Origin of the sequence: Tepidibacter mesophilus (genome assembly GCF_002724055.1) — a bacterium.
Taxonomy (GTDB): domain Bacteria; phylum Bacillota; class Clostridia; order Peptostreptococcales; family Peptostreptococcaceae; genus Tepidibacter_A; species Tepidibacter_A mesophilus.
Genome location: NZ_BDQY01000003.1, coordinates 1 through 189,475, shown reverse-complemented (window position 1 = coordinate 189,475; position 189,475 = coordinate 1). Strand labels below are relative to the sequence as shown.

Annotated in this window: 174 protein-coding genes, 3 rRNA genes, 1 pseudogene and 2 riboswitches; of the genes and pseudogenes, 31 read left to right on the top strand and 147 right to left on the bottom strand. The window is 28.5% G+C overall.

Translation table 11 applies throughout. The features are described from left to right. Window positions 1–616: 616 nt before the first annotated feature. The 10 genes from Tmeso_RS04085 to Tmeso_RS04040 all read right to left on the bottom strand — a co-directional run bounded on the left by Tmeso_RS04085 (window position 617) and on the right by Tmeso_RS04040 (window position 12,289). The gene (locus tag Tmeso_RS04085; protein ID WP_099188534.1) at window positions 617–964 is read right to left on the bottom strand and encodes a hypothetical protein; all 348 of its coding nucleotides are present in this window, start codon (window positions 962–964) and stop codon (window positions 617–619) included. A 26-nt stretch (window positions 965–990) separates the two neighbouring features. After that, complete coding sequence (locus Tmeso_RS04080) at window positions 991–1,533, bottom strand: AlbA family DNA-binding domain-containing protein (RefSeq protein ID WP_099188532.1); 543 nt, start codon at window positions 1,531–1,533, stop codon at window positions 991–993. A 41-nt stretch (window positions 1,534–1,574) separates the two neighbouring features. After that, complete coding sequence (locus tag Tmeso_RS04075) at window positions 1,575–2,423, bottom strand: DUF5655 domain-containing protein (protein ID WP_207653823.1); 849 nt, start codon at window positions 2,421–2,423, stop codon at window positions 1,575–1,577. Between the two features lie 1,187 nt (window positions 2,424–3,610). After that, on the bottom strand, window positions 3,611–4,078 hold the full coding sequence (locus tag Tmeso_RS04070) for a hypothetical protein (RefSeq protein ID WP_099188528.1): 468 nt from the start codon (window positions 4,076–4,078) through the stop codon (window positions 3,611–3,613). A gap of 15 nt (window positions 4,079–4,093) precedes the next feature. After that, window positions 4,094–4,642 carry a hypothetical protein gene (locus Tmeso_RS04065; RefSeq protein WP_099188526.1) on the bottom strand — a complete coding sequence of 183 codons (549 nt, stop codon included), beginning with the start codon at window positions 4,640–4,642 and terminating at the stop codon, window positions 4,094–4,096. 914 nt (window positions 4,643–5,556) lie between these two features. Further along, window positions 5,557–5,772 carry a hypothetical protein gene (locus tag Tmeso_RS16325; protein ID WP_099188524.1) on the bottom strand — a complete coding sequence of 72 codons (216 nt, stop codon included), beginning with the start codon at window positions 5,770–5,772 and terminating at the stop codon, window positions 5,557–5,559. Window positions 5,773–6,144: 372 nt separating this feature from the next. Further along, entirely contained in the window at window positions 6,145–7,299 is a 1,155-nt protein-coding gene (locus Tmeso_RS04055; protein WP_099188521.1) for a restriction endonuclease subunit S, read from the bottom strand. A gap of 14 nt (window positions 7,300–7,313) precedes the next feature. After that, window positions 7,314–8,858, bottom strand: a complete 1,545-nt coding sequence (locus Tmeso_RS04050; RefSeq protein ID WP_099188519.1) for a type I restriction-modification system subunit M — start codon at window positions 8,856–8,858, stop codon at window positions 7,314–7,316. Window positions 8,859–8,860: 2 nt separating this feature from the next. Next, a complete protein-coding gene (locus Tmeso_RS04045; RefSeq protein ID WP_099188517.1) occupies window positions 8,861–9,445 on the bottom strand; it encodes a restriction endonuclease subunit S in 585 nt (194 codons plus the stop codon). A gap of 90 nt (window positions 9,446–9,535) precedes the next feature. Beyond that, window positions 9,536–12,289, bottom strand: a complete 2,754-nt coding sequence (locus Tmeso_RS04040; RefSeq protein ID WP_099188515.1) for a type I restriction endonuclease subunit R — start codon at window positions 12,287–12,289, stop codon at window positions 9,536–9,538. 334 nt (window positions 12,290–12,623) lie between these two features. On the opposite strand from Tmeso_RS04040, the gene Tmeso_RS17140 reads away from it, so the two are divergent. Next, window positions 12,624–12,962, top strand: coding sequence for a DUF5658 family protein (locus Tmeso_RS17140; protein WP_099188513.1), 339 nt, complete (start codon window positions 12,624–12,626; stop codon window positions 12,960–12,962). Between the two features lie 242 nt (window positions 12,963–13,204). Here Tmeso_RS17140 and Tmeso_RS04030 read toward each other — a convergent pair whose 3' ends face one another. The 4 genes from Tmeso_RS04030 to Tmeso_RS04020 all read right to left on the bottom strand — a co-directional run bounded on the left by Tmeso_RS04030 (window position 13,205) and on the right by Tmeso_RS04020 (window position 17,287). After that, window positions 13,205–15,625 (bottom strand): HsdR family type I site-specific deoxyribonuclease, encoded by a 2,421-nt coding sequence (locus tag Tmeso_RS04030; RefSeq protein ID WP_187296218.1) that lies wholly within the window; start codon window positions 15,623–15,625, stop codon window positions 13,205–13,207. Window positions 15,626–16,005: 380 nt separating this feature from the next. Further along, window positions 16,006–16,161, bottom strand: a complete 156-nt coding sequence (locus Tmeso_RS16320; RefSeq protein ID WP_187296217.1) for a hypothetical protein — start codon at window positions 16,159–16,161, stop codon at window positions 16,006–16,008. Window positions 16,162–16,285: 124 nt separating this feature from the next. Further along, the gene (locus Tmeso_RS04025) at window positions 16,286–16,588 is read right to left on the bottom strand and encodes a hypothetical protein (protein ID WP_099188511.1); all 303 of its coding nucleotides are present in this window, start codon (window positions 16,586–16,588) and stop codon (window positions 16,286–16,288) included. A 105-nt stretch (window positions 16,589–16,693) separates the two neighbouring features. Continuing rightward, window positions 16,694–17,287 (bottom strand): glycoside hydrolase family 73 protein, encoded by a 594-nt coding sequence (locus tag Tmeso_RS04020; protein WP_099188509.1) that lies wholly within the window; start codon window positions 17,285–17,287, stop codon window positions 16,694–16,696. Window positions 17,288–17,325: 38 nt separating this feature from the next. Between Tmeso_RS04020 and Tmeso_RS04015 the strand changes: the two genes are divergently transcribed. Then, the gene (locus Tmeso_RS04015) at window positions 17,326–17,580 is read left to right on the top strand and encodes a Mor transcription activator family protein (RefSeq protein ID WP_099188507.1); all 255 of its coding nucleotides are present in this window, start codon (window positions 17,326–17,328) and stop codon (window positions 17,578–17,580) included. 45 nt (window positions 17,581–17,625) lie between these two features. On the opposite strand, the gene Tmeso_RS04010 is transcribed toward Tmeso_RS04015, so the two are convergent. From Tmeso_RS04010 to Tmeso_RS03975, 9 genes are all read right to left on the bottom strand, one after another. Further along, window positions 17,626–17,769, bottom strand: a complete 144-nt coding sequence (locus tag Tmeso_RS04010) for a YvrJ family protein (protein WP_099188505.1) — start codon at window positions 17,767–17,769, stop codon at window positions 17,626–17,628. A gap of 53 nt (window positions 17,770–17,822) precedes the next feature. Beyond that, window positions 17,823–18,059 carry a DUF2922 domain-containing protein gene (locus Tmeso_RS04005; RefSeq protein WP_099188503.1) on the bottom strand — a complete coding sequence of 79 codons (237 nt, stop codon included), beginning with the start codon at window positions 18,057–18,059 and terminating at the stop codon, window positions 17,823–17,825. 37 nt (window positions 18,060–18,096) lie between these two features. Further along, window positions 18,097–18,318: a DUF1659 domain-containing protein gene (locus Tmeso_RS04000; RefSeq protein WP_099188501.1), complete on the bottom strand. Its 222-nt coding sequence runs from the start codon at window positions 18,316–18,318 to the stop codon at window positions 18,097–18,099. A 245-nt stretch (window positions 18,319–18,563) separates the two neighbouring features. Then, on the bottom strand, window positions 18,564–18,728 hold the full coding sequence (locus Tmeso_RS16315) for a hypothetical protein (RefSeq protein WP_187296216.1): 165 nt from the start codon (window positions 18,726–18,728) through the stop codon (window positions 18,564–18,566). A gap of 11 nt (window positions 18,729–18,739) precedes the next feature. Then, entirely contained in the window at window positions 18,740–19,462 is a 723-nt protein-coding gene (locus Tmeso_RS03995; protein WP_187296215.1) for an ORF6C domain-containing protein, read from the bottom strand. A 27-nt stretch (window positions 19,463–19,489) separates the two neighbouring features. Continuing rightward, window positions 19,490–20,335: an ATP-binding protein gene (locus Tmeso_RS03990; protein WP_242967866.1), complete on the bottom strand. Its 846-nt coding sequence runs from the start codon at window positions 20,333–20,335 to the stop codon at window positions 19,490–19,492. Continuing rightward, entirely contained in the window at window positions 20,259–21,044 is a 786-nt protein-coding gene (locus tag Tmeso_RS03985) for a DnaD domain protein (RefSeq protein WP_099188497.1), read from the bottom strand. The genes Tmeso_RS03990 and Tmeso_RS03985 overlap by 77 nt, the downstream gene beginning before the upstream one ends. Before the next feature lie 37 nt (window positions 21,045–21,081). Beyond that, window positions 21,082–21,345 (bottom strand): helix-turn-helix domain-containing protein, encoded by a 264-nt coding sequence (locus tag Tmeso_RS03980; RefSeq protein WP_242967865.1) that lies wholly within the window; start codon window positions 21,343–21,345, stop codon window positions 21,082–21,084. Between the two features lie 24 nt (window positions 21,346–21,369). Continuing rightward, on the bottom strand, window positions 21,370–21,588 hold the full coding sequence (locus Tmeso_RS03975; RefSeq protein ID WP_099188495.1) for a helix-turn-helix transcriptional regulator: 219 nt from the start codon (window positions 21,586–21,588) through the stop codon (window positions 21,370–21,372). 190 nt (window positions 21,589–21,778) lie between these two features. On the opposite strand from Tmeso_RS03975, the gene Tmeso_RS03970 reads away from it, so the two are divergent. The 3 genes from Tmeso_RS03970 (at window position 21,779) to Tmeso_RS03960 (ending at window position 23,933) form a co-directional block, all read left to right on the top strand. Then, a complete protein-coding gene (locus Tmeso_RS03970; protein ID WP_242967864.1) occupies window positions 21,779–22,099 on the top strand; it encodes a helix-turn-helix domain-containing protein in 321 nt (106 codons plus the stop codon). Window positions 22,100–22,136: 37 nt separating this feature from the next. Continuing rightward, the gene (locus Tmeso_RS03965) at window positions 22,137–22,649 is read left to right on the top strand and encodes an ImmA/IrrE family metallo-endopeptidase (RefSeq protein WP_099188491.1); all 513 of its coding nucleotides are present in this window, start codon (window positions 22,137–22,139) and stop codon (window positions 22,647–22,649) included. A 159-nt stretch (window positions 22,650–22,808) separates the two neighbouring features. Then, window positions 22,809–23,933, top strand: coding sequence for a site-specific integrase (locus tag Tmeso_RS03960; RefSeq protein WP_099188489.1), 1,125 nt, complete (start codon window positions 22,809–22,811; stop codon window positions 23,931–23,933). Window positions 23,934–24,010: 77 nt separating this feature from the next. Here Tmeso_RS03960 and rlmD read toward each other — a convergent pair whose 3' ends face one another. From rlmD to Tmeso_RS03875, 17 genes are all read right to left on the bottom strand, one after another. Then, window positions 24,011–25,369: a 23S rRNA (uracil(1939)-C(5))-methyltransferase RlmD gene (gene rlmD / locus Tmeso_RS03955; RefSeq protein WP_099188487.1), complete on the bottom strand. Its 1,359-nt coding sequence runs from the start codon at window positions 25,367–25,369 to the stop codon at window positions 24,011–24,013. A gap of 271 nt (window positions 25,370–25,640) precedes the next feature. Further along, window positions 25,641–26,336 carry a hypothetical protein gene (locus Tmeso_RS03950; protein WP_099188484.1) on the bottom strand — a complete coding sequence of 232 codons (696 nt, stop codon included), beginning with the start codon at window positions 26,334–26,336 and terminating at the stop codon, window positions 25,641–25,643. Between the two features lie 255 nt (window positions 26,337–26,591). Then, window positions 26,592–28,172 (bottom strand): sodium-dependent transporter, encoded by a 1,581-nt coding sequence (locus Tmeso_RS03945; RefSeq protein WP_099188482.1) that lies wholly within the window; start codon window positions 28,170–28,172, stop codon window positions 26,592–26,594. A gap of 204 nt (window positions 28,173–28,376) precedes the next feature. Further along, entirely contained in the window at window positions 28,377–30,368 is a 1,992-nt protein-coding gene (locus tag Tmeso_RS03940) for a methyl-accepting chemotaxis protein (RefSeq protein ID WP_099188480.1), read from the bottom strand. Between the two features lie 95 nt (window positions 30,369–30,463). Further along, window positions 30,464–31,048 carry a TetR/AcrR family transcriptional regulator gene (locus Tmeso_RS03935; protein WP_187296214.1) on the bottom strand — a complete coding sequence of 195 codons (585 nt, stop codon included), beginning with the start codon at window positions 31,046–31,048 and terminating at the stop codon, window positions 30,464–30,466. A gap of 216 nt (window positions 31,049–31,264) precedes the next feature. Beyond that, complete coding sequence (gene pyk / locus Tmeso_RS03930) at window positions 31,265–33,022, bottom strand: pyruvate kinase (RefSeq protein ID WP_099188476.1); 1,758 nt, start codon at window positions 33,020–33,022, stop codon at window positions 31,265–31,267. 55 nt (window positions 33,023–33,077) lie between these two features. Further along, window positions 33,078–34,037, bottom strand: a complete 960-nt coding sequence (pfkA, locus tag Tmeso_RS03925; protein WP_099188474.1) for a 6-phosphofructokinase — start codon at window positions 34,035–34,037, stop codon at window positions 33,078–33,080. A gap of 196 nt (window positions 34,038–34,233) precedes the next feature. Then, window positions 34,234–37,719: a DNA polymerase III subunit alpha gene (locus tag Tmeso_RS03920; RefSeq protein WP_099188472.1), complete on the bottom strand. Its 3,486-nt coding sequence runs from the start codon at window positions 37,717–37,719 to the stop codon at window positions 34,234–34,236. Window positions 37,720–37,807: 88 nt separating this feature from the next. Then, window positions 37,808–38,074, bottom strand: a complete 267-nt coding sequence (locus Tmeso_RS03915; protein WP_099188470.1) for an HPr family phosphocarrier protein — start codon at window positions 38,072–38,074, stop codon at window positions 37,808–37,810. Next, window positions 38,071–39,027 carry a DNA-binding protein WhiA gene (gene whiA / locus Tmeso_RS03910; RefSeq protein ID WP_099188468.1) on the bottom strand — a complete coding sequence of 319 codons (957 nt, stop codon included), beginning with the start codon at window positions 39,025–39,027 and terminating at the stop codon, window positions 38,071–38,073. Before whiA ends, Tmeso_RS03915 begins: the two co-directional genes overlap by 4 nt. Before the next feature lie 31 nt (window positions 39,028–39,058). Beyond that, entirely contained in the window at window positions 39,059–39,481 is a 423-nt protein-coding gene (locus Tmeso_RS03905) for an NUDIX hydrolase (protein WP_099188466.1), read from the bottom strand. A gap of 66 nt (window positions 39,482–39,547) precedes the next feature. Next, on the bottom strand, window positions 39,548–40,672 hold the full coding sequence (locus tag Tmeso_RS03900; RefSeq protein ID WP_099188464.1) for a gluconeogenesis factor YvcK family protein: 1,125 nt from the start codon (window positions 40,670–40,672) through the stop codon (window positions 39,548–39,550). 12 nt (window positions 40,673–40,684) lie between these two features. Further along, window positions 40,685–41,542, bottom strand: coding sequence for an RNase adapter RapZ (rapZ, locus tag Tmeso_RS03895; protein ID WP_099188462.1), 858 nt, complete (start codon window positions 41,540–41,542; stop codon window positions 40,685–40,687). 5 nt (window positions 41,543–41,547) lie between these two features. Beyond that, entirely contained in the window at window positions 41,548–42,270 is a 723-nt protein-coding gene (locus Tmeso_RS03890; RefSeq protein ID WP_099188460.1) for a PHP domain-containing protein, read from the bottom strand. Window positions 42,271–42,285: 15 nt separating this feature from the next. Continuing rightward, window positions 42,286–43,200, bottom strand: a complete 915-nt coding sequence (gene murB / locus Tmeso_RS03885) for a UDP-N-acetylmuramate dehydrogenase (protein WP_099188458.1) — start codon at window positions 43,198–43,200, stop codon at window positions 42,286–42,288. Between the two features lie 457 nt (window positions 43,201–43,657). Next, entirely contained in the window at window positions 43,658–45,697 is a 2,040-nt protein-coding gene (locus tag Tmeso_RS03880; RefSeq protein ID WP_187296213.1) for a methyl-accepting chemotaxis protein, read from the bottom strand. Window positions 45,698–46,031: 334 nt separating this feature from the next. Further along, on the bottom strand, window positions 46,032–46,826 hold the full coding sequence (locus Tmeso_RS03875) for a formate/nitrite transporter family protein (RefSeq protein WP_099188454.1): 795 nt from the start codon (window positions 46,824–46,826) through the stop codon (window positions 46,032–46,034). Between the two features lie 203 nt (window positions 46,827–47,029). On the opposite strand from Tmeso_RS03875, the gene Tmeso_RS03870 reads away from it, so the two are divergent. Next, window positions 47,030–47,893: a formate/nitrite transporter family protein gene (locus Tmeso_RS03870; protein ID WP_099188452.1), complete on the top strand. Its 864-nt coding sequence runs from the start codon at window positions 47,030–47,032 to the stop codon at window positions 47,891–47,893. Window positions 47,894–47,953: 60 nt separating this feature from the next. Here Tmeso_RS03870 and cysS read toward each other — a convergent pair whose 3' ends face one another. The 7 genes from cysS to fdhF (Tmeso_RS03835) all read right to left on the bottom strand — a co-directional run bounded on the left by cysS (window position 47,954) and on the right by fdhF (Tmeso_RS03835) (window position 55,867). Beyond that, window positions 47,954–49,372, bottom strand: coding sequence for a cysteine--tRNA ligase (cysS, locus tag Tmeso_RS03865; RefSeq protein ID WP_099188450.1), 1,419 nt, complete (start codon window positions 49,370–49,372; stop codon window positions 47,954–47,956). Window positions 49,373–49,662: 290 nt separating this feature from the next. Next, complete coding sequence (locus tag Tmeso_RS03860; RefSeq protein WP_099188448.1) at window positions 49,663–50,220, bottom strand: 4Fe-4S dicluster domain-containing protein; 558 nt, start codon at window positions 50,218–50,220, stop codon at window positions 49,663–49,665. A gap of 2 nt (window positions 50,221–50,222) precedes the next feature. Further along, the gene (locus tag Tmeso_RS03855; RefSeq protein ID WP_242967863.1) at window positions 50,223–51,632 is read right to left on the bottom strand and encodes a [FeFe] hydrogenase, group A; all 1,410 of its coding nucleotides are present in this window, start codon (window positions 51,630–51,632) and stop codon (window positions 50,223–50,225) included. Further along, a complete protein-coding gene (locus Tmeso_RS03850) occupies window positions 51,607–52,197 on the bottom strand; it encodes a 4Fe-4S dicluster domain-containing protein (protein WP_099188444.1) in 591 nt (196 codons plus the stop codon). The genes Tmeso_RS03855 and Tmeso_RS03850 overlap by 26 nt, the downstream gene beginning before the upstream one ends. Beyond that, a complete protein-coding gene (fdhD, locus tag Tmeso_RS03845; RefSeq protein ID WP_099188442.1) occupies window positions 52,187–52,990 on the bottom strand; it encodes a formate dehydrogenase accessory sulfurtransferase FdhD in 804 nt (267 codons plus the stop codon). Before fdhD ends, Tmeso_RS03850 begins: the two co-directional genes overlap by 11 nt. Before the next feature lie 4 nt (window positions 52,991–52,994). Continuing rightward, window positions 52,995–53,510 (bottom strand): molybdopterin-guanine dinucleotide biosynthesis protein B, encoded by a 516-nt coding sequence (gene mobB / locus Tmeso_RS03840; RefSeq protein WP_099188440.1) that lies wholly within the window; start codon window positions 53,508–53,510, stop codon window positions 52,995–52,997. 215 nt (window positions 53,511–53,725) lie between these two features. Continuing rightward, the gene (gene fdhF / locus Tmeso_RS03835; protein ID WP_099188553.1) at window positions 53,726–55,867 is read right to left on the bottom strand and encodes a formate dehydrogenase subunit alpha; all 2,142 of its coding nucleotides are present in this window, start codon (window positions 55,865–55,867) and stop codon (window positions 53,726–53,728) included. 289 nt (window positions 55,868–56,156) lie between these two features. On the opposite strand from fdhF (Tmeso_RS03835), the gene Tmeso_RS03830 reads away from it, so the two are divergent. Further along, window positions 56,157–56,615, top strand: a complete 459-nt coding sequence (locus tag Tmeso_RS03830; protein WP_099188438.1) for a DUF3189 family protein — start codon at window positions 56,157–56,159, stop codon at window positions 56,613–56,615. 268 nt (window positions 56,616–56,883) lie between these two features. Here the strand turns inward: Tmeso_RS03830 and Tmeso_RS03825 are convergent, their stop codons facing one another. The 15 genes from Tmeso_RS03825 to recQ form a co-directional block, all read right to left on the bottom strand. Beyond that, window positions 56,884–57,945 (bottom strand): radical SAM/SPASM domain-containing protein, encoded by a 1,062-nt coding sequence (locus tag Tmeso_RS03825; RefSeq protein ID WP_099188436.1) that lies wholly within the window; start codon window positions 57,943–57,945, stop codon window positions 56,884–56,886. A 24-nt stretch (window positions 57,946–57,969) separates the two neighbouring features. After that, window positions 57,970–59,082 carry a S8 family serine peptidase gene (locus Tmeso_RS03820; protein WP_099188434.1) on the bottom strand — a complete coding sequence of 371 codons (1,113 nt, stop codon included), beginning with the start codon at window positions 59,080–59,082 and terminating at the stop codon, window positions 57,970–57,972. Window positions 59,083–59,106: 24 nt separating this feature from the next. Next, complete coding sequence (locus tag Tmeso_RS03815) at window positions 59,107–60,783, bottom strand: ABC transporter ATP-binding protein (protein WP_099188432.1); 1,677 nt, start codon at window positions 60,781–60,783, stop codon at window positions 59,107–59,109. Between the two features lie 19 nt (window positions 60,784–60,802). Then, window positions 60,803–61,693, bottom strand: coding sequence for an ABC transporter ATP-binding protein (locus Tmeso_RS03810; protein ID WP_242967862.1), 891 nt, complete (start codon window positions 61,691–61,693; stop codon window positions 60,803–60,805). A gap of 14 nt (window positions 61,694–61,707) precedes the next feature. After that, window positions 61,708–63,909, bottom strand: coding sequence for an ABC transporter permease (locus Tmeso_RS03805; protein WP_099188430.1), 2,202 nt, complete (start codon window positions 63,907–63,909; stop codon window positions 61,708–61,710). Further along, the gene (locus Tmeso_RS03800; protein ID WP_187296212.1) at window positions 63,894–65,210 is read right to left on the bottom strand and encodes a radical SAM/SPASM domain-containing protein; all 1,317 of its coding nucleotides are present in this window, start codon (window positions 65,208–65,210) and stop codon (window positions 63,894–63,896) included. Before Tmeso_RS03800 ends, Tmeso_RS03805 begins: the two co-directional genes overlap by 16 nt. Before the next feature lie 155 nt (window positions 65,211–65,365). Next, window positions 65,366–65,494, bottom strand: a complete 129-nt coding sequence (locus Tmeso_RS16910) for a hypothetical protein (protein ID WP_278281318.1) — start codon at window positions 65,492–65,494, stop codon at window positions 65,366–65,368. Window positions 65,495–65,530: 36 nt separating this feature from the next. After that, window positions 65,531–67,069, bottom strand: coding sequence for a B12-binding domain-containing radical SAM protein (locus Tmeso_RS03795; protein ID WP_099188426.1), 1,539 nt, complete (start codon window positions 67,067–67,069; stop codon window positions 65,531–65,533). Next, complete coding sequence (locus Tmeso_RS03790; RefSeq protein WP_099188424.1) at window positions 67,066–68,205, bottom strand: radical SAM/SPASM domain-containing protein; 1,140 nt, start codon at window positions 68,203–68,205, stop codon at window positions 67,066–67,068. Before Tmeso_RS03790 ends, Tmeso_RS03795 begins: the two co-directional genes overlap by 4 nt. A gap of 253 nt (window positions 68,206–68,458) precedes the next feature. Continuing rightward, window positions 68,459–68,686: a glutaredoxin family protein gene (locus Tmeso_RS03785; RefSeq protein WP_099188422.1), complete on the bottom strand. Its 228-nt coding sequence runs from the start codon at window positions 68,684–68,686 to the stop codon at window positions 68,459–68,461. A 24-nt stretch (window positions 68,687–68,710) separates the two neighbouring features. Beyond that, window positions 68,711–69,634: a S8 family peptidase gene (locus Tmeso_RS03780; protein ID WP_099188420.1), complete on the bottom strand. Its 924-nt coding sequence runs from the start codon at window positions 69,632–69,634 to the stop codon at window positions 68,711–68,713. A gap of 19 nt (window positions 69,635–69,653) precedes the next feature. After that, window positions 69,654–70,802: a cysteine desulfurase family protein gene (locus Tmeso_RS03775; RefSeq protein WP_099188418.1), complete on the bottom strand. Its 1,149-nt coding sequence runs from the start codon at window positions 70,800–70,802 to the stop codon at window positions 69,654–69,656. A 100-nt stretch (window positions 70,803–70,902) separates the two neighbouring features. Continuing rightward, window positions 70,903–71,223 carry a phospholipase A2 family protein gene (locus Tmeso_RS03770; protein ID WP_099188416.1) on the bottom strand — a complete coding sequence of 107 codons (321 nt, stop codon included), beginning with the start codon at window positions 71,221–71,223 and terminating at the stop codon, window positions 70,903–70,905. A gap of 411 nt (window positions 71,224–71,634) precedes the next feature. Next, window positions 71,635–73,137, bottom strand: coding sequence for a DUF4153 domain-containing protein (locus Tmeso_RS03765; protein ID WP_099188414.1), 1,503 nt, complete (start codon window positions 73,135–73,137; stop codon window positions 71,635–71,637). Between the two features lie 62 nt (window positions 73,138–73,199). Next, a complete protein-coding gene (gene recQ / locus Tmeso_RS03760) occupies window positions 73,200–75,317 on the bottom strand; it encodes a DNA helicase RecQ (protein WP_099188412.1) in 2,118 nt (705 codons plus the stop codon). Window positions 75,318–75,504: 187 nt separating this feature from the next. Here recQ and Tmeso_RS03755 point away from each other — a divergent pair, with 187 nt between their 5' ends. Next, complete coding sequence (locus tag Tmeso_RS03755; RefSeq protein WP_099188410.1) at window positions 75,505–76,047, top strand: hypothetical protein; 543 nt, start codon at window positions 75,505–75,507, stop codon at window positions 76,045–76,047. 384 nt (window positions 76,048–76,431) lie between these two features. Here Tmeso_RS03755 and arsA read toward each other — a convergent pair whose 3' ends face one another. The 6 genes from arsA to Tmeso_RS03725 all read right to left on the bottom strand — a co-directional run bounded on the left by arsA (window position 76,432) and on the right by Tmeso_RS03725 (window position 82,440). Further along, window positions 76,432–78,174, bottom strand: a complete 1,743-nt coding sequence (gene arsA, locus Tmeso_RS03750; RefSeq protein ID WP_099188408.1) for an arsenical pump-driving ATPase — start codon at window positions 78,172–78,174, stop codon at window positions 76,432–76,434. A gap of 21 nt (window positions 78,175–78,195) precedes the next feature. After that, window positions 78,196–78,558: an arsenite efflux transporter metallochaperone ArsD gene (arsD, locus tag Tmeso_RS03745; RefSeq protein ID WP_099188406.1), complete on the bottom strand. Its 363-nt coding sequence runs from the start codon at window positions 78,556–78,558 to the stop codon at window positions 78,196–78,198. A gap of 20 nt (window positions 78,559–78,578) precedes the next feature. After that, window positions 78,579–80,234: an FAD-dependent oxidoreductase gene (locus tag Tmeso_RS03740; protein WP_099188404.1), complete on the bottom strand. Its 1,656-nt coding sequence runs from the start codon at window positions 80,232–80,234 to the stop codon at window positions 78,579–78,581. 58 nt (window positions 80,235–80,292) lie between these two features. Then, entirely contained in the window at window positions 80,293–81,354 is a 1,062-nt protein-coding gene (gene arsB / locus Tmeso_RS03735) for an ACR3 family arsenite efflux transporter (protein ID WP_099188402.1), read from the bottom strand. A gap of 37 nt (window positions 81,355–81,391) precedes the next feature. Then, a complete protein-coding gene (locus tag Tmeso_RS03730; protein ID WP_330400290.1) occupies window positions 81,392–81,715 on the bottom strand; it encodes an ArsR/SmtB family transcription factor in 324 nt (107 codons plus the stop codon). Between the two features lie 182 nt (window positions 81,716–81,897). Then, window positions 81,898–82,440 carry a recombinase family protein gene (locus Tmeso_RS03725; protein ID WP_099188400.1) on the bottom strand — a complete coding sequence of 181 codons (543 nt, stop codon included), beginning with the start codon at window positions 82,438–82,440 and terminating at the stop codon, window positions 81,898–81,900. 165 nt (window positions 82,441–82,605) lie between these two features. Between Tmeso_RS03725 and Tmeso_RS03720 the strand changes: the two genes are divergently transcribed. Continuing rightward, window positions 82,606–84,081 carry a SulP family inorganic anion transporter gene (locus tag Tmeso_RS03720; RefSeq protein ID WP_242967861.1) on the top strand — a complete coding sequence of 492 codons (1,476 nt, stop codon included), beginning with the start codon at window positions 82,606–82,608 and terminating at the stop codon, window positions 84,079–84,081. Window positions 84,082–84,103: 22 nt separating this feature from the next. Beyond that, window positions 84,104–84,523, top strand: a complete 420-nt coding sequence (locus tag Tmeso_RS03715) for a universal stress protein (RefSeq protein WP_099188396.1) — start codon at window positions 84,104–84,106, stop codon at window positions 84,521–84,523. A gap of 52 nt (window positions 84,524–84,575) precedes the next feature. On the opposite strand, the gene Tmeso_RS03710 is transcribed toward Tmeso_RS03715, so the two are convergent. From Tmeso_RS03710 to Tmeso_RS03685, 6 genes are all read right to left on the bottom strand, one after another. Continuing rightward, entirely contained in the window at window positions 84,576–84,776 is a 201-nt protein-coding gene (locus Tmeso_RS03710) for an ATP-binding domain-containing protein (protein ID WP_278281323.1), read from the bottom strand. Window positions 84,777–84,794: 18 nt separating this feature from the next. After that, window positions 84,795–85,325, bottom strand: coding sequence for a permease (locus Tmeso_RS03705; protein WP_099188392.1), 531 nt, complete (start codon window positions 85,323–85,325; stop codon window positions 84,795–84,797). 1 nt (window position 85,326) lies between these two features. Beyond that, window positions 85,327–85,803, bottom strand: coding sequence for a permease (locus Tmeso_RS03700; RefSeq protein ID WP_330400289.1), 477 nt, complete (start codon window positions 85,801–85,803; stop codon window positions 85,327–85,329). 84 nt (window positions 85,804–85,887) lie between these two features. Then, a complete protein-coding gene (locus Tmeso_RS03695; RefSeq protein WP_099188390.1) occupies window positions 85,888–86,118 on the bottom strand; it encodes a thioredoxin family protein in 231 nt (76 codons plus the stop codon). Between the two features lie 67 nt (window positions 86,119–86,185). Continuing rightward, complete coding sequence (locus tag Tmeso_RS03690; protein WP_099188388.1) at window positions 86,186–87,181, bottom strand: permease; 996 nt, start codon at window positions 87,179–87,181, stop codon at window positions 86,186–86,188. Between the two features lies 1 nt (window position 87,182). Continuing rightward, a complete protein-coding gene (locus Tmeso_RS03685) occupies window positions 87,183–87,494 on the bottom strand; it encodes an ArsR/SmtB family transcription factor (RefSeq protein WP_099188386.1) in 312 nt (103 codons plus the stop codon). A gap of 492 nt (window positions 87,495–87,986) precedes the next feature. Here Tmeso_RS03685 and Tmeso_RS03680 point away from each other — a divergent pair, with 492 nt between their 5' ends. Both Tmeso_RS03680 and Tmeso_RS03675 read left to right on the top strand, forming a co-directional pair. Continuing rightward, window positions 87,987–88,460 (top strand): MarR family winged helix-turn-helix transcriptional regulator, encoded by a 474-nt coding sequence (locus tag Tmeso_RS03680; RefSeq protein WP_099188384.1) that lies wholly within the window; start codon window positions 87,987–87,989, stop codon window positions 88,458–88,460. A 5-nt stretch (window positions 88,461–88,465) separates the two neighbouring features. Next, window positions 88,466–89,818, top strand: coding sequence for an MATE family efflux transporter (locus tag Tmeso_RS03675; protein WP_099188382.1), 1,353 nt, complete (start codon window positions 88,466–88,468; stop codon window positions 89,816–89,818). Between the two features lie 19 nt (window positions 89,819–89,837). Here the strand turns inward: Tmeso_RS03675 and hpdA are convergent, their stop codons facing one another. From hpdA to Tmeso_RS03650, 5 genes are all read right to left on the bottom strand, one after another. Beyond that, window positions 89,838–90,776 (bottom strand): 4-hydroxyphenylacetate decarboxylase activase, encoded by a 939-nt coding sequence (gene hpdA, locus Tmeso_RS03670; protein ID WP_099188380.1) that lies wholly within the window; start codon window positions 90,774–90,776, stop codon window positions 89,838–89,840. Window positions 90,777–90,881: 105 nt separating this feature from the next. Beyond that, a complete protein-coding gene (locus Tmeso_RS03665) occupies window positions 90,882–92,159 on the bottom strand; it encodes an MFS transporter (protein ID WP_099188378.1) in 1,278 nt (425 codons plus the stop codon). A gap of 90 nt (window positions 92,160–92,249) precedes the next feature. Further along, window positions 92,250–92,507 carry a 4-hydroxyphenylacetate decarboxylase small subunit gene (hpdC, locus tag Tmeso_RS03660; protein WP_099188376.1) on the bottom strand — a complete coding sequence of 86 codons (258 nt, stop codon included), beginning with the start codon at window positions 92,505–92,507 and terminating at the stop codon, window positions 92,250–92,252. Between the two features lie 5 nt (window positions 92,508–92,512). Beyond that, the gene (hpdB, locus tag Tmeso_RS03655) at window positions 92,513–95,236 is read right to left on the bottom strand and encodes a 4-hydroxyphenylacetate decarboxylase large subunit (RefSeq protein WP_099188374.1); all 2,724 of its coding nucleotides are present in this window, start codon (window positions 95,234–95,236) and stop codon (window positions 92,513–92,515) included. Between the two features lie 259 nt (window positions 95,237–95,495). Further along, window positions 95,496–95,831 carry a hypothetical protein gene (locus Tmeso_RS03650; protein WP_099188372.1) on the bottom strand — a complete coding sequence of 112 codons (336 nt, stop codon included), beginning with the start codon at window positions 95,829–95,831 and terminating at the stop codon, window positions 95,496–95,498. 169 nt (window positions 95,832–96,000) lie between these two features. On the opposite strand from Tmeso_RS03650, the gene Tmeso_RS03645 reads away from it, so the two are divergent. From Tmeso_RS03645 to Tmeso_RS03625, 5 genes are all read left to right on the top strand, one after another. Beyond that, window positions 96,001–96,645, top strand: coding sequence for a zinc-ribbon domain-containing protein (locus Tmeso_RS03645; RefSeq protein ID WP_099188370.1), 645 nt, complete (start codon window positions 96,001–96,003; stop codon window positions 96,643–96,645). 118 nt (window positions 96,646–96,763) lie between these two features. Further along, window positions 96,764–96,944: riboswitch (cobalamin riboswitch) on the top strand. Between the two features lie 139 nt (window positions 96,945–97,083). After that, the gene (locus Tmeso_RS03640) at window positions 97,084–97,812 is read left to right on the top strand and encodes an energy-coupling factor ABC transporter permease (protein ID WP_330400288.1); all 729 of its coding nucleotides are present in this window, start codon (window positions 97,084–97,086) and stop codon (window positions 97,810–97,812) included. Beyond that, window positions 97,781–98,089, top strand: a complete 309-nt coding sequence (locus Tmeso_RS03635) for an energy-coupling factor ABC transporter substrate-binding protein (RefSeq protein ID WP_099188544.1) — start codon at window positions 97,781–97,783, stop codon at window positions 98,087–98,089. The genes Tmeso_RS03640 and Tmeso_RS03635 overlap by 32 nt, the downstream gene beginning before the upstream one ends. Then, the gene (cbiQ, locus tag Tmeso_RS03630; RefSeq protein ID WP_099188368.1) at window positions 98,073–98,753 is read left to right on the top strand and encodes a cobalt ECF transporter T component CbiQ; all 681 of its coding nucleotides are present in this window, start codon (window positions 98,073–98,075) and stop codon (window positions 98,751–98,753) included. Before Tmeso_RS03635 ends, cbiQ begins: the two co-directional genes overlap by 17 nt. Window positions 98,754–98,765: 12 nt before the next feature. Next, window positions 98,766–99,572 carry an energy-coupling factor ABC transporter ATP-binding protein gene (locus Tmeso_RS03625; RefSeq protein WP_099188366.1) on the top strand — a complete coding sequence of 269 codons (807 nt, stop codon included), beginning with the start codon at window positions 98,766–98,768 and terminating at the stop codon, window positions 99,570–99,572. 192 nt (window positions 99,573–99,764) lie between these two features. Here the strand turns inward: Tmeso_RS03625 and Tmeso_RS03620 are convergent, their stop codons facing one another. The 3 genes from Tmeso_RS03620 to Tmeso_RS03610 all read right to left on the bottom strand — a co-directional run bounded on the left by Tmeso_RS03620 (window position 99,765) and on the right by Tmeso_RS03610 (window position 101,621). Then, window positions 99,765–100,418, bottom strand: coding sequence for a hypothetical protein (locus Tmeso_RS03620; protein ID WP_099188364.1), 654 nt, complete (start codon window positions 100,416–100,418; stop codon window positions 99,765–99,767). Between the two features lie 85 nt (window positions 100,419–100,503). Next, a complete protein-coding gene (locus tag Tmeso_RS03615; protein WP_187296211.1) occupies window positions 100,504–101,067 on the bottom strand; it encodes a TetR/AcrR family transcriptional regulator in 564 nt (187 codons plus the stop codon). A 353-nt stretch (window positions 101,068–101,420) separates the two neighbouring features. Beyond that, complete coding sequence (locus Tmeso_RS03610) at window positions 101,421–101,621, bottom strand: cold-shock protein (protein ID WP_207653824.1); 201 nt, start codon at window positions 101,619–101,621, stop codon at window positions 101,421–101,423. Between the two features lie 565 nt (window positions 101,622–102,186). Between Tmeso_RS03610 and Tmeso_RS03605 the strand changes: the two genes are divergently transcribed. After that, window positions 102,187–102,729 (top strand): PsbP-related protein, encoded by a 543-nt coding sequence (locus tag Tmeso_RS03605; RefSeq protein ID WP_099188358.1) that lies wholly within the window; start codon window positions 102,187–102,189, stop codon window positions 102,727–102,729. A 158-nt stretch (window positions 102,730–102,887) separates the two neighbouring features. Here Tmeso_RS03605 and Tmeso_RS03600 read toward each other — a convergent pair whose 3' ends face one another. The 5 genes from Tmeso_RS03600 to Tmeso_RS03580 all read right to left on the bottom strand — a co-directional run bounded on the left by Tmeso_RS03600 (window position 102,888) and on the right by Tmeso_RS03580 (window position 110,172). Further along, window positions 102,888–104,210: an MFS transporter gene (locus Tmeso_RS03600; RefSeq protein WP_099188356.1), complete on the bottom strand. Its 1,323-nt coding sequence runs from the start codon at window positions 104,208–104,210 to the stop codon at window positions 102,888–102,890. 75 nt (window positions 104,211–104,285) lie between these two features. Then, complete coding sequence (locus Tmeso_RS03595) at window positions 104,286–104,882, bottom strand: indolepyruvate oxidoreductase subunit beta (protein WP_099188354.1); 597 nt, start codon at window positions 104,880–104,882, stop codon at window positions 104,286–104,288. A gap of 1 nt (window position 104,883) precedes the next feature. Then, window positions 104,884–106,659, bottom strand: coding sequence for an indolepyruvate ferredoxin oxidoreductase subunit alpha (gene iorA / locus Tmeso_RS03590; RefSeq protein ID WP_099188352.1), 1,776 nt, complete (start codon window positions 106,657–106,659; stop codon window positions 104,884–104,886). A 17-nt stretch (window positions 106,660–106,676) separates the two neighbouring features. Beyond that, a complete protein-coding gene (gene hisC / locus Tmeso_RS03585) occupies window positions 106,677–107,789 on the bottom strand; it encodes a histidinol-phosphate transaminase (protein ID WP_099188350.1) in 1,113 nt (370 codons plus the stop codon). 343 nt (window positions 107,790–108,132) lie between these two features. Next, the gene (locus tag Tmeso_RS03580; protein ID WP_099188348.1) at window positions 108,133–110,172 is read right to left on the bottom strand and encodes a sigma-54 interaction domain-containing protein; all 2,040 of its coding nucleotides are present in this window, start codon (window positions 110,170–110,172) and stop codon (window positions 108,133–108,135) included. 849 nt (window positions 110,173–111,021) lie between these two features. Between Tmeso_RS03580 and Tmeso_RS03575 the strand changes: the two genes are divergently transcribed. From Tmeso_RS03575 to Tmeso_RS03565, 3 genes are read left to right on the top strand one after another with little or no spacing between them, the layout of a single operon-like run. Beyond that, window positions 111,022–112,155 carry a tyrosine-type recombinase/integrase gene (locus tag Tmeso_RS03575; RefSeq protein ID WP_099188346.1) on the top strand — a complete coding sequence of 378 codons (1,134 nt, stop codon included), beginning with the start codon at window positions 111,022–111,024 and terminating at the stop codon, window positions 112,153–112,155. Then, window positions 112,148–114,256 (top strand): tyrosine-type recombinase/integrase, encoded by a 2,109-nt coding sequence (locus Tmeso_RS03570; protein WP_207653822.1) that lies wholly within the window; start codon window positions 112,148–112,150, stop codon window positions 114,254–114,256. The genes Tmeso_RS03575 and Tmeso_RS03570 overlap by 8 nt, the downstream gene beginning before the upstream one ends. Further along, on the top strand, window positions 114,249–114,629 hold the full coding sequence (locus tag Tmeso_RS03565) for a DUF6262 family protein (protein ID WP_099188342.1): 381 nt from the start codon (window positions 114,249–114,251) through the stop codon (window positions 114,627–114,629). The genes Tmeso_RS03570 and Tmeso_RS03565 overlap by 8 nt, the downstream gene beginning before the upstream one ends. 233 nt (window positions 114,630–114,862) lie before the next feature. On the opposite strand, the gene Tmeso_RS16780 is transcribed toward Tmeso_RS03565, so the two are convergent. The 10 genes from Tmeso_RS16780 to Tmeso_RS03520 all read right to left on the bottom strand — a co-directional run bounded on the left by Tmeso_RS16780 (window position 114,863) and on the right by Tmeso_RS03520 (window position 126,683). Next, window positions 114,863–116,125, bottom strand: coding sequence for an AbiJ-related protein (locus Tmeso_RS16780; RefSeq protein WP_242967860.1), 1,263 nt, complete (start codon window positions 116,123–116,125; stop codon window positions 114,863–114,865). Between the two features lie 150 nt (window positions 116,126–116,275). Next, entirely contained in the window at window positions 116,276–117,253 is a 978-nt protein-coding gene (locus tag Tmeso_RS03555) for a hypothetical protein (RefSeq protein WP_099188340.1), read from the bottom strand. 220 nt (window positions 117,254–117,473) lie between these two features. Further along, window positions 117,474–117,665 carry a hypothetical protein gene (locus Tmeso_RS03550; protein WP_099188338.1) on the bottom strand — a complete coding sequence of 64 codons (192 nt, stop codon included), beginning with the start codon at window positions 117,663–117,665 and terminating at the stop codon, window positions 117,474–117,476. 198 nt (window positions 117,666–117,863) lie between these two features. Beyond that, window positions 117,864–118,979 carry a hypothetical protein gene (locus Tmeso_RS03545; protein ID WP_099188336.1) on the bottom strand — a complete coding sequence of 372 codons (1,116 nt, stop codon included), beginning with the start codon at window positions 118,977–118,979 and terminating at the stop codon, window positions 117,864–117,866. Window positions 118,980–119,151: 172 nt separating this feature from the next. Next, complete coding sequence (locus Tmeso_RS03540; RefSeq protein ID WP_099188334.1) at window positions 119,152–120,072, bottom strand: hypothetical protein; 921 nt, start codon at window positions 120,070–120,072, stop codon at window positions 119,152–119,154. 352 nt (window positions 120,073–120,424) lie between these two features. Further along, the gene (locus tag Tmeso_RS16905) at window positions 120,425–120,553 is read right to left on the bottom strand and encodes a hypothetical protein (RefSeq protein WP_278281317.1); all 129 of its coding nucleotides are present in this window, start codon (window positions 120,551–120,553) and stop codon (window positions 120,425–120,427) included. A gap of 262 nt (window positions 120,554–120,815) precedes the next feature. Beyond that, window positions 120,816–121,817, bottom strand: a complete 1,002-nt coding sequence (locus Tmeso_RS03535; protein WP_099188332.1) for a S66 family peptidase — start codon at window positions 121,815–121,817, stop codon at window positions 120,816–120,818. 435 nt (window positions 121,818–122,252) lie between these two features. Continuing rightward, window positions 122,253–122,891 (bottom strand): tRNA (guanosine(46)-N7)-methyltransferase TrmB, encoded by a 639-nt coding sequence (gene trmB / locus Tmeso_RS03530; protein ID WP_099188330.1) that lies wholly within the window; start codon window positions 122,889–122,891, stop codon window positions 122,253–122,255. Then, on the bottom strand, window positions 122,888–124,309 hold the full coding sequence (locus Tmeso_RS03525) for a sensor domain-containing diguanylate cyclase (RefSeq protein ID WP_099188328.1): 1,422 nt from the start codon (window positions 124,307–124,309) through the stop codon (window positions 122,888–122,890). Before Tmeso_RS03525 ends, trmB begins: the two co-directional genes overlap by 4 nt. Before the next feature lie 166 nt (window positions 124,310–124,475). After that, entirely contained in the window at window positions 124,476–126,683 is a 2,208-nt protein-coding gene (locus Tmeso_RS03520; protein ID WP_099188326.1) for an EAL domain-containing protein, read from the bottom strand. Window positions 126,684–127,091: 408 nt separating this feature from the next. On the opposite strand from Tmeso_RS03520, the gene Tmeso_RS03515 reads away from it, so the two are divergent. After that, a complete protein-coding gene (locus Tmeso_RS03515; RefSeq protein ID WP_099188324.1) occupies window positions 127,092–127,790 on the top strand; it encodes a DUF554 domain-containing protein in 699 nt (232 codons plus the stop codon). Between the two features lie 138 nt (window positions 127,791–127,928). Here the strand turns inward: Tmeso_RS03515 and Tmeso_RS03510 are convergent, their stop codons facing one another. Beyond that, window positions 127,929–128,339, bottom strand: coding sequence for an RrF2 family transcriptional regulator (locus Tmeso_RS03510; protein WP_099188322.1), 411 nt, complete (start codon window positions 128,337–128,339; stop codon window positions 127,929–127,931). A 169-nt stretch (window positions 128,340–128,508) separates the two neighbouring features. On the opposite strand from Tmeso_RS03510, the gene Tmeso_RS03505 reads away from it, so the two are divergent. Both Tmeso_RS03505 and Tmeso_RS03500 read left to right on the top strand, forming a co-directional pair. Then, entirely contained in the window at window positions 128,509–128,991 is a 483-nt protein-coding gene (locus Tmeso_RS03505; RefSeq protein ID WP_099188320.1) for a glutathione peroxidase, read from the top strand. Between the two features lie 386 nt (window positions 128,992–129,377). Continuing rightward, a pseudogene (locus tag Tmeso_RS03500) lies at window positions 129,378–129,572 on the top strand (IS5/IS1182 family transposase); the annotation flags it as partial. Window positions 129,573–129,677: 105 nt separating this feature from the next. Here Tmeso_RS03500 and Tmeso_RS16310 read toward each other — a convergent pair. From Tmeso_RS16310 to Tmeso_RS03490, 3 genes are all read right to left on the bottom strand, one after another. Further along, window positions 129,678–129,839: a hypothetical protein gene (locus tag Tmeso_RS16310; RefSeq protein ID WP_187296210.1), complete on the bottom strand. Its 162-nt coding sequence runs from the start codon at window positions 129,837–129,839 to the stop codon at window positions 129,678–129,680. Between the two features lie 1,078 nt (window positions 129,840–130,917). Next, on the bottom strand, window positions 130,918–131,106 hold the full coding sequence (locus tag Tmeso_RS03495; protein WP_099188316.1) for a hypothetical protein: 189 nt from the start codon (window positions 131,104–131,106) through the stop codon (window positions 130,918–130,920). 189 nt (window positions 131,107–131,295) lie between these two features. Continuing rightward, the gene (locus Tmeso_RS03490) at window positions 131,296–132,276 is read right to left on the bottom strand and encodes an S-layer homology domain-containing protein (RefSeq protein ID WP_187296209.1); all 981 of its coding nucleotides are present in this window, start codon (window positions 132,274–132,276) and stop codon (window positions 131,296–131,298) included. Between the two features lie 392 nt (window positions 132,277–132,668). On the opposite strand from Tmeso_RS03490, the gene Tmeso_RS03485 reads away from it, so the two are divergent. Continuing rightward, complete coding sequence (locus Tmeso_RS03485) at window positions 132,669–132,884, top strand: hypothetical protein (protein WP_099188312.1); 216 nt, start codon at window positions 132,669–132,671, stop codon at window positions 132,882–132,884. A gap of 52 nt (window positions 132,885–132,936) precedes the next feature. Here the strand turns inward: Tmeso_RS03485 and Tmeso_RS03480 are convergent, their stop codons facing one another. Continuing rightward, window positions 132,937–133,785 (bottom strand): hypothetical protein, encoded by an 849-nt coding sequence (locus tag Tmeso_RS03480; protein WP_099188310.1) that lies wholly within the window; start codon window positions 133,783–133,785, stop codon window positions 132,937–132,939. Window positions 133,786–134,485: 700 nt separating this feature from the next. Beyond that, entirely contained in the window at window positions 134,486–135,577 is a 1,092-nt protein-coding gene (locus tag Tmeso_RS03475) for a WG repeat-containing protein (protein WP_099188308.1), read from the bottom strand. A 748-nt stretch (window positions 135,578–136,325) separates the two neighbouring features. Between Tmeso_RS03475 and Tmeso_RS03470 the strand changes: the two genes are divergently transcribed. The 4 genes from Tmeso_RS03470 (at window position 136,326) to Tmeso_RS03460 (ending at window position 138,435) form a co-directional block, all read left to right on the top strand. Beyond that, a complete protein-coding gene (locus Tmeso_RS03470; RefSeq protein ID WP_099188306.1) occupies window positions 136,326–136,550 on the top strand; it encodes a hypothetical protein in 225 nt (74 codons plus the stop codon). Between the two features lie 6 nt (window positions 136,551–136,556). Then, window positions 136,557–137,591, top strand: a complete 1,035-nt coding sequence (locus Tmeso_RS03465) for a hypothetical protein (RefSeq protein WP_099188304.1) — start codon at window positions 136,557–136,559, stop codon at window positions 137,589–137,591. Between the two features lie 62 nt (window positions 137,592–137,653). After that, window positions 137,654–137,800: a hypothetical protein gene (locus Tmeso_RS16305; RefSeq protein WP_187296208.1), complete on the top strand. Its 147-nt coding sequence runs from the start codon at window positions 137,654–137,656 to the stop codon at window positions 137,798–137,800. 254 nt (window positions 137,801–138,054) lie between these two features. Next, window positions 138,055–138,435 (top strand): hypothetical protein, encoded by a 381-nt coding sequence (locus Tmeso_RS03460; protein WP_099188302.1) that lies wholly within the window; start codon window positions 138,055–138,057, stop codon window positions 138,433–138,435. A gap of 246 nt (window positions 138,436–138,681) precedes the next feature. Here the strand turns inward: Tmeso_RS03460 and Tmeso_RS03455 are convergent, their stop codons facing one another. The 12 genes from Tmeso_RS03455 to Tmeso_RS03400 all read right to left on the bottom strand — a co-directional run bounded on the left by Tmeso_RS03455 (window position 138,682) and on the right by Tmeso_RS03400 (window position 151,297). Continuing rightward, a complete protein-coding gene (locus Tmeso_RS03455; protein WP_099188300.1) occupies window positions 138,682–139,122 on the bottom strand; it encodes an MOSC domain-containing protein in 441 nt (146 codons plus the stop codon). Window positions 139,123–139,146: 24 nt separating this feature from the next. Further along, window positions 139,147–139,611 carry a cyclic pyranopterin monophosphate synthase MoaC gene (gene moaC, locus Tmeso_RS03450; RefSeq protein ID WP_099188298.1) on the bottom strand — a complete coding sequence of 155 codons (465 nt, stop codon included), beginning with the start codon at window positions 139,609–139,611 and terminating at the stop codon, window positions 139,147–139,149. A 1-nt stretch (window position 139,612) separates the two neighbouring features. Beyond that, window positions 139,613–140,566, bottom strand: a complete 954-nt coding sequence (gene moaA, locus Tmeso_RS03445) for a GTP 3',8-cyclase MoaA (RefSeq protein ID WP_099188296.1) — start codon at window positions 140,564–140,566, stop codon at window positions 139,613–139,615. A gap of 261 nt (window positions 140,567–140,827) precedes the next feature. Further along, a complete protein-coding gene (locus tag Tmeso_RS03440; protein WP_099188294.1) occupies window positions 140,828–141,385 on the bottom strand; it encodes a 4Fe-4S dicluster domain-containing protein in 558 nt (185 codons plus the stop codon). After that, complete coding sequence (locus Tmeso_RS03435; protein WP_099188292.1) at window positions 141,385–142,758, bottom strand: [FeFe] hydrogenase, group A; 1,374 nt, start codon at window positions 142,756–142,758, stop codon at window positions 141,385–141,387. The genes Tmeso_RS03440 and Tmeso_RS03435 overlap by 1 nt, the downstream gene beginning before the upstream one ends. An 18-nt stretch (window positions 142,759–142,776) precedes the next feature. Continuing rightward, window positions 142,777–143,319, bottom strand: a complete 543-nt coding sequence (locus tag Tmeso_RS03430) for a 4Fe-4S dicluster domain-containing protein (protein WP_099188290.1) — start codon at window positions 143,317–143,319, stop codon at window positions 142,777–142,779. Window positions 143,320–143,343: 24 nt separating this feature from the next. After that, on the bottom strand, window positions 143,344–144,525 hold the full coding sequence (locus tag Tmeso_RS03425; RefSeq protein ID WP_099188288.1) for a molybdopterin molybdotransferase MoeA: 1,182 nt from the start codon (window positions 144,523–144,525) through the stop codon (window positions 143,344–143,346). A 19-nt stretch (window positions 144,526–144,544) separates the two neighbouring features. Continuing rightward, the gene (gene fdhF, locus Tmeso_RS03420; RefSeq protein ID WP_099188286.1) at window positions 144,545–146,683 is read right to left on the bottom strand and encodes a formate dehydrogenase subunit alpha; all 2,139 of its coding nucleotides are present in this window, start codon (window positions 146,681–146,683) and stop codon (window positions 144,545–144,547) included. Window positions 146,684–146,746: 63 nt separating this feature from the next. Continuing rightward, window positions 146,747–147,337, bottom strand: a complete 591-nt coding sequence (gene mobA / locus Tmeso_RS03415; protein ID WP_099188284.1) for a molybdenum cofactor guanylyltransferase — start codon at window positions 147,335–147,337, stop codon at window positions 146,747–146,749. Between the two features lie 9 nt (window positions 147,338–147,346). Beyond that, complete coding sequence (locus Tmeso_RS03410; protein ID WP_099188282.1) at window positions 147,347–147,838, bottom strand: MogA/MoaB family molybdenum cofactor biosynthesis protein; 492 nt, start codon at window positions 147,836–147,838, stop codon at window positions 147,347–147,349. Window positions 147,839–147,956: 118 nt separating this feature from the next. Continuing rightward, window positions 147,957–148,817, bottom strand: a complete 861-nt coding sequence (locus Tmeso_RS03405; protein WP_099188280.1) for a hypothetical protein — start codon at window positions 148,815–148,817, stop codon at window positions 147,957–147,959. Further along, the gene (locus Tmeso_RS03400; protein WP_099188278.1) at window positions 148,814–151,297 is read right to left on the bottom strand and encodes a DUF2339 domain-containing protein; all 2,484 of its coding nucleotides are present in this window, start codon (window positions 151,295–151,297) and stop codon (window positions 148,814–148,816) included. Before Tmeso_RS03400 ends, Tmeso_RS03405 begins: the two co-directional genes overlap by 4 nt. Before the next feature lie 339 nt (window positions 151,298–151,636). On the opposite strand from Tmeso_RS03400, the gene Tmeso_RS03395 reads away from it, so the two are divergent. Beyond that, entirely contained in the window at window positions 151,637–153,064 is a 1,428-nt protein-coding gene (locus tag Tmeso_RS03395; protein WP_099188276.1) for a copper amine oxidase N-terminal domain-containing protein, read from the top strand. A 64-nt stretch (window positions 153,065–153,128) separates the two neighbouring features. Here the strand turns inward: Tmeso_RS03395 and Tmeso_RS03390 are convergent, their stop codons facing one another. From Tmeso_RS03390 to Tmeso_RS03365, 6 genes are all read right to left on the bottom strand, one after another. Beyond that, window positions 153,129–153,923 (bottom strand): ABC transporter ATP-binding protein, encoded by a 795-nt coding sequence (locus tag Tmeso_RS03390; RefSeq protein WP_099188274.1) that lies wholly within the window; start codon window positions 153,921–153,923, stop codon window positions 153,129–153,131. Further along, window positions 153,889–154,785, bottom strand: coding sequence for an ABC transporter permease (locus tag Tmeso_RS03385; RefSeq protein ID WP_099188272.1), 897 nt, complete (start codon window positions 154,783–154,785; stop codon window positions 153,889–153,891). Before Tmeso_RS03385 ends, Tmeso_RS03390 begins: the two co-directional genes overlap by 35 nt. Further along, window positions 154,786–155,778 (bottom strand): ABC transporter substrate-binding protein, encoded by a 993-nt coding sequence (locus Tmeso_RS03380; protein WP_099188270.1) that lies wholly within the window; start codon window positions 155,776–155,778, stop codon window positions 154,786–154,788. Between the two features lie 369 nt (window positions 155,779–156,147). Further along, window positions 156,148–157,350, bottom strand: coding sequence for a cation:proton antiporter (locus tag Tmeso_RS03375; RefSeq protein WP_099188268.1), 1,203 nt, complete (start codon window positions 157,348–157,350; stop codon window positions 156,148–156,150). Window positions 157,351–157,431: 81 nt separating this feature from the next. After that, the gene (locus Tmeso_RS03370) at window positions 157,432–157,854 is read right to left on the bottom strand and encodes a HutP family protein (RefSeq protein WP_099188266.1); all 423 of its coding nucleotides are present in this window, start codon (window positions 157,852–157,854) and stop codon (window positions 157,432–157,434) included. After that, a complete protein-coding gene (locus Tmeso_RS03365; protein WP_099188264.1) occupies window positions 157,845–158,306 on the bottom strand; it encodes a MarR family winged helix-turn-helix transcriptional regulator in 462 nt (153 codons plus the stop codon). The genes Tmeso_RS03370 and Tmeso_RS03365 overlap by 10 nt, the downstream gene beginning before the upstream one ends. Window positions 158,307–158,591: 285 nt before the next feature. On the opposite strand from Tmeso_RS03365, the gene Tmeso_RS03360 reads away from it, so the two are divergent. Continuing rightward, a complete protein-coding gene (locus tag Tmeso_RS03360; protein ID WP_099188262.1) occupies window positions 158,592–159,140 on the top strand; it encodes an NADH peroxidase in 549 nt (182 codons plus the stop codon). Window positions 159,141–159,313: 173 nt separating this feature from the next. Here the strand turns inward: Tmeso_RS03360 and Tmeso_RS03355 are convergent, their stop codons facing one another. The 26 genes from Tmeso_RS03355 to Tmeso_RS03230 all read right to left on the bottom strand — a co-directional run. Beyond that, complete coding sequence (locus tag Tmeso_RS03355) at window positions 159,314–159,640, bottom strand: YnfA family protein (RefSeq protein ID WP_099188260.1); 327 nt, start codon at window positions 159,638–159,640, stop codon at window positions 159,314–159,316. Window positions 159,641–159,748: 108 nt separating this feature from the next. Further along, entirely contained in the window at window positions 159,749–160,447 is a 699-nt protein-coding gene (locus Tmeso_RS03350) for a hypothetical protein (RefSeq protein ID WP_099188258.1), read from the bottom strand. Window positions 160,448–160,531: 84 nt separating this feature from the next. Beyond that, on the bottom strand, window positions 160,532–161,917 hold the full coding sequence (locus Tmeso_RS03345) for a sensor histidine kinase (protein ID WP_099188256.1): 1,386 nt from the start codon (window positions 161,915–161,917) through the stop codon (window positions 160,532–160,534). Then, entirely contained in the window at window positions 161,917–162,606 is a 690-nt protein-coding gene (locus Tmeso_RS03340; protein WP_099188254.1) for a response regulator transcription factor, read from the bottom strand. The genes Tmeso_RS03345 and Tmeso_RS03340 overlap by 1 nt, the downstream gene beginning before the upstream one ends. A 10-nt stretch (window positions 162,607–162,616) precedes the next feature. Further along, on the bottom strand, window positions 162,617–163,921 hold the full coding sequence (locus tag Tmeso_RS03335) for a hypothetical protein (RefSeq protein WP_099188252.1): 1,305 nt from the start codon (window positions 163,919–163,921) through the stop codon (window positions 162,617–162,619). 243 nt (window positions 163,922–164,164) lie between these two features. Continuing rightward, window positions 164,165–165,766, bottom strand: coding sequence for a C1 family peptidase (locus Tmeso_RS03330; RefSeq protein WP_187296207.1), 1,602 nt, complete (start codon window positions 165,764–165,766; stop codon window positions 164,165–164,167). A gap of 636 nt (window positions 165,767–166,402) precedes the next feature. Further along, entirely contained in the window at window positions 166,403–166,609 is a 207-nt protein-coding gene (locus Tmeso_RS03325) for a hypothetical protein (RefSeq protein ID WP_099188248.1), read from the bottom strand. 564 nt (window positions 166,610–167,173) lie between these two features. Continuing rightward, complete coding sequence (gene hydF, locus Tmeso_RS03320; RefSeq protein WP_099188246.1) at window positions 167,174–168,406, bottom strand: [FeFe] hydrogenase H-cluster maturation GTPase HydF; 1,233 nt, start codon at window positions 168,404–168,406, stop codon at window positions 167,174–167,176. Then, window positions 168,384–169,715, bottom strand: coding sequence for a [FeFe] hydrogenase H-cluster radical SAM maturase HydE (hydE, locus tag Tmeso_RS03315; protein WP_099188244.1), 1,332 nt, complete (start codon window positions 169,713–169,715; stop codon window positions 168,384–168,386). The genes hydF and hydE overlap by 23 nt, the downstream gene beginning before the upstream one ends. 552 nt (window positions 169,716–170,267) lie before the next feature. Continuing rightward, complete coding sequence (gene hydG, locus Tmeso_RS03310) at window positions 170,268–171,641, bottom strand: [FeFe] hydrogenase H-cluster radical SAM maturase HydG (RefSeq protein WP_099188242.1); 1,374 nt, start codon at window positions 171,639–171,641, stop codon at window positions 170,268–170,270. A 16-nt stretch (window positions 171,642–171,657) separates the two neighbouring features. Further along, window positions 171,658–171,903: a TM1266 family iron-only hydrogenase system putative regulator gene (locus Tmeso_RS03305; RefSeq protein WP_099188240.1), complete on the bottom strand. Its 246-nt coding sequence runs from the start codon at window positions 171,901–171,903 to the stop codon at window positions 171,658–171,660. A gap of 284 nt (window positions 171,904–172,187) precedes the next feature. Beyond that, the gene (locus Tmeso_RS03300; RefSeq protein ID WP_330400286.1) at window positions 172,188–173,981 is read right to left on the bottom strand and encodes an NADH-dependent [FeFe] hydrogenase, group A6; all 1,794 of its coding nucleotides are present in this window, start codon (window positions 173,979–173,981) and stop codon (window positions 172,188–172,190) included. A gap of 20 nt (window positions 173,982–174,001) precedes the next feature. Further along, window positions 174,002–175,795 (bottom strand): NADH-quinone oxidoreductase subunit NuoF, encoded by a 1,794-nt coding sequence (nuoF, locus tag Tmeso_RS03295; protein WP_099188238.1) that lies wholly within the window; start codon window positions 175,793–175,795, stop codon window positions 174,002–174,004. A gap of 42 nt (window positions 175,796–175,837) precedes the next feature. Then, window positions 175,838–176,314 carry an NADH-quinone oxidoreductase subunit NuoE gene (gene nuoE / locus Tmeso_RS03290; RefSeq protein ID WP_099188236.1) on the bottom strand — a complete coding sequence of 159 codons (477 nt, stop codon included), beginning with the start codon at window positions 176,312–176,314 and terminating at the stop codon, window positions 175,838–175,840. Between the two features lie 899 nt (window positions 176,315–177,213). Then, on the bottom strand, window positions 177,214–178,134 hold the full coding sequence (hprK, locus tag Tmeso_RS03285) for an HPr(Ser) kinase/phosphatase (protein ID WP_099188234.1): 921 nt from the start codon (window positions 178,132–178,134) through the stop codon (window positions 177,214–177,216). Window positions 178,135–178,280: 146 nt separating this feature from the next. Continuing rightward, complete coding sequence (gene uvrC, locus Tmeso_RS03280; protein ID WP_099188231.1) at window positions 178,281–180,086, bottom strand: excinuclease ABC subunit UvrC; 1,806 nt, start codon at window positions 180,084–180,086, stop codon at window positions 178,281–178,283. Window positions 180,087–180,560: 474 nt separating this feature from the next. Beyond that, window positions 180,561–181,877, bottom strand: a complete 1,317-nt coding sequence (locus tag Tmeso_RS03275) for a Na+/H+ antiporter NhaC family protein (protein WP_099188229.1) — start codon at window positions 181,875–181,877, stop codon at window positions 180,561–180,563. Window positions 181,878–181,993: 116 nt separating this feature from the next. Next, a riboswitch (SAM riboswitch) is annotated at window positions 181,994–182,103 on the bottom strand. An 84-nt stretch (window positions 182,104–182,187) separates the two neighbouring features. Continuing rightward, on the bottom strand, window positions 182,188–185,019 hold the full coding sequence (gene uvrA / locus Tmeso_RS03270; RefSeq protein ID WP_099188536.1) for an excinuclease ABC subunit UvrA: 2,832 nt from the start codon (window positions 185,017–185,019) through the stop codon (window positions 182,188–182,190). A gap of 1 nt (window position 185,020) precedes the next feature. Continuing rightward, window positions 185,021–187,015, bottom strand: a complete 1,995-nt coding sequence (gene uvrB, locus Tmeso_RS03265; RefSeq protein WP_187296206.1) for an excinuclease ABC subunit UvrB — start codon at window positions 187,013–187,015, stop codon at window positions 185,021–185,023. Window positions 187,016–187,390: 375 nt separating this feature from the next. Next, window positions 187,391–187,702, bottom strand: a complete 312-nt coding sequence (locus Tmeso_RS03260; RefSeq protein WP_099188225.1) for a YbjQ family protein — start codon at window positions 187,700–187,702, stop codon at window positions 187,391–187,393. Beyond that, complete coding sequence (locus tag Tmeso_RS03255) at window positions 187,683–187,898, bottom strand: hypothetical protein (RefSeq protein ID WP_099188223.1); 216 nt, start codon at window positions 187,896–187,898, stop codon at window positions 187,683–187,685. Before Tmeso_RS03255 ends, Tmeso_RS03260 begins: the two co-directional genes overlap by 20 nt. A 166-nt stretch (window positions 187,899–188,064) precedes the next feature. Continuing rightward, the gene (locus tag Tmeso_RS03250; RefSeq protein ID WP_099188221.1) at window positions 188,065–188,256 is read right to left on the bottom strand and encodes a hypothetical protein; all 192 of its coding nucleotides are present in this window, start codon (window positions 188,254–188,256) and stop codon (window positions 188,065–188,067) included. Window positions 188,257–188,328: 72 nt separating this feature from the next. Then, window positions 188,329–188,547, bottom strand: a complete 219-nt coding sequence (locus Tmeso_RS03245) for a hypothetical protein (RefSeq protein WP_099188219.1) — start codon at window positions 188,545–188,547, stop codon at window positions 188,329–188,331. Between the two features lie 407 nt (window positions 188,548–188,954). Further along, window positions 188,955–189,071 (bottom strand): 5S ribosomal RNA (gene rrf / locus Tmeso_RS03240). A gap of 36 nt (window positions 189,072–189,107) precedes the next feature. After that, window positions 189,108–189,224 (bottom strand): 5S ribosomal RNA (gene rrf, locus Tmeso_RS03235). A gap of 155 nt (window positions 189,225–189,379) precedes the next feature. Then, window positions 189,380–189,475, bottom strand: a 23S ribosomal RNA gene (locus tag Tmeso_RS03230); the annotation flags it as partial.

Here is a 189,475-nt window from a genome sequence, read left to right as displayed (position 1 = left end):
CATTCCTTTCTTGGTCGTTGTTTGTCGTGATTCAATTATACCAAATGAAGGAATGTTTTTCTATTTTTTATGATGGAAACACTGAAAATCCAGGCCAACGCCTTAAAATACAAGTGCGAAAGTTGAGTATATAAGATAAAACATATTTTTCGCCAATTATATGATGAAAAAGAAAACATTATAACATAAATCCATATATTTCCTGAGAAATAATTATTATATAAAAAACTTATACAAAATAATTTATTATAAAAACTCATTTTTTTAGTTTTAAAGTATTTTTTAAGACTTTATGGAAAAATAATTCAATAGAAATATCTTATACAAAGCATATATCTAGTCTGAGGAGTATGTTATTTTAGACCCCAAAGGAAAGACGATGGCGACCTTAGCGTTTGACCTAATAGCTGCCATGGTCTTCTGACCCTATTTTTTTCAAAATAAAATACTAAGTACTCGTTAGAGCTCTTAGTATTCTCCTTCTAATATTATGTTTTTTTAACATTTTTCAAGTACTTTTAAAAGCCATCTATGCTCATGTTTATTAATCTTATTCTATATTATATATATTTTTTCTTACAAATGAAATTATCATTTTTATATAGAATTATTATCATTAAGCTCTTTTATTATTTAATTTTACCTTCCATAAAAAATCACCTTTAGCAAATATAATCCCTTTATCAACTTCAGTAATATATTCATTATCTTGAGTATCTATTAGTATCAATTTAAATACAAATCGTTCAGCAGTAGCTCCAAATTCATCTAATTTTAGTCTTAAACAATCTGTTGAAGTAAATCCTAAATATAAATCACATAACTTTTCTGTTTTGGGAGACATTGATAATTGAAAATCTGCTCCTACTATATCTTCATCTATCCCATATAACCTATGTCTAGATAATTCATTATCAAATTTGTCATTTACTATTAAAATTCCATACTGAATAGTTATAGGCATATTTGTTAAATTCCTAATAGTTACTCTTAATCTACCACACCCTTTTTTATCATAAACTGCTGCAAAAAAGGATCCATAATTTTCACTTCAAATTTTTCTTTTGCTAAATAAAATTCATCAAAATCTTTACGTACTGCTATAGATTGTTGACTTCCTTTTCTAACTAAACAAAGCCCTTCATTTAATTTATTATATTTCTTTTTCAACATATATGGTCTATCTTGATTCCCATAAATTTTAAATACACCTAAAAGCTTCTCTTTATATTCAAATGGAAAATAATCAAAACTTACTTCTGGTTCAATATTATTTAATACTACTTGTTGGTAGTTAGATGAATCTATAAAATCTTCACTATTTATACCAATAATATCTCTTTCCCCACTTGGCTTGTCCTTAATACCAACAATAATATACTTATCACCCTCATATTTTGAATTTGCCATGGCCATTATATCTTTTAATAGACTTTCATACTTTTCTTTAGAATATTGCTTTGCTTTAAAATCTAAATAATCACATTCATATCCATTCTCAATTAAATTTATAATAAAATCTTTATCCTTCATTTTTTCCCCCTAAATTATAAGCTATCTATTTAGTCTAATTATTAATTCATTTCATAAGACTTTATAATATATCTTTGTATTTCTTCTAACTGCTGTATATCTGTAAATCTTATTTCTAAATTTCCAGTTCCATAGTGTCCTATATTTGTTACATCTCTTGTAAATGAATCCTTTAGATTACATTCACCTAAATTAGATTTTACATATATCAGTATTGTATCTGTTTTAGGATGTATCTCAACACATGCAAAGTTTCTTATTCTTTTAAAAGCAATATAGTGTTTTAATATTTTTTCTTGAACATCATCTCCTAAATTTATTATAAAATCTCTAAGTGCATAGTATCTATCTTGCAATTTAGAAGGAGCTTCCTTTAAATACTCATTTACTGTTTTTGTTTTGTTATAATTATTTAAGATGTTATTAGTACTTTCTGTTATCCTATTCTCTGTGTTGGTATGAACCATTTCAAGTAATAATAATTCATCTTTATAATTTTTGTATTTTATTAAATCTATATTTCTATTTATCTGCTTTACTGCATGAATATCAAATTTAGTAAAATCATTTGCAATGCAAATCAGTCTTGGGCTGCTCCATTCTATTTCATCTGCTGTTTCTTTTCCTAACTTATCCATGACAAGTAGTTTAAAATCAGCTTTATGATCAAGAAGCCAATCTAAATAATATAAACCTTGGTTTATTACATTTTCATTTAATGCTCTTTTATATTCAATAATTACAGGACAGTTATTTTCATCTATTCCTAAAGAATCTATTCTTCCGCCATGGACTTTTCCAGTTGAGTGCTCTGAAGATAAAAATTTTACTCCTAAAAATGTTTCCATGTTCTTTTCAATTATATTTTGTAATGATTTTTCTAATTGCATAGAACTACCTTCAATTTCTTCTACTCCTTATAATTTTTTATAGGAAATTAATGTAATTTAATTTTAACATAAATATATATTAAAAAAGTATGTATGTAGTTAATTTTCTACATATTCCATATAAAACAAAAACCTCACACCTTACAAAGTATGAGCTTCTATTTTATGCTGACTTTAAGTATAAATAAGATAGTCTATTTATATTATGTGTAATTTTTTTTACAATTTATATAGAATAAAATTAAAAATAATATTACTCATAAACAAAAGTTTACTATCATATTTATCTAGTTATATTAACCGTCATTTTAGGATATAATATTTATGTAATTTAATATAATTTAAATAAAAGGAAGTTACTTAAATGAAGAAATGGAGATTTTTCAAACTAGATATCTCTATCCGTCTTTTGTTTAAATTTAGTTTAACTATAGCTAAATAAAAGGCATGGGAGTTTTCCTCCCTCTTCATTTAAGATGAAAATTAAAAATATTTTTTAAGAAAAGGAACGAATTTTTATAATCCGTTCCTTTTCTTTATGCCATGACTTTTATTTTTTCTAAATCAAGAAAGTATTTTTAATTTTTATATGAGTTTCTATGTTTTTCATTAAGTAATGCTTTTTATTATTATTAAAAAAATTAAACTTGGACACAATTAGATACTAAAAAAATTTCAAGGAGGAAATATTTATGCTTAAAAATAAACAATTAGAAACTATATTAGAATCATTAAATTTATATATATTAGAAAATACTTTAAAAGAATATGAAGATATTTGCCATTAGATGAAAAGAAAACTTTATTAGATAAAATTTAATAATACAAAAATATGTCTTTTAAAATTAAATGGATAATAGAAAATAAAGAAGCTTTAAAAGTGATAGATTAATTGGAGTACCGCGATAGCGGTCAGTTAACTAGAAATACTTTGATTACATAAAAATTTTGATATTAGAGATCATTAAGCAAGTCTTGGATTAATATTGCTTGAGGGACGAAGGAAATATTAATCTAAGTCTTGCAGGGTTATTTGCTTAAAATGAATAGGAATAGGGTGCGTTGGGTTTGCACTCTATTCCTTTCCTTTATGCGCGAGCTGTTGCCATGGCAAATTGTATAATACAATTTAAGGTATGATTTTATTAATAGAAGTAATAAAAAAGGAGATAAAATTATCTCCTTTTTTATTGTGTGCTAAGATTATTTTGATTAATAATTGAGTAGATCATGGTATCAAGTATAGTATTGATATCCAATAGTATATCTCTAAGACTTTTTTTATTTTGACAAGTATTTTTTTTATGTGATTTACATTTTTGAGAAAATGCACTTATTTGATATTCCATAATGAATTCTAAATTTGTAATATAATCAAAAAATCTTTTTTTATATAATAGCTTTATAAGTTTTCTTGAAGTCATATTTTTTTTAAATACTTTATTACAACGTGAAATAAAATCTTTTCTTGTACATTGAACTATTACAAATAAATTAAACCCTATAGTAAGTATAGGCGAATATAAAGCTATTTTTAATGAATCTAAAATACCTATCCTATTATTTCTTGCAATTAGAACCTTCATCAACATACATATATAAAAGATAATTAAAAAAGTTAATATATTTATTTTTATTATTAATAATTTATTCATAAAGAACCCTCCTTTTTATCCAATATTAGCAGTTTCATTAGGTTTTATGCAAAAATCCAAGTCCCTTGCGAGGATGCCTGTATATTCAAGAAGATAAAAACATATTGTAGCAAATATTATAATAAATATAGAACCTTCTTTTGGAATGCATTTAAATGAAAATAAAACTGTTTTATCCGTCTTTAAAAATCTAATCATATCAATATTAGAACTATCAGTAACAAAGTCTATCACTCCAAGAGATCCGAATCCGAATAATATGGTTACTAATAATACTATAGAAAATATTGCTATACTTACACGCCATTGAAACATAGATTTTTTATTTGTAAGCAGTATTATTATATAGTCACAACAAATAGGTATCATAAAAACTACTGCTGTTAGAAATAGATTTTGTATATCAGAATATGTAAACATAATGGATAAATATCCTATAAGTAATCCTATTATTCTAATAACTAAAAAGATATGTTTCTTTTTTGTTTTTTCATCTATTACATTATTATAATTAGGAATTTCAAAAGTATTATTGTTATTATTATTACTAGATTTTTTACTCATACCTTGCTCCTTTAATAAGATTTTTATACCCTCTATACCATAGTAACATAATTTATTCTATTTTGTAAATTTAACCATTAATTTCATGTATTTCTCTTAATATAGTATTCATTTTGTTTATTTTTTCAAGTAACATATGAATATATCCTCTTTTTATTTAACTTATTAGTATTACCTCTTTGTATTATTATTATTTGTAGTTTTTACTTATATTATGTGTTGTAATTACTTCCAAGTGTTGATATATCTTAATTTGATAACAGTTTATTTTCCATAAATTACATAAATAAAAAGTTGAAATTAAAAACCTGTTTTAGAAGATTTTAATAAATTAAATTTTTTAAAATTCATAATAGAAATTATATTTATACACAATTCAAAACAATTATAATTTACTTTTTAATATAAAAAAATAACCCTTATTTAATTAAGGTTAGAAATGCATATGAGATATTAAACTTTTATATAATAAAAGTAGCATTCGAATATGTTTTTAAATAAACCCTCGTATTAGCTGATCTTGTTAGTCTCAAAAAATCTCTGCCAAAAGTTTTTGGTTTTTAAAATTTTTCGAATGGATTTTTGTGACTAATGAAGAATAAGTTTCTAGAGTTTGTTGTTTTTTGACCCTAAAATTAAAAAGATGATGGCAACCCCATGGCTTGACCTTGAGAGGATAGCCATGGTCTTTTAGACCCTAGTTCTTATTTTAATAAAAATCAAAAAGACTAAGTATGCTGGTTTTGCATTCTTAGTCTTATCCTGTTTTTGAGTTGGTTTCTAGTGAAAAGTGCTCTATGACATTCTCAAAATAAAAGAAGTTTTGTGCTACAGCTTTTTTTTTTTATAAAAAATAAACTTGCTAAATAATCATGCAATACTTTGTTTTCTTTATTAAAAAGAATTGCCAATATCTATTGGAATAAAATCAAAGGTCTACTATTTATAGCCATAAAGTATATGACATCCCCATATGTAATTCTATATAAAATAAAACACATTTTTTTGCAATTATATGATAAAAAAGAAAATATCATAACATAAAACCATATATTTATTCTGATTAATATATCGCTTAATATTTTTAATTCTTCTTTGCTTAAAAGTAATTCCTTTTCCGATTTTTTCATGTTTTTGAATCCAGTTTCTCAAATCATATTTTAAAAAATAAATACTACTAAGTCTAGTCTAATAGACTAGACTTAGTTATGAGCAAAATCAAAATTCTTACCTATGGTTATAAATTAGTTGGCGTTTTATTCTCAGTTAATAAATTATAGATCTTGGCCATGGCTACCAATGGTAAGAAAAAATTTATTTTTATAATTCCATATTTTTAGCCCTAATCCATAGACTAGGGCTAAATTAATTTTCTAATACTCATAAATACTATTTATGAAATAGTATTTTTTACAAATGCCTAAAACATACTCAATTAATTGCAATTGCTAAATAGTTATCACACATCTTATTGCCATATCATATAAGATATTTTTATTTTATTAAACAAACATCTGTTGAAGTACCCCTTTTTTATATTGTTTTAATAAATCTAGTTTTTCTTGTTCTTTTTCAATTTTTTGGTCTAGTTTACTTATACAATTCGCTATTTTTTCTTGTTCTTCCATCGTTGGTGTTTGTATTTCCATGTTTGTTAATGTTGGTAATCTTAAAGAGTCAACAGTCGCCTTAACTGAATTTTTTAATGCCTCTTTTAAAAAGAATTGTTTCATAAAATAATAAATATATTTACCATCCATATTATTATTAAAGTCGCTTATTTTATAAACTCGTTGATGATAAGCAAATTTACCATTTATATAATGATATATTCGGCCAACATTACCATCCCCTGGTATCAAAATAGCTTCTCCATCAAATGTATATTTATCTATTCTTTCTATATTCTTTGAACGAACAAAAAATGGATACTTCCCATTATCCTTCTTATCTTGTAAATCATTACTACCAGTACCTATGCTACTAATACTTCCTAATTTTTTAATCTCCCATTCAGGATAAGCCTCTCCATTCTCTTTCTTAAATCTTATCTCCTGAGAAAAAATCTTCTGCATCATACCTTTTTTATAGTCTTGAAGAGCTTTAATCTTCTCTTGTTGCTTCTCGATTTTTTTATCAATTAGAGAACAGAATGTAGCTATCTTTTTTTGTTCATTCTTAAAAGGCATATAAAACTTAAATTTTTCAATAGCCTTTTTACTAATTTCTAAAAAAGTTGACCCTGATGCATTTTTATAACAATACTTTTTTAATTTTGGTTGTAAATAATATATAAATTCATTATTTATATTCTTACCTGCTACAATTGATTGAAATCCCTGATTCGTAGTTACTTCATTATTTGCAATAGCCATATCTCCTAAACTTGCTCTAGTTGTCAATAAAACAGTTCCTTTTGGAAGGATTTTAGCAGAACTTTTCTTTAGTCCCTCATTTGTTATTGTTCTTTCACTTATTGATACAAATTTTTGTTCTTTTATTTCAGTTGGTGTAAACCATTGGATCTTACCATTCCAATATTCACTTTCTGTAGTTGAAGGAGTTCCACCACCAATAATTTCAGATACTTCTCCTAATTTCTTTTCTTCCCAATCTCCACTAAACTCTGGAAATCTAAGTTTTGGTGTCTTACTCATATTCTCCACCTCCCTTATATTCCAAGTTCTTTTGAAAATACTTCTAATTCTTTATCTATTTCTAAAATTTCATCATCTAGTTTTTGAATTTTTCCTTTAACATCTTCAATATCAATAGGTTCTTCTTCTTCAAAAGTATCTACATATCTAGGTATATTTAAGTTATAATCATTTTCTTCAACTTCTTTCATAGTAGCCACATATGAATACTTATCAATTGTTTTTCTCTCTATATAAGTATCTATTATCTTATTTACGTCACACTCTCTAAGTACGTTTTGGTTTTTACCTTTTTCAAAGTCATTAGATGAATCTATAAATAATACATCTGAATTATTTTCACGACACTTCTTAAATACTAAAATAACTGTTGGTATAGTTGTCCCAAAAAATATATTACCTGGAAGTCCTATTACTGCATCTAAATAGTTCTTTTCTTTTATTAAATACTTTCTTATAACTCCTTCTGCTGCTCCTCTGAATAACACTCCATGAGGTAATACAACTGCCATTGTTCCTTTATCATCTAAGTGATAAATCATGTGTTGTATAAATGTAAAATCTGCTTTTGATTTTGGTGCTAGTTTACCATAAGCACTAAATCTTTCATCGTCTAAAAACTTATCATCCGAACTCCATTTTGCAGAATATGGAGGGTTTGCTACTATTGCATCAAACTTCAGTTCTAAATGTTTTGGATCTTCTATGGTGTCATCATTTCTAATGTCAAAGTTTTGGTATGACACATCATGTAGTAACATATTCATACGAGCTAAGTTATAAGTTGTTGAAGTTAATTCTTGTCCATAGAATTTACGTACATTAGCTTCTTTTGAAACTCTAAGAAGCAGTGAGCCTGAACCACAAGTTGGGTCATATACATCTTTTAAATCTTTTTTTCCTACCGTTACAATCTTTGCAAGTATTTTTGAAACTTGTTGAGGGGTATAAAATTCGCCTGCTTTCTTTCCTGCATTTGCTGCAAATTGAGATATTAAATATTCATACGCATCTCCAAGTATATCAATTTCACTATCTTCGTGATCAAATTGTATCTCTGCTATATTTGCTATAACTTTGGCTATAAGTTTTGAACGACTATTAACATCACGACCAAGTCTTGTAGATCTTAGGTCCATATCATCAAATAAATGATCAAAATCATCCTGGCTCTCATGCCCTATAGTTGATTCTGTAATATCATTTATAGCGCCTTGTAACATTTCTATATCAAAATTTGCATCTTCTATAGATTTTAATAAAGAAGAGAATAAATCTTTTGGCTCAACAAAGTATCCTATTTCACCTAATAATTCCTCTTGTAAAGCTTCTCTATACTCTTCATTTTCCCAAGCTTCTTCATATGATATTTCATCTTCAGCTAGTAATCTTGCTGCTCTTTTTTCTACTTTTTCTGAAAGATAACGATAAAATATAAGTCCTAATATATAATTTTTAAATTCATTAGCTTCCATATTACCTCTTAAATCATTTGCTATAGCCCATAGTTTTGTATGTAACTGCGATTGTTGTTCTTTTTGTTTTTCAATTACTGTCATCTTTATTCCTCCTTCAATTTCTTAATCATTAAATATTTATATAACTTCTTTTCTAAAACATTTTTTTCAAACAATGCCTTTTCTTTTCTCTTTCTTAACTCATATATTTTCCCTATTTTTTGTTGTTCCTCTAATGATGGTAACCAAAGTTCTAACGCTCTAAGCATTTGAACAGATAAAGCACGTATAATCGATCCCTGTATTGCAATTTGAAGTTGCTTTTGAATCTTCGGATGTTCATTAAAGTACCAAGTAAAATACATCGGATCTATCTTTTTATTATCTAATTGTATATAAGCAAAATTTGATGGAATTATTTTTCCAATATGCTTTTCACCTACTACCATAGCTTTATGAGATGTAAGTCCAATTATAATCATGTCTTTCTTTGACAATAAATCAATATTAAATTTATTCTTACTTACCAAAATGTATTGCTTTTCCTCTTTTAAACTATAGTTGTCTATTTCTCTACTCAAATCTTGCATTGTAAATAATTCAAATTCGTCATAGTCTTCACCTGATTTAGCTTCAATCCTAGAAATTGTTACTCCATGAGTTACTTTTCCTAGCTTTTCTACTTTCAATCCCCAGTCCCCCTTTATGCTATTTATAAAAATAGCATAACAAAAATAGCAGAAATCGTCAACAGATTTCTGCTATTTTTAAAAATAACACTAAAAATTAAATTTTCTAACATGGTCATATATAAAGTCTTTAACTTTTTTAATCAATTTTCTTTTTTTAAGTAGAGGTGCTTTTATATTATCACTTATTTCTTTTTGGTCTATCAATCCTGAGTACTCATACTCTGAAATATAAGTTTTTATATGATTTTTATCTAATCCTACTTCATTTGAAAAGTTTTCAACTTCTTCTTCTCTTTTTTTATCTTCAAATTCATCATATGCATTATCGATAGAATCCTCTGGTGTAAGTTCTGGTACAACTTTATTTAGGAATGATTTTAATAAATCTACCTTTAATCTTAATTCTTCATTATCTGCTCTATCCAATTCAGATAGAATATGCTTCATATCAATTGCTTTTTGTTTATTATCTGAAAGATCTATACTTCTTATTAAATTCATTATATAACTAACGTTAATTTTATCTGTATGCATAAGCTCAATACCAAAGTCAATATCATTAAGAACGGATGTTTTCTCACCTTCACCACGTTTTACTGATTCATACATTAAAAAATACTTACTTTTAAAATCTTGATATCCTTGTTCGCTTATTCCTAAATCATCTTCTTTAAATTCAAAATCTGTAAAGGTCTGTAGTTTAACAAGTGCCTTTGATAATTCCCTAAAGCTAACTATAAATTTCTTCTTATCGTCTTCACTTTGAAGTGAATCTACATCCTCTGGAGTTTGAGCTAGTTTATATAATCTACTTAATTCATCTTTAAATAAATCTAAATAATACTCATAACTTTCCATAAGTACGGTATCGGTACTATGAGTTTGTGAGAAAAGACAAATAGCTTCATCAGTCTTTTGCTTTAAATTTCTATAACAAACTATATTTCCATAAGGTTTAGTTGCCTTTTGTACTCTATTTGTTCTAGAAAATGCTTGTAATAAATCATGATATTTTAAGTTTTTGTCTACATAAAGTGTATTCAATGTTTTACTATCAAACCCTGTTAAAAACATGTTTACGACTAATAGAATATCAATTTGTGCATTCTTTACCTTTCTTGATACATCTGCAAAATAACTTGAAAAAGTATCAGTTGAATAGTTTGTGTCATAGATGCCATTATAATCCTTTATCATTCTTTCTAGACTATCCCTAGAATGTTCATCACGACCTTCACTATCCTCATTTGCTCCAAATGTGAATATACCTGCTATTTTTAAATTATGATTAATTTTTTTAAACTTATCATAATACTTTATAAGCATAGGAATACTTTGAACTGTAAATATTGCTGTGTATTCCTTGTTTCGCGTCTTTGATGAATGATTTTGAACAATGTGCTCAGCTACTAAAGAAATACGTTCGTCACTCATAATAACCTCATCTGTATCAATAGCTTTTACTTTTGTATCATCACATTCATCAAAATCTCCTTTAAATGTAGTACTGTACTCAACTGAAAATCCTAGTACATTCCCATCACTTATAGCATCTTTAATCAGATATGTATGTAAACATTTTTCAAATAAATCTGCAGTAACTCTACCATCTTGACTTTTATTTTCCTTAAAACGTGGTGTTCCTGTAAATCCAAAATATTGTGCGTTAGAAAAATGCTTATTTATAGCTTTATGCATATCTCCAAACTGTGATCTATGACATTCATCTATTATAAATACTACCTTTTCATCTTTGTATTTTTCCATTGTCTTTGTATAATGTGGTGATTTAATTGCATTAGCCATCTTTTGAATAGTTGTAACAATTAAGGGCTTATTTATATCCTTAATCTGATTAACTAAAGTACTTGTTCTGTCTGTTGTATCCACTGAATCTTTTTCAAACTTATTAAATTCTTTTAAAGTCTGACTATCTAAATCCCTACGGTCAACTAAGAAAAATACTTTTTTTATATTAGGTTCACTTGCTAAAATCTGACTAGCCTTAAAAGATGTAAGGGTTTTTCCACTACCTGTTGTATGCCATATATAACCATTATTATTAGTCTCAAAAGCACGATTCACAAGAGCTTCAACTGCAAAAATTTGATATGGTCTCATAACCATTAATGCTTTATCTGTATCATTAATTACCATAAAACGTGCTATAACCTTTGAAATATGACATTTTTCTAAGAATGTAGATGTAAAATCATTTAAATTACTTATTCTTTTATTATCAACATCCGTCCAAAAGAAAGTATGACTATATAAAAGTTCTTTATCTGTATTAGCAAAATATTTAGTATCTACTCCATTGCTAACTACAAAAACTTGAATATATCTATATAACCCCTGATAAGAATGCTTTCTATATCTCTCAATTTGATTAAAAGCCTCTTTTAAATCCAAACCTCTACGTTTTAATTCTATTTGAACAAGAGGTAATCCGTTTATTAATAAAGTAACATCATAACGATTAGTGTACTTTCCTACAACCGTTGTCTGAGTAGTTACTTGAAATCTATTTTTGCACCAATTTTTTATATCAAAAAATTCAATATAAACCTCTGTTTGATCTTCTCTTTCTAAAATAAATTTATCACGTAATATTTTTGCACTTTGAAATACACTTTTTCCTTCAACATATCTTAAAATACGTTCAAATTCCTTATCTGTAAAAGGAACATCATTTAATTTAATTTTATTATGTAAATAAAGCTGTTCTCTAAAATTTCTTTTCAAATCTTCTTCATTACTTATAGTAACTTTTCCATATCCCTGATTAATCAATTGCTCTACTAATAGTTTTTCAAGCTGTGCTTCACTTTGATATCCCATAATTTATCTCCCTATTATTACAATTTTTTCATTTTATATAAATTAATTATATCACTTTATCTGCTTTTTTAGTATTTATATCCAAATTATTCAGATTTACTTAACTCTTACTTTAATTTGCTAATGTTTACTTTTAATATTTAAAACAGAAACATACTAGAAAATCTAATCTTGCCTAATATATTTTCATAATCAATTTATCCTCTAATATTAGCTTCTGGTATCCAATTTTTTATCCAACTAAATACCATGGAATAATTTATAATGTATATTAACTATGAAAATGTAAAAAATCCATACTATAAGTCACAAGCATAAGAAAGGTGGATTTAGTATGATACATACAATTAAAAGAAACCTCACGGAACTTAATAAAAGTATTTATACTCTATTCTTATTAAACTTATTTGACTTAACTTCTACAGTTTATGGACTTGAAAAAGGATATATTGAAGAAGCAAATCCAATTATGAATTACTTTTATACTATAAACGTTAGCCTATTTATTCTTATCAAAATTTTTATTGTTTTAACTTGTCTATACATATTTCATTACAACTATGAAAAAGTTAATTGGGTTAAAAAAGCTATCTGGATTCCTATATCTGCATATATAGGTGTTACTTTTCTCCATTTTTATATTTTCTATATGTTAATTACTAACAATATATAGCTTATAAACCAAGATATACTCAGTAGGTTTTTTTTGACCCTGAATCTAAAAAGACGATGGCGACCTTATAGTTTGACATTTGAGGTTTGCCATGGTCTTTAGCGACCCTATTGGGTTTTACTCCAATAAAAAAAGTAAGGTCTCGTTAGAGTTCTTACTTTTCTCTTATCTAAATATAGATTCGTATAATATTAAACATTTCACCTTATTAATTATTAACTTTACTTATAATAAAATTTCAATTATTCTTCTTTTTTTATTTTATTAAATTTTTCAAATTCATTTTCTTGATGCCATTCTATATACTTTTTATGATTTTCCTCAATTTCTATTTTTATATTATGGTGTATATTCATAAGGTTTTTAGTCTTCTGATCTAATAAACTGGATATTATTATTTTTCCATATTTATCAAATGTAATATATCCTTTATCAAACAATGCATCATGATGTGGACATAATAAAAATCCATTATAAATATCTAATCGTTCTTCATTATTTGAATATTGCCATGGCTTTATATGACTTGCTATAAGAAATTTTTCATACTCTAATCCACAAATTTTACATCTATAATCCTTTTGTATGAGTTTTTTCCTAAAATCATTTTGACCTATTCTCATTTTCATAATTTGTTCTTTTTCTGTTTCTAATTGTAGATTTTTTTCATTTTCAAATTCTGATGCTATTTTATTTTGCTGTAATCTTTCTGAAGCATAATCTTCATCAATATTTACCACTAATCTATCTCTATTATCCTTGCTATACATTTCACCGAATAAACGCATAGCATCATCCACATTTTTTCTTAGATCTCTGTAACAAACTATATTTCCATATGGTTTATTAAACTTTTGAATTCTATTAGTTCTATAAAATGCTTGTATTAACTTATGATGCTTTAATTCTCTATCTACATAGAGAGTATTTACTTTTATGCTATCAAGATCATATAAAAATTTATCTACTACTAATACAATATCTATTTCTCCAGTTAACATTCTTCTTGATATATCCATAGAATAGTTTAAAATATTATCTATTGAATAATTTGTATTATACATATTATTATAATCTTTAATCATGTCTTCAAAGTCGTTATCATATAATCTATTAGTGAATATACCTGCTATTTTTAGATTATGATTAATTTTTTTAAATTCATCATAATATTTTATTAGCATAGCAATATTTTGAACTGTAAATATCGCTGTATATTCCATATTTCTTGTTTTTAATGAGTGATTTTCAATAATATGATTAGCTATTGAAGAAATTCTTTCTTCTTTTTTATCATCTACTTCACAACAAGACTCTTTAAATGCTTGAACATATTCAATAGACATTCCCAATACATTTCCGTTTGATACCATATCTTGCCCAAAATATTTATGCAAACATACTTTAAATAAATCTGCTGTGCGCCTACCATCTTGACTTTTATTCTCATCAAAACGTGGTGTTCCTGTAAATCCAAAATACTGTGCATTAAAAAAATATTCATTTATTGATGCATGCATCTTTCCAAATTGAGATCTATGACATTCATCTATTATAAATACTACCTTTTCATCTTTGTATTTTTCATTTATATCATTATTATTTAATGATTTTACTGCATTATACATCATTTGAATAGTTGTAACTACTAAAGATTTACTTGTACTTTTAATTTTCCTAATCAAATGATTTGTTGTATCTACTCTATCCACCAATATAGGTCCAAAATTATTAAACTCCATTAGTGTTTGACATAATAAATCCTTTCTATCCACAAAAAAAAATATCTTTTTAATTTTATCCTCCATCAATAAATTTTGACTGGCTTTAAAAGCTGTAAGCCTTTTTCCACTTCCTCTTCCATGCCATACATATCCATTTTCATTAGTTTTAAAAGCATGATTTACAAGAGCTTCAACTGCGAAAATTTGGTATGGTCTCATAACTATTAACGATTCGTCTCTGTTATTTATAATAATATATCTTGTTATAATTTTATAAATATTACTCTTTTCTAAAAATGTAGATGCAAAATCATTTAAGTTGCTTATTCTTTTATTATTAACATCTGTCCAAAAGAAAGTATGATTATACAAAATTTCTTTATCTGAATTAGGAAAATACTTAGTATCTACTCCATTACTAATCACAAAAACTTGAATATATTTATATAATCCTTGATGAGAATATTTTCTATATCTTTGTATTTGATTAAATGCTTCTTTTAAATCTAATCCTCTACTTTTTAATTCTATTTGAACAAGAGGTAGTCCATTTATTAATAAGGTAACATCATAACGATTAGTGTATTTTCCTACAACAGTTGTCTGAGTTGTTACCTGAAATCTATTTTTAGAGAAATCTTTAGTATCCAAAAATTCTATATTAACTCTAGATTTATCGTCTCTTTCTAAAGTAAATTTGTCACGTAATATCTTCGCACTATCAAATACCTTTTTATTATTTACATATCTTAAAATTAGCTCAAATTCCTTATCTGTAAAAGGAGTTTCATTTAATTTGCTCTTATTGTGTAAATATAACTGCTTTCTAAAGTTTAGTTCTAAAGCTTCTTCATCTTTTATAATAACTTTTTCATAACCTTGATTAATCAATTGTTCTACTAATAGTTTCTCAAGTATTGATTCATTTTTATATTCCAACCTATTCCCTCCTATATAGCTATATCTAATCTTTATTTTAATAGACTTAAAAATATCCACTTTATATTAATTATATCATTATTTCTATATATGGAATTATAATCCAAGTTATCAATTTACAAATAAACTTTAGAAATATATATCTTAATTACTAGATGTATATAGATAAAAATTAAGATATCGCAGGTTATGTTTGACCCCAACGCCAAAAAAAGACGATGGCGACCCTGTAGCTTGACCTTTGAGGTGTGCCATGGTCTTTGGTGACCCTCGTGGGTTTAACTCCAATAAAAAAACTAAGGACTCATTTTTTAGAATTCTTAGTTTTCTCTTTTTCTTGATATTTAACTGTAGCCATGGCATAGAGCACATAACTTAATTTATTTTTTTCTTATTTTTTTCCATAAGTATATAAAAAATTTTCCAAACCCTAATTGTTCACCTATATAGCCTGCTATTCTCATATAAATTCTTGTAATTGCTATAAATATAAATAAAACCATTAATAAATTTAAGGCATAATAAATATAATCCATAAATCCTCCTTACTAGCGATCAAATCATCAATATATTGCTGTACATAATTATGTTATTACGAAATTAATACTATCTAGAGTTTAGTATAATATGGAATATTTTTCAACTTTATCACAAATGAAATCAATAAATCTCAAAGTATTTTTCTTCAATCTCCCTCAACAAAATACTCGTCACTATTTCATTTATTTTTTTATCTTCATTGGCTGCTTTACGTTTTAAAGCTTGTTTTATTTTCTTAGGTATTTCATATGTAACTTTTACAATACTATCATCTACAGACTTTTTATTTAATTTAGACTTTGTTTTATTTTCAATCATACATTCATCTGCTTCATCATCTTGCATAATTTCAATTACTGATCCAAACTCTCCAGTTTTTTTTCTTTCTTCAAATTCTTCTGATGATATTTTTTCAAGAATCATTTAATCACCTCTTTTAAAATTTATTTTTTTTAAACAAAAAAATTATTGCTTCTTATTTTAAAGTAAACAAGAAAACAAGTTTTAAAGTTAAAAATTTAAAAAGTATTATTTCTTATTGAGTAACTTATACAATCTATAAATCATCACCCATATTTCTTCCCTTGTTGCAAGATTTTTTGCTCTTGATCCATCAGAGATGTGATTTTTGGTTACGAACTCATAAGCTTTGGTTGCAAAATCAGAAACTTCATTATCGTATTCATAAAGCTTGTATTGTTCTATAATTTTTATTAATTTATCTGGATACTTTGGGTCCGTTGCATAACCACACTTTTGTAGTGCCATGGCTGCCTCTTTATAATCTTTAGAATTTCTAACTCTTTCATATCTTTTAGCTTCTCCTAAAAGGATATTATGGTCAGAAATAGAATCTATAAAAGTATCATATGATTTGAATTTTGCAGTTACGTTTAACTTCTTTCCGTTTATATACTCAGTTGTTTTCATATTAGCTGCTTTTCTAGTGTTTGACCTTGCTTTTATTCCGAATAGGTTATTGAACTTCATAGAAAGGGATGATTTTCCCCAGTTACTCTCAAGTATGGCCTGAGCTATTGTAATGCTTGGTAGAATATTATATTTTTTTAAGCCTTCTAAGGCTTTGGGAAGTATTTTATTTATAAATTCTTGTTTTTGCATAATGTTCTCCTTTCGATTTTTATTTTGGAGGTGTTAGGATGAAGGATGGTTTAAGTATCAAGGATATTCCAAATTCATATAGGGATATAGCTTCAACTATCGGGGTGGATTCTTTCGTAAAACTTTGTGGGCTTTTAGGTGGTACGAGTATGTATGTTCCAACGCCTAGAACTATTTTAAAACCTGTAAGGGATACAAATATCAAAAGAGAATTTAATGGCTCAAATTATAAAGAGCTCTCTCTTAAATATGGTATTTGTGAAACCCAAGTTAGAAAGATTCTTAGTAAATAAAATTAGCCTAGATCCTCTTTCAAAGTCACTAGGCTAATGATGTGTTCATTTTAAAGTTATTATTGCTTTAGATAGTTCATTTATAGAACCTGTTAAAACATCAAGCTTTCCTTCGATTCTAACCAATAGATATACCGACATAGCTATTGGAAAACCTAAGTTTGCAATATTTGTGCAAAGTTCTTCCATAACAACCTCCTTATTTAATTTCAAAGGGCTAAGAAACTTAGCCCTTTGATGTATTATGCATTAGTAAGATGAATCTCTTGAACTTGTTCAACTGCAAGTTTAGCCTCAAGTATTTCTTTTATATCTTCTCCATTATGATTGAATATATTTTTGTCTACGATAGTTTTCATAGCTGCCTCTACTGCTGAATCATCAACATCTGGATCTGCATCATCAACTCTTAAAGTTACTTTATCCCCTGCACCATCTTTGAATATCATATATAATCTGTTTATAGTACCTGTTTTCATAGCCTATTCCTCCCTTCTTCTTATTTAACCTCTAGCATTATTCAGATAAGTTAGTAACATTCTCTCTGTCAATGCTTGCAACACTTAATGTTTGTAGACCATTTAATGCTTTAGCTACATCAAAAACGTCTTGATCTATTGCATCAGTTTTCACATTTCCAAATGATTTTCTTTTGAACTTTTCATTTCCTTTTTCATCAAGTCCTAAAGAATATTTCACTTTGATTGCGGATGCAGTTGGTATCGCTGTTACTGCCATACTATCCCTCCTTCTCAGATTTAATATAAAATCCAAAATCTTCGCTTTATGAATAACTTACTATAATAAGCAAATTTGCAATTACTTTAAGCAACGGAGCCCGTAGGACTCGTTGGCGACATAAGCTATGCGATAGCATAAAGCGAATTTTTATTTGGTAGTTTTATAATATAGAATTTGAAGGAATAGTTATATATAAAGAAGTTGAGAAAATTAGTTAGACAAATAAGTTGTTATATTATCAGCTACTTATCATCTTTATTTTTCAAACTCATATTTCCACCTATTTCTGAGCACAATTTTATAACCTCTATTAATTTTTCATTTTCCTTTATTTTAGCAAGTATTCCTGAAATATTGTTGTGGTTGTCATACAGTATATATTGAAGTTTGCTTTCTTCTATTCTCATTCTCTTACCCCCTACATTCTTATACTTTGTTCTGGAATCCAGTTTTTCACAAACCCTAATGCTAGTTCATAATCTTTTTTAAGAATATCCCTATAACTTGGAACTGCTAATCTTTTCTTTATGTCTCTATACAGTGCTTGAAAATATTTGTTTTTATACAGCTTATAATCTTCACTTTCCTTACCTTTAAGTAAATATATAACCCTACCGTTTACAGCAAACTGAATGTCTTTAGCTTGTGTATTAGTAAGAGTTATTTGGGTTTCTACCTTATTATCTACATCATTAATCTTTACAACCAATTCTTCTTGTGACTCTATTAAAAGGCCTAATTGATTATTCATCATTCTAAGTGCATTTAGATTTTTTTCTTTATTAATAAGTTCTGCATCCCCTTTTCTTAAACTTTTTAGTATATTCCTAACCCAAGTTCTAAAAGCCATGGCCTTATCAGTTTTAGCCAGAAATGTAATTTCATATATTCCATCTTCGGTAAAAACTCTAGTTTCTTGTATTCCCCCGGGTGACATTAAATTGATGACACCTGAAAACTCTTCTTTTTTAAGATATTCATTTCTCAGCACTATATTATTTATTGATTTTCTAGGTTGTAAATAACCTAAAGCCCTACCTAATTGTTCTGATGTCATAAGAATATCCCCATTTCCATTTCTTAAAAAATCACATGTAACACTTCCAAAGTTTTCACTTTTAATTATTTGTAAGTTATCCATTTTATATCCCCCCAATACCATATAGCTTCATATTAAACTTGCTAAAATATCGTACTTCCTATTCCCTTCTTCCAATCTTCTTGATACTCCATCTATTTTCACAATAGGACAAACCCCTGTTAATCTGTCATATGTTCTGTCTATTTTATCTTCACTTGCAAGTTTTCTTCTTAACATGTTTTCATCTAAGTTAGTGGTTATAATCATAGGCTTGTTATTTCTAATTCTAGAATCTATTACTGAATATATAATCTGCTTAGTTTTTTCTTTTCCATACTCGGCTCCTAGATCATCAAGTACAAGTAAATCTGCATTTTTGAGTGAATTTATTATATGTACTTCACCTTCTTGTCCATGTTTTGAATAGCTTTCAAATATTTTATTTATAATTCCTATACTTGAAATTGCAATTACAGGAATACATTTATCAAGCAATTCATTCGCTATACAAAAGCTTAAATAGCTTTTTCCTACTCCTGGTGGTCCCATTAAAATCATACCTACATTTTCTTTTTCCATTGTTTTAAAGTTTTTGCAGTAGTTAATCCCCATTTTATAAATTTGCTTATTGTATTTATCTATCTTAAAATTTTCGAAGGTATAGTTTCTAAAATTAGAGTCCATAAGAGAATAATCAATAAGCCTTTTAAGTCTTTGCTGCTGGTTATTTTTTCTATCTAGTTCTTTTTGTTTTTCATACTTCTCAATTTCGCATTTACAAGCTACTGGTACTCTTTTTTTAACTCCTAAGAACTGAACTATCATAGATGTTCTTTTACCGCAGCTGCTGCAATAATCATCTTCCCCCAAGTCTAAGTTTTTTAACTCCTCTATATTGATTATTTTCTTCGCACTTGTCCCCATAATCTCCATTTTTATCCACCTCATTTCTTTTGTTTTTCTCATACAGGTTAAGCTGATTTATTGATTTAATCCCCTTTTCATCCCAATTAATAAGAATTTTTTCAACATATTGAATCCTATTTGCTTTGTTTTTTCTTGCTCTTTTAAAGGCTTCATCAACTAAATCTAGTGGATAACTTTCACTTATGTTTATAAGTATTTGAGCAATACTAGCATTTACAGTTCCCATTCCACTATTTTCAAATATATATTTAATTTCCTTGATAGGATCATATATCTCTTTTTTTAGTTTAGTTTCGTTTAGTTTATATAATGTGGAAGTATCCTCGGAAATACCCTCGGAAAGTTCTTCGGCACAACCTACGGAATTTATTTCCGTACAAGATTTTTCCTCGGTAGAATCCAAGGAATTATTTTCCGTAGATTTTACCATGGCTATGTCAAAAGATATAATCTTATAAACAGGAGCCTTTCCACCTTTTCTACTTTTAAAGTCTATTCTTTCTTTTTGCTTTAGTTCATTTCTAGCATTTCTTATTGTTCTTCCTGAAAGTCTTGTTTTAATGCTAAGTGTAGATTCAGCCACCGTAAATGTTTCTACCCATCCAGCCTTGTTATTTATGTGCATAAGTGCAAACCATAAATTAACTGCTGATGCTGATAGTTCATTTGTTTCGAGCCAATCATAAAAAGCATTAATTTCTTTTAAGTAGTTCATCTTTTCACCTACTAAGTGTATAAATTTTATTAAATTTTTAGCTTAAACTTTCATCAGGATTAAAGTCTTTAATATTATCAAGATCCGAAAAATCTTTTCCATTTGCTTCTTTTATAAATCTTAAAAGCTCAAATCTTGTGATTTTTAAATCCCCCAATTTTAATGCTGTAATATGGCCTGTTTTTATAAGTTCATAAACTTTGTTTGGATTAACTCTTAAAATTTTAGCAACTTCTCTTACTTTTAAAAGTTTTAATGGTTCATTAACTTCTATATCTAATTCATTTAATGCAGTGTTCACAATATCTCCCCCATCATTTACGTTTTATTTTAACAATTCGTTAAAATTATTATCAAAAAATTTTATCTCCTCAACCCTTATCCCATAGAAATCTGCTATTTTAAGAGCATCTTCTAGAGAAAGTCTTCTCTTCCCATTTTCAACCATACTATACATAGCTGTTGTTTTAGCTATTACATCAGATAAGTCTGCTTGTTTTTTATTAAACTTTTTTCTTAATTCTTTCAAGGTAAATTTTTTCATTTCATCCCCCACTTTCACATGACGTTAATCTTTGATTTTATTTTAAACTAACACCATGTTAAAGTCAATATTTTTTTAAACATATCGTTATGATTTGTTTGACTTTTTTTTAACCAAATGTTATAATATACTTAACAATTTGTTATACTAATAATAAAGGGTGTGTTTTGTAATGACATTAGGAGAGCGATTGAAAAACTTAAGAGAGGAATCTAATTTGAAGCAAGTAGAATTAGCTCAAATATTTACAGATAGAGAATTTAATATTTCAAGTGCAGCTATTTCTCAATATGAATCAAATAAAAGAGTTCCTGATAATACTGTTCTTGCTATGTATGCAGATTATTTTAATGTTTCTATTGACTATATCTTAGGTAGAACTAATCTAAGAAATTTTCAAGAAACAACTATAGCAGCTCATAGAACAGATGGGTATGATGACCTTCCACCAGAAGCTATGGAAGAATTAGAGAGATTCAAAGAGTTTCTAAGACACAAATATAAAAAATAATAACTATATTCGTTTAAAAGCCATGGGGGGATAACAAATGAATAAACATCTTCTAAGATTATTTGAACTAGCGAATAAAGAAGGAATCTCTATAGGTTATTATGATTTACCTTCAACACTTCTTGGTCTTTATATGTGCAATCCTAAAATGGAGACTGTAATCGCTATAGATAAATCTATAGAAAACAATGAAGATAAGTTGATAGAAGTATTAGCAGAAGAACTTGGCCATCACTTTACTACCACAGGTGATTTCACAGAACACTGCTGCTACTATCAGGACAGGCTTCTTTTAAATAAGATTGAAGAAAAAGCAGTTAGATGGGGAACTGACTTTTTAATTCCATTAAAAGATTTTACAAAAGTTTTAAAATCAGGAATATCATCTATAAGTGATTTATGCGAAAAATTAGAACTACCTGAGGCAATAGTAAATATGAGGCTTAAATTTCTTTCTAGACAACATGAATCTATTAAGATAGATAAAACTCATAGCTTGATATTAACTTGCTATCCTAGAATTTTTATTTATGAAGATATGCAATACTAATTTTTATCCGAAAGCTAAAAGTTCTGGATTAGCTAACTTAAAGAGCTCTCACGCAACTAAAGATTCAGTTGGAATATAAGTTTCACTTTATATGAGCAGGGATACTGCTCTTTTATTAGACTTCATTGCAGAACATACGTTTCCAAAGGAGGAATAATTATGCAAGGACATGTCAGAAAAAGAGGTTCTAAATGGTCCTATATTATAGATATCGGCCGTATTAATGGAAAAAGAAAACAGAAAGAAAAAACTGGATTTGATACCAAAAAAGAAGCTTTATCAGCTATGAGAAAAACTATAACCGAACTTGAGAAAGGTATTTTATTTCAAGAAAACAAATTAACAGTTTCAGAATACCTACAATATTATATTGAAAATTATGTTAAGGTAAATCTAAAAAATAGAAGTTATGAAAGATACTCTAGCGATATAAAAAATCATATAGATCCTGCACTCGGACACTTTTATCTCCAAAAACTCAATTCCGCAACTATTCAAAAATTTTTTACCGATGCTCACAATAAAGGTCTTGCTAAAAATACTATCAACGGATTCTATGGAGTTTTGAGTGGAGCTTTGAATATGGCTGTAAAGTGGGGCTTTATTAATCATAATCCATTAAAAATGGTTACTATCCCTAAAAAAGATAATAAAAAAGATGTGGTAGTCTTAACTACTGATGAAATAAGTGAAATACTCATTAAATTCAAAGATACAATTTACTATGTACCTATTATGATAGGACTTAATACAGGAATGAGAATATCAGAAGTTTGTGGTCTTAAATGGAATAATGTAAACTTTAAAAACAAAACTATATCAGTAACTCAAATATTAATTAATGTAAATGGTGAGTTTACATTTGGAACTCCTAAAACAAAATCAAGTACAAGAAATATTATAATGGGAAACACTTTATATAAACTTTTAAAAGATCATCAACTTAAACAAAAAGAAAATAAGTTGAAGTACGGTCCACACTATATCGATTCGGATATGATATGTACAAAAGAAAATGGTGAAATGGTTACAACTAATACAATGAAATATTTAAGCAGAGTTATAAATCATAAATTAGGAATAAGATTTAAATTTCACTATTTAAGACATACTCATGCAACTATGCTACTAGAACAAGGAATACATCCAAAAGTTGTTCAAGAACGACTTGGACACGAAAAAGTATCAACTACACTGGACACATACTCACATGTTTCTATGAACATGCAAAAAAATGCAATAGATATCTTCGATAATGCACTAAAAGAAAAATTGCCAACATAAAAATTCTTACGAAAATTTACGTTGGCAAATGGTTGGCAAATAGCTATTTGTATGATATTAAATTGCCTGAAACCCTGTTATTTTCTAACTATTCTAGCTACACACTCCACATGCATAGTATGAGGAAACATATCCACTGGCTGTATTTCTTCACACTTATAACCTCTCTCATCTAAATAAGCTAAATCCCTTGCAAGAGTTGATGGATTACAAGAAACATACACAACCTTACTCGGATTCATGCTAACTATAGTATCTAACACTCTCTCATCACAACCTTTACGAGGTGGGTCAACTACAACTACATCTGCAAGTTTTCCTTCTTCATAAAGCGATGGAGCTACTGCTTCAGCCTCTCCTGAATAAAACTCAACGTTATCTATATTGTTTATCTGAGCATTTATTCTAGCATCCTCTATAGCTTCGTCAATAATCTCTATTCCATATACCATCTTAGCCTTTTTAGCTAAGAATAAAGATATAGTTCCTATTCCACAATATATATCAAGTACATTCTCATCTCCTGAAAGATTTGCATACTCTAAAGCCTTATTATATAAAACCTCAGTTTGAACAGGATTTACTTGAAAAAATGATAAAGGTGATATATTAAACTTAAGGTCTTCTATATAATCTTGTATAATTCCATCCCCATATAAAACCTTGTTTTGTTTTCCAAGTACCACATTACCTTTCTTAGTATTAACATTTAAAACCAATGTCTTAAATCCTTCAACATTCTCTTTTAAATCATTTATAAGTTCATCTACATTAGGAATTTTTTTAGCATTGGCTACAAGAACAACCATAACCTCTTTAGTCTTAAATCCAACCTTAGTAACTAAGTGTCTTAAAATTCCCTCATGTTTTCTTTCATCGTATACACTAACATTATTTTTATCTATATAGTTCTTAACTACCTCAGCTATCTTATCGTTCATATCATGCTGTATTATACACTTATCCATAGGTATTATATCGTGGCTTTTCTTTTTATAAAAACCTAATACAGTTTCACTTCCTCTTTTTCCTATTGGAAATTGAGCTTTATTTCTGTATCTAAAAGGCTTATCCATTCCTATAGTATCATGAACCTTAACATCTTCTATCTTACCTATTCTCTTAATAGTTTCTTTAACTGAATTAGTTTTTATATCAAGTTGTTTTTGATAATCAAGATGCATAACTTGACATCCACCACAATCTATTAACTCATCAGAACACTCTCTATTGACTCTAAAAGGAGACTTTTCTATAACTTTAACAATTTCACCTTCTGCATAATTCTTCTTACTCTTTATTATCTTAACTTCTATCTTATCTTGTATAATTCCACCTTCAACAAATACCGTAAAACCTTCATATTTACCTATTCCAACTCCAGTATGTCCTATATCAACTATATCAACCGTGTACTTTTCACCTTTATTTAACATAATCTATCTCCTTCTTATTTTAAATATCGTCTATTAATATTACCAAAAAACAATATATCTATCAACACAGAATATCCTAAAAGCTCTAAACTCACTATGTTAATACAATAGACTTTATTAGCTAATATTTTTTGTCTTTTTCTATATAACCAAAATATCGTTGAATTTGCGGTATTTTTATAGAGCGTTTTCGTAACCCACAGAATCTAAAAAAACTAGATATAAAAAAAGCCTTCTATATAGAAGACTTTTGGTATAAATATTATAATTGCTATACAAATAAATCCTTACTTTTATATCCTCTATACATCTGCAGTACTGCTACTGCAAGAAGCACACACGCAAGAATTGGTGGTATACTAACTAGTGCCTTTGCAGTAGTTAGACTTCTTCCTGTGTCCGTTATAACCTTATTAACAGCATCTTGATAATTAGTCATTGCATATACACCATATCTTATCCATATAAATGAAGTCATAAGTCCGACAGGAACTAAAGACATACTCATATAAAGACCATTTATAGATCTACTCTTAACTCCCTTGATTCCCAAATACATAGGAACAAAAAACACTGCTGGAAGTACGAATCCAAAATACTGTGGTGATAATCCCAAAAACAATATAGCTGTAAATATGAATGATCTATAGTATTTATTTACATATTCAGTTCTACCTTCAAAATCTGCCTTTGCAGCCTTTAAGTATCTTATATATACCTCTATATTATCCCCATTTTTCTTATTACTTTTATTATTTTTTATTTCCTTTATTAATTCTTTTCCTTTGCTACATAAAGAATCATAAACGTCACCTAAATTTGTAGGTACTTCTAATTTTTCATATTGGCTGTATAGTGTATTTAATTGACTAATATATTTTTGTTTTCTCGACTCTTTAATAGTCTTCAGACTTTTAGTTAAATCAGTTAATTGATCTAATGTGTTCATTAATGTAAGAGCTTTCATTAGATTCACCTCCAAATTTTTATTAGAAGATTCAGAATAATATCTTGATTTATTGTACCATATTTTCACTATAATTTAAACAGCTAAGTTGATACTGTATTTTAAAACCCCACCTTATCGGTGGGGTTTTATATTTATTTTTTTCTTTATTTCTTTAATAGAGGTTTTAGTGTAACTGCTATACAAACAATTATAACGGTCCATATTGTAATCATAAAACCAAGTGCTGTACTAGTCATAATTAATCCCTCCTAATTATATACGAATAGAAACTTTATTTTCAGAAAGTTCTTTACCGTATTTACTCTTAATAGATCTATACGATTGCATAAATCCTACTATCAATGTTGCAAATATAACTACTCTTGCTCCATTAACCCAAGGTACTAAAACTGGTGTATTCTCAACAAAAGATGGAACTAATCTAAAATACCCAGCTTTTATATAATCAAGTGTAGAGAATATTAATATTATAAATGTAGTTATAGGAGTTAATGTTTGATGGAATATTTTAAAGAACCATCTAGGAATCTTCCAAATTCCACCCTTGTTCATTTCAACTAAAGCTTTGTCTCCCATTAACCATGCACAAGCTACAACCTCAACTGCTGCAAGAACAATTAATAAATAAGAACCTATCCAGTTATCTATTTCTGTTAAGTATGCAAGATCTGCAGTCTTTGTCATTATACTTTCAAGTCCTACTGGAAGACCTAATATAATATATGCTACGAATATATACCATGCACCTTTAGCTCTAGCTATACCCATATCTTCTTCAAGAAGAGCAACTAGGTAGTTATACATAGCTATTGCTGAAGTAAATCCAGCGAAAAATAATAAGAAGAACCATAAAGCTCCTACAAATTGTCCTCCACCCATAGTTCTAAATACATTAGGAAGAGCTATAAATGCAAGACCAACACCTTGCCCTAATCCATCAGGTCCCATAAATGCATAAGCTATAGGAATAACTGCTGTTCCTCCAAGTATAACTTCTGCAAACTCGTTAAGTGAAACTGTTGCAAGTGAGGAAACTATAATATCATCGTCAGGCTTTAGATAAGATGCATAGTTGGCTATTATACCCATACCAACTGATAATGTAAAGAATACTTGACCTGCTGCTGCTACTACTGATTTCCATGTGAATGTTGAAAAATCAGGATTCCATATAAAGTTAAGACCCTTCATAGATGACCAATCAGGGTTAACTGGACTTCCCATAGTTAAAGATCTTATAGCAAGAACAATACCAAAAGTATAAAGAACTGGCATCATAAGCTTAGCCCAAGTTTCTATACCTTTTTGAACCCCACGCATAACTGCAAATGCAAGTCCCGCTAAAGCTATTACCCAGAATGTAAATACCATAGATGGATTTTGAATGTAGTTTACAAACACTTCTCCTGTAGATACACTCATATCCGTATATCCTCCAGTAAGAGATAATACTCCATAACCTAGTGACCAACCTATTATATGGTTATAATATGAGTTAACAAGAAGCGTTACAGCAAAAGCGAATGATCCTGCTACGGCTCCCATTATAGCTGCATTTCTAGGCTTTGTTCCCTCTCTAGCTTGTAGATAAACCATAGGTCCAAGTGTACCATGACCATATTTACCACCATAACGTCCAAGATTCCATTCTAAAAGCATAACAGGTATACCAAGTACAATAAGTGCAATAAAATACGGAATCATGAATGCTCCACCGCCATTACTAGCAGCTTGATATGGGAATCTCCAGAAGTTTCCTAATCCAATAGCATTACCTGCCATCGCTAGTATAAGACCTATCTTGGACCCCCAATTTTCTCTTGAATTTGACATTTAGCTGTTCCCTCCTTTAATCATTTTAGTTATTTCTAATATAATATGCATATTGTAGATACTTTATACATATCCTAAGTGTATTTAATAATTATTATACTATTTTGAAAAATATAAATCAATTGATTTTTCAAACTTTTCTGAATTTATTTTTTAACAAAGAAAACCCTAGATTGTATACAATCTAGGGCATATATTCAATAATTATGGATTTTGTATTCTAAATTTACTTATCTCTTTGTTTAATTTTGATGATAATTCTTGTAAATAATCTGATGAATTTGCAACCTTATGTATATCGTGTGCTTGTTGATTAATAGACACACTTATCTCTTGAGCTCCAGCCGATGCCTCTTCTGATATATCAGATATTCTTTGTATAGTATCAACTATATTTAATCTATCCTCATTTAATCGTTCAACAGATTCCCCTATAAATCTTATCTTTTCTATTATTTCATCTGTAGATTCTTTTACTAAATCAAACGAAGTATTTACATATGCAACAGTGCTTGATTGTTTTAAATTGCTTTGTTCAAGCATATTTATTATATCAACAGTGTTATTGCTATCTATCTGTATATAATCTAATATATTCTTTATATCATCAGCTGCATTATTGGAGTTCTCTGCAAGCTTTCTTATTTCATCCGCAACTACTGCAAATCCTCTTCCTGCTTCACCTGCACGTGCTGCTTCAATAGATGCATTAAGAGCTAACAAATTAGTTTGATCAGCTATAGCTGTTATAGTCCCTAATATATTAGATATGTTTTTAGCATTTTTATTAAGTTCAAGTACAGCTTGTTGAGCCTTCGCTGTATTTTTATTGTTTTGATCAGTGCTACTACTTAGCTCACATATGACTTTTGAGCTGTTTAAATTAGCCTTTTCTACATTTTCTATACTCTTTAACATATCCTGTGTGTTGTTTGAAAGTTCTTTAAGCTTATCGGATAAATTATTAGCTAAATTTGATCCTTTTTCTGCTTCATTGGCTTGTCTTATTGATCCACTGGCTATCTCATTAACAGTAAGAGATATAGATTCTGCTGATAAATTAGTTTCATTTGATATTTGCGATAAATTTTGAGATGCGATATTTACTTTTTCGCATACATTTTGTGTATTTTTTATCAATCCTGAAACATTATTCAACATATTATTTAATCCTTCTCCAATTTTAGAGATTTCATCATTGTTTTTTATATCACATCTAATACTAAAGTCCCCATTTTTTACGTTATCAATTGTATATAAAAAATCATTTATAGGTTTTGTAATTTTTTTTGAAAAAATATACGATATGAATACAGCAACTAATATAGATATAATTCCAACTATTAATATATTTTTAATCAATACTTTATTATCATCCTTTATCTCATCTTTATACATTGTAAGTATAATGGTCCAATCAAGCCCTCTTATAGGTCTGTACATAATTATTTTATTATCTAAATCAAGAGTATTTTCTTTTTTATTTTTAATACTATTAATCAAAACATTATCTTTTAGTTTAGTTCCTCTTATAGACTGATTCTTATCCGTTATAATATTTAAATCTTTATCTATCAATGTAGCCTTGCCTTTTCTTCCTACTTTTAATACGTTTATTTTATTAGATAGTGTATCTATAGAAATATCAACTCCTAGGATACCCACAAACTCATTTTTATTCATAAGATTATATACAGGTATACTCATACTCATTATCATATTTCCTGTGTTTTTATCTTTATATGGATTACTCCAATGTATATCATCTTTATTAACTGTATTTTTATACCACGAATCTTCAGTAGCATCATGTTCTTTATCAAACTTATTTCGAGGATATGAAACCGTTTTCTTATTTTCCATAGTTATATATATACTCTCTACACTTACATGAGCATTTTTAAAACTTTCAAACGTCTTCTCAACTATTGATTCCAAAAAACTATTTTCTGCTAATCTCTGTATATTAGGATCCCTAGACATTTGAACTAAATTAGATTGATTTTCCTGTATTATAGTTGAAATATTTTCTTCTATCTGCTTTGATAATTGTTTAGATGTATCCTTTAATTTATCCTGTAGTATAAAATTAGCTTTATAATATGTAGTTATACCTAAAATACAAAGAGATATACTTATAAGCAAAATAAATACTACTGTTAATTTAGACATTATATTGTTTTTTATCTTGAGCACTAATAATACCTCCTTAACTTAACAGTCTTTTTCTATTAACATTTTATCACATATTATATAAAAAAACCTTTCCCATTTTTATAATGAAAAAGGTTTTAACTTATTTCTTTTTTTATTCCACTACAATAAACTGCACATATACGTTCTATTTTATCTATAGTAAAGTTATCATCATATATAATCATAGTAAGAATTCCTCTTAATATTAATTCATATGAATATATTATATTTTCCATTTTTTCTTTATCAAATTTTTCGCTATTTATTTTTTCTTTAATACTAGTATACATAAATTTATTAATTTTATTTTTAATTATATCAAATTCCAGTTTGAAATTTTGTTCTAAATTATTAGGTGGAAAATACATTATTATATTCCAAAATTTAGCTAACACTATATTGTTATCAAAATACTTAACAAATTTACATATAAACTGATATAACATTTCTTCTAAATCTAATTTTTTTATATCATCAAATATAGATTCTATGTACATATTTAAATTTTTAGTCTCATCTTCTAGTATAGAAAAAAATATATCCTCTTTACTTTGAAAATGACTATATATAGAAGGTTTTTTTATTCCCACTCTTTTTGCTATCAACGATAAAGTTGTCTCAGAATACCCTCTTTGGGATATAAGTTCCAAAGTTGATTGTTTTATTTTTTTTGATGTCATCATGTAATCCTCCATTAATAATTCAATATAAAGCAGAACTTAATTCCTATAGAGTTTTAGTAATTTTAACTTTCACTTGTATTAGTTGATATATTTATCGTCATAATTCTATTATATTTTATATATTTTTTATAAAGTTATCACTTCTTGTAATGGTAATTTATGAAATAAAAAAGCCACTTTTTCAGTGGCTTATCATAGACTTACTTTTTATTTTTATAAAACTCTTGTATTTCCTTTATATATTATTCCACTAGCAGTATCTACAGTAATTATTTCTCCATTTTTTACACGACTCATTATATCTTTTGCTGAAACTACTACAGCTTTTTCTAGATTAAGCCCCACTATAGCTGCATGACTTGTAATTCCGCCCTCTTGTGTTATTATTGCAGAAGATTTTTCGATATAATCATTCATATCTACATCAGTTAAATTAGTAACTATTATATCTCCTTGATCAAAATTATCCTTTATCTCAGAAGCATTATTCACTAGACAAACTTTTCCGCTTACAACTTTTCTACCTATACCTATACCTTTAGTTATTATTTCACTTACAACATGAACCTTTATTAAGTTAGTTGTTCCAGTTACCCCAACAGGTACTCCTGCAGTTATCACCACTAATTCCCCATTGTTAATGTATCCTGCTTCAAGGGCAGTTTCAATAGAATTATCTATAACTTCATCAGTTGAAGTTGCAGCTGAAGTTAATACAGGATATACTCCCCAGCTAAGAGCAAGTCTTCTCATAGCTTTTTCACAGTTAGTAGCTGCAACTATAGGAGCTTGTGGTCTAAATTTAGATACCATTCTAGCCGTATGCCCTGAAGATGTTGATGTTACTATTGCAGAAGCTTTTAAATCAATAGCTGTTGTGCAAGTTGCATGACTTATTGCATTAGTAACATTCACTTGATTTAATTTCTTAGACTTTAATATATTGTTGTACTCAAGAGAATCTTCTGTCCTTTTAGCTATTAATGCCATTGTTCTAACAGCTTCAACTGGATATCTTCCAGCGGCAGTTTCTCCTGAAAGCATTATAGCATCTGTCCCATCATAAATAGCATTTGCAACGTCTGTAACTTCTGCTCTTGTAGGTCTTGGGTTTCTTATCATAGAATCAAGCATTTGAGTTGCAGTTATAACAGGCTTTCCAAGCTCATTACATTTTCTAATCATCATCTTTTGAGCTATAGGTATCTCTTGAGTTGGTATTTCAACTCCTAAGTCCCCTCTAGCTACCATTATTCCATCAGAAATCTCAAGAATTTCATCTATATTGTCTACCCCTTCTTGGTTCTCGATTTTTGATATTATTTGAATATCTCCTGCATTATTAGCCTCAAGTATCTCTCTTATAGCAATCACATCAGATGCTTTTCTAACGAAAGATGCTGCAATAAAATCTATTCCTTGCTTTATACCAAATTCTATATCACTTCTATCTTTTTCAGTTATAGCTGGAAGATTAATTTTAACTCCTGGTACATTTACACCTTTATTGTTTTTTACAATACCTGCATTTTCAACTAAACAAACTATTTCTTCACCTTTTATTTCTTGTACCTTAAGTCCTACAAGACCATCATCTATTAATATAGTGTCTCCTACTACTACATCATTTACAAGTTCTTTATAGCTTACTGTACACATTTCTTTCGTTCCAAGTATATCCTTCATAGTTATAGTGAAAGTTTGCCCTTCTTCAAGTGAAACTTCAGGATCTTCAAACTTACCAGTTCTTATTTCAGGTCCTTTTGTATCAAGAAGTATTGCTATTGGTTTATTTAATTCTTCTCTCAATTCTTTAATCGTATCCATTCTTTTTCCGTGTTCTTCATGATCTCCGTGAGAAAAGTTAAGTCTACATACATTTAATCCGTTATTTACAAGTTCTTTTAGCACCTCTTTTTTTTCACTTGCAGGTCCTATTGTACAAACAATTTTGGTCTTTTTTTCTAACATTATTAATCCTCCTTAAATAGTTTTAACTTTATATATCAAAATAAAATTATAATATTTATATAGATAATACATCTACTAGCTTGTAGATATCCTTATTAAGTTTTCTTTCTATAGCTAAAGCTTCATGTATATCCATATCTATTATAGAGTTATTCTTTATACCTACAACCCTTGAAGATTTCCCACCTATTAATAATTCCACAGCTTTTGCCCCCATTTGGCTAGCTATTATTCTATCAAACGCACTAGGACTTCCACCTCTTTGAATATGTCCAAGTATTGTAGCTCTCGATTCTATACCAGTCTTATCCTTTATTCTTTCAGCTAAATCTTGAGACCCACCTATACCCTCTGCAAGCATGATTATACTGTGAGCTTTTCCTCTATTTTTACTTTGTATTAATTTTTTACATATATCATCTTCATTGTATTCAGCCTCTGGGATTATTATAATCTCAGCTCCACCTGCAAGCCCTGCATAAAGTGCTATATCTCCACAATGTCTTCCCATAACTTCTATTATACTCAATCTTTCATGAGAGTATGATGTATCTCTTATTTTAGTTATTGCATCTATAACTGTATTAAGAGCAGTATCAAATCCTATAGTGTAGTCTGTGTAAGCTAAATCATTATCTATTGTTCCTGGAATACCTACCGCTGGGAATCCCATTTCACTTAGTTTCTGAGCTCCTTGAAAAGATCCATCTCCTCCTATTACAACAAGCCCATCTATCCCAAATACTTTTAATACATTCAGTGCCTTTTGTCTTCCTTCTTCTTCTATAAACTCTAAACATCTAGCAGATTTTAATATAGTTCCTCCTCTATGTATTATATCTCCAACAGAAGATAAATCCATTTCAAATAAATCTCCATCTATTAGACCTCTGTATCCTCTGTTAACTCCATAAACTTTGCATCCATTGTATATAGCAGAACGTGCAACAGCTCTTACAGCAGCATTCATTCCTGGAGCATCACCTCCGCTTGTTAATACAGCTATTTTTTTCATTTTTATACCTCCTATTATAAAGGGACATTCGTGGTCCCTATGTATTCTTTTTCATCCCACCACGTTTAAAAAAATATTATTTATATTTTAGTTAGCTTTTAAATGTTATCCCTAAATCGAAAATATTATGATTTACTTTAGAGATAAAATATAAAGACTATATTTTATCTCTAATATCATATATTATAACATAATTTTAAATATTTTTTGAACTTATATTTTTGATTTTAATATTCTGAACACCACAAAATTCTTGTAATTCATTAATTAACTCTTCATTTAAGCCAACCATGCAATTTTTTTCTGCTTTAAATGCTTTTTTTGACTTTTGACAATATAAGCAAACTAATGAATTTCCTTTGTGTTTATTTAGTATTTGTTTCAGAGTATATAATTGTTCATTGTCTTTTATATCATTTAATTTAATCCATAATTCTTTATCATCAATTTTTATTATTTCTTCAATTTCATTAGCTATAATTTTTGCATTTTCTCCTTCTTTTATACTCAAACTTCCTTTTATATATATAATTTTATCTTCCAGTATAATATCTGAGTATTTTTGAAGAATTCTTGGAAACACTATTACTTCTATACTCCCATCTAAATCTTCTACTTCTATAAATGCCATTATATCGTTTCTCTTAGTAGTTTTTATAGTTTTGCTTATTATTATACCACCTATAACAACCTCTTTATTATCCATTTTCAAGAATTTTTGATAATCCTCTTCCTGAGTTTTAGAAATAATAAGATTATTTATATTAGTATTAACTTTAAGCTCTCTTTCATATTGTGATAATGGATGCCCACTTATATACATACCTAAAACTTCCTTTTCTAATAAAAGTTTCTCTTTTTCTTTAAATTCAGATACATCAGGAAGTGTATATATATTATTTTCTTCTTTTTTGTCGCCTATTTCAAATAAAGATATCTGTCCTTGAATATTTTTTTTCTTATCGCTTATTATACTTTCTATTATTTTTTCATAACCAGCCATAAGTTGCGCTCTATTCGGACTTATACTGTCAAACGCTCCACATTTTATAAGAGATTCTATAACTCGTTTATTTAAATCCTTGGAATTAATAGTTTTACAAAATTCAACAAAGTCATCAAATTCGCCACTTATTTCTCTTTGTTGTACTATATCTCTTATAGCATTTGCACCTACATTTTTTACAGCTTCAAGTCCAAACCTTATATTTTTTTCTTCAACCGCAAATTTTCCAAAACTCTTCTTTATATCTGGCTTTAAAACCTGTATTCCAAGACTATTGCATTCCCTTATATACTCTACAACCTTATCTGTATTTCCCATTACACTGGTTATAAGAGCTGCCATAAATTCTACAGGATAATGTGCCTTTAAATATGCAGTTTGGTATCCTAAAACTCCATATGCAGCTGCATGTGATTTGTTAAATGCATACTTGGCAAAATCTATCATTTCATCGTATATTTGGTTTGCTATTTCTTCACTTACTCCGTTCCTAACACAACCTTCTATTTCGATTTCTCCATTGTCATCAAATTTACCATGTATAAAATATTGTCTTTCCTGCTCCATTACATCCATTTTCTTTTTCCCCATGGCACGTCTAACCAAATCACTTCGTCCATAAGAATATCCAGCTAAATCTCTAACCACCCTCATTACCTGTTCTTGATAAACAAGGCATCCATAAGTTACATCAAGTATAGATTCTAATTTTTCATGAAGATATTTTACTTGACCTGGATTATTCTTATTCTTTATATAGGTTGGTATAGAATCCATAGGTCCTGGTCTATAAAGAGATATTCCAGCCACTATATCTTCAAAATTATCAGGTTTTAGATCCTTCATAAACTGTCTCATTCCAGCACTTTCTAATTGGAATATTCCAAGCGTATTCCCTGAACTTAAAAGCTCGTATACTTTTTTATCATCGTATTCCATTTTAGAAAAATCTATTTCTACATTATGATTCTTTTGTATAAGCTCAAGAGCATCTCTTATTACTGTAAGGGTCCTAAGACCTAAAAAATCCATTTTTAAAAGTCCTAATTCTTCAAGTGTAGTCATAGTAAATTGAGTTGTAACTCCATTTTCATGCATATATAATGGAACATAACTATCTACAGAATCTTTTGATATAACAACCCCAGCTGCATGAGTTGATGCATGTCTTGGCATTCCTTCAAGATCTCTTGATGTATCTATTATTTCCTTAACCACATTATCCTCTTCATACATATGTTTAAGGTTTTTATTTACTTCAAGTGCTTTATTTATAGTCATTCCAAGAGCAAATGGAATTTCTTTTGCTATTTTATCAACCTGAGCATAACTAACATCTAAAACTCTTCCGACATCTCTTATAGCAGCCTTAGCTCCCATTGTTCCAAATGTTATTATCTGCGCTACATGATCATCTCCGTACTTTCTTTTAACATAATCTATTACTTCTTCTCTTCTTTCGTAACAAAAATCAATGTCAATATCTGGCATTGAAACCCTTTCAGGATTTAAAAATCTTTCAAATATAAGATCATACTTCATAGGGTCTATATCCGTTATCTTAAGAGTATATGCAACTATCGATCCAGCCGCACTTCCTCTTCCTGGGCCTACCATTATATTGTTCTCTTTTGAAAAATTTATGAAATCCCAAACTATCAAGAAATATTCTACATAACCCATATTATTTATTACATCTAATTCATAATTTAATCTATCTATCAATTCTTTAGATGGATTTGCAAACCTTTCATAAAGACCATCCGTACATAACTTTCTTAAATAATCACTCTTTGTAAATCCACTTGGTACATCGTATTCAGGTAAGTGAATTTGATTGAAATCAAATTCTACATTACACATATCAGCTATTTTTACTGTGTTATCAAGAGCAGTAGGTGCATATGAAAATAATTCGTACATTTCTTCCTTTGACTTTAAATAAAACTCCTGTGTTTCAAACTTCATTCTTTTTTCATCTTGAAAAGTCTTTCCAGTTTGAATACAAAGCAGTATATCATGAGTTTTTGAATCTTCTTTATTTACATAGTGTACATCATTAGTCGCAACAAGTGGTATACCTGTTTCTTTTGACAGCTTTAAAAGGCTTAAATTAACCTCTTTTTGTTCTTTTATACCATGATCTTGAATTTCAAGATAAAAGTTATCTTGTCCAAACATCTCATTTAAATTAAGCGCTATTTCCTTTGCCTTATCATAATTTCTCTTCATAAGATGTTGCTGTATATCCCCTCCAAGACAAGCAGACAAAGCTATTATTCCATCACTATGTTTTTTAAGTTCTTCATAATCAACCCTTGGCTTATAGTAAAAACCTTCAACATAAGCCTTTGAAACGAGCTTTATAAGGTTTTTGTATCCTGTCATATTCTTTGCAAGAAGAACCAAATGACCTTGATACTTATCAAAATTAGGGTCTTTATCCTTTAAAGATCTAGGCGCAGTATAAACTTCACATCCTATTATAGGTTTTATACCCTCTTTTTTAGCTCTTTTATAAAAATCTATCACACCAAACATACATCCATGATCAGTAATAGCAACGGACTTCATATTTAGTTCCTTAGCTCTTTTAATCAGCTTATCTATTCGCGCAAATCCATCAAGCAAACTATACTGTGTATGCACATGAAGATGAGCAAAATCTTTTATCATATAATCACCTCCATTTTATAATAGTACTATCATTTTATCATGAATATATTTTTTTAAAAATAAAATCCCCTAAAACTAGGGGATTTTTCTATAGATTCTTCAATTTTTCATTAAAAAACTCTTCAATAACCTTAATAGCCTCATTCTCATCAAACCCATCTATAATAATAGTAACTTTATCACCAAATGATGCTCCTAGTGTTAGCACTCCCATTATAGATTTACCATTTACTGTTCTATTATCTTTCTCAATAGATATTTGAGATTCGAATTTACTAGCAGTTTGAACGAATAAAGCTGCTGGTCTTGCATGAAGTCCTACTTTATTAAAAATTTCAAACTCTTTTCTTATCATATTCCCCTACCCTTTCCTTTTAAATCTTCTGCTATTTGTTCTAATTTTCTAAGTCTATGATTAACCCCAGACTTTCCAATTGGAGGATTTAGAATTTCACCTAATTCTTTTAAGCTCAGATCTTGATACTCTATTCTCATATAAGCTATTTCTTGTAAGTTCTTAGGCAGTGATTCAAGTCCAATTGTATTTTTTATATACTCGATATTATGTATTTGCCTTATAGCTGCATTTACAGTTTTACTCAAATTTGCTGTTTCACAATTAACAATCCTGTTTACATCATTTCTCATTTGCTTTACTATTCTAACATTTTCTAAATCAAGAAGCGCACTATGAGCTCCCATTATATTTAATAAATCGGATATCTGCTCACTTTCTTTTAAATAAATAACATAATTACTCTTTCTTATAACTATCTTGCTATTAAATCCCAATGAGTTTATTAGGTTACTAAGAGCTATACTGTACTGTTCTTTATTAGTTACAAATTCTAAATGGTACGTTTTTTCTGGATCACTAACTGATCCTCCTCCTAAAAATGCACCTCTTATATAAGATTTTTTAAGATTATTATTCTCTATTATATCACTAGGTATATTATTATTTATAATAATATTGTTACCTTCGCTTAATATACCTAGTTCCTTTAATAAAGTGCTTGCTCCCATTTCACTAGTTATACTTAATATATAGCTATTGTTTTTTTTCAGATTTCTATTTTTCTTTACCATTATTTGAGTTTGGATATTAAAGTTTGATTTCAAAAGCTTAAATACTTTTCTAGCTATAGCTGCATTTTCCGTAGCTACTTCAAGATTTAACTTTTGAAATCCCTTTAATTTAATAGTTCCACTCATTCTTATTATTCCTGAAAGTTCTGCTATATTACATTTTTGATTTGAAGAAGTAACTCTTACTAGTTCATTCTTAGTTTTACTTGAAAATGACATTTTTCTCACCTATACCATTTTAAAAAATTATTTAAATTAAATATAATTTTTTTATTTCATTCAGTGCAACCTTAATTATCTCTTTCTCATCATCATACTTTGCAAGGTCTACAACCCTATTAATGTGTATAAATTTAGCATCTACAAAACCTTCTTCTCTTTGAGGAATGGTATTCATAGTCTTTGCTTTCATAAGATACCAAAAAACAGTTTTGTGAACAGTCTTATTTTCATCCCAGTTTTCTTTAAACGTATAATGAATTTCTCCTAAATATTTAATAATTTCTCCTTTTACACCTGACTCTTCAAATACTTCTCTCAATGCTGCTTCATCTTTTTCCTCATTTTTTTCTACTTTCCCTTTTGGAAGTACCCAATCTCCGTTATATTTTCTTAAGAGAAGTATTGCATTTCCAAATAATACCACACCACCAGCACTAATCTCTTCTCTCATATTTCTCACTCCTTAAAAAAAGCATAATAATAAAAAATTCTACATAAAAACTTCAAATCCTCTATATTAGGAGTTAAATTTATTAAGAAAGTTTTTAATAAAACAACTAAAGTTGCTCTTCCTAGTCAAACCAACTATAATGCTACCTATCTTTTCAGAGTTGTGTCTTATATACTTCTTCCTAACTTCAACAAGATTTGTTTGTATAACAGAAATATTTATAGAGTTTAATTTTTTTATTTGATTTTTATCTATTAATACTTGATTTGATCCATCCTTCTCATACTTTATCAAATCAGCTTTGTTTATACTTTCATCATTAGCTATTACCAAATCTATTATGCCATTGTGAGTATGCTTAAGTATTGAATTGACATGATCACATACATCGTAATCATCTGTCTCTCCTGGTTGAGTCATTATATTGGATATATAAACTTTAAGAGCATCACTTTTTACTATTTTATCAGAAATTCCATCCACTATTAAATTCGGTATTATACTGGTATATAAGCTACCAGGACCTATTACAATTATATCTGCATCATCTATTGCATCCAAAACTCCTTGTAATGGCTTGGGACTCTCTGGCTCTAAGTATATTCTATCTATTTCGGTATTTTGAAGTCTTACTTCATCAGGTATTGTAGATTCACCTTTTACTATATTTCCATTTTTAAGTTTAGCTACAAGGTTTATATCCTCTATTGTTACAGGATATACTTTTCCTGTTAAAGCGAATATATCTGATATTTTAGACACTGCAATTTCTAAATTCCCATATATTCCATTCATAGCAGCTAAAAACAGATTTCCAAGGCTTTGTCCTTCAAGCTTACCTTCTAAAAATCTATACTGCATTATTTTTTCCATTGTAGGCTCCATATTTGCAAGAGCCAATATACAGTTTCTTATATCTCCAGGAGGTAGCATTCCAAGATCTTCTCTTAATACTCCAGATCCTCCTCCGTCGTCTGCAACAGTAACTACTGCTGTTATATTATTCGTAAACTTCTTAAGCCCTCTAAGAAATATAGATTGACCAGTTCCTCCCCCTATAACAACGACTTTAGGTCCTCTCTTAGCTTTATCTAAGAGTTTTCTTTTTTTTATTGTTTCATAGTTTAAATAAGCTGATACTAATAAAAAAATCATACCTATAAATACCAGCCATACCCCTAAATTGTACATACGCTCCTCCAATTATCTCAATGTATGATCTCTATGTTTTTTAAGCACACTATAGTTTTTTTCTTTAAGAAAATCATACAATAAATTAGATATTGTGACCGACCTGTGTCTACCACCTGTACAACCGATAGCTATAACCAGATGATTTTTACCTTCTATAATATATTGAGGTATTAAAAAATTTATCATATCCGCTAATTTTTCAAAAAACTTAATGCTTATATCTGATTTCATAACATATTGTCTAACTACTTCTTCTTCACCAGTTTTTTCCCTAAGTTCTTCTATATAGTATGGATTTGGTAAAAACCTCACATCAAATACCAAGTCTGCATCCATTGGAATTCCGTGTTTGAACCCAAATGAAGTTACGGATATTATTAAATTTGAACTTGCATCTCCACTTGTATACGACTTGTTTATTTCTTCTTTTAAATCCCTTGGTTTCATATTACTAGTATTTATTATATTATTAGATCTCTCTTTTAGTTCTTTTAAAATTTCTCTTTCTTTTTTTATACCTTCTACTATATCTGTATTCGATGATAGAGGATGATTTCTTCTTGTCATCTTATATCTTTTTACAAGGGTATTATCACTACAATCTAAAAATAGTATTTCATATTCGTATCCAAATTTTTTAAGCATTTCAAGACTTTCATTTAAATCCTTAAAAAAACTTCTACCTCTTATGTCTATACCAAGGGCTATTTTTTCAATAGCCCCCTTTGATTGATAGCATATTTCTGCAAACTTTGATATAAGAGTAGGCGGTAGATTATCTACACAGTAAAAACCTAAATCTTCTAAAGCATTCATAGCTTCACTTTTTCCTGCACCCGATAAACCTGTTACTATTATAAATTTCAATTATTTCATCTCCCGTCTATATTTATAACATTGCTTATATCTATATCAGCTTGTTTTATCCTATCTATACCATTTGTAAAATTACCAACATCTTTCGGGTCATGAGCATCAGATCCTAGTGCGAATTTGATTCCACTATTTTTTAAGAGTTTTAATTCATCAACAGTTAAATGACCATGCTTTGAGTTAACCTCAAGTGCTGTGTTTGTCTTTTTTGCCTCTTTTGCGATTTCTAAAAGATCTACACTTGCCTTTGCACCAGGGTGAGTTATTATAAATATATCATGTTTATTGATTGCATTAATAACAGCCCTTGTATTATATTTAATCGCTGATTTTTTAAATAGACCTGTATAATTAATAAGATGACTTATACTTCCCTTAATCAATGTTGTTGGAGTTGATCCAAAATGATAACCAGCCATAATATAGTCAAAGTACTGCCTTATATTATCGTCTACATCTATGTTTCCTTCATCATCTAGTATATTCGCTTCTATACCCATTAGTATATCTATATTTTTATATTTTTCGTTTAGTTCATCTATTTCTTCTCTCATCTTCTTTATATCTTTATATTTTATTCCAAATGCCATATGTTTATATCCATGATCTGATATTCCAATTGTTTTAAGTCCTTTATTTATAGCTTCTTTTACATTATCTTCTATTGTCCCTTTACCGTGGCTATATACAGTATGAGTATGATAATCAGCTACAATATTCATATTATCGTCTCCTTTTTAATTTTCTCCGACGATTTTAACTTCCTCATTTAATTCAACTTTGAACTTATCATATACAGTCTTCTTAATGAATTCTATAAGCTCTATTATATCTTGAGCCGTTGCGCCTCCTGCATTAATAACGAAACCACTGTGTTTATCAGATACTTGTGCTCCTTTTAGCCTAACTCCCTTTAGACCACTATCCTCTATAAGTTTACCGGCATAATATCCTTCTGGTCTTTTAAATGTACTTCCTGCACTAGGAACATTAAGAGGCTGTTTAGTAGTTCTTTTAACTGTTAAATCGTCAAGTATATTCTTTATTTCTTCATAATTACCCTTTTCAAGATCTAATGTAACTTCTAATACTATTAAATTTTTCTTAGTAACCAAACTAGTTCTATATCCAAATTCCATCTGTTCATTAGAAAGTTCTACTATTTCTCCTTGTTGATTTAATACTTTAACAGATTTTACTACATCCTTCATTTCTCCACCATAAGCTCCTGCATTCATTGCAATAGCTCCACCTAGTGTTCCAGGTATACCACTTGCAAATTCAAATCCTTTATAACAGTTTTTAGCTATATATTTTGCAAGAGTTGATAATAGTATTCCCGATTGAGCTTTTATAATGTTTTCATTTATTTCAAATTTATTATAATTTTGAGCTATCTTAACTACTATTCCTCTTATTCCACCATCTCTAACTAAAAGATTTGAACCATTTCCCATTAAAAAATGTGGAAGATTCTCTTCTTTTATATATTTTATAATTTCTTTCAATTGATTTTCATTAGTTGGAGTAACTAAAAAGTCAGCAGGACCTCCTATTTTAAATGAAGTATGATTCTTCATAGGCTCATCTACTAATATATTTTCTTTTTCAATAATTTCACATAATTTATCATATATATTTTGTTTATTCATAATATACATATACCTCCATAAAATTCGCTACATGCTATTGCATGGCTCATATAGCCAACAAGTCCTAACGGACTCTGTTGCTTAAATACAAATATAATTTGCTACCCGTTATAAAAAATAATACTATCTTTAAGTATATAACTAAATCAATCTAAGGTCAAAATAAAATTCGCTACATGCTAACGCATGGCTCATGTCGCCAACGAGTCCTCCGGGCTCCGTTGCTCAAAAATAGTTGCCACTTTACTTTTTTATCAATTATTATATTTAAGTTGAAATTAATATAATATCTTTAAATATAATAAAATTCGCTACATGCTAACGCATGGCTCATGTCGCCAACGAGTCCTCCCGTTGATTAAAACAATTGCAAGTGTAGTTCTATCATCTTAAATATTAAAAGAGATACTTTATTATATAAAGTATCTCTTAAAAATGATTTTAAATATATTAATTTTTAATCTACTTTAAAGTTATTTACAGACTTCTCTAAGTCATTTGCTAGAGTATTCAAATCTTGAGTAAGATTTGCTACACTTTCTATAGATGCAAGTTGTTCTTCAGTTGATGCTGACACTTCTTCAGTTGATGCTGAAGTCTGTTGCGATGATGCTGCAAGATTTTGTATAGCACCTACTATATCATCCTTTTTATTATTCATTGAGTTAGTAAACTCAGTTACATGTTCATTATTTTCAATAAGTAAACCAATAGAATCCGAAATTTGTGCAAATATATCTTTTGTATCTAAAACAGCTTTGTTTTGGTCTGTTATTATACCTTTTTCAGCTTCCATTCGGTCTACTGCTTCTTTTGATTTTTCTTGTATTCCTTTTATAAGTTCATCTATTTCTTTTGATGCTTGATTTGACTGTTCAGCAAGCTTCCTTACTTCTTCTGCAACCACTGCAAATCCTCTTCCATTCTCACCTGCACGAGCAGCCTCTATAGCAGCATTTAATGCCAATAAATTAGTTTGTTCTGATATATTAGTTATAGCCTGAGTTATAGTTCCTATATTTTGAGACTTTTTATCAACTTCAAAAACTATTTCACTTACAATAACAGCTGACTGCTTTGCCATTTCTGATTTTTCATCAAGTATTTTGACTACATCTATACCCTTTCCACTAAGTTCATTAGCTTTTAAAGTTATTTCCATTATACTATTTTCCAACTCAGCAACTTCAGTTATATTTTTTGCAAGTTCTTCTATTTTATTTAAACCATCTTGTGTATCTCTAGCTTGGTCACTAGATACCATTGCTATTTGTTCTATTGCTTGTCCAATTTCATTTGTTGCAACAGTAGTTTGCTCAGTAGTTTCTGTAAGAAAAGATGATGATGTTAATATAGTTTCAGTCGAATGCTTTACATCTTTAACCAAATGCCTTATATTCTCTAACATAGAATTAAAGCTCTCTCCTAAATCTTCAAATTCATCTTTAGTTTTTATATTTGATTTTACGGTTAAATTCCCATTTGAAGCCTGTAAAAATACTTCTTTTAAAGAATTTATAGGCTTCGTAACACTTTTTGCTATTAATAAAGATGCTATTATTCCTATTACTATAGCCCCTACTATGCAGTATAATATAAAGTACATTATTGCATTAGTATCATTAATTAATTCAGATTCATTCATAATTCCTAATATTTTAAGCCCTAGTCTATCTTCCGTTATAAAAGATGCAAATTTACGTTGTTCATTATATTTATAATCTACAAAACCATAATCCTTACTTTTGATGTCATTCCATATATTTAGTTTAGTTACATTATTTTTGCCTATCTCGCTTTTTTCTTTATGAGCTATAGCTACTCCCTCTGTAGTAGTTAAGCAAATATAACCTTCTTTTCCAATGTTAATTTTACTTATTTCTTCTGATAGCTTATTTAAGGAGATATCAAGAGCAACTATTCCTACGATATTACCATTGTCAACTATAGCTTCTGATGCAGTTATAGTGATTTGACCAGTGTCAGTGTCTATATACGGATCTGTCCAGGCTGTGCTTCCTTTATTTTCAACAGCTTTTATATACCAAGGTCTAGTAGTTGGATCAAAGTCATCCGGTAACTCTACATATGGGTGAATATATATTTTTTTACTGTTATCTACTATATAACTATGTTCTATATTTATATTTTTTTCTTTATTAAGTCTTAAGTATTCTTCAATCTTATTTTGTGCTACCTCCTTATTTATATCTTCTCTTTGAAGCTCATTTATTCTTCTAAGATTAGTGTTGTCTGCAAGCATATCTAGTTGTATTTCTATAGTACTGAAATATCCATCTATTATTTGTTCTGTTAATACTGTGGTATCGTGACTTGAGTCTATAAGATTGTCATTTAAAATATGATATGATTTAGAGTAACTCATATACCCCAATGTACACAAAGGTACCGTTATTACTAATAGTAATATCAGTATCATCTTATTTTTAAAACTTCTTGATGAAATATTAATACTTCGCCTTTTATTTTTCTTCATACTTTCCTCCTTGTAGTGTGTTTTCTTCTTCAAAAGATAAATTAATTTTTTGTTACACACCATAATAAATATAATATCAGATATGAATACGTTTTCAACACATAAAATAACATATTATGTTGAACCTGGTTATATAATACATATTTTATTATGTTTTTCATCATTAGTGTAATATATATCGGAAACTTATTTATGTTTTTTAATATTTTTTATGAAAATTCACAATTATTTATCTGTTTTATTTTATAAATAAAAAGGAGATATATCACTCTAGAAATTACTTTCTATAGCGATATATCTCTATATCTTTTAATATTTAAAATGAAATTTTTTCTTATATATTTTTTGCTCTTTCTTTATTCGTTTTAACATAACAAATATAATAAGCTATAGGTACTATTAACCCTCCACCTACTATATTGCCTAAGGTTACTGGTATTAAGTTAACAGTAAATATATCGACCCAACTAACTGATAATCCCAATGCCTTACCCATTGGTATGAAGAACATATTTGCTATGCTATGTTCATAACCTGATAATACGAATAACATTATAGGAAACCAACATGCAAATATTTTTGACACAACATCCTGTGCAGCTGTTGCCATCCATACAGCCAAAACCACTATTATATTACACAATATCGCTCTTAAAAATAATACTTCAAATGATAATGACATCTTTGCTTTTGCTATATTTATACTTAAAGTTGTAGCTGATTCAGAGAATAAATTTGCTTTTAATAACACAAGTACCAGAAATATTGATCCTATAAAATTTCCAATATAAACAATACCCCAGTTTTTCAATACCTGTTTCAATGTTATTTTCTTATCCATCATAGCTAAAGTCATTAAGCAATTTCCTGTAAAAAGTTCAGCTCCACACATAACTACTAACATTAGTCCAACAGGAAATACTAAAGCCCCAAAAAATTTCATTAATCCTACATCTATACTTTTTAATGTCTGCATTATTATAATGTCTCCATAAGCTCCAAAACTTATGAATATCCCAGATAAAATTCCAAGTATTAGCATGTTACTTGACTTAAGATTAGCTTTAGCTATTCCACTTTTTATAGTGGCTTGAGCTACTTCTTTAGGTGTTAAATATCTTTTTTCCATAAAACCCCTCCTGAAAATTATTATAGCTTTATATATATTTTATACCTTTTACCATTTTCTTACAACACATTTGTTTAATTTTTATCAATTTTCTGATTCATATCTTTTTTCTTACAGTTTTTTCAGGTATTGTTTTTTGTATGCAAGATGGTATAATTTATAAAGTGGTTTTTATTTTAAATATAGTTTGAAAGGAGTTTTTTATGAGTGATAAAAATTATCTAACATCTGATGAAATAGCATCTTATACTGTTGATACAGGAATAAAAAAAGTAAACAAAAAATACTGTATTCAATTTTTATTAGGTATATTAGCAGGAGTATTTATAGCATTTGCTGCTCAAGGATCTAACGCTTCAGCTTATGGACTTTGGTCAAAGCCTGAAACTTATGGGCTTGGAAAAGCCATGGCAGGTGCCTTATTCGGAACTGGTCTTATGATGGTACTTATAGCAGGGGCTGATCTTTTTACAGGTAATACACTTATAATAATGGCAGTTCTTGAAAAGAAAGTAAAATTAAAAGATATGTTCATAAATTGGACTTTAGTTTATTTAGGGAATTTTGTCGGATCGCTTTTAATTGCATATATGATAGTTAAATCAGGACAGCTTCATATGGGCGGTAATATGTTAGCTGGTACGACTATAAAAATAGCCTCTTATAAGGTGTCTTTATCTTTTACAAATGCATTATTCTTAGGAATTATGTGTAATTGGCTTGTATGTATTGCAGTTTGGCTTGCATATTCTGCTAAAGATATAACAGGTAAAATATTAGGAATATTTTTTCCTATATGGTTATTTATAACTTCAGGATTTGAACATAGTATAGCTAATATGTACTATATACCAGCTGGAATACTTGCAAAATCAAACCCTCACTATGCTGAGGCTTCTCATCTATCAGATGAAGCATTAAATGCTCTTAACTGGAAAAGTTTCATAATAAACAACCTATTTCCAGTAACTTTAGGAAACATAATTGGAGGAGCTATCTTTGTAGGATTTGTATATTGGTTTATATATGTAAGAAAAAATAATAAAACACAAAAATCCTCTATATAGGTATTTATATAAAAAATAGAGAATAAAATTTTATTCTCTATTTTTTATATCTAGAATTGATCATTCCTTAATCTTCCACTTAACCCCCTGTCTAGTATCTAAAATTTCTATATCCATTTCTAATAAGAGCTTTCTTATATTATCTGATTTTTCCCAGTCTTTATTTTTTCTAGATTCTTCTCTTTCTTTTAAAAGTTTTTCTACCAAATTTACTTTTTCTTCGTTTATATTTTTATTTTCTATATCAATTTTGATAAAATCTAATCCAAATATTTTATCAAAATCTTCTATTAAGATCTTTTTTTCTAAGTTATTTAATGCATCATCTTTTATCACATCGAATAATACAGTAAATCCATTAGCCAAGTTCAAATCATCATTTATATATTTATTAAACTCATCTTTATATTTTTTAATTTTGTATTTATCTTTTATTGTGAATTCATCTATATTTTCAATTATAAAACTTATTTTGTTTCTTAACGCTGTTAAAGATTTTTTTGATTCTTCTAATCTTTCGTAACTAAATGTTAAAGGTTTCCTATACTTAGATTGAAGTACATAATATCTATATACTAATGGATCAAAACCTTCTTCTATTAACTTATCTAAAGTTAAAAATTCGCCCTTTGATTTAGACATTTTTCCATTATCTAATATTAAAAATTCACCATGCATCCAGTAATTTACCCATTTATGACCAAGTGCAGCTTCTGATTGAGCTATTTCATTAGTATGATGCACTGGTATATGATCTACCCCACCACAATGAATATCCACATATTCTCCTAAATACTTTATAGCCATAGCTGAACATTCTATATGCCATCCTGGAAATCCTACTCCCCAAGGAGAATCCCATTGTAATATATGATTTTCATATTTAGAATTTCCAAACCACAGTACAAAATCTAGTGGATTTCTTTTAAAGCGATCTACATCTACTCTACTACCTGCTTGAAGTTCTTCGGGAGTTAAATTTGCTAGTTTATAATAATTTTCAAACATATCTATTGAAAAATATACATTTTTATTAGCTGTATAAGTATATCCCTTTTCTTCTAAAGTTTTTATTAAATTTATAATATCTTCAATATGTTCTGTCGCTCTTGGTACTGCTGTTGGAAGCTTTATATTTAGTTTTTCCAAATCCTTAATAAATGCATCTTCATAAAATCTAGCTATCTCTAATACACTTTTATGTTCTCTTTTAGCTCCCATTCTCATTTTATCCTCACCATCATCTGCATCAGACTGTAAATGTCCTACATCCGTTATATTCATTATATGTTTAACTTCATAACCTCCATATTCGAGAACTCTTTTTAATATATCTTCGAAGATATAAGTTCTTAAATTTCCAATATGAGCAAAATTATATACAGTTGGACCACAAGTATACATTTTCACTTTTCCGTTTTCTATTGGTATAAACTTTTCCTGTGATTTTGTTAATGTGTTATAAATTTTTAGGCTCATTTTATTACCCCCTTCTGTTTTTTTATACAAAAAAACTACAGAAAAGTCATAGCTTATCTTAATATAAAGAAAAACTATAAACTAACCTGTAGTTTGTTTTTAATAAAATTCAATATAAGTATCCTAAACTATAAAATATTAAAATAGACACAGGTCTGCTGTTATTTTAAATTTTGTTATCTTTTTTAAACAACAACAGCAACAATACATCATTTTAATATCCTCCTTTTATAGTTATTTATTCTATATTATGGCATTATAATAGAAAATGCAATATTTATTTTATAGTTTTAAAAAAACGCCACACTTTGTTTTCTCTTATTCTTTATAGTTTCATCTAAATCCGTTCCTTTTACTATCTTAAAAGCATCTGTCGGACATGCTTTTACACATGCTGGTCCACCTTTTGAATCTATACAAAGGTCACATTTGTTCGCTATCATACGATCCTTAAAATAACACTTATTACTATCTATACTTTTTAAATTTTCTTGCTTTACAACCGCTCCATCTTTGTATTCACTTACTAATTCAATAGCTCCAAAAGGACAAGCTACAATGCAAGTTTTACATCCTATACAAGTTGATTTATTCACGTATATTACTCCATCTTTACTTACAATAGATCCATTTGGGCATACATTAGCACAAGGAGCATCCTCGCATTGTCTACACTGTATAGGTGCACTTACTTCTAATGTTTTCACAACACTTAATTTAGGATTAAACTCTATATGATTGCTTTCTTGTGTGAATATATTTTGTTCACAGTGAGCTACAACGCATGCTATTTCACAAGTTCTACATCCTATACATTTATCTGGATCTGCTATTACAAAAGTATTCATACTTAAACCTTCTTTCTAGATACATAGCTTGTATGTAATAAATTATGAGATTTATGTCCAAGTGGCTCTTTTAAAAACTCCTTATATAATTTCTTTATAGCTGGATTTTCATGAGATTTTCTAATTTTCATATCTGAATCATGATTGTATATAGATTCTTTTCTATTTTTATATGCAGTATGTCTATACTCCTCTAATAATAATTTTGGTTGACCTCCACCACTTACACATCCTTCAGGACATGTCATAACTTCTATAAAGTGAAAATCACAGTTTCCTTGCTTTATACTTTCAATTATAGGTACTACATTTTCAAGACCAGAGACTACTGCAATATTTAAAGTTAAGTCTCCAATTTCAATAGTAGATTTTCTTAAGCCTTGTTCGCCTCTTACGAATTTCATATCTATATTAGGTACACTTTCTTTAGTTATAAGCTCATATCCAGTTCTAAGTGCTGCCTCCATAACTCCACCAGTTGATCCAAATATAGTTCCAGCTCCAGTATACTCTCCTAAAGGCTTATCAAATTCTTCATCTTTTATATTTACAAAATCAATCTCCATATCTTTTATTAAATAAGCTAGTTCCCTAGTTGTTATAACTATATCGACATCCTTATATCCACTATCAGCCATCTCTTCTCTATCACATTCAAACTGCTTACAAGTACATGGCATAACTGCAACACTTAATATATTGCTTGGATCTACATTGTCTACCTTAGCCCCATAAGTTTTGAATATAGTTCCAGCCATTTGTTGTGGGGATTTGCAGCTTGATAAGTGCTTCAAAATTTCTGGATACTCAGTCTCAGCAAATTTAACCCAAGCAGGACAACAAGAAGTAAACATAGGTAAGTTTTTTCCTTCACTAACCCTTTTTATAAGTTCACTTCCCTCTTCCATTATAGTTAAATCTGCTGCAAAATTAGTGTCATAAACTCTATCAAAATTCAATTTTTTAAGAGATGCTGCCATTTTTCCAGGAGTCAATTCTCCAAGTTCCATACAAAACTCTTCAGCCAATGCAACCCTGACCGCTGGTGCACATTGAACAATCTTAAATTTAGCATTATCAGATAAGTAAGTCTTTAACAAATCTACTTTTCCCATATTATAAGCTGCAAATAAAGGTTCCTTTGTACCTTCAAGCATTCCTCTTTCTTTTAGTTTCATATCTATAGAAGTTATTTTAGTATCAAATTGTGATGCATAAGAACTACAAATTTGGACGCATTGTCCACAAATAACACACTTGTGATTATCTATGTTTTGAACTTCTCCTTGTTTCCCCTTTATAGCTCCAACAGGACATACACTTGCACATCGTCTACATCCTGTACATAATTCTTTATCGATATTGATTATAGACATATTTTCAACCTCACTTAATGTAATTTTTTGTGGCATTTACGAGAGCTTGCGCAGCCATTTTATTTTTATATTTTTTGTCATCTAGAGGTTTTACTACCCTTAAAGCGTTATTAGGACAAGCATTTATACATGCTTTTTTGTCATTCTCTATACATAAATCACATTTATAAGCAGTAAACTTCACTACTTTTTCTAATCCATCATATGATTCTTCCTTTAAATTAAGTTGAATTACTTCTTCTCCATTATCGTACTGAGGTAACAAATCTATTGCCCCAAACGGACATGCCATAAGACAGTTTTTACATCCTATACATTTTTTCTCATCAACTATTATAGTATTATCTTTTTGACTTATAGCACCAACCGAGCAACTCTTAGCACAAGGGGCATCTTCACACTGTCTGCACTGTATAGGCATAGTAACTGAAGGTGTTTTTACAAGATATAATCTAGGAATTACAGGTGTCATAACTGTTCCAACAGTATATCCAACATTATTATTTTTATTATGAACTGCAAAACAAGCAAGCTCACATGCTTTACAACCTATGCACTTATTTAAATCTGCTACTACGAATGGGTTTAGGTTATTTTTCATTTATCTCACCTTTTTCTAATTGTTGTATTCTACATTTATTTGCATATATATTCATCTTTTTACCTCTTACAAATCCAACTAATGTAATTCCCAATTTTTTAGCAAGTTCTACAGATAAATTAGTAGGTGCTGACTTTGATATTATAATTGGTATTTGCATCTTAGCAGATTTTAAAATCATTTCAAGAGACACTCTTCCGCTCAACACTATTATTTTATCTTTTAAATATACACCCTTTAAAAAAGCTTCTCCAATCACCTTATCCATGGCGTTATGTCGTGCCACATCCTCATTTATAATAAGTACATCTTCTTTATCGCAAAGAGCTACACTATGAACTCCACCCGTTTTTTTAAATATATCTGAATATGTTAGATTTTTTTTCATAAATTCATATACTTTATTTTGTTTTAACTTAATATCACTATTTACTATTTCACAATCTATTGAATCTAGAAAACTATAAATACATTCGTTATCATTATTTTGTATATTTAATTTCTTCGATTGAAAATTTTTAATATATATATCATTTTCAAGTTGTATTTTTATGCATCCTTTGGCTTTATCAAGTTCAATAGACTGTATATCCTCTTTTTTATTTACGATTTGTTCCGTTCTTAAAAATCCCACTGCCAATTCTTCAAGTTTATCAGGAGTACAAAGAAGTGTAGCCATCTTTCTTTGATTAACATAAATATTGAGTGGGTATTCACAAACTAACTCCTCTTCACAAAGAATTTCTTTATTTTCTTCAATTTTTATAGCACTACACTTTATAGTTTTATACATAATATCAACCTCTTTTTATGATATTTTTTTCTATATAATCACATATGCCAGCCACATTATTTAAATCTAAAATATCGATATCTAAATCTAATTTCTCATCACTTGCAACTGCTAAAAATGTGCTCATATCATAAAAAGGATCATTGCACAGTAGATTATCATCTACTCCTTTTCTATGTACTTCTATCTTAGGATATTTATTATTCTTAAATCCTTCCATTATTACAATATCTTGTTCAAATAATTTGAGCATATCCTCTATCCTCGGTTCTTCATTTAAAATCTTAATCATAGCCATTTTTTCAGACGATGCTATAACTACATTATCAGCTCCAGCCTTAGAAAAACGATATGAATCTTTGCCTTTTTTATCTATATCAAATTTGTGAGCATCATGCTTTAGAGCACCTACACTATATCCTCTTTCTTTTAAAACGCTTATCAAATTTTCTATAAGTGTTGTCTTTCCTGTATTCGACTTAGTTGATACTATCGAAACAACTATAGATGATTTTTCCACTTATACCCCCCCTATTTTTATTAATTAGTTAAAACATCTCTTAATAAAAGTATTAAGTGAGTATTCGTTAGAGTTTCAGATTTTTCCTCTTTTTAACTCTTTGTCTATACCAAAAACTCTATTATCGATTAAATTCTTTTAAAATAATACAATTTTTCTACATATAAAAGGCATAATATTAGCCTTATAACAAACTAATATATGCCTTTAAATATTTATTTACACTTCTTCACATTCATTTTTCTTCTAATATTTTCATATTCATCTTTTACATATTGATTGGCGCCATCTTGATCATCTATTTTATCTACTTTAATAGCACAATATTTATACTCAGGAGTTTTTGTAATAGGATCGACATGGTCACTAGTCAATTCATTACAAGATCCTATCCACCATTGATAAGTCATAAAAGTTGACCCCTGTTTTACCCTATCCGTAACGTAAGCTTTTGTTATTACGCTTCCTCTTCTTGAAGTAACTCTCACGAATTCTTCATGTTCTATACAAAGTTTATTAGCATCTTCAACACTCATTTGTATATATCCCGGTTCATCTGCAAGTGTACTTAATGCTTTACAGTTACCAGTCATAGTTCTAACTGAATAATGACCTACCTCTCTTACAGTCGAAAGACTAAGTGGGTATTCTTCATCTGGAATTTCCATAGGAGGTCTCCAATCACATGCAAATAATTTACCTTTTTCATTAGGGGTTGAAAACTTATTTCCCTCATATAAATAAGGTGTTCCATCATGATCTTCACTAGTACATGGCCATTGTATACTTCCTAATTCTTTTATACGTTCATAACTTGCTCCTGCAAAATCAGGACATAAACTTCTCATCTCATCCCAAATTTCCTCTGTATTGTTGTATTTCATAGAATATCCCATTGCTGTAGCTATCTCGCATATGATTTTCCAGTCAGGCTCCACATCCCCCTTTGCCTCTACTGCTTTTCTCATTATTTGAAATCCCCTATCAGCTGACGAATAAACTCCTTCATGTTCTCCCCAAGAAGTAGCTGGAAGTACAACATCTGCATGAAGAGCGGTTTTATTCATAAATATATCTTGAACTATAACAAGATCTATATTATCTAGAGTTTCTCTTACCTCTGCTGCATTTGGATCACTTTGAACAGGATCTTCTCCAAATATATAATAAGCTTTTATCTTTTTTTCATGTAATGTCAGATGAGGAATTTCAGTTAATTTATAACCAGGCTCGCTTGGAAGCTTAACTCCCCATGCATTCTCAAATTTAGCCCTTATTTTATCATCTGTAACATTTTGATATCCTGGATATACATTTGGAAGTACTCCCATATCACAAGTACCTTGTACATTGTTTTGACCACGAACAGGTCCTATTCCAACTGATTCTCTTCCAAAGTTACCTGTTAAAAGAGCCAGCGATGCAAGTCCCTTAACAACATCAACAGCTTGAGAAAATTGACATACTCCCATTCCATAAAGTATCATAGCATTTTTAGCCTTTGCATATTCTCTCATAGACTTTCTTATATCATCAGCTGGTACCCCTGTAATCTTCTCCGCATATTCAGGTGTATACTTAGATACCATATTCTTATAATCTTCAAATCCCTCAGTATATTTTTGAACATAATCTTTATCATAAAGATTCTCATTGATTAATACGTTTGCAAAAGCATTAACTAATGCCATATTAGTTCCACCCTTTATAGGCAACCATAAATCCGATATCCTTCCAGTTTCTGTAAGTCTCGGGTCTGTAACTATAATTTTTGCACCCTTATCTTTTGCTTTTATTATTCTTCTTGCCACAATAGGGTGAGAATCCGCTGCATTATATCCAAATACAAATAATAAATCCGTATTTTCTATTTCAGGTATACCATTTGACATTGCTCCATTCCCTAATGAGTAGGCCAGACCGGCTACTGATGGTGCATGTCAAACCCTAGCACAGTGATCTATATTATTAGTTCCAATTACAGCTCTCATAAATTTTTGCATTATGTAATTAGCTTCATTTCCAGGTCCTCTTGCAGATCCTGTTCCCATTATAGAGTCTGGGCCGTATTTACTTTTTATCTCTTTCAGTTTAGTAGCTACAAAATCTATAGCTTCTTCCCATGATACCTCTTTTAATTCTCCACTTTTTCTTATCATAGGATGCTTAAGCCTTGACGTTAGAATCTGTGGATCATTTAAAAAATCCCATCCATAATATCCTTTAAGACATAGATTTTTTTCATTAGTTCTTCCATCGGCAGCTTCAGCTCTTACGATTTTTCCGTCTTTAACCACCAAATATAATTGACACCCTCCGCCACAGTATGGACAGACAGTTAATATCTTCTCTTCCATCAAACACTACATCTCCCTTTTAAGTCGAGTAATAACTTTGTTTTTTTAATATATATTCACATTCTAAGAAATATATATTTTCCAGTCAAACACCAAAAAGATTCAATAACCCCTTTATTTCGACGAAAAACCAAATTTGCTTTATATTGTTAGATAATCCATCTATTTACTACCGTGTATACATTATACTTATTTTCAATGTATATAAATATTAAAGCAAATACTTGGATATACTATTAATGAAATTAATAATATATTTTTACAAATACGATTAAAAGGAGTTATAACAATGAAGATTATATATAATTGCGTTGGAGGTACACATTCTTCTGCGATTGCTGCCGCTATTCACCTAAACATTCTTCCTAGTGATAGAGTGCCTAGCACAGATGAAATAATGAATATTGGATATTTTGATACTATGCAAAAAAAAGATATAGGAAATTTGTTTTTAAAAGGTATCGATGAATTTGGAAATGAAGTATATACCTTAGGTAGACAATTTAATAAAAATTTAGTTTTAAATACAGTAAAAAGCACATATTCTATATCTAATAAAAATTCAAATGATTTATTATTCATAGATACTATGCCTACAGTAAATATACCTATGAAAATAGGAGGATTCTCATCTAGAAGACTTCATTTAGTTTCATTTGGCAGACCTATTGTTTTAAAAGGTAGTCAAAAAGCATATAAAAATATGATTAAATTAGTAAAGGATACCAAAGAACAGTTTAGTTCTTAAGTATCCTTTTCTATTATTACAAAATTTAATATATATATCTTATAGATATACTAAATGCACTTTTTCACATGACTTTCATCATATTTCTTCAATATATCCTCGTTTAAATTATGTATTATTATTATACTGTAATATTTGAGTTATGTAATATAGATTTCTCTATTTCCATTGATGTGTTTTTATCTAAAGAAGATGTAGCCGAAATGATAAAGTCCAAATATTATTGATGAGAATATAATGAAAATTTTTGCATTTTTTTTGTTAATATCTATACTAAACATTTTTTTTCATTAATATAGTTAACTAACCTTGATTGTATTTTTGTTAATTGACAGTAATGAAATGGAACTTGAGTTTTATCACCTGTAAGTTCATACTTTAATGCTATACAATCTAAATTAATGCATCTATCAAGATATTCACATTTTTTGCATTTTTCACTAATATCACGTTTATAATCAATAAATTGTTTTCTCCTATCTTCGTTGAATCCTTGTTGCGTACTTCCTATTTTAAACTCTTCTTTTTGACATGCAGAACATGAATAAATACTTCCATCTGCTTTGACATACATACTCACTTTTCCTGCATAACAATAAAAATGCTTATATTTTTTGTTGAGTATGTTAAATCCATGATAAGGAATATTCCAAAATACAAATTCATCCTTACTAGCTTTTTCAATACAATAAAGAGCAATCTTCTTAAATTGAAGTTCGATTTCTTCAAGTTCATCCATATTCCATTTGCTATATGTTTCAAGGCAAGTAGCTATGTATTTAAATCCTAGCTCCGTAATATGTTTGAAATTTTCATATAAATTCTTATAAGTATTTTTATTGATTACCATACTTAACTGAACTTGTTTATTTGATTTTTCTTCATAGAATTTAAATAGGTCCAAGTTATGTTTTAAGGAATTATAAGCAGAACTACCATTTTTCATAATTCGATTTTTATCATTATCTATTATACAACCATCTAAACTTGTCCTTATACTAAAATTATGTTTTATGAAAAAACATATAGTATCTTTATCTATAAAAGTACCATTAGTTGTAATATTAAAATAGATAGAAATATTTTCTTTTTGACATATATCTTCTGCATATTCTGTGATAAATTTTATTCTAGTTTTGCAAAGTAGTGGTTCTCCACCTAAATAGCTTATTGATAAACTATCAAACTTTTGTTTTTTACATTCACTTATAGCCATACATATAGATTTTTTAGCAATTTCTATATTCATAAATTGTTCTTCATGTGGAAGATAACAATATTTACATTCCATATTACATGAGTTTGTTAACTCTAAAGACAATTTAAACATAACTTTCCCCCATTGTACCAAATTTTAAAGATATTTTACGTATAGTATCTTATCTTTTTCTTTTGCCAAATCATATAACTCTTTGTTTTTATAATAATCAAACTTAGATTTACAAAAAACATTTTTATTATAGTTTAAAGCTTCTTTAATAAGTTTTCTTTTTATAGCTAACTCTTCATCGAGTGTTGCATTTGGTATATCTCCTATAAAAAATGTATCTACATCTTTAAGCCCTTTACTAAAATCAGAATATAATTTTACAGTTTTTAAAATCCCATCTTTCTTTAAATAATATACATCTTCATAATTTGAGTTAGGACAGTAAAAACCCCCAATATTTGAATATATAGCTCTATCTTCGAGCATAGAAATTAATTCTTTACTTAATGGATAGTATAATATTTTTTTCATCCAATCAAAATTTTTTCTCTCATCTTCCCAAGTTTTTTGCTGACTTTTATTCCAACTAGACTTTAATAGCCTTTCTTTTAAATTATTCTGTATTTTACCTTCCAGTAAAATATTTGACAAAATACCCGTGAAATGTGCTGCTGCATAGCTATTTCCACGGTTATAATAATAACTATTTTTGTAACATAGGTTTTGACGAGAACCATGAGCATATATTGTATTTGTTTCAGTACTTTCATATATATATTTCGATTTATCTGGCATTTCCATCTTTTTAATTCCATAAACTTCTTTAAAATGGGCTGGATAGCTTATAGTGCCTTCCTTGTTATGATAAGCAGATACTATCAATATATTTTTTTTTATGAGTTTTTTACAAATATCTTGAAATTGTTCCTTAATTTTATCTGAAGTAGTTCCTAAACTTAAATTAATAATATCAATATCTTTTTCACATAACCAGTCTAATGCTCTTAATAGATCTTCCATATTGCACTTTAAGTCTTGATTTAATATCTTTATACTAAGTAAATCAATATTTTTATTGTGGTTATATATGATACCTGCGATACTAGTTCCATGCCCATTTGAATCTTCTATATCATTAATGTATTTATTTAAATGCTCTTCCCAGATAATATTTTGTATATTGTGTTCTTTTAAATTTGGGTGATAAATATTAACCCCTGAATCTAATAAAGCTATTTTTATGTTTTTTCTTCTCATAAAACCTCATTCCATTTCATCAAATTAAGTAACAGGCATAACCTTAGAAACTTCAATCAATTCACCATTATCAAATTTATAAACTTTATCTGCGTACTCAATATCTTCTATATAATGTGATATTACTATTATTGTTTTATCTTTTTTTATATTTTTTATTAAATCAACTATTTTTCTTCTTCGCTCTTCATCCAATGAACTCATAACCTCATCAAATACTATAACCTTTGAGTTTCGAACAAATGCACGCAATATCCCTAAACGTTTTTTTTGACCTCCTGAGAAATTATTTCCTTTACTTAAAAGTTGATGTTCATATTTTTCAGGCAAAATATCAATAGTTTTTTTAATATCTAAAATTTCAGCCATATTATCGATTATATCTAATGAAACATTTTCATTTCCTAATACAATATTTTCAAATATTGTAGTTTTTAAAAAATCTAGTTCTTGTGGAATATAAGAAATCAATCTTCTGACACAACTTGTACTTAAACCTTCACAAGGTTGTTTATCTAAAATAATTTCTCCTGAATCAGGTTTCAATTCCTTCATAAGCAATTTCATTAATGTTGATTTTCCACAACCACTCTTTCCTGAAATAAGAGTAACTTCACCAGGCTTAAATGTAGCATTTACGTTTTTTAAAATATCAAACTTACTTTCAGGATATTTGAATGATAAATTTTTTAATGTTATTTTACCTTTACATTCAAGTGGATCAATATTAAAGCCTTCTTCTTCTTCTATATCTAAGTTAAAAATTTCATTAATTCTAGTGATAGAAATTTTAAGTGCTTTAATATTATTGTTGAATTGAGAATATAAACGCATAGGTGAAAATAATCGACTTTGATAATTAGTCAAAGCTATAATAGTACCAACAGTAGTAATTCCCTTTAAAACTTTATAACCTCCAAATCCCCATAAAGCACACCAGGCAATTGTTATTAAAACCATAGACAATTGCTTATTAAAAGACCACAAATAGTTTAAAGATAGTGTTTTATCGTAATTATTATTATATTGTTTATGGCTTAATTTTTTAATCCAATTTTGGGCATTATTGTACTGAACCATTCTCAATCCATTAATTGCATCACCTATAAAACCTATCATATCAGTTTCAGCTTCTCTATGCTCCTTAGAACTTTTCTCTATTTTCTTACTCATTATATAATAGATGTAAAAATACATACCTATTATTACTAAGCTAACACAAGTTAATTGCCATTCCATAGTAAACATTATAATAATCGTTCCTATTAAACTTAGTGTTTGAAAAAATACATCTATCAATGAAAAAATACCTGATTGTTGTATTTTATTAACATCATTCTCAAGCCTAACAATAATTTCACCGACTGTCATTTTCTCAAATACATAAGCTTTCACTTTTAAACAATGCTCAAAAAGCGATAAACGAATATCTTTTACAATTCTCGACTCTACTGTTGCATATATCATGCTTTTTGCAAATGAAGCAATTGATTGAATTACTAATATTACAATTAATACTGTGATGCATGTTTTGAATCTTTGAAAATCTTTATTAGCAAGAACATCATCTAGTAAAATTTTTGTAATATAAGGCATGACCAAACTTACACTCATCTCAAAACAAAAAAATAAAATTGCTAGACTTAACAATTTCCAATATTTTAAAATGAATGTTTTATAAAATTGAATATATTCTTTCAAAAAAACAGCCTCCTTTACTCTAAACGATATTTTCTTTCTTTAAGTTCGTATAATACAAATATGCATCTTCTAAATTTGGCTGTACTATATTAATTCTTTCATTTTTAGATTCTTCTTTTATCATAACGCGTACTAAAACACCATTTTTTACTTGTTTTAGAGAAATAATATGATGATCTTTTTCGATTAATCCTATCTTAGTTCTATCTTCTATGCAAATTTCTCCTATTTTTCCATTAACCCCTTGTAACCATGTATCTGGATTTCCAACAAAATCTACTTTGCCTTTGTTTAACAAAACCATTTGATCACAAGAAGCAGATATATCCTCTACAATATGTGTTGACAAAATTACAATTTTATCTTCGCTTAAATTCACTAACATAGTCCTAAAGCGAACTCTTTCTTCTGGATCAAGTCCTGCCGTTGGTTCATCTACTATTAATACTTTTGGATCTTTTACTAGACTAAGAGCAATTCCTAGTCTTCTTTTCATTCCTCCAGAGTATCCTCCTAAACGTTCTTTGCAAGCATCTTTTAGATTTACCCTTTCTAGCATTTCATCAATTTTTATGTTACGTGACTTTTTACTTTTTATTCCATTTAATCTTGCAATATAGTCTAACATTTGAACTGCATTAAGTTCATTGTAAAGATTAAATTCTTGTGGTAAAAAACCTATTATTTCTTTAACTTTAATAGGATTTTTTGAAACATCAATATCATTAATGAATACCTTACCTTTATTAGGTTCTACTAAAGTAGTCATTATCTTCATCAAAGTTGTTTTCCCTGCTCCATTATGTCCTAATAGTCCAAACATTCCATTATGTATATTAAAGCTAACATTTTTCAAGACATTCTTTTTTCCATAAGTTTTGCTTACATTTTTAATTTCAATATAATTCACTTAAACTACCTCCATTAATATATTTTTCGTAAAGGTATCTCATATTTAAAACCACCTGAATTCATTTTAATTGTTAATTCATCAAATTTTTCATTTACTGTCTTATCTTCATTTGTATATTTTAAGAATATTTCTCGTAAATTATCTGTGTTTAAATTATTTTCACTATTGCCAACATCTTCAAAAATCTGTGCTATTACATCTTTTGAATAGTTTTGTTCAATATAATATAATATGTAAGAAGATATATATGCACTTGAATCTTGTTGTTTTATCTTTTCTATAAAATATTTATGATAGGATGGATTTAAGTAGTCTGGATAATATTTAGCTAAATATTCTTCTGAATGAATATCATAAAGATCTTTTATTGCTACTTTGTATTTCATATATTCAAGCCAGCCTTCTAAAATAGGTGATTCAACTTTATTTAATCCACATTCATTCAAAATAATTGTAGTTAATTTAGAATAATTATCCCCAAATCCAAATTTTGGCGGATTCAATTCTTTTAAATATCTATATTCTAATAAAAGAGTATCTTCATTTACTGTTTGTGTTCCTTCTTTTGCATAAACACAGGTATACTTTAATTTACTTTCATTTAAATATGGTTTATATTTTTCCTGAATAAATTCCCATTGTTTTAATGTGTCTATTGCAGTTTCTTTTGGTATTTCACGTGAATAGTATAATTTATAATTATTTGATTCAATTACTGTTAATTGATTTTGATTAAAAACAGCATAGGTTCTTTTGTTTTCATCACTAATCCAAGGTAAACTTATTACTAATACAGCTATTAAACCAATGGGAATACTTATTAATATATCTTTATATGGTTTTTCTTTTTTTCCAATATAAAAAATATTTAAAATATAAAGTATACAACTTATTAAACTCATAACGCTTAAACTTTCCCAGATAGTTTTATAGTATATTTCTGTGTTCATCGATATAGAAATAAGCCACATTTTTTCTGCTAACTTGGATCCACCTACTAGACATAACCCCCAATAAAGAATTACACTTGCATAACCTGCCATTGACTTTTTAAATAAGTTTGCCATAGTCAATCCGATAGTTGACAAAAATAAACTGTTTATAGAAGTTATAATCCATTTAGACCATCCAATTTCTAATCCTATATATATAGCTATAGCAAATAAAATAAAAATAGTTATTTGTGAAAACATAATCCCCCATTTAATTCGCTTTTTCATTTGCTTAAATATAGGTGTTGAAGATGTAAATAAAATACCTTCTCTATCATTCTCATAAACTTCTGATATGGCATGACATATGAAAAAAGCTGGTAATAATTGTAATGAATATTTAGTGAAACTCCAAGTTGTATAATCGTTTGTTATATAACTATAGAATGCAGATAATACAAATATAGACAGTATAGGAATCATATGAGGAGTTAACATTTTAAATTGATTACCAAAAATATTTGAAATCCAACAACTCAATTTAGCACTTGCTAAACTTATTATATTTTTACTATTTTTATTAACTTTTTCTAATACATATTCTCTTAAGTACAACATCAAAGCTAATGCTGCTACTCCTAAGGTAAAAAGTCTATTCATTATTAAAATTGAATAAACATCTTTATCAATAGACCAATAGATTTGATTGAAAAATTTATTTTTCATAATATAATCAAAAGTAAAAGGTACCTTCTCAGACATTAATGTAATAAAAAATGATGTGATAAATATTATTATCACACTATTAGTTTTCATATATAAATAACTAAGAACTGCTATATATAGCAACAAAATAGGTACAACTACTACTAAAGTCCATTTTATAAATAAAACCCAATCATATGGATAGCTTTTAAAATATAAAGGCATTAGTATGTATGCAATTAATGCGCAACAAATCCAAAAAAATGCTAATAAAACTATAGTTAGATATTTTCCCATTGCATAACTGATTTTAGATATTGGTTGAGTAAAAAGTAAATTTTCAAGACCCTCACTTTTATTTTCTTTTAACATAGCAGCAACTGCTATTGGTAAAAATATTATACTAATCATTCTCATGTTATTAACAAAATCTGATACAGCAAAATTGTCAGCCCATAATTGATTGTCTAGAATTGGATTACTTATAACAATTCCCATCATTATAATAAATCCCATCAAAAAAAATAATCTGTTTTTTATAAATCTTTTAATTTCAAACTTTATAACTTCACACATGATTTTGCCTCTCTTATTTTTAATATAATATTATTTAGCTGTTCTTTAAAAGATATATTTTTTTTATGCTCCCATAAAAAATAATTAACTATAATACTTCTAAATTTACACGTGCTTGGTTTAATGGAGCCACTTTCTATATCTTTATAAATTTCCCCAGCACAAACACCTAAACAAAAATTTCTTATATCGCACTCTTTACAATATTCTCTATCGTCGATATTAAATACTGAAAATGTATTTCTTTTTTTACCAAATAATTTAACACAATCTTCAAAGCTATTTTCTTTTATATTCGTCAGACTATACTCTGAGCTATTTACAGAATGACAAGGAAACACATCTCCATTTGGATAAATAGCAAACATATTTTTATAGTAACCTGAACATCCTAGCTTAGGTTTAGGTGTATACCCTATTATTGATTTTAAGCATGGAGAATTCACATAATTTTTTTCTATAATATATTCAAATACAGATTCATAAAGATCAAGAACATCTTCTTCTTGAAGAATTAAATCATCATAATCATTCCCATTATTAATTGGTGATACTATTTTCAAATCTATACCTGCATCATATAATACACAGTAATCAATATATTCATAAATATATTCTCTATTGTTTTTTGTAACTACATATGAAAAATTCATATTAATTTTATTCTTTTTTGCTACATCTATATTTTTTATGAACTGATCTCTCATTTCTTTATATTCACCATAAATACTTTCCCAACTAATATCTATACGATCAACTTTCCCTTTTATATCTTTACAAAACTGCTCTGATAATAAAAATCCATTAGTTGATACAATTACTTTGGTTCCTAATTTTTCTTTAATGTATTCTATGATTTTTATTAATTTATCATGAAGTAGAGGCTCCCCTCCTGTTAAAATTATTCTTTTAATATTAAAATCACTTAATTGGTCAATAAATTCTTTAATCTCATCAAAACTAAGATTATTTGATGAATCTATATTAGGATTAGAATTCATAGAACAAAAACTACATTCTAAATTACATTTCTTTGTGAGGAAAAAATAAATAGATATAGGTGAGTCAGCTTCTATATCTGTTTTATTGTCTAAATCAGATATAATATCATATCTTTCAAGATAATCTAATAAATATCTATCTTCCTTATTTAAAGTTTTTAAATCGCTGTTAATTAATCTCTGTAATTTATCAACATTTTTTTGTTTTGTTTTTATCCAGGAAGATTTAACCGGGTTGTATAATAATATGTTGTCTTCTTTTGTAATGCTTTTCACATTTTCATTTAAACTGTATTTCATATTAATTCTCCTTATATACGTAATTAAATTGCAAAGTCGAAAAAGATTACACAAAATAATAATTCTTAAAATTAAATATAGCATGAGAAGGAATAAAACCTCCCCATGCAAATTACTTATATTACTATTAACCTATGCTATGTACTACTCAACTTTTAGTGCTCAGTAGTATAAATAGAAGTGCTCATTCCACAATCATTTTCACAATTCTCTTGACGTGTATTACACTCATAGTAACCCTCAATTTCTACCTCTTTTACATTTTCTTTGATTTGATCTTTCATTTTCTTTTCCCCTTTCATAATTTAATTTTTTTTATGCTAGCATTTATTATAATAAACTGGGCTTTTATCCCAGAGTATTAACTCATCCATAAATTCTTTTTCATAAAATATTTTCTTTTCATTTGTTAATACACTTTCTTCATCAATTTTCTTTGCCAAACCATCTATTAAATAAAATACTCCTTGTTTCCATTCTGTAAATAATTCATTGTACAAATTTTTATCTTGTCTACTATATTCTTTAATATATCTATACTTCTCTGATTTAGACAATCTAGTAACAGCTTTTTCAATTACACTATACAAATACTCTATTTTAGAACACTTGAATTTGTATGGATAATGATCTCCTAGTACAATATCCCATTCTTTATCATAAATTTCAATTTCATTAATAAAATCTGTATAGGCTTTTGTATTTGGATAAATTGCTAATTTAGATGTTAATTTATCCAATTTAAATGAGCAATTATGCATATAAAAATCCAGATTTTCTCTAAATGTTTTTATATCAATTAAAGGCTCAAACATAATAAATCCTACACTAAACTTTATATCTAAATCTTTAAGAATTTTGATAGCTCTAATATTTTCACTAACAGTTACACCTTTTCTATAAAATTTTAATAAGCTATTTGACCCAAACTCTATACCTAAAAATACTCTATCTAGTCCAGCAAGTTTTAATTTCTTAAACAGCTCCTTATCTATACTTGTAGTTCTAGAAAATATCATAAATTTAATATCTAAATTTCTTTTTATAAGCTCATTTGCGAAATCAACAACCCTTTGTCTTTGTTTTGGTGGGCCAATAAATTCTTCATCAGCAAAATCAATATACTTAATGTCAAAGTGTTTTTTCAAATATTCAATATCATGAATAACTTTATTAACACTTTGATAGCGCCATTTTTCACCATCCAAAGAAGTATAATAAGAATTTACTGCACAAAAGCTACAATTACCAAAACATCCTCTACTCGCTAATACTTGTGCATAACCATTATTTTCAAGGACAAGTTGTGTTGTATCTCTATCTGGTAGAGGGCATTCCTCTAACTCTTCACATGTCATTAATGGTCTAGGTTGATTTTCTATTATTTTATTTCCATCTCTATAAATGAGGCCCTTTATGGAGCTGAAATCTTCCTGTTTTTCTATACACTCAATAAGTTCAAATAAAGTTTTTTCGCCTTCACCTATTATTATGGAATTTATTCTATTATTTCGTTTTAATAAATCTTCTTTTATCTCATTAGTATAATGACCTCCAACTGTTATATGGATATATTCCATTTTATCTTTTGAAAGTTTATCTATAATATTACATATATTATCTGAATATATGCTAGACATAGCTGTAAAACCTAATAACTTAAAGTGTGTATTTTCTAATCGGTTAACTATATCATCAACTTTTAAATCTTCAATATACATGTCAATAATCTTAACTTTTAACCCCTTGCCTCTTAAAAAAGATGCTAGATATCCAAATCCTAAATATTCAACTACATTATCTACATTATTTCCAAACCTCATTAATGGATTTACTAAAATAATATCAAATTCATTCATATTACAGACCTTCCTACAACATTATAAAATCCTTGTTGTTTTTTTTCATTTTTATCTACATAGTTTATTAGATTGAATATTCGTTCATCTTTTTTTTCATAAAGTTCTAAAATAACGTCTTCTATTATTTTATATATAAATTTTTCATGTTCACATAGTATGTTTGATGATTCTGTTAATTTATTTGTACAACATACATTTAAAAAACCACATTTGCGTCCATGACAGAAATAAGCTATGTTACATTCATTGCATTTTTCATTTATTCCTGCATATTTTTTATAAATATTTACGACTTCTTCTCTACTTTTTAGATTACTATAATCTCCAAGCATAAAATCATCTCTACCTACAACATAAGTACACGGGTAAGCTTTTCCATTTATATCATATACATAATGTGACCTTAAACCGGCTTTACAAAACTTGCCCCCTCTACAAAGATAATCATAAAATCTACCTTGAAAGCAAACTAAATCTACCTTATGATAATTATTCAAATACCATTCTTTCAATAAAATATAATTATTATATAGAATATTTAGCTCTTCATCTGTCCATTCTGCAGTAAAATCACAAACAGGCGCAATTATATCAAAACCATTGTTTGCAAAAAACTTAACATTATAGGCAAATTTATGTACTAAAGCTGGTGTTATAGTCATTCTTATTGAAATATGGGCGCCTTTATTTTTAAGCATTAAAGCAGCTCTAAAGCTCTTCTCAAAAGAACCTTTTCCTGACTTAGTTTTTCTATATGTATCATGACTTTCTTTATCACCATCAAGGCTTATTCCTATATTAAAATTATTAGTAATAAGAAAATCTGCTATTTCATCAGTTAATGCTAAACCATTTGTAGTCATACTAAATTTTTTCTTTCCTTGCCACATTTTTAATTTTTCGTTAATATAATTCACACTAAATACAATAATCTCATAATTAAGTAATGGCTCTCCACCAATAAAGACAACATTAAATTTCTCATCAGAACTATCATGTAAATCTTTTATTTTTGCATCTACTATCTTTTTTGCAGTTTCTTTATTCATATTATTTTGTAGGTAACGACTTTCTTGATAACAATAAGTACATTTCAAATTACATTTATTTGTTATACATAGAGTCAACTCCATAAAATATCACTTCCAATACAATCATTGATTAATGGGCTTTTTCAAGCTTATAAACATGATACATCGTTTAATTCAATTTGTGAACACCCTTTTGTAAAATTATGGATTTCATTTATATAAAACCCATTTTCATATCTTCAACATATATTTTTTGATGATTTTCATTTGATTTAAGAAAAATTTACACCACTTTACAAAAAAATCCTCTACGTTAAAGTATTGACGTAGAGGATTTTTTTTGTAAAGTGGTATTTTAATTTAATATACTATCTAATTTATTTTTGTTATAACCTATAATAATTTCTTTATCTATAAAAAAAGCTGGTACTCCACATATATTCTGTTCGATTAATTCATTTGCTGTTGTTATATTCTTATATGTATTTTTAACTTCAAAGTTAACACCTTTATCTAAGAGGTATTGTATGGCATTATTACAATGCATACAATTACTATTTATATATACAGTTATATTTTTCACTTGTATCGCATCCTTTTTTATATTTTAAGATCCAAGATAGATTAACCCATTTCCTTCTTCATTTTTACTGGATCCAATAGTTTTTGTATGCTCACAAACCAACTTAAAAATTTCTGAATGTTTAAGATTTTTGTTACATTTTTTTTCATACTTTTCGATTAATAACGCTGCTGCTCCTGCTACATGTGGTGCTGCCATTGAAGTCCCTGAAAGAGACATATAATTACCTTTTGGAAAAGTTGAAATTATATTTACTCCTGGTGCAACTATATCTAATTCGCTATTTGTGTTAGAAAAGAATGCTATTTTTTTATTCATATCAATAGCTCCAATTTGTAGTACTTCTGGATAAATTGCCGGATATTGAAGTTCATCTGTTTGACCTTTTCCATCTCCCATATTTCCGGATGAACAAATTAATAATATATTATTTTTCACTGCTTTTTTTATAACTTGATAAAAGTCTTTTACATCTCTGTTAAGTCCTAACGACATTGATATAACTCTAACTTTTTCTTTGTTTGGTCCTGTCCAATTTATAGCATATTCAATAGCTTCAACTATATCTTTATAGTTTCCACGACCTGAATTTGATAACGCCTTTAAAATTAGTAACTTTGCGTTGGGTGCCACTCCTATAATTCCTAATCTATTATCACTTGCTGCTATTGTTCCCGCAACATGTGTTCCATGTCCATTTTCATCATAAAAATTATTAACATCTTTATTATAATCACCTGTGAAATTATAACCTCCTATTATATTATTTTTTAGATTAGGATGATTATAATCACAACCTGTATCTAGTACTGCTATTGTAATTCCATCTCCTCTAAATCCCTGTTTCCAAAGTGTAGGGGCTTTAATGAGTTCTACTCCACCAGGGATATTTTTCGTGATATTGAAATTATTATGTTTTCTAAAAGAAAGCAACTTAACATCATACAATCATTTTACCCCTCCTTTTTTACAAAGTATTTATTCTTATTTCATCTATTACCTTAGACAACTGATTGAAAATATAGTCAATTTGACTATCTGTAATTTCTTCACTTAATGTTATTCTTATAGATTCAGTTGCTAGTGTTTCAGATAATCCAAGTGCCAGTAATACATGAGATGGCTTTTTAGATTTACAACTACATGCAGACCCACTTGAAACACAAATTCCTAACACATCTAAAATCAGTGTCAACATAGTACCATTTACATCTCTAAGGGAAAAATTTATATTATTAGAAAGTCTTTGTGTAGGATGACCATTTAATTTAGCACATCCTATATTTTTATGAATTTTATTTATCAATTTATCTCTAAGTATTCTAATTTTTTTATTTCTACTTTCAATATCTTTAGTTATTAAACTTATTGCTTTTCCAATTCCTACACAATTGGCCACACTTTCAGTTCCAGGTCTCATTCCATTTTCTTGAGATCCTCCATGAATTAAATTTTCTATATTGATTCCATTTTTTATATACAAAATTCCAGTTCCTTTAGGTGCATAAATTTTATGTCCTGATAAAGATAATAGATCTATATTGTATTTTTTAACATAAATAGGTACTTTTCCTAGTGCTTGAACTGCATCTGTATGAAAATATATATTATTTTTATTACATATTTCACCTATTTCCTCTATAGGTTGTATTGTCCCTATTTCATTATTAGCAAACATAACAGATATAAGAATTGTTTTATCAGTAATAGCATCTTGTAGTTGATCCAAAGATATCAATCCATACTCATCTACTGGTAGATATGTAATTTCAAACCCTTGCTTTTCTAAAAATTCACAAGTTTTAAGTACAGAAGGATGTTCAATTTTAGTAGTAATTATATGAGTACCTCTTGTTTTATTAGCAAGTGCTATTCCTTTTAATGCCCAGTTGTTAGATTCTGTTGCTCCAGAAGTAAAGTAAATTTCACTTTTTTCACAATTTAATGCTTCAGCTATCTTGATACGTGAATCTTCAATAGCCATTTTTGATTTTTTACCTAAAGTGTAAATACTAGAAGCATTTCCATAGTTATAAGTCAGATAAGGCATCATTTCATTTAATATTTCTTTCTTTAAATGCGTAGTAGCTCCTGTATCTAAATATATAGACTTCATACTCTACATCTCCTTATAATAATAGTTATCCTTTATTAAAAAACTGCAAATTCGAAAATATATTTTTTCCGAATTTACAGTTTTCAAATTTTATGTCAAATTAAGATCTACATGGAACATTTTCGAACCATGCTAACATAGCCGTAACTACAGCTTTAGCTTTCAGTGACTGAACATCACCATTTTTTATAAGTCTTCTTATCTCCGTTGTTAGAGCTTTATCACAGTCACAATTGAAATACCCTTCTTTTCCATAACACTTATCATGAACCATACACGCTTCATCAACTTTATCTATAGGAGTTCCACCACCATGTCCCGGACCACACCAGTTACCATATACCGGTAATCCACTGTTAACTTCTACCTCGTCACTTAATATTTCTTTTTCTTTTACTGTTTGTTCTAAATTTTTTTCCATTTTTAATTTTCTCCTTTTTAATTTATTTGCAGGATTTAACGTTCTGGCCAGTTCATTTTATCTTACACTTAATAAAGACGCTTTTATTTTAAAAATGTAAACCTTTTTATGCATAATTTAATTATTTTTTTGTTCCCTTTCTTCTTGACTAAGATTTCTTTTCTCTTATGCTTTTAGAATATAAAAAAAGCTACTGTAATATAAATTTATATTACAGTAGCTTTACTTCATGTAAATACAATTACATGTCTATTTGTTAATTTTCAAAGAGGACACTATATACGCTTGAAACAAAACCTATCAATTTATAGATTGATATTTTCATTCATTATTCAGACTTTAATTAAACTAGTTTAATTATGTGCTAAATTATTTTAATACAAGTCATTATAGCTTAAATCCATATTTATATTAATCTAAGAACTTAGATTTATAATAATTGTACTCATACCAACGATCATAAGATTCTCTTAGATATTCTTTTTCTTCTTTTATTTCTTGTTTAAGGATTTTTTCATCTAATTTATATTGATTGTCTTTTATAACATCTATAGCATCATATGAAAGACTTCGTATATATTCTTTGTCTAATTTACCTGTTTTATTGTACCTTTGTATGTTCATGTTTACTATCATCTTATCTATATTTATACAGTTAACTATCATATAAATAGTCATTATAGATATTAACGAGAATTTAAAAATATCAAATTCTTTCTTCCATATATTTATTAATCCATATACTAAAATTATAGATAATACGAATAAAAATATATGAACATAAACTCTAAGTCTTGTAAATCCAAGTGCTTGCTCGTATATCGTTAATTTATAATTTGCTGAGAATAACATGTTTCCTGTAAACACCAAAATCATAGTATAAAATATTTTTAAAATTTTATTTATTTTATCAGATGTTATTTTTACATTTTTCATACTGAATATAAGTATTGAAAAATTTATTAAAGCAACTGTTAAAAGTTCAAAAAAACCTTGTCTTGCATATCTCGAATAAGAAAATCCGCTAGGAAGAACATGCTTATTTCCTCCGTATAGATATGATGATTGTATTATTGAGAACAACAAATATATACAACATAGTAAAAATAATATTGTCAAAATAGTTACAGGATTTAACCATTTATAATACTCTTTAATTTTATCTTCTTCACATTCATATTTAAGACTCCACATGTATCCAAAAAAATACATAGAAAAAAATATTACCATTGCTATATCCCAAACTATATCTGCCAAATTGATTTTTGCAACTACAAACTCATATAAATCTTTTATATTTCTTATATAATAGTCAAACATCATATCCGCCGATGCCAAAAGAGTTATTATGATCACTAAAAGTGGTATTGATATTACAACTCCAATCAGTATGTTTTTTATATTATCGTGATTAGTTCTTGTTTTATTAAAATTTACAGCTTGCTTTGAAAAGTAAAATATCTTTTTCATGTTATTGAATGGAAAGTTTAATAATCTTTTTCTAATCTGTGTTATAACCTTTAAACTCATATAATCTATATTTGGATATCTTATTGTTATAATATAAGCGCTTATAGCTATAGGTATTAAGAAGAAATTGAATAATTTGATTAAATTATTATTATATATGCAAAAGTTCAAACACATTATAAATATAAACAGCAGAATAAAATTACTAAATTTACTTTTTAAATTAATATTATCTTTAACTGAGTATACACAAGCTAAAGTGAATAAAGATACAAATATCATCTCAGATATTCCTATACTGTCTCCATTATAAAAATATCTAAATAGAATTCCTAGTAAAATAGATGCTATTATAATTTTTAATTTATCTTTGAATTTAATCTCTGAATCTATTTCATCTTGTATGTTAATATTGGTATCTATAACACTTTTATCATTTTTCATATCTATTCCCCCTTTGATTTAAAGCCTTATAATAATACCATATTAAATATATTTTTCCAATATTAACCTTTAACTTTATGCAAAAACACTTTTATATGAAAGTAACTTATTTCATCTGGCAGGTTTTCTTTTATAGTCTTTAAAGCGTTATACCCAACCTTATTTACAACCTCTTCTATTTGTTTTTCGTATTCATCAGGAAGTAATTTATCTAAATCTACTTCCATACCTTCTATTGCACATCTAAATAGATGTTCTTTCACAGTCCCCTCTGTTATATCTCTATTTTTAGCTATTTCTTCTATATTATCGTTTTCATTGTACATATTTAGTGTTATTACATGACTTTTTATTTTTTCTTTTTTACTTTCTTTTTCCTGCTTTATTTCTTTATTCTCTATATTTTTACTTTTTCTATATTCATCTATTTTTTTCATAAATATATCACCGTACTTTTCAAGCTTTGATTGTCCAACTCCTTTTATAGTCAAGAACTCATCTTCACCTTCAGGCATATACGTACTCATCTCTTTAAGTGATGCATCTGAAAATACTATATACGGAGGTATGTTCTCTTTTGTAGATATTTCCTTTCTAAGATCTCTTAAAATATCAAATAGCTCGTTTCCAGTGTTGGCTATTTTCTTTACCTTCTTATTTATTTTCATAAATACCTGTTCCTTACCTTTTAACACATCTATAGATCTTTCGTTCATTTTAACAACAGGATATTGACCTTGTGACAGTACAAGATAATCATCTGCTATTAACTTATTTATTATCTCTTGTATTTCCTTTACTGTATATTCCTTAATTATTGCATAAGTGCTCAATTTATCTAATCCAAATTTTAATACTTTTTGATTTTTAGATCCTCTTAAAACTTCAGCTATAAGTATAGATCCATACTTTTCCTTCATTCTATAAACACAAGAAATTATCTTTTGAGCAAGTACAGTTATATCTTCTTTTTCTTCATTATCATTACATACACTACAGTTATTGCATTTATCTACTACATTTTCTTCCCCGAAATACTCTAGTATAGATTTTCTTAGACAGTTTGATGTATGACAGTAATCTATCATATCCTGTAGCCTTTTATACTCGTATTCTTTTCTATCTATATTATATATAGTTTCTTCTATAAAAAATTTCTGTGTTTGAATATCTCTTGGATTGAATAACAGTATACACTCACTTTTCTCTCCGTCACGTCCTGCACGTCCAGCCTCTTGATAATAACTTTCCATATTTTTAGGCATATTATTATGTATTACATATCTAACATTTGATTTATCTATTCCCATACCAAATGCATTAGTTGCTACAATAACATTTATATTATCGTACGAAAAATCCTCCTGCATCTTAGATCTTTGTTCATCTGTAAGACCAGCATGATATATCCCCGCTTTATGACCTTTATCAAGCAATAATTCATATATAGAATCCGCTTCTTTTCTTGTAGATGTATATACTATTCCTGTTTGTTCTTTGTTATTCTCTACAAAATCTGATATAAATTTTTTGGTATTTTCTCCTCTTACAACAGAAAAGGTAAGATTTTCTCTATCAAATCCGCTTATATACTCATTTGGTTCTCTAAGTTTCAACAAGCTTTTTATATCATTTTTAACTTCATTTGTAGCTGTTGCAGTAAAAGCACACACTATAGGTCTTTTATTTAAGTTGTCTATAGTTTGGCTAATCCTAGTATAACTAGGCCTAAAATCATGTCCCCATTGTGATACACAGTGAGCCTCGTCTATTGCTATTAAAGATACTTTTGCCTCATTTAAAAAATTTAGAAACTCATTTGAATTAAGTCTCTCTGGTGCAACATATACAAGTTTATATTCTTCATCTTTTGCATCAAATAATCGTTCTGTTATCTCAAAATTTGTTAATGTACTATTTATATATGTTGATTTTATTCCTATCTCATTAAGTGTATCCACTTGATCTTTCATAAGAGATATTAGTGGAGATATGACTACTGTTATTCCTTGAAGTGCCATTGCAGGAACCTGATAGCAAAGAGATTTACCAGCACCCGTAGGCATTATAGCTATAGTATCATTTCTTTCAAGTATACTGTTTATAACTTCTTCTTGTCCTTTTCTAAATCTATCATATCCAAAATATTTTTTTAATATATTCTTTTGTATATCAATCATATATCTACTCCTTTGAATTAAATCTAGTATTTTCATTATATACTAACTATTTATATTCTAACAAATTTCTTATCCTTAAATCATAATTTTAAATTTTTTTGTAACCTTTTTGTAACTATATGCAATATAAAAAAAAGTATAATTAATATATTAAAAATATTAGTCAAAGAATACAGGAGGTAGTATCATGAAGAAGCTATTATTATGTGGAATTTTAAGTTTAGGTCTAATCTTAAGTGTGGGATGTTCAAATGTAGAAGAAACAAAAGATTCTCAAGAACCTACAACTTCAACAAGTGAATCAACTGATAATGAATCAGTAAATAAAAATGAATCTAAAGATATAAATGAAACAGTAATGGATCAAGTAAAACTTATTGATAAAAATTTAGATACATACGAGAAAAAAGAAGTTAAGTTACCTGCTATAAAAGAAGGTTGGGAAGAACAAACACTTTCTCTTTGGAGTAAGGATGGAAATCCAATGAAATTAACAGCTACAGAAGCAGATGATATGGGTAAAATGGATGGCTTATCTTCTGCTTACTTCAAGAATGGAAAATTAATATTCTATAAAGCTCCTTTTTCAAACCATGTTTTTGAAAATGAAAAAATGGTTCTTTGGATGGATGAAAATATGAATGTTTTAGATATACCTGATCAAAATTTTGAAAGTGCTCAAAATGGTATGTTAAAAGTAACAAAAGAACGTATTAGTGCTTTTAATTAATATACTTCTTAATATTAATTAAAATTCTATAAAGTTAAGCCCAAAATAAATGGCATCAAAATACCGCTCATGTGTTAAATATTTTTAATATAACTAAGAATTACATCTTATTGAATATCCTAAAAATTCTAAACTCCCTAACGGTCAGACAACGAATTTTCTTAACGTATATTCAAACGCTGTAATCCGAGTTTTATAAAAAAACATTTAAATCATTCGCTAACATTTTAATGTCATTTATTTTTTTAATTTCTATATTAAACTTTAACTATATTTAAAGGAAGTAAAATTTCCTGCCTCAAAAGAGGGATGCGAATAAAAAAACTCCCCTTTTTGGTATTTAATCTCAATATTGATTATTACCAAAAAGAGGATTTTTTTGATTTAAATTAATAAATCTAGTAACTTTTCACCCTTAATTTCTTCGTTATTCCATTTAATAACTGCAAAATTACCTTTTGAAATTTCATTAACTTTATTTATCCAGACTATTTCATTACTTGCTTTTGCTTTGAGAATTTTATTAGTTGTATTTGTAGCAAATAAACTTGAATTAATTATCCACCACTTACTATTTATTCCTGCACGATTTAAGTCATCTTGTAGCCTCATAGCTTCATATACTGGTGTAGCTTCAGCTAAAGCTACTATTACAACCTCTGTTTCTTTCTCATTTCTCAACCTTGGTAAAAGTTTTTTAACTGATTCAGGAATATCTCCCTGTGAACGCTCAATTTCTTTATGATAACTTTGTGTTGAATCTAAAAGTAAAAGTGTATGTCCAGTTGGTGCTGTATCTATTACAACAACTTCATTTTCACTTTTTTCAACTATCTGAGCAAAAGCTCTAAATACAGCAATTTCTTGAGTACAAGGAGATCTTAAATCTTCTTCTATATATGCAAGGTCTTCTTCACCCATAGTTTCTCTTGCTTTGCTTAATACTTCTTCTTTATACCTTTCAAGTTCCTTTTTCTCATCAATATGACTTAATGTAATTCCATAGTTTTCATCAAGCACAAATTTTAAATGAGCCGCTGGATCAGTAGTTGTAAGGTGAACTTTTTTCCCTTTTTTTGCAAGACCAAGTGCAATAGTAGCTGCTATAGTTGTTTTACCAACGCCACCTTTTCCCATTGTAAAAATAACTTTTTTATCAGAATTATAGAGATTTTCAACAACATCTTTTAACTGAGGTATTTTATCTATTTTTAGAGTTTCATTACTATACTTAACATTATCTTCTTTTAAAAAGGCTCTTATATTTTCGATACCAGTAACATTATATGGTCTAAGTGGTATTTCAAATGTTTGTAAATCACTTAAATAGTTTGAAATATTTTGTAATGCATTTTGTTGTTTATTAAAAATATTAGTAGATAAATCATCATCATAACTCTTAAGTACACCATTTATTATAAGAACTTGATTTTTTATTCCCAACTCTAAAAGTTCCTTTGATGCCCTTTCAGCTTCCTTTAAAGGAGATACTTCTGGACGAGAAACTAGTATCAAAGTAGTTAAGTTTTTGTTTGCTAAAGTCTTTACTGCATTTTTATAAACTTCTTTCTTACTTTCAAGTCCTGCTAATTGACCTAAGCATGATGCTCCATGCTTATTGTCACTGATAAAATCACTCCAAGCCGATGGAAGTTGTAGCATTCTAAGAGTATGACCTGTTGGTGCTGTATCAAATATAATATGGTCAAATTCTTCTTTCGCTTTTTCATCTGTTATAAAATTTGAAAATTCATTGAATGCTGCTATCTCAACTGTACATGAGCCTGAAAGTTGTTCTTCCATATTTTGTATTGCTACATCAGGTAGCTTTCCACGGTATGGAGCTACAACACTTTCTTTATATTCATTAGCAGCTTCCTCTGGATCAAAATTAGCTACTACTAAATTTGGAACTTCTTTTATCTGAACACCCTTATTATTTAATTCAGTATTGAATACATCCTGCAAGTTTGAAGCTGGATCTGTACTTATAAGCATAACCTTTTTGCCTTGGTCAGCTAATGTTATAGCAGTTGCACAAGCTGTCGATGTCTTACCAACTCCACCTTTTCCAGTAAAAAATAAATACTTTGTTATATTTAGTTCATTAGGATTAAAATTAATCATTTAATAAAACCCTCCCTTCACTTAGCAGCATCCACCATCACAACCACAGCCTTTAGACTTTGAAGATTTTAGTGAATCACTTGTAATATCTAGTATTTTGCAAAATTCTTCATTTGTAAGATATTCTTTAGTTTTAACTACTTCATCATTTACAATTGTTACTGGTAAAACATCTGTGCCTTCACTATTTAATAATTGATTTATTATCTTATTATCTACAAAAGCTTGTGGCTCACTTGATAAATTATATCTTTCAACTACTATTTCTTTATTTTTTAGATTATTGATAACAGTTGATAATCTTAATAACTCTGGGTCTACTGAAGGTCCACAAACCCCTGTTGAACAACACATTGCTGGATCAAATATAATTATTTTTTTCATAAATAAAACCCCTTTTCTTTTTATATATTCATAAAAACTTTATAGTTTTTATGTCCACCCGATAAATTATATACTTCTTTAAATCCCATGTTCAAAAGCACATTTTGTGCTGCATTTCCTGTTACTCCTTTATTGCAATAAGTAACTATTGGTTTATTAAAATCTAATTCTTTTGCCTTTTCACGAAGTTCACCTAAAGGTATACTAATTGCACCATCTACATGGGCTTCATCATATTGTTTTTTTGCTCTTGCATCAATAATTACAATATCTTCTCTATTTTCTAACCTTTTTATTAATTCTTTAGGTGTTATTAATTTTCTATTTTTACTTATTGCATTATCTAAAGCCATTCCAGTATACATAACAGGATCTTTAGTAGTTGAAAAAGGAGGTGCATAAGCTAAATCTAAATGAAATAAATCCTCAGCTTTTGCTCCAAATGTAATAGCTGTTACAAAAACATCAATTCTTTTATCTACTCCTTTTTTACCTACTATTTGAGCACCTAATATTTTCCCATTTTTACGATCTGCAATAGCTTTAATAACCATTTCACTGCTTCCCGGATAATAAGTTGGTTGATTTGGTTTAATATTATGAATAATTTCTATATCATATCCTAATCTAACAGCTTCTTTTTCTGATAATCCTGTTTGTGCAATTGCTAAATCAAATACTTTAAAAATACCTGTGCCTAAAATACCTCTAAAAGTTAAAGATCCTCCTGTAATTTGATCTCCAACAATTCTTCCCATTTTATTAGCTGTAGAACCTAAAGGATGATATATAGGCTGTTTTGTAATAAGGGATAAACTTTCAACACAATCTCCTGCCGCATAAATATCTTCAATGTTAGTTTGCATTTTTTCATTTACTTTAATAGCTCCAGTTTCTCCTAAAGTAATTCCAGCTCTTTTAGCTAAATTAACATTTGGTTTTACTCCTACTGCCATAATTACTAAGTCTGCTTCAATCTCTTTTCCTGAATCAGTTACAACAGTATTTATCTTTTCTTCTCCTATAAAATTAATTACTTTTTCTTTAAATAATAAAGAAATATTTTTTTCCTTTAAATATTTTTCTACATTTATTGTTACATCCTTATCCATAGAAGGCATTATTTGATTTTCTCTATCTATAAGAGTTACCTCAATTCCTCTATTTGATAAGTTTTCAACCATTTCTAATCCAATAAATCCGCCACCTACTACTACAGCTTTTTTAGGCTTGTTTTCTAAAATATACTTTCTTATATAATCTGCACTTTCTACGTTTCTAACTGAAAATACATTTTTTTTATTTATACCATCTATAGGAGGTACAATAGGAGAAGCTCCTGTAGCAATAACTAGCTTATCATATGAATCAATAAATTCTTCTTGTGTATTTAAATTTTTAACTAATGCTTCTTTTTTCTTTGCATCAATGCTTAAAACTTCATGCCTAGTATAAATATCAAAATCATAGCGTTTTTTAAACCATGAAGCATTTCTTGGTGTAAGTTCTTCCCTTTTTTCAATATCTGTACCAACATAATAAGGAATACCACATCCTGAATAAGAAATATCACTATCTTTATCGTATATAGTAATTTGTACATCTTCTGTATTTCTTTTTGCTTTTGCTGCAGCAGAAGTTCCAGCTGCAACAGATCCAACAACAATAATTTTCATTTGTTTACCTCCTTTACGAACAAGTCGATATCTTCATATAATATACTCTCTCTTGTTTTTATTTACTTTCTTCGAACCAATGTCTTGTATTATTTGCTATTTTAACAAGAACAAGCATTAGAGGAACCTCAACCAATACTCCAACAACAGTTGCAAGTGCTGCTCCTGATTTTAGTCCAAATAAAGATATAGCAACGGCTACTGCTAATTCAAAAAAGTTACTTGCTCCTATCATTCCTCCTGGAGCTGCTATATTGTGCGGAAGCTTCCATACTTTCGCCGCCAAGTATGCAATAAAGAATATAAAAATCGTTTGAATAATTAAAGGTACTGCTATTAATGCAATATGCATTGGATTGTTAAGTATTACCTCTCCTTGGAAAGAAAATATTATAATCAAAGTAAGTAACAGACCTATTATTGTTATATTGTCAAACTTTTTAAGAAATATATTTTCAAAATACTCTATTCCTTTACTTTTTATAATATATTTTCTAGATAAATATCCTCCTAATAAAGGAATTACAACAAATAATACTACTGATAAAAACAATGTGTCGTACGGTACAACTACATCACTTACTCCAAGTAAAAATGCAACAATAGGAGTAAACGCAAATAATAAAATCAAATCATTTACTGCAACCTGTACTAATGTATAAGCAGGGTCTCCATCTGTTAGATGACTCCAAACAAATACCATTGCAGTACATGGTGCTGCTCCTAAAAGTACTGCTCCTGCTAAATAATCAGATGCTAAATTTGCTGGAATTAAATTCTTAAAAACTACTTTCAAGAAAAAGCCCGCTATTAAATACATTGTAAATGGTTTTATCAACCAGTTTGTAACACAAGTTATTGTAAGCCCTTTTGGCTTTTTTGTAGCATTTACAATACTTGAAAAATCAATTTTAAGCATCATAGGATAAATCATAAGCCATATAAGTATTGCTACAGGAATAGATACTTTTGCATATTCAAATTTACTTAACGTATTAGGAAAAGCCGGAAAAATCTGACCTATAGCTACACCTATTATTATGCATAAAGCTACCCATACTGTAAGATACTTACCAAAAAAGTCTAGTCCTCCACTTTTTTTAATTTCTTTTTCTCCCATTACAATAATCCCTCCTTATTAAAATTTAAATTAAACTTTATTCATCACAGCTTGATTTTACATTTTTGCAAATACACTCTTCTTTAAAAGACGTTAGTATATTTATAAATTCAGTTGATTCTTTTATTGTTTCTATATTCAAAGAATATCTCATCCATTTACCTTCTTTTATTGCCTTTATCAAGTTTGCCCTTTGTAAAATTTTCATGTGATGTGAAATAGTCGGTTGGGTTAAATTTAATCCTTCCATAATATCACAAGCACATAATTCTCCACATGAAAGCATATCTAAAATAAGAAGTCTATTTTTATCTGATAGTGCTTTAAATATCTCTACCATTTCATCCATCTTTTGTTCCAATTTATTCCCTCCTTTAATGTTATATAGATATATTTAAATGTATCTATGTATAGTATATGCGTATACTCTATAATGTGTCAATAATATTTTGAAAATATACATAATTTATAACAAATAAGGAACCTATACTTAAAAAAATATAGGTTCCTTATTTGTTATAAAAATCAGGCAATAAATAATACTTAATTTCCTAAATATCTATATAATGTAGATTTACTAATACCAGTTTCATTTTTTATTTCAGCAAGAGTATACTTCTTACTTTCATACATTTGAATAGCTCGTTTTACATTTTCGTCAGATTTTCTTGGTCGTCCTGTATTAATTCCCTTTTGTTTTGCTTCATGTAATCCTTTTTTTGTTTTTTGGCTTATAACATCACTTTGAAATTCAACTAGATGTTTTACTATATCTATAAAATTATATCTAGACGAACTGCTTGTATCAATATTCTCAGCAATAGATTGCACATAAGCACCTTTTTTATCAATTATCTCTAATAGGTCTACTAAATGGTGTGTGGAATCAGCTAATACAAAAAGCTTTGTAACAACTAGTTTATCATTTTTTTTTATTATACCTAGTACATTTTTTAGCTGGGTTCTTTTTTGGGATGATGAATGTTCCTCTGAGATAATTGTTTCGCAATTTACTTTTTTTAATTTATTTAATTGATTTTGGCATTTCAAATCTTCTTCATACGGTCTCATATATCCAATCAGCATACATACACTCCTATTATTCAAGCTCTTTCTTTATATTATACCATATTTTTATTCATAAAAAAGTTTCAAAACAGTTCCTTTTTGGAACGATATGTGTTAAACTATTTTATTGTATAGTAAAATTGCTTTTATTAGAGTATTAAAATAAAAAATAATAGATATGAGGTGTATAAAAAATTGATTAAAAAATTAAAGACAGAATGGTTTTCAAATGTTAGAGCAGATATTCTTGCTGGAATTGTTGTAGCACTAGCTCTAATTCCGGAGGCAATTGCATTCTCCATTATTGCAGGAGTAGACCCAATGGTTGGGTTATATGCTTCTTTTTGTATTTCAGTTATCATTGCATTTGTAGGTGGTAGACCTGGAATGATTTCAGCTGCAACTGCTGCTATGGCATTATTAATGGTTCCTTTAGTAAAACAACATGGATTAAATTATTTATTAGCAGCAACAATATTAACAGGTGTTATACAAATAGTTTTAGGTATGTTAAAAATAGCGAAAGTAGTTAAATTTATTCCACGAGCTGTAATGATTGGTTTTGTAAATGCATTAGCAATTTTAATTTTCATGGCTCAGATACCACATTTTATTGGAATTTCTAATATAACGTATATTTTTGTAGCAATCACATTATTAATTGTATATATATTACCTAAATTTATAAAATCTATTCCAGCCCCATTGATAGCTATTATTTCATTAACTGCTGTCTCTATTTTTGTAAATTTAGATTTGAGAACAGTTGGAGATTTAGGATCTATCACAAGATCATTGCCTGTGTTTTTTGTTCCAGATATTCCATTTTCTCTTGAAACACTAAAAATAATTTTCCCATATTCTATGGCTTTAGCTATTGTTGGTTTATTAGAATCATTATTAACATCATCAATTGTAGATGATATGACTGATACTGAGAGTGATAAAAATAAAGAATCCAAAGGACAAGGAATTGCAAATATTATTACAGGTTTCTTTGGTGGTATGGCAGGATGTGCAATGATTGGACAGTCTGTTATTAACATAAAATCAGGTGGACGAGGAAGATTATCTACTTTAGTAGCAGGAATATTTTTAATGTTTCTAATCATTGTATTAGGTGATTTAGTTGTAAAAATACCAATGTCTGTTCTTGTAGGAATTATGATTATGGTATCTATAGGTACGTTTGACTGGTCTTCGTTCTCTTATTTAAGAAAAGCACCTAAAAGTGATTCTGTTGTTATGTTAGCAACAGTTATTATCGTAGTTACAACACATGATTTATCAAAAGGTGTTATTGCAGGTGTTATATTGAGTGCCTTATTCTTTGTTGCTAAAATCTCAAAAATCAAAGTAACTGAGCGAAAAGAAAACCAAAGTATTATATTCGATATAAAAGGAGAACTCTTCTTTGCGTCTGTTCAAGGATTTGTCGAATCATTTGATTTTACTGTGAAAAATGAAAATATTATTATTGATTTCTCTAATACACATGTTTGGGATGATTCAGCTGTTGGAGCTATTGATAAAGTAGTACTTAAATATTACGAAAATAATAATAAAGTCACTATTTCAGGTTTGAATTCTTCTAGTACAAAACTAGTAGATAAACTAGCTGTATATAATAATGCGAATGCAAAATTATCAGCACATTAACATATCGTTAGGGGATGGTCAAATGTATAATACTATATTACTAGCTGTAGATGGATCTCAGCACTCACTTAGATCAACAGAAGAAGCAATAAAAATAGCTTCATTATCAAATAACTGTACTATCGAAGTTGTTTTTGTAGTTGATTTTGAAAAATCAAAAAGTGAAGTTATTCATACTCAAGGAAAAGAAGAATTAAAATTGTCAAGACGTAAAAAACTTTTATTTATTGAAGAAAAGTTAAAATCAAGTAAAGTATCTTATCAAACAAATATATTACATGGAGAACCAGGCCCCACAATTGTAGATTATGCAAATAAAGGGAACTTTGAGTTGGTTATTATAGGTAGTAGAGGTCTTAATACATTTCAAGAAATGGTATTAGGAAGTGTTAGTCATAAAGTAGCAAAAAGAGCTAAATGTCCTGTTTTGATTGTAAAATAAAAAAACTCGATTTTGATGAATTTCTTTTCAAAATCGAGTTTTTTCTAATTTTTTATATGTTAAAAAAAGTATCATCTATATTATTTAATAAAGATGTTTTATTTTTGATTTGGTATATATGAAGTTCATGCAAAGACCTTGTCATAGCTACATATAAGAGTTTTATGTCTAAATCTGTATCCATGTAATTTTCTTGTATATTTACAATAAATACAGTGTCAAATTCAAGCCCTTTAGCTAAATGAGATGGAATAACACCGATTTACCTTCCTTAAATTAATTCTGATTTTTTATAAATTTCTCTTATTTCTTCCTCTGAAATAAAAAGAAGTAAACTATGAGCTATAATTATAATCCCTGGTATATTAATTAAAAGTCTAGTAACTGCAAATTTAGCTCCAAGTGAAGATATTTCAAATAAAAACATAGGTATCTTAGTGGTTGACCAAGCTCCTATAAATATCAATATATTAGTGAATTTTACCCCTTTTTTCATAAATACAGCCGCTATTGGAAATGCTCCATATAAAGGTCCCGCTGCTGCTGAACCTAATATCATCGAAAGAACTACTCCTTTTATTCCTGAATTTTCTCCCATATATTTTGTCATTATTTCTCTAGGAACCCATATATCTAAAAGCCCTAAAAGAATAAATATAGGTGGTATTACAAATAACATTTCTTTAAAACTATAAATAGATATACTTGTTGCTTTTAACCCTAACTCTTTATTAAAAATATACAACATTAATATAATTACAATCGCTCCTAAAAATAATTTATATTTTTTCAATATTTTCATTTTAACCAACCACCTTACCAATTATATATGCCACTAAAAAAGAAAATATAAAGGCTAATATATTTCTTAATAGGGTTATTTTTTTACCAAAATAATTTATTTCAACAGGTACAGTAACTATTCCAACCATCATTAGTGTAGATATAAAAGCCCCTATTTGCATATATCCAGCTCCATTTTTTAAAATCATAGCAGCTGTTGGAAATGCAACGAAACCTGGAATTAATGTAATAGATCCTACTAAGCCTGATACAATTACTCCAAACCATCCTGATTTATTTCCTATTAAATTAGCTATTACATCTGGATTTATACAAGCAAGGAGAATTCCAACCATAATAATAATAGATAAAAATTCAGGTAATATTTTTTCAAAAGACTTCCATGCTTTTTTTAGTGCCATTTTCGTTTTCTTTTTATCTCTTATATACGATATCATTAACAATATAAGAGTAATTATATATAACAAGTAATTCAAGTTAACCCTCCTCTTTTTATTCGTATTCTATAAAACCAATAATTTAGTTGAAGTATCCTATATATCTACCTTTTTTATATTTTATTATTTAATAACTTTTTTAATTTCTTCAGGCTTTACAACTCTTCCTGATATTTTTACCTTTTCATCTACAACAAGTGCTGGTGTCTTCATAACTCCATATTTCATTATTTCTTTAAAATCTTCAACCTTTTCAATAGTAGCTTCCATGCCTAGTTCTTCTAACGCCTTTTGTGTATTCTCGTATAATACCTTACAGTTTTTACATCCTCCACCTAAAATTTTAATAATCATAAAATCTCCTCCTTTAATTTATTCTTACTTTATATAAATAAAAATACTAAGCTGATTAAAGAATATTTTACATAAGTAAATGTGCTATAGCATTAAACATATAACCTACTAAAATAATTGCAACGCCTGTAATTGCTACAAATATAGCTATAAGCTTTGGTTTTATTACTTTTCTTAATAAAATCATCTCTGGAAGTGATAAAGCTGTTGTTGCCATCATAAAAGAGAGCGCTGTTCCTATTCCTACGCCCTTAATAATTAAAGCTTCTGCAATAGGTATTGTTCCAAGTGCATTAGAATAAAGCGGTATTGCAAGAACAACTGCAACAATTACTGCTAATGGGTTTTTAGGTCCTGCATATTTTGCAAGAAGTGGCGCTGGTGCCCATCCATGTATTAATGCTCCAATTCCAATACCTATAATTAAGTATATCCATATCCTTTTTACTATATCTTTTACATTTTGAATAGCAAAATCTATTCTTTGTTTTCTTGTTAATTCTTCGATTTCAGATTCTCCCATTTTTATTTCATATACATATCCCTCTATTTCTTTTTCTAACTTAAGACTTCCAATTAATACGCCTCCAACAACCCCAACAACTACTCCTGTTACAACATAAGTTACAGCTATCTTCCACCCAAATGAAGCTAGTAGTATTGCAAAAGCTGCCTCATTTACAATAGGGGAAGTAATTAAAAATGAAAATGTTACTCCAAGCGGTATTCCAGCTTCAACAAATCCTATAAAAAGCGGAACAGATGAACAAGAACAAAATGGAGTTACAATTCCAAGAAGCGAAGCCATAATGTTTCCTTTAATTCCATCGAATTTTTCTAGTTTTTTCTTTGTTTTTTCTGGTGGAAAATAACTTCTAATATATGATATTGCAAATATCATTATTCCTAGAAGTATTATTATCTTTATAGTGTCATAGATAAAAAAGTGAACACTTGATCCTAACTTTGATGCCATAGGAAATCCAAATACATTTTCAACAAGCAATATTACTAAGTTATAAAGCCATTTAAATTGAAGAATACCATTAAACCATTCTAACATGTTAATTTCCCCCTAACTTTTCATTTATATCTTTTATATTATTAACTACCATTTGTTCTATAATTTCTATACTTTTAAGTATCTGAGTGTTTTTAATACTATAGTGCATCCATAATCCATTTTTTTGTGCATTTAAAAGTCCTGCGTCTTTTAATATTTTTAAATGCTGGGATAAATTTGATTGACTAAATTCCACATCTTTATTTAATTCGCATACACATAATTTTTTATCACTTAGTTTCTTTATTATTTTTAACCTTATAGGATGTGCTAATGCTTTAAATATCTTAACTTCTATATTTTCTAAATCCATAATTTCCTCCTCTTCTTTAATAAATAGATATAAGTATATTAGTATTTTCTAATATGCTTATATATTAAACCTCTTTAAATTCTTTGTCAATACATTTTTCCCCAATTGAAGAATAATATCTAACTCTTGATTATACTAAACAGTATCACATTATTCATACATATATGATATCCTTATCTCCAATTTTATCCGAAAGCTAAGAGTTCTAAGACTCCACCTTCTTAAGGCTGGAGATAAGAACTCTACAGCTTCTAGATAAGTTTCACTTGATTTAATAGTTTATTCAACACTATATGCTTCAATATATTATTTTTGACCGTGTTCAATAATTAAGAATTTGCCAAATATTAATTTTAGTTGCACTCGCAACAATTTTATGTTAGAATCATATTTAGTTGCGATAACAACTAAAAAAACACTTTACGCTATTGCATAGCTCATGGCGCTAACGAGTCCTACGGGCTCCGTTGCTTAAATAAAGGAGAGATTAAATTGAAATATAAAGATAAGCATATAATAGGCAAGTCTATATCTATATTATACAGATACAGCCAAATATTTTTTAATGATGAATTTAAAGAATTATCAATAGGTAAAGGTCAATATATGATTTTAATGTGTCTTTATTGGCATAAAGGAATAACTCAAGATGATATCGCAAAAAAACTTAGAATAGATAAAGCAAATGTAGCACGAGGTGTTAAAAAGTTAGAGGAGGAAGGCTATGTCACAAGAGAAGTAGATCCAGATGATAAAAGAGCATACAGATTGTATACTACTGAAAAAGCTATAAAAGTCCAACCTCAGATATACGATTCACTTATAAAATGGACGAATATAATAACCGACAATATATCGAATGATGAAATAGAACAATTTATAAAAACTATAACAAAGTTAACTATAAATGCATGTGAATACTCTGGAGACGTAAAGCTTGCAAATCATTTGAAAAGTAAGGAGTGATAAATATGAACGAACGTAATCAAATGCTAGAAACAGGGGATATAAAAAAGACTTTATTTAAATTATCCCTACCAGCTATAATAGGTCTTTTAGTAAGTGCTCTATACAATATAATAGATGGTATATTTATAGGCAAAGGTGCAGGGCCTTTGGCTTTTGGAGCTCTTACAGTAGCATTTCCTATCCAAATGGTATTAACAGCAGTAGCCCAAATGGTAGGTATGGGAGCATCATCTGTATATTCAAGAGCCCTTGGTGAGAAAGACTATGAAAAAGCAGAAACCGTAGTAGGTAATGCATTTTTATCTAATATAGTTTTAGGTATTTTAATGGTATCTATTGGCCTTATGTTTATAGATCCGATACTATTATTATTCGGTGCTACAACAGAAATAATGCCTTATGCTAAAGATTATGTAAGCATTATATTATTAGGGAGTTTATTTAATCAATTTGCTATGTCTACTAACTCCCTTATAAGGGCTGAAGGAAATGCAAAAGCTGCAATGTTTACAATGCTTGTGGGTGCTGTACTTAATACTATACTGGACCCTATATTTATATTCGGATTTAATATGGGAATTGAAGGTGCTGCTATTGCTACATCTTTATCTCAGTTCTTTTCATTTTTATTTGTAATATATTATTTAAAAGGTGATAAAACAAATATGAAGCCTAAGGCTCATCATTTTAAGCCACATACAAATATATTAAATCAGATATTTTCAATTGGCTTTTCATCTTTTGCAAGACAAATAGCTAGTAGCTTTGTAGCTATACTTTTAAATCACTCGCTTAAGATATACGGCGGAAACGATGCTTTTGCAATCTACGGTGCAGCTTTTAAAATATTGATGTTTTTAATGATGCCTTTATTTGGTATAGTTCAAGGAGTTCAACCACTTATTGGCTACAACTACGGTGCTCGTCAAATGGATAGAGTAAATAAATCTATAAAGTATGCTATAATAGCAACTACCGTATTTGCAACTACATCAGTAGTTTTTGGTATGATATTTCCAAAACAACTTATGAGCTTATTCTTAAATGACCCCAAGTTAATTGATCAATCAGCTTCAGCTCTTAGAATAATACTTATTTGTATGCCAGTTATAGGAATTCAATCAGTTGGAGGATCTGTTTATCAATCTATCGGAAAGGTTATTCCTGCTCTTGTATTGTCTGCTTTAAGACAGGTAATATTATTCGCTCCATTACTAATTATTTTACCTAGTATAATTACTCCTTCAATACTTGGAGTTTGGATTACTTTTCCTATGTCAGATGGTATATCAACTATAATAACAGGTATTATGCTAAAAAAAGAAATGAATACAATGGCAAAACAAAATGGATAGACCTTTAGGTCTATCCATTTTAGAATGCTGTATTATGTCCTACATAACATGCTATTTGATTTTCTAAAAACAAATCCTGTATTTCTTCAAGCTTTTTAATATCTGTTCCGTCTTCATCTTTGTATTTATACTCTTTACCTAGTTGCCTCCACTTAGACTCTCCAAGTCTATGAAATGAAAGTATGTTTATTTCAAACAAGTCATTCTCTTTCATAAATTGAATAGTATCAGTTATGTTTTGATATGTATCATTAAAATCTCTTATAACAGGCATTCTAAGGATTAGCCTTCCCTTCCATTTACTCTGCTTTAAAGACTTTATATTGTTTAAAATAATATCATTATATACTCCAGTCTTTTGCCTGTGCATATTTCTATTTATATGCTTTATATCTATGAATGCAAAATCTATATACTCCATGATTTTTAAAAATGTTTCATCGTCTTTATATGCAGTAGTTTCAATAGCAGTGTGGAAATAGTTATTTTTGCATTCTTTCAATACATTCATTAAGAATTCACTTTGTAAAAGTGGCTCTCCACCACTAAATGTAACTCCCCCTTCACTACTCCATGAATGTGAGTCTCTATTAAGTACTTTCATTATTTCATCAACACTGTATTCTTTCCCACAAACTTTAAATGCATCATAGTAGCATTTTGAGCTACATTCAAATGTATTACAATTCTTGCATACATTCCAATTTAATGTTGGTACATCATTGAATATCAGACCCCCATGAGGGCATGCATTTTTACAAACAGTACATCCTTTTTGATATTTGCAGCTAGTTTCGCTAAACATTATATGTGGCTTTAAACTCCAGCTTTCAGGATTTGCACACCATTCACATCTTAAAGGACATCCATTCATAAAAACTGTAGTTCTGCATCCAGGACCATCATGTACCGAAAAGCTCTGTATGTCAAATAATATTCCTTTATCAGTTACTTTCATTTCAAATTCCTCACTTTCGCTTTATCCGAAATCTAAAAATTCTAAGGCTCGCATACCATTAAGGCTGGAGTCTTAGAACTTAATAGCTTCTATATTAGTCTAACTTTAATCCTTATCTATAGATAATGGAAGAAGCATTGCCACTATAGCAGATATTGCGAATGATGCCATGGCAAACTTTAGTGAATTATAATAACTTCCAGATACATCATACAAATAAGCTCCCATAAAGCTTCCAAGTGCAGGTCCTATCCCCATAACTATAAGAGTTGATAATCCCCATATCTTTCCAAACGTCTTATTTCCATAAACAGATGCTGCATACCCTGCAACTCCACCAGGTTCAATCGCCCAATACACAGCAAATATTATACAAGATACTATACTAAGAGTTGCTGCTCCTTTTCCTGTCATCAAAGCAATACAAGCTATAACCCCCATTATAGGTGCGAATATTAACATATATTTTCTGCCCTTTGTTTCATGATTTAACTTCTTAACCATCTTATCTGCCACAACTCCCATTAAAGGCATTGTAAGTATTCCTGCTATTCCTATTGCAACATAAAGGTTAGTAGCTGTAGATAAAGATAAGTCACAATCTGCCATCCAATACTTTACAATCTGAGTCCAAACTAAAAACTCTGCAACCATACTAGTTAGAAATGCTATTATAGCACCCCATATAGGGAATGTAGAAAATGCTTGTTTTATACTCCACTCTCTATCATTCACATTATTTTTCTTGGTTTTTAGTGTATCCATACCAAAAGGCTCAAGTCCATAATACTGAGGATTTTTCTTAGCAACAAAAGTAGCTATTATCAAAGCTATTAATACTACCAGAGATAATATCCTCATAGCAAATCTCCAGTCCATAGTTGCAAGAACCTGCTTAGCTCCAAGACTTAATACAACCTGTGCCACAGGAGCTCCCATAAATGCTATACCCCACATAGTTGCGTATGCTTTTCCTACATACCACTTTCTAACTGATACAGTTGATGATACCCAAAGCATACCTGTTCCTATTCCTGCAAATACAGCATATGGAATCAAATATGACATATATGTTTTGGCAAAGCTTGTTACCAAAAATCCTAAAGAACCGCTTAAAGCACCTAAAAAATAAGCAGGCTTAGTTCCCCATTTATCTATAATCATTCCACTAAAGAATGCAGTTACTGCATAAACGCTCATCATAAGTGAATAACCTAGAGTTAGTTTAGATGCACTCCAGCCAAGATCTTTCGCCATAGGTCCTTGAAGTACAGAAAAAGTAGCTCTATAACCAAACAAACAAAATACTGCAAGCCAAGATGCAAGAACTACCATGTACCCTAGGTTTTTTGCTTCCTTTTCACTTACTCTGCTCTCTAGCATTTAATATCAATCCTTCCAATTAGGACATATTCAAATAAATAATTAGTCAGTATGCTAGTCTATTTATTTTCATATGCCTTATTTCCTATATTATTTTTTTAACTCATGCTCATTACATGTTATAGCATTTAAATCTCCATATGTCCAATTATCTTTATCAAGACCTGTGCACATTCCTAATTCATCTTTATCAGGGTTTTTAAAATGAGAACAATTTCTACACTTAGGACATAGTTCAAATACTTCACATACATCAGAATCTATATTAATCATATTTCCTGTTATTCTGCAAATTCCCTTCGCAGCATCCATAGGCGAAAAATTCAAACAATCATTGTGTTTTAACATAATCACTACACTCCTTCATATTCTGTTCTTGAAATAACTTCATCTTGAATAGGCTTACCTATTTCACACCAGTATTGTGTAAACCCTGCAACCCTTACCATTAAGTCTCTGTAGTTATCAGGATTTTCTTGTGCATCCTTTAATACCTTAGAGTCAACTATATTGTATTGTATATGGAATCCTCCTTTTCTCATATACGAGCGTGTTAAATCTAGTAAATGCTTAGTTCCTTGATTCCCTCTTAATGCACTTGGATGAATCTTCATATTCATTTGAGAGTTTTGAGAATTTGAATGATCCCAAACTGTAGCTGACTCAAATAAAGCATATGGTCCATTCTTATCAGTTCCTGGATAAGCAGACATTGAACCATCTGAATATGTTGTTCCTGCAAGTCTTCCATCAGCTGTAGCAAGAGTTGCTGCTCCTTGTGCTCCATGAGTTGAAACTGATATTTGACAAGCATACATAGGTTTTGCATAAAGTGACATCGCAGTCTTTGACATTTCACAGAACCAATCTTCATATTCTTTTAAAATACTATCCGCATAAGGATTATCATTACCATACTTAGGAGCCATCAAGCATTCTCCATATATATCATCATATTTTCCACTATTGTCTACTTTTTCTTGGTCCATCATTGAGAAGTTTCTTGTTTCAAGAGCATTTCTAAATCCGAAGTTATTTAACATAGCATCTTTTAATTGTTCAAGAGTAAACTTTTTCTCATCATATACTACCTTTTTAATTCCTGCTAATGAGTTTACCATAGTTACCGTTCCACAGCTTTCAACATTAAATGTAGCATTATATCTGTATCCCATATTACCTATATGCTGTCCTTTAGATAAACAATCTGGTTTTAAGAAAGAGTTTACAACAGACATATTCTGCTTACGCCATATATCATGCTGTACATTGTTAGTTTTAGCTAAAACATCAACTGCTTTTTCATAATACATCTTGAATGTATCAACTAATTCTTCATACGTTTCAAGCTTTCTATCATGAGGTTCAAATACTTTGATTCCAGTTCTATTATCAACTCCATTAGTAAGTACTAATTCTAATACCTTAGGATTTGCTATAAAGTGAACTCCCACACTTGTAGGTTGACCTGCTCCTCCAGGTATTTTATATTTCTTACCATTTAACTTAAGTTCTTTCCAACACCCTGGTGATGTTTCAAGACATCCTCCTATTGCAAAAGATCTAGCTTCTTCAATAGTCATTCCCTCAGATGAATATTGATTCATCATAAATTCTATTCCACCTCTATTGTTCATCCACGCTGGATATCCTGCACCAGTTTTATCACATTCTATACACTTTAATAAGAACTTCTCTGGAAGTTTCTCATCATAAAGAACTGATAAAGTAGGCTGAGGCGTTGAGCATGTTATACCTGCTTCAACTATTAACATTTCTAAGTCATTAGTAGCAGACTGTCCATCAAAAGTAAGTCCTCCAAGACTTAAGTTGTTAAATGTGTTCCCTGATAAAACTCCTCCAACAACTCCTGTTGATGCAAAACAGTCTATACATGTGATTTTTATTCTATATAATTCTAAGAGTTCTAGTACTTCTTCCTTAGTTATCTTTCCCGCTTCAATATCTTGCTCATACCAAGGATATAGTACTTGACCTAATCTTCCTATTGATAATCCAGATATCGCATCTTCATTTAAAACTGCAATATGCAAAATGTATGATAATTGAAGTGCTTCTCTGAATGTAGATGGTTGTTTATGAGCTATATTTTCTAAGCAGTTAGCTATATCCATATACTCTTTTTTATCATATTCATTCTTGGCTATTTTCTCAAGTCTTCTTGAATGTTTTGCATAGTTTAATATCCAAGTCTGAAGACCCTCTATAATATGAATTACAGCCTCATAGAAATAAAGTCTGTCCATTCCTGCTACTCCGTCTCCATCTGCATTTCCAGCAACCTCATCCTTACATTCCTTAGCCATTTCTATAAGTTTGTCAAATCCATATTGAAGAGGATAATAATAGTTTATTACTTCTCTTCCTTGAGGTAGAGTAAATCCCGAATCAAACATACAAACTAAGCTTCTCATTATATTTTCTTTAACCTCATAATCTGGAACCATTTTTTCGTATTTATGTCCTAAGTCTTCAACTGATCTTCCTACCCACTCATTTGCAACTTTTAAAAGAACAGGAATTTCTTCTTTTCTCATTCCAAACTTACCAGCAATAGAAACTACATTTCCAAAGCTCTTTGTAACATTTCCTCCACCATGTCCAAATTCACTTAATTCCCCAGCACTTGCACTTCCTGATTCAAGAGCAGCTTTATATAATTCACTTTCTTTAGCTACGAAGAAACTTTCAGAAAGCCATGGCATAGGAAAAGAGCCTCTATAATTATAAGTCTTTTGCATAACAAGTTTCTCACCGGGAATAATATTTGGTGTTAATCTTGAAAATGCCTCTTTTAAAGCAATAGCTCTTCTAACTACTGTAATCTCACCTTCGAGTTCATTAAACTTACGATTGTACCAATAAGGAAACTCCATATTGGCAGTTGATAATGTATTATAGAATATATCTCTTAACCTCTTAGCTCTTTGAGTTGGTTCCTTTTTTACCTCTCTATCAACCATCTCACCAGGAGCACTTCCTCCATACTGATAATTAATTGACAATCCTTTAGATGCCAAAATATCAGCAAGTTTCATTTTTTTACTATCATCCATCTAACTTACCCCCTTGTAAACTGACTTGCTCTATATATGTATATGATTTTACTTTTTGATTAATGCATTAACCATTTTTAAGCAAAAAAAATCTTTCTTAGATTGTCCAAGAAAGATTAAAACTACATACCTTTATGATTTTTACTTAATGAAAATTTATGAAATTTCAAATTTATAAATAATATTGATGAAAAAACTTCAATATCAACTATTTTGAGCAACGAAGCCCGTAGGACTCGTTGGCGACATAAGTCACGAGTTAGCGTGAAGCGAATTTTTTATAAATTAAATGATTTATATATATAAGTATTGCAAAAGATACAAATACCCATGAACCTCTTTTATATAAATCAAAACTATTAACAGCAAATCCATATATTAATGCAAATATTCCAGAGTTTAAATAACTGTAAAACTGATAAGAAAAATATCCTTGCTCACTTTTAAATTTTTTGCTTCCAAATACAATTTCACCATCATCATTTCTCTTTAAAACTTCTAAAAGCTTTTTTCGTCTTCTTTCAGACTTCTTAACAGAAAAAGCATAAGCAATACTTATCACTCCAACCAACGCAAATATAAATCCACTCATCATAATATCAACTCCTGTAGCTTTATTATATCTTATTTTACTATCAATATTTTAAAAAGTACACAGTTAAAACTTTTTTTTGTAAAGATGATAATATAAAAATATTGATAAGTATGCTAAACTATATTCATATAACTAACATGGAGAGTTTAAAATTAAAAGAGGTGGTTTTTTGAAGCGAAAAATAGATATAAATAAAAGTTTGACTAAGGTTAATCCTAGACTTGCAAAAGAATGGCATCCAACTAAAAATAAAGAATTGACACCAAGTGATGTAAGTATCGGCTCTGGCAAAAAGGTATGGTGGAAATGCGATAAACATGAATGGCAAGCTACTGTTTTAAATAGAAGTAACGGAAACAAATGCCCATATTGTTCAGGAAAAAAAGCTTCTAAAGATAATTCTTTAGCTAAAGTCAATCCTAAACTTGTAAAACAATGGCACTTTGATAAAAATAAAAATATTAATCCTAATGATGTATTGCCTAATTCCAGAAAAAAAGTGTGGTGGAAGTGCGATAAGCATGAATGGCAAGCTACTATATACAGAAGAAATAACGGTACTGGATGCCCATATTGTTCAGGAAAAAAAGTTTCTAAAGATAATTCCCTAGCTAAAGTTAATCCTGAACTTTCAAAGCAGTGGAATTTTGATAAAAATGAGGATTTAACTCCTTATGATGTGACTGCTAATTCAGGAAAAAAAGTATGGTGGAAATGCGAAGAACATGAATGGGAAGCCCCAGTATATAGACGAAATAATGGGACTGGATGTCCTTTCTGCTTTAAAAAACGTAGAAAAAAATCAAAAAAATGATTTATTAATTTTCAAATATATAAATCATTTTTTGGTAACGATTGACATAATTAAACATATAAGTTATTATGATTATGAAGCATGTGAGAAGTAGTGTACATAGAATATATTAAAATTTCATATATCAGTTAGTAAAGATAGAACTATTTAATAGTTCTTTAAAGGGAAATTGGTGTAAATCCAATGCGGTCCCGCCACTGTAAATGAGGAGTATCTTAATAATAACCACTGTTTAAACGGGAAGGTATTAAGATATTATGATTCTAAGCCAGGAGACCTGTCTTTTCTAAAAGCACTAATTGACTCACGAGGATGAGTATGTGCTTTGATGGATAGGTTTTTACTTATTTATCAGAGTACTTTTCTTTTTGTGATATTAAGGAAAGTACTTTTTTATTTTATAAACAACTAGCAAGATTATAAAAAGGGGATGATATTGTGAAGAGATGGAAATTAGCACTATTAGGGGGATTTTATTTAATTTTAATGTCTCCGATTTACTCACATGCAATGCACATAATGGAAGGATTTTTACCACCTATGTGGGCTGCTATTTGGGCAATTTTAACTTTACCTTTTGTTCTTAAAGGAATTTCAAATTTAAACAAAATATTTAAAGAAGAGCCTAATAAAAAGTTATTAATTGCATTGGTTGGAGCATTTACATTTGTATTATCTGCGTTAAAATTACCTTCAGTTACCGGAAGTTGTTCTCATCCAACAGGAGTTGGTCTTGGAGCTATTCTATTTGGGCCAAGCGTTATGGCTGTAGTGGGTATTATTGTATTATTATTCCAAGCTATTCTTTTAGCGCATGGTGGTCTTTCAACTCTTGGAGCAAATGCTTTTTCAATGGCAGTTGTAGGACCTTTGGTATCATATATAATATTTAAAGTAATGAAGAAAAACAATATTAAATCATCTACATGTGTATTTGCAGCTGCTGCTTTAGGTGATTTAGCTACATATGTTACTACAGCTATTCAATTAGGGGTAGCTTTTCCAGATCCAACGGGAGGAATGACAGCTTCTCTTGTTAAGTTCTTATCTATATTTGCTGTAACTCAATTACCTTTAGCTGTAGGAGAAGGTCTTTTAACAGCAATAGTTTATAATTTATTAGTTGAATATAAAAATGAAGGAGGTATTGAAGTTGAAAACATTTAAAAAGAATTTGATTTTATTAGGTATAGTAGTTTTATTATTCGTTACTCCTTTAGTTTTTAATAAAAATGCTGAATATGGTGGAGCAGATGGATACGCAGAAGAAGCAATAACTGAGATAAATCCAAATTACGAACCTTGGTTTGAAAGTTTTTGGGAACCACCAAGTGGAGAAATAGAAAGTTTATTATTTTCTCTTCAAGCTGGAATAGGAGCAGGTATTATTGGATATTATTTTGGCTTTATGAAAGGAAAGAGAAAAAGTGCTTATAATAGATAAGTATGCATATTCTAATGCATTAAAAGATTATAATCCCATGGCAAAGTTTTACTTTGCCATGAGTTTTTTAATTTTGTCTTTATTAAATAAGAACATATATACATTTGTATCTATAATTTTATTTATGAGTGTTATTATAGTTTTTTTTGCAAAAATAAATTTTAAGCATTATATAAAGATGATATTGATTCCACTTTCTTTTTTAACTATAAGTATTATCGCTATACTTTTTTCTGTAAGTAAAGATAGTAAGGATTTTTTGCACTACATACAAGTATTAAACTTAAATATAGGTATAACTAGTTATTCTTTAGATACTTCTAAAGTTTTATTTTTTAGAGCTTTGTCTTGTTTAACTTGTGCTTATTTTATAGCTCTTACCATACCGATAAATCAATTAATATTAGTTTTTAAAAAAATTAAACTTCCTAATGTATTTATAGAAATGGTTGTTTTAATTTATAGATTTATATTTATTTTTTTAGAAGAAGCTCAAGAAATTTATGTAGCACAAGATATGAGATTTGGATATATAAGTATAAAAAAGTCATATAAATCATTATCTATGCTAATTAGTAGTTTATTTGTTAGAGTTATGTTAAGATACAAGGATATGACAATATCACTTGATAGTAAACTCTACAATGGAGAGTTTTATATATAGGAGGCTTAGATAATGCTAAAGATGGAGAACATTACATATATTTATGAAGATAAAACCGTCGCATTAGAAGATATAAATATAGATTTTAAAAATGGAAATAAAATAGGAATAATAGGTTCTAATGGAGCTGGAAAATCTACTTTATTCTTAAATTGCACAGGCATATATAAGCCAAACAAAGGAAACATATCTTTTAATGAACAACCTATAAAATACGATAAAAAATATTTATACAAATTAAGAGAAAAAGTAGGAATAGTTTTTCAAGACCCTGATAGACAGATATTTTATTCAAATGTATACGATGATGTTGCTTTTGGACTTAGAAATTTAGGAATAGATGAAAATATTGTAAAAAAAAGAGTTGATAAAGCTCTTGAAAGTGTGGGTGCTATAGAATTTAAGGACAAGCCAGTTCACTTTTTAAGCTATGGCCAGAAAAAAAGAGTAGCCATGGCAGGTGTACTTGCAATGGAAAGTGAAATAATATTTTTTGATGAACCTACAGCAGGACTCGATCCTATAGTAACAGAATCTGTAGTGAATATACTTGAGGAAATACATAATAATGGAAAAAAGATTATAATATCAAGTCATGATATGGATTTAATATATAGGCTTTGCGATTACATATATGTACTTAATAAAGGAAAAGTTATAGAAGAAGGAATTGTGGAAGATGTATTTTTAAAAGAGGATGTATTAAAGATGGCAGGACTTGTGGAGCCATGGCTGGTTAAAATCCACAAAAATATGGGACTACCTCTATTCAAAGATGAAAAAGAACTTTATAAATATTGGGAAAAGCATAGAGAATAATATAATTTTAGGTGATAATTCACAAAATCATTTATAAATTATAGAGTATCTTTATTTTACATTTACAATAAGGATACTCTATTTTCAAAATTCTATTAGCAGCAAATCACTAAACAAATGCTACTTCAAAAAAAGAATTTTCTTTGGAACAGTTAGTTTAATCCTAGTAAATAAATCCATAACTTAAACCTGCTACTTATTCATCTCTTTATATCCAATATATACCACCCATAAGTAAGCTAGTGTTTTAGGAATCATAAGAATTCCAACTAATCTATATGTGGTAGCAAATAATACAACCGGCAAGTAACATGCAAATGATATAATTATTCCTATTCCAATCTTTTTAAATGCCTCATCCTTATGCTTAGCTGATTCCTTTAAAATCAAGTACAATATTAGAACTCCTAATATTGTAAAAGGTATATTTCTATATATCCCCCATGTGACAGGAGCATCATATAGTGCCCATTTATTCTGAGGCATGAGAGTTAATATTATTCTTGATACAAGTAATATCCAAGCAAACACTCTAATCCCTTTATCCTCTTTTATGTCAAATCTTATTTCCCAAATTCTAATGAGTAGTGCATAAAAAAAGGTCATTGTAATAGAAGTAACAAGTTTTCCAATTCCTAAAGCTGCTGCATTTGCTTCTAATCCAGTAGTTAATAAAGCATATATTCTAGGTATTAAGTGAAATGAATCTCCAGCCCCTAATGTAAATGCCATAATTCCAAATAGTTTTATCATTTTATCGTTCTTACCAGCAGAAATCATTTTAAGTGACATGTAAAATACTGTTCCTAAATAAAATACATGAAAAATCGGTTCAAAATATTTCATATAAAACACCTCATCTAATTATTTTTTCAAATGAACCTAGTTCATTTGAGTTCATTTAAAAATCATATCCATTTTTAGATATGATTTATTGAATTAATTCTTCTAACAAACTCTCAAAGAATTCATAATCAATATATGGCATCTGTACCATTGAAATGAAATTCATAATAATAAAGCTAGCCAATTTATGTGTATCAAGCTTTTTTAAACTTTTATCTCTACGAGAGTGTATTTCTTTTTTTAGTAAATCTTCTATGATTATAATCAACTTATCAATGTAGATATTTTGTTTTTCTAAACCACTTTCTATATAATCAGGTGAAGAATAAATCTCAGTATTAAGCCAAATCTTCCTAAATCTTTTTATAAATTCTGCAAGATTATCGAATATATTTTTAAGCTTTACATAAAAGTTTTTATTTGAACTTACTACACTTTCAATATTGTAAAAATATTCCTCCCAAAATTTTGTCATCATCTCTACAATTAATTCTTTTTTAGTTGGAAAATAATTATATATTGTACCTACTGCAATATTGCATTCTTTAGCAACCCTTCTAATACTAATATTAGAATATCCTTCATTATACAATATTTTCTTAGCCTCACTTAAAATAAGTTCTCTAGGACTTTCAATTATTCTTGCCAATTTATCCCTCCTAAAAACACCATATGAACACTGTTCATATGAATTATATATCTAAATTATATACTTGTCAATGATTATGACCTGGGTCAAATAAAAATCTAACCCTAAATACTCCATTTAATAACACTTGAAGTCTAAATAAGTTGGGCTTAAAATCCTGTTAAAAGCATATTATCACCTTTTTTATATTACTTCTTCTATAAATATTTAATCAATATAGAAGTCCTAATTGCTCTTATATAAAAAGTTATAATCCTTTCTGATGAAAATAAAAAAAGAAACAATATCAGATAATAATTTCATGAAAAAAGGACATGAAGTTTATCTTCATGTCCTAGATATGCTATATAAAATTATAAGCTGACGATGTTCTCAGCTTGTGGTCCTTTTGCTCCTTGTACTATATCAAAAGAAACTCTTTCGCCTTCTTCTAACGTCTTGAAACCGTCTTTTTGAATTTGAGAAAAGTGTGCAAAAACATCCACGTTATCTTCTCCTGTTATAAAACCAAATCCCTTATCTGCATTAAACCATTTTACTGTACCGTTCATAATCTATACCTCCAAATTTTATTTTCTTAAACCATTTCGTACAAAGTAAATCAACTTAAAAATTTAGAGTTAATACGATTAATACCGATACAATTCTAATTTCATTTTAAATTTAATTATTTCCTACCAAACTTTAATTAAGATTAATTAATTATATCATATCTTATTAAATATTGCAAAGTTTTTAAATATATATTTCAAATAAAATAACTACGTTTTCTCTATTTTACAATTAAACTATAAAAAAGCCCTCAATCTTCATTTTTTTATTATAATATAATCTAAAATAATTTTATCATATTTTATAAATGAAAAACCAGCATGTTAATTATTAAGATAACAAATATGCCAACAACATTTATATTTGTTATTTTCCTCACCTCTCCCAATAATTAGTAAAAATATAATAGGAAATATATCCTATATTACTGTTTTTCTATTGAAAATCAAATTGAAATAATATACAATTCAGTTATCATTTTGTAAATAAATAAAAAAAAGGATGAAATGATATTATATTTTCATAAGTAAGAAATTTATTAAACTAAAGAGTAAAGGAGAATGAATAATGAAAAGAATTATAACTATGTTTATGTTAGTATGTTTATTAGGAAGTATGATGGTGGGATGTGGAACTTCAGAAGTAACATTTAAAACATTTACACCAGAGGATAATAGTTTTTCTGTAGATTTCCCAGGAGAACCTAAACTTGATACAAAACCAGTAAGCGGTTTAGCTGGAAAAATGACGATTGAACTATTCACACTAGAAGAAAAGAGTATAGCGTATAATGTTGGTCGTACTGAAATACCAAAAGAACTATTAAATCAAGATTTAGATGCTTTAATGACTAGCGTATGTAATGGTGCTGTATCAAGTACAGGTGGAACAAACTCTAAAATAGAAGAGATAACTGTAGATGGACATGCAGGAAAATATTTGACATATAATGCACCTACTCCAGAAGGAAAAACTCTTAAAATACATGAACACGTTGTTTTAATAGATAATATAATATATGAAATACAAGTAATTAATGATAATGATGATGATGATAAATATAAAGAGAATAGAGAAAAGTTCTTTAGTTCATTTAAAGTGACTAAATAAAAAAATATATATGAAAACGTCAGTCCTAAGGGCTGACGTTTTCATATATATAGATATATCCCATAAGCATAAAGCTAAGCAATCATATTATTCCTAAGATATAACTTTTACTAAATAACCCCCTTTAATAACCATTATTTTTCTCTTAACCACCAAATTTACTTAGAATATATATTCCTACAATTAGTTTCCTTAACTAAAAATACAAACAAATACCCTACAAGAGCACTCAAAAAGCAATACATAAATGCCTTACTATAAAGCTCAACACTACTTAAATTAGATGAATACTTATCAAACACCCCTCCAAGTATAGATGGCATAATAGCTGCTCCAAAAATTCCTCCTATATTAACAATAGACGTTGATATACCCGCTATCTCTGGTTGATTTACCTCTTTTGCACAAGCCCATCCAAGTACAAACGTAGAACAAGTAAAACCTAACGTAAACAACACAACTTTTAACAATCCAGTATCAATTCTACCACCAAATACTATAATTCCCCAACACATCAAATAAATACTTCCAAATATCATCATAGGCGTTTTTCTTTTTCTCATCTTATCAGAAATAACTCCAATAAATATACTTCCAATAGCTAGTCCCAAAACAGGAAGTATCATATAATTAGAAGCCTGTATCTTAGATACATTATATACATCTGTTATATATCCATTCCCCCATGCTCCAGTCAATGAAACAAATGCACCAAAAAATCCTGCAAATATAAAGAATCCCGGCCATGTTCTATAATTTAGCATAACTTTTATAACTGCCTTTTTCATGTTTATCTTAGTTTTATTTACACTCTTTATATCCTTATATTCTATTTCATCTATAGATGGATATCCCATATCTTTAGGGTCATTTCTAACTATTATATAGCAAAGAGCACTTATTATTATAGAAAACACTCCCATAACAACAAAAGAATTTCTCCAAGTTATAGCTGCAACAAGTAGTGCAAGAGGAGTTTGAGCTATTATTCCTCCTAAGTTCCCAGCAAAAGAAGTAATGCCAGACATTATTCCAAATTCACTTTCCTTAAACCAAACAGACTGTATCTTAAGTATAGGTACAAATACAACAGATACGCCAATACCAACAAGCAACCTTCCTATAAACGCCCAAAGTATAGTAGGTGCCATACCAAATAAAATAGATCCTATCCCCGATAATAAAACTCCTATTGATACAGTCTTTCTAGCACCTAATGAGTCTGCTAACATTCCAGCTGGAATTTGCATTATCATATAAGCATAAAAGTACATAGCTCCTAGATTTGCGAATGTAGTTCCTGAAATATTAAATTCATTTATCAAATCATCTTTAACAACCCCAGGTGCTAACCTATGAAAAAATACTATAATATATGCAAATGCTAGTACTCCCCATACAATCCACCTGTATTTCATCATTTTATCTACTTTGCCTTTATCCAAAATATCGCAAGTTTTTGCTTCATTAAAGCTTGTCATATAAAAACTCCTCTCGATTTTATCTGTATAGAAATAAATTGTGTGACCTATAAAGCCACACAATTTATATATATTCTATAATGCTTTTTCTCTTACTCCACTTTCAAGGCCTTTCTTTATAGCCTTCATATTTAACTCTACAAATTTTTCTTTAACATTATCTTTTAACGCTTTATCCCAGTCTATTTCTTCAATTCCCAGTGACTTGATAAGTCCACCAAGCATTATTATATTTTGAGCCTTTATATTTCCAAGCAATATAGCTTCATTAGCTGCATCTATAGCTGTTACATCATCATATTTTGCTTCTATCTTTTCAATTATATTTTCTGGATATTTTTCTTTTCCTGATAAAACAGTTGCTGATGGAATAGCGTAATCGTTTATTACAATTTTTCCACCCGGTTTTAAATACTCTAACCATCTTAAAGCCTCTACTCTTTCAAATGCTACGATTATATCAGCTTGACCTTTTCCTATTATAGGTGAATATACTTTTTCACCATATCTTACCTGAGTTGTAACACTTCCACCTCTTTGTGCCATACCGTGAACCTCAGACATCTTAACATCGTATCCTGCATCTATTAATCCACTAGATAATACCTTCGAAGCTAGTATTATTCCTTGTCCTCCAACTCCTACTAATAAAACATTTTTTACATTACACATATTATTCACCAACCTTTTCTATAGCATGGAATGGACATACTTGAGCACATACACTACATCCAACACACATAGTTTTATCTATTTTAGAATACTCATCAAATGATATTGCAGGACATCCTGACTTTATACACATCTTACACTTTTTACACTTATCTTCATTAACTTCATAAGATTTAGGTGTGCAGTCAAATCTCTCTTTATCTTCTTTAGAGAATTTCTTAAGTACACAAGGCCATTGAGTTATTATTACTGATGGCTCATCACATGCAAGTGCATTATTTAAAGCTTCATCATTTTCTTTTAGGTTAAGAGGGTTAACAACTGTAACATTTTTAACTCCTATAGATTTACATAGGTTTGGTATATCTATTTGATTAGTTTCCTCTCCCATTAAAGTATATCCTGTTCCTGGGTTTTGTTGGTGCCCTGTCATACCAGTTATTCTATTGTCTAGTATTATAGTTACTGAGTTACCTTTATTATATACAACATCTATCAAACTTAGTATTCCTGTATGGAAGAATGTTGAATCCCCTATAACACTTACTACTTTTTTATCTACATTGTGGAAGTTAAATGCCTTTTGAGCTCCATGTCCAGCACTTATAGATGCTCCCATACAAATACAAGTATCCATAGCATTAAGAGGCTCTGCAGATCCTAGAGTATAACATCCTATATCCCCTGTGATCATTACATTCTTCTTTTTAGATAAAGTATAGAATAATCCTCTATGCGGACATCCTGCACATAATGTTGGAGGTCTACTTATTACATCTTCTTTAAGTTCAGCAACTGCAGCTGCAACTTCGCTTTCTATTCCTAAAAGAGAGTTGGCTATTATATCTGGGTTTAATTCTCCTATATTAGATATCTTTTCTTTTCCTATACAATTAATTCCTCTAGTCTTTAATTGCTCTTCTATATATGGCTCTAATTCTTCTATTACATATAATGTTTCTACTTCTTTAGCAAAGTCCTCTATTTTCTTGAATGGAAGAGGATGAGTAAATCCTAATTTAAGATAAGAAACATTATCTCCAAATACTTCTTTAGCATATTGATAAGATATACCAGAAGTTATAACTCCTATTTTTTTATCATTCCACTCTATTTTATTTAAATGAGTTTCATTACTGAATTCTTCCATTTTTTTCAATTTATCTTCAACTATAACATGTAACTTTCTACCATTACCTGGTGTAGCAACAAACTTAGCTATATTTTTATTATAAGGTTTAATTCCTACTTCTTCTCTTTCTCCTAGTTCAACTAAAGTCTTAGAATGACATATTCTAGTTGTAACTCTATATAAAACAGGTACATCAAATTTTTCTGATATTTCAAGAGCATCTCTCATGAAATCCTTTGCCTCTTGAGAATCACTAGGCTCTATCATTGCAATTTTAGCGAACTTAGCATAATATCTATTATCCTGTTCATTTTGAGATGAGTGCATTCCAGGATCATCTGCAGATATTAATACAAACCCTCCATTAACACCAGTGTACCCAAAAGTCATAAGTGGATCTGCTGCAACGTTAACTCCAACATGTTTCATAGCAGCTAAAGATCTAGCACCTGCTATAGATGATCCTATAGCAACTTCCATCGCTACTTTTTCATTCGGAGCCCATTCAGAATAAATATCTTTATATAAAGCTGTATTTTCAAGTACCTCAGTAGATGGAGTTCCAGGATAAGCACAAGCTATAGTCCCACCCGCTTCATAAAATCCTCTGGCAATAGCTTCATTACCTGTCATAAGTTTTTTCATTATAAATTCCCCCTTATTTAAGCGTGTATTTTATTTTCTTCTAATACCTTTTGTAATGCATCTATGAATTTTTGAGTTTGCTCTTTAGTTCCTGTGCTAACTCTTAACCAGTCTTTCCAGTCCCAAAGATAGCCAGGTCTAACTATAATACCTTTTTTAAGTAATTCTTCAAATATTACTTTTGAATCAAATCCAACATTTACAAATATAAAATTTGCATTAGACTTTATATACTCCATGTCGTTTTCTTCAAAGTATTTTTCCATCATATTCATACATTCATAGTTAAGTTCTACAGTTTTATCTATATGATTAGCGTCATCTAAAGCTCCTATTCCTGCAGCTTGAGCTAATCTATTAACATGAAATACCATTTTCATCTTATTCATAGCACTACTTATTTCACTTGATGTAAGTAAATATCCAACTCTTACCGATGCAATTCCTGCAACTTTTGAAAATGTTCTAAGTATAATAGTATTTGGTCTTTTTCTTAATATTTCTAGAGAATCTGGATACCTATCATTTTTTATAGCATACTCATAATAAGCTTCATCAAATACTAAAACTACATTTTCTGGAGTATTTTTTACTAAATAGTCAATATCATCTTTTGTCATTATATTTCCAGTAGGATTATTTGGATTACACACATAAATCAATTTTGTCTTATCATTTATTTTTTGAATAAATTTCTCAAAATCGTGCTTATAGTCTTTAAGGTCTATTTGATGCGCAACTCCACCCATAAAAAGAACTTCACTTGCATACTTACCAAATGTAGGGTTAGCCATTATAGCCTCATCACCTTCATTTATAAAAGTTTGAGCTATTATTTTTAAAAGTTCTTCTCCACCATTGCCTACAACTATATTCTCATGTTCTAAGTTGTATCTTTTACATAACCCATCTTTTAACTTAGTACAGTTAGGATCTGGATATATATTTATACTATCTAATTCTTTTTTAATTTCATCAATAGCCTTTGGAGATGGCCCTAATGGATTTTCATTAGATGCTAGTTTTTCAATATCTTCAAGACCTAATTCCTTCTTTAATTCATCTACAGACTTCCCAGGTATGTACGGTTTTATAGAAGCTACTTCTTTTCTGAATAGATTTTCACTCATAATCTCAACCCCTCTATATTAAAGTAAAAGTATATTAATTAACTTTAGTCAATAATTGTCTACCAAGATGTCTTAAAATAATTTAGTAGAATATTAAGAATTATCTTTATATTAAGCAAGTTCTATGCCAACTTAATTTCACTGTAAAAATGTCTGTTTTTGTAAACAAAATTAGCTTTATTCTAAAGCATAACTAACTACTTTAATAGCTTGTAATAGACTCATTTACTCATAGCTTTAGATAATGTTATTTGATTTCAAATATAATCCATGAATTTAAATCATTGCATTTTTTTATTCTATAAAAAAACAATGGGTTGAATGGTATTTTTTTAAATACCATTTAACCCATTGTTAAGTACTCAATGACTTTAATTCCATATTTAGTTATATTAGTTCCACGTCTTCCTTTATTTATATCTACCATCATGAATTTTTCAAGATTTATAAGTATAAGTCTTATCTCTTGTTCGCTTATAAATATTCCTTCTTTTTTTGATTTATCATATAAAGTTCTTCTTCCAAGTCTTTTTTCATTCTTATATCCATCTTCAAGTTCTTTTAATATAAATAAATATTTATATTCATCATTTCCAATATCTTCTCTAAATTTATCTAACATTTTTTTTTCATGAGGATTAAATATTATAGAGTTTGAATTTTCTTCCTTAAACGGCAAGTCATCTATATCTATATACTCGTTACCTATATTATAAAAATATTCTATGTAATTCTTTAGTTCTCTTATATTTCCCCTCCATGCATGATTTATAAGTTTTTCTTTAGCTCTGACAGTTAAGTTAAAGCTATATCCCAATTTACTCTTCATTTCATTCATTATAATCAATATATCTTCTTTTCTGTTTCTAAGAGGCGGAATTTTTAGAGGAAGTACATTAAGTCTATAATATAAATCTTCTCTAAAATCTCCTTTTTTAACCATTTCTTTTAAATTTCTATTAGTTGCAGCTATCAGTCTTATATTTACCTTTATAAGCCTGTCTCCACCTATCCTCATAACCTCTCTTTCTTGCAATACTCTGAGTAATCTTTGCTGTAACTTGATAGGCATTTCACCTATTTCATCTAAAAATAATGTTCCATTATGTGCAAGTTCAAAAAGTCCTGGCTTTCCACCTTTTCTAGCTCCTGTAAAAGCACCTTCTTCATATCCGAATAGTTCACTTTCTAATAAACTCTCAGGAAAAGCTCCGCAGTTAATAGCTACAAATTGATAGTTATTTCTTGAAGAATTATTGTGTATAGATTGCGCAAATAGTTCTTTACCAGTTCCACTTTCTCCACTTATAAGTATTGATGAATCTGATCTAGACATTCTAATTGCTATATCCTTTGTTTTCTTTATAATATCGCTATTTCCGATTATGTCATCAAACCTATATTTGGCTTTATGACCCTTGCCTATTAACTGTGCTCTTAATTTATGTTGCTTTATTTCTGTATCGCTAAATTTTTTTAATATAACTATTGCTCCGTATTGCTTGTTAGAATGTATTATGGGGTGGATAGATACTACTACATCATATCCATTAACTTTTATAAGCTTTTCTTTTATACTTTTTAACGTTTTTATAGAATAATCAAATGGTATATTAGATAATGTTTCACATATATATTTTCCTATTATTTCTTCTTTTTTATAACCTATAATACTTCGTGCGTTATCATTGCAAGAATATATTTCACCATTTGAATCTACTCCTATTATTCCATCATCTGCAACTTGAAGTAATATATCAAGTTGACTTTCAAATTGATTTGTTCTTCCCATAACATTAGCAAGACCAAAATCTTTAGTTACTATTTCTTTATAGCTTTTTTTAATATCCTGCCTTTGTAATATATCTAACAAATTTAACTTTACACCTATATCTATAATTGTACTAATGTCTAATAAAGCATTTCCTATATTTACGGTATTATAATCTTCACTATCATAATCTTTAAATACTATAAGTACATTATTCCCTATATCTTTTTTTACACTCTCACATATAGGTACAAAATCTATATGCCTGATACCAAGTTGATACATTACACATGTCATTTGAAGTGCCATCTGATAATTATGATCTAATAGATATACCTTATTTCCTGGTTTTATATTCATGATTTTGTCAAATGCTACCTTGGATATAGTTCTATTTAATATAACTAATTCTGATTTACTCTTTATATATTTTTTTATAGTTTTAAATATATTATAAGAAGGTACCAAAACTACATCCGAATCTATCTCACTGTTTATTTCATCAACACAAAATTTTTCAATCTCTACATTTTGTGAGAACAAGCTCTTTATCTGTTCATAGTAGGTATTAATTTCTGATAAGGTATAGCTTATTATGCTGATCTTTTTCATTTCCCTCACCTTTTTTCTTCAGTATTTAAAATTCCCTTTACTTATATTATAAGTTAGTTATATTGAAAAGTCTTTATTTTAGAGATTTTCAATATATGCTTTTTTCTTAAATTTGTGGGATATCAAAAACTATCTATGAAAATACCGTGAATGCATCGATATTTTGAATACAACTAAGCTTTTATCTTATTAATAATCCTAAAATTTGCAAACTCCCTACGGTCAGACATGCAAATTTCTTAACGTATTATTAAACTATAAAAACTAAGTTATATTAGTCAAAATATCCAAAAGCATTCACTAACATTTTCATAGACAGTTTTTAGTATTGATAGCTATATTATAAAATTAATCTTACCTCGTTCAATGATAACTCATTAAAGATTGATATTTTATTTATGAATATAATTGAAGTTTGAACAGCATCAAAAAAGTTTAATTAGAATAATTAAAAATATAATTGTACTTCATGTATAGTTTGGGTATAATATAAGTGTAATAAAAATTACACTTATATTATTGCATAAAAAAAGAATTACAGTCTATTTCGCAGTAGAGTGTGGTTCCAATTAAATAAAATACTTAATTGATTTTCTTGAACTTGATTTTAATATCAAGCTCAAAACCACCCTTATTGGCGTTAGGGTGGTTTTTTATTTTATCGTATATATAATTGGTAATTAATTAAATAGAGTAATATAGATATAGGATACATAGTTTAATATGACTATTTATTCTATATCTTTTTTTATATATTAAAAATATTAAAGGGATATATTACAAGTAGTTTATTAAGTATAATATGTATTATATTAATACTATAGAAAACTAGACCTTAAGGAGATGAATATGAAGGTTCAAGAAGTTAAGTTAGACAATAATCTAAGAAGATATATGCTACTTGATTACAATGGAATACCTGTAATTTCAGTAGCAAAGTATTTAAAGTACCTTGATAATGGAGAAAAAAGTTCAAACACTCAAAAGACGTATTGTTATGCTTTAAAACTGTATTTTGAATATCTAAATGAAATAGATATAGATTATAGAAAGGTTAATATAAATATACTATCAGACTTTGTTGGTTGGCTTAGAAATCCATATGAAAATACTAAAACAATTGGAATAAAACCCATTACGGCTAAACGTACTGAAAAAACTGTAAATTTGATTATTACAGTAGTAACTAATTTTTATGATTATTTGTTTAGATCAGAGGAAATAAACAATAGCATGATCGAAAAAGTTATGAAACAGATATTTACAGGAGGTAATACTTCATATAAAGACTTTTTATATCATGTAAATAAGGATAAACCTTCAAATAAAAATATTCTAAAAATAAAAGAACCACGAAGAAAAATAAAAATACTAACCAAGGAAGAAGTAGAAAAGGTTTGTAGAGCAACAACTAATATAAGAGATCAGTTTCTTATTAAACTATTATTTGAAACAGGACTTAGAATCGGCGAAGTTTTATCATTATTTATTGAAGATTTTATATTTGATCACAATAGAGGTCATAGAATTAAATTAGTAGATCGAGGAGAATTACCTAATGGCGCAAAATTAAAAACTGGAGAACGAGAAATATATGTATCACAAGAATTGATAGATTTGTTTGATGACTATGAATATGAAATTTTAGATGAATTAGAAATAGACACTAACTTTGTTTTTGTAAAACTAAGAGGTGAAAATGCAGGTGAACCGCTTCAATATCAAGATGTTAGTGCTTTATTTAAAAGACTTAAACAAAAGACAAATATTGATGTTCATGCTCATCTATTAAGACATACACATGCTACTATGTATTATCGTCAAACTAAAGATATAAAGCAAGTACAAGAGCGTTTAGGACACTCTCAAATACAAACTACTATAAATATGTACTTACATACTTCTGATGAAGACATAAGAGCAAATTGGGAAATAGCACAATCTGCATTTAATTTAGATAAAGGAGATACTAAAAGTGAATAATCTATTAAATACATTGGGTTATGATAATATAAATGAATATGAAAATAAAATAAATGATACATTATCAGGCTATATAGAAAAAGTAATCAATAAAGATGGTTCAGTAGACTATAAAGAGATTAAAACTTCTTATTTTTTAGAAAATGATAAATGGCATGTAGATTTCTTTAAGAATATACCACAATTTAAGGAACAAATAGGAGTTAGTAAAGCTTCTAATACAAATATATATTTTTCTTTTAATAATCCCAACATTAATAAAGAGATTAAATTTTTTGTTCACAGTAAACTTTTTTCTGATGAATGGAGATATACAACATTTTTACAAGGACGAGTCAGCCGTATGAGAAGATTAGCAATGTTTATTAATGAAAAGTATCCTAGCCTAAATTCCATACTTGATTTAAATATAAATAAAGTTGATTTTATATGGATAAATTGGCTTCATAGTCAAGGGATTAATACTACTGTAACTTTAAATAGTATGAATAAACGCTATCAAAGTAAAAATCCTGCATGCACGCTTATACAAACTATTTATACAAGCTTATTTAATTTAGTTGATGAAAGAGAAGAATGGGACAAGGATATTTGGAATATAAGAAATTTAAAGCAATATAGGATATCTTATGTGAAATCAACTACAAACTATTATATTAATTTTAATAAAATAGTTAATATTAGAATAAGAACAGAAATCAAAAAATATATGAAACAAAGATTAATTACTAATCATAAATTTTCTTGGAGTACAGCAATAGAATATTTATCATATTTATCTAATTTTGTTAACTTAATTTTTGAATTAGAACCTACTTGGAATGATTTTAAAAAATTAGAAAGGCTACATATAGAAAAATATCTAGAATGGTTAAATAGTTATGTTAAAGAAAATTCAACTCGAAAAAATGCTAATCCATCAAGATATATAAACAAATCATTGTCTATTGTTCAAAAATTTTTAAATGATATTCAAATCAGAGAATGTGATATTGCTCCGAAAAAGAATATGACTATTTTAATTTATCCATCAGATAAACATAAAATTAATAAAAAGCCTTATGACCAAATAGACTATGTTCCAAATGTAGTTTTAGAGCAATTATTTGATAATATAAATAATCTTCATAAAGAAGTTATTCCTATTGTATGGATTATGTATAAAACAGGTCTTAGAATATCTGATATATTACAATTAAAACAAAATTGCTTAGTTAAATTAAATAATAAGTTTTGGATAGTAGCGAATATAAGCAAAACTTACATAGAGGGTCATAAAATACCTATAGACGATGAACTTGCTAGTATGTTAGCTGTTTTAATTCATAATGCTAAAAAACTTAGCAACCAAGACAATAATCCTGAAAACTTTATTTTCGTTAGATATAAGGGTCGCAGAAAAGGAAAGCCATATTTTTCATTGTTTATTCAAAATAAACTAAATATATTGGCATTAAATTATAATATTACTGATAAACTTGGAAATATATATCATTTCAAAAACCATCCTTTTAGGCATACTTATGCTATTAAGATGCTTAATGGAGGAGCAGATATTTTTACAGTTCAAGAACTATTGGCTCACGCCTCACCAGAAATGACTATGAGGTATGCAAAACTACTTGATGATACTAAAAGAAAAGTATTCGATAATGCAATAAAACAAGGAGTATTTAGTTTTGATGAAAGTAATAAATTAAAAGAAAAAAATAATGGTGAAATTCCTACTAATATTCTTGATATGCTTTGGACTAATCATAAGTTAAATGCTATTGATACCCCTTATGGTACTTGCTTACAAAGAACTAATGGAAAATGTCAATTTGCTAAGCAGCCACCCTGTTTAACTTGTAATGGAGGTAATCCTTGTAGAGATTTATGCGTTGGAGCATTTGAAGGTGATGTTCATAAGTATGAGATACTAATAAACTCAACTAAATCTATGATAGAAAGTGCCAAAGTTTACAATAGGATCGATATGATTAAAGAAAATGAAGAACTACTTAATTTATATGAAGATATTCATTCTAAAATAGTAGAAGGAAATATAGTTTATAGTAGACTAGATAGGTTGAAGAAAAAAGGTGATACAAATGGCTAAATATGACCGTAAGGAACAATTAAAAAAATTACATGAGGAACGCAAGGCTAAAACTCAAAAAAAGGTTGATGAAGCAATTAGAAGACTTATAAAGGCTCAGAAGCCTATTAATTTTAATAGTGTTGCTAATGAAAGTTGTGTTACAAAAGCAACACTCTATAATAATTCAGATATCAAAGAAAGAATTGAAGGATTAAGATTGCAACAATCCAAAGTACCTACTCCGTCACAAGTGAAAAGAGAAATGGATGATAATAATAAAGATGCTATAATTGCAAGTTTAAAAAGAAGAATTAAAAAATTAGAAGAAGAAAATAAACAATTAAAAGAACAAGTTAAAATAAATTATGGTGACATATATAAAAAAATATAAATTTATAAATTAATAATTAACGTTTAATTCAAGATATATAATAGTAGCTATAAAGAAAATATTATTAAACATGTGTAAATTATAAAGATGCTTAAATCTATATTTAATGTTAATTTATTATAGGCAATTATCTAAATAAAATCAGATCATTGCCTATTTATTTAGTTGTAGATATGGATTTTATTCTACAACTAAGATTCATATAATATGAATAATAGGAAGTTGTTTAGAAATTAATTTTGCTCTTTTATTTTGTTAAAAGTTTCAATTAATTCATCAATATTTTGAAAGCGCTTTGCCTTATCTGGATTTAACCCTCTTACTACAAATTCTTGTAATTGAACATTTTTAATTTTATCTGTATTAGTTCGCCCTGTCAGTATAAAAAAGACAAGACGAGTAATAGCATATACTTCGTGAATAATACAATAAGTATTAAAGCCTTCTAACCGTAATTCTGGATCGTTAAAATATCCTTTATAGTCGGTGTTAATAGATGTTAATTTGCTGTCAGGAACTTTTACCAATCCAAAATCAGAAACTTTTACGACTCGTACATCATCATAAAGCTTAATTAAAACGTTTTTGGGGCAAATATCTCGATGTAATAAATCTTTTGAATGGATATATTTGAAGGCTCTTAACGCCTGTGAAGCAATCTTTTTTCTTTGAACAAACGTTAGTTTTCCATTGTTTTCACTTATAAACTTGTCTAGTGTGCAATCCATATATTCCATGGTATATTCATTACTTTCGTCATTATATCGAAATACCTCAACTATGTATGGTGAGTTAAGAGCTTTCATTTGCTCAAATTCACGCTTGAATCGTTCTAGTTCTTTTTTGGTTAAGTCTTTTTTTGCTCGTTTAAGAACAAAGGTGCTTTTATAATAATTATCTTTATATTTAAAAACTTTGGCATAAGAGCCTTCACCGATGGGTTTCAATTCATAAGATACAGCAGAGTTATGCTCCTGTATTACAATAGCATTAGTAACAGTTTCCCTCCAGCCATATACAGCTCGTCCAGAAATATGGCTCATTTCATATAATTCATATCCATCAGGATTTAGTAATTCATTTATAATCTTTAAAAATTCTCTCCAAGGTTGATCTTCACTTCTTACAAAAGGATTAAACATTTCGCATAAAAATTTAAGTAATGGCTCATCAGAACCAGTGCTTAGTTTAAATCTAGAATCGCTAAACACCCAATATGTATCCCAATCATCGTTATTCACAGTATGTTGCCAGATATCCCCTTCTGCATCTTTAAATCTTGAATCAGTTGATGGCATAGATTTTAAATCATATATTCTTGAAAGGAAATCTACCTCTCTTAGGCGACCGTGATAACACATTTTATATTCACAAGGTACTTCTTCAATGTATTCCTGCTCATAATCATTTAAATTTTGTTCTTCATATGTTCCATTAAACCCTGAACGAATGATATCAAATATATCTCTACGCGTAATATCTGTTATTTTATTCATGAATATACAGTCCCTTCTATAATATTTCAGTATACATATAAATACCTATTATTAGTCTAATGGGCATAAGGATAACTGAAAGTTGATAATTAAGTAATCAAGAAAACTTAAATTACTCTTACAAATATTTAACATTTTCTAAAAATCATTTTACCATTCCTGATACTTTCTAATAAAATGATCATCTATAAATTCACTTTTATCCAAACTTCCAATTGCATTATCCAACAAAGAATCTTTCATTTTTTCCAGCATATGAACTACTTTAAAATTTGAATTATCAAACTCTCCTACTCCAATATATTTTTCAATTACAACATTTATTTGCTCTTTTGGCAGAGTATTATAATGTCTAATAAGGTAGTCCATGACTTCCATTTGAAGTTCCAAAGAATCGTATGCTAAGTCGTAATAGGATTTCATAGTTTTTGTATCTACTAGATCCTCTCCATTAACTGTTACAACACCTTCATATATTTTTGTGAATACGAATATTGCTAAAAGATAAGTAAGTATACTAAAGTTATCGCCACAATAAGTGAACATTCCTTGTTTGAAATAACTAGACAAAGCTCCATAACTACAATGAGTATATTGACATAAGAAAGAATATAAGGGACGATAATAGTCTCTTTCATTACCCATAATAAGACTACTTGGATTTTTAATATCTCCAACTTTTTCGTTATCTTGTGAAAACACCCCTCGTCTTCCTCGGGATACATAATAATCGAAAGAAATACCTAACGGAGCAAGAATAAAATTATCTACCACTTCTTTTCTTTTTTCTTCATCATCAATGTTATCTCTTACATAACGACTAAGAATGTGATTTTCAAAAATTGAACGTATTAGCATAAAACAATCTTCTGTGAAAGTACATTCTTTACTATTAAGTAAATATCGAATTGCTAATAACGACTTTGTACTTTTAACAAATGCAAAGTAATCATAACTAAGTTTTGAACTATATTTTAATTTTTCTGGAACAATTCCCGTTTGTGAATATACCCTAAGTATGTCTATAAGCCCATCAGGAACACATGCTATATGAGAAAAATCACGCGCTTTATTAATTAAACGATTCAGCATTTTTTTACATTTAGTTTCTATCAGTAATTTTTCCACCAAATTGTCCTCCTTGATTACTATTTCGTATTTCTTAATAAATTAAGTATGGATTTTATTTCTTCTTATAATTACAGATCTTTGATTTGCAATAACCAAAATATATAGATACTACAGTTATATGGATCATGCTAATAATTACATCTATTTTCTTTACTGATAATATGTCCTAGTAAGGATAAGATGTTATATAGTTTATACTTTTTAATATTTAATCAATTTATCGATCTTGATTTATTTCAAATCTATTACTACACTTTAAACAGTCATATGTATGAGTGTGTTCCGAAACTGACCCATCTTTTCTAGTATAACCTTTAGATTTCATTTTGGCTCTTGGCACATTGTGAAGATCCCCCTTGCATACTGGACAGTATTTTATATCCGGTTGAGGTCCTGGCTTGTTTGCCATTCGCTTTCCCCTCCTTTTCCTAATATCTATTTATATAATATATTTTTAATACATCCCACTTTTTAGATTCATTTGCTATGGATAATGGGAAGGTGATTATTTAATCTAACGCCTTGCTATGTTGCGACGTTCCACGTGGTTTTTATGGAATGTGTGTAAATAGTATGTTATGCGCAATATTTATCACTAATAGTACTTTTAAAACAAGTACATTTCATCATCATATCTTGAATATATCTCGTGGATACTTTTATCAATCCCTAAATTTTTCTTTTGATCATCCGATACTGGCCATTTATTTATTAATCTACTATAAACCCAATCATTTAAATCCAGCCTACTCATAACTTCAGGTGCATCTTCATGATGCGAAGCTTTTATTCCTTTCTCAACAATCATATTGGCTAAAACCATTATGTAATATTTTTCAATAAATTTTGAAGCCATCTTTTTTTTAAGTGAGGTCTTTCCTTTGTTGCTTTCAAAGAACATACTGCTTATTTTTTCATAGTCATTTGAAGACACTTCTATTAGTTTTCTATCACTATTTTCAATTATAAATCCAATTATTTGTTTGCATAAATCATCATCTAAAATTTCAGTATCTATAGCTTCAGAGCAAGCTCTATTGATATCACTCATCAAGTTTTCTTTTCTTGTATATTTCATATTATTGTTATCTTTCATTAAAATAGATAAATCTATGTAATGATTCTCTATCTCTTTATTGAACCATTCAATAGCAGTATCTAAAATATCACAGAATGAAATTATATCTATTTTTCTTATGATTGCAGAATAGTGAGTTAGACTATTTCTCACTTTTGATAATTCCATACATCTCGTAAAGAATAAATCATCAAATTCATCTATTTGATAAACATAACATAATACTTTGCAAGCCTCTGAAAAACTAATCGTGTGCAAATTATCTTCCATGGGATTATATTCAAAGTATACAGACAATCTAGTGTAATTATTTTCTTTAGCTTTTTTGTATTTACTGTAGATTTTATCCTTACTATTATCCATGTATAACATATACTCATTTCTATTAGAAATCATATACTTAAATAATAGTTCTAAACCATTATTTAAGCATAATATGAACATTTTAAAACTTGAAATATTGTCAATATCATGGGCCAATTTGCCAAGAAAGTCAGTTGCAGAATCAAACGCTAATTTGATATTTTCAATTATTCCGACATTGTATTCTTTCAATTTTTCTTCATATTGAACTTGTCTATTATTTTTAGTATTCTTGCTAGACTCTTTATCTGTACTTTTATAATTTATTAATATGTTTTCCATTTGTAATTTCTCCTTTAATTATTGAAATTTAAATACCATACTGATAGGGAAATATTACGTATAACGTTTTGGTAGTTTGCGATGTCGGTCAATCTAAACTAGTGATTTTCTAGTTTAAGTTGAGTGATGTTGTAAACTGTCTGTTAGGCGAAGGATAACTGCGGTAAATTGCCTAATCTATACGAGCTAGCTCAATTAAACCTTCATAAAATGGACCTTCTAGAACTTCAAGATTCAAATCATATCTAGAGATGTTCTCATTATAAGTGAAGGAGATTCCAATTCTAGCATCCTCACCATCAATCTTACCTAATCCTTCAGCATACCAAAGTAGTGGATCGTCAAGATCTTGTTGCTTATACTCGAAACATTTAAGGTCTAATTTTGAAATACTTGTATTTACTGTTATATCAAATTCAATACCTACAGGTATACTTTTTATCGACTTAATACATACTCTCTCATCTATAGAAATCTTAATTGTTCCCTTGTGCTTTCCTTCTTTATAGTTACCCGGACTATGCTTTAAGCAATGAAAGATCAACTCAGATGGAGAATACTCAAGGTCATCTCTTTCAAAGATTATGTTTCCTTCCTCAAGTATACTAAATACCAAATCAAGGTTGTCTTCTTGATCTCCAATATCTTTGATCCTAACTACAAAATCATCAAGAAAATGATTACATATTGTTACGGAATCATCGATAAATTCTATTACAAATTCGCCTTTCATCATTTCAGAAAAGTTAATCAATCTTACTGTCGGTCCTAATCTCATCGCCCTTCTCCTTACAGAAATTGGAAATTCGCATTTTGAGACAACAATTAGATGCTGCGCTCCAACACTCCTCATTTTCTCGACAAAACCATCAAACGTTGTTATATTAAGTTGACTTTTCCTATCTTGTACTTCTACAATTGTCACCGTTTCTCTTGGATACTTTCCAGATCTTATTACAATATCACATTGCCTTCCATTACTGTCACCAGATAAATCAGTAAGTATAACATTGTGCATCACTTCAGATTCTTCGGATATCCTCTTTTCAAATGCTGCAACAATTTTCTCTGTTTCTTTCCATTTTAAGTTCATAATACCTCCAATTTTCGGCTACTTAGCAAGTATCTAGCAGTTCTCTTTCGCCTAACTATTGAATTTCCTAACATAGTTCGCTTTTCATTCCTATATGAGTATATTTGCGACATATGTCGGGAATATTCACTTATCTACAAACCACAAGTTTATACATTTATTTCATTTTTGTCATAGATAAAAAACATTCTATGTAATTGTTACTGTTTTTATTTCCTAAATTTTAACTGCCTGTTATAAACATTATTTGTAGTATCAGTTTCCATCATTTAGGTAAATTATATCATAAAAGTTAGTTATAGTAGCAGTTAAGGAAAGTAGAAATTTTTGAAACAGAGTACATAATCGTAGTTTATAAAAAAAATAGTGATGGATACATATTATATATGTATAATATGTATCCATCACTATTTTTTGTAACTTTTTTTAAATTAGGTCTTGATAAAACTAAACCAAATACAATATTAAATATCGAATCCATACTTCCTCACCTCCTTCCAGTTGGAAGTAGGTTTTTCTTTAGTATGGAACCACCCTCTATAGACTATAATTCTATTAATTATTATAACATACTACTTTCTTTTTTGTATGTGAGAAAATAAAACTTTCTATTTTTTTATTAGACTATGTTTAAAGATACTGTTAATATTATCACATTTTTTAAGGAAACCCACTTTGAGGTTTTCTTAGTTATTATTTTCAGTTTATTGCGGCACAATATAAGAATATTTTGTACTAAACCATTATTTTGACCAATCTTCTATAATTGATACGTTCTTTTCTGTAGCATCAAGTTCAATCTCACATCCTATCGGTAAAGTCATCATTGGATGTGTATGACAGCAATCAAAATCTGCAATAAAAGGTAACTTTTTATCTCCTAACACTTCTAATAATATTTCATATGGTTTTCGACCTGTTTTTAAATCATCAAATAACTCATGTTTTCCAAGGATTATTCCTGAAATCTTATCAAAAACACCATTTACCTTTAAAAAAGAAAAGCTTCTTTCTATTGTTGCAACATCTTTTAAACTATCTTCTATAAAAAGTATATCTCCATTCTTTATTTTAGGCATATATTTACTACCCCATATTCCTTGAATTGTATTCAAATTACCACCTATAACTCTACCCCTAACAACACCTTCATAAACTGTTATCCATTTGTTTTCTCTTTTTTCTTTGCTTCTATCTTGTATTTCCCAATTAATGTACTCGTCTGTCCAATATTCAGGAGTTTCAAAAACATAAGGAAGTTTTGTTTTATCTATAGTAATTTTTTGAAAATACCTATATGTATAGGCAACAAAAGGTGATAACTCCCCAAAGGAAGCCACTAATGCAGGTCCATAATAAGTACTTATTCCAGTTTGGGCATATATAGCAAGTAAAATTGCAGTAACATCAGAATAGCCTATTATTGTTTTAGGATTTCTTTTAAAAGCGTCATAATCTATATATGGAAGAATGGAATTTGAGTTCATTCCTCCAATTGTAGACATAATGCACTTTACTTCTGGATTTCTAATTAACTCATTTAATTCTTCTGCTCTTTTTTTAATACTACCCGACCTATAGAAATCGTATTTTCCTGTAAGACTTCCTTCTATAATCTTAAAACCCTTGTCTTGTAAATATTTTTTTGCTCGTTCAAATCTTTTAGGACATGAGTATGTTATAGGTGATGATGGTGAAAAAATACCAATCGAGTCACCAACCTTTAATTTCTCTATGTAGTTCATTGTCAATCCTCCTCAAACATAACATCTTTTAGTTTTCTATAAAATACTATTTTGTATTTATTCCATTGTAAAGAATATTATGATAAATTTCAAATATTTAACATGATTATATATAAAATTTCTATATCAGCTAATTTAAAATGAGGATAATTTAAATGTTAGCTACTTTTGATTAATCTTTTACTATAAAACTTAGATTGTAGTGTTTAAATATCCGTTAAGAAACTTCGTTGTTTGACCGGAAGGGAGTTTAAGAAGTTTTAGAATATTTAATAAGATACAATCTTTAGTTTTATTAAAAGATTGATTAAGTAGCGGTATTTCAATTATCCTCATTTTCGATTAAGTACCTTTTTTAAGAAATTAAGGTTTAACTAGTATAATGAATTAACTTACTATTTATGATTATGGACAAAAAAGAGGTAGATATAAAATCTACCTCTTTTTCCCCTCACATCTATATATCTTCATTCCTTGATTCATAAATTTATCTTCATACTCAGTCGTTACATTTCCCTCAAATTCACTATTTGCTAAATCAAGAGAAATATTCTGTAACTTAAGACCATATTCAGATATTTCATTGATTGAGAATTCAAATAATTTTTCATTATCAGTTTTAAAGTGAATTTCACCATCATCAGATAACACTTTATTATACATATCTAAAAATCCACTGTGTGTAAGCCTTCTTTTTGCCCATCTCTTCTTAGGCCAAGGATCACAAAAATTTATAAATATTCTATCTATCTCTTTATCCTCAAAATAGTCTAATATATTCTGTACATTCCCCCATATAAAAAGTATATTATTTAATTCAGCTTCATCAGCCTTTTGAACAGCCTTTATTAATACTTCTTCTTTTATTTCCATAGCTATAAAGTTTATATTAGGGTTTTGCTTTGCTAAAGTGGTTAAAAATTTTCCTCTTCCCGTTCCAACCTCTATATATATAGGATTATGGTTATTAAATTTCTTCGACCATCCTCCTTTAAAATCAACTGGATTTTTTATTACTTGCTTATCATATGATAATAATTTTTCATCTGCACCTTTTACTTTTCTTCTTCTCATGTTATGTCTCCTCTTTCTATTCTATCTCTTCCATTTTCTTTTGCTTTATACAAAAGTTCATCTGCTCTATTTACTATATCCTTGCATGATTCCTGTTGAAATTGAACCGCTCCTCCACTTATTGTAACTATAGGATTTGTATTCTTAAATTCAATATTTTTTACTCCTTTTCTTATATATTCTGCCTTCTTATATGCTTTTTCTATATCTATATTTGGCAATATTATTAAAAATTCTTCACCACCATACCTTCCAACAAATCCATTTTTACCAACATATTGTTTAATATAATTAGATATATTAACTAACACATCATCTCCAAATTGATGACCGTAATTATCATTTATTTTTTTAAAATGATCTATATCAAACATTATTATGGATAAATCTCTTTTTAAAACACAAGCTTTTTCTATTTCTTTCTTCAGTATCTTATATATATGTTTATGGTTGTAGAGTCCTGTTAGCCCATCTGTTATACTCATTTCTTTAAGTTGTATATTAATCTGATTTAGTTTATTTTCTATATCATATCTATCTTTTATCATACTATTTACCGATATAGCCATTTTTTTAAACTCTATATATCTTAATTTCTCAATATCTATATATACTCTCTCTTTTGAAGCTTTTTCAAAGAAAGATACTACAAATTCTATTTTTTTATTAATTTTATAATTTATTCGTTTAATATAAAAAGATACTATTAAAATTATTATAAACATAATTAGTATAATTATTTTAATTTCATCTTCGAACTTCTTTTTTAATATATCTTCATTCTTTTTTATGTTTTTATTTATATCTTCTATGTATATACCAGATCCTATAACCCACTCAAACTCAGGAATGGGCTTTGCGTAGTATAATTTATCATGATCTAAATTAGTAGTATCCTTTATCCATTTCTGAATTAAATATACTCCATCTTCGCTTCCCCTAGCCATTTTTATAAGCTTTTGGTTTACTTTAACCCCATCTGCATCCATCATATTCAATATATTCTTACCTATTAACTCTGGATATCTACCATTACCAAGATTAACTCCATTATAACTCAATATAAACATATATTGTTCGTTATTATCTCCAAAGTGAATACTTGATACAAACTTTATAATTCTTTGCTTTATAATTTCTTCTATTTGCACATCTGTGTATTGGGTATTTTCTTTTAATAATTTATACGTATTGTTTTTCTCAAATTCTATATATTCAAATACTCTATTCATTTGATTTTTTAATAATTCTTTTTGACGCTGTATATCCTCTAGTTTTAAATATTCACTTTCTCTTGAAAAAGTTCTGTACTGCCTAATAATATTGTTTCCTTCTATTATAACTGTCATTATAACAATAAAAACTACCATACTTTTAAGCAAAAATTTTTTTATACTAGTATCGTGTGATTTTAACATGTCAACCCCTCTTATTTTAGCACCAATTATTTTATTATATCATACAGTATATTCCTTAAGAACTTCTTAAATGTATCTTAATTATTCATACCCAAAATTTATCATTTAAATTGATATAAATATTATTTAAAATAGAAAAGAGTTTCAATGATTTCACTGAAACTCTTTATTCTAAAAATTTATCATGTGGTTTTCCTATATAATAGCCTTGAGCATAATCTATTTTTAATTCTTTTATTGTATTTAATATTTCTTCATTTTCTACAAATTCAGCAATAGTTTGCATTTTAAATGCCTTTGCCATATTAGCAATAGATTTTACTATATATAAATTTTCTTCCTTTTCATTTATATCTTTTATAAATGAACCATCTATTTTTAAATAATCTGCTGGTATCCGTTTTAAATATTGCATAGAAGAAAACCCAGTTCCAAAGTCATCTATAGAAAATGTAAATCCTAATTCTTTAAATGAGTATATAGTTTTTACTAGAGAATCTATATTGTCTATATTTTGTGTTTCTGTTATTTCAAATATTATATTTTCATATTTTATTTTATATTGATCTGCTAAATGGACAACTTTAGGTAGAAATTCTGAATCATTTAAATCTTTACCTGACGCATTGATTGAAAGCTTTATTTTATCTTCTTTATCCATATCATTTTTATATTCCATAGCTTTTTTTATTACCATTAAATCTAGGTTTGATATTAAATTATTTTCTTCTGCTACTTTGATATAAGGAAATGGAGATAAATAATTTTCTCCATTTTTAATTCGCATAAGAACTTCATATTTCTCAATTTTATTTTCTTTTAAATTGTAAATAGGCTGAAAAAATGGGACAATCCTGTTTTCCTCCATAGCTTTTATTATTTCTTCCTTTTTTATATCCTGTTTTCTTCTTATTTTAAGAAGTTCATTAAAATCTGGAAATACTAATAACCCACTTTCCGTTTTTTTCTTTAAATTATTGAAAATATCTTCAATTAATAATATAGATGTCTTCCAATCTTTTATTTGTGATGCATTTATTTTAGTTAGCCCTAAAAAAAGATTAATATTTACATTTAAATCATCTATTTTTATTTCTAAATTATTTAATAATTCATTCAGTTTTTTCGATTTATAAAGTGCATCCTCCCAATCTTGTGAATTAAACAAAAACAAAAAATCATCTGCCTTAGAATGAATTAATAATCCATTAGAGCTTAAATTATTATTTAATATATTGGTCAATTTTTTTATAACTGTATTTCCAAAAGTGCTTCCATGAATTCCATTAATGGATGAGAAATTATATATATCCATAAATAGAATAATTTGTTCATCATAAGATTGTTTTTGTAAAACTTCTAAAAGTTTATTTTTATTATAAATATTTGTTAAATCATCCTTATTATATATATTAGTAAAAATACTATATATAAATATTATTAAGAATATAAAAACAATTAATCCCCACAATGCAGTTTTTGATAAATATAAATTAGTATCCATTTCTATTTTTTGAGAATCTATTCTACTTACAATAATCCAGTTTAAATTAGGTACTTTATAGAAATATCCAAATATTTTTTCTTTTGTTTGGTCATAGTAAAGGTTTCCTGATGAATACTTTAAGATATCTGTTTTATTTTCTTTCCATATTTTAATATATTTTTTTAAATTAATCTTTTCTTTATTTGAAAATTTGTTCATATAACTCTTTTGGGGATTTATCATAGATAACCCTAATATTTCTTTTGAAGTATGAAGTATAATATTTGCAGAATCATCCATAATATAATGCACAATATTTTCTGTATATGTAGTTATTTTAAATGTTTCATATATATCTTCTAAAAATATATCTGCTGAAAAAACTCCTTTTAATTTATTATCTTTTTTTATGCTATAAGCGATAGTTATTACTGGTTTATGATTATTCAAATCATTATATACTTCTGTAATAATAGGTTTGTCTGAAGAATTTGCTTTTTTGTACCAGAAACGATTTCTAAGATCAATTAAATTATTAACTTTTCCATTACAACTAAACTTATCTCCATTCTCATCATTCACAAAATATACATTTGATATAATGGGTACATTATCAGTCATTTTATTGAAAATCATTTTGATTTCGTTACTATCTTTTAAATCTGATGAAGCTAATACATCACCTGTATTTTCAATCAATGTTGCTACTGGATTTATTGCATTTAATATAAATACAGAATAATTTTGAGAACTTTTTACTAAATTTTCTTCAACATTTAGCAAAATCTCTTTTTTATAATTGTTATAAGAATAATAAATTATAGAACATGTTAATGTAAAAATCACTGTACATATTAAAAAGAAATACCTTAATTTTTTAGATTCCATAACAGACCCCTAAATTCCAAATTTTATATAAATAATTAATTTCCATATCATTTAAAATAATCTAAATTTTGTATTTTTCCTACATTAAACATATATATTATACATTATTCGTGTCTATTTTTCTATTTTTTTCTATATTTTTTTATATTTAAAAATTTAATTACAAAATATTAGTATAAAAAATAGTATAGGGATCTCCTTACACTATTTTTCATCATATCATCTCACGGGCTATATTAGCCTCACTACATTTCACAAGTATCTTATAAGTTGTATCTCTTATCCCAAATTCATTCTATACAATTACAATATATACTTGAATAACTTTTCACACAATTATACAATTATATTATCTTTTTTATACTCAAGTATTATAATTTTCTAGACGAATTTTAGGAGGTTTTTTATATGTTGGGAAGTTTAGCAAATGGATTAGCAGTATTAGTGGGAGGTTTAATAGGCCTTTTATTCAAAAAAGGTATAAGTGAAAATTATAAGAAAATACTCATGGAAGCTATGGGATTGTGCATATTCTTAATAGGAATTATGGGAGCTACAAAAACTCAAAATATATTACTTCTTATAGTTAGCTTAGCAATAGGTAGTGTAATTGGAGAATTTCTAAGAATCGAAGAAAACTTGGACAAGTTAGGCGATTTTATAGAAAGTAAACTAGTAAAGAAAAAGGGAAGTATTGCAAAAGGATTTGTAACAGCTACATTAATATTTTGTATAGGTTCAATGGCAATTATAGGAGCCTTAGAAAGCGGTTTAAACGGAAACCATCAAACGCTTTTTGCTAAATCAATAGTCGATGGAATATTGTCTATAATATTTGCATCAACATTTGGAATAGGTGTATTATTTTCATCAATCTCTGTTTTTCTATACGAAGGATTTATATCGCTTGCTGCATCTTCTGTAAAAATATTTTTAGTAGACAGTGTTGTAAGCGATATATCAGCAGTTGGAGGGGTTCTTATTATAGCAATAGGTCTTAATGTATTAGATATAAAAAAAATAAAGGTAGGAAATATGCTTCCATCTATATTTATCCCCTTACTTTTTTACATATTAAAGCTTCTATACTTTAATGTAATTCACTAATTAACAACATTATATGACTTTTTAAATTTATATTTTGTTTATTTCTCGGGAAATATATATAATTTTCTTAAATACCACAAGGGCTTATATTTAAATACTTTCTTAAACAATTGCATTTCAATATAAGCCACTTTTAAATCAGATATCTTTTAACAAATCCTCAAAAGTTATCTGTTCAAGTTCTTCAATTAAAGTTTTTTGAACTGTCCCTAATGCTTTATGAATTTTGCATGTATTAGTTCTTTTCATATTGCAGTATTCTTTATCCCTCAAACATCGGTTAACATATATAGGCCCATCTACAGCTTCAATTACTTCTCTTAAAGTTATATTTTCAGGTTCTTTATTTAACATATACCCGCCCTTTACACCTCTAAATGATTTAACCAGCCCCTGCTCTTTTAGCTTTCTAAGGATTTTCAATGAAAATCTCAGAGTTATATTTTCAGTCTCTGAAATTAATCTTGCCTCCACTGTTTGTCCATATGATGCTTGACAAAGAAATAATATTATTCTTAATGCATAATCTGCTTCTTGAGTTATTTTCATATATTCACCTTTTAAAGTATTCTTATTTTTTAGTTAGTTATTTATAAATATTATTCTTTACATAATCAATACATCATTATACATCAAACTTGTGATTTTAAAATTAAATTCAGGGTATATTTAATAATAAGTTAATATATAAACTATTATGGAAAAGAGATGATATTACATGAATATTTACGATTTTAATGTTACAACAATAGACGAGGAAAATCAGTCTTTAAGCGAATACAAAAATAAGGTTTTATTGATAGTAAATACTGCAAGCAAATGTGGATTTACGCCTCAATACAAAGGTTTAGAAGAGCTGTATAAAAAGTATGGTAATGAAAAATTTGAAGTTTTAGGATTTCCATGCGATCAGTTTATGCATCAAGAGCCAGGAACAAGTGCTGAAATTAAAAATTTCTGTGAAATAAATTTCGGTGTTACCTTCCCTTTATTCCAAAAAACAGATGTAAATGGTGAAAATGCACATCCTCTATTTAAATATTTAACTGAGCAAACATCTGGAATATTAAACAGTAAGATAAAATGGAACTTCACAAAGTTTTTAATAGATTCCAAAGGAAATATTGTAAATAGATTTGCACCAAGTACTGAACCAGAAAAACTTTCAGTTGAAATTGAGAAGTTAATAAATGAGCTCTAGTATATACTAGAGCTTCAGACTGTTGACAAAGAGATGTTAATTTCAAGTAATTAACATCTCTTTTTTTGTCCATAATCATAAATGATAAGTTGATTTATTGTACTAGTTAGGGCTTAATTTCTTAAAAAGGTGTTTAAGCGAAAATGAAGATAATTGAAATACCGCTACTTAATTAATCTTTTAATAAAACTACAGATTATATCTTATTAAATATCCTAAAACTTCTTAAACTCCCTTACGGTCAAACAACGAAGTTTCTTAACGGATATTTAAACGATACAACCTAAGTTTCATAGTAAAAGATTAATCAAAAGTAGCTAACATTTAAATTATCCTCATTTTAAATTAGTTATTACAAAGATTTTATGATATGGGAGGTTGATTTTATGTTATACAAAAGATTAGAAGATGATAGAAAAGAAATGAACTCATTTTGCATTGATGATTTAGTTCCGAAGGATCATTTAGTTAGAAAGATCGAAAAAGCTATAAATTTTGATTCTATATATGACTTAGTTGAAAGTTGCTATTCTCCCGATAGGAGCAGACCTAGTTTAGATCCAGTTATATTAATACCACTTTACAAGAAAATCTAACTTGCTAAATCCTCTACGTTAGTGTATTGACGTAGATATGGTATGCGAGATGGATTTTTCTTGATTTGGTGTATTTATAACTAAGTTAAATTATTTAGAACTATTTTTTTTATTATTTTTACTTTTTATTTTTTCAGTTAAGTGATTATAAATATCAATATCTTCAATCGGATTTATTGTTTCCCTGTCCTTTTTAAATAAAAGCATAATAGTACTATAAATAAATTCCACAAATAGGTTTATGTCATTCATTTTATCAAGCGCCCTTTCAAATAATATTAAAAAATTAAAGATTTTTATAAATCATTTTAATAACTAAACATATTTTATAGAAATTATATTACAATGATAGTATTCCATAAAAATTAGAACATAATTTTAAATATTTGCATTGTATTATTTAGGATAAATGCAAATTTTATGAGTTATATAATTCCAGAGTTTTAAAAACTTTATTAATTAATTCGTCTTTCATTATATATTTCGAAGTTATGGTTTTTCTGAATTATTCTGTACTTTTTTAATCTAGTATTAAAATTAAAAGCTATCCTTAAATGTATTTTAGAATAAGTAAATAAATATAGTAAGATTATTATTGGACATATAATAATGTTTTTTTGTTCTAACCTAATAATTATTGATTCAAATTTATACCAAAATATGATTCATTATACTAAACATTCCATAATTAATTAAAATTATAAAAATAAAAGTCATTTATATTAAACTGAAATTTAAATAGAATTTCAGATGTGTGCAAAATAGGCGTAGAACCAGCAACTGTGTCATGAGACGCAAAGTAATTTCAATGATTAGAGAGTACTATAATTATGCTTTAAATTTATGTTTATGGCATAGTTTGTATCTGAATCCTAAATTTATATAAAATTTAACTAGTTAGTTTACGTCTGGTGACACGTTTGCTAGTTCTAACTCTATATAGAAGATACTTGATACATGAAAGATTACAAGGCCAACCTGTGTTTTTCATATAAATCTGAACCAAAGTTGATTTAATGTATTGATTTTACTGGCGTTTATAGATAATTCAAAAATATATACTAAAAAGCATAAATTAAATTTAGTATTTTGGTACATATTATTTAAATAGACTTGACTAAAGTCAATAAACTATAGATTTAGCAATATATCGACTACTTTTTCACCGGATTTTACATAGTCTATAATATCATAGCTTTATTGACCTTTAATATTTTGAATATATTAGATAATTCTATGATAAATAATAAAAATAGTTATATTCTAATACATAGAATATACCTATTAATTAAATTATTTGCTTTAATGGGCTCTATAAATTGAATTTATATTACTTTGCCTCTTTAAATACCAATCTCACTGTATTGGATACTAATATAGCTGATATATTTAAAATAGCTACTGATAGTGCTCTAACAAACAAATTGTCTACATAATAAGTTACTACGCCAATACCCCAAATCATTGAAATTACACTTACAATTAAAGCTAAAATGCTAATTATTTTTAAATTTTTCATTCTTATTCCCCGCCTATAAATTCCTATTTTATATAAAAAACTATACAGACAATCTTTAATTAACAATATATATAAATTGTTCATTAATTTACTATATACTATACGTCCCAGTACCAGCATCTGTGTTCTATAGTGCAAAGTAACTTTATTTATACATAGTCTCTTTAACCTTGATTTTTCAAGGTTTTTTTACTTATCTATTCTTATTACTGTAGCGGGTTCACCTTCAGGACTTCTTTTATTAAGAGCATGATATTTTATATCAGAATCTTTTATTTTGAAAAGTTGTTCTTCTACATCTTTATATTTTGTATCCATTATAGATTGTACCAAAGTATTAACTTGTTCATAATCATCTGATATTCCTTTAAATATATATTCTAAATCTTTTTGTAATTTTGGTATATTTTCAACATCATTCCAATCCACTGAAATAAAAGTAAGACTTTTATTATTTGTAGTACTATATGACCTAACTTCCGCTTCTATATTTTTGGGAATAAACAGTCCATTAAGATAAATATCTTTTGCATCATCAATCCATTCATTTTTTAAATTAATTCTATATAAAGCAGTAATAACCTGTTCTACAGTGGCAAAATCTTTAGGTCTAAGCTCATCGTCACCACTATCTCGTATTCCTTTAATTATTCCTTGTTCTGTACAGTAAGATAAAGAATCATACGCCCATTTGCTTACTTTTTTATTATCTTTAAAATCTATTAATTTATTTCCAGAGGGCTTTGTATCTATTCCTTTAATATTTAAAAACCTTGTTATCATAGTCGCTATTTCTTCTCTATTTATATTAGCTTTTGGAAAATATTTATCCTTACTTTTACCATTTAAGATACCTAAAGAATAAGCTCTTTGAACATCTATAGAATTAGTATCTTTAAAAGGATTCTCTTTCAAAGATATATTTGTTTTATCAATTTTAGATGATGCAGCATAAAAAGCTACAATTAACTGTGCAAATTCCTCTCTAGTTATATCTTTTGTATACTTTTCATCCATTAATACATCTGGAGCATCTATTTCATTGTATAAAAATGCTCCTATTGATTCGCCAGACCAAACATTATTTTCTGCAAAAACAGTAAGGTCTGTTATTGAAATTAAATTTAAAAAAACTAAAAATATTAATAACTTTGAAATGATATTTTTCAAAAAAACCACTCTCCTTAAAACTTTCATTACATATTTTACCATTAAATTTCAAAAAATAAAAGTTCCATATAGAATCGGGTTAATCTTAGGCATTTTCTTGCAAAACTCGTCAGCTTAACACTAGCCTAATTTAGTAACTTTATTGCTATATTTATTTTGCCATGGCATCTTTTATAATATACCTTATTCAAAATGACTATCTTTTTATCTGATATCGTAATATTATGCTAAGTCATTGGAGAAACTAGATATAAATACAATCCATACAAATCAAATATTAAAAAAATTATTATCTAAGGTTTACATTTTCAAAATAAAAGCCTCCTTATTAAGTATAAGAGAAAATTAGTTAATAAAAAACTCAAAAAGATAATGCAGCATATCAATGTGCATTGGAGTTTCTACTTTCTCCAGATGCTAAAAAAGAGTATATTTTATACTTAACAGAGGTAGCAGAGCTCGGATTTGGCTATATACCTCAAGTTCAAACAGTTACTAAAGCTATAAAAACTATAGTTGGTGTTTCTGATGTAGTGGAGTTAACTCCTTATACAATCAGATATATAACGGCAGTTCATGATTTTTTAAAAATTTACGAGCAAATATAAATAGTGATTTTAAAAAGAAGATATTTTGTAGAAAATATCTTCATTTTAGATTCTAATCCATTTCCAAAAAAATTTTATAAATATGTTTTTGTTTTTGAAGAGCATTTTTATCATTTTCCAATTCTATTAAAAAATGAAAATCAGTATCTTCATTTTTACCCATAAGTCTTTTGTTTTGGGTGTAAATTTTGGGTACTAGAGATTTTGATTCCCTAAGCACTATAGTATGAAATATATTATTTGTGGATATTATAGATAAAGTATAGTTTTTATCTTCAAAAAAACACATTTTCAAATTAGTTTCTTTTTCTACTTCTTCATAATCTTTGGAGTAATATCTTATGTAAGAAGCTTTATGTCCTGCAATATTCTCAATATCTTCAAGAGATAGAATTTCTCCTTTACCGATATATTCAGCTAATATCAAATAAGCTTTTCCGTAAGGTAAATTGTTTTTTCCAAGTCTTACAAAAATATTTTTGTAAGTATCAAAATTAGAAGTTGAACTTTCTAAAGCAGCAAAATCAATATTAGGACTATGTCTAAGGCATATATTATAATCATTTGTATTTGACTTTTTTATATAAGTGATTAAATCTATAGAGTTAGATGTAGTTGAATAAAGCAATGATAATTGTTCATTATCTTTTTTGAATGTATGATTACATAATGTATCGTATTCGTATAACATGTTGATTGCTTTACTTGGAGTCCCTTTATCATAATGTATATTATCTGAATCTAGCATTTTAACCATTGTCTTTATATTCGTATTTGGATTGGATGAAATTTCAAAATAGCCTTCAAGTAATGGATTAACTTTTTCTACACTAAAATTAAGCTTTAAAAAAATGATCAGGCTAATAAAAATTAAAGAAAATATTAATAATAATTTTTTCATAGTAATACTCCTTTATTTGATTCTTTCTAAATCACATTATCATGAGTTTAAAAATACTTTTAACTCAATTATTATCTCTATTTATTTTATAAATAATAAAAAGTTATTTTGTTCATTATTAAAGATAGTACCAGTATCCATATCACTAAGCCATATGATTTTGTTATTATCCAATACATGTGTTTATACTCAAATTTTCTTAAATAAGTGCTTTATGTAATAACATATTCACAAAAAAAATATTATACCACTGAAAATCAAATTGAAACCATTGGATATAAATTTAAAAGTCATTTATTTTTAAAAATTCTTAAAATAACGATTAGAACCTCTTTCTATTTTTGTTCTTTTTAAATAAAGCAGTACCAGCAATCATATCACCCACACGCAAAGTATCTGTTGAAAACTGTAAAACCATTATACAAAAATTATTTAAATAAATTATAGCCTAAACAAATACATTGATTGATTTTGAATAAACAAATAAATATTTTCACAAATCTAAAATAATAAATAAATAGATCTGTAATTATAATATAAATCAGTTTCAATCCCTTTAGATACAATATTATGCTTGATATAAAAATTTGCAGTGGATTGAAAAAGTGGCTTAGACACAGATTGAATTACATACCCCTTCGTAATGAAATGGGTCATAGATTTTATACTAATAAAGAATTACATGTATTTAATAGAATAATCAATCATTTTCTATAATAATTGCAGTGCGATCATCTTTTACAGCAACAGCTTTCCCCTCTTTGAAAGAAGTCGAATCAATTCTATATTCAAGCTGTGTAAGTAATTTACCTTTACTGTCTATATAGCCAAATTTTCCTCCTGAATTATCCTCTATTCCAACTAAACAAATTCCCTCTTTAAAATCAGATACTTTAGTATAATTTTGATAAGGAATCACTAATGTAGCTGTTTTATCAATAAATCCCCACTTACCTTTATTGTTTGTGACAGATGCTAATCCTTCTGAGAAATTTCCTGCATCTTTATATTGAAAAGGGATAGCTATTTTCCCATCTTTATTTATATAGCCACATTGTCCTTTGTCATTTTCCACAACTGCTAATCCTTCTGAAAAATCTCCTGCACCTTTGTACTGAAAAGGTATAACTATTTTTCCTTCTTTATTCATATAACCATATTGTCCTTTATCATTTTCAACAACTGATAATCCCTCTGAAATCGGACGAATAAAAGTATATTTACAAGGAATTACTAATTCTCCAGATTTATTTATACAACCTTGTTTTCCATTTTTCAAATCATAAACTATGGCTAATCCCTCACTAAAAAAATAATCAGAACTATATTTTCTTGTTAAAGTAGTCACAATATTTCCCTTTTTATCAATAAAAACACCTGGTCTAGAATCATCTATGTCTACATAAGCTAACTCTTGAGAAAATATAGAAGCATTTTTATATTTACACGGTATAACTATTTTACCTTTTGTATCAATATAACCACATAGACCAGTTTTATTATCTACTACTACTGCTCTTTCATTATAGAAATCACTTATAGGCTTAATGTTTGAAGGCAAAGGAAATGCTATATTTCCATTATAGTTATAATAAACACTAGTTCCATCTGAGTATGCCCCCCATAATAAACCATCATGAAATTGCCCATCGCTTTCAGGTTTACATATTTCAAAATCTGAAAGTTTTTTAGAAACTTCTATTTTTGCTGCGTTCGTACATCCACATAATATAAACACACTTATACATGTAACACATACACCTAACAAACACAATCTTAACTTACTAAACATTTCTCTTCCCCCCTATATATCTAGTGTAGTACATTCTACACCCATTGATTTTATTAACTCAATCTATATATACTATATTTATCCAATAATTCTACTAAAAACAAAATCGTCTTTTGTTTTAATACGCTTGTAATTGATTGTATAGTAATATCTTTATTTTATCATTACATTCCATTTTTTTACATGTTTTAAATTACTAAAAACTTTTAGACAAACATACACTTGCATGTATAATAAAATTTAAAGCATCATTAAAATACATCTACCAATTTAGATTAAAAGTACTTTTGTACCATACAGAGCAATTTTAATGATTGTATAATAAAGTAGTTAAATTTAATGTAAAAAAAAGTGAAAAAATTTGTAAAAAAAAGCAAAAATAAAATTATTTACATAAGCTTATAAGGAGAGTATACTCATATACCGTGGTAAAAAAATAGTTATAGAATTAGCTTTAATTGCGCTATTAGGTTTTACTTGTGTATTTTCTGACCCTAAAACACAAGATATATACATAATACCTTCATCTATGGAACCAGAAACAATAGTTGAATATGACTCACAATGTAATATAAAAGTAACTAATATGCATGAAGAAAATTTAAAATAGGAAGTAGTTAAGAGTTCAAGATCAAATGACAGTAATAAAGATATATCAAAAGGAGAAAAGCGTGCCATTGCTGAAAATAGAGCAGTCAAATTAGAAGATAAAAATGAAAATATAGAACTTCCAAGAGCAGAACCTTAAATGACAGTTTTTTATGATGGCGAAGGAAAGCCTGCAATTATAAGAAGTAGTAATGATAATAACTCAAAAAGAAGAGTTAAACGTAATTTAGCTGGACAAGTAGTATATGGTCAAGTTTCTTATTATTATGGGGTAAGAAAAACAGGTGCTGATGGTAAAAAATTAGAAGATCATGATTGTACAACAAAAACAGGACTTGATAGAAAAATTGCATTGAGAGGATAAAATAAAATGAAAAAAATAATTTCTATAGTATGTTTAATTTTTGTTTTAGCTAGTTATATATATATTTATAACAAAAAAGAAAACTTAAGTCCTTATTTATTAGTTACTTTTGTAGACACTCAATTAAATAATCATTATTACAAATACAATATAAAATCAAAAGAAAATGATTTGTTGAACAAAAGACCTATGACTGATTATCCTACTTCAATTCAAACTAAAAACAAAAAATTTTTATACTATACAAGTAGGGAGAATAGTAAATATACTCAGTTATATGAGCTAAATTTAAAGACTAATAAATCAAGAAAATTAACATCTGACTTTGCATCTGTTGATTATTTAAGAGTAGATGAAAAATCAGAAAAAATATATATGAGGGTATCCCTAAGAGGTAACCATAGAAACTTTACTGTTGCAACATATGATACTAAAACAGATAAAATTGATATATTCAATCCTGAAGAAGAAGATTTAAGTATAAAAAGTTTTGATGTGAATAATTCAACAGGAGAAGTATTGGCTGTTGTATTTTCATCAAAACAAGATTATGAAAACGTAGATAAAGCTAATAAAAACCAAACACCTCTTGAAGTAGCTCCACAAGTAGCTCCACATTATTTAAAATTAATAAATTTGTCTACTAATAAATCAAAAACTTTATGTACTCTAAACAAAGATGTTTTAGATGTATCTATATATTCTAATGGTAATAAAGCTCTGTTTACAGCTAATGATAATCATGACCTTATATCATATGGACAAAGAAAAATTTATTTACTTGATATTAAAACTCAAAGATATAATCCTATAATAAAAGATTCTAGTAACTACATGGATATATCTTCTCCTAATTTCTCAATAGATGGAAATGGCTTTTATTACATAGCAACTAACTTTAATTGTGAACCTATATCAGATACTACAGGAATTACTATATACCCAAAAGTAATATTGTATTATGATTTTTCAACAAAAGATTCAAAAGAAGTCTGGTTCAAAACAAATGGGAATATTAGAAATTTTGTTGTTTTAAGATAATTCTACACTGTATTTTTAAGTGATATTTAATGGCATTAATAGAAGAAAAAACACAGTAAGAATTGATCCTTGATGATGCAGATTTAAAAATACTCTTATTCACTGAAAAGTTTGCAATAGACAATAGATTTGCTCTGACTCAAGAGTTTGAAGATGCAGTAAGTAAAATAGCTTGTATTGTAAAAAATAATAGTCCCCTTTTTCTATAAGTCAAATAAATTTAGATGAAAAGGGCGATAATGTATATGGAATATATTGTAATAAAATTAGGCAAATTACAAATAATTGTATTTTTAAGAGGTTTTTTATATTAAAGATTGAATATCTTTTGTAATTCAAATTATTTATTTCATAACAACACCAATGTTATTTATGGCTGGAGAAAAAAATAAAAGTAACTATTTCAATGACAATTATTACGATGACTCAAAATTTTAAATTATAAAAACCAGGGGGTACAATTATGAAAAAGAGATTATTACCTATTGCTATGTGTTTAATGTTAGTGTTTGGAATTATGACTACAGCCTATGCTTCATCTGATTATTCAACAGATTATGAGACTTACATAGAATTAAAAATAACAGACAGGGATACTCTTTATGAATTAAGAGATGCCTTTAATCGTAGAGATACTGCTGAAGATATAGTAGCATCCATAGCAGCTTTTAAGCTTAAACCAGTACTTAGTCTTATGACAGGTATTTGTATGACACTAGAAACAGATGATGTAGCAAATAAAATAGATCAAGCAATAAGAGAAAATAAAGCAATTGTATTAAGAGCTGAATTCCCTTATCCTATGGGACCTACAGATTATTTCGTTAAAATAGTTAATAAGTAAACTTAGAATTGGTCAATTTATTGATTGTATATAAAACAAACAAGACTGAATCTTACTCTATATAGTTATTTTTTTCTTCATAACCTAAATTTGGTGTTAAAAAACTAAGCACAAAAAGCTAGGATAATTATCCTAGCTTTTTAATTAATACAAACTCTCGTTTAACCCTAAATAATACATAATAGATATCTTTCATTATCACCACTTTTCATAAGTCTACACACTTTAAATTATATACCCTTAATTTTATAATACTTCTATAACATCTCCAGCTTTAACAAGGCCACCCTTAATAATTTTCGTAAATATTCCCTCTCTTGGCATTACACAATCTCCAACCAATCTTCTTATTTCACATCCTCCATGGCACTCCTTACCAATCTGAGTTACCTCTTGAATAGTCTCCCCAACCTTTAACTTAGTTCCAACCGGTAATTCATAAAGTACAATTCCTTCAGTAGTAATATTCTCTGCAAATTTACCACTTTCAAGTCCTTCTACCCCAGATGCTTTCATTTTATCTATACTTTCCTGAGCAAGTAAACTCACTTGTCTATGCCATTCTCCTGCATGAGCATCTCCAACAAGACCATGATTCTCTCTAAATTCTCCTTTTGGTATCGGATGTTTAACAACTCCTTTTTTTTCACTTATATTTATATCTATGACCTTTCCAAACTTATTCATAATAAGTCCCCCCTATTAAATGATTTACTCTCTATTATAATCAGATTTTCCACCAGTTTTTTTAATAAGCTTTATATCACCTATAACCATATCCTTATCAATAGCTTTACACATATCATAAATAGTTAAAGCAGTCATAGATACAGCAGTTAAAGCTTCCATTTCAACACCTGTTTTACCATATGTTTTAACAGTTGCTTGTATTTCTATGCTCTCATGCAATACCTTAAACTCTATATTTGCACCAGTTAAAAATATATTGTGACACATAGGTATCAAATCAGATGTTTTTTTAGCACCCATAATCCCACCTATTTGGGCAACGGATAAAACATCTCCCTTTTTAATAAGTCCATCTTTTATTCTATCTACAGTTTCTTTTTTCATATTAATTATTCCAGTAGCTACAGCAACTCTTTCAGTATCATTCTTGCCCCCTACATCTACCATTTTAGCTCTTCCGCTTTCATTAAAGTGTGTGAAATCCATACTAACCTCCTATTGCTATCATATTTCTAGTTATATAATCGCCTTCTTCTAGATGATGTTCTTTAGGTTTTTTAGAAATTGCATCTATTATTATATCTTTTATATCTTCTTTATTTCTAAGAGGTGTTTTTAAATCTACTTCCTCATTAGAATGAAGACATAATTTCAACTTCCCATCACTAGTAAGTCTTACTCTATTACAATTAGAACAAAATTTACATGATATAGGATTTATAAATCCAACCTTACCTTTTGCACTAGGTAGTTTATAATAATTTGCAGGTGAATTTATATCATCTCTTTTTACCTCTTTTAGACCATTAATTTTTTCTAATACATACTCATTAGAAATAAAATTATCAATAGCCCAATTCCTTGCCTCACCCATTGGCATAAGCTCTATAAATCTTACATCAATACCACTATTAGTAAAATCTACTAAATCCTGAATTTCATCATCATTAAACCCTTTAATTAATACAGTATTTAATTTGATAGGGCTTAAACCTACTTCTTGTGCTTTTTTAATTCCATCTAAAGCATCTTTAAGTTGTCCACCTCTAGTTATATACTCATACTTTTCTTCATCTAAAGTATCCAGGCTTATATTTAATCTATTTACTCCTGCATCTTTTAATTCTTTTGCATGCTTTTTAAGCATTATACCATTAGTCGTTATAGCAAAATCTTTTAACCCTTCAAGTTTTCCTATATTCTCAATTAAGCCAAGCATACCTTTTCTAACTAAAGGCTCGCCTCCAGTTATTCTTATCTTATCTACTCCCAATTCTACAAAAACCTTTGCTATTGTTTCGATTTCTTCAAGTGTCAGTACATCACTGTGACTTATCTTATCTATCCCTTCATTAGGCATACAATATCTACACCTCAAATTACATAAGTCAGTAACTGAAATTCTCAAATAATTTATTCTTCTTTGGTATGAATCAATCATATAAAATCCTCCACAAATGCGACATTCCCTATTACATAATACATATTATATCACTTTTTTTATTATCCTTTAAATTACAGAACAATACAAATTTTTACTTATTAACATATATTTTAATTAATATCATTTTGCTATAATAATATAACCAAAAATGATGCTTATTCAAATGTTAGCGAATGATTAAAATATTTAATACATTAGCATTATTTTAATAAGCATCATTTTTTTAAATCACTGAAATTTCAACTATATAATTAAAATTTATAATAAAGACACACTCTTATTTCTCTTGTCTTTTACAGATTGTTTTATATCTTCATCTTTAACTATTTTGAATGCATCAGTAGGACATACTTCAACACAAGCTGGTCCATTATCTCTATTTATACAAAGGTCACACTTATTAGCTATTATTCTTTCCTTAAAACACAACTTTTTAGAATCCATATCTATTAAATTCGGTTGAACTACTTTTTGTCCATCTCTATAATGATCAACTAATTCAATAGCTCCAAGTGGACATGCCATAAGACAAGTTTTGCAACCTATACAAGTTTCTTCGTTTATTTGTATGCTTCCATTCTTATTTACTATAGATCCATTTGGACATGAATTGGCACATGGAGCATCTTCACAATGTCTACATTGAATAGGAGCACTAACCTCCGCTGTTTTTACAACGCTAAGTCTTGGATTAAACGATATATTTTTACAATCAGGATTGAATATATCCTCATCTGAATGAGCAATTACACAAGCTATTTGACATGTTTTACACCCTATACACTTATTAGGATCTGCTATAACAAAAGTATTCATTAATATTTCTCCTTTCTCAATGCATATTCTGTATGTAGAAGATGGTGGGATTTTTCTCCAAGTGGCTCACCTAAAAACTCCTCATACAATTTTTTTATACTTTCATTTTCATGAGATTTTCTTACTGCACATTCACCATCATGAGCATAAATAGATTTTTTTCTATTGTTATATGCAAGTTCCTTATATTTATCTAAAATAACTTTTGGCTGTCCACCTCCACTTATACAACCTTGTGGACATGTCATAACCTCGATAAAATGTAAATTCGATCTATTGTTTTTTACATCTTCAAGTATAGATTTTATATTTTCAAGCCCTGAGACTACTGCAACATTCAACTTTATATCACCTACATCAATAGTTGATTTAGTTACTCCATTTTCTCCTCTTACAGAGTGTATATCTATGTTTGGTATACTTTCTTTAGTAATAAGTTCATATCCAGTTCTAATAGCAGCTTCCATAACCCCACCAGTAGTCCCAAATATAGTTCCTGCTCCTGTGTAATCACCTAGAGGATTATCAAATTTCTCTTCTTCAATATTTTTAAAATCAATTTCCATATCTTTTATTAAATAAGCTAGCTCTCTTGTCGTTATTACTACATCGACATCTTTGTATCCACTACTATTCATCTCTTCTCTATCGCATTCATATTTCTTACACGTACAAGGCATTACAGATACACTAAATACATCTTCAGAATTCACATTATCTATATGTGCTCCATAAGTTTTAAATATAGCTCCAGCCATTTGTTGAGGCGACTTACAACTTGAAAGATGGTTTGAAAGTTCTGGGTACTCTTGTTCCATAAATTTAACCCATGCTGGGCAACATGATGTAAACATAGGAAGATTATTTCCTTCAGTAACTCTCTTTATAAGCTCGCTACCTTCCTCCATTATAGTCAAATCTGCTGAAAAATTAGTATCGTATACTCTATCAAATCCCATTCTTCTAAGAACTGCTGCAAGTTTTTTATCTGTTAAAGATCCTAAATCTAATCCAAAATCTTCTGCTAAAGCCACTCTTACAGCTGGTGCACATTGAACTATTTTATGTAATTTATCATTGCTCAAACTTTTCTTTACCTTTTGGACATCACATATATTATAAGCTGCGAATAGAGGTTCTTTAACCGTTTCAAGCATACCCCTTTCTTTCACTTTTTTATCTATATAAGTAGAATCTACTTCAAACTCGCTTGAGTAAGCACTACATATTTGTACGCATTGCCCACATATAACACATTTATCCTCATTTATAATTTGAGCTTCTCCCTGATTTCCTTCAATAGCATCTACAGGACATACACTTGCACATCTTCTGCATCCTGTACATATTTCCTTATCTATATTGACTATCATCTCCTCTTCCCCCTTAAATTAAAGATTCATAAGTCCTAATGCTGCCTTTATATTCTTATTCTTTTTATCTTCTTTAATATTTACAAGCTTTAACGCATTTTCAGGACATGCATCTATACAAGCCTTTGTCTCTCTTCCCTTGCATAAATCACATTTATAAGCTATAATTTTTTCTTCTTCTAGTCCTAATTGAACTACTATCTCTTCGTTTTTGTACTGTGGCAATAATTCTATCGCGCCTATTGGACATGCCATAAGACAAGTTTTACATCCTATACAATTTTGATCTACGTATATAGTATTATTCTCTTGCTTTATAGCTTTGTTAGGACATGAATTTGCACAAGGTGCGTCTTCACAATGTCTACACTGTATAGGTGCACAAAATTTCTCATTTTTTACAAGATATAATCTAGGTATAACTGGAGTTGTCATCGTTCCTACTGTATAACCTATATTATTTTCTTCATTATGCACACTCGAACAAGCTAATTCACAAGATTTACAACCTATACATTTACTTGGATCAGCTATAACAAATGTGTTAAAAGTATCCTTCATTATCCCCCCACCTTTTCATATATTTTAACTCAAAAATCTTCCTTTTATAAAATCTCCGACTTTAACATTTTCCACTTCTTCAGGCAATATGATTAATCCATTTGAATTAGATATAGTCTTTAAGCTATTAGAAGACTGTCCCCCTGATTTATATGCATAATATTTACCTTCATGTTTTTCTATATTTACATAAAAATATATAGTTCTTCTTTTTGCATTCTCAAAATTATCTCCGGCTATTACATCTATATAATCATACTCAGGTGATTTTCCCATCATTTTAAATATAGCCATTTTTACAAATTGTTCAAATACATTTATAGAAGATAGAGGATTTCCTGGAAGCCCAAAAAATAACTTCTCTTTGTATTTTGCAAAAACTACTGGTTTCCCAGGTTTTATCTTTATTTTTTTAAACTTTACATCTGCACCTATCTCATCTAGTACATCTTCTACAAAGTCATAATCTCCAACAGATGCACCTCCTGATGTTATAACTATATCCGACTTTTCAAATGCATCAAGTATACTTTTCTTTAATATTTCTTTATCGTCTTTTACTATATCCATAGATAATGGATTTGCTCCACTATTTTTAACCAATGCATGAAGTGAATATCCATTGCTATTTCTTATCTTACCATTTTCTAATTTTCCATTTATATCTACAAGCTCATCTCCAGTTATAAGCAGTGATACATCTGGAGATTTATACACTTTTATCTTATCATACCCTAATGATGCCAATAATCCTATTTCATATGGCCTTATAACAGTTCCTTTTTTTAAAACTAAATCGTTTAATTTTATCTGACATCCTTTTTTTATTACATTAAGTCCTTTTTCAACTTTATCTTTTATTATTAATTTATTGTCTATTACATCTACCTTTTCTATTTGAATAACCGAGTCAGCACCTTTTGGAAATGCTGCCCCAGTCATTATCTTTAATGCCTTCCCACTTTGTAGTTCTTCATTATAATAGTCACCAGCTTTTATAGTTCCTATTATTTCAAACTCTTGTCCATCATTAATTTTAATAGCATATCCATCCATGGCAGACTTATCAAAAGAAGGCAAATCCTCATTTGAATAAATATCCTCTGCTAATACATAATCAATACAATCTAAGATATATTTCTTTTGTTCGCTTAATATCGAAGTATTTTCAATTATTATATCTATTGCTTCATCTGCTTTTATCATCTTAACTATCCTCTCCTGCTTAAATTTTTACAACCCTCATATTTTTTCTTATTCTATTATACTCCTCTTTTATATAATTCTCAGCTTTTTCTTGGTCTTGTATTTTTTCAACCTTTATTGCACAATACTTAAATTCAGGAGTCTTCGAAATAGGATCTAAACTATCTATCGTAAGCTCATTACAAGAACCTATCCACCACTGATAAGTCATAAAAGTAGATCCTTCTTTTACCCTATCAGTAACGCAAGCTCTAGTTATAACGCTTCCCCTTCTTGAACTTACTCTTACTAACTCATCCTCTTCTATTCCTAACTTTTCACTGTCCTCAATACTCATTTGAATATATCCAGGTTCATCTGCAAGCTCTTTTAACGCCCTACAGTTACCAGACATAGTTCTAGCAGAATAATGTCCTACCTCTCTAACAGTTGAAAGACTAAGTGGATACTCTTCATCTGGAACCTCTGCAGGTGCTCTCCACTCACTTGCAAATAGATTACCTTTTCCACTAGGAGTTGAGAATTTATTTCCCTTATATAAATACTTAGTTCCATTATGATCTTCACTTGGACAAGGCCATTGAACCCCACCAAGTTCTTCCATCTTCTCATAACTTGCACCAGCAAAACTTGGACATAGGCTTCTCATCTCATCCCAAATTTCCTTAGTATTTTCATAACTCATAGGATATCCCATTTTAGTTGAAATCTCAGAAATTATCTGCCAATCAGGCTTAACATCTCCCTGAGCATCTATAACTTTATTGAACTTTTGGAATCCTCTATCAGCACAAGTGTATACACCTTCATGTTCTCCCCATGAAGTAGCAGGAAGTATAACATCTGCATGAAGAGCAGTTTTATTCATGAATATATCTTGAACTATAACAAAATCTATCTTATCAAGTGCTTCTCTAACCTCAGAAGAATTAGGATCACTTTGAACTGGATCTTCTCCAAATATATAATATGCTTTAATTTTATCTTCTTTTAAAGCTAGATGAGGTACTTCTGTTAAAGGATATCCATTCTTATTAGATAGTTTAACACCCCAAGCTTTTTCAAACTTTTCTCTAACTTTATCATCAGTTACCTTTTGATACCCAGGATATACATTTGGAAGAACTCCCATATCACAAGCTCCTTGAACATTGTTCTGACCACGAACAGGCCCTATACCAACATTCTCTCGACCAAAATTTCCTGTTAAAAGAGCCAATGATGCAAGACCTTTAACAACATCAACAGCTTGCGAGAATTGACAAACTCCCATACCATAAAGTATCATACTATCCTTTGCCTTAGCGTATTCTCTCATAGCCTTTCTTATATCATTTGCCTTAACCCCAGTTATTTTTTGTGCATATTCTGGAGTATATTTTTCAACTAAATTCTTGTACTCTTCAAACCCATCAACATGATTTTTTACATATTCTTTATCATAAAGATTTTCATTAATTAAAACATTACCAAATGCATTTACAAGAGCCATATTGGTTCCACCCTTTATAGGAAGCCACATATCTGCAATTCTTGCTGATTCAGTAATCCTAGGATCTGTAACTATTATCTTTGCTCCATTTTCTTTAGCTTTTATTATTCTTCTTGCAACAATAGGGTGTGAATCTGCTCCATTATATCCAAATATAAATAACAAGTTTGCATTTTCTATCTCATTTATAGAGTTAGTCATTGCTCCACTACCTAAACTGTAAGCCAGACCGGCTACTGATGGAGCATGTCAGATTCGAGCGCAGTGGTCTATGTTATTAGTACCTATAACTGCTCTCATAAATTTTTGCATTATATAGTTTGCTTCATTTCCAGGCCCTCTTGCACAGCCTGTACCCATTATAGAATCTGGTCCATAATCTTTTTTAATCTGATTAAGTCTTGTTGCTACATAATCAATAGCCTCATCCCACTCAACTTCATCTAACTTCCCATTTCTTCTAATCATAGGTTTTTTAATTCTAGCTGTCAGATACTGAGGATCCTTTAAAAAATCCCACCCATAATGACCTTTAAGACATAAATTCCCTTCATTGGTTCTTCCATTAGCAGGTTCAGCCCTTACTATCTCCCCATCTTTAACTACAAGATACATCTTGCACCCTGCGCCACAGTAAGGACATACAGTTAATACTTTTCTCTCCATACAATATCCCCCTTATAACCTTATCTTTTATGTTTTAAAAAGAGCCTATAAGATAGTTCTAACTTATAGGCTCAAATTGTTAACAGTCATTAAATCTTCTTGTGTATTCAAATTTTTAAACATGTCCCATTTAGGACTAAATTCTCTAGCTTTACTTTCATTAATATACATAGTATTCATTTTATTTAAAAATGAGAACAAAGATTTTTTATCAGTATAAAGATGTTTTTTAATATCATTTATTATTCTTTTGTTATAAAAAGAATTAAGTGGCTCCACATGATTTTGAGATTTTGTTACACATGCATCAACATCTTTTATAATGCTTTTCATATATCTTACATAATCTATATTAACAATAGGCATATCACAAGCTATAAAATATACATATTCACTAGAACTATTTTTTAGACCTATATGTATTCCTCCTAATGGCCCTTTATCTTTAATTTCGTCACTTACTATTTTAACTTTGTAATCTTTATAGAACTCCTTTTTATTAGTTACTATTATTATCTCTTCAAATTCCATCTTTAACTTTTCTATTAAAACATCTATTAACCTTACCCCATTTATCTCTAAAAACTGCTTGTCAAATTTCATCCTAGAACTTTTACCACCAGCTAATATTACTGCACTCTTAAACTTATTCACATTGTCCACCTATTTTCTAGCACATTCTCCTGTTTTTCCTTTAAGTATTTCAAGTCCATGATGAATGCTATCTATAATATATTCAAGAGATTCTTTAACAGCCTTAGGACTTCCAGGTAAATTTATTATAAGGGTTTCGTTTCTTATCCCACTTACTCCTCTTGATAGCATTGCTCTTTTGGTTATTGAAAGGCTATAATATCTCATAGCTTCAGATATACCAGGAGCTAATCTATCTACAGCTCGACGTGTAGCCTCTGGTGTAACATCTCTTTCACTAAATCCTGTTCCACCTGTTGTAAGAATCAAATCTACATTAAGATCATCACTCATATGTACCATCTCATTGAAAAGAGCATCTTCTTTATCAGGAAGAATTACATACTTTTCAACTGTATATCCATTTTTAGTAACTATATCTTCTATTAATGTTCCACTCTCATCTTCTCTTTCCCCTATATATCCTTTATCACTAGCAGTAATTATACCTACATTAAACACTTAAAATCACTCCTTAACTACATTTATTTCCATAATATTACCACAACTATCCTAAATTCGATATATATATAACTTCGATAAAAATATATCAAACCCCTTTTTAAATAAATCATATAATTTATTTTATATGGCTTGATTTTCTCATTATTACTATTACAAGAATTAATGAAATCAATATAACAACAATGTTTAATATTAATTTATAGTTTATTTTTTTATTATCTTTCATATTTTTTTCAATTAATTTCGATAAAGTACACATCTCTTGATTTTCTTTTTCTATATATTCTTTATAGCTTTGTATATCATAAGACGGTGTTTGAGCATATTCACTTTCAAATAGAACTTTATATTTCTTGCTATTATCTTTTTTGAATACTATTTTGTCTACATAATAATTAATCTGTATACCATCTATATCAATGGGTCTATCATCCTCATTATATATAACTATTTTGATAATATCTGGTTTTATATAATAATTTGAAAAAGATTCTAAACTTATATTATTCTTTTCTTCTTTATGATTTTCAAGGTTTATTCTATATATTGTTCCAGAATCAAGATTTTGAAATTCTTTATATTTATTATTTTTATAATAAATATCATAATCTCTTTTAAAGTCATCCTGACTAATAATTTTAATATCATTTATATTGAGATTATCTTTATTATTTATAGATATAACAGTATCATTATTTTCTATATTAATATCAAAATCTGCATTTTTTATTTTTTTAGAGTATTTATTAAAAATATAATACGGTACAAATTCATTTTTCTGATTAATAATTCTAATATCTGATAAATCATATTTTGAATATCTATATACTTCTTCATCTAAAAGAAATGATTTATATTCATTATCACTATTATGATAAATTTCTTTTGAGAATCTCCAATCATGAATATTTTCATCTGCGAAAATATTTATAGAAAAAAACAACATCACTATAAATGATACTAGAATTTTCTTCACGCTTCTTCATCTCCCAAATCTATACTTCGTCTAATGTTTTGATACATATATGATATTCCTATTAATACTATACCAAAACAGAAATATCCAACTATTTTTCCTCCAGTACTTAAAAATGCCAAATCAAATATAAATAGTTTTCCAGTTGAAAATATAGATAATCCAAGTCCAAATCTTCTTATGACAGCATATCTATTTTTAAATCCATATGTTATATAAATAAAAGACATCACAATGAAAAATATACTTATTATAAGACTTATGTTATTTAAGTTAAATTGATTTACAAGTAAAGCTGTAGTTGATCCTAAAATATATACAGCTAAAGCCATAGGATATACTTCTAAACTTAATTCTTTTTTCTTTATTAATTTTAAAATCAAATCCTTTATACTAAAGAATATAAATATATTGTAAGTTATTAAAATTAAAATAGGTAATAATTTATAACTATCATTAGATGGGCTAATGTCTAGAAAGTTCATTCCAAATCCTAATATATCTACAAAAATATATAATCCTACAGATATTTTATCAACTATATTATCTTTGATTACTTTTATTTTAGATACAGAGTAAGCAAAAACAGCTGTAATTAAAGCCTCAGAAATTAAAAAATAAAATACATCATAATGATTTTCATCGTAAATAGTCCAGTCAATTCTTAATAGATATATCCAAGTACTCAAAATCATAAAGTATTTATAGTAAGTTAGTAGTTTTCCTTTTTTGGTATATTTAAATAACTCTTCTTTATTTAATTTTACTGCATAAAGACTAAATATATATATTGTACTTAAAGTAATTAAAGTATATTTCAATGTAAAATATTCAACAAACCAAGGATTGAAAAAGTCTTCTACAATAAACAGTCCTACACTTAAAGCCAATATAATCCATCCTCCGAGTTCCATTTTTTCCATATCGTTTTTAACTGAATAAGAAATTATTAAAATTGATTCTATAAGCCATCCAAGTACAGCCCATTCAATACCAAATTGTAGAGGTATCATTAGAATGCTAAAGGCCATTGCTGTAATATAAAACATCATCTGCGTCTCTTTTTCTTGTGAAGCACTTTTTTTAATAAACTCACCTAATCCCAAATATATTAATGCATATACAAATGCAATCATTCCTTTATATGAGTAGTATCCTCCAATTTCGAATAGCTCATAAACAACTAAACAATTTATTGCAGTATTTAGTCCTAGTAAAATAAGATCTACTTTTTTAAGGTTAATTTTTTCTTTAATCGGATACGTAAGAGTTATACACAAGTACATTATAAATGTTATCATTGAATAGATAATCCCAATAACTTCACTATTTGATTCAAAAGCTAAATATGTAAAGCAAGGAATATTAAGCAAAAAACTTAGATAATTTATATAAATCCATCGTCTTTCTAACGAAAGTTTTAAGACTAACAAGTTCAAAACAAATAAATATCCCATAGCTATATATATTTGAGCACCTACTATTCCTTCAATAAATACATAAGTAAAGAATGGCAAATATCCTCCTACAAGTGATATCCCGCATATTGTCATAGATTTGTATCTTTGGGATAATAATAAAGATGCCATGGTCACTAAAATAGATAGCACTGTACTTATTGGCATGCTAATTATATTTAACATAAAGTAACTACTAAAAACCGAAAAATATAGTACCCCTATTCCTCCTCCACTTAAGCCAAGAGCGAATAAGTTTTTTTCTTTCCTATTTAGCCACTCTCCTACACCTAAAAGTAATCCCCCTAATAAAAAGCTAGAAATCCCTTTCATATATTCATTAAACCATGTTGAATAAGTATATTTTGTAGCAGTAGCAACTCCAAATAAAAGTAAAAGTATACCCACTTTATTTATCCAGTTAAGCCCTATCTTAACTTCTATATCATTATACTTTTTCTTTTTCTCAATAACTTCATCGCTAATACCTTCACTTTTTAACTCATTATACTCTCTTTTTATTTCACTAATAATATCTTCTTTTTCTTTCTTAAGATTTTCTTTTTTTAGTTTGATTTTTTGATTTAAATCCTGTTCTAATTTTTCTATATTAGAAAAAAACTCTTCTTTTTCGGTTCCCAATTCTATATTAGCAATTCTTTTTATCTTACTAAGTTTATCTTTTGCTGAACTTTCTAGTTCTTGTAATTTATTAATTTTTTTATTTGTCTCATTATTAAAATACATATCTATTTTTTTATTAGATGCATTTAAGATAGATATTTTTTCATCCATAATTTGCTCTTTCAATGAAATTTTCAAATTCATATTTTCACCTAATAATCTTTTCTTCTCTTCTTTTAGCTTTTGAGTATTTTTCTTATAAATATCAATTTCTTTTTTTAGTTCAATATTTTCGTTTAATGTATTATCTAAATTCAAATCTTTTATAATATCTTCATATTGATTTATGATATCTTTTTGATTTTTCAAAAGATCATTAACTTTATTTTTGAGTTCCATAAAATCCCTCCACTTTATATTTGCAACTAACTAAACTGATGCTTAATAAACTAAATTTGCTTATATTCTATCATATATTCCATTTTTTTACTTAAATTGTATTTAAATAGATTTACTACTTTTATAATCAATATAACAAATCTACTAATTGTGCCAATATATACCATTTTCATCCTCAATACAAAAATTAAGTGATATGGCAAGCATATTATCAGAATCCATTAAAATATTTAAAGTTTAATTTAACTTGATTTAGTAAACAAGTGAATCTGTCGCCTTATTTACTTTTTCTGTTTTTTTTGATAATATATTGCTAATTACAATTATAAGGAGGATATTATGAAAAAAAGAATTAGTATAATACTAACTTTCATTATGATATTCAGTTTAACGCTAACAGGCTTTGCTGAAACTAATGAAATAAAGGTTCAATTAAACGGTGAAAATGTAGCTTTTGATGTAGCTCCTCAAGTTATAAATGGAACTACTTTTCTTCCAGCAAGAAATATAGTAGAAAAACTCGGTGGAACTATTGACTATGCAGCAGCTACTAAAACTATTACGGTTAAAAAAGATGGAACTACTGTTACTCTTCAAGTTGATAATAAGTCAGCTAAAATTGAAAAAGACGGTGAAGTAAAAGAAATAACATTAAATGAATCTCCTAAAATTATAAACGGCAGAACTTTAATACCTGTTAGATTTATATCAGAAGCATTCGATACAAAGGTTGGCTGGGATGAATTCGAAAGAACTGTAGTTGTAATAGATTACAATCAAATAGTTAAATCTCTAGATGAAACTTTAAAATCTAAAACACCAGCTTTTTATGAATTTTTAAATACTGGATATAAGCAACCTGATACATTAAATTCAAAATGTAACTTTAGCATAGATTTCAAATCAACTCCAAGCAAAGGATCTATGGATAACTATTCACCATTAACAATGATGGGTGCATTCGAAGGAGGATTTGATGTTACAGCTACATCTTCAATGAATAATGAAAGCATGTTAATAGACATGAATATAAAGGCTAAAGGAATGGTAAAAGAATTCTTAAATAATGAAGCCTTTGGACTTAAAGGACTTGACGATATAAATGCAAAGATATTATTCAACGATAAATCTCTTTACATACAATCAGATGTATTTAATAAAGTTGAAGATTTAAAAAGTTTAAATATAGGTAACAAGTGGGTTAAATTTGATATATCAGAAGAAGATATGGCGTCTATCAAGCAAATGATAGAAATAATTAAATCTGATGATACTAAGCCTATTGATGCACTTTATGCCTCAATCAAAAACCCTACTACTGACTTAACTGTTGATACTTATGAAAGTACTACTATGATTGCTGAAGTACTTCCAATGCTTTTAAGTGATGATAATTTCAAACTATCTAAATCAGGAAACACTAAAACATATACTTTAAAAATAGATTCAGATGATTTTATTAAGTTAATAACAGATATATCTTCAAAATACTCAGATGAAGATTTAACTAAAGATGCTGATTTTTTAAAGTTCAAAGATGCTTTTAAATTTAATTATGACGTAAAAATAGAAGTAAAAGACGATTATGTTACAGGTGAAACAGCTAATATGAACGTTGATTTTGACTCTGAAGAGGACGGAAAGTTCAATTTAGGATTTAAATTAAACTCAAGTGTAAGTGATATAAATAGTGATTCTATTAAAATAGATGTCCCTGCTGACTCTGAAACAATAGATTCTAAAGTACTTGAAAATATGGGTTTATAGTAAAATAAAAATAGCTAATATCTCTATAGAGATATTAGCTATTTTTTTATTCTGTATTATACTATTAAGAAAACATAACTCTATCACTTAATCCGTCTTTAGATTGTATCTTTTCAAAGTATGATAAAAGCTTATCTATATTCAAATCTTTCTTTTCCTCTTCTTTAATATCTAAAACTACTTTTCCTGCGTGCATCATCAAAAGTCTGTTCCCCATAGATATAGCATGATTTAAATTATGGGTTATCATAAGAGTTGTGATTTTCTTTTTTTCTACTATTTTCTCAGTAAGCTCTATTATTCTTTGAGAAGTCTTAGGGTCAAGCGCTGCTGTATGTTCATCTAGTAATAATATATGTGGATTTCTCATAGTCGCCATTATAAGAGACAGTGCCTGTCTTTGCCCCCCTGATAAAAGAGATACTTTAGTATTAAGTTGATTTTCAAGTCCTAATGATAGCTCTGATAATATTTCCTTGAAATAATTTATATTCTTCTTTGAAATTCCCATAGACAATCCAAATTTATTTCCTTTATTCATAGCCATAGATAAATTTTCTAGTATAGTCATAGATGGAGATGTTCCAAAGCTTGGATCTTGATATACTCTAGCTATAAATTTTGATCTTTTGTACTCTTTAAAATCCGATATATCTTTATTATCTACATTTATTGCTCCACTATCTTTATCTAAACTTCCCGATATCATATTTAAAAGAGTTGATTTTCCAGCTCCATTACTTCCTATTATAGTTATAAAATCGCCTTGCCTTATATCAAGTGATAATTCATCAAATACCTGTTTTTCATTTATAGTATTTTTATTAAATGTTTTGGATAAGTTTCTTATTTGAATCATCTCTATCACCTCTTTTTATAAAGTTTAGATTTAATTTGAATTTGGCATTATTAGAAGCAATAGCAAATATTACTATTAGTGCTGTTATCAATTTTAAATCAGTTGGATTAAATCCAATTTTTAATGCAAGAGCTGTACTGAATTTATATAAAATAGATCCTATAACAGCCATTGTAGTAGTCTTTATGAATGAGAATTTTTTCAAAACGGCTTCTCCAAATATTACAGATGCAAGACCCATAACTATAATACCACTTCCCATTGTAACATCTGAAAATCCTTGGTATTGAGCTAACAAAGACCCTGAAAGTGCAACTAGTCCGTTTGATATCATAAGTCCTATTATTTTTATATTTCCTATATCTATACCAAGAGATGTTATAAGTTTTTCGTTATCTCCACATGCTTTTAAAGCAAAACCCAGTTTTGTTCTAAGAAAAATGTCTAATAAAATTTTTGCAAAAAGAGCTATTATAAATATTATTAATATACTTTCTATTTTGATATCAAATACAGTATTTTGGTTGAATAATGGGATGTTTGACTTTCCCATTATTCTAAGATTTACAGAATATAAAGCTGTCATAACCAATATACCCGATAGTAAGTTAGTTATTTTAAATTTGACATGAAGTATTCCAGTTGCAATTCCTCCTATGCATCCAGCTATAATAGATACTGATGTTGCAATAACTGGATTTATATCTTTAACCAAAAGAGCTGCTGTAACAGATGCTCCAAGTGCAAACGTTCCATCTACTGATAAATCAGGAAAATCTAATATCTTGTATGTTATATATACTCCTAATGCCATTAAAGAAAATATCAAGCCTTGCTCGAGTATACTTATAATTAAGTCCATTTAGTTTTCCTCCTTAATAGACTGTGCCTTAGATTTCAAGTCATCTGGTATTTGTATATTCAGCTTTTTAGATACGTTCTCATTTATAACGAGCATAGTATTTTTAATGTGTTCAATACTCATCTCTTGAGGTTCTTTCCCATTTAAAACTTCAACAGCCATAAGACCCGTTTCATATCCCAGCTGCTTGTAATCTATTCCTTGTGTAGCTAAAGCTCCTAATTTAACGTGAGATTCTTCTGCCCCTATTATAGGTATGTTTTTTTCGTTACATTTATTTGATATTAAACTCATTGAAGATGCAACTAAGTTATCTGCTGGAGTGTATACAACATCCACAGTCTGAATCAATTTATCTATTGCAGAAGATACCTCATTCACACTACTTACTCCAACTACTTCTATATCAAATCCAATTTTTTTAGCTTCTTCTTTAGCCATATCCACTTGAATTTTAGAGTTTATTTCACTTGTATTGTATATAACTCCTACTTTTTTAGTATTTGGAACTAACTTTTTTATAAGTTCAAACTGCTTATTAACAGGTGTAATATCACTAGTTCCTGTTGCATTTGTCTGAGTTTTTTCAATAGACTTTACTAATCCCGCTTCTACAGGATCTGTTACTGCTGTTATTAATATTGGGATTTTATTTGTAGAATTGAATGCACTTTGAGCTGACGGGGTAGATATTGCAAATATCATATCCTTATTTTGAGATACGAAATTTTGTGCTATAGTCTGAGATGTAGGTATATCTCCCTGAGCACTTTGAAAATCTATCTCTATATTATTTCCATCCTCAAATCCATTATCTTTAAGAGCTTCGATAAATCCTTCTCTTGCTAAATCTAGAGCTGGGTGCTCTGTTATTTGAGTTATTCCAATTTTGATTTTGTCATCCTTTGAAGTGTCCACTGATTTGCATCCTACTAAAGATACAACTAATAAGATAATTAATACAACCATTTTAAAATTCTTTTTTCCTACCATACTACCATCCTCCTAAATTTTTAATTGTATAAAAAAAAACTCCCGTATGAGAGTTTTTAACCAAAGTTAATAAACCTACCCTACATACCTACCATCCTACATATCTACTATACTACAAAACTACTCTTCTACTAATCTTCTACGAACTTCCTACTCTACATTTTATTCTGAATTTAAAATCTATTATATAAAACTTAATATACTATGTCAATATATATTAAGTTTTATAGTTTTATTATATTAACCTATATAGTTTTGAACCTGTTAATAACATTGAATGAAAATCTACACTTACAACTATTTTTAAGTAACGTAGCCCCTAATAATCGTTGGCTACATGAGGCATACGATAGCATAAAGCTAATTTTTTTACTTAACTTGTATTTCATCCATTTCTTTCAAAACTGAACTTTCACCTGCTTTTTTAATTGCCATCTTAGTTGCAACAGGCCCTATTATCTCTGTGATTATAGTTGTAGCCATAAGTATAGTAATTACAATTTCTCCAAGAGATGTCCCAGGAAACTCTCTTCCTACAGTTATTGCAAGTCCTATAGCCACCCCTACTTGTGATAAGAGACCAAGCCCTATATATTTTTTGACTACAATAGGTGCCTTTGAAATTGTTCCTCCAATAGATGCTCCTCCTACTTTTCCAACTATTCTAAATAATAAATACATAACTCCTAAAAGCCCTATCTTAGGAATTAAAGAAACATCAAGTCTAGAACCTGCTAGTGTAAAAAATGCTGCGGTTATTGGAGGTGACCATTTTTCAAGTATATTAAATGATTTGTTTGCTTTGCTTGATACATTTGTTACCATTATTCCACTTGCCATAGCGCAAAGAAGTGGAGATAAATTAAATTGAAGGGCTACCCCTACAATTAAAACAATACTTGCAATAACAAAAGTTAAAAGTTCAGATTCATTTTTAGCATTTTTAAGTAGATAACACAATAATATTCCAATTAATCCTCCTACACCTATAGATAAAACTATTTCTGTTAAAGGATGAATAATTACCTTTGATACAGTTAAAACTTCATGTTTTAGAAAAACCTTTGCAATAGATGCCGCAACTGCATATATCATAAGAGATATTGCATCATCAACTGCAACAACTCCAAGTAATGTACTAGTTAAAGGACCCTTAGCCTTATACTCTTTAAGTACCATGACAGTAGCTGCCGGTGCAGTAGCTGATGATATCGAACCTAATATAAGTGCTGTAGGTATATTTTGACCAAGTGCAATCATTATTCCAGTAACAAGAATAAATGCTCCCATGGCCTCACAAAAGGCTATTATAAATATATTCTTTCCTAACTTCTTCATCTCTTGTATCTTAAATTCACTACCAATATTAAAAGCTATTATTCCAAGTGCAACATCACTTATAAAAGATAATTCCTCTATTACCTGTTCATTAACAATATTAAATCCCGATACTCCGATTATAAGACCTGCTACTATGTATCCCCCAACTGCAGGCATATTCATTTTATTCATAGCCTTGCCAAGTAAAACTCCAAAAATAAGTGCCAATGCCAAACTGATAAAATCACTCATTGTTAATAATCTCCTTCTATTTTAATTTATCCTAAACAATTTTAAACCAAGGGATGTAATATCCCTTGGCACTGTTTTAAACTAATATATATCTGGTATTGACCTATGGCACAGACCAACAACAACATCATTCAAATGTAAAAGTCCCATACTCATAAATATACAAACACTTAAATGCTCTTTATGCCTTGTAATACCTATTTTTCCTCCTACATTCATTCCATTTGCCTTTGAAGCTACCTGCATTATTGCCTCTCTAGCCGCTCCTACTACTGCTCCATCATGTACATGGCACTCTTTTATAACTCCACTTCTTCTAGATGCTACAAGTGCTCGTTCTATAACCTTAGGTATAGACTGTATTAAATTTCCCCCTATATCAACTGCAGCTGATTTTATACCTTCTTTTTCTAACTCTCTTATCACCCTTTGTTCATCTTCTCTTGAGCTTGTTATAGCTATCTTAATAGATGCCTTTGCTATATGAGTACTATCTAATTGCATTCTATAACCTCCATAGTATTTTCCTTTTTTATCTTTGATGTAATTTTTAATACTAAAGATGAAAATAATTTCATTTCATCTTCAGATAAGCATTCAGATATTTTATCAGCAAAACTTTTATAAATTTCAAGCTCTGCATCCAAAATCTCTTTTCCTCTATCAGTTAAGTATATATGAAACTCCCTTTTATCTTGCTCTGAATTCAATTTCTTTACATACCCTTTATCTGTTAATCTTTTTATCATAGCAGTAACAGAGGGCTTACTAACATTTAAAGCGTGAGCTAATTGACTAAAAGTTGGATTATTAAGTGTATATATATATTCCAAATAATACATATGATTTATACTAAATCTTGAAAATTCTTGGTTACTCATAATTTTCTCTATATGATTTTTGTATTTTTTATGAATATATTCTTCCATCTCCAACAGACTTTCTTCTAACTTCATTTGTTCCTCCTGAAAAATTACATTTTCTTAATATTAGTTAACACTAACTAACTAATATTTTAGAATATTTTCGCTATTTTGTAAAGTATTTTCTACATATATAGTCATTCCTTCTAGGTTGTAACTTTCTTTATTAGTATGTACTATTACATAGCTTCTTGAATTAATATATCTTATATAATATAATTTCTTTATGGGAAATTTTAAATTTTATGTTTAAAATTTTTTTTTCTAGGTATATATCAATTAGAAAAACATTTAATTTAATTGGGGAGGTATTTAATTATGAAAAAATTTATATGTAAAGTATGCGGTTACACTCACGAGGGGGAACATGCACCAGAAGTATGTCCACAATGTAAAGCTCCTAAAGATCAATTTATAGCACATGATGAAACAAAATTAGCTTGGGCTGATGAGCATTTTGTTGGAGTTGCTAAAGATGTTGATCCAGAAATAATAGAAGGTCTTCGTCAAAACTTCTTAGGAGAATGTACAGAAGTAGGTATGTACCTTGCTATGAGCCGTCAAGCTGATAGAGAAGGATTCCCAGAAGTAGCAGAAGCTTACAAGAGAATAGCTTGGGAAGAAGCAGAGCATGCTGCTAAATTTGCAGAGTTATTAGGAGAAGTTGTAACTGATAGCACTGAAAAGAACTTACAAATGAGAGTAGATGCAGAGCACGGTGCTTGCATTGGTAAGAAAGAATTAGCTACTAAAGCTAAACAATTAAACTTAGATGCAATCCATGATACAGTTCATGAAATGTGTAAAGATGAAGCTAGACATGGTTCAGCTTTCAATGGTTTATTAAAAAGACACTTTGGTAAATAATATAAATCAAAAAAGAGTGCATACGCACTCTTTTTTTGTCTCTAAGTAAAATATATAATTGCCAACCTATGAATATCTATAATTAAACAACTACACTAGCAACCATTTTTAAGCAACGGAGCCCGTAGGGATCGTTGGCGATATGAGTCAGTGCGTAGCGACTAGACGAATTTTTAATGCCTTGGAGCCCAAAGAATTATACCTACTCCTATTAAGCATACTGCTCCACCTATAAAATCAAACATATCAGGAGTCTTCTTATCTATTCCCCATCCCCATAATATAGATAGAAAAACGAATATTCCTCCGTAAGCTGCATATACCCTTCCAAAGCTTGGAAACTTCTGAAAAGTTGGTATTACTCCATATATAATTAAAATAATGGCTCCAATTATACCATAAACATACGTCTTACCTTCTCTTAACCAAATCCAAATCAAATAACCCCCACCAATTTCTGCAATCCCTGCTAATATGAATAGTATTATAGAATTTAGCACATAAATCCCCCCCTTATGTAAATAGTAATAATTATCAATATTAATTATATCTCATATAATTATATATTGCTACATATTCTATTAACTTTTAGGGTAATCTTAGATTTATTATTTTTCTGATTCAAATAACATATATCCAAACTCAAAAGGATTTTTAGTTTCTCCTAAAAGAATTGTATTTTTAAATTCTACAAGTCCTTTTCCTTCTTTAAATATTTTTATTTCCTTATACGTATTTTCAGGATAATTTTCTATTCCGTTAATTATAGTTTCAGTTCTTACTATATTTTTATTTTTATCGTCTTTAGATACATCTGTAATTTTTGTTTTTACAGTATATTCTTTCCCATCTATATTAAATTTTTGATCCCAAGTATTTCCTACTTCAATAGGCAATTTTAAAACAACTTGATCTTTAATTATTGATTGAGAAAATCTTCTTGTTAAATTTTTTTGTATCTCTTTAACTTCATCTTTATTTATTGTATATTTCGTTTCTATAACTCTGTCTTCTTTTGAAGGTCCTTCACCATCAGATACATCTAATATTTCTCCCTTAAAATTTAATGTTAATAGATCTTTATTATCTGTAACTTTATTCAGTGTTAATGTCTGAGCATATTCAACTGTTCCAAAATAGTTAAAAACAGTTCCTTCTACCGAAGGAAAATAACTTGAAAGCTCATTACTATATACTTTTTCATTTGAATCTTCTTTAACTTCATTATCAGCATTAGTACATCCAACCCCAATAACAGTCATTAATAATATCAACGTTAAACAAAATATTTTTTTTATTAGATTCATACAAATCTCTCCTTTTCAATACTAATTGTTTAATTCATTAATTATATTTTAGTACACATATCACATTTTGTAGTTACAACTAGTTTACACTTTAGGTATTTTTATAGTTACTTTTGTACCTTCGCCTTCAACGCTATCAATATTAAACTCGCCTTTATGCATACTTACTATTTCTTTACATATTGCTAATCCAATTCCGCTACCGGCTTTTTTTGAATCTCCCTTATAAAATTTATCAGTTACATTTTTTAAATCTTCTTTTGATATTCCAACTCCATTATCTTGTACCTCTATTAAAATAAATTCTTCTATATATATAGTTTTGATAGTTATTATTTTATTTTCATCTAAAAATTTTATTGAATTATCTATAATATTTATGAGAACTTGTTTGAGTCTATTTATATCACCTTTTATATAAGATATATTTTCATCTATATCTAAAATCGCGTTAATATTCTCTTTTTTGAATCTTTTTTTGAAATAATTATAAACAGATATTATTAATTTATTTACATCTACCTTTTCTAAATCAAGAGTTATTTTTCCAGATTCAAATTTTGAAAAATCTAGAAGTTCTTCTACTAATCCAGTCAGTCTTTTAGATTCATCATATATAATTTCTAATCCTTCTTTTGTATCCTCTTCACTATCAACATCACCTGTCAGCATAATTTCACTCCAACCTTGTATTGAGGTAAGCGGAGTTCTTAGTTCATGTGATATAGAAGATATAAATTCATTTTTTATCAAGTTGCTTTTTTGAATTTCTTCTGACATATAATTTAATGTATCTGCTAATCTGCCTATTTCATCCTTATTTCTTTTAACAGCTTTTTTAGAAAAATCTCCAGAAGCCATTATTTGCGCAATATCAGTTAATTCCTCAATAGGATATACTATCTCTTTTGCTAAAAATGAACTAAATAAAAATGTTATAACAATTACAATAATACCTACTAATAGTGAAATTATAAAAATCATAGAAAAAGCTTTATCAATATCTTCTATAGAAACTGTATATCTTAAAACCCCTGATATGTTATTTAAATAATAAAGAGGAACAGATATAGCCATAATCTTTTCATTAGTTTTTTCATCAGTTTGCTTTATAACCTTTGCATTTCCTTTTAATGCTTCTCTTATATCTTCTGATTCTAGAGTATCAGTAGAATTTAATCCATATGAATCTATAATCATTGTTTTGTTTAAATTAATTACCTGCATATAAAAAACTTTGTCTTTCGAACTATCCTCTAATATGTATCTTGCTTTTTTATCGATTTTTTCACTTATCAAAATTTTATTATAAAATGAACTAGACACATCTGCCTTATTTGTTAACTCATTTTTAACACTTTCAAAATAATAATTTCTTACAGTAATTAAAAATATTATTTCTAAAATCAAAACAATGCTTATAATAATAATTCCATTTTGCCTATATATACGGTTTTTTATGCTTTTCATTAATCAACACTCCATATATATCCGTATCCTCTAACTGTTTTTATATAATCTGGTTTTGAAGAATCATCTTCTATTTTTTGTCTTATTCTTCTAACATTAACATCTACAGTTTTTATATCTCCAAAATAATTTTTTCCCCAAACTTCATCCAATATCTCATCTCTACTTACAACTTTATCTGAATTAGTAATTAGAAGTTCTATAATTGAATACTCTGTTGGAGTAAGTGATATCACTTGATTATTTTTAATTAAAGATTTCTTATCTAAATTAAGCTTAAAAGCCTTATGCTCAATAACATTTGTACTTTCTTTACTTGAATTTATACTAACTCTTCTGAGTAATGATTCAATTCTAGCTGCAAGTTCTCTAGGACTAAAAGGCTTTACAATATAATCATCCGCTCCACTTTTAAGCCCTTGTACTTTATCATCTTCTTGTCCTTTTGCTGTGATCATTATAATTCCAATACTTGGATGATTTTTTCTAATCGCTTTACAAACCTCATACCCATCTATATCAGGAAGCATTACATCAAGCAATGCAACAGCAATACTACTATCTACTTTTTTTAATGCCTCCTGACCACTTTTAGCTTCAGTGACATCATACCCTAAAGCTTTTAGCTTTATTTTTATAAATGATCTTATTGAATTTTCATCTTCCAATACTAAAATTTTATTTTTCACAGAAATTCACCTACTCAATAATATTTTTAAATACCTTTTTAATAATTTCTTCATTTACAAAGTACTTAGATTCTTCATTTATATCATATGCTATTCCAATAACTATACTTTTTTCATTTTCTTTTAATATTGCGTACTTTTGGTTCTTTAATAAGGCTGGATTCCATTTATCTTTATCATAAATTTCAATAGAAAAAATAATTTCACCATGATATTTATTAGTATATAAAGGATAAAAACTTATTTTATTTTCAATATTTTTATCATATTCTTGAATAACAATGAATTTATCTTCCCAATTACTTGGAATTTGTATTTTATATCCATAATTATAGTTATAATATTCTCGTAAAACTAATTTAATATTTTCTTTATCATCCCATTGGTACCATATATTAACTGGATTTGAATTATACATGGAGTTTGGTTTAGATATAATACCAAATTCTATTATATTATCATTATTTATGTCTTGAGATTTAATCATATCCATTCTAGATGTTTTGTCATTTGTTAAAATTTCAATCAATTTATTATTTTCCATAATATACAAATCAGTATATGACCTATATGTCCCCATATCAAAATCAATGAATATTCCTTTTTTATAATTGGATACATTTCCTACATTCATTATGCTGTAGTAGCTTTTATTATCTATTAATAAGTTATCAATAAGATTTATTTGTCCATTAAAGTAATTTAAAACTTTTATGTTTGTAGAATTGTCCTCTAATCTATTTAAAATTATCAATTCATTTTTACCATCATTATCTAAATCATCTAATCCAAAATCTCTATATTCAGTATCATGAATTATATTAAAATATCCGTCATGGTAAGAATATACACGTAAACTTTTATTAGGACTATCTTGGATGTTATATCCTATAAATATCTCGGGCATATTATCTCCTGTTATATCTTTATATTCTACTAAATCTATACTATCTCCCCATCCTTCTATCCTGTTTATTTCATGCCATTTGTCATTCTTTTTTTTGAGTATAATAACTGCATACTCATCTTCATCACTATAAATATTTTTATAAGTCTTATACAATAAAAGTATTTCATCAGTTTTATCTCCATCTATGTCAACCGTTCTAATTGCCTCTTTATTTTTTTGACTTGTAGCTAGTGTTAATGTATCTTGTTCTGATAAAAAATCATATATTATATTCTTTATATAATTTGTATTTTCTAAACTTTTAGGTCTTTTTATTAACTCTGATGGAGATTTGTACACTCTACAACCAGATAAAGAAAAAAGTATCATTATTCCGAGTATGGCTAAGTTTATTTTTTTTGACATAAAATTCCCCTTTTTATATTCTATTATAATAAAACTTACTAAACATGGGGTTACAATTAGATTAAAATTAGTCTTTCTATTATTCTTACTCTTATTTAGAAAAAATAAGAGTAAGACTTTATTAAAAATAAAAGTCCCTCATTATTTTTAACAATGTGGGACTTTTTTATTTCAGTATATAATTCTATAATTTTCATTTTATCTGAAAGCTAAAGATTGTAATACTCCATATTAGTGTAAGTTTCACTTTATATTTATCTGTATAGGATTTTTCGTAATAAGATTTCCATTATCTGAATCATCCCAAACAAACCCTTTTAATATATATTCCTCTTTATCAGGTATGCAAACTCCTGTTGTTAAAAGTTCTTCTTCCTTTGATTTTATTTCTTTATTAATACGTGTAGAATCTACCATTTTATTATTTTCATCATATAAAGCTAACATTAAAGTCACATTTTTAGGTTTACCTTCATTATTTCTTATCCTTACTTTTATATCTACTTGTCCTTCATCAACAACAGAATCATTTTTTTCTATTAATTGTATTTCTAAATTTCCTTGTTTTTGTACAATATATCTATTTTTTGTAATAGCTTTTAAACAAACATTAGAGTTCGGTTCAATATCAGTTAAATCACTCCACTCTTTTCCATTAATACTAATAAAGCTTTCATTTTTATTTGCTTTTGCCTTGCTTGAAATTTTTCCTTTTGGGCTTTCAACAGCAACAGGATACTTCTCTGCTTTTGTTTTTAATTTTATAATAATGGCAAACTTTTCATCTTTATTTAAATTAATTTTATCAGTTGAAATCGTATGATATCCGACATTATTTATTTTTCCTTGATTTATTTTTTGCATATCTTTAAATGAGTTTATATCTTCAAAATTCCTGCATATCCACACTTCATAATCAGAATCTTCCCCATTTGTATAAAAACCTACAGCACTTAAATTTTCATTTTCTTTAGCTACAAAAACATTAGAAAACCAGGCTGTTTCATCTGAACACCCATAATCATAAGTTTGTCCAAGTTCATCATACTGATAAATATTGTCATACTTTTCATCAGAAGCTACGAAAGCCGCGTTCTCTATTTTGCCTATATTAGAATCATAGTATGAAACATAAAAATACCCATCATCTCCCCAATTACTTCCTGCACTATTTCTACATATAAATGCTCCATCACCATCAGGCTTATGTTTGAATTTATCTTTTGAATAATCATCATCCCATCCAACAATAGAAACAGCATGATTTCCTTTACTTAAACTATTGTAGCTATATGAGCTATTTCTTTGATTATAATAAGATTCATCCCACTTAAAAACTGTATAAACAGCTCCATAATCCATTATTGCTTTTTTTATCTTATCATTATCATCAAATGTTTTTCTCTGTGGTATATATATTACATTTTTAATATGATAGTCTGATTTTTTTATTCCTCTATTTGTAGCATATCTATTTTTAGGATATGGATCTTTTTCTTCTAGTACAGCCCCTTTCCAACTTGCAAGATAAGCTGTTGCCATGGCTACATTTCCACCATCTTTTGCCCCTGAATCAAATCCATGAACATTAATCATATTGTTTTCTGAAAAATCATATTCCTTATTTTTCTTAAATTTAATATTAGATTCAAGTGAAGATAAAGCCGCAAAAGCCCAACAGCTGTTTATCTCTCCTTGGTCTTTTACAGGTGTTACTCTTTCAAGTTGTCTTAAATCATATTTTTTTGGCAAACTATCCGCATATGCAAAACCACTCAAAAATACTAAATTGAAAATTAAACAACATATGATTCGTATAATCCTCTTTCTATTCTTTATTCTCATAACCATCTCCCCTTCAATTTCTCTAAAAGATAAAATTTCTATATTTTTAATCTCCCCTTTTACTATTATAAGCTTTAGATATTATTTGTATATATCCACCAATATTCCTATTTTATTTTTTATCCACATTTTTATTCAATATACACATTTTATTGTTTATACGTTTAATATCTTAAATACAAACTACACACTTTCATATTCATATACTCTTATTGAGTAAGTTTAAAAACTCACTTATATTAAAATTCGATCTTAAGAGAAGGGCATAAATGATATGCAGTTTAATTATTTAGATAAATATAGTACTACCCACTACCATCATTCAGATCATGAAAATTTATTAATGTGCTAAAATCTGTCTAAACTGTGCAAGAGAATGTCAAGCTTTTGCCATGGGATACTAAATCCATGGCGATATAAATTATCTGTCTTAATGAACTACTATAATAATTGTAGATATTAGTGGGTATAAAAAAAGATGACTCCTGTTTAATACAGGAATCATCTACCTAATGCTTGCTTAGCTTTTTTTATGATATTCTTAACTTAAGGTACATTTTAAATGCTCAATAGCTCTATTCTATCAAGTAATTTAAAAAATGTTTATCTTGAATCTATAAAATACTCACTTTCGAATTATGATAATGGATTTTGTGTTCCACTTTCTTGAACTTTACGTTTTGCATATTCCAGCTCTGCTTGCTTTATAGATGTAGAATTTTGAAACGCTCCCATATTTGGTGAAGCATTATTTAACATAGATCCTGAATTAGGGTTTTTATTAGTATTCATATTCTCTTTAGCATTTTGAAGTTCTGTTTGGTTCATCTTTGGCTTATTCATTTATAATACCACCTTTCTTATTTTCCTAAGATTCTATGAGATTTTAATCTCATACAAGTTATTATCTCCATATATATCTTCTATATGTTTTGTAAATATGCAATATTTTGTATGTTCTTGGTAACACTGTATTATAAATGTATTTTTAATTAAAACCTTTTTCGGCTACAATTTCTATTGTAAATTTAGTTTTAGGATTTTTTGCTTTAAATTGTTATAAACAGATATAATTATAGTTCCTAATAGCATAAAAAAAGTAGACCCTTAAAGGGTCTAATGAGTTTATTTAAAACTTATTATTTAAGGTTATCTTATGGGGTATCATATGTTGAAAAAGGGGTTCTCAACATATATTTAATTTAATAAATAAAAAAACCATAAAGTCTAGAAATTTCATTTCCCAGCACCTTCATGGCTTTATTTTTTAATTAAATATGATTACCTTTATTGATATAATATCATATTTTAAATCAACGTTCAAGGATATTTATGTAAATCATGTAATTTTTTAGTTGTTTTTTTAGTAATCGTTTACAAAACATTTTTTAATTTTAACCTCTTTTATTATTCTCCAATATAAAGTTCTTTAGCAATAGGGAATGGATCTAATGCCCTTTCTAAAACTCCAGTTATATGACCAATTAATATTCCATAATTAACAATAGGAGTTCTATTTTCTCTAGCTTGAATAACTCTAAATTCCATTTCCTTAGGATTTAGCATACATCCACCACAGTGAACTATTAAACTATACTTTTTCATTTCATCTGGCTCTGGATAATTGACTCCAGAAGTCCATTCAAAGTTCAAATTTTTCCCACACATACCCTCTATCCATTTAGGAATTTTGTCTTTTCCTATATCTCCTTCTTGTCTATGATGAGTACATCCCTCACATATTAAGACATTGTCATTCTCTTTTAACTTCTCTATTTGCTTAACTCCAAGAACAAGCTCTTCTAAATCAGCCTTGTATCTTGCATATAATATTGAAAAAGACGTCATAGGTATATCCTTTGGAGTCAACTTATCTACCTTCTCAAAAGCCTGTGAGTCTGTTATAACTATCTTTGGCTTTTTGTTAAGACCTTGAAGAGTTGCTTCAAGCTCTGTTTCTCTTGTTATTATTGCTATTGCGCCATGGTCTATTATATCTCTTGTAGTCTGTTGTTGAGGAAGTATTAATCTTCCTTTAGGTGCTGCCTTATCTATAGGCGTAACTAAAACTACATAATCATGTGGCTCTATTAAATCTCCAACTATCTTCTTTTCAACATCAGTGTTTGGGGCATGCTTTATAATTAAATTTTTAAGTTCATCTACTCCTTCTCTAGTTTTTGAACTTACCTTTACAAATTCGATTCCAATCTCATTTTGTATATTACTTATCTCTTCCTCTGATAAATTCTTCTCATCAGACTTATTTATAACTCCAACCACTGGTATATTCTTATTATTTATTCTATCTAAAGTCTCTTTATCAAAATCAGTTACACCATCAACTGCACTTATAACTAGTACTGCAAGTTCAGTTTTATTTAATACTTGAAGAGTCTTTTTAACTCTAAGCTGACCTAAATCTCCCTCATCGTCAATACCTGCTGTATCTATTAAAACAACAGGACCTATTGGAAGTATTTCCATAGCTTTATAAACAGGATCAGTAGTAGTTCCAGCTACATTTGAAACTAAAGCTATATCTTGATTAGTAAGTGCATTTATAAGACTTGACTTACCTGCATTTCTTTTTCCGAATATAGATATATGAAGTCTATTACTTCTCGGTGTTCCCTGCATTCTTATACACCTCCATGTCTATTTTTAAGTAAGATGGAAATTCTCTATTAGCTCCAGTAACTGCATCATATGCAGATTTTAAATCAACCATATTCTTATCTGAATATATTTGGTAATTATATCTATACTTAGCTGGAGTGTTTATAAGCATTATAGTATTAGCACCTGCTTTTAAAGCTTCTGCTTGAAGATTTGATTCAATTGATGCAAGCGCAGTAGTAGCTGGCAAGAATACCCTCTTACATACAAGCCTTGTAACAGCAACCGCTTTTAAAGTCATATCTACATCTCCAGTTGGATAATTTTCAAGAGGAGTTCCCTTCGCAGGTATAAAAGGACCTATTCCTATCATATTTATACCCATGTCCTTAAAGTAAAGTATATCATTTGCAATATCTTCTTCTCTTTGACCTGGAAGTCCTATTATACAGCCTGATCCATTTAAATATCCAAGCTCTTTTAACCATTTAGAACATTCTTTTCTATCATTTATATCATCATCTGGATGAATAAAGTTAAATATTTCTTCATTTGTAGTCTCTATTTTGAGTAAGTAATTATTAGCACCAAGTTCTTTAAAGTATTCATAATCTTGTCTTGGTCTTTCACCTAAGCTTAAAGTTATCTTCATTCCAGTTTCTTTTTTAACTCTAATTATTAAGCTAGCTATCCTGTCCTTAGTCCACCAAGCATCTTCTCCAGATTGAAGTATTACAGTCTTTATTCCTATGTCGTGAAGAGAATGTACAACCTCCATTATCTCATCCTCAGTCATTCTATATCTTTGAAGACCATCAAGATTTCTTCTAACTCCACAATACTTACAGTCCTTTTTACAATGATTAGAAAACTCAATAGCTCCCCTTATATCTACAACATCTCCGACTATCTTCTTTCTCATCTCATCAGCAGCCTTAAAAAGAGCTTCCTTTTCCGCCTTTCTATCTGTTTTAAGAAGCAGAACTATATCAGAATGAGTAAGTTCTTGACCATCCTCTATCTTTTTAAGAACATCTAAAAACTCATCCCTTATTATACTATTTTTAAGTCTATCTACAAGACCTGTTAACCTTTCTGGTTTTTCCTCATATATACCTCTTATAGTTATATCATTTTCTATTAAGTACTTCTCACTTATATCTCTATCTTTTTCATTAACCTTTATAGCTATAGCACAAACCGAACCATACTCAGCAGGAGCAGGAACTAAAGAAGTCTCAATACCCTTATCCTTTAACAACTTATCTCCCCTTAACATATGATTAGTAGACCCAGCCATTATAAGGAAGTGTTTTACGTCTTTATCCATACCATTCCTCCAACAATCTTTATTTTAAGATGTTCATCAATCTATCATTTACTCTATAAATGTTTTTTCTATGCCTTTTTCTTTCCATCTTTGATTTTTAAGATTTTTTTCTACCACAATACTTTATGTATAGCATATATTCTAAAAATAAAGCTTATTAAAATTCGCTTCATGCTAATGCATAGATCATACCGCCAACGAATTCCATTGTTCAAAATGTTAGCAGATTTTTAAATGTTTTTTAGTTGTGTTCTATTTAAAACTAAATCAAAGATAATTTTAAAATATTCATATAAAAATATAAGCGGTTGCTTTTTAGATATTTTAATATAAAACTTGGGTTTTGACGTTTAATAATCTGTTAAAAAGTTTCGTTGTCTGAGCGTAGAGAGTTTAGAAACTTTAGGATTATTAATAAGACAGAACCCTTAGTTTTATCAAAATATATTTGCAGAGCGTTATTTTTATATGAATATTTTTGGATACACTGATAATAGTAAATTAGTCCAACATTTTTTAATAAGCTTTTTTTCTCAGCTACTATATAAATCCTTAGAAATAAAGATCCTTCTCTCCTGCCTCTATTCTCTCAAGTCTCTTAAGAGTCTCCACCTTAACCTTCTCATCATCTATCTTCTCTATCTCAACCTTAAGTAAATCTTCACCCATTTTTTTAGTATCATCAGATGCTACATTTACTAAGTTTTCTTTAAACGTAAGTATTGCATTAGGTTGACAGAATTCATGTATATGTGCATCTTTTGCAAGCTCCATAAATGCCTCTCCAGTTCTGTTGTTTCTATAACATGCAGTACAAAAACTTGGAAGATGGCCCTGCTTACATACAACCCTTAAAATCTCATCTAAACCTCTCTCATCATTCCCTTCAAACTGATTAGCTTCACTATCATCTTCCTCATATCCACCAGGGTTTGTCTTTGAACCTGCTGACATTTGAGATACTCCAAGTTCAAGTAGTTCATCTCTTAAATTAGCACTTTCTCTTGTAGACATTATTATACCTGTATAAGGAACAGCTAATCTGTATACTGCAACTATCTTCTTAAAGTCATTATCACTTACTGGATATGGTGTTTCTTCAAGAGCTGAACCTATTGCAGGTCTAAGTCTTGGAACAGATATTGTATGAGGTCCTACATTATACTTATTATCTAGATATTCAGAATGTATAAGAGTTGCTAGAACATCAAATTTATAATCATGAAGTCCAAGCAATACCCCTATTCCTACATCATCAATCCCTGCTTCAAAAGCTCTTTCAATAGCAGTTAATCTATAATCATAATCTGACTTTGATCCACTTACATGCATCTTCTTATAAGTAGGTCTATGATAAGTCTCCTGGAATATCTGATAAGTTCCTATTCCAACATCCTTAAGTTTTTTAAACTCATCAACCTCAAGAGGAGCACAGTTTACATTTATTCTTCTTATATCTACTTTGTCATATACAGCTTGAACAGATTCAACTATATGATCTATATGAGTAACCCTTTTGTCCTCACCACATACCATAAGTATTCTTTTGTGACCCTGCTTTTCTATTGCTTTTGCTTCTTCCACAACCTCATTTGGACATAGTGTTCTTCTATGTATCTCCTTGTTATTTACTCTAAACCCACAATAAAGACAATTGTTAGTACACTCATTACTAGTATAAAGTGGAGCAAACATTACAATTCTATTTCCATATATTTTTTCTTTTATATATTTAGCAGCCTCAAACATCTTATTTAAAACTTCTTCATCGTCAACCTGTAGTAATGCCGCAGCTTCAGTTGATGTAAGTCCAAAGCAATCCTTTGATTTTTCTATTATATTTAAAACTTCTTGCTTAGACACATTATTTGCATCCTCAAGAATATCATTTATTTTTTCCTCATTAATTATATTTAAAGTATTCATAGCAAAAACCTCCCCATTATTTTTGTGTTAAAGCACTTTTCACACTAACTCCTTGAAGTCTTCCAAGTCTCCCAGTTAAAGCTCCTATCTCGTCATTAGTTCCATCTACTATTATCGATATAACACTTAAGTTTTTTTCTTTATAAGGTATTCCCATTCTTCCAACTACAATTTCAGCATGTAGACTAAGTAGTTTATTTACACTTTCAATACTGTTCCTATCCTCAACTAAAATGCCAATTACTCCAATTCTTTTATTCATGAAATTCCCTTCTTTCAGTCTAAGAATATAAAAAAGCCCTCCTTAAAAGATAAGGAAAGCCAATAATTTTCATATCACCCTCTCACCTTTTACTCAGATAGATATCCTCGTAATTAGAATTTTTATTCATCCTCTTGATGAATAAATCCATCAATTAGATTTTAATTATTATGTTAATAATATTGTCAAAATAATTACAAGTAATTTTGTAACTATTTTCATAATATTATTCTTTTTTATTAAAGAGGTCAATATTAATATTGACCTCTTTATATATTATGCTTTTAGCAAGACTCGCATGCACTACATTTTCCAGTACAAGCTTCTTCTTCAATTGGATATATTTCTTTTTTAGCATAGTGAGTGTGAAGTAACTCATGAGCCATATGTCCGTTTGGTTTTCCTAAGAAATCAGCATATAGCTTTTGAATTGATTCATTTTTATGAGATTTTCTGACAGCCATAAGTGTATCTTCTTCATATAAAGCCTTAGCTCTTTCTACTCTTAAGTCTACCTCTTCTCTTATCTTAGCTGAAACTTGTGGTTGTCCTCCACCTGTTACACATCCACCTGAACATCCCATAACTTCTATGAAATGATAATCAGCTTTTCCTTCTTTAATTAAATCAAGAAGTTGTGATGCAGCTCCTGTTCCATGAACCACAGCTACCTTAACAGTAAGATCTCCTATTTTAACCTCAGCATCTTTTAAGTTTTCTATTCCTCTAACAACATTATATTCTATTTCCTCTAAATCTTCACCAGAAAGTACATCAGCTACTGTTCTAATAGCAGCTTCCATAACTCCGCCTGTAGCTCCAAATATAACTCCTGCTCCTGAGTAATCTCCGAAGAATTCATCGAATACTCCGTCTTCTAATTTATTGAATTCTATTCTAGCTTCTTTTATCATTTTTCCAAGCTCTCTAGTAGTTAATACTGCATCTACATCTTTTAATCCATTCACTTGCATTTCGTCTCTTGCAGATTCAGTCTTTTTAGATGTACATGGCATTATAGATACTACATATATATCCTTAGGATCTATATTATTTATCTTAGCATAGTAAGACTTAAGTATAGCTCCCATCATTTGATGAGGTGACTTACAGCTTGATAAATTATCTAAAAGCTCTGGATAATAGAATTCACAGTATCTTATCCATCCTGGTGAACATGAAGTTATCATTGGAAGTGTTCCACCATTTTGAATTCTATTTAAAAGTTCATGTCCTTCTTCCATTATAGTAAGGTCTGCTGCAAAGTTAGTATCAAATACTTTGTTGAATCCAAGTCTCTTAAGAGCTGATACCATCTTTCCAGTAACTCTAGTTCCTATAGGAAGACCAAATTCTTCTCCTAAGGCTGCTCTTACTGCTGGTGCAGTTTGAACTAGTACATGCTTACTGTTATCTTCTATAACATCCCATACTTTTTCTATATCAGATTTTTCTCTAAGTGCTGCAACTGGACAGACATTTATACATTGTCCACAGTACACGCACGGTGCATCTGCCATACTTCTATCAAATGCAGGCGCAACTTCTGTCTCTATACCTCTATTAGTAAATGCTAATGCTCCTATATTTTGAACCTTTGAACATACAGCAACACATCTTCCGCAAAGTATACATTTATTAGGATCTCTTACTATTGAACTTGATAAATCATCTATTTCTTTTTCTACTCTTTCTCCTTCAAACTCAACATTTTTAACATTTAAATCTTCTGATAGTTTTTGTAGTTCACAGTTTCCATTTCTAAAACAAGCTAAACAGTCTCTGTTGTGATCTGAAAGTATTAATTCAAGATTGGCCTTTCTAGCCTCTCTTATCTTTCTTGTATTAGTCTTTATTACCATTCCATCTGATACTGGGTGAACACATGAAGCTTGAAGATTTCTAGCTCCTTCTATTTCAACCAAGCACATTCTACATGCCCCGATTTCATTTATTTCTTTTAAGTAGCAAAGAGTAGGTATATCTATTCCTATCTCTCTAGCAGCTTGAAGTATAGTATACTCTTTAGGAACTTCTATTTTTACATTATCTATAGTTAAAGTAACTTTTTGCACCATAAACACCTCTCTTTTCATGATTATTGTTTAGATATTGCTCCAAATGGACATTTCGCAACACATGCTCCACACTTTATACAAGCATCTGTATCTATTATATGTGCTTCCTTAACTTTACCTTTTATAGCATTAACCGGACATGCCTTAGCACATAATGTACATCCCTTACATTTATCCTCAGTAACCGTGTACTCAAGTAGTGATTGACATACTCCCGATGGACATCTCTTTTCATTTACATGAGCTTCATATTCATGTCTAAATCTCTTTATAGTTGAAAGTACTGGGTTTGGTGCAGTTTGACCAAGTCCACAAAGCGCAGAAGTCTTGATATTCTCAGCAAGCTTTTCAAGCTTTTCTATATCTCCTCTTTCACCTTTACCTTCCGTTATTTTCTCTAATATTTCAAGCATTCTCTTTGTTCCAATTCTACATGGTGGGCATTTTCCACATGATTCTTCAACAGTAAACTCTAAGAAGAATTTAGCTATATCAACCATACAGTTATCCTCATCAAGTATAATCATTCCACCAGATCCCATCATAGATCCAAGAGCTGTTAATGAATCATAATCTATTGGAGTGTCTAAGTATTCATCTGTTAAACATCCACCAGATGGTCCTCCAGTTTGAACTGCCTTAAACTTTTTGTTATTAGGGATTCCTCCACCTATTTCAAATATTATTTCTCTTAAAGTAGTTCCCATAGGTATTTCTACAAGTCCAGTATTTTCTACCTTACCACCAAGAGCAAATACCTTTGTTCCTTTAGATTTTTCTGTTCCTATTGATGCGAACCAATCTGATCCCTTTAATATAATTTGTGGTATATTAGCATAAGTCTCAACATTATTAAGTAAAGTTGGCTTATTCCATAAACCTTTAACTGCTGGGAATGGAGGTCTTGGTCTTGGCATACCTCTTCTACCCTCTATAGAATTTATAAGTGCTGTTTCTTCTCCACAAACAAAAGCTCCAGCTCCAAGTCTTATTTCCATATCAAACTCAAAATCAGTTCCGAATATATTTTTTCCAAGATATCCTTCTTCTCTAGCCTTGTCTATAGCTATTTGAAGTCTTTCAATCGCAACTGGATACTCAGCTCTTACGTATACATATCCTTGGTTTGCTCCAACTGCGTATCCAGCTATAGCCATAGCCTCTATTACAGCATGTGGATCTCCTTCAAGAATAGATCTATCCATGAATGCTCCTGGATCTCCTTCATCTGCATTACATGCAACGTACTTTTGATCACTCTCAGCTTTGTAAGTAAATTCCCATTTAAGACCTGTTGGGAATCCTCCACCTCCACGTCCACGAAGTCCTGACTTTTTAATTTCATCTATTACATTCTCAGAAGTCATTTCAGTTAATGCTTTTTTAAGAGCTTCATATCCCTTTTTCTCTAGATAGTCATCTATGTCCTCTGCTCCTATAACTCCACAGTTTGAAAGAGCTATTCTCATTTGCTTTTTATAAAAAGGTACTTCTTCAAAAGATTTAACTTCTCCATCTTCACTAACCGCTTCTTTATATAAAAGGTCTTTTACTATTTTTTTGCCTATTATATGTTCATCAACTATTTTATCTACATCTTCAAGCTTAACATGTGCATAAAAAGCTCCCTCTGGGTAAACAATAACTATAGGTCCTGCTGCGCAAAGGCCGAAACATCCTGTTTTTATAATTTTAACATCTTCCTTTATTCCTCTTTGCTCAAGTAAATTTTCCATTTTCTCTAATATTTTAAGAGAACTAGATGAAGTACAACCAGTACCCCCACAAACTAATACCTGGTTTTTATAAGCCATTAATAGTACCTCCTTGAATAATTTCTTCTATTAATAAATTTTTTATCTATATTTGCTAATTATTCCCTCAACATCACCAACTGTAAGCTTTCCATAAACATCTTCATTAACAGTTAATACAGGAGCAAGTCCACAAGCTCCTATACATCTTGTAGCTACTAATGTGAATTTGCCATCCTCACTTGTATTTCCTACTTCTACGTTAATCTCTTTTGATATTTTATTTATTATGTCTTGAGCTCCTTTAACATAACATGCAGTTCCAAGACATACTCCTATTACATATTCTCCTTTTGGTTGAAGCGAGAATTGAGAGTAGAAAGTTGCAACTCCATAAATTTCAGCAAGTGGAATATTAAGTTCTTGTGATATTTTCTTTTGGATTTCAATTGCAACACATCCAAATATTTTTTGAGCTTCTGTAAGCACAGGCATTAATGGTCCAGGTTTACCTTTATATTTTTGTATAACATGATCTAATTTTTCAAAATTTTCTTTAGTGAAGACATCTCTTGCCATCATGTACCTCCCCATATTTTATAAAATATTAATTTATTTAAGTTGTAACAAAAAAAAACAAATTCCATCATAAAGTTTGTTAAATTCTTGTCTTTCCGGCTTGTTAAAAATATTATAACACAGATTTAAATTTTTCTGCAAATCTTTTATTTGCAATAATTTAAATAGTTCTTAATAATCTGCATCTTGATATCGTTTTCCACGTTCTAGTATATGTATATTTATTGATTTAAGTGTATTTTAATACATTGGTACGATATTGAATATCATTATCTTATAATCATGATAATTTTGTCGAATGTATAATTCGAATTTTCGGATACTATTTTTTATACATTTTTATGTATAAAAATTCACATTTTTATCTGTATAAACTTTATTTATGTATTTTTCATGAGTATTTATGTTATTTTCGTTATTTTTTTAACGTCGCCCTTTCGATCTCTTACGCATAAATATTTTTTTTAGAATTTTCTTTTTATTTAGAATATTATTTCTTATTTTACATATCTTTTCACTTTTTGTAAATCTTTTTCTTGTGTCACTATTGATAATTTAATAACGAAATAATAATTATACTAATCATTGATTTGATATATTTTTCGGAATTTTCTTTCTAAATAAATTATTTTTTTTATTTAATTTTAATAATATGCAGAATTCAGTTTCTGATAACGTATAATTTATATCGCTAAAGACTCCTATAGACTCTATTTTTTTAAAATTTTTGTGAATTTATCACTTCAGTAAATATTATTTTATAAGTATTAATATGCAACTATATATATATTGATTAATTATTATATGAGTAAATTTTTAACATTTACTCAAAAAGAATACAATATACTTTTATATTTACAAAAAAATACTACATTATACAAGTATAATGTAGTATTTTTTTATCTATCATCTAATTTTTTCATCAAGTTATCATTAAAAACTCTAGCAGCATTATATCCCATGGCCTTTTGTCTAAAGTTTCTAGATGCTACCTCTATTATCATAGCTAAGTTTCTTCCAGGCTTTACTGGTATAGTTATCTTTTCGACAGGAAGTCCTAATATATCCATATGCTCTTCATCTATGCCAAGCCTATCATAATATTTTCCTTCCTTCCACGACTCTAGGTAAACTACCATATCTATTAACTTACTAGGTTTTATAGCCCCTACACCATAAAGGCTCTTTATATCAAGGATTCCAACACCCCTTATTTCCATAAGATACTTTATTATATCAGGAGCTTGCCCTGTTAATAAATCTTCCTCTGTCTTTTTTATTTCAACAGCATCATCAGCTACAAGTCTATGACCTCTTTTTATAAGCTCTAGCGCTGTCTCAGATTTACCGACACCACTTTCTCCAGTTATTAAAACACCAATTCCATAAACATCTACTAGTACTCCATGTATTGTTGTAGTCGGAGCTAATTTTGAATCTAAATAGTTTGAGATCTTATTTATAAATCTAGTGGTATTCATATGTGTTCTTAAAAAAATCTTTTTATGTTTTTTACAAGCACCAATTGCATCTTCGCTTGGTTCAAGCCCTCTGGTTAGTAAAAGAGCTGGAATATCATAAGAAAATAACTTATCTAGTCTCTCCCATCTCGTTTTTTCATCTAGATATTGAAAATATTCATATTCGCCTCTTCCTACAATCTGTATTCTGTCATATGCAAAATATTCAAAGAACCCAGCATACTGAAGACCTGGTCTATTAACATCAGACGATGTTATATACTGATCTACATTATCTGGCATATAGACTACTTCTAAATTTAACTCTTCTATCATTTCTTTTACTGATACTTTCTCCATGTCATCATACCTTTCCTCACAAAAATTCGTCTAGTCGCTACGCGCTGACTCATGTCGCCAACGATCCCTATGGGCTCCGTTGCTTAAAATAGTTGCTACTTTTGTTCACTCATTATTGTCATACATTAAGTTGAGAATAATCGAATTTACTTTGAATTAAAGAATTCATATACACTATTTGCTGATTTTTTATTCATACCTTCTACACTCTCAAGTTCTTGTAAAGTTGCTTTCTTTATATTATCTACAGTTTTATAGTGAGATAATAAATTCATTTTTCTTTTATTTCCTATATTCGGTATATCGTCTAATATAGATTTAGTCATATTCTTAAGTTTTAAAGATCTATGATAAGTTATAGCAAATCTATGTACCTCCTCTTGTATCAAAGATATAAACTTATATATATTAGAACTTTTATCTAGTTCAATTTCTAAATCGGGTGATATAAGCCCTTTTGTTCTATGCTTATCGTCTTTATACATTCCCCATAATGGTATATCAAGATTTTTATGCTTTAAAATTTTAGCTACAGCATTTACGTGCCCAAGTCCACCATCAAGTAATATTAAATCCGGATGATTTCCTGATTGTAATCTCCTGCTTACTATTTCTTGCATAGAGGCATAATCATTTGGCCCTATAACAGATTGAATCTTATATCTTCTATACTCTTTTTTATCTTTCTTTCCATCTGTAAATACGACCATGCTTCCTACTGAATCTACTCCTTGTATATTGGATATATCATATGCTTCTATCCTATTTGGCTTTTTATCCAAATTAATTAATTCTTTTATCTGATCTAAAACACCAGTAGTCTTTTCAAATTTAATTTTTTCTAAATTAGTAAACTTCTCTAATGATTCTAGTGCATTTTTTCTAACCATATTTAGAAGTTCTTTCTTTTCTCCTCTTTTAGGTATTTTAATATCAACGTTCTTTTTATTTATACCACTTAGCCACTTCTTTATTATCTCCATATCTTCTATTTCATCTTCTATTATTAACTCTTGAGGTATAAATACTCCCGATGAATAAAACTGTTTTACAAAAGAAGCTACTATCTCTTCTCTTTCATTATCAATGACTCCTTTTAATATATAGTGTTCCCTGCCAACTATTTTCCCATTTCTAACAAAAAATATTTGAACACAAGCTTCATCATTTACCTTTGACATAGCTATTACATCTTGATTTATATCATTAGTAGATACTATCTTTTGTGTTTGTATTATATTTTCGATACTTATTACCTTATCTCTATATTTTGCAGCTTTTTCAAACTCAAAATTTTTTGAGCATGATTCCATATTCATTTGTAAATCTTTTTTTAGATTTTCTATTTTACCAGATAAAATCAATATTATCTCATCTATCATTTCCATGTATTCTTTATTGCTCACATTTCCAGTACACGGACCTATGCATTTTTTAATATGATAATTAAGGCAAGGTCTTTGTTTTCTCTGTATAGCTTTATTTATATCTATACTACAAGTTCTTATAGGATATATATTTTTTATAAGCTCTAAAGTTTCATTAAGTGCAGTTATATTAGTATAGGGTCCAAAGTATTTAGCCTTATCCTTTTTTATTTTTCTAACCTTTAGAATTCTAGGATAATCTTCATTTAAGGTTATCTTAATATATGGATATGTCTTGTCATCTCTTAATAAAACATTATATTTAGGTCTGTATTCCTTTATTAAATTACACTCAAGTATTAATGCCTCAACTTCTGAATCTGTAATTATATATTCAAATTCAGTAATATTTTTAACCATAGATTTTACTTTTAATGTATGGTTCTTTGACACAAAATACTGTCTTACTCTATTTTTTAAAGATATAGCCTTTCCTACATATATAACATTTTTATATTTATCCTTCATTATATATACACCCGGCGAATTAGGTAAATTCTTTAATTGTTCTTTTATGTCAAACATATTATTCACTCCTTATGACTTATTATAATTAATTTTTAGAAATTTTAAAACAAAAATTCGTCTAGTTGCTACGCACTGACTCATGTCGCCAACGATCCCTACGGTCTCCGTTGCTCAAAATAGTTGATATTGCAGTTCTTTCATCAATGTTATCTATAGATTCAAGATTTTATAATTTCCTATTAATTAAAAAAAATTTTATTTTTTAATTTTAAATGTAGATTTTTTTAATATACATAAATTACATAATTTGATAGTTCCTAAAATTTAAGTTTGTGATATAATAGTAGTAATTAAAATTAAGGAGTGTGATTTGTGACATGTCCAACGGTGACAGGTCTGTTCCAACCCGAGTCAAAGATTATTCAGCATGTTTATCAATACTATTAATAATGTACTTTGTTTCTAGTTTTTTAATCGGAATATTTTAAAAAAAATCTACCTTTAGATATCTAAAGGTAGATTTTTTATCTACTAGCTTACAACTTCATTTACTGTATTAGCTTTTTCTTCAAGATTTGGGTACCCAAATGATATGGCTAATATCCCAAATATCAATATTAATATAGGATAGTGTAAATACTTCATTATAGCTAAAGGAGATATAGATGCAAGACCTGCTGCTATTAATATCTGTGCTCCATATGGGATCATACCTTGAAAAGCTGCTGCAAATATATCTAATATACTAGCACTTCTTCTTGGGTCTATATCATATTCTGTCGCTATATCCTTTGCTATAGGTCCTGACATAACTATTGCTATAGTATTATTAGCCGTACATATATCTACAATACTTACAATAGCTGCTATCCCAAATTCTGCACCCTTTTTTGTCTTTATTCTGCTTCTTATAAATTCTAATATAAATTGTATACCACCATTGAACTTTATAAGTTCAACTGTTCCACCTACTACTATAGCTATCATTGCTAAATCTTCCATTCCAGAAATACCAGTAGCTATAGCTTGTATAAATCCAAATAATCCAAATGATTTATAATAAAGACCTACAGCCCCTGCAAATAAAATTCCTCCACCTAGTATTATAAATACATTAACACCTAATAAAGCTGCTACTAATACGGCTAAATACGGTAATACCTTTACTATTTCGTAAGTATATTCAGTTCCTAAGCTAACTTGATTTCCAGATGTTATAACACCTAAAATTATAGCAGTTATAATAGCTGCTGGTAAAGTTATAATAAAGTTAACTTTGAACTTATCTCTCATTTCACAACCCTGAGTTCTAATAGCTGCAATAGTAGTATCCGAAATCATAGATAAGTTATCCCCAAACATTCCACCACCAACTACTGCACCAAGAGCTAACCCAACTGGTATTGATATTTTATCAGCAACACCTATAGCAATTGGCGCAAGAGCTACTATAGTTCCTACAGATGTTCCCATTGAAAAAGATATAAAGCATGCAATAACAAATAATCCAACTATCAATAAATTTTCAGGTAGAATAGATAAGCTTAAATTTACAGTAGCATCTACTCCTCCCATTTCTTTTGCTACATTTCCAAATGCTCCAGCTAATATGAATATAATAGCCATAAGTATAATATTCCCATCCCCAGCACCTTTACAAAATACATCTATTTTGGCAGATATACTTTCTTTTGTATTCATAAATAAAGCTACAGCTGCTGATATTAAAAAAGCTACAATAACAGGCATCTTATAAAAATCACTAGTTATAATTCCTGACCCTATAAAAATAATTAAAAACACTGCCAAAGGCAATAATGCCCAAGGATTTCCTGACTTTTTGTTCATAGTATACACCCCTTCACTAAATTAATGTAGTATAGTTATAAAGTGATTTAGGGATTAAAAAAGAGTCTTCCCTAAATCGAGAAGACTCTAATAGCACAACTTAAACTATCATCATCTTCTCATCTCTCAAAGCTATAAGCTTTGTTGGACTTGGCACCTTTTCAAACCGCGTTTGATGGTTGCCGAGACTTCATAGGGCCATTCCCTCCGTCTCTCTTGATAAGAAGTAAAAATTTATTTAATTTTCTTATTAGTTAATGATACAGTTATATTATAAATTTGTCAAGAAATTATTTTTGAGATTTTTAATTTAAAAATACTTTTTCAAAAACATTCCAGTATAAGACTTTTCATTATTTGCAACCTCCTCAGGTGTTCCGGTAGCAACTATCATCCCTCCACCATCTCCACCTTCAGGACCTAAATCTATTATATAATCTGATGTTTTTATAACATCTAAATTATGCTCTATTACTACAACAGAATTTCCTGCATCTACTAATTTCTGAAGAACCTTAATAAGTTTGTCTACATCCGCTATATGAAGACCAGTCGTTGGTTCATCTAATATATACAGTGTCTTTCCAGTAGATCTTTTACTAAGCTCTGTTGCTAGCTTTATCCTTTGTGCTTCTCCACCTGATAATTGAGTTGATGGTTGTCCAAGCTTTATATAAGAAAGTCCTACATCTATAAGAGTTTGAAGCTTTCTTTTTATCTTAGGGATATTCTCAAAGAATTCTAAAGCTTCTTCAATATTCATATCCAAAACCTCTGATATTGTCTTTTCTTTATACTTAACATCTAAAGTTTCTCTGTTATATCTTTCTCCCTTACATACCTCACATTGAACGTATACATCTGGTAAGAAATGCATCTCTATTTTTATAATTCCATCACCTTTACAAGCTTCACATCTTCCACCTTTTACATTAAAACTAAACCTACCTTTTTTATATCCTCTAGCCTTTGCTTCATTAGTCATTGCAAATACATCTCTTATCATATCAAATACTCCAGTATATGTAGCAGGATTTGATCTTGGAGTTCTTCCTATTGGAGATTGATCTATATCTATTACCTTATCTACATTCTCTATACCAAGTATTTCTTTGTGCTTTCCAGGTTTTATTCTTAAGTTTTGAGTTTTCGCTGCAACTCCCTTATATAAAATCTCATTTATTAAAGAGCTCTTGCCAGATCCTGATACTCCTGTTATACAAGAAAATAATCCAATAGGTATTTTAACATCTATATTTTTAAGATTGTTCTCACTAGCTTTTTTAATTTCTATGTATCTATCATCTGGTTTTCTAAATTCTTCAGGAATAGATATTTCTTGTTTTCCGCTTAAATACTGACCTGTTATAGATTTTTTGCACACTTTTATTTGGTCAACAGTTCCTTGTGCAACTATTTCGCCTCCATGTACTCCAGCACCAGGCCCTATATCAACTACATGGTCCGCTGCAAACATAGTATCCTCATCGTGTTCAACTACTATGAGTGTATTTCCTATATCAGTTAAATGTCTTAAAGTCTTTATAAGCCTATCATTGTCTCTTTGATGAAGACCAATACTAGGTTCATCTAGCACATAAAGTACGCCTACTAGAGCAGAGCCTATTTGAGTTGCAAGCCTTATTCTTTGAGCTTCTCCTCCTGATAATGAGCCTGCTTGCCTAGATAAATTCAAATAATTAAGTCCTACATTTTGCAAAAAAGAAGTTCTATTTTTTATCTCTTTTAATATCTCAGATGCTATTATTTGCTGCTTTTTAGTCAGATCTATATTATTTATAAAATCTAATAGTTCATTTATAGACATATCTGTTATATCAGTTATATTCTTATTATTTATAGTAACAGATAGACTTTCTTTTTTTAATCTTCTACCTTTACATGTACGGCAAGGACTCTCTACCATAAACGATTCTATCTTTTCTCTCATATATTCTGATGTTGTCTCTTTGTATCTTCTTTCTAAATTATTTATAACTCCTTCAAAATTTGATTGATAAGTTCTATACCCTCCAAACTTTGATTCATATCCAAATTCCACCAAAACATTGTTGTTTCCATATAGGAGTTCCTCTATAAAGTCATCTGGTAAATCCTTTAATGGTGTATCTAAAGATACATTAAATTTTGATGCAAGACTTTCTACCATTTTATAGTAATAAGTATCTTCGCTACCAGCTCCGCCAACTGAAAACCAAGGGGCTATAGCACCTTTTTTTATAGATAAATCCTTATTAGGTATAACCAAATCTTTATCTACCTTTTTCATATTTCCTAGTCCATTACAACTTGTACAGGCTCCAAATGGACTATTGAAAGAGAACATTCTAGGAGAAAGTTCTTCTATTCCTATCCCATGTTCAGGACATGTGAACTTAGTAGAAAATAGTATTTCTTCATCTCCTACAACATCTATAATAACAAGACCTTCTGAAAGTTTTATAGCAGTTTCTATAGAGTCGCTAAGTCTATTTTTTATATCTTCCTTTATTACTATTCTATCTACTACAACTTCTATATTATGCTTTTTATTCTTTTCTAAATCTATTTCATCTGTTATCTCATAATTTTCACCATCTACCTTAATCCTAACAAAACCCTCTTTTTTTATTCTTTCAATTACCTTTTCATGCTTTCCCTTTTTACCTCTAATAACAGGTGATAATATCTGTATCTTAGTTCTATCTTCAAGCTTTAATACCTTATCTACTATTTCCTGAACTGTCATCTGGCTTATCTTTTGATTACATATAGGACAATGTGGTTCTCCCACTCTTGCAAATAATAATCTTAAATAATCGTATATTTCAGTTACCGTTCCAACTGTAGATCTAGGATTTTTTGAAGTAGTTTTTTGATCTATTGATATAGCAGGTGATAATCCCTCTATATAATCAACGTTTGGCTTTTCCATTTGACCTAAGAATTGTCTAGCATAAGCTGATAGACTCTCTACATATCTTCTTTGTCCCTCTGCATATATAGTATCAAATGCAAGAGAGGATTTTCCCGAGCCTGAAAGTCCTGTAAATACTATAAACTTGTTTCTTGGAATAGTTATATCTATATTTTTTAGATTATGTTCTTTTGCTCCTTTTATAACGATATTCTTATTTTCCATATTATTTTTCAATCCTTTCCTCAAGTTCAGCTATCTTATCTCTTAAATTGGCAGCTCTTTCAAATTGAAGATTTTTTGCAGCTTCCATCATCTCGTCTTTAAGCCTATTTATATTTTCCTTTAGTTCATCTTTATCTATATTACTACTTATTCCATATGCAACTTCTTCATCAGCTATCTGTGTTGCCTCTATTACATTCTTTATTTCTTTATTTATACTTTGAGGAATTATATTATTTTCCTCATTATAGTTTTCTTGTATCTCTCTTCTTCTATTAGTCTCATTTATAGCACTTTCCATAGATTTAGTTATTTTATCCGCATACATTATAACTCTACCATTTTTATTTCTTGCAGCTCTTCCTACAGTCTGTATAAGAGATGTTTCTGATCTTAAAAATCCTTCTTTATCAGCATCAAGTATTGCAACTAAAGATACCTCTGGAATATCTAATCCTTCTCTTAAAAGATTTATTCCTACTAATACATCAAATTTACCAATTCTTAAATCCCTTATTATCTCGGTTCTCTCTAGAGTTTCTATATCTGAATGTAAGTATTTAACCTTTATCCCAGAATTTTTTAAGTAATCAGTTAAATCTTCTGACATTCTCTTTGTAAGTGTTGTAACCAATACTCTCTCTTTTTTAGATACTGTATCATTTATCTCACTTAATAAATTATCTATTTGATTAGTTATAGGTCTTACATCTATTTCAGGGTCCAATAATCCTGTAGGCCTTATAATCTGTTCTGCAAATTCACTAGAATTTTGAATTTCATAAGGGCCAGGTGTTGCGGATACAAATAGCATTTGATTTATGTTTTCCTCAAATTCATTGAAATTTAAAGGTCTATTGTCATAAGCTGATGGTAATCTAAATCCATTTTCTATCAATGATTCTTTTCTAGATCTATCTCCTCCATACATACCTCTAACTTGTGGTACTGTAACATGTGATTCATCAACTATTATAAGATAATCATCAGGAAAAAAATCCATCAATGTATAAGGCTTTTCTCCTTCTTTTCTTCCAGTTATATGTCTTGAATAATTCTCTATTCCTTGACAAAATCCTATCTCTTTTAACATTTCTATATCGTAGTTAGTTCTTTGTTCAATTCTTTGCGCTTCTATTAACTTCTCGTTTTCTTTAAAATATTTTACCCTATCATTTAGTTCTTCTTCTATTTTGTGTAAAGAGTTTTCAAGTCTTTCTGGACTAGTAACATAATGGGATGCCGGAAATATAGCTATATGGTTTCTAGTTCCTATTATCTCTCCTGTTATATAATTAATCTCCGTTATTCTCTCTATTTCATCTCCAAAAAATTCTATTCTAATTGCTGTATCATCTGAATTAGCAGGCATTATCTCTACAATATCTCCTCTTACTCTAAATGTACCTCTTTCAAAGTTAATATCATTTCTCTCATATTGTATTCCTACCAATTCCTTTATAATCTCATCTCTGTCCCTCTCCATCCCAGGTCTTAATGATATCATAAGCTCCTTATAGTCCTTAGGGTCTCCAAGTCCATATATGCAGGATACAGATGATACTATTATTACATCATTTCTTTCAAGTATAGCTGCAGTTGCAGAGTGTCGCAGCTTGTCTATCTCTTCGTTAATAGATGCATCCTTTTCTATATATGTATCAGTTTGCATAACATAAGCCTCTGGCTGATAATAATTATAATAACTTACAAAATACTCAACTGCATTGTTTGGGAAGAAATCTTTGAACTCACTATATAATTGAGCCGCTAATGTTTTATTATGAGCTATTATAAGTGTTGGCTTTTGAACCTTTTCTATAACATTAGCCATTGTAAAAGTTTTACCCGATCCTGTAACTCCTAATAAACTCGTAAATTTATTATTATTATTTATTGAATTTACAATTTGCTCTATAGCCTGTGGCTGATCTCCTGTAGGCTTAAACTTAGACTCTATCTTAAATTCCACAAAACCACCTCTTTTTTCGAACATTAGTTCTTATCTCATATGTAAATTATACATTTAATTTTTTTAAAATTCAACACTCTATATTAATATACCTAAATATAGTAGATTTAATCAAACTTAAATAGACATAAAAAAATTTGTCTACTCGCTCCGCGGTGACTCATGTCGCCAACGATCCCTAACGGGCTCCGTTGCTCAAAAATAGTCGCAAGTACAGCCTTTAATTAACTATATAGTTTTCTTAGACATAAAAAAAAAGACTTCCATGGGGGGTAGAAGTCTTTTTTGGGGGAGATTGAGTTAACTTGATTTACAAGCTCTAATTATATAATGGACAGTATTCATATTTTTTATACATGTATTTTTAAATTTTTTTATTTTGAAAATATAATATTATTTTTAGACGAATTTCACAGCTGTTCCATACACTAAAATTTCAGCTGCTCCTTGCATAATATTACTTGTTGAATATCTAATATTTATTATTCCATCTGCTCCAAGTTTTTCTGCATCATCGACCATTCTTTTAACAGCAATTTGACGAGCTTCATCCAACATCTCTCTATATGCTGTAAGTTCTCCTCCTACTATTGTCTTTAATCCACTTAAAATATCCTTTCCCAAATGCTTAGATCTTATAGTAGACCCTTTAACAACCTCTAAAGTCTCTATTTCTTTTCCCGTTATAAAATCAGTATTTACTAATATCATCCTTCTCTTCCTCCTTAATTTCTTTAATTCTTTGATTTATCGTAAATATCATAGCACTCACTAAACTTATAACAATTATTCCAATTACTATATTAGATACAGTACTATCTATCCCATATGCAATAAGTAAAAAATACAAACAAATAGCTATAATACCCAAACTACCACATATTATAGGAGCAATAAACTTTTTCATTAATATATTCTCCCTTCCTTAATATTTTATGAAATTATTTTATTATAGCATATAAAAACTGATATTATTCGAATGTATTTAAAACTTAATTATTTTGAAATTATATATTTATTTTACTTCTTGCTATCAAGGATATAAATATGAACACTGAGGTGAAATAGGCGAGTTATCCCATTCTAGAGTTTTTCACAAATATCTCTTTACTTTCATCTAAAGCAAATATTATCATAAGCATTATATGCTGTGTATTTATTAAGATGAAAACCGATTCAATATCTAAATTTTTTATATTTAAAAAATATATAACTGTTACTATAATCCCAATAGCTACACATATTTTTCTTCCTAATTTATACACCCACCAGTTATCATTTTTATAATCTAGGATAATTTATTCCCCCTACATATCAATCGATTTAAACAGTAATAATTAATTTATATTCCTAAAATTTTTAGCTATATATTCTATGGTTTTAGATGAAGTTATATACGATAATGGAACTAAAATAAATATAGTTATCCATAAAGCTATAATATCAGAAGTAGGATTAACAGGCCATTGTATTATAATATTTGATATTTTACAATATATTAAAAAATAAACAACTGAAAAAATAAAGATAATAAATTTATTTACAATTGATTTCATTAAAACCCCTCCATACAAAACACTATATGTTAAATTATACCATAAAGATTAGCCTTCATTATAATCGATGGCATTGATATTTAAACGGTTTTTATTTTTCTAACTCTTGAAGTAGTCATGTAATGCTTTTTTTCTCATATAGTTGGCTTTATTGATATATTTACATACTAAAAAATGGTGGTTATTAAAATGTTAGAGAATGATTTAAATATTTCTCTATGAGACTCGTATTACATCGTTTAAATATACGTTAAGAAAGTTCGTTGTATGACCAACGGGAGTTAAGAACTTTTAGTATATTTAATAAGATGTAATGCTTAGTTTCATAGAAATATTTAACACATTCTTGGTATTTTAATCTCCACCATTTTTCAATTAAGCACTATACAAAAAATAAAAAAAAGATTACGTGGCTATGTCCTACTCTCCCAGGGGGCTGCCCCCCAAGTACCATCGGCGCTAAAGAGCTTAACTTCTGTGTTCGGAATGGGAACAGGTGTATCCTCTTTGCTATAACAACCACATAATCTTATTTTTTTGTTTAATTTCTTAAAGAAATCACGTGGCTACGTCCTACTCTCCCAGGAGGCTGCCCTCCAAGTACCATCGGCGCTAAGGAGCTTAACTTCTGTGTTCGGAATGGGAACAGGTGTATCCTCCTTGCTATAATAACCACATAATCTTTATTTTGTTGTAAATCCAGTATTGATTTTTAATATTTTTGAGCGACTTTTAAATAATTATTTATCCTTGTATGTTAGTTAAAATCATTATTTAAATTAAGCGATAAAATATTATAAATTAATACTCTCAAAATTGATCAGATTTAAATTAGGTTAAGTCCTCGATCTATTAGTATCCATCAGCTGAACTCATTACTGAGCTTACACCTTGAACCTATCAACCAGGTAGTCTTCCTGGGATCTTA

Excerpts from the sequence above, each read along its gene's own strand:
- Tmeso_RS04085 (WP_099188534.1), bottom strand. The coding sequence starts at position 964 with ATGCCTATAACTATTCAGTATGGAATTTTAATAGTAAATGACAAATTT.
- Tmeso_RS03860 (WP_099188448.1), bottom strand. The coding sequence starts at position 50,220 with ATGAATACTTTTGTAATAGCAGATCCAGATAAATGTATAGGATGTAGA.
- Tmeso_RS04065 (WP_099188526.1), bottom strand. The coding sequence starts at position 4,642 with ATGAGTAAAAAATCTAGTAATAATAATAACAATAATACTTTTGAAATT.
- Tmeso_RS04080 (WP_099188532.1), bottom strand. The coding sequence starts at position 1,533 with ATGAAGGATAAAGATTTTATTATAAATTTAATTGAGAATGGATATGAA.
- Tmeso_RS04015 (WP_099188507.1), top strand. The coding sequence starts at position 17,326 with ATGAAGGATGGTTTAAGTATCAAGGATATTCCAAATTCATATAGGGAT.
- Tmeso_RS03575 (WP_099188346.1), top strand. The coding sequence starts at position 111,022 with ATGAAGGTTCAAGAAGTTAAGTTAGACAATAATCTAAGAAGATATATG.
- Tmeso_RS03435 (WP_099188292.1), bottom strand. The coding sequence starts at position 142,758 with ATGATAGTCAATATAGATAAGGAAATATGTACAGGATGCAGAAGATGT.
- Tmeso_RS03515 (WP_099188324.1), top strand. The coding sequence starts at position 127,092 with ATGTTGGGAAGTTTAGCAAATGGATTAGCAGTATTAGTGGGAGGTTTA.
- Tmeso_RS03595 (WP_099188354.1), bottom strand. The coding sequence starts at position 104,882 with ATGTGTAATGTAAAAAATGTTTTATTAGTAGGAGTTGGAGGACAAGGA.
- Tmeso_RS03625 (WP_099188366.1), top strand. The coding sequence starts at position 98,766 with ATGCTAAAGATGGAGAACATTACATATATTTATGAAGATAAAACCGTC.
- recQ (WP_099188412.1), bottom strand. The coding sequence starts at position 75,317 with ATGATTGATATACAAAAGAATATATTAAAAAAATATTTTGGATATGAT.
- Tmeso_RS03325 (WP_099188248.1), bottom strand. The coding sequence starts at position 166,609 with ATGAATAAGCCAAAGATGAACCAAACAGAACTTCAAAATGCTAAAGAG.
- moaA (WP_099188296.1), bottom strand. The coding sequence starts at position 140,566 with ATGATTGATTCATACCAAAGAAGAATAAATTATTTGAGAATTTCAGTT.
- Tmeso_RS03380 (WP_099188270.1), bottom strand. The coding sequence starts at position 155,778 with ATGGTAGGAAAAAAGAATTTTAAAATGGTTGTATTAATTATCTTATTA.
- Tmeso_RS03950 (WP_099188484.1), bottom strand. The coding sequence starts at position 26,336 with ATGAAAGCTCTTACATTAATGAACACATTAGATCAATTAACTGATTTA.
- Tmeso_RS03705 (WP_099188392.1), bottom strand. The coding sequence starts at position 85,325 with ATGAAAATATTGAAAAAATATAAATTATTTTTAGGAGCGATTGTAATT.
- Tmeso_RS03520 (WP_099188326.1), bottom strand. The coding sequence starts at position 126,683 with ATGGAATCTAAAAAATTAAGGTATTTCTTTTTAATATGTACAGTGATT.
- iorA (WP_099188352.1), bottom strand. The coding sequence starts at position 106,659 with ATGAAAAAACTTATGACAGGTAATGAAGCTATTGCCAGAGGATTTTAT.
- Tmeso_RS04020 (WP_099188509.1), bottom strand. The coding sequence starts at position 17,287 with ATGCAAAAACAAGAATTTATAAATAAAATACTTCCCAAAGCCTTAGAA.
- pfkA (WP_099188474.1), bottom strand. The coding sequence starts at position 34,037 with ATGAAAAAAATAGCTGTATTAACAAGCGGAGGTGATGCTCCAGGAATG.
- hpdA (WP_099188380.1), bottom strand. The coding sequence starts at position 90,776 with ATGAAAGTAACTGATAAAGGAATATTATTTGACATACAGAGCTTTTCG.
- Tmeso_RS03330 (WP_187296207.1), bottom strand. The coding sequence starts at position 165,766 with ATGAGAATAAAGAATAGAAAGAGGATTATACGAATCATATGTTGTTTA.
- Tmeso_RS03460 (WP_099188302.1), top strand. The coding sequence starts at position 138,055 with ATGAAAAAGAGATTATTACCTATTGCTATGTGTTTAATGTTAGTGTTT.
- Tmeso_RS03995 (WP_187296215.1), bottom strand. The coding sequence starts at position 19,462 with ATGGATAACTTACAAATAATTAAAAGTGAAAACTTTGGAAGTGTTACA.
- Tmeso_RS03915 (WP_099188470.1), bottom strand. The coding sequence starts at position 38,074 with ATGATAAGAAAAGAGTTTGAAATTTTTAATAAAGTAGGACTTCATGCA.
- whiA (WP_099188468.1), bottom strand. The coding sequence starts at position 39,027 with ATGTCATTTTCAAGTAAAACTAAGAATGAACTAGTAAGAGTTACTTCT.
- Tmeso_RS03690 (WP_099188388.1), bottom strand. The coding sequence starts at position 87,181 with ATGTTAGAATGGTTTAATGGTATTCTTCAATTTAAATGGCTTTATAAC.
- trmB (WP_099188330.1), bottom strand. The coding sequence starts at position 122,891 with ATGAGAAGAAGAAAAGTAAAAGGTGCAGATGAAAAATTATTATCATAT.
- murB (WP_099188458.1), bottom strand. The coding sequence starts at position 43,200 with ATGAATAAACAAAATATATATGATAAATTATGTGAAATTATTGAAAAA.
- Tmeso_RS17140 (WP_099188513.1), top strand. The coding sequence starts at position 12,624 with ATGATACATACAATTAAAAGAAACCTCACGGAACTTAATAAAAGTATT.
- Tmeso_RS03850 (WP_099188444.1), bottom strand. The coding sequence starts at position 52,197 with ATGAAAAATAACCTAAACCCATTCGTAGTAGCAGATTTAAATAAGTGC.
- cysS (WP_099188450.1), bottom strand. The coding sequence starts at position 49,372 with ATGAGCCTAAAAATTTATAACACATTAACAAAATCACAGGAAAAGTTT.
- Tmeso_RS03820 (WP_099188434.1), bottom strand. The coding sequence starts at position 59,082 with ATGAGAAGAAAAAACATAAAAATAGCTTTATTAGATTCAGGGGTTAAT.
- Tmeso_RS04050 (WP_099188519.1), bottom strand. The coding sequence starts at position 8,858 with ATGACAGTAATTGAAAAACAAAAAGAACAACAATCGCAGTTACATACA.
- Tmeso_RS03790 (WP_099188424.1), bottom strand. The coding sequence starts at position 68,205 with ATGGAGTTGACTCTATGTATAACAAATAAATGTAATTTGAAATGTACT.
- pyk (WP_099188476.1), bottom strand. The coding sequence starts at position 33,022 with ATGTTAGAAAAAAAGACCAAAATTGTTTGTACAATAGGACCTGCAAGT.
- nuoE (WP_099188236.1), bottom strand. The coding sequence starts at position 176,314 with ATGGCAAGAGATGTCTTCACTAAAGAAAATTTTGAAAAATTAGATCAT.
- Tmeso_RS03870 (WP_099188452.1), top strand. The coding sequence starts at position 47,030 with ATGAGTGATAAAAATTATCTAACATCTGATGAAATAGCATCTTATACT.
- Tmeso_RS03370 (WP_099188266.1), bottom strand. The coding sequence starts at position 157,854 with ATGCAATTAGATAGTACTCATATAGCAAAGGCATCTATTAAGATAGCT.
- Tmeso_RS03395 (WP_099188276.1), top strand. The coding sequence starts at position 151,637 with ATGAAAAAAAGAATTAGTATAATACTAACTTTCATTATGATATTCAGT.
- Tmeso_RS03945 (WP_099188482.1), bottom strand. The coding sequence starts at position 28,172 with ATGTCAAATTCAAGAGAAAATTGGGGGTCCAAGATAGGTCTTATACTA.
- Tmeso_RS03510 (WP_099188322.1), bottom strand. The coding sequence starts at position 128,339 with ATGAAAATAACTCAAGAAGCAGATTATGCATTAAGAATAATATTATTT.
- fdhD (WP_099188442.1), bottom strand. The coding sequence starts at position 52,990 with ATGTATAAAACTATAAAGTGTAGTGCTATAAAAATTGAAGAAAATAAA.
- arsD (WP_099188406.1), bottom strand. The coding sequence starts at position 78,558 with ATGAAAAAAATAATTATATTTGATCCAGCAATGTGTTGTTCAACAGGG.
- Tmeso_RS03775 (WP_099188418.1), bottom strand. The coding sequence starts at position 70,802 with ATGAAGTCTATATATTTAGATACAGGAGCTACTACGCATTTAAAGAAA.
- hydE (WP_099188244.1), bottom strand. The coding sequence starts at position 169,715 with ATGGATAAAGACGTAAAACACTTCCTTATAATGGCTGGGTCTACTAAT.
- hisC (WP_099188350.1), bottom strand. The coding sequence starts at position 107,789 with ATGAGTGAAAATCTATTCAGAAAAGAAGTAGCTTCTATAAAACCGTAC.
- Tmeso_RS03605 (WP_099188358.1), top strand. The coding sequence starts at position 102,187 with ATGAAAAGAATTATAACTATGTTTATGTTAGTATGTTTATTAGGAAGT.
- Tmeso_RS03830 (WP_099188438.1), top strand. The coding sequence starts at position 56,157 with ATGAAGATTATATATAATTGCGTTGGAGGTACACATTCTTCTGCGATT.
- hydF (WP_099188246.1), bottom strand. The coding sequence starts at position 168,406 with ATGCAGGGAACACCGAGAAGTAATAGACTTCATATATCTATATTCGGA.
- Tmeso_RS03540 (WP_099188334.1), bottom strand. The coding sequence starts at position 120,072 with ATGAACTTAAAATGGAAAGAAACAGAGAAAATTGTTGCAGCATTTGAA.
- Tmeso_RS04025 (WP_099188511.1), bottom strand. The coding sequence starts at position 16,588 with ATGATTCTTGAAAAAATATCATCAGAAGAATTTGAAGAAAGAAAAAAA.
- Tmeso_RS16315 (WP_187296216.1), bottom strand. The coding sequence starts at position 18,728 with ATGAGAATAGAAGAAAGCAAACTTCAATATATACTGTATGACAACCAC.
- Tmeso_RS03470 (WP_099188306.1), top strand. The coding sequence starts at position 136,326 with ATGACAGTTTTTTATGATGGCGAAGGAAAGCCTGCAATTATAAGAAGT.
- Tmeso_RS03665 (WP_099188378.1), bottom strand. The coding sequence starts at position 92,159 with ATGCTAGAGAGCAGAGTAAGTGAAAAGGAAGCAAAAAACCTAGGGTAC.
- Tmeso_RS03260 (WP_099188225.1), bottom strand. The coding sequence starts at position 187,702 with ATGATATTAGTAAATACTGATTTTATAACGGGAAAAGAAATAGAGACT.
- hpdC (WP_099188376.1), bottom strand. The coding sequence starts at position 92,507 with ATGTTAAAACACAATGATTGTTTGAATTTTTCGCCTATGGATGCTGCG.
- Tmeso_RS03825 (WP_099188436.1), bottom strand. The coding sequence starts at position 57,945 with ATGTTTAAATTGTCTTTAGAGTTAACAAACTCATGTAATATGGAATGT.
- Tmeso_RS04010 (WP_099188505.1), bottom strand. The coding sequence starts at position 17,769 with ATGGAAGAACTTTGCACAAATATTGCAAACTTAGGTTTTCCAATAGCT.
- Tmeso_RS04055 (WP_099188521.1), bottom strand. The coding sequence starts at position 7,299 with ATGAGTAAGACACCAAAACTTAGATTTCCAGAGTTTAGTGGAGATTGG.
- Tmeso_RS03345 (WP_099188256.1), bottom strand. The coding sequence starts at position 161,917 with ATGAAAAGCATAAAAAACCGTATATATAGGCAAAATGGAATTATTATT.
- arsB (WP_099188402.1), bottom strand. The coding sequence starts at position 81,354 with ATGGGAGAAAAAGAAATTAAAAAAAGTGGAGGACTAGACTTTTTTGGT.
- Tmeso_RS03305 (WP_099188240.1), bottom strand. The coding sequence starts at position 171,903 with ATGAATAAAAGAATTGGAGTAATTGGCATTTTAGTTGAGGATAGGAAC.
- Tmeso_RS03890 (WP_099188460.1), bottom strand. The coding sequence starts at position 42,270 with ATGAATATTGTAGCTGATTATCATACTCATACTGTATATAGCCACGGT.
- Tmeso_RS03960 (WP_099188489.1), top strand. The coding sequence starts at position 22,809 with ATGCAAGGACATGTCAGAAAAAGAGGTTCTAAATGGTCCTATATTATA.
- Tmeso_RS03365 (WP_099188264.1), bottom strand. The coding sequence starts at position 158,306 with ATGAAGTTAGAAGAAAGTCTGTTGGAGATGGAAGAATATATTCATAAA.
- hydG (WP_099188242.1), bottom strand. The coding sequence starts at position 171,641 with ATGAATACTTTAAATATAATTAATGAGGAAAAAATAAATGATATTCTT.
- moaC (WP_099188298.1), bottom strand. The coding sequence starts at position 139,611 with ATGGATTTCACACACTTTAATGAAAGCGGAAGAGCTAAAATGGTAGAT.
- Tmeso_RS03800 (WP_187296212.1), bottom strand. The coding sequence starts at position 65,210 with ATGAAATACAGTTTAAATGAAAATGTGAAAAGCATTACAAAAGAAGAC.
- Tmeso_RS03675 (WP_099188382.1), top strand. The coding sequence starts at position 88,466 with ATGAACGAACGTAATCAAATGCTAGAAACAGGGGATATAAAAAAGACT.
- Tmeso_RS03900 (WP_099188464.1), bottom strand. The coding sequence starts at position 40,672 with ATGTACAATTTAGGGGTATGGCTGGTATTTATAGGTATGATTTTTTTA.
- Tmeso_RS03920 (WP_099188472.1), bottom strand. The coding sequence starts at position 37,719 with ATGATAAAAGATTTTGCTCATCTTCATGTGCATACACAGTATAGTTTG.
- uvrB (WP_187296206.1), bottom strand. The coding sequence starts at position 187,015 with ATGTTCGAAAAAAGAGGTGGTTTTGTGGAATTTAAGATAGAGTCTAAG.
- Tmeso_RS03650 (WP_099188372.1), bottom strand. The coding sequence starts at position 95,831 with ATGATGAGTGGATTTATATTTGCGTTGGTTGGAGTGATAAGTATTGCT.
- Tmeso_RS03525 (WP_099188328.1), bottom strand. The coding sequence starts at position 124,309 with ATGTTAAAATCACACGATACTAGTATAAAAAAATTTTTGCTTAAAAGT.
- Tmeso_RS03985 (WP_099188497.1), bottom strand. The coding sequence starts at position 21,044 with ATGAACTACTTAAAAGAAATTAATGCTTTTTATGATTGGCTCGAAACA.
- Tmeso_RS16310 (WP_187296210.1), bottom strand. The coding sequence starts at position 129,839 with ATGAATGACATAAACCTATTTGTGGAATTTATTTATAGTACTATTATG.
- Tmeso_RS16320 (WP_187296217.1), bottom strand. The coding sequence starts at position 16,161 with ATGGATTATATTTATTATGCCTTAAATTTATTAATGGTTTTATTTATA.
- Tmeso_RS03245 (WP_099188219.1), bottom strand. The coding sequence starts at position 188,547 with ATGAAATCAATTGTAAATAAATTTATTATCTTTATTTTTTCAGTTGTT.
- Tmeso_RS03620 (WP_099188364.1), bottom strand. The coding sequence starts at position 100,418 with ATGAAATATTTTGAACCGATTTTTCATGTATTTTATTTAGGAACAGTA.
- Tmeso_RS16910 (WP_278281318.1), bottom strand. The coding sequence starts at position 65,494 with ATGAAAGATCAAATCAAAGAAAATGTAAAAGAGGTAGAAATTGAGGGT.
- Tmeso_RS03425 (WP_099188288.1), bottom strand. The coding sequence starts at position 144,525 with ATGATAAAAGCAGATGAAGCAATAGATATAATAATTGAAAATACTTCG.
- Tmeso_RS04000 (WP_099188501.1), bottom strand. The coding sequence starts at position 18,318 with ATGGCAGTAACAGCGATACCAACTGCATCCGCAATCAAAGTGAAATAT.
- Tmeso_RS03505 (WP_099188320.1), top strand. The coding sequence starts at position 128,509 with ATGAATATTTACGATTTTAATGTTACAACAATAGACGAGGAAAATCAG.
- nuoF (WP_099188238.1), bottom strand. The coding sequence starts at position 175,795 with ATGGCTTATAAAAACCAGGTATTAGTTTGTGGGGGTACTGGTTGTACT.
- Tmeso_RS03400 (WP_099188278.1), bottom strand. The coding sequence starts at position 151,297 with ATGGAACTCAAAAATAAAGTTAATGATCTTTTGAAAAATCAAAAAGAT.
- Tmeso_RS03875 (WP_099188454.1), bottom strand. The coding sequence starts at position 46,826 with ATGGAAAAAAGATATTTAACACCTAAAGAAGTAGCTCAAGCCACTATA.
- Tmeso_RS03880 (WP_187296213.1), bottom strand. The coding sequence starts at position 45,697 with ATGAAGAAAAATAAAAGGCGAAGTATTAATATTTCATCAAGAAGTTTT.
- Tmeso_RS03740 (WP_099188404.1), bottom strand. The coding sequence starts at position 80,234 with ATGAAAATTATTGTTGTTGGATCTGTTGCAGCTGGAACTTCTGCTGCA.
- Tmeso_RS03455 (WP_099188300.1), bottom strand. The coding sequence starts at position 139,122 with ATGAATAAGTTTGGAAAGGTCATAGATATAAATATAAGTGAAAAAAAA.
- Tmeso_RS04075 (WP_207653823.1), bottom strand. The coding sequence starts at position 2,423 with ATGCAATTAGAAAAATCATTACAAAATATAATTGAAAAGAACATGGAA.
- uvrC (WP_099188231.1), bottom strand. The coding sequence starts at position 180,086 with ATGTTTGACATAAAAGAACAATTAAAGAATTTACCTAATTCGCCGGGT.
- Tmeso_RS03475 (WP_099188308.1), bottom strand. The coding sequence starts at position 135,577 with ATGTTTAGTAAGTTAAGATTGTGTTTGTTAGGTGTATGTGTTACATGT.
- Tmeso_RS03375 (WP_099188268.1), bottom strand. The coding sequence starts at position 157,350 with ATGAGTGATTTTATCAGTTTGGCATTGGCACTTATTTTTGGAGTTTTA.
- Tmeso_RS04070 (WP_099188528.1), bottom strand. The coding sequence starts at position 4,078 with ATGAATAAATTATTAATAATAAAAATAAATATATTAACTTTTTTAATT.
- Tmeso_RS03795 (WP_099188426.1), bottom strand. The coding sequence starts at position 67,069 with ATGAATGAATTTGATATTATTTTAGTAAATCCATTAATGAGGTTTGGA.
- Tmeso_RS03565 (WP_099188342.1), top strand. The coding sequence starts at position 114,249 with ATGGCTAAATATGACCGTAAGGAACAATTAAAAAAATTACATGAGGAA.
- Tmeso_RS03580 (WP_099188348.1), bottom strand. The coding sequence starts at position 110,172 with ATGAAAAAGATCAGCATAATAAGCTATACCTTATCAGAAATTAATACC.
- Tmeso_RS03935 (WP_187296214.1), bottom strand. The coding sequence starts at position 31,048 with ATGACATCAAAAAAAATAAAACAATCAACTTTGGAACTTATATCCCAA.
- Tmeso_RS03390 (WP_099188274.1), bottom strand. The coding sequence starts at position 153,923 with ATGATTCAAATAAGAAACTTATCCAAAACATTTAATAAAAATACTATA.
- Tmeso_RS03685 (WP_099188386.1), bottom strand. The coding sequence starts at position 87,494 with ATGGATTTAGAAAATATAGAAGTTAAGATATTTAAAGCATTAGCACAT.
- Tmeso_RS03545 (WP_099188336.1), bottom strand. The coding sequence starts at position 118,979 with ATGGAAAACATATTAATAAATTATAAAAGTACAGATAAAGAGTCTAGC.
- hprK (WP_099188234.1), bottom strand. The coding sequence starts at position 178,134 with ATGGAGAAAGTATCAGTAAAAGAAATGATAGAAGAGTTAAATTTAGAA.
- Tmeso_RS03635 (WP_099188544.1), top strand. The coding sequence starts at position 97,781 with ATGAAGGAGGTATTGAAGTTGAAAACATTTAAAAAGAATTTGATTTTA.
- Tmeso_RS03755 (WP_099188410.1), top strand. The coding sequence starts at position 75,505 with ATGAAGAAGCTATTATTATGTGGAATTTTAAGTTTAGGTCTAATCTTA.
- Tmeso_RS03300 (WP_330400286.1), bottom strand. The coding sequence starts at position 173,981 with ATGGTGCAAAAAGTTACTTTAACTATAGATAATGTAAAAATAGAAGTT.
- Tmeso_RS03975 (WP_099188495.1), bottom strand. The coding sequence starts at position 21,588 with ATGAAAAAATTTACCTTGAAAGAATTAAGAAAAAAGTTTAATAAAAAA.
- Tmeso_RS03695 (WP_099188390.1), bottom strand. The coding sequence starts at position 86,118 with ATGATTATTAAAATTTTAGGTGGAGGATGTAAAAACTGTAAGGTATTA.
- Tmeso_RS03855 (WP_242967863.1), bottom strand. The coding sequence starts at position 51,632 with ATGCCACAAAAAATTACATTAAGTGAGGTTGAAAATATGTCTATAATC.
- Tmeso_RS03725 (WP_099188400.1), bottom strand. The coding sequence starts at position 82,440 with ATGCTGATTGGATATATGAGACCGTATGAAGAAGATTTGAAATGCCAA.
- Tmeso_RS03990 (WP_242967866.1), bottom strand. The coding sequence starts at position 20,335 with ATGGAGATTATGGGGACAAGTGCGAAGAAAATAATCAATATAGAGGAG.
- Tmeso_RS03715 (WP_099188396.1), top strand. The coding sequence starts at position 84,104 with ATGTATAATACTATATTACTAGCTGTAGATGGATCTCAGCACTCACTT.
- rlmD (WP_099188487.1), bottom strand. The coding sequence starts at position 25,369 with ATGTTAAATAAAGGTGAAAAGTACACGGTTGATATAGTTGATATAGGA.
- Tmeso_RS03350 (WP_099188258.1), bottom strand. The coding sequence starts at position 160,447 with ATGAATCTAATAAAAAAAATATTTTGTTTAACGTTGATATTATTAATG.
- Tmeso_RS03465 (WP_099188304.1), top strand. The coding sequence starts at position 136,557 with ATGAAAAAAATAATTTCTATAGTATGTTTAATTTTTGTTTTAGCTAGT.
- Tmeso_RS03770 (WP_099188416.1), bottom strand. The coding sequence starts at position 71,223 with ATGGAAAAAAATTTAGAACAAACAGTAAAAGAAAAAGAAATATTAAGT.
- Tmeso_RS03480 (WP_099188310.1), bottom strand. The coding sequence starts at position 133,785 with ATGAAAAAATTATTATTAATATTTTCTTTAATTTTTATTAGCCTGATC.
- uvrA (WP_099188536.1), bottom strand. The coding sequence starts at position 185,019 with ATGGAAAATAAGAATATCGTTATAAAAGGAGCAAAAGAACATAATCTA.
- Tmeso_RS03600 (WP_099188356.1), bottom strand. The coding sequence starts at position 104,210 with ATGACAAGCTTTAATGAAGCAAAAACTTGCGATATTTTGGATAAAGGC.
- Tmeso_RS03255 (WP_099188223.1), bottom strand. The coding sequence starts at position 187,898 with ATGAAAAAGTTTATTGCTCCTATAATATGTGGTAGTTTGGGTATTATA.
- Tmeso_RS03550 (WP_099188338.1), bottom strand. The coding sequence starts at position 117,665 with ATGGCAAACAAGCCAGGACCTCAACCGGATATAAAATACTGTCCAGTA.
- Tmeso_RS03360 (WP_099188262.1), top strand. The coding sequence starts at position 158,592 with ATGAAAAAATTTATATGTAAAGTATGCGGTTACACTCACGAGGGGGAA.
- Tmeso_RS03430 (WP_099188290.1), bottom strand. The coding sequence starts at position 143,319 with ATGAAGGATACTTTTAACACATTTGTTATAGCTGATCCAAGTAAATGT.
- Tmeso_RS03765 (WP_099188414.1), bottom strand. The coding sequence starts at position 73,137 with ATGAAAAATGATAAAAGTGTTATAGATACCAATATTAACATACAAGAT.
- Tmeso_RS03275 (WP_099188229.1), bottom strand. The coding sequence starts at position 181,877 with ATGAACAAAAAGTCAGGAAATCCTTGGGCATTATTGCCTTTGGCAGTG.
- Tmeso_RS03905 (WP_099188466.1), bottom strand. The coding sequence starts at position 39,481 with ATGAGAGAAGAGATTAGTGCTGGTGGTGTGGTATTATTTGGAAATGCA.
- Tmeso_RS16780 (WP_242967860.1), bottom strand. The coding sequence starts at position 116,125 with ATGAATAAAATAACAGATATTACGCGTAGAGATATATTTGATATCATT.
- Tmeso_RS03535 (WP_099188332.1), bottom strand. The coding sequence starts at position 121,817 with ATGAACTACATAGAGAAATTAAAGGTTGGTGACTCGATTGGTATTTTT.
- Tmeso_RS16905 (WP_278281317.1), bottom strand. The coding sequence starts at position 120,553 with ATGGATTCGATATTTAATATTGTATTTGGTTTAGTTTTATCAAGACCT.
- Tmeso_RS03805 (WP_099188430.1), bottom strand. The coding sequence starts at position 63,909 with ATGTGTGAAGTTATAAAGTTTGAAATTAAAAGATTTATAAAAAACAGA.
- Tmeso_RS03495 (WP_099188316.1), bottom strand. The coding sequence starts at position 131,106 with ATGAAAAATTTAAAAATAATTAGCATTTTAGCTTTAATTGTAAGTGTA.
- Tmeso_RS03965 (WP_099188491.1), top strand. The coding sequence starts at position 22,137 with ATGAATAAACATCTTCTAAGATTATTTGAACTAGCGAATAAAGAAGGA.
- Tmeso_RS04040 (WP_099188515.1), bottom strand. The coding sequence starts at position 12,289 with ATGGGATATCAAAGTGAAGCACAGCTTGAAAAACTATTAGTAGAGCAA.
- Tmeso_RS03385 (WP_099188272.1), bottom strand. The coding sequence starts at position 154,785 with ATGGACTTAATTATAAGTATACTCGAGCAAGGCTTGATATTTTCTTTA.
- arsA (WP_099188408.1), bottom strand. The coding sequence starts at position 78,174 with ATGATTAATTTTAATCCTAATGAACTAAATATAACAAAGTATTTATTT.
- Tmeso_RS03335 (WP_099188252.1), bottom strand. The coding sequence starts at position 163,921 with ATGTCAAAAAAAATAAACTTAGCCATACTCGGAATAATGATACTTTTT.
- Tmeso_RS03440 (WP_099188294.1), bottom strand. The coding sequence starts at position 141,385 with ATGAATACTTTTGTTATAGCAGATCCTAATAAGTGTATAGGGTGTAAA.
- Tmeso_RS04005 (WP_099188503.1), bottom strand. The coding sequence starts at position 18,059 with ATGAAAACAGGTACTATAAACAGATTATATATGATATTCAAAGATGGT.
- hpdB (WP_099188374.1), bottom strand. The coding sequence starts at position 95,236 with ATGGATGATAGTAAAAAAATGAAACTTGCTGATATTTTGGCATCTAAA.
- Tmeso_RS16325 (WP_099188524.1), bottom strand. The coding sequence starts at position 5,772 with ATGAAAAAATCGGAAAAGGAATTACTTTTAAGCAAAGAAGAATTAAAA.